The organism is Psychrobacter sp. van23A (assembly GCF_030845275.1).
GTDB classification, from domain to species: Bacteria; Pseudomonadota; Gammaproteobacteria; order Pseudomonadales; family Moraxellaceae; genus Psychrobacter; species Psychrobacter faecalis.
Genome location: NZ_CP132595.1, coordinates 1,499,458 through 1,730,143, shown reverse-complemented (window position 1 = coordinate 1,730,143; position 230,686 = coordinate 1,499,458). Strand labels below are relative to the sequence as shown.

Below are 230,686 nucleotides of genomic sequence, written 5' to 3'. Positions count from 1 at the left end.
GGTACGCCGTTGGCTTTTGCCCAGCGGATAAAGTCCATGACGATTAAGAAGTAACCTGGGAAGCCCATCGATAAGATAACTTCAAGCTCATATTCTAAGCGCTCATCGTACTTTTGGCGAAATTCACTCCAATTGTCAGTACGTGCTTCAATCGGAAAGAGCTTATCCAATCGATGATTAAGACCGCGTATTGATTCTGCGCGGAAAAACGATTCAATCGTTTCACCTTCGGGCACGGGAAATTCAGGTAGGACATTAATGCCAAGGGTCAAGGTCACATTACAGCGCGTGGCTAAACGTAAGGTATTATCAATGACCTGCGGAATATCAGCAAACAGCGCCGTCATTTCCTGCTGGGTTTTTAAATACTGCTCATCTGAATACAGCCGTGGACGATTGGGGTCGGCAAGGACATACGAGCCTGCGATACAAACGCGCGCTTCGTGAGCGTCAAAATCATCTTGCTCTAAAAAGCGCACATCGTTGTGAGCAATAATAGGAATACGATGCTTGGCACCGGCATGAATAGCCGCTTTTATAAAAGCGTCTTCGCCCGAGCGATTGGTGCGCTTGATAGCGAAATATAAGCGATCACCAAACTGTGCTTGCCATTCTGTCAGCAGCTCGTCAGCTTTTTCTGGCATAGAACTCACCAATGCCTGACCGACATCGGATTTTTCGGTAAATAAAACGATGACACCAGCGGCGTGCTCTAAAACATGGCGACGCTCAACGACTGGCACCCCATGATTGGCAGCATCGGCGCGCCCCTCGGTAAAGCCAAGCGAGACGATACGGGTGATATTTTGATAACCCTCATTGTCCATCGCCAGTAGCACCAAGCGCGTGTCCTCATTATCCATAATGATTTCACTGCCGATAATGGGCTTGATACCCGCGCCTAAGCAGGCACGATAAAATTTCACCGTCGCATAAAGGTTGGATAAATCAGTCAATGCCAGCGCACTCTGATTGTCCGCCGCTGCCGCTTTAATCAGCGGCTTGATACGCACGATAGAATCGGTAATGGAATATTCGCTGTGGATACCAAGGTGTACAAATGCCATAGAAGACTCTTACTGGTGCAATCAAAAGGGAATAAGCTGTATGATAATAAATTTTTTATTATCAATACCTTATGGTTTTTTAAGAAGTGATAGGACGCGAAAATTGATATTTTGAGCTTTTAAAGCTGGTCGTCAATAATAGCATTATTTGGCGCAGACAGCCACCGATTCAAACGTATAAGAGAGAGGGCGAGGGTAGAAAAAGCAAGTTTAATCAGGATTAAACAGTTTTAATGAGTTTAGCCAAAAATGCCCTCTATAGGGTTAAGAATAAAGAATAGAGGGCAAGATAAAGGCTAGAGAAGGGCATTATTTGCAATCGTTTTTAAAAGATTAACTTTTAAAACAAACTATCAAATTTTAATAACCCACTACCGCGGCATCGACGATACGTGGGTCAGAAGAACCATAAACGCCATTTGGGGTAAGCATAATCGACTGGGTTGAACCCATCGCTGCTTGCGGGCTAACCTTATGCCCCATTGATTCTAGTTTTTTAACCGTATCAACATTTAAGGCTTTTTCGATACGAATTTCATCGGGCAGCCATTGGTCGTGGATACGCGGCGCGTGTGTGGCTTCAGCGATATTCATATCGTGGTCAATGACATTAGAGATGACTTGCGTGACGGTAGTAATAATGCGGCTACCACCAGGGCTACCGGTAACGATATAAGGTTTGCTGTCTTTGAATACCAGCGTCGGGCTCATCGAAGACAACGGGCGTTTATTGGCCTCGACCGCATTAGCGTCGCCGCCGATTAAACCATAACCATTGGGCACGCCGGGTTTGGCAGAAAAATCATCCATCTCATTGTTTAACAAAATCCCTGTACCTTCAGCGACGAGTCCCGTGCCATAAGAGAAATTCAGCGTATAAGTATTGGCTACGGCATTGCCGTCTTTATCAACGATAGAAAAATGCGTGGTTTGATCGCTCTCGTATGGTAATGGATTATTCGCTTTAATCGTTGCTGCGGGTGTGGCTTTATTAGGATTAATTAAGCTACGTAATTTATCGGCATAAGCTTGTGAGGTTAAGCCGCTGGCAGGTACGTCAATAAAATCAGAATCTCCTAAATATTCTGCGCGATCGGCATACGCTAATTGCATGGCCTCGCTCATCAAGTGAATGGTTTGCGCGCTGTTTTGACCGTAGTCTTTTAGTGGATAGCCTTCTAAGATATTTAAAATCTGCACGATATGGATACCACCAGAGGACGGCGGCGGCATGGAGACAATCTTATAACCACGATAATCGCCTTTAACGGGCACGCGAGCAATCGCCTTGTAATTGGCTAAGTCTTGCAAGCTCATATTGCCACCTGCTTCATTGACGGCTTTGACCAATTTACGCGCGGTTTCCCCTTTATAAAAACCATCAGACCCTTTTGCGGCAATCAGTTTCAGAGATTTTGCCAGCTCAGGTTGACGTAGTAGCTCACCGGGTTGATAGACGCTGCCGTCTGGTTTAAAAAATATCTTTTTGGTACTTGGCCATTTTTGTAAACGGTCACTCAACGCTTCTAATGATTCGGACAAGCCAGCGGTGACTTCAATACCGTTTTCTGCCAGTGCAATCGCTGGTGCCATGACTTGCCCGCGGCTCATGGTGCCGTGATCTTCCAATGCTTTAAGCAAGCCTGCTACGGTGCCCGGCACGCCAACCGCTAAGCCATGATAGCGGGATAAATCACTGACCGCATTGCCGTCTTTATCGAGATACATATCACGCGAGGCGCTACTCGGCGCTTTTTCGCGATAGTCGAGTGCAACCGTTTTGCCTTGCTTGGCATCATAGACCATCATAAAACCGCCACCGCCGATGTTGCCCGCACGTGGCAACGTAACCGCTAAGGCAAAGCCAACGGCGACAGCAGCATCAACAGCATTACCGCCATCTTTTAAAATCTTTAAGCCGATATCAGAGGCAAGCGCTTCTTGGGTGGCGACCATGCCGCTCTTTGCCCAAACAGGGTGATGAATGGCGTCAGCTGAGTAGATAGCTTGGTCGGTTTTGGCTGTCTTGCCACTAACGACGGCTGTGCCTGTGGCGGTAGTGGGCGCTAGGGCAGAGGATTGCGATTTTGTAACGCGCTGAGTTTCGGACAATACAGTCGGATTATCAGCCATAATCGCTAAATTAATTGCACTGGTGTTAATCGAGGTTGGGTTAATAGTGGTTTTTGCGGTTGTAGGTTTGGTTTCTGCGGCGTGAGCAGAGACAGAAATTAATAGAGTGCTGCTTATCGATAAGATAGCAGTTTTGATTTTTGTTTTATAACGAGAAGTATCACCGTGAACGTTTTGATGGATTTTTGAGAGTGATTGGCGCATCGTAAATTCCTTTTTACGTAGATAAGAAGATAAGGTCTTATTGTGCTTGCTATTCATGAAATACACAAATAGCTTCAACTAAAAATAATGCAAATATTCATCATTGTATGACAACGAAAATTTGTTATGAGCTTTACTTTAGCAAAATCTCTAGAGGTTATTATGAATAAACCAATCGTCAAATTTTAGATTGTACCAAAGGCTTAGACATTATTAATGAAAACTATAAAGCGCATATTTGCTTGTGGTAAAGACCCTTGTATACAGAAAGAGCATATTTGATGGTGATTTTTTAATTTTTGCAATAACAACAATGCATTAGCTTTTAGAGAATTGAGAGCGCTTCAATATTTATCTAATCAGCTTATCATTTTTGCTGAAAATAATTCCTTTGCGTTACTAATCTGTAATATATTGTGTTATAAATAGCAGCCTTAATACTGCCTTCACAATTGTTTATCAGCTTGGATAAAGGGATTTTTATGTCACCGCTTAGCTCTTCTAAACGCACCTTGCCGCCTCATTTTCAAAGCTTGGTAGCTCAATCATTCACAAATTATAAAAAGTCTTCTACTAAGTTTGCTGTCTGTGTGCTTTATACGCTTACTGCTGCAAGTGCCACCGTGACGTTAATGGGTTGTCAAACGACGACAGGCTTATCATCACAGTCCAATTTATCCATGACAGGCATAGATTTTAGTATTGCTGATACTCAGCAAAACCAAACTCAGGGCAAAATGTTTAATAGCAAATTGGATAAGAATGCTGAACGTTATCAGCGTTTATTTGACCAAACTAAAAGCCCAAACCCAGAAGTGCAAGCTAAGGCACGTCTACTGAGCGCTATTCGTCAGCATTTAGCGACGGAGCACGTGTCAGTATCGCAGGCTAATTATCATTCAACTCCCTATATTAAAGCCGATAGTATTGACGCTGGCTCAAGCAGTTTTTTTAGAACATTGCTCGAGCTGTATCTTTATAACAGTGCTACTGATGAAGATATTAATGAGTATGAAAATCTAGCAGAAGCAGATGAGGCGGCGGTCGAAGAAGACATTGACGGCTATAATGATATTGAGGATAACGATCAGGTTTATAGTGGCGATTCTGCCTTTGAAGCGGTGGCTGCCGCCGTCGCTGCGCGCACTGCCGAAGAAGAGCGTCATTACGATGAGTATAGCTATGATCAAAATGGCTATGATGAGGAAGGTTATGATCAAAACGGCTACGACGAATATGGCTATGATAGTGAAGGTTATGATGAATATGGTCACGATAAGTATGGTTACGATACAGAGGGCTATGACGAGAATAGCTACAATGAATACGGCAATCAGAGAGATGATAGTCCATACGAAAGCGACGCTGGTGGTTTGTTATCTAATTTAAGTCGCGTCAAATCAAAAGATTGGTTACGTAACTATGAAGACATGCAAGCCAGTAAAACGGCAAAGGGTATTCAAGATGAAAACGCTGTTCGTGCTTATCCGGGGTTAATGACCAATCTTATCAATATGTTTATCCGTACCCCTGAACAAGTTCAGGCAATGAATGCCTACCATTATCAATACCTGACTCTCAATAGCGTCAGTCATTATAAGCCCAAACAAAAGCAGCTACAGAGTGTCTACAGCTACGACTATGTTGCGCCGACCATCCATTCATCGATTCAACTACCGCTTGCTCTTGATTTTAACAAAGGGGCAGCGACGATCGATCCATCGGCATTGATGCCTATCTTGGCGCTAGCCAATCCTGAGCATACGCCGTTACCCGAGCAAATGACTACCCATACGGTGAATTTTGGTTTACCTGAAGCGGTTACTTCTATTGCTCAAATACCGCCAAGCGTTATTTATGATGCGGTCATTAACGCCGTACAAAACAGTATGGCGGAATTAGAGCCAGAATATTTCAGTGCTGTAGATATACGGGATGATGAGTTTGCTAAAGAGGTAGGCGCTGATAGGGCGGTTAAAGTCTATTTTGGCAGTCGTCAAAGCGGCGAGATGATAGGCAAAATATTTAAAAACATCTCACGCTCGCTGCAAAAGCATATTGACCAAAACCCACAAAACTATCCTGATGATCATGTGTTGAAAGCTGCGATTGCTAAGATGGAATTATATGACAAAGGCTATCAAAGTGCAGATGTTGGCGGATTGCTACAGCTGATAGAAGCGGTGAGTCCTATTTCTTTTAATCATATTAATTACTATTATTTAGATGGCTCAGACCATTTATTGGCAAAACAGCAACGAACCAATATCGGCAGTGACTTTTTTGGTTCACAAAACACGGTCTTGAATCAGACGCGCTATGATAATGCCAGCTTTAATAAACACCCATTAGCGACATTGTTGGCACAGTCTTTTGGCGCAGAGGCACCGGTCGCTATCGATGGCAATGCTTGGCTTGCAGCACAGCGTCAGCAAAAAGAGAGGTTAGAGAAAGCACGTTATGCGCGTTATGATTATGTGGAAGCAACTGAGGCAGGAGTAACTGAGGAAAGTGTGGATTATGCTGATGATGATGCCACAGACACAGCAGAAGACACCTTGTTTTAAGCCCCTCGTTTGATGATAGGCGCTGATACGCTGATATATTTTCAGTATCCATCATCGTCGCCCAACGCTTAGCAACATATAACGGTTAGCAAAATATAACGCCTTTCAAGGATAGAGAAAATGAAAAAATTAAATGTGGCCTTATCCATTAATACAGCAAAGCAGATAAATCCCTTGTGCTCTAAATCAATGATGACGATAAGCTCTTTATTTTCTAGTGCATTGGTTTCTAGTACATTAGTTGCCAGTACATTATTGATAACGGCTTGCCAGTCTACCAATGTATCTAACAATCTTGGTCAATCAAAAAATTTACAGGCAGATAATGCGCCAAGCGTTGCAAAAAACGCATTGGCCAGCGCATTACAACAGCAGCGCCGCCAGTCTTTTGCTTATCATAGTAATATTGAGATTAGTAATGAGCATCAATTTACAGCTATCGATAGCACAAAACTGGTGGCATCAGACGATGTTGATAGCTATTGCGAAGATAATCACGATCAAGCTTATGCAGCCTTATTAACAAAGGCAGAAGCACAGAAAAAAGAGGTTGCGTCGATCGATTACGCGCCCCAGCGTGAGGCACTTAAGCAATCGTACCTAGCCTGCTCAGCAGCCTATGAAGCATGGGCTGAGGTCCACTATGATAGTACGGCTTATAGCGTTGAGGAAGCAGCGGAGGACGTGGTAGACGCGGCGGCCGAGGTCGCGGTGTCAGCATCATCTGCTATAGATTCTGCTAGCGCCGCTACCATCTCACCTTATTACCAAAAGCTATTTAATGAATATGACAGCAAAAAATCTACACTAGATATCAAAAAATCGCAATTACTGGATGCTTATCTGCTAAAGCCATTATCTATGAATGCGCAGGGTGTTTATCAGCCGCTGGCAGGCAAGTTTACCATGCTGGGTAGTGCGCAGTATTCGGCGCGTAACCATCATAGTAGTATCAATCAACCTATTTATATCGATTTTAAAACTGGTAGCCTCTATCTGTGGGCGGACAATTTTGCTTTGCTGACATCAAAGCTGGCCGATGATAAGTTGGGCACCAAATGGCAAAATAAATGGCTAAAAATAGCCCTTGATGATGGTACGTTACCGAAAGATTTTGGTCGTGCCGTAATAAAAAGCCACATTCAAGCAGAAGACAGCATCTATGCCAAAGCTGATGTGAGCCAGTTTGATTTTATTGCCCCAAATATTTTGACGTCGCTATCACCCAAATTACCTGAAAAGCAGCTAGCACCCATGCTCAATAGTGCCAAAATCATTCGCCGTGTCCAAAGTAGTGCGAGCGATGAACAGGCATATAAAGACTATATGGGCACCTTCTATAAACTTATCACTCAGCAATATCCTGAGCTGATAACCCAAAATGTTTCTGATACGCAAGATGACCTTTATCCTACGGACAGTAAAATCACCAGTAAATCGATGGTCAAACAAGTTTTAGTAAAAATGAAAGATTTTGCTGATGATAAAATGCTGAGAACACAAGAAACAGGTTTACTCGAAACACACTCACCGACTTTATCTGCAGCTGCAAATCTGCCTGTGCAAAAATTATACGGTTTTAGTAAAGGCGGTCGATTGCAATGGCAGCACAGTCGCCATTACCTATCAACCGATGCCAGTGATGAAACAAGTGGTGAGTCAAATGGTGAGTTGAGTATGGAAACCACAAAAAAGAGCAGTCTCATTGTCGATGCCCTTACGCAATATATGCCTATCCGTGCTCAAGATAAGGCGTTTCCCAACTTACCGAGTAATAGTCAGATACCAACCGCCAATAACAGCATTGATTTAAAAGAATATAGCGCTGAGCTTGGCGAGTATTATCGTCAAGGTAATGGTACCGCAATGGGCAAAATGCTCTTTAATATGCTACCAATGTATCAACAGCGTTTTGGTTCGGTAGAATAAGTGTCGGGCGCTAAATTTTAGGTTTATAGTCCATTTAAATGAGTGAAGTACTTATAGAAACAATAAAAAAAGAAACAATAAAAAAACGCACCGGTTAACCGATGCGTTTTTTAGAATATATCTTTTAAATATAATATTTTTCATTAAGAGTGGCCGTCAATGACACATCTTACTGCCAGTACTGACCTTACTGCTGGTGTTTGCTGTGCATCTGACGGTTTTTTGAACCATGATGACCTTTTGCTTTTCTTTCTGATTTTAATTGCGCCATTTTTTGACGCTGTTCAGGCGTTAGTACTTGCGAGATAGCATGCTCAGTTTGCACGCGTTCAATAAAGCGCTGCTTGGTTTTTGCCGCTTGTTGATCGGCTAGGCGGTTCACCGCTGCGGTATCTAGGGTTTTGGCATTGGTCAACGTTTGCATTTGTTGCTGCATTTGCGCGCGTTCTGCTTGATATTTGCTACGGTCGTTTTTACGATTATTATATTTTTCTTGCGTAATGGCTTTGATTTGCGCCTGCTGCGTCGCTGTCAAATCTAGCTGCGCCATAGTGCCTTTCATGCCACCCTTATGTATACCACCTTTACGCATGCCGTCTTTCATGCCAGCTTTATGCTGCTTTTGCATGTTAGTCGTTGTTGCTGGCGTCGTATCGGTGGTGGCGTTGACACTGGTACAGCCCGTAACCGTTAAGACGCTAGATATCGCGAGTACTGAGCCTATCAATAATTTTTTCATTATCATTACCTTAATAGTTACCTTAAATTATGGAGCAAACGTTAATTATTACGAAAAGAGGTTTTTTATCTGATAATTAATGATTAGCAAGTGTCCCGGATAGCCACTATGAATCATTAATTGCCATCAGTATTTGTTGCTGATAGCCGCTATCATACGACAGCTAGAAGTTGCGAACATTTATGAAATATTAAGAAAGGTAACGTTTGTGGCGCATTGATGGATGCTTGCCTGATAATATCAGCCATACTATGGCATGCTTAGAATCATTTGACTGAACAGCAATAAAGTAGAAAGGAGAGAAGGAGGATGGCAAATATTTTATTGGGTGATGATGATGAAGAGTTGACCCAACTGCTGCAAGAGTATTTGCATAATCATGGCATCCAAAGTGACTGTGTGCATGATGGCGAGGCGGTCATCGAACGCTTAAAATCAGCCATGCATGATAGTGCGCCTTATGATTTATTGGTGCTCGATATTATGATGCCAAAGATAGATGGGCTCAGTGTCCTGCGTCAGCTACCAGCGATTAGCGATATTCCAGTGATTATGTTGACGGCAAAAGGTGAGGAGATTGATCGTATTATTGGGCTGGAGCTTGGTGCCGATGATTATATTACTAAGCCTTGTAATCCGCGTGAGCTGCTGGCACGTATTAACGCAGTGATTAAACGTAGCCGTATTACCGCATCGGGTGCTGCCGCCTCAGAGCACTTGCCACTGCCAGAGAGCCGGTTGCATTTGGACCAAAACCAACGACTTTGCCAAATAGATGGCGTCGAGTTACAAGTCACAGGAACAGAGTTTGACTTGTTGGTGGCGTTACTTAAACAAAAAGGCGAGGTGGTCAGCAAAGCGTGGCTGTCACAACATGTCTTACAGCGTGAGTTGCAGCCGTTTGATCGCAGCCTTGATGTGCATGTGTCGCGCCTGCGTAAAAAACTGCAACCTTTTCATGACGAGCCTATCAAGGCAATTCGTGGTAAAGGTTATCAGCTGGTGCTGTAATGACGGACGCATCGATGCTTACCTCGACATTCAAGCCAAGAATCACGCTATTTTGGCGACTATTTTTCAGTCTATTATTGACGGTACTTATCACCTCTATCATCTCTGTCATGGTAGAACGTTGGCTCAATGGCAAAGAGTTAAGTGCTCGGATGGATGTACAAATTGACAATCTTTTACTCAAGCGCCAAGAAGTGGTTGCGGCGCTACAGGCTGGTGATTTATTAGCAGTCAGGCAACTTTACCGGCAAGACCGACGGCTGATGAGTCAAATCAGGATTTATGATGAGCAGGGCGCTATTATTTTTCCGCGCTATCGTTATAGAGAAGAGCGTCAAACAAACGGTCAGGAAGTGGCGCGTGACTTACCATCGTATCCTATGTCTGAGAATCGTAGAGCGCATCATGATAAAAATGACAGCGCCTACGAAAAGCCTTCTTTTATTAATGCAATCCTGCATCCAGCGATGCCGAATAGAGAAGTAATTTTTGACCCTAATAGTCGCCCAGAACTGGCAGATATCACCGTAGATTTGCCGGACGGGCAAACGGCCATTATACAACTGCGCCCGCACCTGCGTTTTGCTGATGTTTTGGCGCTGCAACGCGGTAATTTTACCGTGCGTTTGCTTCTCATTATTCTGTTTAGCGTGTTGGTTTGTTTTTGGCTCAGTCGTACGCTGACGCAGCGCATTGGTCGAGTTCAAGATACCGTGCACCGTATGATCGATGGCGATTATCAAGCCAATCCGCAGTTATCAACATTGGGCTCTGACGAGCTAGGTTTATTGGCAAAAGATGTGGCCCAATTATCAACCCGATTGGCGGAGAGTGAGCTTGCGCGCAAGCAGATGTTAAGTGATATCTCGCATGAGCTGCGTTCGCCACTGGCGCGCCTTGATGTGGCTACTGAGCTGACGCGTGACTTTGCGCCCGATGCCAGCCGTTACCTTGACCGTATCGATAAGGAATCGGCACGTATGAATGAGCTGATTGAGCAAATCATTCATATTCAATCCCTGCAAATGCAGCAATATACCATCGATAATCTAGAAAATGATGCCGTAGATATAGTTGAAATCATCACCGAGATTGGTAAAGACGTCTGTTTTGAGTTTCAGCATAAAAACGTACTCTGGCAATGGACGCCGCCCGATGTTTTATTATCGTCATCATCTGATGCGTCTTTGACTGTGCTTGGCAATCAAGAACAGTTGCATAGCGCCCTTGAAAACATCATTCGTAATGCTTTTATGCACACTCCTGCAGGCTCAACTGTCACGGCTGCAGTCACAAAAACACCGTTAGATAATAAAAGAGATGCTATTCAAATTAGCATCACAGATGAGGGTGGCGGGGTAGCAGAAAAAGACTTAGAGCGTATTTTTCAACCCTTTGTACGGCTTGATAGTGCGCGCCATCGCGAAACGGGCGGCTACGGATTGGGATTAGCAATCGTCCACGCGGTTATCGTCGCTCATAAAGGCCAAATTAATATTTGTAACCGTAAAGATGATATTCAAGGCTTAATAGTACAAATCGTACTGCCTATTCAATAAAAATAACCAATATTTGCTATCCGTTTAAAAATCATTGAATTAAGAAAATTTAGCGTACCAAGATAACAGGCGATAAGGTGCTGGCAATGATTTCTGTCGTGGTACTGCCCAGAAATAAATGCTGAAGCTTAGAGCGCCCATAAGCGCCAATGACGATGATATCGATGTTATTTTCAAATTGAAAGCTGAGTAAGCCCTCAACCGCATCAAGTTCTAAGAGCTGATGGGTATCGACACTAAAACCAGCTGCCTGTAAGTGTGCAGCCGCGTTATCAAGGCTTTTTTTAGAGGCTTCGTTATGATGACCGACCATAACGATATGACCTTGTAAGCCTTTTAATAGGTTGCTCTTTGCAAGCATGTGTATGGCATTTATCGCCGTTTTACTGCCATCAAATGCCACCATATATGACTGCGGCTCTTTAAATTTCTCTGAACAAATCAACACCGGTATGTTCGAGGCGCGGGCAACCGTTTCGATTTGGCTGCCGATATTGATACGGCTGTTTTTATGGTCCTCACCGCGCCGTCCCATGACGATAGCGCGATTCTTTTCTTGAAAATGCTCAATCGCTGGCAGCAGTTTACCGCGGCGTTGATAAATGCAAACCTTCATGTCTTGAAAGCCATTTTGAATATGGCTTTTTGCATCTTGTACCAAGGAATTGCTGTAATTGTTGACCACCTGCGCCCTTTGCTCATCGAGTTCCGATAACTCATCGAGCAAAAACTGGCGACTATTAATGCCAATGGCGCCAGACAGATCGCGTCTGACCGAAGCTGCTACGTCGCTCACGTGCAATAAAGCTACTGAGATGTCCAGTTTACTTGCGTACCACGCGGCATAATCACAAACTGAGCCAGTCACCGCTGAACCATCAATACAAGCCAAAACGTGCTCTTCCGTTATCATAATCTGTCCTTAGTTTTGCATTTATCTTTTGATAAACCGACTTTTTCATCACATTAAAAATGACCTAGTAGGGGTCATCATCTTACCTCAAATATAGTCATGGCAAGATTAAAGCGCTAGGTTTTAAATGCCTTTTTATAAATATAATTTTCTTTAATTATAGAACAATATTTCACTAAAAAAATATTGGTTCTACTATAAATATAATTAAATATCAGGTTATATGACTGATATAAAATAGGCCTTTATTTAAAAACACGGTCACTTTTTAGAGAGTGTTAAATAAGCACACAAATTAAAAACCAACTCTTAATCCCTAAAGATTGATAGTTAATAGTTATACGATTATTAAAGTAAGAAAAATAATATTTATGTTTATTATTATCATTTTATTTAAAATAAGTGCTATCTTTTAGATGTTTGCATTTGCTAACTCATTAAAAGTCAAAGATATAATTCTCTTTAACACCAAGCGCTTATCTAGGTTTCTCCATAAATTTGGCAGTTAAGCACCCTCTATCCCTATTAGACTTCCATCAAGACTAAAATTAATCTTAGAGTATTTTTAAAATTTAGTTAATAGTATTTTTAATTACTGTATAGTTATTTGAGTTTTTTTAACTTTGCATAGATAAAAAGCTTCAAGTTATTGCTTTAAAAATAATCAAAAAACAAATCTTATCTCTTGTAATTTTATGAACTATTGTTGACTAATTAAAGTAGTTTTTGAGGACGTAAATTAAAATTTAAGACAAGCAGCTTGTCTTTTATACCAAAGTTGTTAATATACTCCATTGTATTTTATTGCTGTTTCGGTATCAAACGTCTCATTATTTTGAGGGTTTGGTGTTAATAGGGAAGTTACTAGGAAAAAAGGTATGAGTGCAATTAGCCACGAAGAGCGCGTTCGTCACGAAGGTTTGCGTGAAAAAATCATGTCAGCAGAGCAAGCAGCAACATTTATCTTGCATGATATGAATGTTGGAATGAGTGGTTTCACAGGGGCAGGTTATCCAAAAGCCATCCCAGCTGCGTTGGCAGAGCGTATAAAAGCGGCGCAAGCTCGCGGCGAAGAATTCAAAATCGGCTTATTAACCGGCGCATCGACCGCTGCAGAATGCGACGGCGTCTTGGCTGAAGCCAATGGTATCAAGATGCGCACGCCTTATCAGTCAGAGCCTGCGCTACGTAAGCAAATCAACGCTGGTGAAACGCATTATTTTGACATGCACTTATCACACGTCGCTCAGCAAAGCACCTTTGGTTTTTATGGCGACATGCACATGGCGGTGGTTGAAGTGGCCGGTATTTTGCCAGATGGTCGCCTGATTCCATCTACCTCTATCGGTACCAATAACGCATGGTTGCACAATGCCGATCAAATTATTTTAGAAGTAAATAGCCGCCAAAGCTTATTGTTAGAAGGTATGCACGATGTTTTTGATGACATTGGTTTGCCACCGCATCGTAAACCGATTCCGATTACCACACCGGGTGAGCGTATTGGCGAGCCGTACCTAACTTGTGATTTGGATAAAGTCGTCGCCGTGGTCTTAACCGATTCACCTGACCGCAATAGTAAGTTTGCCGATCCTGATGAGTGCTCAACCAAAATTGCCGGCTACATTATCGACTTTTTCCATGAAGAAGTGAAAAAAGGCCGCATGCCAGCCAACCTATTGCCGATTCAGTCTGGGGTTGGTAACGTTGCCAATGCGGTATTGGCGGGCTTACAAGCCAGTCCGTTTGAAAACTTAACTGGCTATACCGAAGTATTGCAAGACGGTATGTTAGATTTGATTATGTCAGGCAAAATGACCCAAGCGTCGGCAACGGCGATGTCGTTAAGCCCAGAGGCGTTGGCGCGTTTTAATGCCAATATCGAAGAATTGCGCAAACGTATTATTTTGCGCCCACAAGAAATCACCAACCACCCTGAAGTATCGCGTCGTCTTGGCGTGCTCGCTATCAATGCGATGATTGAGTGTGACCTTTATGGTAATGTCAACTCAACCCACGTCATGGGTACCAATATGATGAATGGTTTGGGCGGCTCTGGCGACTTTGCGCGTAATGCCTTTACTTCAATGTTTGTCAGCCCGTCAGTTGCTAAAGGCGGCGCTATTTCATGCATCACGCCGATGGTGTCACACGTTGACCATACTGAGCATGATGTGATGATTATTGTCACTGAGCAAGGTTTGGCGGACTTGCGTGGTTTGTCACCACGTCAACGCGCGCAAAAAATCATTGATAACTGTGCGCATCCAGACTATCGCCCAATGCTACAAGATTATTATGACCGTGCTGCACAGACGGCTGGCATGCAAACGCCGCATTTGCTCGATGAATCTTTATCTTGGCATCAGCGTTATGTTGAAACTGGCGATATGCGCGTCAAAAAAGGTTTGGCTTTGGCGGTTTAGGTTTCAGTGCTTAACTAAATGCTTACTGAAAGGCTTAACGCCAAAATCAGCGCCGTAGCTGATGACGCCATTAAAAACACCGCTTGTCTATTTAGATGAGCGGTGTTTTTTTCTTTAAAATACAGATAATTTAAAACTAAGGTAAAGGTTAAAAATGTGGCTTTATAGGTATGTTTTTTAAAGGTTTAACTATGGCTGTTTAAATATTCAATCAATGGCTTAATGCCAGAGTCGGCAACCCCAACGCCTTGGGCGACCAAACGGCCGTCTTTATCTAATACAGATATCAGATTAGAGTGGTTAATATCACCATTATCGGCAAATTGATATTTGATATTTAAGGTATTGGCAAGCATACGGGTGCTGGCTTCATCGCTACGAATCAAGCGCCAGTTATCACCAAGCTCATTATGCTCAGCAAAGTTTTTCATCACTTCGGCCGTATCGCGCTCAGTGTCCAATGTCGCCAGTAAAAACTCTGTTTGTGCACGCGCTTCAGGCGTCATCTCTTTATACATCTGTTTCATCGATTGCACCAAGATAGGGCAGGTATGCTGACAGCTGGTATAAGCCATCACCACCACTTGATTTTTGCCCTCAAGCTTATCAAGCTCAAAGGTATTGCCACGATGGTCTGTCCAGTCGCCGCCTGCCTGATAGATAGAATACTCTTGCCCGAGCGCTTCTGCTGGTTCTTGGGCATTCATATCGGCATGATTCATCTGTTGATGATCCATGTTCTTTATGTCGTGATGATTGTCTGTCGCGACTTTAGATTCAGAAGTAGTATCAGGTTGACTGTCTTGCGTCGCCGCCGAGTTAGGCGCGTCAGGATTGCTACAGGCGAGTAAGCCAATACAGAGTCCAGTAGTCAAAGCCAGTTTGATAGCATAAACCAGATGAGACAATGGCTGAGTTACTGTATTTTTTGGACTTGTATTTTGCAATCTTGTATTTTGCATAATTTTTATTGTTTTCATAAGACAATCCTTAAATACCATTAAATTCAATTGAGCATAAAAAGTAGGGCGCTGTGTTAAAAGGGTGCTAAGTTAAAGTAGAGCGCTATGTTAGGGCAAGTTAATTACTAGCACAGCGAAAACCTAGGCTGCTGACCGTGTATTTGGCTTCTAAGCTTGAGCGAAAACCATAGCGCATAAAGGCTGCATAATCACTTGGGTCGACCGCACCGGCTGCGCCCGAGCCGCAAAACATTTCTTGGTTTAGATTGCTGTCTGAACGTGATTCGCCAGTGACCAAGCTATTATTAAAATTCTCTGTCCATTCCCAAATCAAGCCGTGCATGTCTTTGACGCCCCAATAGTTGGCAGGGCTTTGTCCGACATCGGCAAGCTGGTCTTTGTTGCCAGCAGATTTACCATACCAATCAAGAATGCGCTGGTTGTAACCGGCCTCCACGCTGCCATTTTTATTGGTAGTAGACGCCTGTGCGACATATTCCCATTGTTCAACCGTTGGCAAGCGCTTGTTTTGCGCGCGGCAATATTGATTGGCGGCATACCATGAGACATTGACCACAGGCTTACGAAAATCCGCCTTTCTAGGCACAGAGATATCTTTGGTATTAATCCAGTGTTTTAGATAACCAGAATCGGCAAAAATGGGTGCAATGGCACGTTGGCGAAACCTTGGATTTTCTTTTATAAATTGATAAAACTGTATATTGGTGACGGGTAGCTCATCAATTTTGAATGTATCGACTGCCACTAACGGTGAGTTTTTGCTCAAATATAACGGACGATAAGTACCGGGCTCAATGGTTAGCTCTTTTGCTTGCGCTTGCGTGCTCATTAACGCAAAGTCGGTTGTGACGCTCAGAGCACTAACGACCAATAACAGGACGAGCGGGCGAGCGGTTGTATGCACAATCTTCCGAGCGTTCATTTTTAGAGTGTTATTTTTGTGAATCTCAATGCTGTGAGTGTTAGTGATGTAAGTCCATAACATAACTAATCTCCTAGTAAACCAAAAAGAGGACGGTGCCAAACGCTTATTCAATCAGATACTGTATTGAAAGTGACTGTTCAATGAAAGTTTTTTCATCGAACAGTCTAATTGTAACCCTATTAACTAGCGTAGCTTTCTAGGTTATTTACGAGCAGCTTTGACTTCTTCTGGCGTTACCTCACCACCTTTGTTGCCCCAACTGTTAATAATATAAGTGACGACGTTGGCGATTTTTTCATCATCCAAGGCAACGGCTGGCATGACACTGTCGTACTCTTCGCCGTTGACGGTAATCTTGCCAGTCAAGCCATGCAAGATAGCATTGACGGCGCGTTTTGGGTCTTCGTTGAGGTAGTCAGACTTGGCCAATGGTGGGAAGGCTTTTGGTATACCAGCACCATTTAATTGGTGACAAGCCGCGCAGTTACTAGCGTAAATAGACTCACCCATTTTAATTCTTTCTTGCTTGTTGGCAGCGGTTACGACTGGCGCAGGCGCATTGGTTTTACCAAGACTTTGTGCTGCTGAGCCTTCAGGTAAGTAGACGTCTTCACGCACTTTTCCTGAATATATTTTTTTGTCCTCTGCACCTTTGACATCGATGATACCAAGCGCACCTTTGTTAAATGCCCGGAAAATAGAGTGGTCAACCATCACAAGCTCGCCTGGGACATCTACTTTGAACTGGGTAATCGCGGCGCCCCCTGCAGGGATAAGGGTGGTTTGAACATTATGGTTTTCAGCGCTACCGCCTTCCATATTGACCTTGTCGAAAATCTCACCAATCACGTGGAATGATGACACCAAGTTAGGACCACCGTTACCAACGAATAGACGAACCGTTTCACCGACGTTGGCTTTTAACGAGTTTTCACCGGTAAGCGCCCCAACTGAACCGTTAAATAACACGTAATCTGGCTGCTCTTTTACCGCTTTTTCCATATCAAAAGGTTGCAGGCCTTTATCGCCATAGTTGCCTTTGGTATAAAAATCGCCCTGCATGACATAAAATTCACGATCAACCTTCGGTAAACCGCCTTCTGGCTCAACCAAAATTAGGCCATACATACCGTTTGCGATGTGCATACCAACGGGCGCTACCGCACAGTGATAGACATATAGGCCTGGTTTTAGTGCTTTAAAGTTAAACTCCGAGGTATAACCAGGAGAGGTAAACGAAGAGGCAGCGCCGCCCCCTGGACCTGTCACCGCATGTAAGTCAATATTATGCGGCATTTTTGAATCAGGGTGGTTTGATAAATGGAACTCAATTTCATCGCCTTGACGTACGCGAATAAATTGCCCCGGTACCTGACCGCCAAATGTCCAGAAGTTGTACTCAACGCCATCCGCTAGACGCATGGTTTTTTCTACGGTTTCCATTTTTACAATGACTTTTGCCGCATAGTCACGATCGATAGGTGGTGGTACTTCAGGCGCATGGGTGATAACCGCATCAATCACTGGTAGCTCGCCATTTTTGGTGGTTGGCGCTTTGCTGTCTTTTGTGGTTTGAGTGGTTTCCGCGCTGGTTGCCGTCGCCTTATCAGGGGTTGATTTATCACAACCGACCATTCCTACCGTACCAAGGGCAAGAAGACAAGCTAATGCAAGTTTAGAATAGTTGAGGGCTTGAGGCTGAGAGGTTGTAGAGTTAAAAAGACGCATAAGGCTCTCCAAAAATTGAAAATAAGTGGCTTATTTAACAAAGCTCGATTTATATCGCTTATTAGTATCCTAATGTGATAGTTAGATAAAGCGAAAATCACTATAGAAATGATAAGATTCGACAACAAAACTATAAAAGCGGTGAGCTTCTAAATTGGCTTCCATAAGATATATTTTAAATGAATGTTTATAAATAAGCGAATTATTTGCGCAAGATTTGTTCACGCTTTTTATACTGATGAGTTATAAATTTAATTAGGTGTTATTACGATTTGATGCACTAGAAAGGAGAGGAGTAAAGACTGTAAGGATTAAGATTTAAACACTGAGATAGGTTTTTTAGGATTTGAAAATTCTGCTCGAAATTAGTAAAGCTAAGTGGTTATTAAACTTAGCTATTATATTAAGTTGGGTTGGTATTACGAGAGTGGCAGACAGTTTATATTCAACGCGGATCGGAATTTTTGTCATTATTGCTATTTTTTCGATAAGACAAACGCCGCTTGATGAGTAAACCGATAATAACAACCACGATTGATATACCAATAGCTTTAGAATAAGGGGCTAACACGCCTGCGACAGCGTCATAGTTTTGACCCAAGTAATACCCAGCTAGCGCCAATATCGCGGTCCAAATGCTGGCGCCTAAAGCGGTTAGCGCCAAAAACGGTAATAACGACATTTTATTCATACCGGCAGGGATTGAAATGAGCGAACGTACGCCCGGTACCATACGCCCAAAAAACACTGCCATTTTGCCATGTTTGTCAAACCATGCGTTGGCATCGGTGATGTCAGTAGGTTTAATAAACACGTATTTGCCGTATTTCTCAGTGAACTCGACCAAGCGCGGTTCATCGAATTTATGGCCCAAATAGTATAAGGGTAGCGCACCCAGCACCGCGCCAAGCGTCCCAGTTAAAATAACCAAGACAATGCTCATATCGCCTTTAGAAGCGGCGAATCCAGCAGCGGGCATGATAACCTCAGAGGGAATAGGCGGAAATACGTTTTCAGCAAACATGGCAAATATAATGCCAAAGTAGCCAAACTTTGCCATGATGCCGAGTACCCATTCACTCATTTGGTCCATAGAATTCCTAAATAATTGACAAATTGATGGCTGTCAGCTTATAAAAACTATCGGCTGGTAAAGGTAATGGTTTTTGTGCCATTTGTAGACGGCTGGCTAATCGTTACTTTACTGTCTAAAATATCGCCGCGCGCATTAATTTTATAACATTCTGACGAGCTGCCGTTAGGATCGTTATTGAGCAGTAAGTTAGCCGAGGTTTCTATGCAAAACCACGCGGTATTATTGCTGTCTCTGGTTAAAGACCAATCTTGATTATAAGTGCCTATTTTTTTGCGCATGCTTCTATCGGCATAGACATCTTCAGTAATCAATTTGCTTGATGAACCAACCGTTGCCATTTTAGGAATGGTTGTGGTCTGATTGGAAATTGAGTACTTACCTGAGCTGTCAGTGAAACCATGAAATACCAATGGATTAAGGGTAAAGTAATTAATGGCGACTGATTGATCAGTGACTTGATTGTTGACTTTATTGATGGTATTTACTTCAGCACCTTGGACTTGTTTATTGTTAAATACCATGCTGCCTTTGGGCGTGACTTTGATGTCAGCAGAGGCGGTTTGATTGCCAACGTTTGCTACCAAGCTTTGACTGCGGGCTTTGGTATAAATATTGAGCATGGCCGCTTCAACGGGATATTGAGTGACAATATTGCTTGAATTGCCCGGCGTACTGCCACCGTTCATGCCGCCTGCACAAGCGCTTAAGCCTACCGATACCGCGATAACCAATCCTAATTTTTTCATGGTGTATTCCCTCGATTTATTTGAGTTTTCTTTATTTAAATAGTTATTACCTGCCTACTATAATCGAATTTTTAAGCGCTGACAGCTGCCGTGTATCCTTGTACCTGCCATTCTTACATCATTATAACAACCGATGATTTTGTAGAAATTTATTAAATAAACGCGTGGTAAAAATCCCTAACCAATTAAAATAGGATAAATCGCTGTTTTTTCTGCTCATACCTCTTTAGTCTGTTATCATTTCGTCCTGCAATAACGCCAGTTTTACTCTATAAGCACCAATTATAAGCACCATTCGTTAGGACGTTAAAATGATCGTCAAGCAAAAGCCAAGCGCCATCAAACTGCTTTTTACCTTGCGTGGCTCCATTCTGCCCAAGGTCTATCCGCAGATTTTGCTCATTAGTTTAATTAGTGCCTTTATCACCAATATCCAGCATGGGTTTCCCAGCTCTTTTTCTTCTTATAGCGTCGCGCCGTTTACCTTGCTTGGGATAGCCTTATCGCTGTTTTTAGGTTTTCGCAATAACGCCAGTTATCAGCGCTGGTGGGAAGCTCGAGGGCTATGGGGGCAATTGGTCTATGATACGCGCAGCTTTACTCGTCAAGTGCTGTCTTATATAGATGATATAGATGATGAGGGTGAGAAAGGGTGCGATAGCCAGCGCCGACTGGTGTATCTGAGCATCGCTTTTACCCATGCGCTGCGCCATCGACTACGTGACAGTGCGCCTTGGCAAGATGTTGAGCGCTTTGTCGAACCTATTCATCATACCAGCATGAAGGAGGCGCAAAATTTGCCGGATTATCTGCTGCGTCTGCTTGGTAAGGAGCTTGGCTATTGTCGGCAGCAGCGCTTGACGTCAGATCTTATGCTGCAAAATATGGACGAGCGCATCAATTCGATGACGGTGGTTTTATCCGCCTGTGAGCGTATTCATAGCACGCCATTGCCGTTTGCTTATACGCTGCTGGTGCATCGTACGACGTATTTGTACTGCTTTATGCTGCCTTTTGGTTTGGTTTCTTCTTTAGGCTGGGTGACACCTTTGATTTGCGGCGTTATTGCTTATACCTTTTTTGGTTTGGATGCGCTAAGTGAAGAGTTGGAAGAGCCTTTTGGGCTGGCAGCCAACCAATTACCGCTGACCGCTTTATCCAGGAATATCGAGATTAATTTGCTAGAAGCCTTGGGTGAAACCGAGTTGCCGCCAAACATCATGGCTAAAAACGGCTATTTGCAATAATCTTTTTATCATAAAATGAATATGGCAACAAAATTTACGCTATTAACATTTATGGCATAAAAAAGACCACTCTAGCGGTCTTTTTTATTTCACCTTGTCATAATGATTATTAAATGCCGTTTAAAAAACTTAGCAGCGTTTGTTGTTGCGTGGCAGGTAATTGTCTAAAACGTGTCTTAGCACTTTCTGCTTCACCGCCATGCCAAAGTATCGCTTCTGTCAAGCTGCTGGCGCGACCATCATGCAAAAACCGTGCTTCTGGGTCACGTGCGACAATACCAATACCCCATAATGGCGGTGTACGCCACTCATAGCTTTCGGCATTTTTTTCTTTAACGCCGTCATCTAAACCTTCGCCCATATCGTGCAGCAATAAATCGGTATAAGGATAAATGGTTTGCTGTGCGAGCAGCGGAAAGCGCACGCTAGCGCCCGTTTTTTGTTTTGGCGTATGACAGCTCGCGCAGCCCACTTGGGTAAAGAGCTGCGCGCCTTTATTAAAGGTCGATAAATCAGCCACTCGGCGCTCAGGCACTGCCAAGGCAGTCATAAAATCGGTCACTGCATCCAAGCTGCTGTCTGAAACCTCAGGCGTGCCGCCATTGGGCGCTGTCCAACAAATCGGCTGATTGACCGTACAGTTAGGTTCCATAAATACGGAAGTGGTCAAACCCATATCTTGTGACATGGCATTGGCGTTTTGGGTGCGTAGGCTTGAGTTAATCGCCTTCCAACCAAAGCGGCCAATGCGCCGCTGTTTGCCATCCTGTACCCAATGTACGCGCCCACTGATGCCGTCTTGATTGTTATCGTCAGGGTCAGCTGCCGCAATGATATCCGCCTCAGGAATTAGGTCGAGCAAACCCATGCCGACCAATTGCGGTGAGATGCGCCCACTGATAGCGGTATCTCCCAGCGGCTGATTGGGGTCGGTTGCGCTAAAGTGAAACTGGATACTGGCAGGTTGGTTGCCATTACTCGCTGTGATGGTGTAGCGCATTTTACCTTCGGGTGCGATGCTGGCATCGATACTTTGATGTTGCATTTGCTCGCCGTAATAAGTGTGCGCAATCCCTTGTTTGTTGCCGAGCCTAAATAATATGGCGTCACTTAGCTCGCCATTTGCCGCATAAATGGGTTTGCGTCCTTCAGCACTATGGCACTGGGTGCAGGCATTGGCGTTAAATAAGGGGCCAACGCCATCAAAGAGCACACGACCTTGATTGGCTGGTGTCCATTCGGTGATAAAGAGCTCACGACCTGGCGATACGCCGCCCAAGGCACTGCTTGGCAGATTGGGCATAATCTGTAAAAATGGCCTTGAGATATCGGCAGCGATGGTCGCGTTGCCACCGGCTGGTAGCCAATTGATATCAGTTGCAGGATTGTTTGGGCTGTCTGGGTTTTCAGGTATAGTTGGCGGCGTAGGCTGGCTAGGTAAATTCGGGGTGTTAGAGCTGTCATTGTTTGAGTTATCGGAACCGTCCGAGCCGCCACAAGCGCTTAGTAGTAAAGTTACCGTTAAACAAAATAGCGCACGGCGTATGACAGGGAATAAAAGAGTAGAGAGAGGATTTGAAAGGTTTGGTGAGCAGTGATTTGGTGAATGAGGCAGTAGAGACATGGTAAGACCTAAAATGGCTAAAAATATCATTTATTAAATTATGAAAAAAAATACCAAAGATGAGTAAGCAGAAATTAACAAAACCATAATTTAACAAGGGCAACATGAATTTGGCTGCCCTTGTTCACTACATTTGCTATTGCATACTCATGTTAAAGATAAGTCGCGTTTATAGCTGGCTTGGTAAATTGACTGGCATAGGAGTGTTATACATCCAAACGTGGGTAGTGTCTTTATTACCGAGTGAGCCCTCAAAGCTCCAACCCCATGTAAAGAGTTGACCGTCTCTATGCGAGGTATTGGTATTAGTTTTGGTATTTTGCTGCAGAGGTTTTTCATGGGCGATCAAGTGCATGACGCCCATCGCCATATTGTCGATATTTTTTAAGTTAGGTAATTTATTGGTCGGCTCATCTAAATCCTTATAGACAGTTTTGCCTGCGCTATTTGTTTCCCCAAACATACCCCACGCATAAAGGATACCGTCTGTCGCTGAGCCATTTTCTGTTGTTCCATTGTTCGATGGCACATCGTCCAGCAGCGCATAGCTGGCATTGCCATTGGCATAGATACGGCGAATATTTTTATCAGTAAACCATGGAAGTTTGGTTGGCTTAACAATGGTGCTTTTCCAAGCGCTTTGAGTGCCTTTGAAATGCTTACCGTTATAACCTATTTGGCTACTGGCATTAAGCCCCCAAGCGTAGATCGCTTCCTTATTGGTTAGCGCCAATACATGGTCGCGTCCAGCGGCAAGTTGGGTCACTTTTTCAAGGCCAATGTTTGGGTCAGAGGCAAGCTGAGGAGTAGGGACAATAGCGTTAGTAGTATGAACGTCAACATTGGTATGAGCGTTGGTATTGCCGCTCAGAACATCAATACGAATCGGCCTTGCATTAACATTGATACAGTTATTGGCTTGGTTACATTCTTGCCCGCGACCTAGATTGGCATAGGCGTCGCTGCCCCAGCCCCAAACTTGACCTTTATCATCTAAGGCGTACGAGCTATTGGCACTGGCCACCACTTGCACGATATGCCCGATGTCAGCGGCTGCTGAAAAATCAACCTTTACTGGTGTGCTGCTCTCTATCGTTGTCGCATTACCAAGCAGTCCTTGGGTGTTGGCACCAAACGCCCACACGCTGCCGTCTTTGGTCAGTACCAAGTTATGATTGTAACCTGCTGCTACCATCAGCGCATTATCAATACCAGCGATAGCGCCAATATCTAGGCGGCAGTCTTCTGTTTTACTACAGTCATTGCGACCAGTCTCGCCGCGTCCTAATTGCCCAGAAATATCTTCGCCCCAACTATAAACCTGACCTTTAGCATCTAGCGCCAGCGAATGATTTTGATTAAACTTAATAGACACCAGGTCTTTTGGCGCACTGTGCATCAGCATGGGGGTAGCTGGATGACCCATGACGTCGGCAACTTTCGTCGTCATTCCCAGACCGGTTTGTCCATAATTATTGCGCCCCCAACCATACAGTTGTCCATCGCGCAGAGCAGCCGTATGTGAGCCACCCGCCGCGACAGTATCGCCTAGATAGACAGTTTTGGTCGAGCGCATGATGTTGCCGTTATTATCTGTGGCTTCTAAAGTGATTTTATTGCTACCCAATGCCAATAAAATACGCGCGTCAAAATCCCCGTTTGTATCAAAGTCTAAGCTTTGCACTGGCTCTTCGTTGCGCTTATATGTCAACGATTTGATGCCACTGCTATCTTGCACTTGCCCAGAAACAAATATTGCCGCCACCGCGCTATAGCCATCGGTAAAGTTGCTATCAGTGGTCAAAAGTGGCGGCGTCCCATCAATGATTGTGGTGTCATCAGAATCATTGCCACAAGCAGTTAGCATCAAAGTCGCGCTGATAAGTGCCACTACTTGGCTAAGACGGGATAAGCGCATAAAAACCTCAATAAATGATCAATAAAAGAATAGGTGTTTAAATATAGGAAATAGCAACATAGCGTAAAATGGGTGTAACTATGGATGCGAATAATATTACAAATGATAATTATTATCAATATATAAATAAAAATGTTGATTTGATGGATTGAAGATAAGTGTTTTTTATATAAGGGTAGTTAAGGGTTTTAGAAAATGAGTTTTAAGGTAAATAGTCAATACAATACAATGAATATTATTTTTGGATAGGCTTTTATCTATGAAAAAGTGAGGTATATTAAGGTAGAAAGGTAAGTCATTTATACAGACTTGAGTTTTTGAAAATTTGTTCGATAACAAATTATTAATATCGCAATAACCAGCCCCTAATTATGAGGATAATTTGAATAAAATAAGCAAAGAAGCCGCTGCATTTACAGCCCTGCCACTCAACATCCAAACCGCGTTAAAGCAAAATAAACGCATCGTCTTTATCGCCAATAACCCTTCTATTTGCACTGATAAACTTGAGCAGTTATTACGCCCTGACGATGTTTTGGTGTTATTTAACCATTTTATTAATGCTGATTTTTTTGCCAACCACCCGCTTGCCAGTAGCCTGCCTAAATTGTTGTTTTTTCGCCAAATTGGCGATAGTAAACTGCATTTTGGTTTGCCACCAAGGAGCAACAATGTCGCGGTGATGAAGCGCATGGCAAAAGCGGCACCATTAGGTATTTTACTGAGCAATCGGCCTTATCAATTTCCTTTGCCCAGTGATGACCCAAGTCCCGATGATGACCCGATTGATGATGATCGCATACTGACGTTACCACCGGCGGTGCAAGTGTTGTTGCAGGATGCGGCGCATCATAGCGTGTTATCGGAGCGCCATCCGGTCGTTGAGGACTATCCTTACTTTACAGATATTCACTCTTCAGCCCCTTCTTCAGGCTTTTTGTTGTATCGCTTGTTGCTAGCGGCGCGAGAGCATGTGCAGCTGCTGCAAAAAGCACCGCTACCGCTGCAATTATTAATGATAGGTTTTAATGACAACGATAAAACCGCGCATTTTTGGCAAGGGCATAATTGGGAATTTGAGCGCCGTGAAATGAGTTCGCCGCCGCCAGAGGTGGAGATCATACGCCAGTATTAGGCAAGGGGAGATTGGTAATTTAAACGTAGGCGGCATCGGGACAATAAGCCAACTCTATCTCCTTACTGCTAGGCTGGCGTAACAGCGTAATCGAATTTGATTGCTCGTGCGTCCAATCAATCAATCCCATTTTGCAGAACTGTTCAAGCCAGCCGCCCATAGGCCAGCATTGCCATTTTTGATAAAAACGATTGGCATTGACGATAATGCTTTCCAAATGATTGAGAGGCGGGCGATAGACAGCGTGCTGCTGATGATAAATAAGGTCGGCGGTCAGATAAAAATCAATATCTAACTGAAAGGCAGTAAAGGCAAAGTCAGTATCTTCTACGCCATAACCAGTGTACTGCGTATCAAAACCCCCTATTTGCTCAAACTTTTCACGTTTAATCGCAAAGCATAAACTCCAAAAAGCGCCGTAATCATTTGTTTTTTTAATAGCTGTCGGTGCTGCCTCAGTAGAAATCGATTGTTTCGCATCGAAGTTATCACGATAAGGATTATAAACAGATAGATGGTTTAAGTAATTATTAGTCAGCGCGCCCTTTTGCAACGCCAAGCTTTCCTCGCTTGATAAAGGTCGCGTCAAATAGCGCGGTTGTCCCATCAGTAGAGCGTTTGGATACTGGTTTAATTTTGTGCTTAGTTGTTCAATAAAGCTCGGCGCTACGATGCAATCAACATCCAAAAATATCAGCGTGCCATGGCTGGCACGTGCGGCGCCAATATTACGATTATGACCGATATCAAATTCGGTTTTGTCCGATTTTCCTAACGTTTGATGTTCTAACGTTTGATGGTTTGTGCTGTCCACTAAACCTGCGTTCGTGGGAATCTTGACAATGTTTAAAGCAAACTCAGCCAGACGTTTAGGGTCGGCATCGTCATTGACAATAATAACTTCATCGGGCTGAACGCTGCCATTCGCAAGACTACTGAGCAGATTATACAGATGGCGATTGCGTCCATAACAAGTCGTGATTACCGTTACCGGCACATGCTCAGAAACCTCATTGGGATTTGTGATGGGTTTTACGGTCATTGTTTGTCAGTGCCTCTTTTGTTAATTTGGCTTTTATATTTTTGCTGTGACGTTATTGATAGTTATTGCATTTAACGTTCAGGCTTTAAGGCAAGCTGCGGCAGCAACCATTGTTCAAACCAAGCTTTAGTCGTTGGGTACTCGGCCATACTCTGCATAAACGCTTGAGCTGTCTGTACAGATTTTTGCTTAAGTGTTGCATTATCAGGCTTTGATAAGGATTGGATTCGTGCAGATTGATTGACAGTTTTGCCACTTAGCTTGTGTGTGACGCTTGCAATCATTAAGTCTTTAAATTGCTGCCAACTTAAGGCGCGTCCTTGGATTATCAAGGCCTCTGCCATTACCTCTTGCTCTTGATGGGGACGGTCGTCAGGTAGAACGACCAGTGGCGTCGCATAATCACAGGCTTGGGCGACGGCATTTAGACCGCACGCCATTAGTAGATAATCGCTATGTACGATAAATGGCGTTACATCACTTACATCGACTGCGATGTCAACATAATGCCGTTTATCCTCGTCGATAGGGCCAAGCGATATAATAAAGGCATGTGGTAAAAGCTGCCGCAGCTCGGGCAGTTTTGCATCAATGGCTTGATGCCCACCATAGCCTTTAATGACGGTAACGATAGTTGGCGTATCTTTATCCTTATCATTTAGCATCAAAGAGAGTGCTTTTTCATCAGTGGTAAGCTGCATTAAGTGTTTTATAAAAACTTGGTAAGTTTGCGCATCCCTTTGCTCAGTGTTGATAAAGTCAAGATAGAGGGTTTTTTTAGCCAGCCAATCAAGTGTCATCGCGGATTCTAATGTGCGAGGATAGGGGGCAAGCAAAGCAAGCGCACCAGCGAAAGCGTTTAGATGCGGCACATCATCGCGAATACCTGGCAGTCTGACATAAAGGTAAGGAACACTGACGGCGCGGCATAGCATGGCGACTTCAACGCTGACATCAATAATCATCAAATCAATGCGGCGCTGATAAATCGTATCGAGTATTTTATGGCTGCGCTGTTGAATATCGCTATTACCGACGGGCGAATAATGCAGGCTGGTTGGTTGCCAATATTGCCCTGCGCGCCCAGCGAGTACATCATCTGCACGTTCATCTTCGGCGGGTAGTCGTACAACTTGCGCTTCATCTATAGCCGCAAACGTATAGGTATCGGACGTTAAACTTGTAAATACCGTTAATTGCTGTCTTGCTTCAGTGGGTAATAAGGCAGCAAGCTTATCGATTTGGCGGCAGTGCCCTGAGCCGTGATGATGAGCGTAATAACCAAGCCGCATTAACCTCGCTCCATTATGTTATTTAAGCCACTGCTTGAACCGATTATTGACTCTGCTTTATTGCTTTTGCCATTTCTGTGGATAAATGGATTCAGTTTTAAATGTGCATCTGTTGGAGCTTCAACGCCTTTTTTCTGCTCGCTTTCTGCTACTGCTGCTTTATACAAGTCTAAATAGCCTGCTACCATGGCTGCTACGGAACAAAACTGTAAGGCGCGTTCTCGGCAGGCTTGGCGTGAGATGCTTTGAATCTTAGTAAAGCCTTTGATAAAAGCGTCTTTGTCTTCCTTAGCGACGATAACACCGGTGCTTGGTGTGACAATCTCGGCGCTAGCACCAACATCAAAGCCAATCACTGGCGTACCGCACGCTAAGCTCTCAGCCAGTGTTAAACCATACGGTTCATCCCATGTGCTGGTAAATAGCATGGCAGTCGCTTGACAGAGGTAGCGATTTACCTCGTCTTTGGTGACATGACCGACATAATCAAACAGTTTTTGCGCGCCATTTTCACCATCTTGAGCCAAGAGTGGGGCAACTTGCTCATCAAAATACGCTTCATTGCTTTTGGGACCAGCGATGATAAGTTTTTTTCCCGCTTCCATACAGTATTGCATGGCCAAATGCGTGCCTTTTTCAGGGCAAATACGTCCAAACCAAAAATAAACCTCACCATTTTCACGGGTAAAATCATCCGTAGATGTAATATTAGCATTAAAGGATTTTACATCAATGCCGTTATAAACCACTTGTGATGGCACAAACTCTGAAAAAAGCTGCTGTTGGTGTTTGCTGATAGCGGTAAACTGGGTGGTTGTACCATGACGCAAGGTCAATAGTGCCAAACGCAATTGCGGGAAAATAGGCGTATGAAAGGTGGTAAAAAACCGCGCGCCAAACGCTTGACCGGTCATCATCGGGATATGATGTAAGCTGTGATTATGCACGATGTCAATCTCACCATGTTCATCGCGCTCGATGATATCGCGTAGCACATCCTGATAGACCAAATACTGATACATCTCCTCGCGGCTCATGCCTAAAGTCTCATGCTCATTCCGATAGACCATCTTATCAAATGCTTCTCGGGTTAGCATTGGGACGAGGCGGGCCTGCGTTTGACTGTCTTGATGCGCATAAAGCAAAACCTCATGACCTTGGGCAACAAGCTCATCACATATAAGCTGGGTAATCATCTCAAGCCCGCCAGCAAAGGGCTGCGCAATAGGATATAAACAATGAGCAATCATCGCAATGCGTAAAGGTTTATCCGCTAAAAGGGCAGGGCGTTCAGCATTATTATCAATAGCATCTATAAAATTAACAGGGTCAGCAACGGGCATAAGTACCTCAAAGTAAAACGAGCGATTATGGTAGATAAGTAAAAAAGGATTTAATAAAATCAATGCCTAAAGCCAACCATTAAGAATTGATAATCTTTTTTTCTTCAAATGTCGTATGCATTTCAGGTTGCAGTGGTTTTAGCTTTTTGGTTGGTTTGCGAGGCTGACTAGTAGCCAAGGCAACCGTAGGTTTAGACTTAATGCTAATGGTGGACGGATTTTTCTCAGGAACCCTAAAGTTATCAAATGCCACTTTCGCTGCGCCGATTTTTAACGTACAAATGATCAAAGCACAGATAAATAATAACGGAGAATAAAGCGGCGAAAACGGTGCCACTATAACGGCAGTGATGATATTAAGCAGCAAAATCAGCTTGGGTAACGCCACCATATTGGCGCGACGTAATGAGCTTTGAGTGCGAATGTATGCTTGCTTTGGCGTACAGACAAAAGGTTTTTCACTACCCCATAACACAGGCAACCACGATAGCGCGCCAAGTTCCCAAAAGTTCAGATGCATCAGCCATGCTCTGACACGCATTTTGATACTAGACTGATGGTTTTGATTGAGTTGTTTGTTCAGTGGCGCTTTATCCTGTAAATATGCCCATAATCGCCTTATAGTAAAAATGCCATAGCTGGCATAGACTAAGTACAAAGGTGTGAGTAGCGACATATCGGGCGTGGCGTCCGAAAGTTGAGCTTTTAGAAGTGCGTAGCCAAGGATAAATAAGGTCGCTAGCTGCAAAAATATAAATAAACCCGTAAAGTTTATCCAAGCACTGAGCTGCGAGAGGTGCGCGCGCGTATACGCTAAACGTTTACCCAGACTTTTCGTATCTTGGATTTTAGTGGGCAAGGCTATCGAAAAATAGTTGCTTAACACCTGCATATTGCCATAGATCCAGCGCCGACGCTGACACATCAAATCATTTAACGAGGTAGGTAAGAGACCTGTCGCAATGACTTCTGGTATGAACTGACTGCGAAACCCTCTCTTATGCATCAAGACGCCCATTTGTGCATCTTCAGTAATAGAGGCACCCGACCAACCGCCTAAGCTCAAGAGATCTGCGCGGCGTATCACTGCATAAGTGCCTGTTGATAGTGCACGCTTACGATTAAAGGGGCGATATAAATGATGATTAAAATAATGGTTAAGCTCGCTGTGCGTGTCCACTTGCCCAGCACTGCGGTAAAACTGTGGAAACTGCAAAAGCGTATGGTTTGGATATTGCTTAATAGCGTGGGCAATCGAATCTCTGGCGTGGGGCAAAGCTTGATAGTCACTATCGACCACCACAATGTGTGAGCAGTCTGGATTCATCAGCCCCAACGCCAAGTTTAACGCGCCTGCCTTAAAGCCTTCTACCGCATCAATATGATAAAAGCGGACATTAAGTGCTGGATCTAGACTGGCGCAAAAAGCGGCCAAAGGCTGATATAGTGAGGTGTCTGTATTGTTGTTATCAATAATAAGTATCTCATCAGTCGCCTCTTTAACAGCCAGCAAAGATTGGATAGTCGCAATCACCAGTTCTGGTGGCTCAGACCGTGTCATTAACTGAAAGCTGAGAGACGCAGAAGCTAAAAGATTTTTTTTATGAATTGTCATGGCTTATCCTTAGGCACATACGACGGACGAGAATAGGGAAAAAAGCATGAGTGAAAGACACATGCGAAAACGAAAAAAGTATTAATAGTTATAATGTAGTAGTTATTATTGTCTTTTTGATTACCCGTTAAATAGTAATATAAAACTCGGTAACCTTAAGACTGTTAAGTGTTGGTAAATATTTAAGAGTGTAATACTACGTAATTTATACAGCCGATTTTATGGCTGTCAGTACGTAAAACACGATTTAGAAGAGGTTTGTGTTACTGGACGAGTAGCAAAATTTTCGAAATATAGTGACTTAATAATTTCAAAAAATTTTTAGGAAAAAATGATGAGAGTTTAAGATAAGGAAAAGAGAAGTAAGGGAAATGTGACGAAGAGGGTAACGCTAAATCATAATCGGTTATGAATTGTTTAAAATATAATGAACTTTATAAACGATAAAAGCGCATTAGACACTTATAGGTAAAAACCCATCATGCCCAATACGCTTTATCATCAATAACTAATAAGTCTTAAATGATGTTTAAATCTTAAAATTGATCTTAAAATCTAAGATTAGTAGTTATTACTGCTGCGCCAATCGTCAACTTCACGTTCGGCATCTTCTTTACTATGACCATAACGTTCTTGGACGCGGCCAACCAATTTATCGCGGCTGCCTTCGATGTGCGTGAGATCGTCATCGGTCAAGTCGGCCCATTTCTGTTTTACTGAGCCTTTAAGTTGGTTCCAATCACCTTTTAGCGTATGTTCATTCATAGTGGTATTCCTTTTCCTATTATTAGATTGCATTGATTTTTCTAAAACCCATCAATTTGCTTTGTTATATTTCTCACTTATGGGTTATCAGCAGGCATAAATCCTTAGCTGACAAATCTAATATAAACATGGATAATTGCCTTGTCTGTAGCCCCGATGTGTAGAGTGTTACCCAAACCTTAGCGATAGATTCATTGTGTTAGCAAGGTATACGCCGTGTCATAAATGCACTATTTTCATAAAATCTGTCGCACTTTTTAAAATGAATTACTGTGAATTGCTGGTTTCTAAGTTTGCTAAAAATGCGGCAAACCCTTCTGTCGCTCGCGCTTGTAATCGGCTGCTAGTAATGACCCGAACGCGATTGCTCCAAGTGATAGCAAAATTTTGCTTCTCGAATTTTTTAACCAAATCGACATCTTCATGGCAAGGCAGGGCAGCAAAACCGCCAACGGCGAGATACGCTACACTACTAAAGCTCAAATTTGCCCCATGAATATGACGATGTCCCATCTTATCTTGATAGTGAGCGATATAGTCTTTGCGGGTTTGGGGCGTTAAATGCGCCCAGTCATCAACGCTCACAACGCCGCATATCATAGCAGTCGGCTGATGATTAATATGAGCGATTTGCTGCGTTAGCCAATCTGCTGTGACAAGCGAATCAGCGTCGGTACAGGCAAGCCAAGTCGCGCCAGAGGCAATCGCATGACGAATGCCCAAATCTCGCACTTGCCCCACGCACCGGTAATCACAGCATAAATAATCCACACCAGCGTGCTTGACCAATGTGAGTGTGTCATCGCTACAACTGTCGAGCACCACGAGCACAGTGGCGGTAATGGTAGAGGGCAGCTGCTCAATGGCAGTCTGCACCGATGCCAAGCATTTAGAGATGGTCAGCGCTTCGTTATGAGCAGGAATGACGATAGCGATATTTGTAGTATTCATGCATTTTACTCGGCGGATTTAACGTTAAACCAAGTTTTCTTGCATAGCCACCGTTTCTACCGAACGTTGCCACACATCCAATAAAAAATCGCTATCGACGACTTTACTTTGATGGGTAAAGGTAGGGTGTTGACTATCAACTTGCTGTATTTGCGCAGAGTTTACCTCATTACTTATTCTATTAAATGCGTGGTGCAGACGTTGGTGTACCGTTTCACCCGTCATGGTAAAGCCATCGATGTCATAGCGCCAATGGCAGCATAGTAACGTGCCACCTACCGCAAGATTTTGCTGAATCCAAGCGATGACGGTATCAATATCATTTGGCGATAAGTAATATAAAATTTCACTAATCACAATTAAATCAAAATGCGATTTCGCAATCGGTAATATTTCAGGAATGACACCCTGTATGACCTTTACATGCCTGACATCTGCCAAACGTTGCTTAGCCAGTTGCACGGCCTGTTTATTACCGTCAATACTGACCAAGGTCTGACAACGGTTGGCAAGTAGAGCACTGAACACGCCATTACCACACCCTAATTCAATAGCGCTGGTATATTTTGCTTGTGGCAACACCGCTAGACACATATCGCGTTTACGCTTTTCATACCAGCGGGTCTGATACTGCCACGGATCGCTATTGTCGTTATATAACGCATCAAAATAGCTTTCTGAATAAGCAGTGGCTGTCGTCTCTTTTTTACCATTCGACAAATCAGTATGAACAGTATGTAAGTCGGTTGTAGATACCTGCAAATTACCGACCTCATGCATTGGCGGTGTCAATTTAAGATTGTGGCTCATATAAATAAACTTCCCAAGGTTGGCTGATTCTAGCGATGGTTTGAGCCGATAAAATAGGCGGGTTGCCTGTACTTTCATCAACGGTTATTTGGCTTTTGAAACAGGCGATAGCCTCGGTTTTGCGCTGTAACTGCTCGGGCGTTAAGTCCACCCTGAGCGTGCAGTGCCAAGGAATACGACTATCGGCAGGTTTTGCCCAATGCCACGCCCAAATCAACACTTGATAACAGGCGAGCTGATGCTGCTTAGCGAAAGCGGCGACTACTTGTCCTGTTGCTTCATGATCGGGATGACCATCATGTACAAAAGGCGTGATTAAAATATCGCCCGTCTGAATAAGAGCGGCCAATTTTTTATAAAACTGATACTTTTGGTTAAAGACGTCGCCATCGGTTAGCGCTAAAGACATACACGTCACCTGCTGCGCAATGCCTAACACTTCTAATGCCGCTAAGCTTTCTTGCGGACGGATAGTATCAAGCAGGCGCGGCGGATAAATTTGCGAGTCTGGGTGACTTTGTGTACCGTTGGTCACGTGCACAAGGACGATAGGATTACCGTTGGCTGCCAGTCGTTGCAGCAATCCGCCGCAGCCCAATATCTCATCGTCAGGATGCGGCGCAAATACGCAAATACGCTGCTGTGGCGGGAAGTTTTTTGCTATATCTAGTCGAGGTAAATCGTGCAGTCCCTGCCAGTTTTGCCAAGCATCGGCGCTAGTACCATCGCCTTCAATGACGCGGTCACCGACAATCGGATGCTCAGGCTTGACTAAGTGCGCTAAGGGTGCTGAGTGCGCCGACATCACATTATGGTCTGTTAAGGCTTGCGTATTATTTTCTGCCTGATGCACATGAAGATCAGAAGAGTCTCGTGCTACATTTACCTTGGGGTTTACAGTTGCCATATATTGTCCTGCCTGTCTGTCAAATCGCTGATTGCGGCGCGGTCTAAAGCGCTAGATAGCTCGCCGATTTTTTGTAAATCAAAGGCACCATGACTTTGACGAATAAATACCGCCAAATCTGCGGTTAACCTCGCAAAATGGGCATTGCCACAAAATGGCGCGGCCCCTAATGCTTGTCCGACTTTTTCCATCACTTGGCGTGCTACTTGCTCTACATTGGCGCGTAATTGACGGATAGCAAGTTCATGGTTTTGCAGCGGTTCACCCTCTATTAAGTCAGCAATATGATAAAAATACTGCTGAGTAACGGCCAATGCTGTGCTAATTTGACCTAAATACATGGCTTTATAGTCATTGGGTTTATGTTGATAAGCAGTTATTAAATAATTGGCAATGCGAGCGGCCGCACCGTACCAGCAAGCCGCAACGCCTGCCGCGCCATGCCAAAATCCTACCCGTTCTAGATACGTATTTGGCGCACCAACGTTATCGGCGTCTACCTCATGGAACTGTATGGTTGCCGTATCAGTGGCTTGCATGCCGACGGCCTGCCAAGCATTGTTATCAATATCAATGCCAGATTGGTGCATATCCACCATCAATAGTTGCGCTTGTCCCTGCTCATCGCGATAAGTCATCAGCCCATAATCCACGAGGTTGGCGCCTGAGCACCATGCTTTGCTACCACTGATTTTTCCCTCTGTATAACGTATCGGGTCGGGGTGTCCTTCTGCTGCCCAAACCGCCCATAAGCCTTGAGGCGCTTTATCGTAGCCGACTTCATGCAAAATACTTAACGCATCTAAATGCGATTCAAACCATTTCGCAAGCGTTAAATCTAGGCTCGACACGTATGCCAAGACTTGCCATCGAATCAAGGTGTTAGACTGATTTGGCTTGCTTGCTTGTTTATTGTTTTGAGCGTTCGTCGTATCGCCTTCGCTTATAACATTTTCAGCACCGGCAATAGCCCTAGCACCACTAGCAGGGTGAGGGATTTCGTCGCTATAACCGACTAGAATCGTTAATATTTCACGGCGCAACTTATCGGTCATAGCCAAACTGCCGATAGTTTGGTTTTCTGCTTGTATAACTTCTTCTATAGCAGATTTTATATTTATTAATAAAGCGTTTTTGGCATCGGGCACTTGCATACAGTCTCCTAATTATTGTTATGAATCAGACATTTGAATGGCATCAAAAGCGCCATCATCTGCTGACCGTTTTTTATTATCATATCGGCCATCTAAATACAAATCGTCTAAAAAGCGTTGCTGCCAAGCGTATAAGTCATCTTGATGTAGCCCTTGTAGCAATGCTTGATAGCGCAATTGACGCTCTTTTAATGGCATCGTCAATGCCGTCCTCAAGCCTTCTATCAAACTCGTGGGCTGGTGCGGATCGACAATGACCGCCGCTTGCATCTGCTCAGCGGCTCCTGCGTAACGCGAGAGCATGAGCACGCCCGGATCATCAGGATTTTGCGCGGCGATATATTCTTTAGCCACCAGATTCATACCGTCTTTTAAGGAGTTGACCCAGCCGATATCACTTTGCCAAAATGCGGCCATCAAGGGCTCATGGTTTAAGACGTTTTCGCTATATTTAATCGCTTGCCAAGCACCGTTGTCAGTTGAAAATTGCTGATTTATATCACTGACTGTTTGTTTAACTTCCTGATAAAGCCGTTGATAAGTTGGCAAATCTAAGCGACTAGGACAAGCGATTTGTAATAATTGTAGCTGTTTTTGATAGCTTGGATAATGCTCTAAAAAGTCACGATAGGCTGAAAAACGTCTTAATAAGCCTTTTGAATAGTCAATTCTATCTACCGCGATAATTTGTTGTGTCGTTGTCTTGTCGGTTTTTTTGTATACGTTATGCTGCGCCAAATGTGAAAGTGGAGGCGAGGCTAACTGACTGACCTGTTGCTGGATTCTTGCGACATTAATACCGATCGGATAGGCATTAATCAGTAAACAATGCTGAGGTTTAAAGTCTAAATTAAGCGTTAATGCTGTCCCAGATGAGTGGTAAGCATGAGTAAAAGGTTGGTTTTTTTGTAAGACATTGATGGGGGTAAGTCCGACATCGCTGTTTTCTGCTAATGTATCTTCCCTTACACTTTCTTTTTCCACTCTCTCTTCGCTCAAACGACTTTTTGACAACCTGTCTTTTAAATAATGCTGAAAAGCGTCAACGCAATTGGTGCATCCTTGCTGGGTTTGGGTGCCGAGCACATCATAATGCGCCAGATGATGAATGAGCTCAGCGCTTTGCTCAAGCTGTTGCCAAAAATCCAGCGCCACAAAGGGAATGTGTAAAAAAAGCCCAATACGATTGTTGATGCCAAGCTTTCGGCAATGATACGCCACACTTAAAAAATGATAATCATGGACCCAAATGACATCGTCAGGCTGGATGATGCTTTTTAATTGGCGCGCAAATAAACGGTTGACCGCCTGATAACCCGCATAATCATCTGTAGCTTGGCTGATAAGCGCTGTTTGCTCATGCAGTAGAGGCCACAATACATTATTGGCAAAACCGCAGTAGAAATGCTGATATTGCTGGGTGGTAAAAGCGGTGGTCATATAAGTGATTTGTGTGGCGCGGGTTTTTGCCTTGCTGCTCGCCATAAAGCGTTGTTGAATACTGCTAAATGTATTGGCGGCGTCGGTGTTATTGGCGCTGTTGTCATTGACGACTTCGCCATTCCAGCCCATCCAGACGACTGATTTGCCGATTAAGACGTCTTGCAGTGCGACAGCAAGCCCGCCCGCCATAGGGTGGTTATCGGGCATCTTTACGCGATTAGATAAGACAATTAAGCGGCTCATGTCAGTGGTCTCGCTGTATTTTTTAATGGGCGTCGGTTAGTGTCTATTAGCGGCGGTGCCACTTGCTCTTGCTCTGTTAAACCAGGTAACTTGGACGATAAGGTTGGGCGCTGTTGGCAAAACTTCAAAAAGCTCTCAAGCAATACCGTGACCTCAAAAATATTATTGACATAATAATGCGCAGACGTTGGCTCAGTGCCGTCATAACCTACTTTCATACCCATACCTTTTATGGGTGGTTTAGAATCCTCTCGTGGTTCGTTATTTTGTATAAAGCGACTTCTTTCTGTCATGTGCTTGTCGCCTTGTACTGCCATAAATCCTGTTTCATCGGTGATGTCGTCACCTATAAAAATAGGACAAAGCCTATTGTTAGCCTGAAATTTTTTTAGTAAGGTCAAAATTGCACTGCCTTTATCGGCGTCTTTGGGCGCGATTTCCCAGACATATTTACCTTGTTTTACTATCCAATCGCCATGGTTTTTTACGATTGTGGTTATAATGCGATAAGCGATATCGGCTAAGGCGGGATTTTGACGATAATGGAGGGCAACGGAGTAGGGCTTGTCTTCTATGATAAAATCGTCATAGCGCAAGCAAGAGCGGATAAGCGCTTGTTTTATAGCAGCAAGCTCAGCGCTGTCGACGGATGAAACGCTCGTATTATTATTAGATTCGTTATCTTCAAAGTCTATTTCTAGTCCATGCGTTGCGGCGATGGGTAAGCTTAGCGGCGCCAGCATTTGCTTTGCTTCGGCTAGACTGCGCCCAGTAACAGCAGCGATTTTGACGCCATGACTCTGTATGTTTTGTAAAAGTGTTAAAGTGGTAGCGGGGATAAAGCTGTCTTTCGGGTTCAAGGTGAAACTAGCAAGCGTGCCGTCGATATCTAAAAACAGGCAGTAGCGCTGCTGATGAGAGAGATAATCAGCAAAGTGATGGGGCGCAATATATATAGGACATCTGATAAGGGCGCTATTTGCTGGGACGCTTCTTCCTGAAGTCACATGTTATCCTTATTTTAACGTGTTATATGATGCTCTAAAACGGGTAACTTTTAATCGAAGCTAAGCAATTAAGTTAAGTAATTAAGGCTAAGCCATTAAAGTTAAGTAAATAAAAATTATTAACGAAGCTTAGCAATTCTGCTTCATCATAAGTTTGCCATAAAGTCCATCCTACTACGATGGACAAAATATGGTATTTAGTATAAGTTTTTTTAGTATCTGTCTTTTAATTTACAAAAACCATTAGGAAAAAATTATGCATATCAGCGCAAATTTCGATGCCGGTAATATTGAGGTTATCAATGCAGAAGATCAAACCAACATTCAATTGGCGATTCGTCCAGACGTGGGCGGAGAGTTTTTTCAGTGGTTTAACTTTCGTCTATCAGGCGAAGTTGGCGAGCAGTATGTGCTAAACATTATGAATGCAGGGAAGGCGTCCTACCTTGCAGGTTGGGAGGATTATCAAGCGGTGGCTTCCTATGATCGCGAGTATTGGTTCCGTCTGCCAACCTCTTATAAGGATGGTAAGTTAACGATAACGGCAGAGCTTGCGTGCGAAAATATTCAAATTGCGTATTTCGCCCCGTACAGTTATGAGCGTCATCAAGACTTGTTGGCGGCGGTGCAAGTGCATCCGCTCGCGTGTTTAGAGCATTTGGGCGAAACGCTTGATAAACGCGACTTAACCTTAGTAAAAGTAGGTAATGGTGATAGCAAGAAGCGCAGTATTTGGATTACGGCGCGCCAGCATCCGGGCGAGACAATGGCTGAATGGCTGGTTGAGGGGCTATTGAACAGTTTGTTAGACGAGGATAGTGCCACGGCTAAGTTGTTATTGGAAAAAGCCAATTTTTATATCGTACCGAATATGAATCCTGATGGCAGTGTGCGCGGGCATCTGCGTACCAATGCGGTAGGGACGAATCTAAACCGTGAATGGGCAAACCCAAGCTTAGAAAAAAGCCCTGAAGTGTTTCATGTCATCAATAAAATGGAAGAAACGGGCGTGGACTTGTTTTATGACGTGCATGGCGATGAAGCGCTGCCGTATGTGTTCCTTGCCGGCTCGCAGGGCACGCCAAGCTATAACGACCGCCTTGCCCATCTACGTGATAAATTCTCAGAAGTCTTAAAATTGGCCAGTACCGATTTTCAGTCTGAATTTGGTTATGACATTGATGCGCCGGGCACAGCAAATATGACGATTGCCACCCACTGGGTAGCCGAGCGTTTTGATTGCCTTGCCAACACTTTAGAGATGCCATTTAAAGAGAATGCCAATTTACCTTTTGAAGATACAGGTTGGTCACCTGAGCGTTCTATTAAATTAGGGGAAGCTTCATTGGTCGCTATGCTGGCGGTCGTTGATGAGTTGCGTTAGTCATAAACTTTTTGTGAGTTAATCAGATGGTTTCATGACAATAATTTAATAGTGATGGTTTAATTGGCAGGGTTGAATTGCTTAGAGCAGCGGCTTAAACACTCAGTTTTTAGCTTTTGCTCTAGGCAATTATAAGGTTATTAAATGGCGGGTAGCAGTAATTTTGCATTCTTATTTATAAAATATAACACCGATTATTTTCTATAGACTACATCAGATAATGATTTTGCACATAGTCAATGCATAGCTCATAAAAAGCTTGAGCAGCCACAGAGATGGTTTTGTCCGCACGTTTAAAAATACCAATTTGTCTGTCTAAAGATGGCTCCAGCAACTTTATCCAGACCAGCTCGGGCTCATTAGCTGGGAAAGCCAGTTTTGGTAGGGTAGTGATGCCCAAATCATTCCTTAATAATGAAAACAAGGAGGTAATATTTTCTACTGTATAACGCGCTTTACGATTTAGGGCTTCAGCAGGCGTGTTTTCAAGTAATCTACAAGTGCCATTATAAATAAAGGGCTGCGACATCAGTTGTTGCCAATGTAATCCTGATGTTTGGTTTGACTCGCCGTTTTTGTTTAACTGGTTTAACTCATTGCTTTTTAAGCAAACCACGCCGATAGGGTCTGATATAAGCGGCGTAAAATCAATGTCAGCTTGATCGATACTGGTGCAATTGCCCAATGCCAAATCCACTTCACCCGTCAGTAAGCGATTCGCCACACCCACCGCATTATCGTCTATCAAGACAATTTCGATATCAGGATATTTTTTAGAATAAGCAACCAAAACGCTTGGCAGCAGCTTTGTGACCAGTGATGGTACGCTTGCAATCCTAATCTTACCTTTTTCTCCAGCTGCAATCGCTTGCAAATCATCTTCTAACGTTTGATAAATGCTCAGGAACTGCTGAATTTTGGGTACACAGCTTTCACCAAACGGCGTCAGTGTCGCTTTATTGCCAACTTCAAATAAGCTTTGGTTCAATGTCTTTTCTAACTCCTTTATCGATGCAGATATAGCCGCTTGCGAGCGATTGGCGCGACTGGCAGCCGCTCGAAAACCGCCATCTTCTACCACGATTAAAAAATGACGTAATTGTTGTAATTTCATAATATTGGCTACCTTTATAAGCGTTGCTTACTGTTTAATTTTACGCACTTTCATAACGTCATAAGTCGTTAAATTAATACAAATCTAAGTGATAGATTAAATCTATCATATTTAATATTTAATTAGTTAGATTTATCGTATGTAAATGGGTAGCATAAGGATTAGAAATAAAGGATTGATAAAGCCACCTACGACAAGGATTGAAAAAATGAGCACTCACTCAACCAAACAAGCGGTTAATACCGCACTTTATGCCTCAAAATCGCCACTTGAGTGGGCAATCACCAATAATGGCACGTTATACACCGCGCAAATTCCTATTGATGGAAACGGTGAGGTAGTCGCAGCTGGCATCGAAGCGCAAACCCGCCAAACCCTTGATAATTTAAAGCACACCTTAGAATGTGCTAACAGTAGTATGGATGCGGTATTACAAGTGCTCATTTATGTCACTGACCGCGACTATCTAAAAACCGTCAACCAAGTCTATGCAGAATATTTCAAGGCGCCTTACCCCAACCGCGCAGCTTTAGTCATCTCAGGCTTGGCACGAGAAGAAATGCTGGTCGAATTGGTCGTTTACGCGGCTGTGCCTTAAGATTAAACGCTAATTTATAAGCGTTAGACGGTTTTTATCACTTAATTTCATTGTATGTTTTTAAATAAACGCACCCAAACTCTTTATAAAGGATGTTGTTATGTCAACTCAAGCGCTCAAACAAGACCCAAAAAAATCGCTTTATATCAACGGTGAATGGCAGGCAGGTAGCGATACCATTGCCAATATTAACCCCTCTGATATCACAGAAACGATTGGTGAATTTGCTCAAGCCAGCAGTAAGCAAGTACAAGATGCGATCGCTGCCGCGCGCCGTGCCCAGCCAAAGTGGGAAGCGGTACCGTTGGAAAAAAAGCAAGCTATCTTGCAAGCGATTGGCGATGAGATGATTGCGCGCTGTGATGAGCTAGGTACTTTATTATCACGCGAAGAAGGCAAGCCGTTTGCGGAAGGTCGCGGTGAGATTTATCGCGCAGGGCAGTTCTTTCACTATTATGCCGCCGAAGTGCTGCGCCAAATGGGCGACCTTGCTGATTCAGTCCGCCCTGGCGTCAAAGTTGAAGTCACCCGCGAAGCTGTCGGTGTCGTCGCTATTATCTCACCTTGGAACTTTCCAACGGCGACCGCGGTATGGAAAATCGCCCCAGCGTTGGCCTTTGGTAATAGTGTGATTTGGAAGCCTGCCAATTTAACGCCAGCCAGCGCCGTTGCTTTAGCAGAAATCATTCACCGTCAAGGCTTGCCAGAAGGTACGTTTAACTTAGTGCTCGGTGGCGGCTCATCAGTTGGCGATGCGCTTATCAATTCAAAAGATATCGATGCAGTCAGCTTTACCGGTTCAGTAGAAACCGGCCGCAAAGTTGCGGCGGCAACGGCGCCTAACTTTGTGCGTTGCCAACTTGAGATGGGCAGTAAAAATGCCTTGGTTATCGCTGATGATGCCGATTTGCAAGTGGCTATTGATGCGGCGGTTGCTGGCGCGTTTGGTGGCTCAGGTCAGAAATGTACCGCATCCTCACGTTTGATTGTGATGGACGGTATTCATGATGCGTTCGTCGATGGCGTGATTGCAAAAATGAAAACCTTAAAAGTCGGTCATGCGCTGGATGACGGTATCTTTATGGGTCCTATCGTTGATGACAAGCAGCTAGCGTCTAACATGGATTGGATTGAAAAAGCCAAGCAGGCTGGTGCCAATTTAGCCTTTGGTGGCGAGCGTCTAGAGATGGCCCATGACGGCTATTATATGTCGCCAACCTTGTTTACCGATACTGATAATAGCTGGGATATCAACCAAGAAGAAGTATTTGCGCCGCTCGCTTGCGTCATGCGTGTCAAGAATTTAGAAGAAGCCATTGCCATGACCAATGACACGCGTTTTGGCTTAACCGGCGGCATCATCACCCAAAGCTTGCGTAACAGCTCGCTATTTAAAGAACAAGTGCAAGCGGGCTGTGTCATGGTCAATCTGGCGACAGCAGGTACCGATTATCATGTGCCGTTTGGTGGTCGTAAAGAGTCGAGCTTTGGTCCGCGTGAGCAAGGCCAATATGCCAAAGAGTTTTATACCATCGTCAAGACGGCTTATCAAAAAGCGTACTAAGCAAAATCACTATAGAGTTGGTCACTTAGTGGCTCTAGCGTAGAAGGAAGTATGGCTGGGATAAATTTTTTGTAGCCTCGGCGAGCATGGCGAACAGCAAGCGAAAAAAAATTATACCAGTTATGTGTCGGTATTTATGGCACTGCTTTATTTTATATCGACACCATTTTAAAAAGTATAAAAAGGGAATTTGATATGTACCAAGACCATATCGTCATTGACGGATTGCAGTATAGCCACTGGGATCGAGACTACTTTAAGATGCTACAAGCCAGCGGTATCGACGCGGTACATGCGACCTTGGTCTATCATGAAGATGCGCGCCAAACCCTGACGCGCTTTAGCGAATGGCATAGGCGCTTTGAGCAAAATAGCGATTTGATTTTGCCCGTTTATTTGGTCGCTGATATTAAGACTGCAAAGGAGCAAGGCAAAGTCGGTATCTTTTTTGGCGCGCAAAACTGCTCACCTATTGATGATGAGATTGGCTTAATTAGCGTCATGCGCCGTTTGGGATTGCTGATTATGCAACTAACTTATAACAACCAAAGCTTGCTAGCGACCGGCTGTTATGAGCAAAACGATAGCGGTGTGACACGTTTTGGTCAACAAGCCATCAAAGAGATGAATCGCGTCGGCATGATTATCGATATGTCACATAGCGCTGAGCAATCAACGCTTGAGGCTATTGAGATATCGAGCCGTCCAATTTGTATCAGCCACGCCAATCCAACCACAGCACATGATGCCTTACGTAATAAATCCGATACGGTCATTAGCGCCTTAACCCAAGCAGGTGGTCTGTTGGGTTTTAGCTTATATCCCTTCCATTTGCCGAATGGTAGCAACTGTACGCTTGATGATTTTTGTCGCATGATTGCTGATTGTGCCGATAAGTATGGCGTAGAGCATTTAGCCATTGGCAGTGATTTGTGCTTAAACCAGCCACAAGCGGTGCTTGAATGGATGCGCAATGGACGTTGGTCAAAGGCCATGGATTATGGTGAAGGCAATGCCAACAATTCAGGCTGGCCGGACACCTTGCCGTGGTTCGCTGGCAAGGACGGTATGGAGAACATCTACAACGGTTTGCTCAAACATGGTTTTGATGACACAGACGCTGGCAAGATTATCGGACAAAACTGGTTTAATTTTCTTGAGGCTGGCATCAAGCCTTTAACCTAAGTGCTCACGCGTTAGTGGGTGTTAGATAACATTAAATAGCATGTAAACCAGAAACATTAAAGTATGGACAGGTGCAATAACACAATTTAGATGTAACGCTAATTTAAATGACGCAAGATTATCATATGGAGCCACATCATGGCCTACTTAAAGGGACTTAACCGAAATAATGAGCATGGACGCTCGCATAATACTGTAAAAGTACATGAGGATTTGAACCAAGACTCATCTGATACCTTAGGGCTCTATAATCCAGCGTTTTGGTACAGCGGCGGCTTTATCATTGTCTTTGTGCTGATGGCAATTTTTGCCGAAGAGCGCCTAGCAGAAATAGTCAATATAGGTTTTGTCTGGTCGGCTAAAGTCTTTGGGCCGTTTTGGCAAATCTTATTGTTAGCTACTTTTGTGATTGCTTTAGCAGTTGGGGCAGGCCGCACAGGACGGGTCATTTTAGGTAATCTGCCTAAGCCTGAAATGGATAGCTTTAAATGGATGGCGATTCTATTTTGTACACTGCTTGCGGGCGGCGGTGTCTTTTGGGCGGCCGCTGAACCTATTGCGCATTTTGTATCGGCACCGCCTCTTTACGGCGAATTTGCTGATATCCAACAACGCGCTATTAATGCACTTTCGCAATCCTTTATGCACTGGGGTTTTTTGGCGTGGTCGATTGTCGGTAGCTTGACCGCCATTGTGGTGATGCATCTGCATTATGACAAAGGCTTGCCGCTCAAACCTCGTACGCTTTTGTATCCTATGTTTGGCGAGCGCGTACTCACGGGTCAAACGGGCGCGATTATCGATGCTTGCTGTATCACATTATGATGGGCGTCACAGCTTTGCAGTCTTTTATTGTCATTACCGCGGTGCCGGTATCTTTCATTCTCCTACCGTCGTTATGGAATGGTCCCAAAATTGCGCAACAAATGGCGCGCGACCAAGACCTTTATCGTCCTAACCGTGTTGAGACGGCTCATAAAATTGCGGAAGAAAAACTTGCTACTCAAGAGATTGTGAAAAAAATCGATTGAATGCATCATTAATAAAGCGCATAACTTATTTGCACATTAAAGTCATAAATAATAGTGAGTCTTTAAAATTGCCCGATAAGTGATGAGCTTGAGATATATTTAAGGTGATAGTTATATGGAACATACTTTGCCAAACAGCGAAATGCTGAAAAATGCCAAGCTAGACGCGGTCAGCTTTCGTACCCCCGATGTGGTGATGCACTCTGAAAGACTGGGCGCGATGCACCAAACGCGTATCAGTTTTGTGCGTACGCTATTGCGTAAAATCGATCAAGAAAATTGGACACTCAGTAAGCATCTTTGGGATTTAGATGATGACGGCTACGGACAAGTGATTTATCGTTTGCAAACGCCGGAGCATATTTATCATTTGGTGGTATTTTGCAATCAAATCGCTGATGAAGAGCGTAATGACCGCGTGATTGCGCAAAAGTGGGATGTGACCTTTGCTTTGGTTTACGGCGAAATCGGCGATGAGCTATTAGCAAATCTAAAAGTTAATGTGCCACTACAAGAAGCCGGTCGCAACTCAAACATGGTCATGGTACTGGCTCGTGCTAATAAAAGCGTGCGCGTCTTTGATCATGTTGTCAGCGCACTTGCCGATGGCAAACAGCCTGATTTAGAAGTACTAGCCAAAGTCGGTTATATCTTGCGCACCACCGCGGTTTATGGCAATGGTAAGTTTGGTATTTACGATTTCAAACCTCTAGATCATAGTGAAGATTTTAACCAATCTTTTCGCGCGCAGATGTGTGCGGTGTATCTTATCCGAGAATTTAGTCTTGATTGGGTGGATTATTTGGCGAAGAAAAGAGGTGGTAATAAGGCTGTCAGCCTACATCCAGAGATTAAACGCTACTTAGGTATCGGTAATGCCACCGGTCTTGGTATGGCGCCTTATTTGATCAATCATCCTTGTGTGGTGGATCAATGGTTAAGTACGCGTGAAGCGGCATTGCAAGCGGTATTGGTTTGCGATATCGACTTTGAAGCCGATGATAATCAAATAGCGCAATTTTCAACCTTGATGAGTCGCGCCATTCAGCATTTTTCAGAAGTCGTTACCATCAATGAGCCACAAATTATGCTTAACCATACGATTGTGACGGAGCTAACCCAATTACAAAGCAAGCTGACATCTGAGCTGAAAAAATGTAACACGTGGGCGGATTTTTTACAGCGCAACGATCATCTCAGTTTTGAGAGCCAAGAGGTTATTATCTCTTGTATGATGGAGCTATATCCTGAGCGTGTGGATGGATTTGCCGGCCAAGTAAATGCTGATGAAACCATGTCATTGCCTAGTGGTAAAGTGGTTCAAGACTTAATTGAAGTATTGGAAGCGCGTTATCAGTGGGCGATTAGTATTGATTTTTCTGCCGAAGAGAATGTCTATTGGTTTTGGTATCGCTCTGAAGATAAAGAAGAGCCGAGAATGGGCGTGCGCGGCCAAGAGCATGGCGATGATAAAGAATTTTTGTTAGATATCGGCCGCCAAGCGAATACCCTGTATTTAGCACTAAAACAAGCTAATTCTCAGCAGCTATTGTCTGAATTCATTTTAACCCAGCCAAAATACCGCACCATCGCCCGACGCGTCTGGACGTTGGGTCATAAAAAGATGGGTGACATTCAGATTAATGTCTTGCAAAAAACCGCACTACCGATGCATTTATTGCGCTGTAAATTGTCCATGTTTGGGGCCACCAAGTTTGATCCGAGATCCGATCGTTGGGTACGCGTGACCCTGTTCCAAGGCGCGCCATTATTCGATGAAGTAGATAGCGATGAATGGCTATTTCCTCTTGTACCAAAAATACATGACTTATCAACTTTACCATTAGCCGCCCAATAAGGAGTATCAAGACATTATTGTATCGCACAATGAAATCGTGACCATGGTCAATAAAGCTTTTTTAGGGTTGCAGCGTGAAGTAGGCGAGGCAGATCTGATCGCCTCTATGGTGGCTGAGCTACAGATGGCGGGGCTTAATGGTGTTTTGCATTTTAATAATGCCAGTCCGTTTATTTTATCTGAGCGCGATATGCCTATCGATATTGTGCATCAAGCAGAGGGTGAGGTTGTTTTAGATTTGTATGGTAGCAGTCTGGTTTGTCATCTGCCTGCCGTGATGGACTATGCGCTTGAAAAAATGGGCGATCGCGAGCATTTTAAAATCTATCTAAAAAACTGTCATAACCGCTGGCTAGCCTACAGCGAGCTTGCAAAACTGGCCTCAAAAGGGTTTGCATGTCTCGCTAAATGGGATAATGGTAGCGCTCCTAAGCATACGGTATTCACTTTAGATAAAAGGTTTGTTTATCCTGATTTGTATTTTTTTAATGAGGCGCAGGACAACTACAATACCAATGATATGGTGATTGAATTATCGACGGCTAACTTTGATATTGAGCAGGATATTCAGCATTTTGATCGTAAGATTTCGACGGATGAATTGTTTGAAACCCATCAGCGCGCTTGGAAAGAAGGCATTTATGTCGATGATGAGCAGTGGGCGACGCTCAAAAAAGCGCGGCGGCAATATTGGTCGAAGATAATGAGACGTCAAATAAAGGGGCTGGGGGTGTATAAGAGATAAAGTCCAGTCTATATAAATAATCGCTGCTTATTCTATTAATGGAGGATAAGCAGTGACGCAGTCCTCAATCCTTTCTCTATATCCTATGCAAGATCTCATCGCTTTTCTTATCAAGAGCACTGTTATAGCCGCTGCTTTAAATATTGTTATTTGCAGATTGTTTTTAGGGCGTGTCTTCAATTCAATCGATGGACATCTAAATGGGCTAAAAATGGCTAAATTTTGCCAAACTTCATCAAATAGCTAGGTAATATCCCGATATTAACGGCGCTATTTTCCTTGTTTGACTGCAATTTATCTCATTTTTATCACCATTTTTAAAATGAAGACACGCCCTAGTACTGCCCTTTTGTTTTTTCTTAAAAATTGTCAAATAAATTATCTGTGAAAATTTCAAAGTGGGAGAATGACAATATTGTAATCTTAACGTCACCTGTTAGTCAGAAGGATTCATGTATCATGCATGTATGATGATAGTGTCGTGATATCGGGTCAAACGCTTAACGTATTGCTCCAAATTTAAAAATGAAAGACAGCTCTTTTTGATTATAAATATCACATGCGACATTAAACAATAAATGACGAGAGGGTATGTATGAAACCTGATAACCATAACTTAACTTTTAAGCAGCATAAATTGTTTGGTGCGCTTATCCTACTGACAGTGACATCGTCGTTATTTGCTTGTAACGACACCAATACCACTGCTGCAACCACAGCGCCTGTAGAGACGGCAACAGACAGCCAGAATTCAAAAGTCCAAACGTCTAAAACTGAGTCGACGAGCTCTAGCAGTAACAGTGATGCGCTGAGAAACGTCTCTGCGACGGTTTATAAAGATGCCAATTGTGGCTGCTGTAAGGAGTGGATTAGCCATGCCGAACATCACGGTATGACTGCGGCGGGACAAGATGTCGCCGACTTAGCAGTTTTTAAAGAACGCTATGGTGTCCCGAGCAATATGCGCTCTTGTCACACGGCGGTCACGAGCGACGGTTATGTATTCGAAGGTCATGTGCCTGCCAAGTATATAGCCCAGTTTTTAGCCAATCCGCCAAGCGAGGCTATTGGTCTTGCCGTACCCGGTATGCCAATGGGTAGCCCCGGGATGGAGTACCAAAATAAATTTTCACCTTATCAAGTGATGCAAATCAACAAAGACGGTAGCACAGCGGTATATGCTGAGGTTGATAGCGCCAATGCCCAGTTATAGCTGAAAAGGATGATTTTTACTGTCCATCGCTAACTTATTAATAATAAGGAAATTATGTAAAGAGAAAGTATTTACATCAGAAAATTCTTATACCACCTGAGAAAAGATAGGATTAAACCATTATAGATCTCTATTTATGAGGCCTATAATGGCTTTTTTGAATAAGTATGAGAGCGTGGCAAACTCTTGACTAGAAAAGATAGGCATAAACTGTTTTTAATACAAGTAACGGCGCTTAAGAAAGATGTATAACTAAGTATATATAAAGGCCTTGAAGAGGGGTTAATTGAGAAAATTTTTTTGTCTATTTATTAATATTATTACTCATGCCGGCCAGCATCAGTTGTTTGCTGGACGATTTGTTCGACTTGCATAAAATCTGTATGCCGCACATCTTTGCCGCTGGTGTAAAAAATGACCAGTTCAGCAATGTTTTTAGCGTGATCGCCCACCCGTTCTAAGGCGCGTAATACCCAAAGTATGTTAATCACTTTGGACACATGGCGGCTGTCTTCCATAATATAGGTCATCAAGGCTCGAGTGGCAGATTGGTACTCTTCATTAACCACTGTATCACTTTGCAATACCGAAAACGCTTGCTGAGGATTCATATGCGAAAAGGCGTCAATCGCATCAAGCAGCATCAGGCGCACCTGATTGGATAAATGCTGAACCTCTGAATAGCCTCTTGGAGATGCACCATTTTTAATCAATTTGCAGGCCATACGGGCAATTTTTTCTGCTTCGTCACCGACACGCTCAAAATCAACAATGCCTTTACTAAGCGCCATGACTAAACGCAAATCATTGGCAGCTGGTTGGCGTTTGGCGACCAACAAAATGATTTGCTCATCGATTTTAATCTCTAGCTGATTGATCAGATGATCATCTTCAATCACTTTTTTCGCGGTCGCCTCATCTGCAGCTATCAAGGCGCGTGTCGCAACCATGACTTGCTCTGCTGCCATGTGACCCATTTGCATAAACAGCTCAATCACGTCATGTAAGTCATTATCAAAACTCTTTGATAAATGCTTTGCCGTTATCGCCATGCTTGCTTCCTTAATCGTATTGGTGTTGCTCATAAAAATATTGCCAAAATGAGTAGCGTGATAAATGACTGCTAGAAATGATTGCTTTAAGCGAACAGCGACTTAGCCATAACGACCGGTAATATAATCTTCAGTCGCTTTTTGTGCTGGGTTGGTGAATATTTGATCTGTTTCCCCCATTTCTACCATGTCCCCCAAATACATATAAGCGGTGTAGTCGGAGACGCGCGCGGCCTGCTGCATATTGTGGGTGACGATAGCAATGGTATAGTCGTTTTTTAAATCGGTAATCAAATCTTCAATCGCGCCAGTGGATATAGGGTCAAGCGCGGACGTTGGCTCATCTAATAGCAAGACTTCAGGTTTCGTTGCTACTCCGCGGGCAATACAAAGTCGCTGCTGTTGACCGCCAGATAATGACAATCCTGACGCTTTGAGTTTATCTTTGACTTCCAGCCATAACGCCGCCTTTTTGAGTGCCCACTCGACACGTTCATCCATCTCTGCTTTGCTGAGCTTTTCATAGAGACGGACGCCAAATGCGACGTTGTCATAAATGGACATCGGGAAGGGTGTAGGTTTTTGAAAAACCATACCGACACGCGCACGCAGCAAATTAACATCGGTATCTTTTGCCAAAATATTTTGGCCATCAAGGGTAATTTGACCTTCAGCATGCATACTCGGATACAAGTCATACATACGGTTAAAGGTACGTAGCAGCGTTGATTTACCGCAGCCTGAGGGACCAATAAAAGCGGTGACCTTTTTTTCTGGAATATCGATATTGATGTTTTTTAATGCTTGAAAATCGCCATAATAAAAGTCTAAATCGCGAATGGTAATCTTGGCAGGCGGCATATTGTCGGGCATGTCCGCCATGGTTTGCTTGATAAGATGGGCAATATCTGGCTGTTTATGCTGACCATTGTTAAACATAGCGTCATCCAGTAAACGGCGTTTGCTGCTGGTATCTGTCATCGGCTTAGTCGCTTTTCTCTCTAATAAATCAGTCATAATGGTATCCATCTGTTTTAAAGTTTTATTAAATGGGGGTGTTTTTTTACTATTAGCTGTGCTTCTGTTAGCCTTGAATTATCTGCTATGGTCTTTGCCACCGATAAAGCGCGCCGCAATATTTAAGAATAATACTGTCGCGGTAATGAGTAGCGCCGCCGCCCAAGCCAGTGCATGCCAGTTATCATAAGGGCTCATCGCAAACTGATAAATCGTGTTGGGTAAGTTGGCCATTGGCTCACTCATATCGGTACTAAAGTATTGGTTGTTTAGCGCGGTAAATAGCAAGGGCGCGGTTTCACCGGTAATACGCGCAAAAGCGAGCAGCACACCGGTAGTCAGACCGGCTTTGGCAGCCTTCAGGGTCACGGTACTGACCAGCTTCCATTTTGGCGTACCCAATGCATAAGCCGCTTCGCGTAGTGTATTAGGTACAAGGTTTAGCATGTTTTCCGTCGTACGCACGACAATAGGAATCACAATTAGCGCCAACGCTAATGCACCAGCCCAACCCGAAAAGCTCTGTCCTTTGACCATCAAGGCATAAATAAACAAACCAATCACAATGGATGGGGCAGACAATAAAATATCATTTAAAAATCGGGTGACTTTACCCAACATACTGCCCTGTGAAAATTCTGCTAAATAAATGCCCGCCATCATGCCGATTGGCGCACCAATCGCTAAGCCCGAAAAAGCCAACATTGCTGAGCCAACAATGGCATTACGTAGACCACCTTCGCCCATCGGTGGCGGGGTATCTGCCATAAAGACAGGCATCTCGATTAAACCTTGCATGCCTTCAACAAACAACGTCATCAAAATCCAAATCAGCCAAACCAAACCAAATACAAGCGCTGATAAAGCAAAACCAAGTCCCAGTCTATTGATAAAACGGCGCTTGTTATAAAGCCGCTTGTTGTATCGATCTTCAAAGCGTACAGAAGACTGGTTTGGTTCGGCAGTTTGAGTGGTGACTGGTGCGAAAGTCATGAAGTGTTTGTCCTTCTTAGGTCAAATAATGGCTGCAAATAACGTGTCTTAGTTCGTTTTGGCTTGTTTTTTTGGCTATTTAGAATAGTGTGTTCAATTGCCTGCTTTTTGGTCAATACGCATGAGCATGAGTTTAGATATTGATAAAACGATAAAGGTAATGACAAACAGGATTAACCCTAAATGTAATAATGACGCGAGATGCAGCTCACTTGACGCTTCGGCAAACTCGTTGGCCAGCGCTGAGGTAATGGTCACCCCAGATGTGAATAGACTTGGGCTAATATTAAAGGCATTACCAATTAAAAAGGTCACGGCCATCGTCTCGCCAAGCGCTCGACCCAGTCCCAAAATCACGCCACCAACCACACCTGCTTTGGTATAAGGTAAGATGATTTTAAACATCACCTCCCACGTGGTTGCGCCCATGCCGTACGCGGACTCTTTTAGCAGGTCTGGCACCACAGAGAAAACATCGCGCATGGTGGCAGCGATAAAGGGAATAATCATAATTGCCAGTATTAACGAGGCGGTAAACATACCCAGTCCCATCGGCGCACCGGCAAAAACTTTACCAATAATAGGTAGGGGGCCAATATTTTCAATAAACCAAGGTTGAATATGATCACCAAAAAACGGTGCAAAGACAAACAAGCCCCACATGCCATAGATGATAGAAGGAATGCCTGCCAGCAGCTCGATAGCAATACCCAATGGCTTTTTCAAAAAATTGGGACAAAGTTCCGTTAAAAAGATAGCAATCCCAAAGCTGACTGGTACGGCAATACAGATAGCGATGAGTGAAGTGACCACCGTACCGTAAATGGGTGCAAGCGCACCGTATTGATCGTTCACCGTATCCCAGTTATTACTGGTATAAAATCCCAAACCGAACTCAGTGATACTTGGCCATGCACCGACAATCAATGACAGCATGATGCCGCCAAGCGACAAGAGCACCAAGATTGCAAATGCTTTAGTGGCATTAACAAAAACCGCGTCAAAGCGTTTTTGTTTTGCCAGTTGGGATTTTAGGTCTGCCATAAAAGCCTCTGTTGTTTATCGCTCTAACTTTTCATTATGTTAATGATTAACTGTGTTAACGCTTGCTAGTGTGAAAGCTTGATTGTAAAAAACCTTAGGGGTTTTAGCTTTAGCGTCTTACCGTAATAAACTGTATCATCTAACGACCGAATCTTAAGTTCACTACGGCTAAGACGTCACCAAGCAAACACGCTTTTCAGTATTTGCTTGATGGCATTAGTTAGCTTATTCTCGACTGGCTTCTTCTCGAATTAATAAGCTTCGAATTAAAAAGCTTCGAGCTACTGTGCTGAGGTATAGACAGGCTTACCTTCGCTGTCTACCACCTCGTTCCATTTCGCCTTAAATAAAGCCACGGCCGTATCTGAAAAAGGCACATAATCAAGACTCATCGCGTCATCATCGCCTTGAGCATAAGCCCAGTCAAAGAAGTTAAGGACACCTGCCACTTGTTTGGCATCTTGCGGTTGTTTATGGACTAAGATAAAGGTCGCAGCAGCGATAGGCCATGCTTGATCGGTCTCAGAGTTGGTGATGACTTTATAAAAGCCTTCTTGCTTTGACCAATCGATGTCACCAGCGGCGGCGAATGTCTGCGCAGATGGTTGCACGACGTTGCCAGCGGCATTTTTTAGAGCAACGTGTGCCATGCTGTTTTGCTTAGCATAAGCGTATTCAACGTAGCCGATAGAGTTTTTCATACGCGTCACATAGCTTGACACGCCTTCGTTACCTTTACCGCCAGCACCGGTTGCCGAGGTTGGCCATTTCACGGTTTTATCGACGCCAACGCTGTCTTTCCAATCGTTTGACACTTTGGCTAAATAATCGGTAAAGTTAAAAGTTGTGCCCGAACCGTCTGAGCGGAACACTGTGGTAATGGCGGCGTCAGGAAGGCTTAAGTCAGGATTCATAGCTTTGATGGCAGGGTCATTCCAGTTGCTGATTTTACCAAGATAGATGTCAGCGAGCATTTTTCCATCGAGCTTCAATTGACCAGGCGCAACGCCATCGATATTGACGATAGGTACCACGCCGCCGATAACGGTCGGGAATTGAATCAGACCGGCTTCCTCTAATTCCGCTGGCGTCATCGGCGCATCGGACGCGCCAAAATCCACCGTTTTTGCGACGATTTGTTTGATACCGCCCGATGAACCAATCGACTGATAGTTCACTTGACCGCCTGTTGCTTTATTGTAGGCATCTGACCATTTAGCATAGATAGGCTGCGGGAAAGAGGCGCCAGCGCCGGTGATATTCATCGACACATTGTCTGTTGATTGGACGTCTGTCGACTGAACGTTTGCGGTGTCGGTAGGCGCGGTGGTTGATTGCGCCGAAGTAGCGGGCTCATTGCTTTCATTACTATTGGGGGGTTGATTACAAGCAGCTAAGGTAAAGGTACTCGCGACTGCTAAAGCCATTAATGAATAACGCATTGTTTCTCCTAGAAAGTAATCAGATTTAAGTATGGGGCGTTTATGAATAACAATGTCGCTGCCCAGGTTTTTAGTAATGTATTGCTAACGATGTTTGGTTAGCAAGGTTTTGCTACAAAGACGCTCGGTAGTCAATGAGCACATTGTGCCGAGCAAATATGACAGTTTGATGAAATAAGACATTTTTATGAAAAAAGTTGGTCAATTAAAAACGCAGCCCAATAAAGCAGTCGTTTAAGGGGATTGCGGCTGCTATCTAGCGCAAAATTCGTTATGATGAGCCGTTGGTTTTTTTTGGGGCGTAAGGGTTTAAGGCTAAGCGTTCAAAGCACAGCGCTTAAAGTATAGGGCTGAAAGTACAGTGTTTGAGCTGCAATGTTTAAGGCGCAGCATTTAACGTATCGAGTCACTGTGTCATCAAACTGTCATAATTAAGCCGTTTAATGGGCAGACGTTGATAAGGGCTTAGTATTTTTGTTTTCCAATTTTTTGTCTTTCAATAATGAGGCGATGGTATGCGCAATGAGCAGATTTTGATTGTCGAAGATGAACCTGCAATTCGTGAGATGGTGGTAATGACGCTAGAGATGGCGGGCTTTGAGAGTTTACAAGCGGCTGACGTCGCAGAAGCGCATCAACAAGTGGTGGATCATAGACCCGCGTTGATTTTGCTAGATTGGATGTTACCGGGTGATAAAAGTGGTATTGATTTTTGCCGTATGCTTAAAAATGATGAGATGTTGGCTGAGATACCCGTGATTATGCTGACGGCCAAAAGTGAGGAAGATAGTAAGGTTCATGGGCTTGATGCGGGCGCTGATGACTATATGACCAAACCCTTTTCAACGCGTGAATTAATCTCCAGAATCAAAGCCGTATTACGCCGTAGTCGTGCGCTTAGTAGCGATAAGCCAATTGAAATAGGCAAGCTTAGCCTCGATCCTAAAAGCCAGCGTATCACCGCTGATAATAAAGTCATTGATATCGGACCGACAGAATATCGCTTGCTGGCGTTTTTTATGAGTCATCCCGAGCGTGCTTATACGCGCACCCAGCTGCTAGATCAGGTCTGGGGCGGCAATGTCTATATCGAAGATCGTACGATTGATGTGCACATCCGGCGTTTACGCAAATTACTACAGCCTTATGGTTGCAGTGCCTTGATTCAAACGGTTCGCGGTACCGGTTATCGGTTTTCGAGTCTGGTTGAATAACGCTATCGATTTTGAAAAATAGCCCATTATTTACAAGGCAGCTTACGAGGCAGGAAACCAGCGTTAAGAACATTCAGTGCCCAGAGGCATAAATATTTAGAATATTGAGTACTGAGAAGCATAAGTACTGAGAATATTTGGTGCTAAGAATAGTCAGTGCTAATAATAAGTGCTAAGCATCATACTGGTAATAAAAAAGAGAGAAACACATGATAACGCCAAGGGATATTGAGCAACAGGACATCGAGCAATACTCCACCGATCAGCTGAAAAAAATCAGAAGTGCCTTACGCGCACTGCGAGATGCGGTTATTTTGCTAAACGACGATGATGGTTTGGAGTGGTGGAATCAGGCCGCCGAGGATTTGTTATTGTTGCAGTCAGCGGATCATGGCAAAAGTATTTTTGACTTTATTAACGTCCCTGAGTTTCGGCAATACTATCAGAGCATGGTGACACCCAATGATGGTGTACATATGAAGTCATGGCAAGATCCTAACCGTTATCTTAAATGTGAGCTCACGCCTTTTGGCGATGAAAAGCTGCTGATTATTTATGATGTGACCCGCTTACAACACTTAGAGCAAATGCGCCGCGACTTTGTGGCAAATGTCTCGCATGAGTTACGAACGCCATTGACTGTACTGATGGGCTATCTGGAAAATTTCTCAGATCAGGAAGACATGCCGCGGCAATGGCGACGCGGCTTTGAATTAATGACGCAGCAGACCGCGCGCATGAATAGAGTGGTCAATGACTTGCTGCTGCTGTCTCGGATTGAAATCGAAGAGACACATGAGCTGCATTATATTGATATGACCAAGCTGCTCACGCATGTCTATGATGATGCGCAGGCTTACAACCAAGGATATGGCCATACGCTGCATTTACAGATAGATACCTATGATGGTCTTTACGGCTCGGAGATGTATTTGAACAGTGCGTTATCCAATTTGGTGATTAATGCGATTAAATACACGCCAAAAGCAGGTAATATCGTCATCAGCTGGGCAAAGACTGCAGAAGGCTGTCGGTTTGCCGTCAGTGATGATGGTATTGGTATTGCGCCACAACATGTCGCACGGTTGACCGAGCGTTTTTATCGAGTGGATAGCGGGCGCAGTCGTGCGACAGGTGGTACGGGGCTGGGGCTGGCGATTGTAAAGCATGTGTTATATCAATATGACACGACTTTGCAAATTGAATCGTCAGAAGGCAAAGGCTCGACATTTAGCGCCGTTTTCCCCGCCGCTCATATTCGTTCAGCTGTTATAGATTGAGTTTCTTACCTTTTAGCTTTTAGCCTTTAGGTTTATTATCGTTTACCTTCCTCGGTCAATTCAACATAGCGATTATGATAATTTAACAATACCTTTTAGGATGTGTATAGAATTCAAATGAGTGGCAACCAGATAAAGACACAAGCAAGCATTACCGCTGCTGCATAGCTATCTTTGAGCTTATGATATCGCGTGGCAATGCCCCTAAAATGTTTCAACCTAGCAAAAGCGTTTTCTACCAAGTGACGGCAACGATACAAATACCAGTCTAGTGTGTCATTGTTGCTGTTTTTAGAGTTCGACTTAACGGGTATGACTGATACCACCATGAACGCCAGATATTTGCTCAGGACGCAAGTTCTCTTTAAGCTTGTCTGTCACCCATGCCCAGAGGTCAGCCACAATAGTTGTGGCGTTGTTAGCCCGTCTGTCACAAGCCTTGTTATTAGCATACTTTGCTCGGTAACCTCGTAGGCTTTTATTACGCCTAAGCTCTCTTGATATGGTACTGGGACTTCTGTTTAACGCCCTCGCTATAAAATTAATACTATGTTTTGCCCCTTTAAGGGCATAAATCTGGTATCGTTCACCTAGGCTTAGATGTGTATAGCTCATGGTTGCAATCTCACTTTGGTCGGTGGATAAAAACTTTGATGCTAGCGCATCTAGGTCTTTTTTTCACCTTGCATTTGGTATTGCACTTCATGTGTTAATCTAAGTGATTATTTTCATGAGCTTTTGCCATTTACCGGTTTTACGTCAATAACGGTATTGATGATATATGCGAGACCAATGACCGAAATAAGAAGGTAAGTCTCGCCATGGACAGCCTACTCTTATGCGGTACAGCATGCCTTCAACGGTACGTCTTAGATTGGGCTTGTTATATACGTTAATTTGTCGCAATATAATAAATAGCTTGTGCCAAAGTTCATCGTTGAGCTTGGTGCGAGTCATAAGTGATGCCTTATTTCTTTGTTGTGGTAAACAGTAGAGTAAGGCGTTGCTTATGTTTTTCAATGGTTCCTCAATTCTATACAGCCCCTAGATTTTTTGCATCTTTCTGCTTCTCAACTTTATGCTGGTCTTCTGTGCTATCGACTTTCCAATAGCTGGATATGTATAAATGCGTTTTTGGTATTGAAAAATATGTTTTAAAGTGATGGCGCAGGGCGCGCATACTATGAAATTTACATGCTGCCCACACCGCAGGCTGGCCTGCTAGCCACGTAAGCGTTTTAACCCTTTCAAGTAATGGGCTGCTTTCGGTATTTGGATGTGAGTTGATCACCCAGTGAATGTCAACGTTGTCTGGTTTTTTGAGTAGTTGCTTATCCGCTTCACTGGTGACCTCAAGGACTGCATAGCCGCAGGCATCAGCAGGTAGCTGGGCAAGATTAACGCTAATGGCTGGTAGCGCTGTCATATCACCAACCAATAAAAACCAATCTGCCTCATTATTAATCAGCTTCTTTGGCCCTGGGCCGCCGACCAATATTTGCTCACCCACTTGGGCGTTACGTGCCCACATTGAAGCAGGCCCTTCAGCGTCATGCAAAGCAAAATCCACATCTATTTCATCCTCACGTTGTCCGCTAATGGTATAAGTGCGCATCAGTGGCCGAGCCCCATGGTCTTGAGGAAATATGAGTTTAATATAAGCGCTTTCTTGATCTTTTGGAAAGTCAAGCAGGCCAGTACCGCCAAGCGTGACGCGGTACATCTGTGGCGTGATGTATTTGGTACGAACAACATTCAATGTTCTTGGAGCGGGTTTTGCCATTTTAATGCCTTTCTTAATTTAAGTGTTTCATTTTTTAAGTTATCAGTTTAGATAGCGCCAGTATATAAAACGGACATTCTCTAGTAATGATAAGCTCTATATTGTTTAAAAGTTGGCCTTTAGACTGACGGACATCTGGCGCTCGGGTCCCATCCAGCAGTTATTACTATCGTAGCAAGTACCGACATAGGTTTTATCAAACAAATTATTGATACTAGCGCCAACGGTGAGCATCGGATGGATTTGATAGCTGCCACCAATATCTACCAAGGTCACACTTGGCAGCTCGTCTGAATTTTGCTTATCAAGTTGCATGCCGTCTTCATATCGAACCCCTGCATTGAGAGTAAGCTTATCTGTGGCGTAATAGTCTGCCCACAGTGTTGCTTTGTGTTTAGCGGTTTGTGCTGGCGTATTGCCGACCACGTCAGGGTTGAATTCATCTTCGGTAATCTCAGCATCGGTATAGCTGTAGCTTGCAGCAATATCTACCCAATCACTTAGCATGTGGCTGCCTGAAACCTCGAACCCTTTAGAGGTGATTTCACCCGTTTGAGTTTGACTTCTATAACTGATTTCATCAGCCACCACGACGTTCTTTTGCGTAATATCAAACACCGCCAACGTTCCTTGTGTGGCGCGATCTGGGGACAGATATTTGATACCAGCTTCTAACTGGTCAGCGGTGGTGGGCTCAAATGCCTTATTAGTAACAAAGTTGCTACCGACAACAGGCTGAAACGACTGTGAATAGCTGGCATAAGGAGAGAAGCCATTATCAAAGTCATAAATGGCAGCAAGGCGACCACTGGTTTTTGATGCGCTGTTATCAATCGTTTTGTTACTATAAACCGCACCTTTAGAGGCGTCGGTTTGCTCGGTAGTACTGTCGAACTTATCGTGGCGTAATCCTGCCACTACCGTCAAATCTTGCCACTGCATCTCATCTTGTAAATAAAATCCCAGCTGGCTTTGTTCGATGTCTTGTTTCTGTCGATAAATATCTAATGGTAGTGTGCCAGCATCGATTTGCGAAAAATCGGGATTGGACAAATCAAGGTTGGGGGTGCCATCTGCGCCAGCATCGTAATAAGTGGCGCTACTGTCCGTTTCTTGATATTCCACACCGAATAATAAATTGTGCGATGTATTGGCAGTATCTAACTGATAAGCCAGCTGATTGTCGGTGGTCCAGTTGTTCATCTTTTCATCAGTGGTATAGGCCACACGATTTAAAATCTTATCGCTACCCGTGATAAACCCTTCTTGATTGTACATATTGCGCTGCTGCGCTTCGGCATCGGTATAGCGTAGGATATGCTTAAAGGTTAATTTGTCATTGATAGCCCAGTTGACAGTCACACTTGGCATCAGAACTTCTTTGCTAAAATGATTCCATTCGTCTCCTGCGTAGGCATCCCTGCCTAGCTTGCCATAACTGGCATTGTAGACTGTCCCAACAGCCGGCAGCGGGGTAGAAGGCACCATCTCTGGATCGTCTTGATAAAAAATATTGGCAAGAACGGAGACATCTTCTGTCGGTCGCCATTCAAGTGACGGATTAATTAAAGTGCGCTCTTCTTCTGTGGTCTGCATCTGACCCTCTTTTTTACGTTTTAATGCCACCAAGCGATAATTAAGCGTATCTGAGATAGGGCCGGTCATATCGACTGCCACTTCTTTGAGGTTTTGATTGCCAAAGCGCAACTGTACTTCAGACTCTTGGGTGCTTTTTGGTGTTTTGGCGACCTGATTGACCATGCCACCTGGTGCCGCGTAGCCGTAAAGTGAAGATGCTGGGCCTTTTAACACTTCTACCGCTTCAGTCGCATAAATGTCTACTTGCGGCATCAGGTTCCAAGCGCCGTCGTAGGGGAGGCGCAATCCATCATAAAAATTGGAATAAGTCTTAAAACCACGAATGTTGTATTCATCAAAAATAGATACCGTACCGCGGCTCTCAGTACTCACCCCAGGCTCATAACGTAACGCCGCATTAACGCTATCTGCTTGACGTTTTTGTAATAGTTCTTGATTGATTCTGCTATAGCTCATTGGGGCATCACTAGGGTCTAATGCAGTTTTAGGGCGTGTCCTCAATTCATCTTGCAATGAATGATAGTACACGCCAGATAAAGCATTGACTTAAAATTACGAGCCAACTTCTCATAGCGAGTGGCTATACTACGGAAGTGCTTGAGTCTCGCAAACATATTTTCTACTAAATGGCGCAGTTTGTATAAATAGCTATCAAACTCTGGATTAGGCTGTTTGGCATTTTTCCTTTTAGGGATGACAGGCACCATATCGTGGGTACGGGCTTTGTCTCTGATGGCTTCTGAGTCATAGCCTTTATCAGCGATAAAGTAATCAGCTTGACCAATCATGTCAATCAATTCACCTGCAACTTGACTGTCGTGGACTTCACCCCCAGTGATTTTAAAATCGAGCGGATATCCATCGGCATCACAGGATAGGTGTATCTTTGTAGTTGCTCCGCCACGGCTTCGTCCAATTGCTCGATCTTCACCACGCCGAGCTCCACTTGCATGCTGGTGACAGCGAACATAGCTTCCGTCGATGAATACCCATTCCGTATCAACTTCTTTTCGTAGGCTAAAAAAAATTTCTCCCACAAACCCGTTTTTGACCATCGATTGAAACGGTTGTAAGCGGTTTTCCATGGGCATAATTCTTCAGGTATATCACGCCAAGGAGCACCTGTACGTAGTTTCCAAAGAATGGCTTCCATCACGTCACGATTCTTATCTTTTCGGTAGCAACCATGTTGTGCCATAGTCACTTGTAGCTGTTCCCAGAGATTATCGGTCAATGCTTGTCTGGCCATTTTTCTTATATACCTCTTATTTTATAAAGTGTATGCTTTATTTTAGAAGATATATACTTTTTTGCCAATTAGGGACACGCCCTAATAATGATATTGCCAAGTATAGATCTAACCTAGCAATAAGCTGTGAGCTGGTTGAAAGCATGTAATTATGATGATGTCATTAGTCTGTCACATTAAGAATCTAGTATAGCGTCATACAAATTCTTGATTAGAAAATAGCAGGTAAGATGATGTTAGATATAAAACAGGAAAAAGACATACAAGTTAGCCCACAAAGTTTTGATGCCATTATGATGTTAGCAATCACTACGGTCGCAGATGATATTGGTGATGCTCCTACCATTGACACGCCATTATTTGATGAAGCTCGAGAGGCTTATTGCGCTGAGCTTTTACAAAGTATTGTTGAATGGCAAAAACAGAACAGCGAAGATCTTTTGTTTGACTCGAATGCTACTCAAAATTACACCTATGCTAAGCGAGAGGCATTAATAAAGGTTGCAGAGGTAAAGCTTTTTAATGCTTTGCACGAAGGAGACTCTATTAGTGAAGAAATGATGATGTAGGGTACTAATCCACTTAATAAAATTTAAAAAATAAAGCAAGGAAGAGCAGGCTTGTCTAGGTATTATTATATGACTTGACCCATGCCGCACTGTAGTGTTATATTTTCTACAATGGCAGTAATTGTAAATTGATTTAAATATGAATGTCTTGAACGAAAGATAACTCTCCGGTTCTTTCGTTTTTTTATTGCCTACGTTTTTGTACCCGATATGTGATTTTCCATATCGGGCTTTTTTATGTCTACGATTTAGCATGGAAGCTGATATGTGCGATCTAACCAACCAAGAGGCCTATGATTATTATCAAGAGGTAACCGAGTCGTGCGACAAAGATTATTGGCTGCAGTTTCTTAAGGACCGAGCAAATAGAGGCGTGGAAGGTGCTCAAGGTTTTGTAGATAAGATTGAGTTTTGTAATTAATTACGGGCCCATAGCGCAGATGGTAGCGCAATACACTGGGGGTGTAGTGGTCAGAGGACAGGACTCATAATTCTAACGTCACAGGTTCAAATCCTGCCGTCTTCATTATGTTAAATTAATCAGTTTTCCTTCCTTGAATGGTTTGGGCGGTTTTTTATAAGTTATATAGCTACACCCGATAATATGTTGTTATAATTTACTTTTGTTTGTATTTGAGAGAACGAAGTGAACTATAAAAAAGTTAGCATTGGTATAATTGGGGTTTTAGTTTTATTTTTTGTTTGGTCTTATTCAAGCAGTCTGAAATCAGCCGAAGAATCAAACGAGATTGCATTAGATGATGCTTACGCTGCTATCGAAGAATATAAGTTGATTATAGAAAATAGCAAAGCTGAAATCGAAAATCTTCAAAGTGAAATGTACAATGCTCATCAGACAGCTGACAATATTAGTGGAATGTATTATCAATTCAGCTTTATTCAATCACAATCAGAACTTGACGATTTAGCGTCTGACTTAGATAGTGAGGCTAGCCAATTGAAGTCTCAACTTAATGATGTGGACAGTTCAATACAAAATCTTGAAAGCCAGCTAGATGCAAGCGAATATTCTTACTGATAGATAGTAATATACCCCACTCTCAACTTCGAAAGTGATTGAAAAAAGAAGAGCACCTCACTAATCTATTGTTTTCGACCAAGAATACAATGGAGTTGTGAGATGCCCATAGACGAATTTATCATCAATATCTATTTAATGGTAGAGCAATATTACAAAATAGTCGTCACCAAACCCTTGCGAAGTGCAGGTTACGCACCAAAGTTGAGTGATCCTGAGATCATTTGCATGGAGATGGTCGGTGAATTTTTAAACCTTGATCAAGACAAACAGATTTGGCAATACTTTACCCAGCATTGGCAAGACTGGTTTCCAGCCATCGGCTTATACCCTAACTTCGCAAAGCACTGCGCCAATCTGTGGCAAGTCAAACAGCAGATACAAGATAAAGTCAGTGAACTTGAGGGCCGTGACAACATCCATTTTATGGATGGTTTTCCGATACCCGTCTGTCATTATGGACGCGCTTATCGGCATAAAAACTATCAAGACTTAGCGGCTTTTAGCTACTGTGCGGCTAAGCAAGAGAGATACTATGGCTTTGAGGGACATTTGCTTGTTAACTTATCGGGCATGATTAAAGGCTTTACCTTTGCTCCTGCCAATGTTGATGAAAGAGCGGTTGCCCCAGAAATCACCACTCATATTCATGGGCTACTTGGCGCTGATAAAGGGTATATCAGCCCTAGTCTGACATCGTACTACGACGCTCAAGGCGTGGATTTACAAACGCCACTCAGAGCTAACATGAAAGAGGATAGACCCAAACCTGTGGTAAGACGGCTGATGAAAGTCCGCCGTATCGTTGAAACAGTCATTGGTCAGCTATCAGAACGATTTAATATACAAAGGGTACGAGCAAGAGATTTATGGCATTTGTCTCATCGATTGATTCGTAAGATTCTTTCACACAATCTGTGTTTTGTACTCAACAAAAAACTTGGTAATCCGCCTCTTCAGTTTGAATTGCTTATTTCAAGTTGAGAGTGGGGTAGTACGTATATTTATTACTATCCTAAAAAAGCTTGGGGTTCACAGTCTCAGCAATCAGCACCTATAGTTGATACCCAATCTTTAATTGATCAAGGACTAAACTTCCATGACTCTACCTCGACTCGATAGTGTAAAGAAAACGGTTAGCAGCTGGATTGTACTTCTACTGCTAACCACATCTGCCAGCACACAGGCAGAAATACACGATAAACAATTGAACTCAAGCAAAGTGATTGATGTTCAATACTTAATAAGCAAATCTACGTTGAGCTGTTCTTTTAACACCTCAAGTGGAGAACTAATAAGCTTTTATACGAATCTTTTGGAAAATCCATCAATAGAGAAAAAAACAGTCAGTTTATCATTGGCAATAAATATAAAGTAAAAAATGTAAAATCAATAAATAGCACATTTAAGAAAACGAAAAATGAAATATCTAAGAATATGGATACTGACTTCAATAAATTCGGTGTTAGAGTACTCAGGATTTCTAGTTTTGCTCAAAATGGAGATAGTGAAAATTTTGGATATTACATTATTTTGAAAGGTAAACCTTCATTCAATAAGAGTGTTTTACAGAAGCATAATATAGAATTAACCTATTCAACTATAGAAGAAACTAATGGTGGTAACACACGGATTCGATGTATTTTAGTTGGTTGATAGTTATATATAGTCAGCTCAAAATAAAATTGTTATGGTTGGGACAAACATCATAAAACAATTTGGATAAGTCGTTTTCCATCCAGCCTTGGCGTAGAAACTTCACCTGAGCCCATTTTTTCTCCCACTCGAGCACAGCTCTCGTCTTGCGCTCGGGCAAAGCAGTGCTTTGCTTTATCCTCGCTCAGGATTCAGATCAGGGCTGTACGGCGGCAACCATAGAATACGATGACCATGTCTGTTCAGTAGCTTTTGAATACGCTTGCTCTTATGAAATCGAGCGTTATCCATCACAATCACGCATTTGGTTTTAAGACTTGGGATTAGGGTTTGTTTGCACCAGTTGTAGAATATGCTGCTGTTGATGTTTGTCTCAAAGTAATCAAGCGCAAACAGCATCTTTTCATACAGAGCACCAATAACGTTGGTTCGCTTTTTACCTTGCCAGTTGTAGCTATCGATACAAGGCTTACCAATCGGTGCATAACCATGAGAGCGAATGGTTTCAGCCTCAAAGCCGCTTTCGTCCATATATACAATGGGGTAGCCTTGCTGCTTAAAGTGCTCAAGCTTATTCTGATACGCCGCTCTTTTGATCGGACAGGCTTTTGGATGTTCTAAAGTCTTTTTTTTGACTGATGCCTAGGCGCTTTAGGGCATGATGAATGCCTGTTTTACTACAGTTTAAACGACGTGCTCGCTCGTACTGATAATCATCAGGATGTTCTTTGACATCATTGAGTAGCACGTCATCTGGTATTTTATAGGGTTTGGTTTGCCTGGTTGTTTTGCTATGAATACGTCTCTTCCAGTTCTGTATCGTGGTTGGACTGAGATTATAAAACTCAGCCGCCTCGGCAAAGGCCATACCGTCATCTATACTTTTAAGAACTTGCATACGAAAATCTAGTGAGTAAGTCATAATCTTTATGATAACAATTGGATTTAATAATTAGTTTATAACACTTTTAAGTGGAATTGACTATATGCTGAAGAAACCGTACAAGTAAACTTGGTAAACTAACGACTCAACGAGGAGTTTACCATGTCCAAGAAAGTTAGAACTTACAGCACAGAATTTAAAGCAGAAGCTGTCAAGAAGATAGCGGATAATAATGGCAATATTTCAGCTACTGCAAAGCAGCTCGGGATCGCCATGCAAACCTTATCTAACTGGCAGAATAAAGCCAATCAGGGCAAGCTTGTGGGCACTGAACAATACGATCCTGATCTTATGAGTGCTCTTCAAGAAATAAAGCAGCTCAAGCGTCAGCTCAAAGTGGCTGAAGAGGAGCGCGAGATCTTAAATGAGGAGGGATAAAGCGAAGCACTGCTTCGCCCCGACGCAAGATGAGAGCTATGCTCGAATGAGGCGACGGCGTACTTCGCGAAAAACAGCCCGTAAAGTACGCCTTTATTAAAGACAATCAGCAGATATTTAGCGTCACTACTATGTGCCGTGTATTGAGCGTTAAGCCCTCAAGCTACTACGATTGGCTAAGTCGTGACTTAAGCGAGCAGCAAATACATCGTAATCAGTGCGAGTTACTGGTTAAAGCTGCGCACAGTGAAACCAAGGAACGCTACGGCTTTGAGCGTCTACAGGCGCACCTAAACGGGCAAGGACATGATATCAGCCCTTACATGGTTAGAAGCATTAAAGAGGAGCATGGCATCAAATGCCGTCGCCACAAGCGCTTTAAAGTCACCACTGACTCTAATCACAATAAGCTGGTCTATGACAACGTATTAAATCAGCAGTTTGATATGCAAAGACCGAATCAAGCTTGGGTCAGTGACATCACCTACATCTGGACAAACGAGGGCTGGCTGTATTTAGCAGGCATTAAAGACTTATACACTAAAGAGCTTGTCGGTTACGCCATTAATAAACGCATGACTGCTGATTTAGTTTGCCGTGCACTCACTATGGCAATCAAGAACAAACGACCTCCCAAAGGGCTAATAGTCCACTCTGACAGAGGCAGCCAGTATTGCAGCCATGCCTACCACAAGATCATTAAGCAGCATCAATTTACAGGCTCAATGAGCGCTAAAGGCAACTGTTATGACAATGCGCCGATAGAAAGCTTCTGGGGTACATTGAAGAATGAGCTGATATATCATAAAGATTATAAAACCAGATTTACAGCCATCAACGATATCATTAGATATATCGAGCTGTACTACAACCAGACGAGGATTCAAAAGGGCTTGGGCTATAAATCGCCAAGACAGGTGTGGTTTGATTATTATCGTCAGGCTGCGTAATTAAAATCTCCCAAGTTTAACTGTACGGATTTGACGGCAGGGGTCACTTTAGGTAATGCGAGGTTATGTCTAAATACAATGATTGGTGCGCCCACAGGGACTCGAACTCAGGATGGTAAGCCTTGCTGCATAAGACGTTTACAAATATTTATTATAGAACTACTGTATAGACTACTGTAATAAACAAAAATGACGCTATTTAACGTCATTCTGTTTGGGGTTGTTCGGTGCGTTAAGTATATCATCGATTTTGGGTTTCAACCACTTGTTAGGTCTACCCTTTAGATCGGGCGCTGGCAAGAAGCCGCTATCACGTTTTGTCTGTACGGTGGTAGTTGAAGCCCAGCCAAAGAGGTTTTTGATATCAGCGGTGGTGTAATATTTACCAGTCATGGCAGCGTCCTTATTCTATAGGTAGTCAGTAAAGAAAATGGATTGGTCATAGGCGGGTTGCAAATCTACCTATGACCAATATTGATTATTGTCTAAAATGGCAGGCAATCATTGCCTTCAAGTCGCCATTTATTTATCAAGTGATTGATATCATCAACAAAATTAATAACATCATCTTTCATGTTGGCGCATGCGTGCATGTCTAAAGCGTGGTAATTAAGAATATTGATGTGACTATCAAAACCTTCTAGACTTCCACTTTCAAAAATTTGATAGGTAAAGTTTCGCTTATTAGTCATAGCTAGCTCAGCACGTCAGCGCCATGAGGTAAAGCAACGTTCCATAACTAAATCATCGGTAAGCTCATAACCGTAGACCACATAAGGTGTATCTACATCAACAATTCCAATCATTTCGGCATCATCAAGGATAGGGTGGTTATGATTTAAAGCCCGCTCTGATCGCATACCAATATTAATCAAACTTCTTTCACTGTTTTTCATATTGCTTGAGTTGAAGGTAAAGCCATCAATTTTGACTAAATCTTTATTATCGGCTTGCATGTATAAATGCGATTTCCAAGCTTGATTGGCAAAGTCTATCTGACTGCGATTATACAAGCCGTAAAAGCACCCGTATAACTCAGCCTCAGTCATTTTGCTACTTAGAAATGACTGGTAGATATCAAGCCAGATTGGGTTAATTTTATCAACCTTCATCTGTCACCTCACTTTCTGCTTCTACTACTTCACTGGCATCAACAGTATCAGCATCAGGCTCAACAACATCAGGCGTGTCAACAAAGCACTTAAGCTGATTGTCAAACTCAATACCATCTACACTTTTGGCAGCCGTCCAAATATCGATCTTCATTTGCTTGTATAGCGGGTGGGCCGGCTTTAGAAAGTCAATCAGGGTATTAATGTGCTCAGCGCCATCAATACGGATTAGCTCAGCCCTTAGGTAATCAAGTTCTTTTGAGATTTGGCAGCTTCTAGTGACAAGCTATTAATATGGTCTTTGGTAGCCTGAATGATATTACCAATGATATTTTGACCGCTGTGATTAGGCTCATGATTACGCCACCTCAATCATTAAGCTTTAATTAATACTCTTATAGCTTACTTTGGTTAGGTTCTGAGCCTGTCTGTTGTACTCATTATCTATAGCTTCAACAACCTATCTTCTTGTTAGCTGCTTATCACTAATAAGGCTAAAGTTAATGCCTGGGCCAAATAGCTTATGCTCAAAGTGAATGATTAAGTTTGGCTTGTTAAGGCTTGAGTTGCCGCCAAAATTGCTGCTATTTCTAGCTACCCGCGCAAAGTTTTCATCATCTAAAACAAGCAACTCGCTATTACGTTATGAGCTGTCGCATTGAAATATCTGTGACAAGTGCCATCTGTCGAGTAAAACTTGTATGGGTAGATTACCTGTGCGTTGTCGCTGAACGTAACTTAATTTTCTTGGTTGGAATGTGCCATAATCTTATCCTTAGTTGTGAAAGCCCCTATCTGATTCGAGTCTGTTGGGGTTTTTTTTATTGCCTGAAATCAGGCGGTTGTTAAGGCGTTATTTCTTTGTATAATTTGATAATACACGCAGTGTGGTTTGATAGTCAATAGGATATATAAAATAAATCGCGTGACGTGTCTTTATAGACGGCAAAAAACCCGCTCAATAGCGGGTTATATAGTTTTTCTAATTTGTACGGCGTGAGTTTCTACCAATAGCTAGTTATTTTATTTCTAATAATGCCAATCAGCGTGTAGTCATTTATAGAGATTGCGCCATCACTAGGTATATCTTTATTTAATTGAGTCAGATAAAAATCATCTTTAGAGTTGCCCAAAACAACTTTCTTTATAACAGCGTACTTAGCACCTTTATGCTGAGCAACTACAAAATCCCCGTCACTTATACTTATACCATCAACATCGGTGTGAGGTTCTACACAAGCATAATCACCTGCTTTAAACTCAGGCATCATGCTATGACCCACAACAACTAATGCAAAAGAATTGGCTGAGAACCCATCGAGCCGCTTTATCCATCCTAATTTCTCAACATCGACATCCTCAGAGAATCCCTTGCCGTCAAACCACTCTAAAAATAATCTGCTATAGCCATCAACAGATATCATTTCAACAACAGGCATATCATTCTTGTGCTTCAAGATATGACTTTTTTTATGGTCATCACTACTCATACCAGTAAGTATCTCGACTTGGTTCTTATAGCCAGTCAAAATATAATTAGCATCAACGCCATACAACAAGCCAGCATCAAGCGCTCCTTCTTTAGATACGCCCCTACTGCCCCAGTTGGTTACTGTTGAAGCACTTACCTTCAAATCATTAGCAATGTCAATCTTACGCTTGTTGCCTGATACCTTGTGCAATCTCTCCATGCTGGCGTGCATATCCTACCCCTTATTAATAGTCATCTACATTAATGGTGTTTAGTTATTATATTACATCTATACCACAAAGCACACGCCATGTAAATAATACTTAGAAATACCTATTGCGAAACAAATACACATCAGGTATATTTCAGCGATACACACAGAGAAAATTGACAATATTATGAATGACAAGTTAATTATCGAGAAGTTGGGCGGCGTCAATGTTGTATCAAAAGCGCTTGGCTATGAATACAACACTGTCTACAACTGGACAACTCGCGGCATATCCGCATTTGCCAAAGTTAAATATCCACATCTATTCATGCCAGCGAAATTAAGTGACTTAAAGAAATTGGAAGTCGCTAAATAGCAGGCAATAAAAAGCCTTGATGACTGTAATCACCAAGGCTTCACTTCTAAACACAACAATAAGGATTATATCACATGAATATCTTAACTCAAAAATCAAGTCTAACAATAAGCAGTTTACAGATATCTGAAATGCTAGCTAGTCGTCACGACAAGGTTAAGCAAAGCATTGAGCGACTATCTATTGACAACGAAAAGAGAAGGGCGGTCATCACGTTACCCCCATTGGGGGAAGCGTCTTTCAGAGACTTATCTGGTAGAACTCAACATACCACAGCTTATATGTTCTCAGATGAACAAGGTAAACGTGACAGCATTATTGTAGTAGCTCAGCTATCGCCTGAATTTACGGCGGCATTAGTTGACCGATGGCAAGAACTAGAAAAACAACAGGCACAGCCAGTGTTTCAAATACCTCAAACGCTTGGTGAAGCGTTACAGCTTGCTGCTAATCAAGCTTTACAGATTGAGCAAGCCAAGCCAAAAGTCGATCACTATAACGCGGTTGTAGAATGCAAGGGCTTATTGAATGCTACCCAAGTCGGTTTAAAGCTAGGTATGTCAGCGATAGCGCTTAATAGGGTATTAGAAGAGCTTGGCGTCTATAACTGCTCAGTGAAGCGCTCAAGAGTCTTTAAGCAGGCATTCGTGAACAAGGGTTATGGCGTGCTTAAACAGACTGAACAGGGTAAAACACAGTCGTTGTTTACGACATTAGGCGAAGCTTGGGTCATTGAGAAGTTGCAGTGAGAAGGCGTTGCATAGCAGACAAAAAACAAGCCCGTTCAGACGGCAATCTAAACGGGCTTCACTAAATACAAGCTACAACATATTAAGGTAATTATAACATGAAAACAAAAGATGGGTCAAATCAGCAAAATGACGCTGGCAAGCCTACATATAAACGAAAATTTGAGTACGGGTTTACTTCAATGGATAACAGACTGTTTTACCTACAAGAAGTACTGAAGCCTAACGAATTTAGTATATTTATCAGGATTTATCGTGCCACAGAGGGCTATGACGGAAGACCAAAAGCTATGTCAGGCACTTACTTCCAAAAGCTTTGTAATATGAGTAAAAACACGGTTACAAGCGCAATCAAAGGTCTTGAGGAATTAGAGCTTATTTTCATTAAAAAGCGGTCAAAAGCAGTCTCTTTTTATTTAGTTAATCTTAAAAAGATGGACGATATGTATCAAGAAATTAAACAAAATATCGAATCAGAATTTGAGGGTATGACCGATAAAGATGATTTGTGTTTCCCAAAATATGGGAATCATGACGATAAAAACGATGATATTGATAATTGTGATTCCCAAAATATGACCAAGTGTTTCCCAGAATATGACCAAGTGAATCCCAAAATACGACCAAGTGAATCCCATATTTTGGGAAGTAATAAAGAAAAGCTTAAAGAAAAGAATAAAGAAAAGATAGAGAGTGATGTTGAAAACAAAAAACCCGCAGTTAAATCTCAGACTAAAAAGCCAGCGGTCAAAAAAGAGACATACAACGCCATTGATTATCCAATTCCTTTTTTCATTGAACAAGAGGACTGGATCGGATTTGTAGAAATGAGGGCAGATAAGAAAAAACCATTATCTGAGAGAGCTTGCAAAATGCTAGTCAACAAGTTAACGAAATGGCATGAGCAAGGCTTAGATATCAACCAAGCGATACAAGCCTCAATCATTAACAGCTGGCAAGACGTATATGAGCCAAAACCTACCAACTTACCAACAGTCACCAACAACCAGCAAGGATATAACAATGGACAACAACAATCAGCTAGCCAGCCTACCTCAGACGCACAGAGTTACATGGACAGCCTCAGACGAAATATACCAGCCGCCACAGCCATCCGAGACGTTAATTAATGCGGTCATTGAATTGTTTGGTTACTTCAAGATTAATTTTGGTACTAAGTTCAAACAGGAAGAGTGGGGCGAAGACCGAATGATGGTTTGGGCTGAGACACTAACAGAGTTACAGATAACACCAAAGGAGTTCAGTGAAGTAGTCAGAAAGGTCAGACACCTAACATGGCAGCCAACAACCCCAGCTGACTTTGTAGCGCTAGGCAGGCAAGTAAGCAGTGAATACCCCGATAGTTACATTGCTTACGTCGCAGCAGCTAACAGAAAGTATTTACACCCAGCCGCACACGAAACAGCAAAAAGAATTGGGATAAAGAAGCTAGCGAGTGAGCCTGAATATAACACTCTTAAAATTTGGAATGAAGTTTACAAGACTGTATGCACAGAACACGCTCAGGATAGCGCCAAATTCAATCAGAGCATAGCCCAGATTGAACAAAGCAAGCAGAATGATACAAATGTACTAGAAGCACCCAAACAGCGCTCAAAAGAGCAAATACAAGCAAAGTTAGATTTAATTGACAACATTAGGAAATCGCTATGAACAACTTACAAGTACAACTGTATAACTTAGATTATGAGAATGCCGTACTAGCAACGCTAATGAGCGATGAAAATACTTACGCAAAGATATGTGAGATTGTGAATGAGGATGATTTTGCTGCAGAGAAAAGCCGTCTTATATTCAGAGCGATTAAGTTATTGTCTGAGGCGGGCGAACCTGTTGACCTAGTGACCGTTCATGACCAGCTTGAACGCACCAAGTTGCTTCACAGTGCTGGCGGGGATTCATATCTAGCGCTGGTGTTAAGCTCAGCTTTCATCGGTAACTTTCACTTAATGCACTATGCCACACGTATCAAAGAGCTATCACAGCAACGCCGTATTCGCTCAGTGCTATTTGGCGCTCATTCTGCCATCAACGACGACGGTAATGATGTTGATGTGAAAATCAGCAATATCGTCTCAGAGCTGATTGAAGTATCAAAAAATAGCAATGATGCCACTAAGAAGCCAAGGTCAATTAGTAGTTTGATTGAGGGGTTTTTGACCAATCAAGAAAATCTAATGAAAGGTATCAAACCTAAGTTTCATAAAACTGGTTTTTTAGACTTAGATCAAAAAGCGCAGATTCAAAACGGTCACTTAGTCGTACTGGCGGCAAGACCCGCTATGGGTAAGACAACGCTTGCAATGAATAAGCTGGCAAGAATAGTTGATAATAATCGCGTACTAGATAAAGACGGCAAGGTTATTAGTGAGAAAACAGGCGTCATATTCTCACTAGAAATGCCCACTGATGAAATGATGATTAAGTTTTTGTCAGCTGAGGCAGGCGTAGGCGTTAATAATAAGAATATCAAAGAAGGGCTTATCACAGAAGACGAATGGGTTGGTATTCAACAGAAGATTGTAGAACTTGGTGAAGATTACCCGCTCTACATTGATGATCAGCCGATGATTACTTATCAACAAATGCGATCTAGGTTGGTACAACTTCAAGCCGAAGGTAAGGAGATTGGCGTTGTTGTTATCGACTACTTACAAATCATGGGCGGGCTTGACGCTAACAACTTGACCAACTCTATTGCAGAAGTCACAGGCAATCTTAAAGCGCTGGCTAAAGAAATGAATTGCCCTATCATTTTATTGTCACAGCTTAACCGCGATTTAGAGAAGCGCCCAAATAAACGACCAATCAACTCAGATTTACGATCATCAGGTTCGATTGAGCAAGACGCGGATATCATCATTTTTGTCTATCGTGATGAAGTCTATAACGAAAACAGTGAGCACAAAGGAGTAGCAGAAATCATTATTGGTAAGAACCGCCACGGTGAGATTGGCACAGTCAGACTTGGATTCGATGGCGCTAAATCGAAGTTTACCAACTTCATGCCGCAATACGACGACGGACACCCATTTCACGCATAGCAACCAGCAATAGAGATTCATCGCAAAAAACATCACTTACAGCCTGATAAAACCACTAGATACCCACCGGTAGCCAAGATAATCAAGAAAACCTACATTAGCCAAAATTCTATCCATGAAGTTGCCCGCTATCATGTCACACCGATGGAATATCCTGAGTAAGCCAGCCTTGATTGGAATGATCCAAATAAGCGCAAGGTTGCCGATAAAGTGGTCAGGTTAATGCTAAAATTGGCGCATGATATCGTTGAGCAAGAATTGAAATATATTGAGAGTGAACAACGAAAAAATGGGTAATCGCCCCTGTTACATCATTTTTTTGACTGGTTGGCAGTGATACCTAAATAGTAAATATTAAAACTCTAAAACTTGATATTATCATGACCCTATCGGGCTCGGCTAGTAAAAATAGATCGATAATAAAGTTTGATTTAACATAAAAATAGGCTTATGAATGAGACATGATTCAAGAACTGGAGGCACATATGTTAACAATCATTAATAAGTTAACGATCTTATTCAGGCCAGTAAAACACATGAATAGTCTTATTAATTTCGAGAAAATTCAGGGGAGATCCTCAAAAAATCGTCTATCATTATAGTTGTAAGTTGTTGAAATTTCTCACCAGATAATATATTAGCTTTAATACCATTCCATGTCCTATAACCATGGCTATCAATAATGTCATAAATATCATTATCGTGCATATTTAGAACTTCTAGTAGATCTGGTAACGCTAGGTCCTTAAGTTCAAGAGATATACTATCTTTTAATTCATCTGAATTTAACTGAGCGACAGAATGACTGTTATCAGAATTTTCTAGCCAACCTAAATGTTTGTTTTTGACTTTTATGACCGTCTGGCTGATAAAGTCATCTCTAGAGCTAATACTGGAAAACTCTCTTATTGAACATATAGTATTGCTTAAGTTCTCCTCCATTTCCTCTATATAGCTTTTTTGAGAATCCTTTGTAAGCTCAACATCATCGTAGCTTGTACTTGTGTCAGAGAAGCTTTCGGCTAAATTAATAGATAATTGTGATAAGTAGTACAAGTGAGTTTGCGCTACCATAACAGTATCTTCATCACAAGCGTCATACTCCCGTAAAATGCGATGTATAAACATAATGCAAGCTTGGATAAAGAAATAATCATCATCAAATGTAAAGAGGATATTCTTATAAAAATAGGTTGCGACTACTTTATTAAGTTCGCATATTAGGTATTCATGATTACTTGACTGGCTATCCTCATGGAAGGCTTCCAATAAGTCGGATATAACTGTAAATTTATTAACTGAGAAGTTTAGATTTTTAAAGTTTCTCAAAGCTTCGTGCAAATCAGAAAAACCATTAATGGATTCAAAAAGCTGTTTATAGTTTTCAAACTTTGAGTTTACACTACGTTGTATATCGTCAAGATATGGTTCTAAATCCCTATACATTATAGCTTCCTTAAGTAATCGATTTGTAGTGATATAATAATTCTGAGACGTTACTTAGAATAATAACCATCATTCTTTACTACTAACTGGGTTATCAAAAGTTACTCCCGCTGCTTCCAGTTCTCTTGACCCAAAGGCATCCGATTAAGCAAGTCACGTCTCGATCTCCAGTCAGGAATGTGTGTATCCAATAAAGCTTTAAACCTATCGTTATGCTGTCGCTCTTTAAAGTGTAATAGCTCATGCACGATAATGTACTCTAAACAAGGAAAGGGCTTTTTAGCCAATTCAAGATTAAGTAATATTCGTCCTTCCTCGATATTACAGCTTCCCCACTTAGTCTTCATTTTTTGTACTTGCCAGCCTGAGGCAGTCACATCTATCTGCTCAGACCATTTGTTGATTAAATCGGGAGCACGAGCTTTTAGTCGGGCGCGATAGTATTCATTCAAAATTTTTAATTTATCGACAGTTGATGTTCCATTACTGACTGTTAAGATAAGTTTGCCGTTTTTTAGTTTAACGCTACTTGCTATGCTTTGAGTTGCATCTAGCTCATTAACCTCAAGCCTGTAACGTCTGCCCCATAAGTAATGTGTCTCTCCACTGATCATTTCTCTAGTAGATTGGCGGACTTGCTTGGCAAAGTTTGCCTGCTGTTTGCGAATCCAAGGTATGCGGTGAATCACTGCCATTCTAATAGCAGTTTCTGTCATTGATTCAGGTGCAGCCACTCTAATTTGACCATCAGGTGGCATCACGCTGATATGCAAATGCTTAATGGTCTTGCGCTGCAATTGAATGTCTAATGAGCCAATAGTTAGTTGCACTATTTGTATTCCGGTTGAGCTTTAATTAATGCCATAATCTCTTCAATATTGATATCCACACTATACAGAGCAAAGGTTTCTCTGACAGTGTTTGCAATCTTGCGCTCTTTTAACAGATGCCCTTGCCAGTCGGCTTGCTTATTGAGTCTGACAGCGGCGTCAAGCTTATCAGCCAATTCTTCGTTTTGATCCAAATTATCGTACAAGGCACGTTTAGCATTGGTATTTATGGATTCTGGATAGTTGCTATTTGCACCATTAGGTCTTAATACCTTGCTAGATAGCTCTCTAATTTTTTCTAAGTACTCTTTATAATCCAATGCTTTTTGCCGACGCAATGTGATGAGTTCATCTAGTAAGATAGACATGTGCTCATAGTACTTAGGGTTAACTGGATTTTCATCGACGATAGTCTTACGTACATTATTTTCAATGGTTTCAGCCACGTTGCTTTCATCGTTAGCAATGTTATCGGGTAGCGCCTTGATAAGCTCATCAGTCCCTTTAACGACGATTAGCTCAATTAAACCAAGTTCTTCAAAATCCATAACGGTATCGCTAGGTTCAGCACGAATATAGCTGTCAAGCAAGTGACGCATGGCTGGCTCGTAGAGTTTCATATCGAGCATATCAGCGCTCATCATTTTGATACTTTCGCGTACGCTCTCAAAGTGCTTAACATCGTTCTGAATGCGAGTTATTTCAGCAGCATCATAGCCACAATCTGCCATTTCATTAGCGATGTTGGCATAAGCACGTAATAGTTTGGCGACGCTTTTATACAAGGTAACTCGCAGCTGTTCTTTCTCTAATTTTTCATCAATAGAGGCGTCATCTGTAGAGCAGAAGTAAGCATAGTAATCTTGGGTGTTTTTAGGATATTTAACAGGCTCGCATAAGCCTCTTACCATCTCCAGAGCATTATCTAAGTCTTGTTTGGCAGACTCAAGGCGGTTTTTTAGTAATCCCTCGATGTCTTTACTGTCATAATCAGAGAAGGCACCTTGCGTATAGCTAGATATGGCTTTATCTAGTGACTGAAATAAATCCTGATAGTCGATAATGTAGCCGTATTCTTTATCTTCACCGTCTAGGCGGTTAACGCGGCAAATGGCCTGAAACAGATTATGATCAGCCATCTTTTTATCGATATACAGGTAGGTTGCTGAAGGTGCATCAAAGCCAGTCAACAGCTTATCAACCACGATCAATAAGCGCATCTGCCCCGGTTCATCGACAAAGCGTTTTTTGACTTCTTTCTCAAAGTCTTCAACTTTCGCGCCAGCCTCTTGTTCATCGATATCATAATACTCGGCGATCATCTTGCGATAGGTTGCATATTTAAATAGCTTTTCAGTCGTGCCCTCACCAGTTTCTTCACCCTTAATGCTATCGGCAGTAGGCTGATAGCTGGTAATGATAGCAATCTTGTCTTTTAGATGAGTATGGCTAAACATCTCATAGACTTTGCAGGCTTGGTAGATACTGCCACACACCAGCATGGCGTTACCTCGACCATCTGCCAATCGTGGGCGCGTTTCCATATCATATAAGATATCGTTCTTGATTTGCTCTAGGCGAGAGTGACTTGATAACACTCGCTGCATCGTGCCCCATTTCTGCTTCAGCTGAGTTTTAGCAATGTTGGTCAGTCCACGTGTTTTGGCATCGAACCATTTATCGATTTTGTCTGGTGACAGCAACTGTTGGTCAATATCACGTGCTTCATAACGCAAATCAAGTACAACGCCATCAGCTACCGCTTCATCGAATTTGTAGGTATGGATATAGGGACCAAAAACCTCAATAGATTTTTGCTGGTCTTTTTTTAGTAGCGGTGTACCCGTAAAGCCAATAAACGTAGCATTAGGGAGTAGGGTAGTCATCGCGTTGTGTAGTCGACCTGACTGGGTACGGTGACACTCATCGACGAAGACGTAGATGTCGCCCTTAGCACTGAAGTTTGATGAAAGACTATTTTTCAGATCACGGATAAAGTCATCAGTACTACCAGAGTCATCGTCATCACTGTCACCTTGACGCCCAAATTTATGTACCAATGAGCACATTAACCAAGGGTTTGGTTGGTTAAGATTGTTGATCAAATCTGCACCACTTTTAGTGCGATAGATCTCTTCGTCAATACCTGAAAACACGCCTTCAATCTGTTCGTCTAATTCGGTACGGTCAGTAATGACCAGTACACGGCTATTTTCAATATTCTCACGTATCCACTTGGCTAGCCATACCATAGTGAGGCTTTTACCTGAACCTTGGGTATGCCAAATAATGCCGTCTTTACGCTCAGCAAGATAACGTTTAGTCGATTGTACGCCAAAGAATTGATTGTGCCGGCAAGTTTTTTTGATGCCCATGTCATAAACTAGAAAGTTGTGAATGATATCGAGAAAGCGTTGCTTATTGCAAAAATGATATAGATGCGTGTCCAATAGCTCGTTGCTAGCAGCTAAATTGCTAATATACTGCGGAATACTGGCATCTGATTGTGGCGTATGCTCAGGGTGTGCCTCTTTCCATTCCAAGTAATAGCGCTCTGGTGTCTCAATAGTTCCATAACGCAACCCTTGGGTATCATTACCTGCCATGACCAGCTGCATGGTAGTAAAAAAGTTACGGATAAAGTCCTTGCTTTGGTTATCAAGATTTTGACGTATACCTTCAGAGACTGAAATGGTAGAGCGCTTAAGCTCCAGTACGCCAAGAGCGATACCATTCACATATAACACCACATCAGGGCGTTTTTTATGTTCGCCTTTGATCGACACTTCTTCAGCAATAGCAAAGTCATTTGCTTCCGGGTTCTCCCAATCGATTAACCAAACCGTTTGTGTATGCTCGCCTGAGCCTTCCTTTTCTTTCACACCATAGCGTAGCAACCGATAGACTTCTTTATTGGCATCATAAAGCTTAATGCCACTTCCTAAAGAAGCTGCCTTTTCCAAGGTGCTGATAGCACGTGCGATGAGCGGCGTACTGACATTACGCCCTTTAAGCCATTGTTCTAAAATATCGCGTTCAATATTTTTATTGTCAGCTCGGGAGTGCCAGTTGCCTAAATAACGATAGCCTAATTCGTCTTGAAAGAGTTGTACGACACGATTTTGGGTTATCCGTTCCCGCTGATTGATGTTACTCATCGTTGATAGCCCTTAGCTTTGCACATAAGCCTTCTAATTCGGTAATGACATCTTTTACAGTGGTTTGTTTAGTATCAATGAAATAGTCATGATTAGCTATTGTATCCAACTCTTGATCTGGTTCGATATGTTCAAATCCTGATTCTAGTAATAGGCTTTTAATTTGTTCAGGATAGGAGTTTAGAGTATCATTCTTGAAATATATATTGAAGTTATTAACTTCTTTCGTTATTTCGATAGATAGTAGCTGACCTTCAAAGTGCCAATTTTTTATATGTAGACCTGCTGATTGTTCTCTAGATTTAACCTCTTGATAACCTAATTTACTGAAAGGGCTCAATAAATTAGTGTTTTCTCCTAATTCGATCTCAAGAATTTTTGTATATAATTCGCTATGATAGTGGTTTCTTTGAGAGTGTCCAAGTAAGATAATTTCCTCACCATTTTTCTGTATAAAACCTTGATTACAATATTTAAAGAGGGATGGATATTTAATTAGAGACTTTTCCCAATACGTAATGCTGTTGTTTTCAATAGCTTTAGCACAAATTATGCCCAAGGATTCTTTTATAGTGTTTATATTACTTTTATCAAAATCAGGGTCGTCAAATACGGCTTTGATATAAACCTGCTTATCTTCCATTGTACGGTCTTTAGAACCAATACGTAATAAACGACGCCAGCTATGATCACGTTCAATATTTTGGGCTTTCTCGCGTGTGCTTAATAGGTTTAAGCGACCATAGCTTCTTTCAGTAAAATAGGTGCCTTTACTAAGTACCGCTCTCTCCCAAAGATAATTAATACTACCTGAACTTTTCTCAATGAGCCTAAAGACGCTACTAGCTGATTCAGCATAATTTTTAAAGCTATCCAGATAGTAATTGTTTTCTGAAGTACCCCAATCACAGTTTTTATGCTCGCGATAGAAGGCTAACACGCCTGAAAAGTTTAAAAGAAAGCCAATTTGCCCCTTAAAAAATGAATGGTTTTCTGACTCATATATAACCGACTGCCAGTCTTCTGACTTTAGTAATAATTGTGCTTTGATTCTCTCTTCAAGAATCTGGTCACCTAAAAATCCAGTTATATTAGTATTGTTCTTTAAGATGTCTAGAATGGGTTCATTGAGATTACTCAATGTCTCAATCGAATCTAATGCACGATAAAAATCGTCTGAACCATCGATGATAGTATTTTCAGTTAGATTGTAGATAACACGTGTCCATTGCATCAGTTCAGTTTGATCTAATGATAACTCATGTTTTGAGAGATAAGCGTAAAACGCAAAAAATCTAAGCTTGTCAGCATAGCTAGTCTCATTCAAAAGCACTTTCTTAAAAGTTTTTTCTTCAGAATAGTACTTTTGTCTGAGTAAATAAGACTCTATCTTATTATCTTTTAGACCATTTCTATAAATCAAATCAAATATTTTTATTAAACGGATAATAAAGTTCTGGTTTAAGCAATTTAATGCTTCATATTCAGATATGGTAGTAGGCAGTAGCTTGGAGCCTGTACCCATAATTACGCCTAAATGTTCTTTTGGTACAGATTTAGAGCTCTCCCTATGGTCTAATAAATATTGATACAGAATGATTAAGCGAATGAAGTTCATAAGCTCATCATCGTAAGTGTTATCTTGCGAAAACAGGTTTCTATAAGGCCAAAATAAATCTGCCCAATGGGTATCTATTTTATGAATAAAGTATTTGTAACCATCTACTAATTGCTTATTATGCCCTGAAAGGTCTAATCTATATTCTGGCCAGCCATCATTGTAAGACTTAATTTTTTGTTCAAGGGTTGCCTTAAAATTTTCAAATGGTGTAAGGGGTTTGCCACGGGCATTCATTTTGATGTAAAGCTCGTCAGATAAACCGAATGAGTCTAATCGTAGGAACTGAAAAGTGATATAAGGGATTTCTGTATGAATTAACCTTTGATATAAATTACCATTGTAAGCTGAAAATTTTTGCTCAATAGAATCAAGCATATTTAGGCAGGCTTGAACGGTAGGGTCTTGTTTCCATGATAAATAAAACCAGTTACTATCAATAATTAATTCGCTGATGGTTTGTTTGTTCAAGTTCTCTGAATGGTCAAAAGTGTTTGCAAAATCTATATCTGTGGTCATTGCATCAAAGAATTCGATTGAGCTTGGACGGGTTTTATAGGTGAAGCGCGAGTTATTATCGACTGTAAACTGTTCTCTGAAATCGGCTGAACGCTTGTTTTTGATTGCTAAAAACCAGTGCAATAAAAATAGGGTGGTCAGTCGTTGTTGGCCATCAAGTACTGAAAAGGTATCGTCATCAATATTGCCGTAAATAAAGTCCAAATCTAAAGATTGATTGGAGTCAGCACGATCAGTTGATAATGCATTATATAAGGCATCTAGGAATGTATTTCTAACTTCGTATTCGTCTTTTCTACCCTGAGCATAATCACGCTGGATGATGGGAATCTCAACAAATGCTACTCGGTCAAATAATTCAGTAAAAGTCAGCTTTTCACCTATGTTCATTATTGCGCCCCTATTTCAGTAAAAAAGTTAGTCATAGTATCTAGTATCGCTGACTGATAGTCATTACTATCACTAGCTTCCCAATACAGCATCTTATCCACGTTTGTGCTGTAGTATTTCAAGAACACGTTTCTAGTGCATAAAGGCACATAGGTAGCTTCTTTATCCAGTTTTATTATTCTCTTGCGCTTAATAGGAAAAATAGCGTTTTTATAACTACGATTGGTGGAGCTATCAAGTAAGGTTAAGTTGCCGATAGAGTTGTCTACTTCATCATTATTATTAGGGTCATAGAGGCTAATGACACGATCATAAATATCTTCAAATTGACCCTTAGTAAATGATGTTGAGTGTAGATGATAAGCTTGCTTTTTGATAAGCTGAGTTTCTTTAAAATTATCGATTGTAAAATTACTGTATGCATCTAGGGTGTTGTCTTCAGAGGTATAGTCAATCACTTGTTCAAGCCACTGCTTTTGTTTGTTTATACTATCTGGTATCTCTGAGCTAATAGAGCGTATATGCTCTATATCCCAATCATCAAGCTTGAACTTTTCAAATTGAAAACGAGCGTTTGAGTCTGGGTTATTTAGTAGGCTTACTATGTTAAATAGCAATAAAGTCTGACGTAGCTGCTTTGTGTTACTGTTCTCATAATTCAGATCTGCTAAGTATTTTTTTATGATGTTTTTTGGTTCGTCTAAAGATGGGTTTGTTTGTGTTTTACCACTGAATACTAGATTCCAAATTTGCTTAATTAGACGATTATGAAAATCTTTTTTACCCTGACTATTACTACTGATTTCGAATATCTTAGAAATAGATATATCCTGAGATACTAAATAACCAATTAAATGGAATAAAGTACGATCACTAAACCACTCACTAAGAGTCATAAAGGTTCTTTTAATCTCTAACCATTGTTGGCTTACATCAGCATCATTTTGAGCAAGTATATGATTGAACTGTAAAAAAGTCTTAAATTTGTCGTTATCAAGAATCCCATTGCCGTTACGAAGTGCTGATGCTCTAAGATTTAAAATAAATTCAATGCGATTGGTTTTGGTTTTTTGATTACTTAGAAAATACCAAAAAGCATCATCTTGTAGGCTCTTTTCAATCGAGTCCCACTCTTGAGAAATTTTAAGCTGTTGTAGTTTTATGACTTCATCACCATTTGCCACAAAATGACTGGATTTCAAAAATAAGGCCTTGACCAACTCAGCATTTACTAAGGGGATTTTACCCATGTTTAGTCGAGTAAATACCTCAGTAGCATTCTCAAGCTCACCTAGCTCATACCAAATAACTTTTACGTTTTTGCCGCTATCATCCTCGTTAAGCAAAGTTTGAATAAGCTGTATTCGATAATTACCTTTATCTTCAAACCACTCATCAACCGCTTTTTTAGCTTCTACTATATGAAAAAAATCTATGTTATCTTCAGCTTGATCTTCATTAATGTTCGCTAAAAAATCAGATGAGCCTTTTCGTGTCTCATAGCTAATTTCGTAACGAGATTTACCAACTAAAGGTAAAATCTCTTTAAGGCAAGTTAATATAATATGTATGGTGGTCAAGCGTTGCTGACCGTCAACAATTTCCCATTCATCACCATGTTTCTTTACCACAATAGGTTGTAGGCAATAAAATTTGTCTTTGGCATTCGGACTATTTTCGACTTGTTGTTGGAACTCTTTAATATCGTCAAGTAGGTCAGTAACTTGGCGCTTAGTCCAACGATAGCCACGTTGATACGCTGGTATATAAAACTTCTTGTCCAGTAAATCATTGATTGGCTTTAACATTAATATGTTATCTTGCATTGTGATTCCTCAATTATTAATAATTAATGTGGTAAGCGTAACTTGCCAGTCAATAACTGCTGCATCATGCCTTGCTTAATATCCTGCGTTTTGGCAAGTCTAGTATTTAGAGCTTTGATTTCTGCATCCATATCGGAGAGAATAGTAGCGATGGCGGTTTGTTCTGCTAAGAAGGGTATACATAATGAAATAGCTTTAAGCTCATGTGAATTTATTGAGTCAAAGGTTGAACCTTTGGAGAATTTTTCCCATTGACTTTCGAAATGTATTAACCAGTGATAAAGGTAAGCATTAGGGTATTTGATTGAGCAAACTCCACGTCCTATACAGCAGTTAAAATCAGCTATTGCAACCTCTCCTACTGGAGCACGTACTGATAGTATCAAATCATCTTTATCGGCAGTCTTAGTTATTTGTGATGTGTAATTTCGTATTATAGTTTTTCGATTTAATATATCTGCATTACCCTGAACTAAAGGTAGACCAATAGCAGACTTGTTATAGTTTAATGATTTGGGAGACTGACCCATATTGATTCTTGCTATTTCTCCCAATGTAGAAAAACCCCAATCCTCTGGAATTTGACCTAAATCCGTCTGCTTAAATCCTTTTTGACTACCATCTTCACGAGTAGCAAATTCAGGCAGGCGAGTTTTGCCTGTCAATAGCTGCTGCATAGTGGCAGTTTTGATGGCTTCTTTTTTAGAGATAAGTTTTTCTAGCGATTGGAGTAAGTTATCGACGTCAGATAGGGCGTTGGCGATGGCGGTTTGTTCTTTAACATTGGGTACAGGAATTGGTAGGTTCCCATACTCATTACCATTAACACCAGGTTGCCCACTTCGCATAGAATTCACAATTACCCAAGCCCAGTATTGTTCGGTTTTAAGGTACTGAAATAAAAAGCTAGGATTTAGTGCTTTATCGTCAGGCGATACTTTAATAAGAAAGCCCGCGTAAACTAGAACTCCATCTTCTTTTCTATACAAATAAGATTTACCTACGCTTGCTCCTGTTCTGGCTAGAACAATATCTCCGTCATTTAGGATATATGAATCTGAAAATTGACTATTTACACCAGCTTGTTTCTCAGGAGAATAATAGCCATCCTCAGTAATATCTGTAATTCTTATATAAACAGGTAGTTTACCTACTAGAGGAACTGCTGGTGCATTTATTCCATATTTAGGAGGTTCTTTTAACAAGGATTTTAAGGGTGCAACATTCCAATCATTTGGAATAAATCCAATCTCTGTTTTTTTGTAGCCTACTGGTACATTAACGTCACTCATTACGCCACTCCCATCGCTTGCAAGTGCGCAGTCACTTTTTGACTTAGTCTATCGACTTCATCAAGCAGGTTTGGCAATGGCTCGGCATAGCGCTCTTCTAATATCGTAACCCGATCAGCAAGTTGGGCGGTGATACGCTCAATCTCCGCCTCAATACGTGACTGTAATGCCGCTTGCCATTTGTCAGTGACCAGTAAGGCTTTAATCTCATCCACAGTTAGTGTTGGGTACTTTTTAAATACTGCTAAATCTAAAGCATCTTGGGCTTCTTTTACTGCTTTTTTTGCAGCGGCTTCAGTATCAGTTAGTTGCAAAAATTGATGGATTTTTTGAATATCGTTAAAATCGGAGATGTCATCTTCTTGCATTTTTTTATCGATCACTGTGACTGCTTCTTTTTCGAAAGCCTTTACTTTTTTCAGCTCTGCTTTTATCAAACTATCTTTTTTGATATAGCTATTAATCGTATTGATATCTTCTGCTGACGCATCAGTGTTTAGATAAGACTTCAAGTTTTTGAGGGTAATCTTCCCACTATATTTATTTGCCTTGTCAATCACATGACTCTGACCCAATGTTAATAATTCATTCTGTGCTGTTTCGATAGTCTTATTCATTCTCACATAATCTTTATATTGATCAAGAGCGAACACTCTATAGGCAAGAATATAAAAGTCTTTCAAAGACTCATTAGCTTCTTTTTTGGTGCTTATGTTATTGAGTATGCCTTCTTCACTGCTATGTTCTTCGACGAATTCAATCAGAGTACTGCTTACTGTATCAAGCTCAGCTTGTAGCGTATCGATATGGTCTTGCTCGTCAGAGTAATAGCGGTTAATGATTAATGCTGGCGAGATAAGCTCGGCTTTGTATTTGGTTTTATCGATGATTAGATCTGCTGTTTCTTTGAGTTTTTCACCCTTTGCGACAACGAGCTTACGCAGCTGCTTACCGACTATCCAACCATCTTGGGCAATAGCATAAACATCGTCTTGCATCGACTCTGACCAATAGTCCATTAGGATTTGATAGATGTCATACTTATCAAGCAGGGTAGCATTGGTATAGCGCTGTAGTAAGTCTTCGCTGATGCGGTGAATGATATCTTTGGCTTTATCACCTTGCTGGATATCTGCAAGGTTAGTAGCTGACCACCAGTCACTAAATGGTGTTAGGCTTTGGCTAGCAAATTGGATAAATTCAGGATGCGCCAGTACCGTTGCTTTGACTTCATTTGCTGGCACGAGACACTGACGATAGTCGTCTCTCAAGTCAGAGAACAGTGCTTTGCGTAGGCTTGGAAATACTTGCCAATAAGATTCTAACGCATCAATATCTGCTAGCGGAATACCGCCCTGTAGATGGGCAACTAGATCGTGCTGATCTTCATCTTCGCTCGCATCGATGTAGCGTGGAATATTAAGGTTGTACTCGTTATCGACAATCTCATCCAGACTCACCATACGACTATAACCTGCCAGCTCAGACTGATGATTAAACATATCGACAACTTTATGAATATCCTGACTTCGTAAACGGTTTTTATTGCCGTCTTTCATATAGCCGCGACTGGCATCGATCATAAATAAGCCAGACTCGCCGGTTGCTCGGCTAGCTGCGGTTACTTTATCGATGACAATGATACAAGCAGGGATGCCTGTACCATAGAAAAGGTTGGCTGGCAGGCCGATGATGCCTTTGATATAACCTTGCTTGATTAGGTTCTTACGGATATGCGCTTCAGCATTACCTCGGAACAGTACGCCATGCGGTAGGATAACCGCCCCAATACCAGTGCTCTTTAAGCTTTTGATAATATGTAAAAGAAAAGCATAGTCGCCGTTTTTCTCTGGTGGTATGCCCCATGTAAAGCGCCCGAACTCATCCGCTTCTGGATTAAGACCGCTCGTCCAGTTTTTGCTACTAAAAGGAGGGTTCGCTACGACAAAGTCAAAAGTCTTAAGCTGATTACCTTCAACGAATTGCGGCGAGGCTAGAGTATTACCTTTATAGATATCTGCCCCTGCTGCACCATGCAAAATCATATTCATCTTTGCCAAAGCAGTCGTGGCAGAGTCCTTTTCTTGGCCATAGATAGTCAGACCTCGTGGCGCTTTATCACTCGCTTTGAGTAGCAATGAGCCCGAACCACATGCTGGATCGTAAACCGTGGCGTCTTGAGGCGTATTTTCATTGATGCCGATAATTTTGGATAATATGCGAGACACTTCTGACGGGGTATAGAATTGTCCCTTAGATTTGCCTGATTCTGTGGCAAAGTGACGCATTAAATATTCATAAGCATCACCAAGTAAGTCATCACCATCAGCGCGGTTACCAGATAAATCTATACCTTCAAAGATACCGATAAGCTTAGATAAGCGATCAACGTGCTCTTTGCCTTTACCAAGCTTTTCTTCATCATTGAAATCAGCGACATCAATAACACCTTTTAATCCATTGGCTTCGGCAAGCTTACCAATGATTTTATCAACCTTTTCACCGATTTCTTTATCGCCTTTGAGTAGTACCATATCATCGAAGCTACCGCCTTCAGGGACTAGGATGTCACCATAAGGGTCGTCTTTGAATTTATCTGATACGTACTTCATAAATAGCATGGTCAATACATAGTCTTTGTATTGGCTGGCGTCCATACCACCACGTAACTCGTCACAACTTGCCCAAAGGGTTGAATATATTTCGGTCTTTTTAAGTGCCATAGTTAGATCTTTTTATTAAATTTATGAGTGTTTTGAAAGATTTTGATGGGTTACATTATACTTCTAATCGCTTAGATTGCTAGGCGTGTTATTGACTGTGTGATATAGGGTAGATCTCAATATCTAAGTGCATAGTTGATCTCCATCTAAGAAATACGTGATATTAAAATCAATTAAATTTAATAAGCTAAAGTTTATTGTTTGTTGAGCTTTAATCAATCATAATCAGCCATTAAACAAACCAAGCCTAGGAAATATCTATGAAATTAGCGTCTCTACTTGTTCTTATACCTTTATCATTAATGTCAGTCAGTGCAATGGCTAACGTGTCTGAAGTTAAAGGTAAAACTCAATGCACTGTTATTGACTCAATCTCTAAGAAAAAAGCGACAAAGTCTGCTTGTACCTATACAGGCGCTATAGGTGGAAGCATGAGCTATGGTATTGAACAGCTTAACTTCAAATTGAAAAATGGTAAGAAATATAGCACTGTTAATGACGCTACTTTTGATTTTGGTGAGGATGGTAGGGTAAAAAATTTAGTAGAAGAAGTTTCTTTCAACGGTAAATCTGGCGAACTTGTACATATTAGAATGAAAACGTTCAAAGTAGTTTCTGAGACTGCAATGGATAAGCTACGCGAAGCTGAATCTGCTGAATTAGATAATGGTATATTGAAGTGCTTTAGAGCTATCAAAAATAAAGATACTGCTTTCTGCACTCCAATTGTAATGGACTAGATTGATATCTATATAAGGCTGCTTAATATTGGCAATTACACTCTCAGCAATTTAGTGTTTTTTACTCAATAAAAAACGTATCTATCATAAAAGAACCCCCATGAGTTGGTCCAACTCATGGGGGTTCTTTTATGATAGATTTTTTCTATCTTTCACTTATATTGCCGCTATTATATTTGAGCGTAAAATCCAGTTTTATTAAAGAGGTTAATGTCTCACATAGAGCATGCTGGCTTGTAGGGTGATCTTTATTAGAATATATTTGTGCGCTAAAATTTCTAATAATAGAAAACCTAGAAAATAATTTTACAGGTTGTTCGATATACTAGCTTTTATGATAAATATATAGGCTTAGCACCATGAATATCTCTTCAAATAACGATACAGTCCAAAATATGCTTCCTATAGCACAAGCCTGTGCAATCACCTTCCAAGGTAATGCCAGTAATAACCTACAACAAGACGCTTTTTTCTTTTTAGATAATTGGTATCAAGAAGACTTAGGAGTGATGACAGTGACACCAGTTACGCTTTCTTTTTGTTTAGCAGTATCTGACGGTGTTGCCAGCTCTAATTATTCACAGCATTGCTCAAAGGCGGTGGTAAAAGCGATTAGTAGGTTGTGGAGTGAGCAGAAGAGCATCCGTTCAGAGGGTCTTCATCAGCTGATTAATAAAACCAAGCATTCATCCAAGCGTCATGGCGCGGCAGCAACCCTCGCAATGGTGGTTGGAGAGTTAAATAGTGATGGAACAATAAAGGCAACGATAACGCATGTGGGTGACAGTCGTATTTATTTGCTGCTTAAAGATGCGTCACAATGGCAGTGCCTGACTCGAGATCATAATCTATTGAATGAGCTCATTGATCAGCAAGCACAAGAGCAAGGCCGCCAAGCAGAATTTGCAGACTATAACCGAGAAGGGATGGCAGGGAGTTTATATAGCATTACTGAATGCTTTGCATTGACTAGTGATAGCAGTTATCTAAATAGTGAAGCGCCAGAAAGCATGTCTCAAACGATTGATGTTAATAGTGGCGATTGTCTCTTGGTTTGTACGGATGGCATTCATGATTTAGTGCCAAGTCATGAATGGCAACCTGTCAGTGCGGAGACAGATTTACAGGAATGGCTAATCACTCTTAAGAATCAAGTCTATGATTCAGATGGCAATGCTTATGACAATGGAACAGCTATTTTGCTTCGTTTTGATTGAACCATTGTTTTAGTAATGAAGCTGTAAACTTACCACTGAACGATTTAACTGAGAAACTCATATGCCCACGCACCCAATCGCAAGCTATACAAAGTCGACACGTCTATTTGCTTTATATCAATGTTTGCCTCGGAGTGAGGCTGATGCTATGTCATTAACAGAGATTATGGTTGGTTATGGTGACGATTCAGATAATTTCGCTAATGAACGTAAAAAATTAGAGAATGATCTGATTGCCTTAAACCAAATATTTAACGATATTTTTTATAGTGACGCATTAGTGAGAGTGCCAGCATGGGGTCAAAATATTAGTGGAAAGACAGCACGGTTTTATATTGAGCCGAGCTTTAGTATCGATATTATCAATGAGCAAACAGTGTTCTTTTGGGAGATGCTAGATAAATATACCGCAAACTATTTACCAGTATCTTTTAAGCAAAATATCACAGATAAGCTCACCCAATTAGGTCGGCATAATAAGGATGGTTTTCATCAAAGTAAGCTAGGACAATGGCAAGATTATCTCATTACTTTACCGAGTATAGTGCAAGCACCGACGCTTAAGAATGATGTGATGGCAAGCATTCACCAAGCTCTGCTACAAAATCGTCAATTAGAAATAAGTTATCAAAATAAATGGGAAGAAAAATTAATTCAAAGAGTTGTTTGTCCCAAAGGACTTATCTTTATAGATAATATGGTTTATCTCACAGGCTTTAATCCTACTGATGATCATATCGATGATAAGGTACTGCTAAAAGCGCATCGCAACTTTGCAGTCAGTAGAATTACTGAGGCAGCAGTCATAGACAAGCCAGCCCCTGATTGGGTAGGACGAGATATTTTTTCATTAGAGTGTTTGAATAAATTAGGTAAGTTAGAACCAACTGATAGTGTTCAGATCAAACTGGTTTTAAAGGTACAAAAATATGCCTGTCAGCATTTATACGAGCGTCCATTATCACAAGATCAGCAGATTACGGTTATCGATAGTACTTGGAATCAAGTCAGCGCTACTGTGGCTAATACGCTTCGTCTGCAAGATTGGTTGGTGAGTATGTCGCAGCTTGCAGTGGTGGTAGAACCAAATGAGCTTAAAACAATAATTCTTGAGCGTTTAAAGAGTGCGTTAGCGCTTTATGAAGATCAAGCTTAGTTATTAATAAATGCAAGGTGATTTACTTATGTCATTTAATAGGACTATTAATGACAGTCTTACTATAGAGCCTTGGGTAACTAGCATGATTCAAAAAGTATATAAAAATTAGAGATTTAAGCTTCCGAGGGAATACATAGGAGTAGCACTATGAATGAGACTTTGTTCAATAATTTTATCCAAGCCCAAAATACTGTTTATCCATCGGTTATTAAAGAGTTAACCGAAGGGCAGAAGCGCACCCATTGGATGTGGTTTATTTTTCCACAGGTGAAAGGCTTGGGGCGCAGTACAATGGCTCGGCGCTTTGAAATAGAGAGTCTAGAGCAAGCAAAGGAGTATTTGCAGCACGACGTACTTGGAGGACGGTTAATAGAGTGTGCTGAATTACTATTGTTGCATCCTGATAAAAGCGCTTTAGACATCTTTGGTTTACCAGATACGCTGAAATTACACTCTTCCCTTACGTTGTTTACTTTAGCGTCCACTAATAAAAAACGTGTTTTTAACGAGCTTTTGGATCAGTATTTTGAAGGCAGTTACGATATAAATTCCATTAGAATGTTAAAGCAAATCAATGATCAACAAGCTAAATAAATAAAACCGAACGAGACCGTAAAAGATGATATAACCCTTATTGAAGATCAAACTTCAATAAACGAACTATGCCAGATGTTAAATCTCTTAGAAACTGTGCAAGCGCTCTACAGTCGTAAAATATCGCCGAAGTTTAATACTTTTGACTACCTTAAAACTTCTTAATGATCAGTGAGTATAACCATGAAGTATCAGATTGATGACTCGTATATAGATTATATACCTAGTGCTGTTCTATATCGACAAACCATGGATCATTAACCAAAGTCTGCTATTGATTGTTTTGTAACGAACAACGATTGAGCTATGCTGAAGAAACTATAGTAATAAGCTTTGTAAGCAAGCCCCATCAGCAGTTATTCAAATCCCAATGTTCATCGAGCTACTTAGCAAACATGTTTTTTCTTACTATAAAACCGACTACATCAGTTTATTTATACCGACTCCAATACTTGTTGGCAAGCTTGAACTAGATAAGGATCAACACTGTCCTGTTTAAGTAGCCATTTAAGATAGCCAGCACCCTCAGAACTAGTGGCTAAGTCTGCAATAGCCTCTCCTTTATGTTTACCAAAGCTTAAATGCGTGGGTATACGCGCCATTTCACTAAACTCATATAAGCTTTCCATATCACTTATCTTATGACCTTGGCTGTTGGCTAAATCAATCAGACTACCAAGCACCAGCTCAGTGAAGTAAATATCAGCAATAGCAGCATGAGCATCCCTTGCTTGATCACGGGCTATATCTAGGTGAAAGTGATAGAGGAGGGATACTAACTTATGGCTTTCCAATGTAGGAAGAAGGAAGTTAGCCATCGCATTGGTACATATCAGATTAGGTAGGGGAGCCCGCAGAATTCGGAAAAAATCGTACGCTAAGGTTTTCCGGGCAGCCGTAGCGGTCTGAACTTCCCGTCTTCCAGCCTGCGGCTCTGCCGCCAGACGTAATCGCCGGTCAGGTTGATGTGTTCCCAGCCCAGAGGCGACAGGTATTGCAGCAGTTCCCCGTCCACCGGCTTGCCAGTTTCGCCTAGCGCCTGGGTGGCGCGCTCCAGGTACACCGTGTTCCACAGCACGATGGCGGCTGTCACCAGGTTGAGGCCGCTGGCCCGGTAGCGCTGCTGCTCGAAGCTCCGATCCCTGATTTCGCCGAGACGGTTAAAGAACACTGCCCTGGCTAGGGAGTTGCGCGCTTCACCCTTGTTCAATCCGGCATGCACGCGGCGGCGCAGCTCGACACTCTGCAACCAGTCGAGGATGAACAGCGTGCGCTCGATCCGGCCCAGCTCGCGCAGGGCCACGGCCAGGCCATTCTGGCGCGGATAGCTGCCGAGCTTGCGCAGCATCAGCGAGGCGGTGACGGTGCCCTGCTTGATCGAGCTGGCCAGGCGCAGGATGTCGTCCCAATGGGCGCGAACGTGCTTGATGTTCAGGGTGCCGCCGATCATCGGTCGCAGCGTTGGGTAGGTCTGCACGCCTTGCGGCACGTACAGCTTGGTTTCACCCAAGTCGCGGATACGCGGCGCAAAGCGGAAGCCCAGCAGGTGCATCAGGGCGAAGACGTGATCGGTGAAGCCGGCCGTGTCGGTGTAGTGCTCCTCGATCCGCAAGTCGGATTCGTGGTACAGCAGGCCGTCGAGCACGTAGGTGGAATCGCGCACGCCGACATTCACCACGCGAGTGCTGAACGGAGCGTACTGGTCGGAGATGTGGGTGTAGAACAGCCGTCCCGGCTCGCTGCCGTACTTCGGGTTGACGTGCCCGGTGCTTTCGCCCCGGCCGCCCGCGCGGAAGCGCTGGCCATCGGAAGAGGAAGTCGTGCCGTCGCCCCAATGGGCGGCAAAGGCATGGCGGTACTGGTGGTTGACCAACTCGGCCAGGGCCGCCGAGTAGGTTTCGTCTCGGATGTGCCAGGCTTGCAGCCAGGACAGCTTGGCGTAGGTCAGGCCGGGGCTCGACTCGGCCATCTTGGTCAGCCCGAGGTTGATTGCATCGCCCAGGATCGCTGACAGCAGCAATGTCCGGTCTTTGGCCTCGGCACCGTCCTTCAGGTGTGTGAAGTGGCGGCTGAAGCCCGTCCAGTCGTCCACGTCCATCAGCAGTTCGGTGATCTTGATGCGCGGCAGCAAATGGCTGGTCTGGTCGATCAGCGCCTGCGCGGTATTGGGCACCGCGGAATCCAGCGGGGTGATCTTCAGCCCGGACTCGGTGAGGATGGCATCGGGCAGCTCGTTGTCCTTGGCCAGGCGGGTGACGGTGGCCAGCTGCTCGTCCAGCAGCTGCAAGCGCTCTTCCAGGTACTGGTTGCTGTTCGGGTTGATCGCCAGGGGCAGAGCCTGCGCATGCTTGAGCGCGGCGAACCTCTCTGCCGGCAGCAGGTAGTCGTCGAAGTCGCGGAACTGCCGCGAGCCCTTGACCCAGATGTCACCGGAGCGCAGCGCGTTCTTCAGCTCGGACAGGGCGCAGATTTCGTAGAAGCGCCGGTCGAGGCCTTCCGGGGTTATCACTAGCGGCTTCCAGCGCGGCTTGATGAAGGCGGTGGGCGCATCGGCCGGCACCTTGCGCAGGTTGTAGGCGTTCATCTCGCTCAGGGTCTGCACGGCTGCCAGCACGCCTTGCGCAGCCGGGGCAGCGCGCAGTTCCAGCACCTCCAGCAAGGCCGGCGTGTAACGGCGCAGAGTGGCGAAGTTCTCGCCGACCAGGTGCAGATGGTCGAAGCCTTCCGGCCGGGCCAGCAGCTCGGCCTCGCTGACGCTCTCGGTGAACTCGTCCCAGGGAATCACCGCCTCAATGGCGGCATAGGGATCGCTACCGCTTTCCTTGGCTTCCAGCAGAGCCTGGCCGATCTTCGAGTACAGGCGCACCTTGTCGTTGATCGCCTTGCCCTGCTTCTGGAACTGCTGCTGATGCTTGTGCTTCGCGCTGCTGAACAGCTTGACCAGGATACGGTCGTGCAGATCGACCAACTCATCAATCACCGTCGCGGTGCTCTCCAGCACCACGGCGGCCAGGGTCGCGTAGCGTCGCTGCGGCTCGAACTTGCCGAGGTCTTTGGGCGTCATCTGCCCACCCTCGCGGGCCAGCTTGAGCAGGCGGTTCTGGTGGATGTGTCGGCCCAGGCCTTCGGGCAAGTCCACCAGCTGAAATGTCTTCAGCCGCTCGATGTGTTCGAGCATGTGGCGGGAGTTCGGTTTCAGCGGTGCCTGTCGCAGCCAGGTCAACCAGGTGATGCTGCTGCCGGCCTTGAGCTTCAACAGCTCGTCCAGCTTGGCCCGATGCGAGTCCGTGAGTGGTTCGACCAGGGCGCGGTAGACTCGGCGATTGGCCCGCGCAATGGCCTCCGAACAAGCTCGATCAATTACGCTCAACGCCGGCAGAATGCGCCGCTTCTGTCGCAGGCTCTCCAGGGCCTGACCGGCCAGCAGTAAGCCCTTGTCGGTCTGCTGGGCCAACTCGGTCAGCTCGCGCACCAGGGCGCGGAAGTCGGACAGGCCGAACGGGGCCAGTTGTAGGTAGGTGCGCAGTTCCTGGGCGTGCTCGCGGCGAGTCACGTCGCGTTCGCCGTACTTCAACCAACTCGCCGGGTCGGCCTGAACTTGCTTGGCCACCCACTGGATGACCGGCTCGGGCGGCTCGCTGTCGGTGCCCAACGCATAGCCGGGGTAGCGCAGCAGGCTGAGCTGCACCGCGAAGCCCAGGCGGTTGGCGTCGCCGCGCCGCTGGCGGATCAGCGACAGGTCGGAGTCGTTGAAGGTGTAGTAGCGGATCAGGTCATCCTGGCTTTCCGGCAACGCAAGCAAGGTGTCGCGCTCCGTAGCCGAGAGAATCGAGCGACGCGGCATGGTTCAGTCGTCCTTGCGAAGGTACTGATAGAGGGTTTCTCGGCTGATGCCGAACTCGCGGGCGAGCTGCGCCTTCGGCTCGCCCGCAGCGGCCCGCTGCCGCAGCGTGATGGCTTGCTCGTCGGAGAGGGCTTTCTTGCGGCCCCGGTAGGCACCGCGCTGCTTGGCCAGGGCGATGCCCTCGCGCTGCCGCTCGCGAATCAGGGCGCGCTCAAACTCGGCAAAGGCCCCCATGACCGACAGCATCAGGTTGGCCATCGGCGAGTCCTCGCCGGTGAACACCAGGCCTTCCTTCAAGAACTCGATGCGCACACCGCGCTGGGTCAGCTTCTGCACCAGGCGGCGCAAATCATCGAGGTTTCGTGCCAGGCGATCCATGCTGTGCACCACCACGGTGTCGCCTTCGCGAACGAAACCGAGCATGGCCTCCAGCTGGGGACGCTGGGTGTCCTTGCCCGAGGCTTTGTCGGTGAACAGCTTGCCGACCTCGACCTGTTCAAGTTGGCGTTCCGGGTTCTGGTCGAAGCTGCTGACCCGGACGTAACCGATGCGTTGTCCCTGCAAGATGCCTCCATGGGCTGGATGGGCGGCAGGGCTTGCGTTGGTTTTTGGTTCCATTGCGCCCGAAGCCTTGAATTTGTCAGGCTGAAATCTATGACCTTGGCAAGCATGTGTCAAAGAATGTGAAAGCGGACTCTATTCTGACGGCGTGATGCGCCTTGTGTCGTTTTCAGAAGACGGCTGCACTGAACGTCAGAAGCCGACTGCACTATAGCAGCGGAGGGGTTGGATCCATCAGGCAACGACGGGCTGCTGCCGGCCATCAGCGGACGCAGGGAGGACTTTCCGCAACCGGCCGTTCGATGCGGCACCGATGGCCTTCGCGCAGGGGTAGTGAATCCGCCAGGATTGACTTGCGCTGCCCTACCTCTCACTAGTGAGGGGCGGCAGCGCATCAAGCGGTGAGCGCACTCCGGCACCGCCAACTTTCAGCACATGCGTGTAAATCATCGTCGTAGAGACGTCGGAATGGCCGAGCAGATCCTGCACGGTTCGAATGTCGTAACCGCTGCGGAGCAAGGCCGTCGCGAACGAGTGGCGGAGGGTGTGCGGTGTGGCGGGCTTCGTGATGCCTGCTTGTTCTACGGCACGTTTGAAGGCGCGCTGAAAGGTCTGGTCATACATGTGATGGCGACGCACGACACCGCTCCGTGGATCGGTCGAATGCGTGTGCTGCGCAAAAACCCAGAACCACGGCCAGGAATGCCCGGCGCGCGGATACTTCCGCTCAAGGGCGTCGGGAAGCGCAACGCCGCTGCGGCCCTCGGCCTGGTCCTTCAGCCACCATGCCCGTGCACGCGACAGCTGCTCGCGCAGGCTGGGTGCCAAGCTCTCGGGTAACATCAAGGCCCGATCCTTGGAGCCCTTGCCCTCCCGCACGATGATCGTGCCGTGATCGAAATCCAGATCCTTGACCCGCAGTTGCAAACCCTCACTGATCCGCATGCCCGTTCCATACAGAAGCTGGGCGAACAAACGATGCTCGCCTTCCAGAAAACCGAGGATGCGAACCACTTCATCCGGGGTCAGCACCACCGGCAAGCGCCGCGACGGCCGAGGTCTTCCGATCTCCTGAAGCCAGGGCAGATCCGTGCACAGCACCTTGCCGTAGAAGAACAGCAAGGCCGCCAATGCCTGACGATGCGTGGAGACCGAAACCTTGCGCTCGTTCGCCAGCCAGGACAGAAATGCCTCGACTTCGCTGCTGCCCAAGGTTGCCGGGTGACGCACACCGTGGAAACGGATGAAGGCACGAACCCAGTTGACATAAGCCTGTTCGGTTGGTAAGCTGTAATGCAAGTAGCGTATGCGCTCACGCAACTGGTCCAGAACCTTGACCGAACGCAGCGGTGGTAACGGCGCAGTGGCGGTTTTCATGGCTTGTTATGACTGTTTTTTTGTACAGTCTATGCCTCGGGCATCCAAGCAGCAAGCGCGTTACGCCGTGGGTCGATGTTTGATGTTATGGAGCAGCAACGATGTTACGCAGCAGGGCAGTCGCCCTAAAACAAAGTTATGCAGCCAAATCCCAACAATTAAGGGTCTTAAAATGGTAAAAGATTGGATTCCCATCTCTCATGATAATTACAAGCAGGTGCAAGGACCGTTCTATCATGGAACCAAAGCCAATTTGGCGATTGGTGACTTGCTAACCACAGGGTTCATCTCTCATTTCGAGGACGGTCGTATTCTTAAGCACATCTACTTTTCAGCCTTGATGGAGCCAGCAGTTTGGGGAGCTGAACTTGCTATGTCACTGTCTGGCCTCGAGGGTCGCGGCTACATATACATAGTTGAGCCAACAGGACCGTTCGAAGACGATCCGAATCTTACGAACAAAAGATTTCCCGGTAATCCAACACAGTCCTATAGAACCTGCGAACCCTTGAGAATTGTTGGCGTTGTTGAAGACTGGGAGGGGCATCCTGTTGAATTAATAAGGGGAATGTTGGATTCGTTGGAGGACTTAAAGCGCCGTGGTTTACACGTCATTGAAGACTAGTCCTTTGCATAACAAAGCCATCAAACCGGACGCCAGAGATTCCGCGCCTGTTGCGCATGGCTTCGCCATTTTATGCGCAATAGGCGCGCCACCCTGTCGCCGTTTATGGCGGCGTTAGGCATCACAAAGTACAGCATCGTGACCAACAGCAACGATTCCGTCACACTGCGCCTCATGACTGAGCATGACCTTGCGATGCTCTATGAGTGGCTAAATCGATCTCATATCGTCGAGTGGTGGGGCGGAGAAGAAGCACGCCCGACACTTGCTGACGTACAGGAACAGTACTTGCCAAGCGTTTTAGCGCAAGAGTCCGTCACTCCATACATTGCAATGCTGAATGGAGAGCCGATTGGGTATGCCCAGTCGTACGTTGCTCTTGGAAGCGGGGACGGATGGTGGGAAGAAGAAACCGATCCAGGAGTACGCGGAATAGACCAGTCACTGGCGAATGCATCACAACTGGGCAAAGGCTTGGGAACCAAGCTGGTTCGAGCACTGGTTGAGTTGCTGTTCAATGATCCCGAGGTCACCAAGATCCAAACGGACCCGTCGCCGAGCAACTTGCGAGCGATCCGATGCTACGAGAAAGCGGGGTTTGAGAGGCAAGGTACCGTAACCACCCCAGATGGTCCAGCCGTGTACATGGTTCAAACACGCCAGGCATTCGAGCGAACACGCAGTGATGCCTAACCCTTCCATCGAGGGGGACGTCCAAGGGCTGGCGCCCTTGGCCGCCCCTCATGTCAAACGTTAGACGGCAAGAAAAGGTTCCACGAACTCTGATGAAAAACTACTTTAACAGCCCTTTCAAAGGGGAACTTCTTTCTGAGCAAGTGAAAAATCCAAATATCAGAGTAGGCCGGTATAGCTATTACTCTGGCTACTATCACGGGCACTCATTTGATGAATGCGCGCGATACTTGCTTCCAGATCGTGATGACGTTGATAAATTGATCATTGGCAGCTTTTGTTCTATAGGAAGCGGGGCTTCCTTCATCATGGCTGGCAATCAGGGGCATCGGCATGACTGGGCATCATCCTTCCCCTTCTTCTATATGCAAGAGGAGCCTGCTTTCTCAAGAGCACTCGACGCCTTCCAAAGAGCAGGTGATACCGTCATTGGCAATGATGTCTGGATAGGCTCGGAGGCAATGATTATGCCTGGCATCAAAATTGGAGACGGTGCCGTGATAGGTAGTCGCTCGTTGGTGACAAAAGATGTAGAGCCTTATGCCATCATCGGGGGAAATCCCGCAAAGCAAATTAAGAAGCGCTTCTCCGATGAGGAAATCTCATTGCTCATGGAGATGGAGTGGTGGAACTGGCCACTAGATAAAATTAAGACAGCAATGCCTCTGCTGTGCTCGTCAAATATTTTTGGTCTGCATAAGTATTGGCGCGAGTTTGCCGTCTAACAATTCATTCAAGCCGACGCCGCTTCGCGGCACGGCTTAATTCTGGCGTTAAACATCATGAGGGAAGCGGTGATCGCCGAAGTATCGACTCAACTATCAGAGGTAGTTGGCGTCATCGAGCGCCATCTCGAACCGACGTTGCTGGCCGTACATTTGTACGGCTCCGCAGTGGATGGCGGCCTGAAGCCACACAGTGATATTGATTTGCTGGTTACGGTGACCGTAAGGCTTGATGAAACAACGCGGCGAGCTTTGATCAACGACCTTTTGGAAACTTCGGCTTCCCCTGGAGAGAGCGAGATTCTCCGCGCTGTAGAAGTCACCATTGTTGTGCACGACGACATCATTCCGTGGCGTTATCCAGCTAAGCGCGAACTGCAATTTGGAGAATGGCAGCGCAATGACATTCTTGCAGGTATCTTCGAGCCAGCCACGATCGACATTGATCTGGCTATCTTGCTGACAAAAGCAAGAGAACATAGCGTTGCCTTGGTAGGTCCAGCGGCGGAGGAACTCTTTGATCCGGTTCCTGAACAGGATCTATTTGAGGCGCTAAATGAAACCTTAACGCTATGGAACTCGCCGCCCGACTGGGCTGGCGATGAGCGAAATGTAGTGCTTACGTTGTCCCGCATTTGGTACAGCGCAGTAACCGGCAAAATCGCGCCGAAGGATGTCGCTGCCGACTGGGCAATGGAGCGCCTGCCGGCCCAGTATCAGCCCGTCATACTTGAAGCTAGACAGGCTTATCTTGGACAAGAAGAAGATCGCTTGGCCTCCCGCGCAGATCAGTTGGAAGAATTTGTTCACTACGTGAAAGGCGAGATCACCAAGGTAGTCGGCAAATAATGTCTAATGTAACTTTATACAGTATAATTTAGACTATTCTTACGATAATGCACGTTTTTACTTTAAACCATGCTCGAATTGTTTTTATAGGAAATAAAAAATCCATATAAAACAATTGGTTGGGGATGTTTGAGCGCAATTAACAGGCAGCCAAAACTGGCAAAATGAGCATGCTCGTTTTGCCAGATTTGAATTGATTGCGGCAATGGAAAAAGTAAGGTAGAATCAGGCACTTAAATAATAAATAGAGTAGGGATGCCCAAAGACAAAATGAGCATGCCTATGAATAAAATGTTAACCTCTGAGGAAGAATTGTGAAACTATCACTAATGGTAGCTATATCGAAGAATGGAGTTATCGGGAATGGCCCTGATATTCCATGGAGTGCCAAAGGTGAACAGCTCCTGTTTAAAGCTATTACCTATAACCAATGGCTGTTGGTTGGACGCAAGACTTTTGAATCAATGGGAGCATTACCCAACCGAAAGTATGCGGTCGTAACACGTTCAAGTTTTACATCTGACAATGAGAACGTAGTGATCTTTCCATCAATTAAAGATGCTTTAACCAACCTAAAGAAAATAACGGATCATGTCATTGTTTCAGGTGGTGGGGAGATATACAAAAGCCTGATCGATCAAGTAGATACACTACATATATCTACAATAGACATCGAGCCGGAAGGTGATGTTTACTTTCCTGAAATCCCCAGCAATTTTAGGCCAGTTTTTACCCAAGACTTCGCCTCTAACATAAATTATAGTTACCAAATCTGGCAAAAGGGTTAACAAGTGGCAGCAACGGATTCGCAAACCTGTCACGCCTTTTGTACCAAAAGCCGCGCCAGGTTTGCGATCCGCTGTGCCAGGCGTTAGATGTAATTAACCGGAAAGTTGCGCACGAATAATTTTTTTCTTCAAGACTACAACTTTAAGAGAAAAGAACACATAATCCCTTCGAATCATATTGGAGGCGGATCATGAAAAGCTGGTTATTTCTTACTGTTGCAATTCTTGGAGAGGTAGTTGCAACATCTGCATTAAAGTCCAGTGAAGGTTTTACGAAGCTCGTACCATCTTTCATCGTAATTGTTGGCTATGGAATTGCATTTTATTTCCTTTCATTGGTCTTGAAGTCTATTCCTATAGGGGTGGCCTATGCAGTTTGGTCTGGCCTTGGCGTAGTATTAGTCACTGCTGTTGCATGGGGGCTTTACGGGCAAAAAATTGATGCATGGGGTTTCGTGGGTATTAGTTTAATAGTTTGCGGTGTATTGGTTTTAAATTTGCTTTCTAAAGCAAGCGTTCATTAAGTGGCACTGGCATCTAACAATCGGCAGCAGGCGGTCAGCCTACACTACGCGGTTTTGTGTTACTCGCTGCGCTCAAACATTAACACAAAACCGCTCCGTTACGGCTGCCGCTGTGCCGGGCGTTAGCCATATTATGGAGCCTCATGCTTTTATATAAAATGTGTGACAATCAAAATTATGGGGTTACTTACATGAAGTTTTTATTGGTATTTTCGCTTTTAATACCATCCGTGGTTTTTGCAAGTAGTTCAAAGTTTCGGCAAGTTGAACAAGACGTTAAGGCAATTGAAGTTTCTCTTTCTGCTCGTATAGGTGTTTCCGTTCTTGATACTCAAAATGGAGAATACTGGGATTACAATGGCAATCAGCGCTTCCCGTTGACAAGTACTTTTAAAACAATAGCTTGCGCTAAATTACTATATGATGCTGAGCAAGGAAAAGTTAATCCCAATAGTACAGTCGAGATTAAGAAAGCAGATCTTGTGACCTATTCCCCTGTAATAGAAAAGCAAGTAGGGCAGGCAATCACACTCGATGATGCGTGCTTCGCAACTATGACTACAAGTGATAATACTGCGGCAAATATCATCCTAAGTGCTGTAGGTGGCTCCAAAGGCGTTACTGATTTTTTAAGACAAATTGGGGACAAAGAGACTCGTCTAGACCGTATTGAGCCTGATTTAAATGAAGGTAAGCTCGGTGATTTGAGGGATACGACAACTCCTAAGGCAATAGCCAGTACTTTGAATAAATTTTTATTTGGTTCAGCGCTATCTGAAATGAACAAAAAAAAATTAGAGTCTTGGATGGTGAACAATCAAGTCACTGGTAATTTACTACGTTCAGTATTGCCGGCGGGATGGAACATTGCGGATCGTTCAGGTGCTGGCGGATTTGGTGCTCGGAGTATTACAGCAGTTGTGTGGAGTGAGCATCAAGCCCCAATTATTGTGAGCATCTATCTAGCTCAAACACAGGCTTCAATGGCAGAGCGAAATGATGCGATTGTTAAAATTGGTCGTTCAATTTTTGACGTTTATACATCACAGTCGCGCTGATAAGGCTAACAAGGCCATCAAGTTGACGGCTTTTCCGTCGCTTGTTTTGTGGCTTAACGCTACGCTACCACAAAACAATCAACTACAAAGCCGCAACTTATGGCGGCGTTAAACATCATGAGGGAAGCGGTGATCGCCGAAGTATCGACTCAACTATCAGAGGTAGTTGGCGTCATCGAGCGCCATCTCGAACCGACGTTGCTGGCCGTACATTTGTACGGCTCCGCAGTGGATGGCGGCCTGAAGCCACACAGTGATATTGATTTGCTGGTTACGGTGACCGTAAGGCTTGATGAAACAACGCGGCGAGCTTTGATCAACGACCTTTTGGAAACTTCGGCTTCCCCTGGAGAGAGCGAGATTCTCCGCGCTGTAGAAGTCACCATTGTTGTGCACGACGACATCATTCCGTGGCGTTATCCAGCTAAGCGCGAACTGCAATTTGGAGAATGGCAGCGCAATGACATTCTTGCAGGTATCTTCGAGCCAGCCACGATCGACATTGATCTGGCTATCTTGCTGACAAAAGCAAGAGAACATAGCGTTGCCTTGGTAGGTCCAGCGGCGGAGGAACTCTTTGATCCGGTTCCTGAACAGGATCTATTTGAGGCGCTAAATGAAACCTTAACGCTATGGAACTCGCCGCCCGACTGGGCTGGCGATGAGCGAAATGTAGTGCTTACGTTGTCCCGCATTTGGTACAGCGCAGTAACCGGCAAAATCGCGCCGAAGGATGTCGCTGCCGACTGGGCAATGGAGCGCCTGCCGGCCCAGTATCAGCCCGTCATACTTGAAGCTAGACAGGCTTATCTTGGACAAGAAGAAGATCGCTTGGCCTCCCGCGCAGATCAGTTGGAAGAATTTGTTCACTACGTGAAAGGCGAGATCACCAAGGTAGTCGGCAAATAATGTCTAACAATTCGTTCAAGCCGACGCCGCTTCGCGGCGCGGCTTAACTCAAGCGTTAGATGCACTAAGCACATAATTGCTCACAGCCAAACTATCAGGTCAAGTCTGCTTTTATTATTTTTAAGCGTGCATAATAAGCCCTACACAAATTGGGAGATATATCATGAAAGGCTGGCTTTTTCTTGTTATCGCAATAGTTGGCGAAGTAATCGCAACATCCGCATTAAAATCTAGCGAGGGCTTTACTAAGCTTGCCCCTTCCGCCGTTGTCATAATCGGTTATGGCATCGCATTTTATTTTCTTTCTCTGGTTCTGAAATCCATCCCTGTCGGTGTTGCTTATGCAGTCTGGTCGGGACTCGGCGTCGTCATAATTACAGCCATTGCCTGGTTGCTTCATGGGCAAAAGCTTGATGCGTGGGGCTTTGTAGGTATGGGGCTCATAATTGCTGCCTTTTTGCTCGCCCGATCCCCATCGTGGAAGTCGCTGCGGAGGCCGACGCCATGGTGACGGTGTTCGGCATTCTGAATCTCACCGAGGACTCCTTCTTCGATGAGAGCCGGCGGCTAGACCCCGCCGGCGCTGTCACCGCGGCGATCGAAATGCTGCGAGTCGGATCAGACGTCGTGGATGTCGGACCGGCCGCCAGCCATCCGGACGCGAGGCCTGTATCGCCGGCCGATGAGATCAGACGTATTGCGCCGCTCTTAGACGCCCTGTCCGATCAGATGCACCGTGTTTCAATCGACAGCTTCCAACCGGAAACCCAGCGCTATGCGCTCAAGCGCGGCGTGGGCTACCTGAACGATATCCAAGGATTTCCTGACCCTGCGCTCTATCCCGATATTGCTGAGGCGGACTGCAGGCTGGTGGTTATGCACTCAGCGCAGCGGGATGGCATCGCCACCCGCACCGGTCACCTTCGACCCGAAGACGCGCTCGACGAGATTGTGCGGTTCTTCGAGGCGCGGGTTTCCGCCTTGCGACGGAGCGGGGTCGCTGCCGACCGGCTCATCCTCGATCCGGGGATGGGATTTTTCTTGAGCCCCGCACCGGAAACATCGCTGCACGTGCTGTCGAACCTTCAAAAGCTGAAGTCGGCGTTGGGGCTTCCGCTATTGGTCTCGGTGTCGCGGAAATCCTTCTTGGGCGCCACCGTTGGCCTTCCTGTAAAGGATCTGGGTCCAGCGAGCCTTGCGGCGGAACTTCACGCGATCGGCAATGGCGCTGACTACGTCCGCACCCACGCGCCTGGAGATCTGCGAAGCGCAATCACCTTCTCGGAAACCCTCGCGAAATTTCGCAGTCGCGACGCCAGAGACCGAGGGTTAGATCATGCCTAGCATTCACCTTCCGGCCGCCCGCTAGCGGACCCTGGTCAGGTTCCGCGAAGGTGGGCGCAGACATGCTGGGCTCGTCAGGATCAAACTGCACTATGAGGCGGCGGTTCATACCGCGCCAGGGGAGCGAATGGACAGCGAGGAGCCTCCGAACGTTCGGGTCGCCTGCTCGGGTGATATCGACGAGGTTGTGCGGCTGATGCACGACGCTGCGGCGTGGATGTCCGCCAAGGGAACGCCCGCCTGGGACGTCGCGCGGATCGACCGGACATTCGCGGAGACCTTCGTCCTGAGATCCGAGCTCCTAGTCGCGAGTTGCAGCGACGGCATCGTCGGCTGTTGCACCTTGTCGGCCGAGGATCCCGAGTTCTGGCCCGACGCCCTCAAGGGGGAGGCCGCATATCTGCACAAGCTCGCGGTGCGACGGACACATGCGGGCCGGGGTGTCAGCTCCGCGCTGATCGAGGCTTGCCGCCATGCCGCGCGAACGCAGGGGTGCGCCAAGCTGCGGCTCGACTGCCACCCGAACCTGCGTGGCCTATACGAGCGGCTCGGATTCACCCACGTCGACACTTTCAATCCCGGCTGGGATCCAACCTTCATCGCAGAACGCCTAGAACTCGAAATCTAACGTCCGTTCGGGCATCGAGGTCCATGTCGGGGTGGGACGGGCCCGTGGCTTCAAGATCACTTGCAGTCCGACCGCGATGTCTTGGTTGCGCGAGAGGTTGTCGATATCCTCCACTTCCATCATCAACCCTGGATAATGCCGCCGCCGTCATCGCCGCCGACGCCCGTGCCGGGCTTTTCGGGCCTGTCAGGCTTGCTCGGCCTTCAGCCTGCCTGGGCGAGATCTCCGGCGGACGGATTAACGGCGGAGCTTCGCCGCCTTTCGTGCGTGTGAAGGCCGAAGATAGTTCTCTCAAAAACATCCGTTTATGAGAGATACCAAATGTCATTTTCAGAAGACGACTGCACCAGTTGATTGGGCGTAATGGCTGTTGTGCAGCCAGCTCCTGACAGTTCAATATCAGAAGTGATCTGCACCAATCTCGACTATGCTCAATACTCGTGTGGGCTCTGTTGCAAAAATCGTGAAGCTTGAGCATGCTTGGCGGAGATTGGACGGACGGAACGATGACGGATTTCAAGTGGCGCCATTTCCAGGGTGATGTGATCCTGTGGGCGGTGCGCTGGTATTGTCGCTATCCGATCAGCTATCGCGACCTTGAGGAAATGCTGGCGGAACGCGGCATTTCGGTCGACCATACGACGATCTATCGCTGGGTCCAGTGCTACGCCCCGGAGATGGAGAAGCGGCTGCGCTGGTTCTGGCGGCGTGGCTTTGATCCGAGCTGGCGCCTGGATGAAACCTACGTCAAGGTGCGGGGCAAGTGGACCTACCTGTACCGGGCAGTCGACAAGCGGGGCGACACGATCGATTTCTACCTGTCGCCGACCCGCAGCGCCAAGGCAGCGAAGCGGTTCCTGGGCAAGGCCCTGCGAGGCCTGAAGCACTGGGAAAAGCCTGCCACGCTCAATACCGACAAAGCGCCGAGCTATGGTGCAGCGATCACCGAATTGAAGCGCGAAGGAAAGCTGGACCGGGAGACGGCCCACCGGCAGGTGAAGTATCTCAATAACGTGATCGAGGCCGATCACGGAAAGCTCAAGATACTGATCAAGCCGGTGCGCGGTTTCAAATCGATCCCCACGGCCTATGCCACGATCAAGGGATTCGAAGTCATGCGAGCCCTGCGCAAAGGACAGGCTCGCCCCTGGTGCCTGCAGCCCGGCATCAGGGGCGAGGTGCGCCTTGTGGAGAGAGCTTTTGGCATTGGGCCCTCGGCGCTGACGGAGGCCATGGGCATGCTCAACCACCATTTCGCAGCAGCCGCCTGATCGGCGCAGAGCGACAGCCTACCTCTGACTGCCGCCAATCTTTGCAACAGAGCCTCCGTCGCCATGCTCACCTCGCTTTGGTGCACACGAGTATTGAGCATAGTCGAGATTGGTGCAGATCACTTCTGATATTGAACTGTCAGGAGCTGGCTGCACAACAGCCATTACGCCCAATCAACTGGTGCAGTCGTCTTCTGAAAATGACACCTTGCCTGACATCCAGTTAGGGTATAGCTCAGGCTGACATCCAAGCAGGACGCCCTACTCAGGGTTGACTCGCAGTAATTACCCTCTTCCTGTAGACTGTCGCGGCCATTGAGTTACCAAAGACACTCGATAAGACCTCATGCTTACCCTGCAAAACATGATCTGGCTGCCTACGCCGCCATAGCGCTTCGCCCCCGCATCATCTGTGACTGCTTGCTCTGCCAGCGGTCGCGCTCTGCTGTGCTTTCGGTTTCAACACCCGCCACAGCCCCCCTACATCCGACAATTTGACCTCATATCGACCAGTTGCACATGGCCTGCGCCATGCTGCGCTGCGTGATCCATTGCCTTGGGAATTCTGATGCTCCACTCGTTAAAACAAACCTGGTTATCCAACATCCGTGGCGACATCCTCGCCGGTATTGTGGTCGCACTGGCCCTCATCCCTGAAGCCATCGCTTTCTCGATCATTGCCGGGGTTGACCCCAAGGTCGGCCTGTACGCCTCTTTCTGTATCGCCGTGGTGATCGCCTTTGTCGGTGGCCGACCCGGAATGATCTCGGCCGCAACCGGGGCCATGGCACTGCTGATGGTGACCCTGGTCAAGAATCATGGTCTCGAATACCTGCTGGCCGCCACGCTGCTATGTGGTGTTTTACAGATCGCTGCTGGGTACCTGAAGCTCGGCTCACTGATGCGCTTCGTCTCGCGCTCGGTGGTGACCGGCTTCGTCAATGCCCTGGCGATCCTGATCTTCATGGCTCAGCTACCCGAGTTAACCAACGTCACCTGGCACGTCTACGCCATGACAGCCGCAGGCCTCGGCATCATCTATCTGTTCCCCTACGTCCCCAAGATCGGCAAGCTCATCCCATCGCCGCTGGTGTGCATCATCGTGCTGACCGCCGTCGCCATGTCGGTTGGGCTAGATATCCGCACGGTCGGCGATATGGGCCAACTGCCCGATACGCTGCCAATCTTCCTCTGGCCTGACGTGCCGCTGACGTTCGAGACGTTGGCCATCATCTTCCCTTACTCGGCAGCACTGGCCGTGGTCGGTCTGCTGGAGTCGATGATGACCGCGACCATTGTTGACGACCTGACCGACACCCCCAGCGACAAGAACCGCGAGTGCAAGGGCCAGGGCGTGGCCAACATTGCTTCGGGTCTGCTCGGCGGTATGGCCGGCTGCGCGATGATTGGTCAGTCGATCATCAACGTGAAATCCGGTGGTCGTTCGCGCCTGTCGTCCCTTGCCGCAGGCGTATTCCTGCTGCTGATGGTGGTGTTCCTCGGCGACTGGTTGAAGCAGATCCCGATGGCGGCGCTGGTGGCAGTGATGATCATGGTGTCCATCGGCACCTTCAGTTGGGATTCGCTGCGCAACCTGAAGAAGCATCCGCTGTCGACCAACATTGTCATGGTCGTCACCGTGGTGGTCGTGGTCGCCACCCATAACCTGGCCTTCGGCGTGCTGGCCGGCGTGCTGCTGGCCGCGATGTTCTTCGCCAACAAGGTTGGCCATTACATGGCGATCAGCTCTTCGCTGGACGAAGCCGGCGAGCATCGTAGCTATAACGTCACCGGCCAGGTGTTCTTCAGCTCAGCAGACAAGTTCGTCGCGGCCTTCGACTTCAAAGAAGCCCTGAACAAGGTAACCATCGACCTGAATCGCGCCCACTTCTGGGATATCACCGCCGTTGCCGCTTTGGACAAAGTGGTCATCAAGTTCCGCCGCGAAGGCACCGAAGTCGAAGTGCTGGGCCTCAACGAAGCAAGCGCCACTATCGTGGATCGCTTCGGCGTTCACGATAAACCCGACGCCATTGATCAACTCATGGGCCACTGAGAAGGAGAACAACAATGAACCACATAATCGCCTGTATCGACGGTTCCGCCTCGGCCCCAGCCGTGTGCGACTATGCGGCCTGGGCCAGTCTGAGCCTGGAAGCCCCGTTGACCTTCCTGCATGTGCTGGATCAGCGCCAGTACCCGGTTGCACCGGATCTGAGTGGCAATATCGGCCTTGGCAGCCGCGAGCACCTACTCGATGAGCTTGCTTCCCTGGATGAACAGCGCGGCAAGTTGGCCCTGGAGCAGGGGCGGATCATGTTAGCGGCCGCGAAAGAGCGGGCCATGAAGGATGGTGTGGCCGCACCGGAGTCCAAGCAACGTCATGGCGATCTGCTGGAGAGCCTGCAAGAGCTGGAAAGCGAAACGCGCCTACTGGTCATCGGTCGCCAGGGCGAGTCTAGTGGAGGCCTGAGTCAGCATGTCGGAAGCCAGCTGGAAAGCGTGATTCGTGTCATGCACCGGCCGATCCTGGTCACCCCGACCAGCTTTCAGAAGCCCCAGAGCGCAATGCTGGCCTTCGATGGCAGTGCTACTACCCGCAAGGGTGTGGAGATGCTGGCAGCCAGCCCCCTGCTGAAGGGACTACCGATCCACCTGGTCATGGTCGGGCCCGTGAACGACGAGTCGTCGGCGCAGCTGGACTGGGCGCAAAAAGTGCTGCTCAACGCCGGGTTCACTGTTCGTGCCGAGACCCTGAGCGGTGAGATAGAGCCTACCCTGCACGCCTATCAGAAAGAGCATGGCATTGATCTGCTGGTGATGGGGGCCTATGGCCATTCCCGTATCCGGCAGTTCCTGGTCGGAAGCACCACGACCAGCATGCTCCGCACCACCACCAGTCCGCTGTTACTGCTGCGCTAATGGCCATGGACGACGCCCTCGATCTTGCCCATTTCAAGACCCTGCTGGAACAGCGGGCTGCCGAGCTGGATCGATTGCTGGAAGACGCTGAGTCTCGCTCGCAATCGGTAGAGCTGGATCAAGGCAAGGTAGGGCGTTTGTCGAGGATGGATGCACTCCAGCAGCAAGCAATGAACGATGCCATCCGCAGTCGGGCGCAGCATGAACGCGTCCGCCTCCAGCTGGCCCTCAAGCGTTGGCACGAGGGTGAGTATGGCTGGTGTAACCAATGCGGCGAGTTGATCGCCTCAGGCCGCTTGGAATTCGATCCGGCCACGCCACTGTGCATCACCTGTGCCAGCCGCGTCGAGTCGGGTTGAAACCACCGCGCGGCGCGCTGCATCTCCCAATTAACGAGGTCTCTGATGTATTCGATGGCTAAACACTGGCTGGGCCGAACACGGAAAGCAAGTGCTTGGATGTGGGTGCTGTTGTGCCTTGCCCTGCTCGCCGTATTCCAAGTCCGCACCCATCACCTTGATGATCGTTTGTACTTCTGGATCAAGACCCACTGGCACACCGATGATTGGCAGGAGCGCTCTGTGTGGCTGCCTGACTATCGGGTTGAGCTGGATGCTAAGCCGGTTCCAGGTGTGGACAACAATCTTTCGGGCCTGACCTTCGACCCTGACCTAAACCTGCTGTGGGCGGTCACCAACGGCCCAAACGAACTATTGGCCCTCAGTCGTGACGGTGATGTGGAAAGACGTTACAGCCTGGATGGCTTCCACGATGTGGAGGCGGTGTCCTATGCCGGCAACGGCCAGCTGGTAATCGCCGAAGAGCGCCGGCAGAGCCTGGTTGTCGTGGATGTCCCCATCGCTGAAGACGGTAAACTTTCTCCTGATCGACCATTGAGCCGAGACCAGTATCCAGCTCTGACCCTGGCGCTTGGCAAGGAGGACAACAAAGGCCTTGAAGGGCTCGCCTACGACCTGAAAGGCGACCGCCTGTTTGTGACCAAGGAGCGTGACCCCCGCCAATTGCTGGAAGTGGGCGGCCTTCGTGCCAGCCTGGCAGGAGGTTTTTCCCTGCACGTCCGCGACCTGTCCAGCTTGGTAAAGGACAAGGTGTTTGCGACTGACTTATCTTCGGTCGTCTTCGACCAACAGAGTGGCCATCTGATTCTGCTCAGTGACGAGTCGAAACTGCTGATTGAAATGACCGACGAGGGCAAAGTGGTGAGTTTCCGCTCCCTGGCGAGAGGGTTTGCTGGTTTGCTGAAGGGCATACCCCAGGCCGAAGGCGTAACCATCGACGATGAAGGGTATTTGTACGTGGTCAGCGAGCCGAACCTGTTCTATCGCTTTAGCCGCGAGACAGATTAACCGGTCAACAAGCTACAGTCGGGCGTGGTCGGGACGCTTGCACTGTTAGCGTACGATTTTTTCCGAATTCTGCGGGCTCCCCAGGTACATGAGTAATACCAGCGTTTTTAAGAACGGCCATATCAAAATCGATATTATGACCAATCAAGTATTCAACACTGCTAGGCAGCCTAAAATCTGTGTGCGGTGGTTCATTCGCCACATCCTCATCACAGATATGTGATATCGCCATAGATCCTAAGCTAATTTCTTTGAGAGGGTTAAAGCGTTTCGCTCTTGGCGCTTGCAACACCGTTACTTTACTATCGCTAATATCAATAATAGAGTAGGCTGCTTCAGTCATGTGCGGTTCGATAAGACCTGTAGTTTCGGTGTCGAGTATATAGGTGGTCATAATAAGCCTTGGTAAATTCGAGGAGCGTAATAGTCTGTTTTAAGCAGTTCCATTATACCAGTCTGTTTTAAGTGGTCTATTAATTGATTAATGACCCTAATTAAGCGGTTCCCTTGGGATATACCACTGACCGCCGCCATGCCTTTCATGCGGACGCTGTCCGTGTTGCCAGCCGCATCCACAAGCGCGTCAATACTCTTGACACTGTCAACAAGGCTGTTTGAAACTGAGACGCTAAGGCCGCTTTGTTTAGATGTGCTTTGGCTTTGGTTGGTGGTGATATCAAGGGCGCTGTCGAGGTTGATTTGCTTGGCTCGGATGACGGTGTTGCCGCGATTGGGGTCGTTAATGTCTAAGCTGCTGTCCTCTCCCATTCCGGCGATAATATTACTGCCAGTCTGCTGATAAGTGCCGCCTGCGGTGATGATGACGTTGCCATCGATGGCACCGATGTTGCTTGCCGTATGGGTGAGTGCGGTACTGGTATTGCTGTCATCGCTTTGCTTTTTACCGAGGGTAAAGCCTATGCCGCCGTCAGTCCCAAACAGTCCTGACTTTTTAGTTTGGCTATAGGTGCTTTCGCTAGAGGTGTTTTGCGCGGCTAGGATGTCGATGTTACCGCCTGCGGTGAGGCTGGTGCCGCGATCACTAATGGCGTTCGTACCCGTGAAGCTGATATTGTTACCCGCTTGGATGGCAACGGTATTGTCTTCTATGTTGCTGGTAATGGCGTTATCGCTTTGACGCTCAAAGCTATTTTGGGATGTCTTTTTACTAAAGACCCCTTTGTCTACGGTGTTGCTAGCCGTGCTTAGGTTTTGAGTGTGGCGACCTTCATTAAAGGTGATATTGTTGCCAGCAATAATACCAACCGCGCCTGAGTCACTGTTGATTTGGGCCGCCGTGCCAGTGACGTTTTGACCGGCGTTGATGAGGATGTCGCTATTGCCGGTAAGTGTACTGCCGATATCGCGGGTTTCGCTTTGCTTATAGTAGTTGTTGGCGTCCCCAATACTATTGCTTTGATAGCCTACATTGACGGCATTAAGATTGACGTCCCCTTTGCTGTCAATAATACTGCTGCCGCCTTGGTTGTTAAGGCGACCTGCACTAAAGGTGGTATTACCGCCGACATTGGCGACGAAATTCGTCAATGCGTTGCCGTCAGTATCTGATTGACCCTTTAAGCCATCGCCAACATAAATACTGGCAATCTTAGCAATGCCAGTACGCGAGCCATTGCTAGCCCCTTTAACCGCTTCGGTGCTATAGGTGAGGCTTTGATTATTAAAGTTGCCGCCAACGTTAAGCTGCATGGCACTGTTGGCGCTTATGGTGCTGCTTAAGTTATTCAAATCGTTTTGAGTGCTGATTTGAACATAGTTGCCTTTGATAAGACCGCCATTGTCATTGGTGAGGTTGTTGGCACTGATTTTAACCTGTTGATGACTGACGATATTGCCTTGGTTGTTTAAGTTGCCTGACAGCTGCAGGTCAATACGATCGGCAGCGATTAAGTTGCCCGTGCCATCAATCTGACCCACTGCTTGGCGGGTGTAGAGATTGCTGGATATTATAAGCCCAGCCGTCGCTCTCTTAAGAGTTATAGCGTGGAATTATGAGTCCAACCCTCTGCTACGATTTCCTTAACTGCTTGGTCGTAATGCTCGGGTAGCTTTTGATTTTTATAAAAAGGTGTTTCCCACATTTCCGATGTATTTAGACCCCCCTTTAAACTATCTATTATACGGTAATATGGGTCTTGTACTTCTGGCCATGATAATTCATCACCCAAAACTCGACCAACTTTACTTGTCATATAGCTTGAAAGCATAAAAGGTTCATCAATATCGCCACGTATGGCTAAACGATAAATGGGTTCAAAAGCTTCTATGACCGGTTTGATCATTCTTGTATTAAATTCAATCGATTTTTTAATATCGTCTTCTGTCCATTCTGGACGATGTATTTTAGCGACTTTTTCAATTTTCTCTCTTGATTTCCAATTAATAAGCGCCTTTTTAAACTCGATAGCAGCTTGCTTTATTTCTTCTTTGTCCATTTTAAATTCGGTCATTTTACTTTACCTTTATGATGTCATTAGCAAGCGAAGGCTAGGCCTGCTCTTTTCATCTGGCAGGCGTTTAGGTTATGTTTGGAGCTCTCAGTTGTTCATCTCTTATATCAACATACGATGAGCTAATCACGATTAGAAAACCAGCCTTTTCCTTCAAAAACAATCGTATCATCATCAAAGTAAACCTTATCTATTTGGTTGATGATAAATCTAAACTTTATGTCGTCTTTTTTTCCAATATATGGAGTATCAAAAAAAGGATTTAATACCAGTAAGCTTGCGTACTCACTTACTAGTTCTAAAAAATAACTAGGTTGATTTTTCAGTAGATCTCTTATGAAAGGGTAATTTAATTCATAAAGAAATAAAATATCAGGTTCTTCTTGATTCTTATCATCTATGTGACACTCCATAATAAAATCATTAATTATACTTTCCGTTTTTGCTAAAAAATCTTCGATACTTTCTTTCCAAATGAAACTACATGAATTTTCACCTAGATCATTTCTTCCGAAACCTAATGAACGTTTCCTAACGTGAGAAATATCTATTTTATTATTTGCAACTTTAAACATTTGCAATTCCTTACTTTAGTATCTTAATATTTTTATAGGGTGGAATAATCACTATCTGACCATCAGGGTAAACACTAATCGAACCTGAAGGGTAGTAAGGCTTTCCATCCTTTGATAGATTGGGCTCGTCTCTAATTCCTTCACGTTGAAAGAATTCTTCAGGGGACTGAATTACTGGAATTTTCGAAGTGCAGTTTCCAGAGCATATAATGGTATCTTCTAGGTCAAGAGAGCCCACAATATTTTGCGAGTCTCTAGCAATTTGCTTATTAGTTTTTCCTGTCTGATTAACGCTTACCTGAAATAGACCGCCTAGACATTCTTATATTCTAATTAAAAAAACTCTTATAATAGATGCCGAGAGCTTTTTAATAATACTGCTCTACTGAGTAAAGTATATTGGAAATAATTATGAATATTGAAATTCACGGCGATAAAATATTGACTGAGTTAGAGTTTCATAATGAAATTGCGCGGCAATTTGATGTGGAGCTCTACTATGGTAAGAATCTTGATGCATTATGGGATCTATTAAGCGGGGGTGTAGAGAGACCCATTAATTTAATATGGTTCAATTCAACTATGTCAAAAGAAAAGCTGAGTTGCTTTGAAGAGATAGTTTTTATTCTCGAAAAAGTTAAAAACCAGGACGAGCAATTCAACTTGGAAGAAAAATTTACTTATACCTTAATGTAGTTCTGCTAGCTATCTTACAACAATCAGAAATAAGGTAGTGAAAAATCAAAGTTGTTAATAAAACACTATAGTCAGTTCAAAACAAAAGTGTTATATCTAGGACAAACATCATAAAATAATTTGGATAAGTCATTTTCCATCCACCCTTGGCGTAGAAACTTCACTTGAGCCCATTTTTTCTCAATAGGGTTCAAGTCTGGGCTGTACGGCGGCAGCCATAGGATACGATGACCATGCCTGTTCAGTAATTTTTGGATACGTCTACTTTTATGAAACCGAGCGTTATCCATGACAATCACGCATTTGGTTTTAAGGCTTGGGATTAGGGTGTGTTTGCACCAATCGTAGAATATGCCGCTGTTAATGTTGTGTTCAAAGTAATCCAGTGCAAATAGCATCTTTTCATATAGAGCCCCAATGACGTTGGTTCGCTTTTTACCTTGCCAGTTGTAGCTGTCGATACAGGGTTTGCCTATCGGTGCATAACCATGAGGACGAATGGTCTGGCTTTCAAAACCGCTTTCGTCCATATACACAATGGGATAACCTTGCTGTTTAAAGTTATCAAGCTTACTCTGATACGCCGCTCTTTTTATTGGACATGCTTTTGGATGCTCTAAGGTCTTTTTTTTGACTGATGCCTAGGCGTTTTAAAGCCTCACAAATGGCTGGGGCAGTACAGTTGAACCGTCTTGCTCTCTCATAGTGATAGTCATCAGGGTAACGCTCAACGTCTTTGCGTAGTGCATCATCCGGTATTTTTGATGGCGTAACATTGCGAGTGCTCTTACTATGCAGCCGTTTCTTCCACTTTTGAATAGTGGTTGGACTAATGTCATAAAAAGAGGCTGCCTCGGCAAAGGTCATGCCATCTGCTAAGCTTTTAAGAACTTGTTTGCGATAATCTAGTGAGTAAGTCATGATAATTGAGTATATCTGTTGAGATGTTTTATCTTATAACATTTTTATACTTAATGCACTATATAGATATTAGGCATACAACTCATAGTTCGATGCCTGTATAGCGCACCGAACTATAGTTATTACAAAATCAGTTCAATCGTCAGAAAGTTTTAGGCATTGAAATTGCCCGTCCGATTAAGGTGTGTAATTAATCCCAAGTAATACCATGCTTTATCTGTTCTTCAAAATGCATTATCACATAAAATAATCGAATAATTTGATTAGGCACATCTTCATAGCTGGCTAAATAATCTGTACCAATTTCAATTGGTACATAAATATCTGCATCTTCTTTATCTATTAAAAAATGACCATCCGCATAAAATTCTAAATCGTACTGACTAGATAATTTGTCTAATCTGTCATTAATTCTCAATTCATTAAATAGCGAACCTTTATAATTGTCTGAAACTATGATTCCGTAAAGAATTTTTGTAGGTTTTCCATCAAACTGTAAAACAACATCATTATTCCAGCGACAGGCATAAGCATCAAACTCTTTTCCTAAGCTATTAGTACCTTTGTGATGTATGACATACCATAAGCCTTGAGTATTTGATAGCTTGTTATATTCCTCATTATCAACCAGCTTATGTGGTGTATGTTTAAGAAACTCATCAAAGCTTAATCCAATATCAATGCCTGCGGCACTTTTTAATGGGATAATATCAGCATTTAAATGAGGTATAAATTTTTTCATATTTTAAGCCTTTCGCTATTTTGGTTAATCAATTACCTACTCTAGAGTGAGATGATCAAATCACATTAAGCATCTCAATATGTACACTGTGAAGTACACTACAATGAACAAAGTAACCAAAACCCTTGATATTATTAGCCTACAGCCGCATATTCAAGTCCTCACTAGGGAACCGAACCCATTTAATGAGGTAGTATCACTTAACTGATGCAATAAGCTTAGATTCTACAATAAAAAACTAGCCCAGCTGTGAAAGCTTAATAAGGCAAATAAAATGAATAACCATGTTTTAGATAGTTTTGATGAGATTTATTACGACTTAAATCAAGTAACCATTGAAGATGTATATATTAAAAATAGAGATCAAACAAGGATTGAGTTTAATTCGATCAACTTTAAGAATGCTAAACCTAGAGATATGAGCTTTCATGAGTATTTTTTTGAACCTTTTAAAAACACTCAACCTGAGACTTACAAGGTCTTATCTGAGGTTACAGAAGAATTTTTCTATGCTATTAAAAGATCAGATATACCAGAAATATTATCTGATATTACGGCGTTTGGTATCAATATAAATGGCATTATTATTTATCTGCGGTATACGCCTTATATTGCTGATGATGCTCAGGAAAATGAGTTTAACTTTCCAATAGAGATTATTCAGTCTTGGCTGTGGCACAGTGCTGGTTGGTATATCCCTGATGATACTGTTTATGGACCATTAGCTCCAAGCGGCTTGCCATCGAGTAACAATCCGCCTATAGGGTCGGTCTGTCGAAATCTTAGAAAAAAAGACAAAGAAGCTCATAAAAAGGTAGCTTTTTTAGAGGAAAAGTTTGATCAACCTTTTTTGGTGGAATATGGGTATGAAGGCGATGAAAAACATGATACGCACTTTCAGCTACACGCCTTACTTGACACTAGATTTAATGGTCTAGAGCAAGAGAAGAATTTCCAGATATTTTCTGTCACTAACCATATCCAAAAAGACATGTATTTGATACAAGATCAGGATATCTATAGTATCCAAAAGCTAATGAAATCAGCAGAAGCAATTGATCATTATGCCGCTCATTTACTGTCAAGACAGGCTGGAGAATTCGACTTTTTACAATATGCTGAAGACTTTTAGCGGCATTCCTAGCTTGGTTAATACCCCTGTAGGGCTATTCTAGTTGACCTCTTAAACTTCGCTTATCAGGCAAGTTGAGCTTTATTCCTATAACGGTGATTATGGTAAATCAGTTCAATTTGGCCTTTTCAGTTTTCATTGCTCATAAAAAAACTCTTCGCCATCTCTTTAATATAAAATAGCAAAGGATTTAGTATCACACAATAGTATGGTAGGTAATTACTCAAGGACAAGAGTGCTAGCCTAAATGATGATGATCATAGTGGCAGTGGTAAAGACAATCATTAGGGCAGCGGCGATTAATAAATGGTATTTAAACTGAGACATCTGTTGCTCCTTATTATTATTCAGCAGATTTTATACCAGTTTATTGAAAACCCTATGTGCTTTTATGGACTATATATTTAGCTGTTATTTGTAGTTGATTGGGTGAAAGTGTAGGCGATAAAACGTTATTTACATGAACTCTTTCAAAAATATAGGGTTGACAAGAGCAAAAATAAGTGCGTTATAAATTGAATAGTATGATTGTAGGTGCTATTATTTGCTGGTCAATATATAGATAACTGCCCTTAGTGGGCATTTTTGCACTTTAGCTACTAGAAAAATCACACATAAAAAAATAAGGTGAGTTATGTCAACAATTAATGCTCAGTCTAAAATACAGGCAATTAATGACATTAAATATCAAGTGATTGATAAGTATCTTGCAAACCTTGATTCTGGATTAGTTGATTCAAAGGATATCTCCCTGACGCGTTTCGAGAAACAAGTCAAGAATATGAAAAGCGCCGATTTTACTGCTAATGATTATATTGTCTATTATAGCGCTTTAGCTATTATAGCAACTGCTAAAGGCAAAATGCGTGAGGCGGAAGCGCTGTATTCGAAGGCGATTAATCTTAAACCGAATAACCCTACTTACCTTGCTGAGTATAATAATGTCTTGGTTGGCGTCTGCCGTTTTGATGATGCTCAAAAGCTCACAGAAGATCATTTTGAAAGCGGTGGTAAAAACTACAGTCTCCTTTTTGGTTTGTATGTTTGTAGTTTAAGAAATCTAGAATTTACAAGTTTTAAAAAATATTATGAGCTAATACGTTATAAAGACGTGCTATCAAAAGAAACCAAGCAAGAGTTGGAAACCGTCTATCTGAACACTGAGTATTGGGCTGGTATGATAGATGACTTAGCTTCTATTGGTATAGACAAAGCTGCTTATTCGAGCTTCTTTGATCTCTTATATAGTTTCCATAAGAAACACCTGTACGGTACATGTAATCTTCGATGCTATGTAGAGGAAGATGAGCAGTATGTGACAGTGGATGTACTTGTAAATACCTCTTTGAAAGAAGCTGTGTCATTGACTAACCAGTTTGAGCGTACATTGGTAGATTATGCGGTAAAAACAGGTCGTGACGATATCCTAAGTAAGTTTCTTGTGTATTATAAAAGTGCAGATATGGAGCAAGAGGAGAGTAATCCTCCTTGCGTCGACACCTGCTTAGAAGAAAATGAAGATATGGTGCTATAGATGCCGGTCACGATTGAAGATATATACACCCAGAAATATGAGATAGAACAGAACAGATTTAGCCCCAAAGAGGCGCATAATCGGCTTTTAATAAGTAGGGGATATTATGCGTCTTTTTTATATGCGCGTGAGCTTTTCAAAGGTAACGCCAAATATAAGTTAACTTTATATTCCGAATGTTTGGATGACAAGGGTTATGGGTCTCATGAGAAAATATACGAAAGCCTGATTAGGTCAGAAATTACAAACCTAAAATACGTAGGTAAGATCTTGAAAAAATACCATAAGCTTCGTAAGATTTCAGATTATAAAATGTATTTGCATATTAAGGATTATGATGCAATTTCAGCAGAGCAGCATTTCCAAGATTGCAAAGAGCGTATAGATTTCTTTATAAAAAATGGCAATGTAGACTTCCCGTGCTGAATACCTCTACACTAAGCATAGTAAAAAGGTATTCGTGGTCCATTCACGTAATGCCTTTTTTATTGCTATCAGTTCTTCTTTACAACCAAATCTATCTCATCTGCTCATCACAAACCCTCAATCCAACCTCCACAGCCTCACTTAAGTCAGCACCTTCCTTAATGCTATATGGCACATTAGGCTTCATGCCATCACGCTTCAGCGCCTTAGCAGCAGCCTTATTAAGCGGAGTACCAATAGAGGACTCGTCAATATAGCCTACAGGTTCAAAATATACCTCAATACCAAACTCTGGATAATAGACACAGGATATTTCACCTGATGTCGTAAATGGATAGGGCGTATCATGATCAGCGGACCAGAACATTTCATGCACCGCAACATAGCCAGAAACAAATTGACTAGCGTAACTGTCATCTTTAGAAGGGGTACATGCAGCTAACGATAAGACAGCTACGCTAATTAACCACCTGAGCATATAGACTCGCATGGCACACCGTCCTTATCGCCATCAATCTGCGTATTACCGCAGGCAAGTTGCTGCTGTGCTTCTACGCATGTTGTTATCTGGCTACAGGTTTTCTTGATAAAGTTGCTACAGATGGCACCAGTAGGTGGCAATGGAATAATAGTGCCAGAACCATTAGACGTGCCTGCACTAGGTTTGCTATAGCACTTGTTAGCACCTTTTGATGGCAAGCGATCATTATTAAAGTTGAGATCAGAGCTATTTTTGCCGCTTCGATAATCGGATGGCTTTATAGGATATCGATTTGCCCACAAGCCTCTATCGTTTAATCGAGCTACAATCTCAGCATTGGCATACTCAATGCGATCGTAAGGTGTCTGGCTACTCTGATATTCCTTGTAATGCCAAGATGCACCCTTCTGCAGTTGATTCAAGTTACAGTCAACATTATTAGCAATGACCTTGCCAAGCAGGCGATCATACCTATCCCTTTCAGTCCAATGGATAGAAACAATCGCATTACTTACACACTGAGATAAGGCAGTAGTGCTTTCTGCTCCGTACTCTTGTGCCGATTCTGGTGCATCAATACCTAATAAACGTACACGCTCGCTTTGTCCTGATGCTTGAGTAACCTCTACCGTATCACCATCGATAACACGTGTCCCAGTGGCATTCAGCACATTAGGTTCATAGCATTTGGTTGTATTACCACTGTTAGAGCCATTGTTGCCACCAACGACGCCAGTAGAGCCCATAGTGGCGTCCCTCATAGCGTCAATGTCATCGTAACCACCACACCCAGCAAGAGCTAATACCAAACCAACAACCACTAAGTTTCTCATGACCAATCACCAGAGTAATATTTACCCAACTGTAAACGATTGGTAACTTTTCGGCAACTGTTTAGAATTGATATTTAAGGTTTTTGTGCATGAGAAAAAATACTGAGCATCTACTTATAAAAAACTTCAATACTGAGAACGTTTAAAAGGTTTAACAGTGCGCACTTGAAATCTTTAAGAAAAACTTAACCGTTTTTACCCGCCAGTATGAATCCATTTCACAGATTGTTGATTATGATAATAAATCTCTTTAAAAGCCAAGCCTATAGGCTCGCGACTTGTAATCTACGCTACATGATAGGCTTAATGATGATGAAAAGCTCTATCTTAGTAATATCATCATGAAGCACTATCGCCGGTCTAAGTTATATTAGAAAAACCTAAAAATACAATAGGATAATATTAGTAAACTAAAGTTTTTTGTTAATAAGGAAGAACATGCTGAAGATAAAAAATAGGAGTGGCTATCTAAAATAGTCGCATGATTAAATGAGCTGTTTGATATGGACTAATGTTGATCTGGCTAATTATTCACCAACCATCTGGGATAGGGTAAATGAAAGCTAAACCTTCATAAAGCAGGTTATTAACAATACAGCTGACAAAGCAATGCTTGGCAACTTTCTAAGTGCTACTTTAGACGCTATCTTTGACAGCAAAGACGTTTATCAACAGATTATGTGCTAGCCCCTGTCTGATCGAAGATGTTCATCTCAATTCACACTTTTTTTATTCACTATCAAGACGAGAGTTTGATTGCGATTAAACTTACCTCAGTATTTATCAATCAAGTAGGTAAAAATATCAATTTTAGTTTATCATTATTCATATATTACACGCTATTTGAACAAGGATAGACAATGAATTTTGTGGCTATTGATGTAGAAACTGCCAACTCAGACGTCGGCTCTATTTGCCAAATAGGTATGGCAAAGTATATTAAAGGTAAATTGATAGATACCTACTGTATCCTTATCAGACCACAGTCTAGCTTTAGTCGAATAAATATAGATATTCATGGTATCGATACTAAGCAAGTGAAAGATGCTCCTTCTATATTTGATATCTATGGCCATATCATTCAATTTGTTGGTAACAATATTGTGGTTAGTTATACCAATTTTGATAAAAGAGCGATAACGAAGTGCTTATCAGATCATAATTTGCCACTGCCGTCTTGGCAATGGGTGGATGTCTCTGTCATGGTACGTGACACTTGCCAGCGGTTTAGTACATCAGGATATAATCTTGCTAATGTATGTAAAGAATGGCGGTATGCTTTTGATCATCATGATGCACTAGAAGATGCTAAAGCGTGTGGGTTTGTGACAACGACTATTCTTAGAGAAAATAATGCTTCAATCATGGATTGGTTAACAGATCAGCCATCTCATCTGAAAAATAGTAATAGTACGCAGCGCTTTACTCAAAACCGCTCTATAGAAGGTAATGAGGAAGGGCGGTTTTTTGGGTTAAATATTTGTTTTACAGGAGAGCTATCTATAAAACGCGTAGAAATTACCGATATCGCAGCAAGGCAAGGTTTTCATGTCAAGGCTGGTGTGTCTAAAAAGCTCAACTATTTAGTCGTGGGTACACCAGACTTAACATTATTGAATGGACATGATAAAAGTAGTAAACAGCGTAAATCAGAGACGCTGATTGCAGAAGGTATCGACATCAATATTATTACAGAGCATGATTTTCTTAAAATGCTTAAACTCTAGTAGTTCTGTCCGCCTCTTTTATCTAACTTTCTTAGAATGGGTTTTATAGGTAATGAAAAATTTTATCGAAAATGTCGTGGCGCTATTCAAAGAGAAGTATGATGCAAAAAGTAATGAGGTGAAAACTCATCTTATAGATTTGCCACCTGATATAAAGCCATCTGCAGGGGCGCAAGTTAGTCATAATGATCAAAACCGTACAAATAGGCACCATGACAATGGTATTGATAAAAGTAGTTTTTATGACAATCATGTTGACAGCGATGACTTGGATAATGTGGACAGCCTTGCTACTTTTATTCTCTCATCGGAGAGATCAAAGGAATACAGTACCTCCTCCAATCAAACAAAGGGTCGCTGGGTAACCAAGTATGAGTCTATAACCATTCATAATCGCACTATTGAACGAGGTTTTTTTTATTTTGGCGGGCAGCTTGAGGCTTTAGCTGGCTATGGTACTGAGCCATCATTAATAGATGAGCGTTTATCAGTAAGTCCACCATCAGCTATCCGTAGTACGAAAGCTATTTATAGTGATGAGTCGCTCGGTTACTGGCCAACTTATGGACAGCTTTCAGCTTTATGTCGTGGTATTTATTTAGACTGGTTAGCGTCTGATCGTACAAATCCCCATACGCCCATCGGCTATGTGTTTATCTACTTTAATGGGCTTGAGCGCAGAGTCATTGAAAGTATTAGTATAGACAATGTGTCTGATGATGAGTTTATTGCTATTTATAACGAAGCTTTTCGTCTGCATAATATTTATGGCAAGCAGTCCTCATTTCATAACTATTCTGTCCATTTTTTAGAATTTATGGCACTTGTGCGCTCGCCACTATTTGAAGAACGGTTACAAGCACACCAGGTATCCCCGCCGCCCGCCAGTAGTCGCAACCTAACCTTTAAAATGCAATTAGCAAAAACGGTAACCTTAAATCTGCCTATTCCTGCCACTTTAGCATGGGAGTGGCTCATTTTTTCTAATGAATATAACTTTAGGACGCCTGCAAGGCGCTGTGAGTCAGAATTCAAAGATCTGTTCGATATTTTATATCAAGAAGCTTATCCAAATGGATTCACCGTTTCTCCCAATAAAACCAAGCTAACGTTAAATTATAACGCTGCCAGCCGCTCAATTGGTTATGTTGATCTGACGCTTGATGATCTACAAGATCCTAGTATATTAAAAGCGCCTATCAAAAAACTGATTACTGTTGCCGAACAATGTAATGACGCTTTAGACGCCTATAGTCGTTATTTAGGTCGTGATAGTAATGATAAAACAGATATAGATGCTATTTTATTACTACCAAAAGCGCTTATTCAGCAGCAAGGCTATCAAGAAAAATACCCAGTAATACAAAAATTTAAAGCATGGGCAAAATCTGTTATTCAAAATGATGAAGGTCTGGTGACGGTTAAAGAGCTATGTGGATATTTGGATGAGGAGTTGTCGCACGCAGTACCTAAATTATTAACCAAAAGGCATAGTGAGATTATTACAAATTTAGCTGAGTTCGCAGGCTTTGGTATTGTGCCAGACCAGCGATACCATCAGACCAATTTTAAACCAGATGGATATGTGGTTCTATTTGATAGCGGTCATGGACAAGACTTTGAGCCGAGCACCTCATTTCATCAAATCAGTTTAGCACTTAGATTGGGTGCCATGGTTGCAACCATTAATGGCTATGTTGATAAAAGAGAGGTAGATACGTTACTGGCGATTATTGAGCAAGACACTCAGCTTACTACTATTGAAAAAGCGTCATTAAAGGCTTATCTGTTATGGCGCTTAAATAGCCCTGCTAATATGTCAGGTCTAAAGGCAAAGCTAGCAGTACTTGATGACAAGCACATTAGCTTTATCAGTCGCTTTATTATCTCCGTTGCTTTAGCTAATGGTAATGTCGAACCCAGTCAAATCAAACAAATTGAAAAGCTGTATCAGGCCTTAGGGCTCGATAAAAATGCGGTCGTTAATGATATTCATCACTTAACTAGCGCTAAAAAGATAACGCCAACGTTCAGTAATGAGGCACAGCTTAAGAATAGTAATGAGCAAGGTATGGGTGCTAACGCTGATATTTCCAATCATAATAGTAAGACGTATATTTTTAATACTGAGTTATTAGCCTTGTATGAAAGCGAGACAGGCGATGCTAAAGCAATGCTGGCGAGTATTTTTGCAGTAGATGATGATATGGAAAGCGATTATGAGTCACAGCCAAATGAACAGGTAGATAACTGTAGTGAAGTTGATGTGATTAACGAGTCTGTTGTTAAAGGTTTAGATACTATTCATAGTCATCTTTATCAGCAACTGATTAGTAAAGAGATATGGCAACGAGAAGAAGCTGAGGTTCTGTGTGAGTCGCTAAATTTGATGATAAATGGTGCTATCGAGACCATCAATGATTGGGCGTATGATAATGTCGATGCACCAGTATTAGAAGAAAATGATGAAGTAATAATTGACTTTGAGATTGTCGAAGAATTAAAGGCATTGTACTAAAAATAAAAACCAATAATAGAGTTATCAAGGATAAATAATGACCGGTAAAAAAATTAGAGCAAAAGAGCGCGATGCTATCATTCAGTCGCTTAAGGCAGGGGTCACACCAAAAGTTGGTATACAGCACATCCAAGTAGGACGTATCAATGAGCTTAGAGCGCTAATAAGTGATATTGAGCGCGTCGCTGATGGTGGCTCGGCGTTTCGTCTTATTATTGGCGAGTATGGTTCAGGTAAGACCTTTTTTTTGAGTGTGGTAAGGGCAATTGCGCTTGAGCGTAAGTTAGTCACTGTTAATGCTGATTTATCACCTGATAGACGTATTCAAGCATCGTCAGGACAAGCAAGAAACTTATATTCTGAGCTTATGCGTAATCTATCTACTCGTAATAAACCGGATGGTAATGGTTTGGCCAGTGTAGTCGAACGTTTTATTACTGAAGCCCGTAAACAAGCGGATAGTACAGGTGAGACAATTAGCGATGTTATCCAGCATAAATTAGCCGAGTTGACTGAATTGGTTGGCGGTTACGACTTTGCTAAAGTTATTGAAGCTTATTGGCGAGGTCACGAAGAAGATAATGATGAGTTAAAGGTCAATGCGATTCGATGGTTACGTGCAGAGTACTCAGCTAAGACTGATGCAAGGCGCGATTTAGGTGTGCGTACTATCATATCTGACGCGTCTTTTTATGATGCACTCAAAATCATGAGTCTATTCGTACGGCAGGCCGGCTATCAAGGATTATTAGTCAATCTTGATGAAATGGTCAACTTGTATAAGCTTAATAGCACACAAGCACGCCAAGCCAATTATGAGCAGATACTGCGTATTCTAAATGACTGTTTGCAAGGTACCGCTGAGCATCTAGGATTTTTGTTAGGCGGTACGCCTGAGTTCTTACTTGATCCGCGTAAAGGATTGTATAGCTATGATGCCTTGCAAACGCGCTTAGCAGATAATAGCTTTGCTAAGCAAGCAGGTGTGATCGACTATTCGTCGCCTGCACTGCATTTAGCAAGTCTCACACCAGAAGAGCTGTATATTTTACTGAAAAACCTGCGTCATGTTTATGCAGGTGGTGACGAAGCAGAATATCTAGTACCTGATGAATCCTTACAAGCTTTTTTACAGCATTGTAGTCAAACGATAGGTGATGCTTATTTTAGAACGCCTCGCAATACCATTAAAGCGTTTTTGGATATGTTGGCTGTCATTGATCAAAATCCAGCTATTTCGTGGGATCAACTTATTAACTCGGTATCTATTGACCCTGAAATGCCCTCTGATATAGATATTGATATGAGTAGTATGGATGAAGAAGACGAACTTGCCGATTTTAGGTTATAAGGCACTAAATATGAGAAACTACCTTTGAGAGATGCTCATCTCCAGCTCGACTTCCGTATACAGCGTTGGATATTTAACCAAGGTTGGAGTGGATTGCGTGAAGTGCAGGCTAAGGCTATCGCACCAATTTTATCTGGGAAAACCGACGTACTTATTAGTGCGGCGACTGCTGCTGGCAAAACTGAAGCGTTCTTTTTACCAGCATGTAGCGCTCTCGTCAAGTCAGACGATGGTCAGAATGTAGGTGGATATGAGAAAGAGGGGCAGGGCAACGGAGTAGGTATTTTATATATCAGCCCACTGAAAGCGCTAATTAATGATCAATATCGGAGGCTTGAGAGTCTAGCAGAGTTGCTTGATATGCAAGTGACGCCATGGCATGGCGATAGCCCACGGAGTAAAAAGAATAAACAAAAAAAATCGCCATCAGGAATTATTTTGATTACGCCTGAGTCGCTTGAATCTTTATTGATTCGGGATGCAGGTTGGGTCAAACAAGCTTTTAGTAGCCTAAAATATATTGTGATTGATGAGTTTCATGCTTTTTTGGGTAGCGAGCGTGGTCAGCATTTATTATCTCTTTTGACGCGGCTTGAGCATGTCACTGAACGTTTAAATACACCTATTCCGAGAGTAGCGCTGAGTGCAACGTTGGGAGATCTAAAAAGCGTACCGCAGTCATTAAGGCCTAATCAGTCACTACCTTGCATCATTATTGAAGATGGTGAGGCGAAGGCTAGTATTAAAGTACAAGTAAAAGGTTACATAGAGCCTAGTCAATTAGCGCTTGAATCAGGTTCTAAAAAGAATAATATTGCAAGTTCTGACTCTCAAAATATTGGTATTCAGTATCCTTATACTGCCGAGGCGCAAGTTTGTTCGGACTTGTACCGATTATGCCGTGGCGGTAGTCATCTAATATTTGCTAATAGCCGTAGACGTACGGAGATGATAGCGACAGAGCTTAGTGATTTGTGTGATTATAATATCGTTCCTAATGAGTTCTTTCCTCATCACGGCTCCTTGTCAAAAGAGCTTAGAGAAAGCTTAGAAACACGATTACAGAAAGAAGCGTTGCCGACTACCGCTGTGTGTACTATGACCTTAGAGCTAGGGATTGATATTGGTAAAGTTGATACGGTGGTGCAAGTGACGGCTCCGCACTCTGTAGCTAGTCTTAGGCAACGGCTTGGGCGTTCGGGTAGGCGTGGTGGTTCGGCAGTACTTAGAATGTTGATTACTGAAAAAGAGATTGATAAAGATACCAGTCTCATTGACAAGCTACGTCTTGAATTAATCCAGTCATTCGCAATGATAAGACTGCTGATTGTCGATAAGTGGTTTGAGCCGGCCGATACGTCGTTATATCACTTCTCAACGCTATTGCATCAGGTGCTAGCGACTATCGGTCAATGGGGCGGTATTCGTGCTGACCAGCTTTATATACTATTATGTAGACAAGGACCCTTTCAACAAATACAACCAGCGCACTTTAAGTCTTTACTTAGCCAAATGGGAGAGTTGCAGCTACTTACTCAGCTTGGTAATAATCAATTGGTGTTAGGTATTGTCGGTGAACGTGTTGTTAGTCATTATACTTTCTATGCAGTTTTTAAAACCCCAGAAGAATATCGAATTGTGACGGGTAGTAGAACGCTTGGCACTTTACCAATTGAGACCATGTTGTTACCTGAGCAATATATTATTTTTGGGGGTAAACGCTGGCAAGTCAAAAATATTGACATGGATAAAAAAGTAGTTGATGTTATCTCTGTCAAAGGTGGTGGCAAGCCTCCAGCTTTTGGTGGCGGTAGTATGTCGATACATGACCGAGTACGCCAAGAGATGTATGAGGTATTAAGTAACGGTGATTACCGTATTCGAGTTGGTGAGCAACATTTAGATTTTGCTGATAAAACGGCAAGACAATTATTTTCAGAAAGTATTGATACTTTTAATAGGTATGATTTAAGTAATCAGCCTGTTGTAGACAAAGATGGAAATAGTTATATATTTATGTGGCGTGGAGATAAAATTGTAAATACCTTAACGGCGTTGCTTATACGAGATGACTTCACTGTTGAAGCATATGCAGGTGTTATTTGTGTTAATAAGATTGATTCGGTTCAGGTTTGTCAATTTTTACAGAAGCTTGCCAATCAGGTATTACCTACAGCAACTGAGCTTGCTGAAACTGTACCTTTTAAGATGACCGAAAAGTTTGATGAGTACTTACCTGATGATTTGCTCAATATTGGTTACGGTGCACAAGCGTTTGATATTATTGGGTTGAAAAAGTGGCTGGAGGACTTCAAAAAAACAGACTTAGGATTATGATGTGAGTTTGATAGTAAGTTTTTTAGCTACCCATTTTAATAAAATATACTTCGATGAAACTAAGCTATGCTGATAATCCTGTAGAAACTAACTTGGGAAATTTTAATCACAGAACTTGATAATAATGACCAATGCTGTATATCTCATAGTCATTAACTTTACATAAGGTACTAGTAGTTCTATGCCTGTATAGGAAAGTCACTCCAATTAAGGCACCTTAATAATTATTACCTCATTCAGTGATTTAGGTTCCTTAGGGAAAACTTGAATATTCAACTATGCACTATATACACCAGTAGATACAGCTATTAAAATTGTGGCAGTTTCCTTCTAGGTGTACATGAAGCCAGCTTTCCGAATATAAACATTAACTAAGGGCTTTTTACTAAAAAAATTATGGTAAATGCTGTATTTACATCAAAGATCGATTTCTGGTTAGCGTTTTTAATATTAGGTTCTAGCTTACTACTCATTTTGGTACCTGTATGGGAATGGATGTATAACAATAGTTCTATCAAAAGAATACTGTTTATTAGTCTTTTTACCATGCCAGGTGCAATATTGCTCTTGTTAATATTTTTCAACGTAAAGTACAGTTTGTCAGATGACGAACTGTTTGTGAAGAATGGTTTTTCTACTCAGAGCATCCCATTGAAAGACATTATCTATATCATTCCTACCAACAGTATGTTGTCTGCTCCAGCCCTATCTTTAGATCGAATTGAGATAAGATATGAAGGGGGGAGTATAGTGATATCACCAAAAGACAAAGAGGGGTTTTATCATGCAATACAAGAACGTGTTCCTGCATTAGAGACCGATGGTGATGATGGCTTGATAAGGAATTAGCTAATAGTTCGATGCGTTTAAAAAGCATCGAACAGCAGTGTTAGATATAACCTTGATAAAAAATGAGCAGCATAGGTGAGGGTTTACTATTTATAACATGCCGCTATACATGGTATGCAATTCAATGGCACTTAGCTTTTCGCGTAGTGCGCTCATTTGCAATTCGCAGTCCTTGTAGTACTCTACTTTATGTTTCTCTGTTTCCTCTAAGCTTTTTTGATAAGTAAAATCATCCCATAGGGTTAGACAGTTTGTAATCAACTTGAGATCATTTAGTGATAGATTTTTATACTTACCCAAATCATGTGTCTTGATTTTTGAACGTAATTCAAAGAGTCCTAAATTACTGTCTTGGTGATATTTTTTAATGAGTTCATCCGTGGATCCCATGCTACTCTTATCGTTTTCTTTCATCGCAATCCTCACACTATTATCAATCAGACTCCGTTCATACACTGTCAAATCAAGATGGGCGTTCATTCATTCTTCTCACTTTTGGATTTAAGGGGGGTTTTCATTATAAAATGAGAAAACCCGTCATACTGTCAAAGTAGCAATATTAGCACAATTCTTACTGATTCCTTCTTGGTTAGAATGACTCAATCATTATTTATATCAATAGATTATACTTCTAATTCTCCAGTATAAACTTGAAGTGAGTCTCTGAATCCCTCATACATTGCAAAGCACTTTAACTGCCTAGCTTATTTACAGCACACTCTCTTTATAATTGACCTTTCAAGCTAATTTGACTGCTAGTCAAATTTAGTACCAAACAATATTGAATGACGTTTGAGGCATGAGGGCTTCGCTTTTGATATGAAAATATTTTGTACTTTTTGAAACTGACTATCTAAAGCAACACCATTTGAACGAATAATATTACCTATTAAAAAGCCTCTGTCATAAATATAGACAATGCCTTTATCTTTATCCCAATAGGTCACTCCTTCAGGCAGTATAGGCGTAGAAAACATGCCATCACTTGACTCTATTAATAAACAACCCTCTATTACAACCAATCGTCCACCGACCCCCATATCTAACTGGGGTTCCTCAGGATCAAAAGGGTATGTAAATATATCTGCATATGTCGGTGTTAATATATTCGAGATATCCTCTATTTCAGTCTTCAGGACTTTATTCTCACTAGCGGTCTTATTGATCGTGTTTTTTGAAGGTGTCATACAACCTGACATTAAGATTGCTACAAATACGATTGAGCATGTTTTAAGCTTATAGCTGTCCTTATATACTGTATTCATTTGAATTATTACCCTTAAATTTATTAGCATATGTTTACTAAATCAGTCTAAACCCTTGTATATAATCAGGACATCATTCGAATTATAAGAGGGTACAATGCCGTGAAAAATCATAACCAATACATTTATAAAAAGCCAATAATGAAGTTCAGCATGGGTACGCTTGCTTTAGGCAGTTTACTGGCAATCGCTGGTTGTAATAATAGCTTGGTTGATAATCAACCGATAAAACAGGCAGATAGCAAACCCATAGTCAGCAAGACTGACACCCCTTCGACCCCAAAGACTGATAAGAGTTATACGGCTGCTGACGACTCTGCTTCAACGCCTGAAGGTGTCAAACAAGTCGTCACTGCCAACAATCAATTCGCTATTGATCTGTATCAGCAGATAAATAAGCAAGCTAAACAAGCAGAGAACAACATGTTTTTCTCACCCTACAGCTTGTCTACAGCGATGGCCATGCTCTATGCCGCAGCAGAGGGTGAAACAAAGCAGCAAATCCAAAAGACCTTTCATTATCCAACGCCAGCTATCCTTAATCCCAATAGTGCAGCACTCTACAATCAATTCAATAAGCCCAATCCAAATTATGACTTGAGCACGGTTAATGACTTATGGATGCGTCAAGGTTTGAGTCCCAATCAAACCTATTTGGATACCGTAAAACGCTATTATGGCGGTCAAGTCACCAATCTTGATTTTGCGAGCCGTCCCGAGCCATCACGTCAGACCATCAATAAAACCATCGCTAATCATACCAAGCAGATGATTCCTGAACTACTGCCAGAAGGGAGTATCAAGTCATCTACCGCTGCTGTACTAACGAATGCCGTTTATTTCAAAGGAGATTGGAAGTCAGCGTTCGCAGGAAGTTATAAGAGTGATTTTATTGATTATGATGGTAACGATAGCGCAGTCAAGATGATGACTAAAACAGCAAATTTTGGCTATACAGAAGATGAAAAGGCTAAAGTGCTTAATCTGCCTTATAAGGGTGATGACTTGTCCATGATCGTTATCTTGCCTCAGTCAAAGGGCAAGTTAGCTATGCAGGCGTTGGTTAAGAATTTGAGTGCCGATCAAATTGGTCAGTGGACTCACAATATGAAAATCAAAGCAGTCGACCTGCAGCTGCCTAAGTTTAAAATGGAACAAGATTATAAAATGGATGAGCTACTGGCTGAGATGGGAATGCCAATCGCTTTTGATAGTCGCGCTGATTTCAGTCTATTCAATAATAAATTGCCGTTAGTAGTGGATTCTATCATTCATAAGGCGGTGGTTGAGGTTGATGAAAAAGGTACAGTGGCGGCAGCTGCTACAAGTATAGTGCCAGTAGTCGTCTCAGCTAATTATGACGTTGAGTTTAATGCCAATCGTCCCTTTATGTTTATGATTAAAGACAATAAAACCGATGCGATATTGTTCTTAGGTCAGGTGAATAAGCTATAGCTTGAGGATGCAAAAATGATGACCATAAAAATGATGCTGATACCCTTAGCAATGCTACTGGCTGCTTGCGAAAGCCTATCAGCACCACAGCCTGATTTGAGTCAAACCATTAAGGTAGAGCAACACTTAGAGCCGCTATTACATTACCCCTCATGGAGTAGTGAGAGCTTGTTTTATACCTATCCTTTTGAGTTTTCTGACCTTGATAAGATTGATGTTATGGACGAGGTGAACGTACGACTCGCCTATGAGGAGGGCTGTGTTTATCTCTATTATGGACCAAATAAAACCATTCCTTTTCTACCGAATGGTCAAGCAAGTTGGGATGACAAGAATAAAACGCTCAAATATTTTAATGTGGTTTATGAGGTGGGCGACATCATAGAAAGCGGTGGGTTTATTCTTGCACCTTGGCATCGAGAAAGATATGCCAAAGAAGGCTTCGTTAGTCAAGCGCCAAGTCGCTGTGATGTCAAAGAGATGACCATGTTATCGGGTTTACCGCGTGGTCAGGCGGCTAGAAAAACTCTATAAAAGTTCTGATAAAACTAAGCGACGAGACAACTTAATGAATAATTTAAAATTAAAAAATGGCTTATCATTAACCGCTCTTGGAGTTTTTATACTTCCGGTTTTATTTGGTTGTACTACCTTAAAATCCTATCAAGTAACACCAATAGAAGACAGAACTGCCATTATTAGTAAAAGTCCCTCAGATTCTCCAAAACGAGACTCTAATAAATCCCTATCCGACATATTTAGTTATCTATCTACGGGCGGTCAAATTCCAGGCATCGTAAGTGGCAAATTCGTTATTAAAGATAGTTGTCTTATGTTGCAAGTCGCCAAAGATAAATATATGACGCCCTTGTTTCCTCCGCATAGTGTTGCTTATTTAGAAGAGGAAAAAATTATTGTATTGAAAGGCATCAAAATTAAATTAGGTGAGAAGATATTTACTGGGGGCGTAGCAACACCAACGACAAATCTTGAGTTTGCGACACAAGGAGATGCTGCTTGTCTGACCAAAATAGGAATGGCTATCGATGCCGATATAATGGAAGTCTCTGAAGAGATTAAAAGGAAGTTGGATACCTACTAAAAAATAGGTGCAGAAGCTGTTTCCACTGCTTACATTCAAAATACGAGTTTTCTTTCAAAACTGGAGCGCACAGATGAGAAAAGCATTTTTGATTTTAACAAGCCTAGTGGTCGTCGGTTGTACGACAACCCCTGTAGCAACCCCACCTGAACCAATGGCAGCGATAAAACCTATTCCAGAACTCGTAGAGCCTGAGCCAAAAACAAGCATTTTTACTTATTATGTTGACCCCATTCATCAGTCTCAAGCTGCTGCAATAGTAAGGGGTAATTTCGTATGGAGAGATCACTGTCTTTATTTAATAGGCAGTGATCGTAAATTTACTACCGCGATGTTCCCTGAGTTTCCAAAAGGTATCGTGAAATGGGATGAAGCGACCAAGACACTAAATCTCAATGGTCGGGTATTTAAAATGGGCGATTATATAAAGACGAATGGCGCCTACTGGCCTTATCACCCTAATACGCCAGGAGGTGCTGAGTTTGAAAAACAGGGCGATAAAAAATGCTTAACCCCAACGGTTGCATTTATAGGTACTTTTTTCGATTAGCAAACGCATAAAGCAGATTGAGAGTAGATCGGTACGCTTACCAAAATACCCTAAACGGTTGTATAGAGATGATACTAGAATGGCATCATCTCAATTGTGAATAAGTAGTGAGTCAGCTATGCAAAATAATCAGTACCGTTTTATCAAAAATTCAAAATATAAGTGTTTGATGAGTGCATTGGCGGTCAGCAGCCTGTTATTGATTGTCAGTGGCTGTGATAGCACCATCAAAGAGTCTAAACCTACTGACACAGTAACCAATACCGCACCAAACTTAGACAACCCATCCTTGTCAGATAAGAATAAAAATAACTCTGATTATAAGGCTGTTAGCAAAGATGGCTTTATTGCGGCTGATGATGGCGCATCAACCTCTGATGGCATCACACAAGTCATCAATGCCAATAACCAGTTTGCCGTTGCTATGTATCAGAAGATAAATGGGCAGACTGAGCAAGCAGATGACAACGTGTTTTTCTCGCCCTATAGTCTGTCTACGGCGATGGCCATGCTCTATACCGCAGCAGAAGGGGAAACGAAAGCGCAAATTCAAAAGACCTTTTATTATCCGTCGATGGATACTCTAAACCCTAATAGCGCCGCGCTCTATAATCAATTTAATAAACCCAATCCTGATTATAAGCTCGCCACAGTCAATGATTTATGGATGCAACAAGGGCTAACGCCTAACAAGTCCTACGTCGACACCGTTCAACGCTATTATGGTGGTCAAGTGACCAATCTTGATTTTAACGGCAGTCCTGAGCCTTCGCGGCTCATTATTAATAAAAAAATTGCTCAGCATACCAATCAGATGATTCCTGAGTTACTACCAAAGGGAAGCATTCCATCTAGCGTTGTCGCAGTATTAACCAACGCGGTTTACTTTAAGGGCGACTGGAAAATGCCTTTTGAGGCAAATAGCACCTCTGAGCAGCCTTTTTATCCCCTCACAGGCGAACCCTCTGATGTCAAAATGATGAATATGCAGACTGATTTCGGTTATATCGAGGACAAGCAAGTGCAGGTTGTGCAATTGCCTTACAAGGGCGATGACTTATCCATGTTAGTGGTATTACCCAAATCAAAAGGCAAAGCTGCAATGCAGCAGCTGGTGCGTGATTTGAGCGCTGATAAGATTAAAAAGTGGAATAAAGATTTAGTCGCTCAAGAAGTGAATCTTTCCTTACCAAAGTTTAAGCTTGCAGAGCGTTATGATATGAAAGGTTTGCTTTCAGATATGGGTATGCCAAGCGCCTTTCAAAGCAAAGCTAAATTCAAACTATTTGATGAGCCGCTAGCGATAAAAGTTGATGATGTTTATCATCAGGCAGTGGTCATCGTCGATGAGAAAGGGACAGAGGCGGCAGCAGCAACAGCCATTGTAGCAACGGAAGCTTCTGCTCCTATAGATCAGCCAGTTGAGTTTACAGCCGATCATCCGTTTATGTTTATAATTAAAGACAATAAAACCGATGCGATATTGTTTTTAGGGCAAGTGAACAAACCTTAAAATAGCGAATGACGGCACTAAGACTTAACTGACTGTTGATGAGACATTATGAAAAAAAGGCTTAAATTATTATCGTGTTCACTGTTGGTGATTTCAGTCGCTAGTGGATGTAATACGAAGACCAATGAAGAAGATGTGTTTCAATACAAGAATGCCTATGTTGGTGATAATAGTGCAGTCATAAATATTGTCAACCACTCTATGCAATCAGATAACTTCAAGGGCCTCGAGCTCAAAACGAAAGAGACACCCTATGGGATTATCTTAAATTATGATGGGTCAGAGTCAGAAAAGAGTCATAAAAAGACAGTGGTATACAACGCCACTTACTTATTTGCGTTGATTCAGAATGTAGAATGGATAACGTTTAATTTTGATCATCAAGAATACAAGATAACAAAGGACGCTCTAATAGAGTGGTACGGGGAAGATTTCAGCAAATTACAAAGTAAAAAGGAGCTAAAAACGTTAATACAAAACAACTGGGATGATGAATACAGAGTAAATCAGTTATTCTAAAACCGCCAAATATATATGTGCGGCTCCCTATACAGCAGCTGAAAGTGTGGCTATTACAGTCACTACTGAGCCTTGGATATTCTTATAATTATAATTTATTGTTGAGCCTGATATGCAAAATGACCCACTTCGCTATTTTAGATATGCAGCCCATAATCGTGTTATCAGTGCCTTAGCTATTACCAGCTTAGTGTTGGGTGTTAGTGGCTGTGACAACGCCATAAAAAATAATAGAACGGGTGCTGTTACAGGCATGGTTACTCCTAATCAGCCAACCATTAACCATCAAGCGCCTCCGACTGAGGTAAAGGCTTTGATCTCGACATCAGAGGGTATAGCTGAAGTCGTCACTGCCAATAACCAATTCGCCTTTGATATGTACCAGCAGATAAATGGGCAACCTGACCAAGCAGATAAAAATGTATTTTTCTCACCGTACAGCTTATCTACTGCGATGGCCATGCTCTATGCCGCAGCCGAAGGGGAAACGAAAGCGCAAATCCAAAAGACGTTTCATTATCCAGCACCAGCTATCCTCAACCCTAATAGTGCAGCACTCTATAATCAATTTAATAAACCCAATCCCGACTACAAGCTTGCCACGGTCAATGACTTATGGATGCAACAAGGGTTAACACCCACTAAATCTTACATAGACACCGTGCAACGTTATTACAGCGGCCAAGTGACCGCTCTTGATTTTGAAGGCAGTCCTGATTCTGCACGTCAGACCATTAATAAAAAAATTGTTGAGAAAACCAAGCAAATGATTCCTGAATTACTACCTAAGGGCAGTATTAAATCTGATACTGCCGTGGTACTAACCAACGCCGTCTATTTCAAGGGCGATTGGACCCTGCCTTTTACAGCTGAAAGAACCAGTGCCCAGCCTTTTTATAATGCTATCGGCAGAGCCTCTACCGTCCAGATGATGCAGCAACAGTCTTATTTTAGTTATTATGAGGACAAACATATACAGGTCGTGCAATTGCCTTACAAAGGCGATGACCTATCTATGCTCGTAGTATTACCCAAATTCAATCATAAACTTGCTATGCAGCAATTAACTAAGAGTTTAAGTGCAACTAAGATTAAGCAATGGCGTTCAGGCTTAGTAAGACAAGAGGTGGACCTTCAACTGCCAAAGTTTAAATTAGATGCGCGTTATCAGATGAAAACGTTGCTCGCTGATATGGGTATGCCAAAAGCGTTTAATAATGGGGCTGAATTTAACTTATATGCTGATGGTACACCGATAAAGCTCGATGAGGTTTATCATCAAGCGGTGGTCACCGTCGATGAAAAAGGAACCGAGGCGGCAGCCGCCGCCGGTGCTGTAGGTATGTACGTTGGTATGTCTTATCCTGTGGAATTTAAAGCCGATCATCCATTTATGTTTATGATTAAAGATAATAAGACCGATGCGATATTGTTTTTAGGTCAGGTGAATAAGCCTTAGCAATATCTATTTTGGAGCGATTAAATATGCAGCGTTTTCAGTTGATTACGTTAAGTTGCTTGGCTGTTGTGATGACTTTATTGTTTTCAGGCTGTGCCGCTAAAAATGAGCCTGTAGATAAATCATCTGAGGGAAAAGAAAAAGTACTGACTAAAGCTATTGAGGAGAAAGTAGAGATCTTAGAATATAGTCCTCCGCTTTATGAAAGCTCAGTAGATGGCGGTATTACAGTCGCTGATGGCACTTTATTGGTCGAAAACGGCTGTTTAATCATTAAACATGACAACTATAAAAACGAGGCGGTAATTAAAAGTGCTTTAGTATTTCCAGAAAACACGACCAGCATCAATGCTGGCATTCTTTTTCATCAAATCAGCGCCTATGACCAATATAAGATTGGTCAAGATTATCGTTTTGGTGGTTTTAGTGGCACGCTTAATGACAAGCGTATTAAACCTCACTCTAAGTGCCAATTAAATAAGGTATGGTTTGTGGCCTAAAAATGGAATGCTAGAGATAAGGAAAAACACGAAATGCATTTTTTATATCGCCTACCTGTTTTGATCATACTATTTTTGTCCATGCAAACCGTCTGGGCCTGTATGCCACACTCAGAGAACGATGTATTTATTGCTCGTCTGCAATCATCGCAGCCTACATTAATGGATAATCAGCAAAAAGGCTTCGACTTGCAATTTAGCAATCCACGCTTCGTTTTTCGCACGCTTAAAATGTGGTTTTTTTATTCTACTCCTAAGCACTGGCAAAGTGATTTTGAGCTGAAAAGTATCACGCCAAATGACCTAGTTATTGGCTTAGCATATGCGGCCAGCGGTAATGAGCCAGCAAACTATACGGTGACATCACTAGCGACACTGAGCTGTGAAAATAATGAATTAATAGTTGGTAAACCATTAGTGCCATTTCTGGCTTGGAATCGAGAGAACGGCAGTTGTCGCCATAATAGCCACGATGCTATAGGAATATTAGACGGATTTATATACAAGGATCAGGAATATTATTTACAGCAGCTGCAAGCCAAATATCCTACCTGCAATAAGCTGAACGCTGCGTTCCCTAGCGGCGCTGATAAGAGTGTGTCTGAACAAGATGCCACTCACACTCAAACATCATTTTGGGGAAAGATTAGATTATGGTTTGGGCAATGGTTGTAGGCCGCTACATAAGATTTTGGGTTGATTTTAAAAAAAGGCATTCAACTATATATGTAAAGCACAATAAACCTTCTCGCTTTTATAAGCCTTATCGTCTTCAAAGCCCTTACTGACAAGTTTTACCGAATTAAAAGTTTTGCCTTCATCATTAGTGACCATAACGACTAACTCTTGATTCTCAAAACTTTGCAATTCTTTGATGAGTTGTTTGATGGTTTTTGTTCTGGCTTCCCACTCTATTACATCGCTCATAAATCAGTCTCCGTTTATTTTTAATTCCTATCGCAATGATTCTTAAACACTAAGCAGAATACCGTAAAGCACGAAGAGTAAGCAAAGGAAAATATAAAGCACAATCCATTTAAGCATTCTATTTTCACTAGAGTTAATATTAAAATATAGAGTGAGTTAATTAAGTACGTTTACACCGTCACAAATAAACACTACTTCCCAAAGCCTTACTTGTCTTCAGAGGTCTTATCTTCTACTGCTTCTACACTTTCGTCTAATTCATGATTAACGTTTTCCAGCTTATCAAGTTTTTCATAGAATATTTGCTTCTCATTCCCTTGATTACTAAAAATCGTGAGGAAGCTGGAAATTTTATCGGCCGCAGAGCTATTGAAAATATCACCGTCACTGCTACTAAATGACTTGGTCTCTTTCACGCTTACGATATCTAAAAATATCCAACCTGCGGAAACCATCACCACTAGTATAACCAGCCATTTCAACACAATTTTTTTCATAAATACCTCATACGCTTATTGATGACTCATCTATTATCTCAGAACTTATTAGCATTTGTTTACTAAGTCAGTTTACACCCCTGTATATAATCAAAGCATCCTTCAAATATCAAAAGTATAAAACATTATGAATAACAAAAACCCAATCAAAATTATGACGAACAAGCATATCGCCCGTAGTCTTGCTCTTAGTGGCTTATTGTTGGTCATTACTGGCTGTAATAATAGCTTGGTAAACACCAAAGCCGCCCAACCAGTCATCAATATACCTGCCTTGCCAGACAAGACTACAGGGCAAGCGGACTCTAAAGCCGATAGTAAAGATGACCATACTGCTGCAGACGACTCTGCTTCAACGTCTGAAGGTATAAGCGCAGTAGTTAACGCTAACAACCAATTCGCAGTGACCATGTATCAACAGCTAAATGGTCAATCAAAGCAAGTGGATGCTAACGTATTTTTCTCACCTTATAGTTTAACCAGTGCTATAGCCATGCTCTATGCCGCAGCGGAGGGGAACACCAAAGCGCAAATTCAAAAAACCTTTTACTATCCGTCTTTACCCATCCTGAATCCAAACAGTGCCGCCCTCTATAATCAATTTAACAAACCCAGCCCAAACTATAAATTGAACACCATTAATGACTTATGGCTGCAACAGGGCCGTACTCCCAACCAAGCCTATATCGATACGGTAAAACGCTACTATGGTGGGCAGGTCAATACGCTTGATTTTAAAAACAACACCGAAACGTCTCGTCAAATGATTAATGAGAAGATAGCCAAACATACCAATCAGATGATTCCTGAACTGCTATCAAAAGAGAGTACCCAGCCAAGTACCTCGGCGATATTGACCAATGCGGTTTATTTTAAAGCGGATTGGAGCAGTCGTTTCTGGGTAAGTGGTGATATGCCTTTTCATTATTTCAATGGCACAAGCAGTGATGTAGATATGATGTTCCAGAATACTGAATTTAGGTATAGCGAAGATGAGCAAGTACAAGTCGTTGAGCTGCCTTATAAGGGAATTGAATTATCGATGCTAGTGGTTTTACCAAAGTCAAAGGAGCCGTTAGCCATGCAGACGCTCATCAAGAATTTATCGACGACACAAATCACCGATTGGACTAAACGTCTAAAGCAGCAAGATATTCTTCTGAATCTACCAAAGTTTAAGATAGATGAAGGCTACCCGATGAAGGCAGTGCTGACGGATATGGGCATGCCAAGCGCGTTTGGGAATCAAGCTAAGTTTAACGTATTTGCAGATAGCTCACCCATCGCCATTGACGATATTTATCATCAAGCAGTTATCGACGTTAATGAAATAGGAACAGAGGCGGCAGCAGCGACAGGCGTCGTTGCCGTAGACATATCTGGTCCTATGCATCCACCAGTCGCGTTTAAAGCCGATCACCCGTTTCTTTTTATGATTAAAGACAATAAAACCGATGCGATATTGTTTTTGGGTCAGGTGAATAAGCCTTAAGAGAGCGAATAATGAAACCAAAATTTAAATGGTATATGGTGCCGATATTGTTGATATCCGTTATAGCCTGCGATCCTGTCATTGAAATGACGAATACTAATCATAATGCCCAAACTATTAAAGTGGAAGATGAGAGTGCTGCCAACAAACCTACTGAAAACGAAGCACCCACGCGCAAGCAGCAAACGGTGTATGTGACTGCCCTTGATGTTGATTCGGATATGGGTGATGCCGCTGCGGCTCATGGGGTATTGAACACAAAGAATGGCTGTTTATATATGGATGACCTCTTACTCGTTGTAAGTAGCCCACATATTACCTGGACTCAAGACCCTTTTACGATATCCGATATCAATGAATTTATTTTTGAAATTGGTGATACTGTTTTAGTAGGTGGCTCACAAGCTGACTATAAAAATATGGCTTCATTTGCCAGTGATTGGAAAAACCCACCTTTAGCGACTTGTAAAGCTGAAAAAATCTGGTTAATGAATGGTATTAACATACCTCGGGAAGATCTACTATGACAAAGCATAAAATGAATAAAACACTAGCTACGCTACTTATTACTAGTAGCTTGCTTAGTGGTTGTACATCGACAGAAGACAGCAGTATTGATATTGTCTCTAAAATTCCCAAGGAGGATAAAACGATAGAAGTTATTCCTATTTCTACCGTTGCTCAGGACAGCAAAGAGACCCAAGTTGCCCCTATGAGTAAAGCTCAAGCATTAGCCATAGATGCAAAGCATTATGCACGAGCATATGAGGTTAGCCATGTTGAAGCAATGCGCCGTATGCTTGTCATGAATGATGCCCAAGAGCAGATTGATGCTATCAAAAAAGAATTTTCTGATAGGTTGGACGATGCTGGATTCACTAATGAGCCAGAGTTTGCGCTCATCGTAAGCCTATTTGGTGATGGTGCGCCACCTGATCGCACCATATACCGTAATGCTGACAAATTAGAGAACAAACCTATTATATTGTCAGCAGCGGATAAAGAAATGAGGGCAGAAGGCTTTGCTATCACTCAAATGGATATCGATAATGCTGTATCTCTTATTGAAAAACCAACTGCCATTAAAGTTAAATTTATCGATAATTCTAAATCCAAACCACTCACTCAAGAACAAAAAGACAACTATGAAGCGCGATCTGAAGAATTACGTAAACGTATTCCAATGCTAGTAGGTATGGGTTATAAGGAAGATGAAGGGCTATTTGTTATAGACGTGCATGAGGATGATTCAAAAAAAGCAGGGTTCACACCAGAACAACTTAAAAAAATCGGTCAAGAAGTTATGAAATCACCAGTACGTATAAAATTTTACGATGGTTATGCTACTGAGGATGTAGCCCCTATAGAATAAAAAGGTAATGCTGTTATCATTTTTAGGGTATACCTAATAAGACTATCCAATAATATATTTGAGATCATCACGATAGGCATGTAAATGATAAATTGTAGTGTTATCTGGATTAACGAACAGGACGAACAGCTATGAAAAAAAGGCTAGCAACATTTTTACTGACTGGCATTCTGCTGACAGGGTGTCATAAAGCCATTGTTACTCAAATAAGTAGTTCTCAAAACGTAGTTTCAGCCGTAAAATCAGCTATTGAAAAAGAATTTGAAGACATTGCAGTACAAGCTAATCAAGGCGATGCTGAGGCTCAATATAGCCTTGCAGTAATGTATGACGAGGGCGAAGGTACACGCGAGGATAACGCTAAAGCCATTGAGTGGTATACAAAATCTGCCAACCAAGGATATGATCTTGCTCAATATAACCTTGCAATCATGTACGACGATGGCGAAGGGGTAGATGAGGATCACTCTAAAGCTATTGAATGGTTCACGAAATCTGCTAACCAAGGCTATGCTAAGGCCCAATACGAACTTGCTTGGGCTTACTACAATTACGATGGCACAGGTACAAGTGAAGACTACGATAAACATAAAGAGTGGAGCATAAAAGCTGTTAACCAAGGAATTGGACCAAGGAAATTCATTAATGGCGTACCGCATCGAAAGAGCGAACGTGTGCGTCAAAATGATGCCAAAGTCGTTGAGGCGTGGCAGAAATTAGCTAACCAAGGCGATGTTGAGGCTCAATTCAACATTGGTAACGCTTACTACGAGGGTAAAGGGGTACGTCAGGATTATCCTAAAGCTATCGAGTGGTATACAAAAGCCGCTGACCAAGGATATGTTTCTGCCCAATACCAACTTGGAACAATCTATAGCTATGGCGAAGGTGCTCCTCAGGATTATGCTAAAGCCGGTAAGTGGTATCTAAAAGCCGCCAATCAAGGAGATGCTAGATCTCAATATAACCTTGGTATGATGTACCTCAATGGCATAGGCGTACGTCAAAATACAGTTATAGCGAAAAAGTACTTTTCTAAGGCTTGTGACAATGGGTATCAATTGGGCTGTAAAAACTCAAATATATCAGAATAGGTATCTAGAAGCCTTTTAATTCATAGTGTAGAAAATAATCAGATGGCTGTGCGTCCAGTTTTTTAGGGCTTTCTTGATTATAAATATTCTCTATACCAACAATCGGTTTCTAAAGTGGGTGAATTAACAACTTTACTCATTAAGTTTTTGATAATCATCGCAACCATCTTGATAGCCTTTATCACAAGACTTACCAAGCCACTCTTTTGCAGAAACGATATTCTGTTTTACCCCTTCTCCTTTGGCGTACATTACCCCAAGATTGCGTTGAGCTATAGCATGCCCTTGATTGGCAGATTTTTGAGTCCATTCAAATGCTTTAGTGTAATGTTTGGGAACGCCTTTGCCTTCGGCATATATCACCCCAAGGCTATATTGAGCTGCAGCATCACCCTGATTAGCTGCCTTATTAAACCACTCAAGAGCCTTAGCGTCACTTTGAGTTGTGCCTTTACCCTTAAGATACATATCTCCAATTTTTGATTGGTATAAATCAATACCGTCATCGGCTAAGTTTTTATATAACTCAAATGCTTTAGCATCGTTTTGATGCACGCCTTGACCCTTCTCATACATCAATGCCAGCATCCCCTGCATTTCTTTGTCTCCATGGTTAGCTGCTTGTTGTAACCAATAAAATGCTTTTGAATAATCTTGAGGAAGGCCTTTACCATAGTAATATATAAGCCCTAATTGTCCTTGGCTTGAAGCGTCTCCTAGATTAGCTTGTACTGTGAGATCATCAAAATCCTTCTCAACATCCGATTTCACGGTCGGAACATTGTTTTGAATGCTATTCATCTGAGTATCAATGGCTTTATTACACCCTGTCAGCATGATGCCAGTAAGCAAAAATGCTGCTAGTCTCTTTCTCATAACTGCTTATCCTATTATTTAATGAAGTTAACACTATAATTTATGGTGGTGTGTCAAAAAGTATGCTGATTAAAATCTGAACAATTTTTGAAGCCTTGAAAGCCCTATAGAATCAGAGAACTTAGCATAGATGTCTTATGGACTTTTATCGCCAGCATACTTTTTAGAACACCACCAGAATTTTTATATAAAAAAACTGAAATTATTGTCGAACATGTTTATAGTGATAATTAAAGCTAAAAATGTCGCGCATACACCAGCAATGTGTACCTTCAATGTGCTTTAGCTTAATAAGTTCATTCTATTCTTAGAGAATCTTTATTGTATTCTTACACTGGTCGTCAGGAATGCCATAGCCACTACATCCCCAAAACTTACCAAACTTGCTTTCACGCATTCTCATTGGGCGACCACATTTATTACATATTTTCATTGAATTGCTACAGTCTCTATTGTTGCATAAGCTTTCATGTTCTCCATCAACAGATGGTGCCTCACACTTCGTACAGACACGCGCTTTACCTACTGTACAACCTTTCCCAGAGCTACAGCCATAAAAACTGCCATACTGTCCTTTTATTAATCGTAAATAGCCGTTTACGCAGTTAGGGCATTTAAATATTTTCCTATGACGTTCTTGAAACGATTTAGAGAAGATGTTGATGTCATATTTAGGGGCTAGTAACTCAAGAACAAATTCTGAGGGCGCTGTGGGACTAGCAATAATATACGATTTCTTTTTACAGCGCGTTATACCAACATACAGCAAACGTCGTTCTTCAGAATGAGGGAATGAGTCTAATGTTGGAAGTAGAGCTTCTGGAATAGCGTCCTCGCGGTTGCCATTAGGGAAGCCGCTTTTCCCTTGGAAGAAGCCAATTAAGATGCAATAATCAGCTTCAAGCCCTTTAGATTTGTGAAAGCTCCAGAAGTTAATGTTTTTAGACTTTTCTTTACCTAGAAAATCACATGAATCTTTTAGCAAATAATTATACCTAGCAATAATCGCTATTGAACCCTCACGGTCATTTGCTCTAATCTTGCTGACAACCTCAGCGACTCTACTATAGAGACCATTCTCTTCACCAGTCTTATCATCTAGTAAATATACTTGTGACTCATGTGCCATGTCATGCGTTTTGATGTGCTTCTGATACTGTTCAGGGTTCTCCATGATGAACGTCCCAGCAGTATCAGCAATGCTATTGTTATAGCGGAATGTCTTTTGGAGCATTGTTAGCGTGTGTGGTCCAACCAGCTCATTGAATCTAGTGGTGAGCTCAAGTTTACCACCTGAAAATCGATAGATAGACTGCCAATCATCACCGACAACGGTTAATGAGGGATCAGGACCTTTCTCAATAATACTATTAACAAACTCCATCCGAGAAGCTGATATATCTTGAAACTCATCAACAAGAATATATCTCCATTAAGGTTTATATTGACCATTATCTACAACTGCTATTGCACGAATAATCATATCGTCAAAGTCAATTGAATCAGTAGCTACAAGCTCTTCAACATACGCGTTGTGCAAGTCAGTGAGAATGCGTGTTTTTTTCTTTGCTTGTGAGATGCCCGCTTTTTCTAGTCTATCAAGTATTGAGTTTTCATTGAGCCTTTCAAAACGAGTGGCTTGTAAAGCCTTGATAAGCATTTTGCTCCAAGTAGCAATTTGATTGCCTTCCTTGAGTTTAGAGAGTAATTCTTTTGAAGCCTCTTCAACTGAGTTTTTATCAGGAATGACCCCGACAGCAGCCAGTCGTTCTTCAAGACGAGCTTCGAGTGCATCTTCAGTCCAGTCATAATGGAATGTTTCCACTAAAACTGTTTCAAGCTCTTTATGCAATTTACGCTTGCTATCTATAGACTCGTTATATGCTTGCTTATCAATATCTGGTCGAGTATTACCCTGCCTATCAATGCCGAAGTGCTCGATGTAAATATTAGAGTCCGATATATGAAAATCAGGTTGGTAGTCAAAACCTATGTCAATTCTACGCTTACTGATATAACGCGCTTCATATTCGTATGCGATCTTATGAATAGCCAGCCAGTTAGCTATCCTGAGTTCCTGATACCCTTTGACCAACTCGCCTTGGAGAGTTCTAAACTCATTGTCTCTGATATGCCGCTCATACTCTTCTTGAGTCTTAAAGTCGAAAGGATTCACAGGTTCTGGGAATAGCGATATAAAATCGACCATTCTTTTGGGATCTTGTGTTAAATACTCTATTAGCCACTCTGTTACCCACGCACCAAGCTTTAAGCTGTCTTCAGTGAAGACGCTCATATAGGTTGAGATACCAGAATCCCCTAGGATTTTTCTACCTAAAGCGTGGAATGTTGAAATTTGAGGGGATTCAGTTAATACAATGCCTGAGTTCTCAGCTTTATCAGCAAGCCGTTTTTTTAACTCTTCAGCAGCTGATTTATTGTAAGCCAGAACTAGAATCTCTTGAGGTACTGCTAGTCCCCTATCAATAAGGTCGAGTGCCTTTGCAACCATTACAGAGGTTTTGCCTGTGCCAGCAGCAGCCAGTACCATATTCTTATCATTAGAGCGAAGTACACCCAGTCTTTGCTCATCAGTCAACGGGTTTGACTCTACGCTATCAAAAAAAGACTTTCTTCGTTCTAGGTTGATTTTTTCATGATACGCGCCTAAGGTTTCTTGTTTGATAGGGTAGAGGTTGTGTATCTTCTCAACTTCGCTAAACAACTTAGGGTTGCTAAAGTAATCCCATGGCACCTTAGCATCTTTATAAAATATAGACAGCTCATCTGCTAATGACTTGATTGGTTCTATTTTAGAATCTCTAGGGTAATTACTCAAAACTCGAAGGTTAAAGTCTTCAATTAGGTTAAGAAGATGGGGTTGTAATGACTGAGCAATCTTTTTGTTGATAGACTTTAAAAACGCTGTAGAGTCAGTTTTGGATAAAAACTTGTGTTCTTGCAATGATTAATTGTTATGAACATATAGAGTTGCGCCAAAGAATCCTTCTTCAATATAAGCAAATCTCTTAACTTCAGCGAAAGATATGAGCTCTGTTGGTCCTTTTTTGGTGTCTACAAGCAAGCCTTGATCCGTCAGACGGACGCCTTTTTTACCAAAAATCTTGCCAAGAAAATTAAAATTTAATTGATCAACCGTAATAATCTCTTTCACTTTTACTCTCTTATATCGTTAAGTAATTTCGAGTTTTTGAAATTATTTAATACATTGATTAACTGTTTCTAGGTACTAAAATCAATAAATTATACTAAAATAGATAAAAAGCTACTAATGTAACTAGTATTTCCACTTTAAAGGTATTCTAGCCATTAAGCAGCAAGATGGACTCGATGCTTTTTATTAAACATAGAGTTAGCAATATTTTTTATGGTTTTAATAATATGGTTCGCTAGCGACGTTCATGTAGATATTATTTAATTATCTACGATTTCAATTCATCTAGATAATCAGCCCATTTTTGCAGCATTTCCTTACGTTCTTTGATCAGAGTTGTTCTATTGTAGGCACGACCGTGCATGTCACGCACGCGATGACCAAGCTGCATTTCGACTAATTGTTCACTAAAGTTGAGCTGTTCAACAATCATGGTGCGGGCGCTGGCGCGGAAGCCATGTATAGTGTGGATATCACCAGCAATGCCAAGCCGCTTGAGAGCCTGATTCATTGTGTTTTCGGACATTGGTTGGACGCTGGTGTGAATGGCAGGGAAGACGAACTCACTCCTTCTATGCTCAGAAAGGGCGGTTAATATCTCAATCGCTTGATCAGGTAGTGGCACAATTAGTGATACACCAGTCTTGCGTTTTGTCTTGCGAGGGGTGAAAGTCCAAGTCTTTTTTTCTAAATCGAACTCATCCCATTTAGCATAACGCATTTCACCAGCCCTGACAAATAACATCGCAATTAATTTTAAAGCGCTTCTAGTCTCGAATAAGCCGTTGTAATCATCAATGTCACGTAGCATAGCGCCAAACTCTATAGGGTCTAAAATGGCAGGGTAGTGCTTCACAGGTGGCTGTTTTAAAGCCCCTTTCAAGTCTTGAGTAACATCACGCTCACATCTTGCCGTCTGCACGCCATACCTGAATACTTGACCCGCCAGCGACTTCATCTTTAATGCCGTTTCAAGAAAGCCTTTAGATTCGACAGGCTTGCAAGCGTCAAGCACGTCTATAGGCTTGATTTGGCTAATTGGCATGTTACCTATAGTCTCATTCAAATAGGCGGCATAGCGGCGGTTATTCTTGTGTGTGGCGGGTGATAGGTGTATCTGCCTTGATATGTACTCTTCCGCTATTATCTCAAAGGTGTTATTGGATTCTAGCAGCTGTTGTCGTTCATCGTCTTTCTTAACCTTGCGCGGGTCTTCACCATTGGCTAGCTGAGCTTTAATAACTTCTCTTAATCGCCTTGCGTCTGCTAAGCCAATTTCAGGATATTGCCCCAATGTCATCGTCACTCGCTTCTTGGTAACAGGGGTTGTAAAATCTTGCCGCCATGATTTCGTGCCAGCCTTACTGATATGCAGATACAAGCCACCGCCATCGGTGAGGTTTTGGATTTTGTCAGTAGCCTTGGCGCTGCTAACCTGAGTGTTTGTAAGGGGTTTGACAAATTTAGCCATTTTATACAGTATCCTTTTAGTGGTTTTTAATTCGATACTGTATAGAATACTGTAATTTATCCAGTATGCAACTGGTATTTAAAGGTATCTACTGGTAAATAAAGGGCAAAAAAAAGCCCTGTAAGCTATGCTATCAGGGCGTTAAAGGGTGGTAAAGGTATGTATAGTAGTGCGCCCACAGGGACTCGAACCCCGATCGATCGCTTAGGAGGCAACTGCTCTATCCTGTTGAGCTATAGGCGCGTGGTGGAGTGCTATTGTAAAAAAAAGGTCTGACAAAAGCAATGCGTAATCATCAGGCAGCGGGCCTTAGACTTATTTACCATTGCTAAGCGCGTCGGATACATCTACCGAGAGCTCGCCGGTTGCTTGTTTGGCGCGTGAACTTGGTTGAAATAAATTGTCCATATCATTCTTATAACCGTCGATATTGGTATAATTATGCTGGCTTAAGATATCTTGTCCGGTACTTGAGAGCAAAAAATTTCTAAAATTAATCGCCGCAGGGTTTTGCGTTAATACCACGCCATCTACCGCTTGCTCGCCTTGTAGGGCATAGCCAAAAGAACTCAGGCTACGGGTATTGGTATTATCGCTTTTGGCGTGAGCCGCCACTTCTGCATCAGCTTCATCTACGCCATCTTCTGCTTTTTTAACTTGGGCGCTACTATCATTTAATTTGTTTTGGTTGTGCTTGTCTTGAGCGGTTTTTAATTGTTCTTGCAAAGGCGCTAGGCGCTCTTTTGACAGCTTGCCATTCGCAATGATTAAATCGGTATCTATGAGAAAAGACGCGCGCTCATCGTCGGTGCGATGACTGTCGGCAAAATCATTAACGAATAACGTTAAAAGGGCAGCCGAAGGCACATAGTTTGTTAATATTTGCATATTTGGATAGCGTGCTTGAAAGCTTGCAATCACCGCATCTAAAGGTGCTTGCAGCCCATCTTCTGCTTGGATGTGCAAGGTGCTTTTTGCAATGGTATTTTCGTCATTATCCGCAGACGATGTATCATTGTTATTTGCCATAATCGGCAAAGGGTCCATATTTTTGCGGTTACTGGTCCATAACCAAGTAAAGATGGCGATAAAAATAATCAGCAGCAGTAAAATAAGCCCCGCTAATAGCAGCTTGTAATCTCTCATAAGTTACCGCTCTTTTTTTGGTTAATGTGGTTAATTGATAGAGTAGATGATAAATGGTAACAGATTTATTCTTGATGGTTTAATACTTCGTCTACTAAATCTGCCAGCATATGAGCAAAGATGTCCGCGTCTTTTGCTACAGGTGCTGCCGTACTTGGCTCATTAGTTTTTTGTTGGGTAGGATTATTTTCGTTATTACTGCTAGCATCATTAGATACTACTTGGAAGCCTGAAACAGGCGCGTTTTGTTTATCAGTCGCTTGAGCAGCTGCCATATTAGTAGACAATGCTTGCAAAGCCTGATGCGCGGCCAATGGCGATTCACCGGTGGTAAGTTTGTCTTTAAGCCATTTAAAACCGTGGGCTTCCCACCATGCTTCAAAGCGTGGTAACGTGCTGCCACGCACCGCTGCTGGCAAGTTTAAAGTACGAAGTTTTTGGGTCAATATCGGGTCGCTAATGGCTTGATGGATGCTAAGATAAAGACCACTGCTATCGTCAGTATAAGGCTGCCTGTTTTGCCATGACCTATCATCAATTTTCATGCGGGGCAATTCCCACAGCTCACCGCGGTAGTATACAACATACAACCGGCGTTTAGGATGAACGAAAATGGCATCAATGGGGCGCATGGGCATAGTATTCTGTTATCTCTTTAACAAAAAAGTTTAGGTAAAGGGTAGAGCGACATCCGTTGTCGCAAGCGCTCTTGCTTTATAGGTGACGTGCTGGTAAACCACCGCGAACAGTGGCACACTGATCAGCAGATTGCGCACGTTATTAGCTTTTCTCACTACCAACCGTGTTATTAATACTCATCGTTTATTATTAGCGACAGTTTTACTGCCAAACACAGGGTGTTATGCATGAATTGGTACTATAATATCTACTGTTTTTAATCGATATTATGCTAGCAGAAATGCAACAGACTAACGAGCAGCAAACATAGATTGATGAGTGTTGCCTACCACGTTTCTTCTTCAGAAAAAGTATGAAACCATACGCTATCATCAGCTTTGCCGTAAAATTTACACGCTCGTCGTGTTGTTTTTAATACTCAATTTTTACTATTCCAGCTTTATTCATTCAAATAGATTACCTCATTTATGTTTACCATTATTCAGTCGCACCGCACCGAGCTTTTAGTTGAGCAGTTGTTGGAGGCCTATAAGTCCAAAAATCAACCCATTTTTGAAGAGTTTGTTGTCATTGTGCCATCAATGGTACTTGGTGATTGGCTAGACAAGTCTATTGCAAGCCAAGCGGGTATCAGTACCTTAGTGACGACGACGTTTTGGGGTCAGTATCAGTGGATATTGATGCAGGATGTGTTGAGCCGCCACAATGCCTATTTATTAGAACAAAACCCTGTAGCGTCAACGTTGAATGTGCCTGAGGTGGCAGTACTGTCACCAACGGTAATGCAGTGGCGATTGTTTGGTTATTTGACTTACTATCAAGAGGCGATTGTCGCTGATGAAAAACATCCCGTTCATCCACTGCTGGCGTCTTTGATTGATGAGCCGCAAGAAGAAGTTCAGCAGGATAAGGCACAGCAAGATGCGCGTATTTGGCAGCTGGCAAGTGATTTGGCGAGGGTGTTTAACCGCTATTTAACCCATCGTGAGGACTGGTTGGATCTGTGGTCACATAATAAGCCGCTTAATGTGGATGCGCTGATAGCGGATAAGGATGCACTATCCTTGCGCTTCGATAAGTATGCACGTGGCACCCCTGAATGGTTGGTGGCGCACTATGTAGAGTTAGAGGTCGCGCAGCGTTTCTTATGGTCGCATTTGTTTGCCGATGTGCATCAGCACCGGGTGGCACTTGAGGATACTTTTTGGTCAGCGCTAAAAAGCAACAAGGCGAATGAGCGTGCTCAACTGCCCAAAGTTCTGCGCATTTTTACCATTCAGCAATTGCCACAAACCGAGCTCGACTTTTTACAGCGCTTGTCACAATACATGGATATCACACTGCTGCACTACAACCCATCCAAGCTGTTTTGGGCGGATATTGTTGATAAATCATGGCTACAGCGTCAACAGATCATTAACCCTGAAAGCGTGTTTCTGCGTGATTATGGGCACAGTTTGCTATCACGTTTGGGTAAACAGTCGCGTGATACTTTTGCGATGCTCGCAAATTTATCGGGTAATGAGCAATACCAAGACGCACTCGTCGAGTGGCAAGATATCTTTAATGAGGGCGATGATAGCAATGATGGCTTGAGCGACGAGTTCAGTATTGATTTTGATGATAGTGCGCAACAGCTGCAAAAGAGCGTAAGCTTATTGAGACGTTTACAAAATGATGTGTTGATGCTCGATGAGCAGTCTACCCAGCAAGCGACCGCGGCCAAAGTATCGCAAGCAGTCAGTAAACAAATAGAGACCGGCTCTGATCAAAATGAGCAAGAGACGCCGTGGTATGTCGATGAAGCATTAGAGAATAAACGCTTTGAGAAGGAGCGTTTTTGGGAAATGTCTGCGCAAGATAATAGCCTAAGTATTCATTCATGCCACAGTTTACAGCGTCAACTTGAAGTACTGCGCATCATGATTGGGCGCTGGTTGAATGAGCCATTAAAACCTGGTAAGAAAAAACGCCATATATCCGATATTGTCGTGTTGCTGCCCGATGTTGAGCGTCACCATGCGCTGATCAGCTCTATTTTCGTTAGTGGTAAAGGCCAAGACGGTTTGACCTTGCCTGCAAAGGTAACTGGTGTGGTCGATGCAGATATTCGTCAGCTATGGGAAGCCATCATTGGTTTTTATAAGCTGTTAGGCAGTCATAGTGCCCGCTTTGAAGCCGCCGAGGTGCTTGATTGGCTAATGCTGCCACCGCTGCATGAAAGTTTTGGCTTAACCCATGATCAGATGAGCCGTGGCTGTGATTTACTGGTAGAGGCAGGCTTTATTCGCGGCTTTGATGAATGGCATCTTAAACAAACCCTAGATAGCAACGACTATGACTACCGATTTACCTTTGCTCAAGCGTTAGATAGATTAACCTTGGGTCTCGTGATGCCAGAGGCCAGTTTAAGCGATTGCTTATATCCTTTGGCACAGGAAGAGTGGCCAAGCACTGCCTTGCCGGAAATGAGTTTGCCGCTGCCGCAAGTGAGCCTAAATGATGCGATAATTATTGAAGCGCTTTGTCGTATTTATGCCGGTTTGACTGCGCGCCGTGATGATCATACACAAAAACTAAAAGCGGAAGATTGGCTTGATCAGATTGAGAAACAAGTCATTCATCGCTACTTTAGTGATGTCGATCAAACGCGTACGATGCGCGCCATCTATAACGCTATGAATGGCTTTAAATCAAGCCTGAGGGCCAATCGTCACTATAGACAGTACGCCAGTAGCGATAGTGTCAGTAATGCTAACAAAAAAGAAGTAGAGCAAAGGCTGGCAGGCGTTGAGCAGTTGCCATTAAAGCTGAATTTTATGCTGGACAGTATTGAAGCAGAGCTTGAGAGTCAGCAGGTCAGTGCCGAGCCGACTGGGGTGATTACCTTTGGTCGATTTGGGGCGCTCAGAAATGTGCCTTTTGATTTGGTGGTGATGCTCAATATGGATCTGTCTGAATTTCCTGGGCGTGATCTTGATAATCGCTATGATTTGATGAAAGCCACCAATGCCCGCCGCGGTGATAGAGTCAGTGAAGATGATGATAATGGTGCATTTTTAGATGCCTTGCTGTGTGCGCGCAGTGCTTGCTGGATATTTTATAACGGTCAAAGTCTGTTGGATACCCACGAGCACCTGCCAGCCAACCCAGTTAGTGAGCTATTACAATTTTTGCAAGGTGAGGTGCAGTGGCAGGTCAACTCGCTTGAAGCGTTAGACACATTACCTGAGAATGTTGATTCTACCACCGAGAGCCTTAAGCGTTATTTACCTAAATTGATTAAACAGTGGCTGCTGACTGAGCATCCGGCACTGCCGTTTCATGAGAGTTTGTTTGAAACAGACATTGAAGACGCAGATGTTTGTGAGCAAGCGTCTGACACTCCTAAGCTCAATTTGAATGAAAGCACAGCTATCCACACTGAAAATGATATTCAAGACAACAGACTTATTGATAATGCAGATGAGTTAGATGTTCTTTTGAATACAGCCATGCGCAAAACCAAGCTTGCGCAAAAACGTCAGTTTCCTCCGGCGCCGCTTTGGCAAGCAGTGTTTAATACCTTAAAGGGCAGAGCATTTAGTGAGCATGCAGAACTGGTTAGCTTGCCTACCAAAGCACAGTACGAATCAATTGCTCAGCTGCTTGGTCAATCTCTAGGTCAGTTAGGACAAGTAGACAATCAAACCTTATATGTAATAGCTGAGATGTTGTCACTAGACGCAACAGCTGTATTCAATGATTCTGGTGAGGTTAATGACCTTACTAAAAAGGCACTTTCCGAAACTGTATTTAATATTGGAGAGATAGACGTTGAAGGGGTATTGACCTATCAAGTGCGCCATCCTGCCAAGGCATTTTTGCGTACTCAAAAGGTGCATGTGGTGCAGGGTGAGGAAGCGATGGCACATCAAGAGCCACTATTCCTAGACAATCTAACGACTTATCAGATAAAAGAGTATCTGATTAACGAGCTGGCGAGCGATGCAGCAAATAATAGTACCGACAGCACCGCCACGCAAGACAGTCCAATCTTGATGTATCAAAAAATCATGCCAGCAGGTGTGGCGCGCCAAACGACCTTGCCCAATCAAAAACAAAAACTGCAGCAGCAATGTCAGGAATTTAAAGAACAGCTAGTTGCTAATGGCTTGGATGATGCCCAGATATTAGAGGCAAGCGAGATAGGTGGTTTGCAGCTACTGACCCCAACCACCGAGCATCCCGTTCAGCTAGAGTTAGCGACTGTGTTGAACCATGCTGATAATGCGCCACTACCGAAGCTATTGCCTAAAATAGTTAAAATAAAAGGTTCAGTACCAATATCAGTTCCTACATCAGTATCGATAGATGCCAATCACCATCCCTCTAATCTACAGGCTGGCGTGTCCTATGCGGAAAACTCACCCAAGCAGTGGTTAAACATACTGCCCAATTCTGCTAGCCCCAAGCATTTAATCAAGTTTTGGTTGTCGCATCTGTATTGGCAAGTTGCCAGACGTACCACTGCCGAGCAAGTCGCAGCAGATGATGGCGTGAGTATTTGGCGCTTTAACAAATCCAACTCGCAAGTTGGTAAATATAAAGATGTAATCACATTTAAGTTAAGCCCTATTGTGTATGAAGATGCCGTGACCGAGCTGATAAAGTGGGCGATATTTGGCAAGCTAGTAGGTCAAGTGCCGATTACCTTATTGCCAGAATATGCGCTCAGTTATCTTGATAAGTGTGCAAAAGCGGCAGAGAGTGAAGATGAGAGCGGCAGCTATTGGCCAAAACGCGCAGACTTCTCAGATTGGCTAAGACCTAGCTATCACGTAGATACAGTATACGATACCTGCTCGCAGCATGCCATTTGGCAATACGTACTGCGTGATCAAGACGCGTTTAAAACCTTATCAGCAGCATTAACGACGTTAGCACAGCCGCTTTATGAGCCAATGTTTACAGCGCTACAAGGTTTAGATAGTTAGCAGGCTAGCTGGTTACTTAAAACTGTTTAAAACGGTTCGTTTTTTGCCCTTTGGTTTAATTGATAATAAAAAGTGTACGCCCCTATGACAGAATTTACCGCCACCACTCACATGATGGACATTTCTACCCAGCCACACGCATCTGATACATATCAGGGTATGACTGACAGTGAGGTTGCGAATCACGACATGATTAAGCCTAAGAATAATGCGGATGTGATACCAGCGGTTGATGTTGCATTGACGGGTCGGCATCTTATCGAAGCGTCAGCTGGTACTGGTAAAACGTGGACACTAACTGGCATTGTACTGCGTCTGTTGATTGAGGCACGGCGTGCACCAGAGCAAATCATTGCGACGACCTTTACTCGCGCTGCGGCTGCTGAGATGCGTCAGCGCATTCATGATCGTTTGGTGGATTTCTATCAGCTGCTGCAATGGGTGAATAGCCTGAGTGCTGACCGCGCTAATAAAGAGAGTTTGTATCCACATATATTACAGGTGACACCTGATAGTGATAAGCAAGCAGTCAATAGCTCAAATACGGATTCAAACGCTGAAATAGATGCAGATGAACTAAATCAAGACTTTGTTTATAACAACGTTCATGACAAAAAAGCTGCTGCTGAAAAGCGTGCACAAGCAAAAAAAGATCGTGAGGACTGGTTAGTCGCTCAGGCTAAATATGTGCGCTTAGATGACATCATGCAAGACCCTATCAATCTGCATCTGGTCGGCTACTTGCTTGATCATGTATACAGTTATCCTATGACAGAAGCCATTCGACGCACGGCGCTTGTATTAACCACCTTGGACAAGCTGTTTGTCGGAACCCTTGATAGCTTGGCGCAAAAATGGTTGAAGGAATACAGTAGCGAGACCGGTCATCAGCAAGGGATGGCTATTATTGAAGACAGCAGCATTGAGCAAGTGACGGACAGTATTGTTCATGATGAGCTGCGTCAGTTTCAAAGTAGGCTGTATCACGAGCAACCTAAATTGTATGCATTGATGGATCAGCAAGGTAAGCTGACGGCGGTGGGCGATCATAAAAACTATGTAACTCGGTCGCTGAATTTTATTTCTGCGCCAATTGATGAAGTTGTGAGCAGTGATTTTTCTTTTGAGGGTTACGAGCGGCTTATCCATAGTATCATTGAGCGCAGCGATGAGCTTGATGCTTTCTTTAAGCCTGACGGCGAATATTATGAAGTTCCCAAAGGACAGTTGCAGAATAACAGAGAGTCTTGGCCGAAAATCGTTCAAGTGTTAGAAGAGTCTGGTTTCGCCGCTTATAAGTTCATATCAGACAAAAAAACTTATACTGGAAAGTTAATTGAAGCGTTTCAGAAAACTGATGATATAGGCAAACAGTTCTACAAGCCAAAAGATGGTGAAAGAGTTAATTTGATATTTAATGAGTTGCAGGTGGTTCGTGACTTTAAACGGTATATTGAAGAAAGCAAAAAGCTCGATGAATACGTTATTACTATTTTAGCCAATCTCAATCGCCATATCGTGTTGGCGGTACGTGACAGGCTACCGGTTATATTAGAAGAGCGCGGTGAAACCACCTTTAGCTTGCAGATGGTGCGTTTAAACCAAGCATTAACGGGTCGGCAAGGAGAGAAGCTGGCACGTTATATTCGTCATCATTATCCCGTGGCATTGATTGATGAGTCGCAGGATATCAATGGCGAGCAAGCCACTATGATTGAAAGCATCTATTTGCCAACAAATAAACGTAAACCGTCGGCTAATGACAAGCAGGCTACGGGTGATAAAGCGAGCAATAAAACCAACCATGAGTTTTTGTTGTTGGTAGGCGATCCTAAGCAGGCCATTTATGGGTTTCGCGGCGGTGATGTCGCCAACTACAATTATATGAAAGCTCAGTTTGACAAAAGTAGCCTATGGACGCTCGATATTAACCGTCGTTCAAACGCCAGTGTGATTAATGCTCTAAACTGCTGGTTCGGTATGCCTGCGCCAGTGACTCATGAGAATAGGCTGGCACAGTTAGGTAGTGGTATTTATTACCGGCACATTAAAGCTGAAAAGCAAGAAAATCAGCTGTCTTGGTTTAATGATTCAAACATACTAAGTAGCGAGTTAGTAAATGACGTACTCTCTGCTCAGCCAGTGAGTGTGTTGCACCTACCTTATGATAAGGACAAGGAGCTTGAGTACGATGAACATGAAATCACAGCGCGTCATATTGCGACCTTACTCAGCAGTGGTCAGGCGTTAAAAGGCAAGCCGATTCAGCCGAGCGATATTGGCGTGCTGGCACGTGCCAAAAAAGATTTAAAACGGGTGGAAGATGAGCTGGTAAAGCTCAATGTGCCGACCTTGACCACCAGTGACGTGAGTATCTTCGAAACCGTCATGGCAGAGGATGTGGCAGCGCTGCTGAGTGCTATGCTATATCCGTATCGTCATGACATGATTAATCGGGTGCTGACCAGTCATTTGTATGGCCTGAGTATCAAAGATATTAAAGCCATGATGATTGACCATGAGGCAGGAGCTGTAGATTTAAATAGCGCTAATATAAAAGCCATTGATAATAAGAAAAGCTATCAAGACTTTATTAGCTATTTAAAAGAAGGTGCCCAGCGTTGGCAGCACTTTGGCGTATTATCGGCCATGCATTACTTGTTAGATCAAAGCCCTGTGCAGCCGCAAGGCGTTTGGCAAGCATTAGCCGCCCATCCAGAAGGCGATCGTCATATTATGGATTTGCGTCATGTAATGGATATATTAGCGCAGTATGGTATCGGCATGGGTGAGTACGAGCTGCTGGCCTGGTTTAGACAAAACATAGATAGCGCGCCTAGCAGCGATTGGGCCAAGCAGTATCCGTTACCGACAGAATCTGGCGTGCAGCTAATGACCATTCATAAATCAAAAGGGTTGGAGTTTCCTATTGTCTATGTGCTGGGTATGGGTGATGCCAGTAGGAAGTCAGGTAATAAAGAAGACTATGGGTTGTATCTCTACAACTCGCAACAAAACCCTACCCAACAAGATGTTACTCAACAAAGTCAGTCAGCGTTGGCGCAGCAATCGACAGGCAATCAGCGCCGATTCTCTCCTGTACAAGGCTCTGCGACCACAAAGGGTTACTATACCGATATTGAAACGCAGGAGGGCTTCGAGGAGCTGCGCCGGCTTGGTTATGTGGCCTTTACGCGCGCCAGTGAACAGCTTTATGTGGTACTGCGAGATCCCCACAACAAAACAGGGTTTGAATTAAAGCCGGTGTTCTATTGGTTTGAGTCACCAGAGCCAAAATTTGAATTGCCAGATAGATTCAAAGGCACCATAGGTATGATTAGAGGGCATAAGGTCAATGAGTTCTATAACGATAACTGTGCTGCTACTAAAGCAGGCAAATTAACAGAAAGTGGATCGCCCGATTTTATTACGCCCAAAACCGAACCTATTGAGTATGATGATTTTTCAGAAGTTATGAAAATCAATTACTTTTACGGTTGGGCTAAGACCAGTTTTACCGCCTTAGCCCGTCAGCTAGATGAGTCAACGCAGACAATGGCTGTGATGGATGAGCGTATTGATGATGGGATAGATATTGATGTTGATATCAATATCACCGAAACGTCAGTTCCACCGTCACTGGGTGGTCATGCATCAGATAGTCATGACGCTGCCGCGCAAGTCGATCAGGCAAGTCTCAAGTTAGAGGATGATATTCGTTTTACCTTTGTGAAAGGTGCCAATGCGGGTACATTTTTGCATGAGATATTTGAAAAAATTGATTTTAATAATAAATCCCAGTGGTCTCAGGTTATCGATAGAGCTATTAGTAGCTATCAGCTGCCGTTGGTGTATAGCAGTGCTGAAACCCAAAGCCGTCGATTACAAGCGAAGAAGCAAGAGCAAGGCGATAGTGCTTCATTAAATACTGATTCATTGGATTCGGACTCGATAGATGCTAGCAAGCATGCAGCTCTCATTGGCTGGATTGAAGAGGTGCTACATACGCCGCTATTAGCGTCTGATCAGCCGTTACGCTCTATCGATGCAAGTCAGAGGTTCGCTGAATTAGAGTTCAATATGGGACTGTCAGAGCGTTTTAAAGCACAAGATATTAATAGACTCTTTCAGCAGTACCTGCCTAATGAAACCGACAAACATGTCAATCTGGTTCCGCAAAACAAAGCGCATTTATATCGTTATTTACGTGGTGAAATCGATTTGGTGTATGAGCATGCTGGCAAGTATTATGTCGTCGATTATAAAAGTAACTTTTTAGGAAATAGCCTAAGCGATTATAACGAAGCTACGCTCAAGCAAGCGATGTCTAAAGCAGGGTATTGGTTGCAAGCAGCCATTTATCAAGTGGCATTGCATCGGTTTTTGTCGATGCGAATTGCTGATTATGTAGGCAATGAAGCTAAGTATTTGGGCGCGGTGGAGTATGTCTTTTTACGAGGCGTATATGATCCAACCTCTCAGTTGGTGACTAAAGCAAAAGAGGCGAATGTACTGAGTGGCGGCGACTCAATAGCCAGTGAGACAATGCATGACAAACCAACAAACAGGGCCCGCTATGGACTGGTGACGTGGGATATTCCTATTGATTTTATTAAGGCCTTAGATGCATTGTTTGGCATGCCCAGTTAGCAGGGTACACAAAATGAATGCAATTACGAATTTGATGCAACAAATTACTGTAGCGATTAATCCTATAAGTATAGAGAAAAACAGACCATGAGTAATAATTTATGAATAATAATAAGAGCAGCGCTGCTATTAGCTTACAAGAAAGCTGGGCCAGCAACATCAGTGATTATATTTTGCTGCGCCGTCAGCAAACGCATTTAGCGTATAACGTGACCGATGCCAAGCTTAATACTGGTAGTGAAAAAATAGACAGAACACCAGACAGCGGTTTATTTGCAGCCTTATTTACTATGTTAGCCGCGCATTTAGAAGAGGGGCATACTGTACTCACCATTCAGGAAACTGAGCACGAAGTACCGCTCAGCGGTCATATCAATGACGAAGTGGTGACACTATATGCTTGGCAACAGCAGCTGTTAGAGATGCTAGCGATGCCGCTTATTGCCTTGAATGACACTCAAATAGAGGTTCAGTCAGAGGTGGATATTACGGCTGAGGTATCAATATTCGTACTGCTAGAGAACTTGTTTGCTAAGCAAGACCAGCTATGGGCGCAGCTGGCACTCAGTAATCATGAAAAAGAGATCTTGGTTAAAAGGCTTGATACAGTAGCGGCACTCTACCAATTATTGAAAAATAGTAACTTAACGTTTTTTTCTAAGTTAATCGATGAGCACACTTTGTTCGCTGACGTTAATGCTAATACAAACCAGAATGAAAATATAAATAGCCTAAGCAAAAATAATCAACCTATCGTTTATCAGCTTGTAAATAACAAAAAGGCTGATAAACAAAACGCAGCAATCACTTTTTGGTTACACAGAGCTTGGCAAGCAGAATTTAACTTAGCCGCGCGCATCAACACTATTTTAGACCATCAGGTAACACCGCTAGAGATAGCAATACCCGAAAACCTACACGAAAATCAGATAAAGGCAATTAATGTCGCCAATAACAACGCCTTTAGCATTATTACTGGTGGACCAGGTACGGGGAAGACCTACACCGTTGCTCAGCTAGTGATTGCACTGCAACAGGCAACAGAGAGTGGGGCAGATGCGTCTAAAAGCATTAGATTTAGCACTGACAGTGCCAGCTTGGCATTAGCAGCACCAACTGGTAAAGCGGCACAGCGTATGCAAGAGTCTTTGCAAGCCGCGTTAGGCACCGCGAATGTCGAACTACAATTACAAGAAGCCAAAACCATTCATCGCTTGCTAGGTATCGGACGTACTGGCAGACCGCGTTATGATGCTAATAATCCACTGGGCGAGGATATTATTATCGTCGATGAGGCGTCGATGCTAGGGGTGGAGCTGGCGAACTATCTTGTGAGTGCGGTAAAGCCTGGCGCAAGGCTGATACTATTAGGAGATGCGAACCAATTGGCAGCTGTAGATGCAGGGGCGGTACTGGCTGACTTGTGCCGCATTCCGCGGTTAGAGCCTATCCATGCAGAGCTAACAGAGAGTCGTCGATTTACATCAGATTCGGGTATTGGTAAGCTTGCTTATCAAATCAATAAGGCAAAGACAGATACTCATACTATTTGGCAGCTGTTAAAGCATGATAAGGTACTGAGTTTTCAATATGTGAATAACATTAACCCCTTACAAACAGAAGCTTCTCTACATAATAAAATAGAAAATAGCCTAAGCAAAAATAAAAATATCTCAAACCTCACATCAAACTACCACACTTACATAAACAAAATAAAAACGCTGCTGATAAATCCGATAGAAAAATCCGTGCCAGAATCAGTTAAAGATACCATTGCTTCATTAATGGAAACCTTTAATCAGTTCAGGGTGTTAACTGCTGGCCATAATGGCGAGTGGGGCGACCATTATATTAATAAATACTTTACTCAATGGCACCTTACTGAGCTTAAGCTACCACTGGGTCAAAACACATGGTTTCATGGTCGTCCCGTTATGGTCCTTCAAAACAATTATGAGCTAGGATTATTTAATGGCGATATTGGGTTTTGTTTGCAAACTGGTAATGAGCGTAGTCGACTCGAAGTGTTTTTTGAAAACAAGAAGCAGGGGATAGCCGTCAATCTTCTCAATGAAGAGGTGATCGCCACAGCCTATGCGATGACTATTCACAAATCGCAAGGGTCTGAGTTTGATCATGTGGCCATTACTTTTGATAATAGTCATGCAAGATTGCTGAGTAAAGAACTTATTTATACCGCTGTGACCCGTGCCAAAAAACAGGTAACCATATATAGTACGAAATCCGCTTTGGAAAAGGCCGTCCAAACACCCACTGAGCGCCATACGGGTTTGGCATTGCAATTTTAATTGCCACTGACTACAATCAAAGCAATAAGCAATAAAAAAGCATCCAGTCGGATGCTTTTTTATTATGCGATACATTCAAAACACTCAACCAAAGAATGACTAGATTTTGTCTTCTTTAATAGCGTAGATACCAGGCAGATGACGCAAGTAACCATGGAAATCCATGCCACAGCCATAGACATAACGATCTGCAACGTTGATACCAACAAAATCAACATCAAAGTCTGCAACTTTGCGATCATGCTCTTTATTGAGTAATACGCAACATTCAATCGATAAGGGTTTTTCTTTACCTAATTCTTCAACAATGGCTTTTAAAGTAATACCTTCGTCAAAAATATCATCGATTAATAAAACGTGTTCGCCTTCGATACTTACGTCAGGCTTAAATTTCCAATCAAGCTCATTGGTACCCGCATTATCACGATAGCGTGATGCATGGATATAATGCATGCGATGGTAAAAGGTTAGATGAGTCAATAGTTGACCGGCTGGGATAAGTCCGCCGTTCATAACGACCATCACGATTGGATTTAAACCGGCATAATGTAGATTGAGCTGGGCGGCCAAGCGCTCATAAGCAGCGGCTACTTCGATACTGCTGATCAGGCACTCTGAGTTGCGCAGGGTTTTTTCAATTTCTTGGTTGTTAATTTGGGTCATGAGTTGCGCCTTTGATAAAAGTGCCGCCTATTTTAGCAAATTTTAGCAAATTTGCCCAACACTACCGTTTTAATAAAAACATAATAGTTGCTAATACAACCGCTATTCAGGTTTTTTTACGATAAATGGGCGATAATAATTGGCCAAACGATTCAATGATGCATCAGGTAGATCAGGCAGTAATTTATTTAGTGCCATGGTCATTCCTTTATCGATAGCTGCTTTGGCAACTGGCACAGATTTGCGCTTAATCATGCCAAGCTTCAACGTTTCCGCATAGCGACTAATGAAATGCGTTAACGTTTCTTCATTCATCGTTTCAAGTGCCGTTTTAAACGTTTTCATATCTACGTGTTCAGGAGTAACCGCTGCAAAACCAGCATCAATGATTTTGGCGTCAGCATCTGACAATTTAAAACCGATACGCTTTTCACCTTCGTTATCGATAAAGGTCGCTTTATCACGTAAAAAATGAAAACTCGGCAACACTTCTTCGTTATTCTCTTTACCCAATAAAATATTAAGCAGCGTGTCAGTTGCTTTTTCGACCGTACCGACCACTTTACGCATGGCGGCTTGGCGCTCAGGATTTGGAATAATATCTACCAGTCCAACCAATAATTTATCGGTGAGGTCACGCGCCGTTTGGTGGGTTAAGGCATCACGATAGGGGTAGTAATCTGTTTCTACGTTTGATTCAAAGATTTGCTCTGCCTCAATAATCAGCGCTTTTAATTCATCTGACGGTATAAATCCAAAATAATGGGCCATTCTAACTCCTGTATTTATCGTTTTTAATGTTTCACCAACGTTACAATTACTGCCAAATGAGTTACTATTTAAGGCATAGAATGCTAAGTCACACAAGAAGTAAAGACTCACCATACTTCATGGCTAATTGGTTAAGCGTTTTGACCTTAAAATACTATGCTTTATTAGCCAGTAATCACAAGAAGATATGCTGTTATCTCATTGATAGCTGTTTTCTTAGCAACTGTTTCTTGAAGAACAGTGAGCCGAGTCTTTCACTGCTCACTAATCTAGCATATTTTTAAGATTTTGATTTAAAAAGCTTGAACTTGTAAGGCTATCTAATACTTGTCTAGGGAGAGATAAGATGAATAGTGCTATTGTACTGTTGGTTGGTGTGGCCGCAATGCTTTGCGGTTATCTGTTTTACTCAAAATTTATCGCCACTAAGATTTTGGCCTTGGATGACAGTCGTCCCACGCCAGCCCATACGATGAAAGATGGGGTAGATTATATCCCCACCAATAAATATGTATTGTGGGGGCATCATTTTACCTCGGTTGCAGGGGCGGCGCCGATTATCGGTCCTGCAATTGCGGTTATTTGGGGCTGGGTGCCGGCCATTATTTGGGTGGTTTTAGGGACCATTTTTATGGCAGGCGTCCATGATATGTCAGCCATTTGGGCCAGTATGCGCAATAAGGGTCAGTCTATTGGCTCGATTGCTGGTACCGTCATGGGCACACGTGTACGTAGCTTAATGATGGTAGTTATTTTCTTATTATTATTAATGGTAAACGCAGTATTTGGCGTCGCTATTGCCAATATGATGATTAAGACCCCATCTTCTGTGTTACCTGTCTGGGGCGCATTGGTCGTGGCCTTCATCATCGGTCAATGTATCTATCGCTATAAGATGAATCTGGTTTGGGTATCCATTATTGGCGTTGTCGCTCTATATGGACTTATTTATCTTGGCCCTATGTTCCCAGTCGTGTTACCAGAGACTTTTATGGGGCTACCGGATAACGCCGTATGGATTATTATCTTATTCGCCTATGCGGCGATTGCCTCATTATTACCAGTATGGATGCTGCTGCAACCGCGCGATTATATTAATGGGTTACAATTATTTGTTGGTTTGATTTTATTGTATGCAGCCGTATTTATTGCGACACCAAACATTGTCGCGCCAGCGATTAATCATGATTTACCCATCGGCACGCCGTCATTAATGCCATTGTTATTCGTCACTATTGCTTGCGGCGCTATCTCAGGATTCCATGGTTTGGTGGCGACCGGAACGACTTCTAAACAGATTGATAAAGAAGGCGATGTACGTTTTGTTGGTTATTTTGGCGCTATGGGTGAAGGTATGCTCGCACTGGGCGCCATTCTTGCGGCCACCGCAGGTTTTGCGACACTCGGTGATTGGCAAGCGGTTTATCAAAAATTTGGCGACGGCTCTATCGGTGCTTTTATTGATGGTGGTGCGACCATCTTAAATGCAGGTGTTGGTATCGATATGGTGCTTTCTCAAACAATGCTCACTGTTATGGCAGCATTATTCGCTGGCACCACGATGGATACGGGTGTCCGCTTACAACGTTATATATTCCAAGAGTTTGGTGAGTTTTATAACATTCCAGTGCTAAGTAAAAGTGTCGTGGCTACTTTCCTTGCCGTCGGTAGCTGTCTATTATTAGCATTTGGCGCCGGTGGTATTGATGGTGCAGGTGGCATGATTATTTGGCCACTATTTGGTACCACCAATCAGCTCATGGCAGCATTAACCCTTATGATTGTCACGGTTATTTTATTACGTAAAGGCAGAGCGGTTTGGTACACCTTAGCACCTTTGTCATTTTTGCTAGTTATGACCATTTTTGCCTTATTGATTCAGCTAAAAACCTTTTTTACCGAGGGCAATTGGCTGCTGATTATTATGGACATTATTATTTTGATCGCAACGATTCTAGTAACGTTCGAGAGTCTATCTGTGCTGCGTAAAGAATGGACATTGCATAAAGGTAAAACGGATTCGTAATTGAGATTAAACCTTATCATTTTTACTTTTATCAAAAAAACGCTAGTAGCAATTGCTGGCGTTTTTTGTATGAGGTAGGCATGTTGACATACTCCCGCCACTTTCGACAAGCTCAAGCGGGGGATTCTAAAAGCAAAAGCTCTTAGGCGACTTTCTCACGACCGTCGCAAGTTTTCTGCTTCAACGGGCGACCTTTACTGCATCTTCCCTCGACAGACAAAACGGCATGTCCTGCCGCAAGAATATTACGAGCTGCATTAACATCTGCATTCGCAATATAACCACATTCAACGCACTCAAATTTTGCTTGGGTACGTCTATTTTCTTTTGCAACATGCTTGCATTCAAAGCAGGTTTGGCTTGTATAACGCGGGTTTACTTTAATCAGTAACCCGCCTTGCCATTGCTGTTTATACTCAAGCATAGTCAGCGCCATCGACCAACCCTGATCAAGAATTGATTTGTTCAATCCTGACTTGGCTTTGACATTGCGACCTTTATTTTCAAGAGTCCCGCTTGCAGATCCCGACATATTAACTACTTTTAAATCCTCACAGACAATCATGGCGTGGTTTTTGCTGATGTCAGTGCTGATTTTATGCAAGTAGTCATGGCGAATATTGGCAATGTGATGGTGAAGCTTTTGGATTTTACGGTTTTGCTTTTTCCAATTTTGGCTAAATAAGACCTTACGACTTAATTGGCGCTGTAGCTTTGCTAGTTTGCCTTGATTGGCTTTAAAGCTGCTCTTAGGTTTAAAGCACTGACCGTTTGAGCCGGTAACTAATTTACTGACACCTAAATCAATACCAATGGCGGTTTTAGAAGGGTGAATTGGGTTCTGTTCCAACTCTCGCTCAGTGCCAAACGACACGTACCAATGACCGGATTTCTTGCTGATGGTGACGTTTTTAATTATCCCAAGAATGTCTTGAGATTTTCTAAACTTTACAAAACCTACACCATTCGGTAGTTTGACACGATTGCCTTCAACACGGCAATATTTATCAAACTGTACCAAGCGTATTGAATCACACCCATCTGATTTGCGCTTGAAGCGCGGCATAAGCGGGCGTAATTGGATTTCTGTGCCATCAGCAAGCTTGAAGAACTTAGGCTTTTTAGGTTTTTTCTTATTCTCTTTCAATCGTGCATGAACTTTAGAGTCAAAAAAGCGTGACCAAGCAGAAGCGAGATCACGAATTTTTTGTTGTAAAGACACCGCGTTAGAGCTTGTTTTTAAGAAGGCAAACTCAGGATTTGCTTTAATATCCATGATTTTATTAACCAAATTGGTTGCATTAATAAACTCATTTTTAGCAAACATCTCAAACGATACCGCAAGCACTTGATTCCAAACAAAACGTGCAGAACCAACAAGGTTATTTAAGATAACCTCTTGTTCTGCATTAGGCTCAAGCCTAAATTTGTACGCTTTATTAATTTTCATAATGAATGCTTTATTAGTCAGTGTGTTTGTTATTTATACCATGTTATACTATATAACATAAACAATAAAGGGTATTTATTATAATGAGTGAGATATATAAAAACCGTCATTCTGCTTATAATCTGCATGTGCATTTGGTATTCATCACCAAGTACCGCAAAAAGGTTTTAGCTGACAATCATCTTCAATACTTTAAAGAAGTTGTTGCTGAGATATGCAAGGATTTTGGTGCAGAACTCAAGGAATGTAACGGCGAGGGCGATCATGTCCACATGCTAATTCAATACCCACCAACGGTACAACTAAGTAAGATGGTTAATAATCTAAAGTCGGTCACAAGCCGGCGCATGAGAGCCAACTTCATTGACTTAAGGGCGGCTTATAATAAGCCTGTTTTGTGGTCACGCTCTTACTTTGCCGGCTCATGTGGCGGAGCGCCGTTGGAGATTATTAAGCAATACATTCAAAATCAGCAGAGTTAGGCTATACGAAATTCACCTCCACCCTAGCGTCGGGTGGAGTCCTCTTTCGTTAGATTGATAGGTAATAAGAAATAAGCAGAGGTGAATAAATTATGGAAGATAACCCGATACCAAAACAAATAGAAAGCCCGTCAAACCAAGTAAAAAACGAAACACCATGGTGGCAACGTTTTGCGGCAGGACTCAATGAGTTTTATCATGCGCCTTATCGCCAGACGATGGCACGCGCGGCACGTGATGAAGAAGACTTCTTTATGCTGCTGATGTTTGCAGAGAGCTTAGGCATTGATAATCCTGCTAGCTTTTATACCTTGGAGTTGCAGCCGTTATTTTTGGAAAATTTCCATGAATGGCATACGCGCATGGGGTTGGATAAATGCCCCTTTGACCACGTTGGTTGTTGTTAAGTCAACTGCTAGTTAGATTTATAAGAAAAAATGATAAAAAATGAATGAATTAAAATTGAGATAAAAATATGGCATTACACCCTCTACACGGATTAGTAGATCAACTATCGACCCAGCCTATTATCTTTATTGGCGGCAAGGGCGGTGTCGGTAAAACCACGACGGCTGCGGCACTTGCCAGCTATTATGCTAGCCAGCAAAAAAAGACCTTGATTGTCTCAACCGACCCAGCGCATAGCCTCGGTGATGTGTTAAATGTACGGCTCAATAATGAAAAAACTGCGATTACGCCGCATCTTGATGCCATTGAGCTCAACCCTGATGTCATCGTCGATGCGCATTTTGCTCAAGTTGAATCTACCATTAAATCTTATGCCAATCCAGATATGATGCCCAAAATCCGTGAGCACCTGCGTCTATCAAAGTCAGCGCCTGGCGCACAAGAAGCAGCCATGCTTGAATCTATGTGTCAGCATTTAATCACGGCTGCATATGCTGACTCTGATAAAAGGTATGAACATATCATATTTGATACCGCGCCCACTGGGCATACGTTGCGCTTACTCGTATTGCCAGAGATGATGGGCGCATGGACAGATGGGCTGCTAGCACAGCAGCGCCGACAGGCAAAATTACGCTCGGTCGCGAACCATCTAGATAGCCACAATCAAAAGAGCAGTCAAAAAGACATCAATAAAAAAGATGTGCCAAATCCGTTTGCCCAAAAAAAATCTGACCGCTGGGAGCAAGCGGTAGCCGTCCTAGAAAAACGCAAACAGCTGTTTCGACAAGCAGGGATATTGCTTCATGACCGTAGCCAAACAGCGATTGTATTGGTGATGACAGCCGACGTATTGCCATTAGCAGAAACCAAACGCGCTATCGAACAATTGGAAGAAAGTAAACTCACACCAGCCGCGATAGTCATCAATCAGCTGATAGCACCCACGCAGTCAGATGAATTTTGGCGTCTTCGTGCCGAGCGGCAACAGCAATTGCTGCAAGACATCGAAAAAAAATTTCCCAATTATCCACTGTATCCGATTTATTTACAGCAAACAGACGTACGCGGTACTGAAGCATTAAGTATGCTATTACGCCCCTCATCGTAAAGGTCGCTTGAAAGCCATATGTTTGAAAAATAAAAGAAACCGACCGTTAATACTTAACGCTCAGGCTTATATAACTGTAATTTACTTGCCAGCGACCACGCCATATCTGCACGTAGTAGCTGAGCCTGTTCAGATTTACCGCTACTAAGTGATGACCATTGCGGTTTGCCGCGAGCTTTTTTAAGCTCACTGGGTAATTTATGTGGCGGCCACGGCGTCACGACACTTTCTTCATTATCGTTACTTAGGTTGTCGTTATTTGAGATATCAGCATCGTTTTTTGCGCCGCTATATATCAGTTGGGTGGCATCGGTTGCTGCATGACCACGATGACGCAGTGCGGTGAGCAAATCTATCGCTCGCGTGGCGAGTAAGGTTAGGGTGGCAGGGTCGATATATAAGCGCTTTACGCCAGTGATTTTATCAGCGATGCTACTGGTATTGGATAATAGCCCACCTGCGATACCACCGATGGCAGCGCCCAAACCTAACGTTGTACCGAGTGCCGCCGCATCAATGCCCAATCCTAATAATGCGCCCGCTGCTGCACCAGATGTCGTGCGAATACCATAGCTTTTGAGCAGTTCAGGGTCAAACGGGTCTTGCTGATAGGCTTGTAACTCAAGTGGCGTTGCTGCCACGGCGTTATCATAAAATTTATATAAGTTAAGCAGGCTGTTCTGCATTGCCCGTTCACTCTGCCTGACCGCTTCTTGCATTTGCGCAAGTACGGGCATTGGATCATCATCTTCACTAATTTCGCGCACAAATGAGGCAACATTTAATAAAAAATCGGCAATGATGATATTCGCCTCCTCATAGAGCTGCGCCCAGTTTTCTGTACGGCGTGCCATGAGTTGCTCAAGCATCTCAGAGTGAGTGAGCATGGTGGCAAGATTTTGCCATAAGCGCATCTCATCCTTAAACTCAAAAGCCACGGAATCAAAACGCGTTGAGATGTGCAAGTTACGTCTTGCGAGCATCGTCTGCCATGCGTCGATATTGGCATCTTGACTGTCAGTAAAGTTAAATACCGGCATAACAGGTATTGCAGCCCACGATAAAATAGCCAGCTCATCTTTATACTTACCGAGTACCGGCTCACGCGCATCGACAACATAGATGGCCATATCACTTGCCAGCAGCTGCCGAATCACTTTGGCTTCTTGGCTGTAGTCCTCATTGCTACCATTGCTAGTTAGCGCATCGCCGCCTTGGGCGATGTCGGCTGCTAAAAACTGCTGCAAGCGCTCAATACCGTCGCGGCGATTGGCAGTGTTGTCCTCTAGCCAATCCATTAACCCTGAAGCATCTTCTAAACCCGGTGTGTCATAAAGAACCACCAATACTTCGCCCGTTTGGCTGTCGGTCAATTTTGCTTGCTCGACATGGCGGGTGGTTGCTGCTTCGTTTTTCACTTCCCCAAAATAAACATCGCGTAGTAACGTGCGCAGTAGTGACGTTTTACCTGTATTGGTATGACCAACGACTGCTAATTTGAGCGCTTCGCCACTGGCAATGGTCTTTTTAGAGACATTATTATTAAAGGCAGTATTAACCGATAGCGCTTGATCATCTGACGCTGGTTTATCCAGCGATAGCTCTGTATCAGCATTCACATTTTCATTTTTAAAATCAGCTTCTGAGTCGCGTACGGGCTCATAGGCTTTATCGGCGAACAGGCCGACAGCTTTGGCATTATCTTGATGGTTGCTTTGATTATTATTGTCATTGTTCATAATAGAATCTTATTATTAATATTATTGAGTATCGGTATTAGAGTATCTAAACAAGCAAGCTAAACCAAGCCGATTTTTCGAGCGGCAAGGGCGGTCTGCCACTGCTGATAACGAACGTCCTGATTTTCTGAGCTTGGGATTTCTGAGTCTTGCTCTTGCTCGTTGGTGTTAGCGGTGTTGGCATCACCGAGCAGCTGTACAATAAGGCCGTCTGCGGCATGTTCGGCAATACGATCAAGTTTACGCAGTGTACCTCGGTCAGGTAAAGCCTTGCTATGTATACCTAGTAGCACTTGAACCGGATGGCTGTCCAAATAAGTCGTTAAGCGCTCCATATCATCACGGTCGTCAACAATACCGAAGTTCTCGACATTGCTAATGTTACTATTACTATGGCTACTTATGTCGGCATTCAGTCCTGATTGCCACCAATGATCCTGCTGTGATGGGTATTCAAGTAGAGCAACCAGTTTTTTACCAGTACTGACTGTCGCTTTTGGCGCGACAGGAGCGGGCGCTGCCTTAAAATCATCTTCATCGACCACATGACGCTGCCAAAAGTTTAGAATCTTTTGATAATACGGCTGCTTGATATCCAAACGCATTTTTTTACGGCGGAACATCAAGGCGCAAAATGTCCAAGCAATCGCCCTTGGTACAATGCCGTACATCAGCAAGCTACCGACCAATAAGCCTGCCCATTGCCGCGCCATCGATAATGGCATGGCATCCGTCACCAAACGACTCTGCACGATAGCAGCACTGTCCGGCACGGTAAATCCAACTTTGCTTGGTAACCAGCCGAGTATTTGAGTCAAAGTGATCAGCGCCTGATCAGAGAGTAATGTCGACTCCCAACTAAAGCTATACTGGCGCACAATCAACAAAAATATGATCGCAAGCAGCATACCAGTCAAGGTAGCGAGCCACAATTGATGGCTAAAGCGCCCCAGATACCAACGCATACCGCTGTGTTGTAATTGACGCTCGTACAAATCAACCGCCGCTTTGGTGACATCGTCCTTACCGCGTATCAGATAACTTGGACTCACAAAACTGGCAAACCAATTTGACGACTGCTTACCTTGATTAATCAAAGTCATGACTAGCCAGCCTAAGAGCATGATGGTATGAAACCCAAGCAGACAAACCAGCACATAAAAGAAGTTCACCACATTGGTCTGCAGCAAGGTAAACAGCCCCAAAAACCCCGAAATGCACCACAGCACACTCATAACCAGCATAATACCTTTGATGCGCCCATCAATTTTACCAAGCACACGTGCCAGCGCACCGTTACTATCGATACGCGAGGCGCGGCGATGCAACTTTTGAATGGGCTTCCCATCCTCACTTTGCAGCTTTTCTGTGATAAGTAGCGGGTCAGTGGCAAAGACATGCTGCTGCGTCTCAAGCGTTCGTACCAGCTCAGTCAATTGGTCTTGGGGCGATAGCATAGGGCGATGACATCCGTATAAAGGCGTTGGTTAAATTTAAAAGGTTAAGATTAAAGGTTAACGGCAGTTAGACATCTCAATTGATAGATGTCGAGTATTTACCCGTCAGTGATTATTGTAGCCTATATAGAATAGCGATAACTTCTATTATTCTTAGCGTTTTAGCATAGTAAATGTAAAGTAAATACGCCAAAATGAATGCAAGAATGCATATATATGATAATAAGGAGTGCTTTGTGAATCAAAAAAACTATTTAATCATTGGCGCTAGCGGTGGTATCGGCAAAGCGATGGTTAAACAGCTGATAGAGATGAGTGCTAATAATAAAAGCAGTGGAAAAATATTTGCCACTTATCATACAAATCAGCCTGACTTTGCAGCCGATAATTTGTATTGGTTACCGATGGATGTCAGCGATGAGAAAAGTATCGAGCAAGCCATTGCTGATATTAAGCAGCAAACCACTCATATTGATTGGGCGATTAATTGTGTGGGGCTATTGCATACGCCGCATAATCAACCAGAAAAAGCACTACGACAACTGGAGACGGACTTCTTTTTGCAAAATATGCAGATTAACGCCTTAGCCAGCTTGCTCATTGCCAAGCATATCAAGCCACTACTGGCTAAAGCTGAGCGCAGTACAAACGCACCGGCGATTTTTGCGACCATATCGGCTCGGGTTGGTAGTATCGGTGACAATGAGCTTGGCGGTTGGTACAGCTACCGTATGAGTAAAGCGGCACTGAATATGGGTATGAAAAATTTGAGCATTGAATGGAGTCGGTCGCTAAAGGATGTTTGCGTGGTCGTCATGCAACCAGGCACCGTCGATACCCAGTTGTCATCACCTTTTCAGGGCAATGTGGCTGACGAAAAATTGTTCTCGCCAGCTTATAGCGCTCAGTGTTTACTAGAAGTACTTGATAGCATGACTGCCGCCCAATCTGGCAGTTTTGTCGATTGGGCAGGTGAGTCGATAGCTTGGTAAAAGGCTGGTAAAAAATTGGTAAAAACACGATTCATAAAAACAAAAACGCGCTGAACTATTTATACGCTTTAACATTAATTAGCGACAAATAAATCCATAAACTCATTAACCGGGGTTTGCTCTAAGTGCTTTTGATCATCACACAAGGCAAAGATATCCGCGCAGCGACTGTCAATAAAGCGCGTTGCCAAGCTTGCTCGGAACTTCGCTTCTAATACGGGGATACCTTCTGCGCGGCGGCGCTTATGACCAATCGGGTATTCGACAGCGACTTTATCGGTACTGCTGCCATCTTTAAAGAATATCTGAATGGCATTGGCAATCGAGCGTTTGCTTGGATCATGATAATCTTTTGAATAATTGGGATCTTCAACGACCACCATCTTACGGCGCAGCCCATCAATCAAGATATGATGCTGTTCGTGATAATCATCTTCGTAGTTTTCTGCCATCAAGTCGCCCGTCAATAAAGGCACGGCAACCATATATTGCAGACAATGATCACGATCGGCAGGATTGGCAAGTGCGCCTTCTTTGGAGATAATTCGAATGGCTGAATCATGCGTGGTCAGGACGATTTTTTCAATATCATCGATTCTATCATCAACCATAGGATGCAAGATAACCGCTGCTTCACAGGCGGTCTGGGCATGAAATTCGGCAGGAAAGCTTATCTTAAATAAGATATTTTCCATCACATAGCTACCAAACTCGCGCTGAAAGGTAAAACGGCGCTCGCCTGCAGGTTTGAGTGCTAGGTCTTTATTGGTATGGCTAAACAACACATCATAAAAGCCCCATTGCGGCGCGGTTAAAGCTCCCGGGATGCCCATCTCGCCGCGGCGGGTAATATCGACCAAGCGTACCGCACGACTGGTGGCGTCGCCTGCCGCCCATGATTTACGGCTACCAGCATTGGGTGCATGACGATAGGTACGCAGCGCTTGACCATCGGCAATCGCTTGCGAGATCGCCGCCATGATGCGCTCGCGTGGTAATTTATAGAGTTTGGCGACCACCGCCGTTGAGGCGAGTTTGACGAGGAACACATGGTCAAGCCCCACGCGGTTAAATGAATTGTCTAAAGCAAGCACGCCTTGAATCTCATGCGCCATAATCATCGCTTCTAATACGTCGCGCATGGTGAGTGGGTCTTTATTATGGCTGACGTTTTGCTGACTGATATAGTCCGCCACTGCCAAAATTCCGCCTAAGTTGTCTGAGGGATGTCCCCATTCAGCAGCAAGCCACGTATCATTATAATCAAGCCAGCGCACCATGCAGCCAATATCAAAAGCGGCTTTAATGGGGTCAAGTCTATGAGGCGTACCAGGGACGCGCGCGCCGTTCGGAGTGATTTGATCGGCGCAATCGGGTCCGAGGTGTTTGGTACATTCAGGAAAACGCAGTGCCAGCAGTCCGCAGCCTAGGGTGTCCATAAGACAGTGGCGAGCAGTATTCCAAGCATCGGCACTATTGGGCGAGTCGTTATCGATAGAGTAATTAAGCACATAGTCGGCGATTTTTTGAATTTCATCGTCATACTCTGGACGGATATTGCTCTCTACCGTAGCGTTTTGAGTCGTAGACATAATTGTTACCTCTTCCTTGAGTCCAATATTGGAGTGATTGATAAGCGACATGATTTATCAATCAGTGATGCAACAAAAATAACATACTCATATCGAACAACAGTGAAGTCGTGTAAGACTGTTTTATCGTTTCATGAGTTACACCATGAGATAAACCAAACCGACAATGAATAAAAGTGCCAGTATCAAGAGTAAAAAACTGAGAATACTACTCACCATTCCCGAGCTTTCTTTTTTCACCTTTACTTTTTTAATGACAGGTAAAACCATGGTGACATGCTCGATACCGTCTTCAAGGTAGCGTTCACCTTCAACGATAAATCCAAGTGATTCGTAAAAGTTTAGCAAATAAGTCTGCGCGGAGATGATGATGGTTTTTTTACCATACTTTTTGCGGCAGTATTTGATGGCTTCAAGCATCATTTGACGGGCAACGCCATAGCCGCGATGCTCTGCTAGCACCAAAACCCTGCCAATCGCTGGTATCGGACCTGATGGATTAACCGAGGATCTTTTATGATTAAATGACGGCGGAATAATGCGGCAATAGCCAATCAAGGCTTCATTTTGATGAGCGACCAGATGCAGACAATCAAAATCGACCTCGTCCATATCTTGATACGGGCAGTTTTGCTCGACCACAAATACTTGTGAGCGCGCTTTTAAAATATGGTAAACATCAACGGTGGTCAGCTCATCAAAGGTTTTTATAGAAAATTCACAGGTCATAGTCGGCTAGCTTCTAACGATTTAAAGGGTTTTTTAATGTCTTAAAGACTGAGCATTATAACGATTTCGCCCTATATTAACTATTTAAGGTTTGACTGATTTTATCTAAATTCAAACTATCGGACATGGCATTGAATATCTCATAGTATTTACCGTGATTGGCATAAAGCTCTTCATGCGTGCCAGTCTCCATCACACGGCCATTTTCAATCACCACCAAATCATCAGCATCAATAATTTGCGAGATATTGTGTGAGACAATGATCACCGTACGGTCTTTTTTAATTAAATCTAGACTGTGCTTAATTTGCTGGGTGGCAATGGCATCAAGACTGGCCGTTGGTTCATCCAAAAATACAATCGGTGGGTTTTTTAAAAACATCCGTGCCAGCGCGATACGCTGCTGCTGACCGCCAGAGAGCAGTTTGGCTTCACTGTCATAACCTTCAGGCATACCAACGACTTGCTCATGAATAGAGGCCTGTTTGGCGGCGTCGATAATCTCCTCGTCAGTGGCATTCATCGCCCCGTAACGAATGTTGTCGGCGATCGTCCCTGAGAAAATATGGTTCTTTTGTAGCACTAAGCCGATTTGCTCACGCAAGTCATGGGTGCTGTAGTCCTCTAAATTACGCCCATCGAGGCAAATAGTACCGCTGCTTGGGTCATAGAATTTGACCAATAAATTAATAATCGTGCTTTTACCTGCGCCACTTAATCCGACCAAAGCGGTGATACGATTGGGATGAATATTAAAACTCACATCATGCAGCGCCTGCTTGCCATTGGGGTAGGAGAAATTGACATCTTTTAGCTCGATATGACCTTTTAAATCGGTACATTTGACTTTACCTTCGTTTTCAATTGCTTGGTCGTCGTCCAAGATATCAAAGAAGCCTTCGGCATAGGTGAGGGCATTATTAATTTGGTCGTAAATGCGGTGCAATTCGCGAATGGGAGCCGCGACGTTTTGAAACAGTAGGATATGGAACATAATGGCGCCAATGGTCATCTGTCCGTTGAGCACAAAATATGAGGTTAGGACAATAATTGCCACCACGCCGATTTGCTCGATAAAGGTTTTGCCAGCGTTATACATAAACGCAATACTGCGAATACGTAGCTGATTGGCGGTCATATCCTTTTGGATGTCCCAATGCTTACCGGACTCAATCGGCTCGCGCACAAAGGATTTAATCACCGTGATAGAGTCAATAATCGAAATCACCAAGCCGCTTTTGGTCTCGCGATATTGGCGCATTTGTTTGCGAAACCCTTGCAGACGGTTGGCTTGGCGCTGACTGACAAAAAAGTAAATCGGCACAATAATCAAACCGACCATACCGACCCAAAAATTGGCGTTAAACATAATGATTAATGACACGATAGCACTGGCAAACAGCGGCAGCATGTCAATAAAGAAGTTTTGTACCAATTGCGTGAGACTGCTGACCCCCAAATCAATGCGGGTTTGCAACTTACCGCTGGCGTTCTCGTCGCTGGTATAAAACGCCATTTTGTAAGACAAAATACGGTCAACCACCTTTTGTGACAAATCACGCGATAGGTTAATACGGATACGCTCACCAAAATAGCGCTGACCAAAGGTAATGATGACGTTAAGGACTTCTTTGACCAATAAAATCACGCTAATGAGCGTCAGTAATTTTATACCTTCTACCCATGGGTCAGGTAAACCAACAATATTGGTCAAAGTATCGATGGTATATTGCAAGACAAAGGCATTCACCTGCGCGGTAAACGACCCAAGCACTGTCAATATTAAGGTTAAAATAAAGAGCCCGCGATAGGGTCTTGCAAACTCTCCGAGCCTTTTTAAAATCGACCACAGCAAAGCCCCCCGTTCCTTTTTTTTGGTGGGCGGCTTGATGTCTAAAGGAACACGGCGTGGCGGAGTACTCATAGGGTTAAGGCGCTATTTAATTTGATATTGGCATGTATTAACTGCTTATTATTCATAATAATAAGCGACCACCAGTATAAAGACTTTAAGCAGTATCTTAAACCTTGTTACCTTTAATTTTCTTTTAAGTTCGTTTCCTAAAAATTGTCGTTATTAAAAAGCATCCGCTGGTACAAAAACTTCACCAACCATAATACGGCGAGCAGAGCGGCTCATGGAGACTTTTTTGGCTTGCCAGCGTCCGTTCACGCGTTCGGTTTTACCGCCGACGAGTAGCGTTCCTGATGGATGCCCAAAGCGCACTTCACCTAATTCGCTACCACCAGCTGCTTCATTGACCAATGTACCTTGCGTCGTTGCTGCTGCGGCAATCGCCACCGCTGCCGTACCCATCATCGCATGATGTAATTGTCCCATACTCATCGCGCGTACGACTAAGTCGATATCTGCTGCCTCAACGGCTTTGCCACTTGAGGCACTATAACTTTGTGCAGGGGCAACCCAAGCAATCTTTGGAATATGCTGACTGGCTTGTGCTTCACTGACGTCTTTAAATAAGCCCATTGCAACGCCACCTTTGGCACGGATTGCCTCTAACTTAGCTAAGGTTTCGCTATTACTATTGATGTCGCCTTGCAGCTCCGTACCGGTAAAGCCCAAATCCTCGCTTTTCATAAAGATAGTTGGAATACCGGCGCTGATAAAGGTAGCTTTGACGCTATCGGTACTTAAACCACAGCCAGACACATCAAAATCATCGATTAGATTGCCCGTGGGGAACATATCGCTTGATGAATCTACCGGGTCGATAAATTCAATCTTTACTTCGGCAGCAGGGAAGGTCACACCGTCTAATTCAAAATCGCCGGTTTCTTGCACTTGTACCTTGCCTTGCGCATCTAAGTAAACAGGCACATGAGCGATAATGGTTTTACTGATATTTTCTTGCCAAATGCGTACTTCGCAAATGCCACTCTCACTACTGTCATCAATACTATTAGTAACTTTATCAGCATCAACTAAGCCCATATTGATAGCACAAGCACCAACTGCTGCGGTTAAATTACCGCAATTTCCCGCCCAATCTATCATAGGTTTGGCGATATTGACTTGCCCAAACAAGTAATTGACATCGTGATCTGCTTGCTTGGCTTTAGATAAAATCACCGTCTTTGAAGTGCTAGAGCTACCATTACCCAAGCCGTCAATTTGCTTGCCATAAGGATCAGGACTACCAATGACCCGCAAAAGGAAATTATCGCGCGCCTTGCCAGCAACTTGGCAGCGCTCTGGTAAATCAGATAGTTTAAAGAAAGTACCTTTTGAGGTGCCGCCGCGCATATAAGTGGCAGGGACGGAGATTTGTGGGGCAAATTTTGGTGTGTTTTCTAAAGTTGATTGGGTCATTTCTTATTCCTTATATCTGTTTATGAGGATGAGAGTCGTTAATACACTATTTTTGTGGTAAAATACCACAAGGATTAATATTTTGAATATGGAGAAAGTTATGTCCACTGCAAGCATACGTCTTAACAAGGCGCTGGTTGATAAAGCCTATGCGATATCTAAAGCACAACATCGTACCCCGCCAAAGCAAATAGAGCATTGGGCTACCATTGGACAAATTATGGAAGACAACCCTGATCTGTCTTACGAATTTGTTCGTCAGCTTTTGATTGCGCAAGCAGAAGTTGATGCTGGTATGGTTGAACCCTACGAATTTGGATAGTTTACTTTGGATAAACAATGACTCAGTCTTTAAGTGTTATTCAATCGCATAGTTTTAAAAAAGCCGTTAAAAAATTGCACAATAATCAGAAAGCTGATTTAGATGATGCTTTACGTGCCATCATTGACCATCCTGATATAGGTGTGCAAAAGGTAGGTGACTTATCATCAGTACGAATTTATAAGTTTAAAATGCTAAAGCAGTTAACGTTATTGGCTTATCAAATCGATGATGGTCAACTTGTCCTTACCTTGTTAATGTTTGGCCCACATGAGAACTCTTATCGGGACGTTAAATTAATACTTTAATGCTCGTTATAAAGCACTAGGCTCATTATTTTTCATATCTAAAGATTAAAAAGCCGATGCCGTATAATTTATACAACATCGGCTCTTTGATTACTCAAAATCCATGCGGATTACGCAATATCTAGCGTGCCATCGATAAACTCTTTGGCAAAGCGTTGTAGCATACCGCCAGCGTTATACATTTTGACTTCATCAGCGGTATCTAAACGGCAGATAACAGGTGCTTTATCGACGGTGCCGTCTTTACGATGAATCACTAACGTCATCTCACCACGAGCAGATACTTCGCCTTCGATATCGAATATTTCAGTACCATCGATATTTAAGGTATTGCGATTGACCCCTTCTTTAAACTGCAAGGGGAGCGCGCCCATACCGACCAAGTTTTGACGATGGATACGTTCAAAATCTTCTGCAACCACGACTTCAACGCCAGCCAGACGTACACCTTTGGCAGCCCAGTCACGGCTTGAGCCTTGACCATAGCCGTCGCCGGCGATGATGATCAGCGGTTGCTCGCGGTTCATATAGGTTTCAATCGCTTCCCACATGCGCATGACCTGACCTTCTGGCTCAACGCGAGCCAATGAGCCTTGGATGACTTCACCGTTCTCGTCACGTACCATCTCATTGAGCAATTTAGGGTTGGCAAAGGTCGCACGCTGGGCGGTTAAATGGTCGCCGCGATGAGTCGCATAAGAGTTATAGTCTTCCGCAGGCAGACCCATGGTATCAAGGTACTCGCCAGCAGCCGAATCGCCCAAAATCGCGTTAGACGGTGATAAATGGTCGGTAGTGATATTGTCACCAAGCACCGCCAGTGGACGCATACCTTTTAGCTTATTCATCGCCGCCATTTTGCCTTCCCAATACGGCGGACGACGGATATAAGTGGTCATCTCGCGCCAGTCATACAGTGGGCTTAGCGCTTTGCCGGTATCTTTTTTGGCTTCATCGAACATCGGGATATACACGGCGTTAAATTGCTCAGGCTTCACCGCTTTGGCGACGATAGCATCGACTTCATCGTCATCAAACCAGATGTCTTTTAAATACACGTCATTGCCAGCTTGATCTTTACCTAACGAATCTTTTTCGATATCAAAGCGAATGTTACCGGCGATAGCGTAGGCAATCACTAATGGCGGTGACGCTAAAAACGCTTGCTTAGCATACGGATGGATACGACCATCAAAATTACGGTTGCCCGATAGTACAGCGGTGGTAAATAAGTCACGGTCGATGATTTCTTGCTGGATATCAGGATCAAGCGCGCCACTCATACCGTTACAAGTAGTACAAGCAAAGCCAACCACGTCAAAGCCAATCTCTTGTAGCTCTGGCATCAGGCCGGCTTCTTCTAGGTACATTTTGACCGTTTTTGAGCCAGGTGCCAATGACGATTTCACCCAAGGCTTACGCAGTAAACCTTTTTTATTGGCATTACGGGCGACAAGACCAGCAGCAACCATATTGCGCGGGTTAGACGTATTGGTACAGCTGGTAATCGCGGCGATAATCACGGCGCCATCTGGCATTAAGCCATCTTTCGGTTCAGGTAATTTCTCATTTTCTCCATGAGCAATGCCCTTAGCCACTAAGTCAGTGGTTGAAACGCGCGCATGCGGACGCGAAGGACCTGCCATGTTACGAACGACTTTTGATAAATCAAACTCAAGAACGCGTGGATAAATGGCATTTTCCATACCGTCAGCCCACAGACCGGTTTGCTTAGCATACTGCTCAACCAGTTTGATTTGTTCTTCACTACGGCCCGTTAGACGCAAATAATCGATGGTTTGCTCATCGATATAGAACATCGCGGCGGTGGCGCCATATTCTGGGGTCATGTTTGAGATAGACGCACGATCACCAACGCTTAATTGGCGTGCCCCTTCACCGAAGAATTCGATATAAGTAGAGACTACGCCTGCATCACGCAAGAACTCGGTCATTGCCAATACTAAGTCCGTACCAGTAATGCCTTTTTGCAATTTGCCCGTTAACTTAACACCAACATAATCTGGCAGGCGCATATAAGATGGATTACCTAGCATGACGCTTTCGGCTTCAAGCCCGCCAACACCGATTGAAATCACACCTAAAGCATCAACCATCGGCGTGTGGCTATCGGTACCGACCAAGGTATCGGCAAACGCCACTTGTTCACCGGCTTTGTTTTGTACCACTTGCACCACTGGCGACATTTTTTCTAGGTTGATTTGATGCATGATGCCGTTACCAGGCGGTACGACGTTGACGTTATCAAAGGCATACTGACACCAGTTGATAAAGTGAAAACGGTCATCGTTACGGCGCTCTTCGATGGCGCGGTTTTTCTCAAAAGCGTTTTCTTCAAAGCCTGCATGCTCAACGGCTAGTGAATGGTCGACAATAAGCTGAGTCGGTACGATAGGGTTTACTTTTGATGGATCACCGCCTTGCTCGGCGATGGCATCACGTAGACCTGCCAAGTCAACAAACGCGGTCTGACCTAAAATATCATGGCAAACGACACGGGCAGGGTACCACGGAAAATCGAGGTCTTGCTTGCCTTCAATATGCTGCTTAAGGGCTGCGGTTAAGTCTTCTGGCGGGCAGCGGCGTACCAAGTTTTCACACAATACTTTTGAGCAGAACGGTAGTTTGTCATAGGCGCCAGCTTCGATATTTTCAATCGCTTCACGGGCGTCAAAGTAATACAAATCAGTATTGGGTAATGGTTTTTTAAATTGTTCATTCATCGGTTGTACGAGGGCGTTGTCCATAAGTCACCTTTGGCTGTTGGCTGGTTGCAATGTGGATTGAAAAGAATAGTTCGTTTGGCAAAATCATTTTTAATAATAAAAAGTAGCTTTGCTAAAAAAACTTTTAAGCGTTAATTTTTTAAACATTGAAGGTAGGGAGTTGTAGGGCGTGTCTTCAGCTGTTTTACTAAAAATGAAGATGAAGATGAAGATGAAGATGAAGATGAAGATGAAGATGAAGCACACCCTACAAACATATTGTTTTAAGAAAAATTGTTATTTCAAGACGAGTTAACGCGCACTCATCTCTGGTACTGGGCGCAGCTCTTCACCAGTATATTCCGCACTTGGGCGAATGATACGGTTATTGGCACGCTGTTCAAAAACGTGGGCCGCCCAGCCGGTTAGGCGCGAGCAAACAAAGATTGGCGTGAACAGTTTGGTTGGAATTCCCATAAAGTGATAAGCAGACGCATGGAAGAAATCGGCGTTACAGAAGAGTTTTTTCTCGCGCCACATCACTTCTTCACAGCGTACTGATACTGGGTATAGCACCTCATCACCAACATCGGCGGCCAGTTTTTCCGCCCAACCTTTAATAACGACGTTACGTGGGTCTGATTCGCTATAGATGGCATGACCAAAGCCCATGATTTTGTCTTTACGGGCCAGCATTGCCATCATCTCTTCTTCAGCTTCGTCGGCTGATGTAAAGCCTTCAATCATATCCATCGCCGCTTCATTGGCGCCGCCATGCAAGTGACCACGTAATGAGCCAATCGCGCCAGTGATACAAGAGTGGATATCAGATAGGGTAGACGCACACACGCGTGCGGTAAAGGTTGAGGCGTTAAACTCATGCTCAGCATAAAGAATGAGCGATACGTTCATAACTTTGGTATGCAGCTCGTTTGGTTTTTCACCTTTAAGCAGATGTAAGAAGTGACCGCCAATCGTATCATCATCGGTTTCGGTTTCGATACGCACATTGTCGTGGGTAAAGCGGTACCAGTAATTGATGATTGATGGGAATACCGCCAGCATGCGGTCGGTTTTATCGTTCTGTTGTGAGAAGTCAGTTTCCATCTCAAGGTTACCAAGCATTGAGCAACCGGTACGTAATACATCCATCGGATGGGCGTCCGCAGGAATACGCTCAAGCACATCTTTTAATGCTTGAGGTAAGCCGCGTAAACCTTTCAATTTAGTCTGATAAGCATCAAGCTCGCTTTGGGTTGGCAAGTTGCCATAAAGTAGCAAATAAGCCACTTCTTCAAAGACGCATTTATCGGCCAACTCTGACACATCATAACCACGATAAGTCAGACCTGAGCCTGATTTACCGACCGTCGATAGTGCTGTCTTGCCAGCGACCTGACCACGTAGACCGGCGCCTGACAATACTTTTGTTGATTGGTTCTGTGCTGCCATGTTAAATTCCTTTTGTTGGTAGCTCTTTTTGAGTTAAAAAATAAAGATGACTAAAAGTGAATAAGCAAAACTAAAGGTAGATGATTTTGCTTATGGTTGACTTAATACTTATTTACTATCGGCAAATAACTTATCGAGCGTTTGCTCAAACTCATGATAGTTTAAGAAGTCATAAAGCTCCATACGGGTTTGCATGGTATCGACGACTTTTTCTTGCGTGCCATCATCAAGCAGATGCTGATAAACGTTTAATGCCGCTTTATTCATCGCACGAAACGCTGACAATGGATAAAGTACCATATCAACCCCAACCGCATATAACTGTTCGGTAGTATAAAGGTCGGTTTGACCAAACTCAGTCATATTGGCAAGGACTGGAATATCGAGTACATCGGTAAACTTACGGTACATCTCGATATCCGTCAATGCTTCGGCAAAAATCATGTCAGCACCAGCCTCTTGGAAAGCAACGGCGCGCTCAACCGCTGCATCAAGCCCTTCAACAGATAGGGCGTCTGTACGAGCCATGACCACAAAGTCTTTGTCTGTTTTGGCATCAAGTGCCGCTTTTAAACGATCAACCATCTCAGAGATACTAACGATTTCTTTATTTGGGCGATGTCCACAGCGTTTTTGCGCCACTTGGTCTTCGATATGCACCGCTGCAACGCCAGCTTTTTCCATTTTTTTAATGGTTTGAGCGATATTGAAGGCGCCGCCGAAGCCAGTATCGATATCAACCAATAGCGGCGTCTCAACTGCATCAGTAATACGGCGTGCGTCTTCTAAGACATTATCAAGGCTGGTCATCCCTAGATCAGGCAGACCAAATGAGGCATTGGCCACGCCCGCACCTGAGAGATATAGCGCTTGATGACCGACTTGGGTTGCCATCATCGCTGTATAAGCATTGATTGCGCCGACAATTTGTAATGGTTGGTTGTTATCGTTTTTTTGTTTTATTGCACTGCGAAAGCGAGCGCCAGCTGAAGAGGTCATATCGTCGTCCTTACGTGGAGGGTAATCTTATCGTGTGATGAAGGATAAAATTGTTGTGCTTGATTATACCCAATTATCCATGTCTGCAAAGCGGTGTTTCTCAAGCTTATATTAAATTTACTTTAAACAGTGATTACTTATATTAAATATATTCAATTGTAGAATAGTAATATCCATTTTTTAAACCTTTATCATAATAGTTATTCATATTACTAAAGTCGTCATCTTTACCATATTAATTAATTTACATTTAGTTACAAATAGCTGAGTTTTTTGTCAGTCAACTCTTAAAAAAATAATCACTTAACAATAAAAAGCCCTCATAGCAGGGCTAAAAGGGCTTTTTTTACTTCTATCATAGAATCTTAATGGTAAATATTGCTTAACCAATAAATCCTGCAAGGTTAGCAAGGAACAAGAGCGCAAAACCTGCCAAGAATATCAACCCTGCAATGGATAAAGCGTTCATACCCATTGATAGTTTTTTATGGTTTTTAACCAATGAATAATTAAGCCAACCAAAAATAGGCGCCGAGACAAACGCCGATATCATGGCAAATTTGAGCATCGCCCCTAATTGTCCGGTAAAGAAAGTGATAATCACCAATCCGCCACCAATCGCATAAGTGGTCCAAAAAGCGATTTGTTTTTTATTAATCTCACTTTGACCTTTAATCAAACGCCAGCATTCAGCATTGGCACGCCCATAACCATCAGCGCAGGTAATTGTGGTGCCAAACATGCACATAAAGGCGACGAAGGCGACCAGTAGGCGTGACCATTCACCAATGGTGGCGGTATACATGTTAATCAGCTGATTGATATAAGCGCCGCCGACCAGTTCAATCTCTTGACCCGAGCCATACTGTACGAACACGCCTAACGCTAAGAAAAACAGCGCTAAAATAGCCGACACTGCGTAACCAACGTTAAAGTCTAATAAACCTTGGCGGTGGGTGGTGTTGTCGGTTTTTCTTTTGGCTGACGTCCACATCGAGGTAATCGCTGCAAACTCAAGTGGCGCTGGCATCCAGCCCATCAGCGCGACGATAAAGCCCAAGGTCGCAAGATTCCAAGGAGATGCGGCGACAAAATCTGTCACCATAACAGTTGGCTTGCCAGCGGCAATGGCCACCGCGGCGACCGTTGCTGTGGTCAGGGCAATCATAATCCACTTGGTCACGCCATCGAGCAGCTTATAGTGACCAGCAATCAAGAAGAACCATGATACTGCTACGATAATCATCGACAAGCTCATGGTTGAGAGCTGAACAGAGGCGGGCAGCATAAAGCCTAAGATAACCGCTGCTATTAGGGACACCGCACCCGTACTAATCACCGCTGATAGGATGGAGAGAATAAAGTAAATCCAAAGATAGGCCTTTGAGCGTTTGGCATAGCCTGCGATCAAACTCTCGCCCGTATCATAAACATAATCGGTGCCGAAGCGAAAAAACGGATACTTAAAGACGTTGGCTAAAATAATCATAATCGCCAGCTGCCAGCCATATAGCGCGCCCGCCTGCGTCGATGAAATCAGATGCGAGCCACCGATAGCAGCAGTCGCCATTAATATACCGGGGCCAAAAATCCGCCAGCTAAATCCTTCTTGCTGGGGAACAGCGTACCCAGTTGCGCCATCGTCGGTGGCGCTTGGAGTGTTGAGTGGTTGTGTGGTCATGAATACCTCGAAATGGTTAAAACGGCAAAACATCACTTACCTGTGTCAGTTTGCCAGTGATCATGAGAGAAATGGTTTATACGATATATATAGCAGTTAAACTATAAATATAAAACGATTCATCTTGTATCGACTTTAGCATACTGCTGCTGAGCAAGATAAGGATTATTTTAATTATTATTACTAATAGTTTGCATACCTATTCTTGATGGTTAGCATAATAGTTTATGAATATCAAGGGTTAGCGCCAATTTTTTTGCCGGTTCTTTATACCACAATATGCTGCCGATAGCTGCCATTTCGCACGATTTAGAGTGCTTCACGGTACTTTCGTGCACTTTACCCTTGCGAGGTAAAACTTTGCTTACGATAAGTGATACCACGGCGCTCATAGACTTGATAAATCGCGCTAAGCAAGTCGGGGATTTTTGGATGGATAAAGTCTTTAAGGGTATGCAGGTAGATAGGAGAGGTGGCATTTTCATGCAACAGGCGTCGATAAACGATTTGCTCGGTACGGACGGTTTTTAGGCTGGCAGGTACCAAGGTAATGCCTTCGCCCGCGGCAACCAAGCCAAGTGCCACTTGTAAATCACTGACAGTGGTGGTCATAAATGGCGAGATACCATACTGGGCAAACAGATGCAGCAAAGGTTCAGTCACCGGCTCAATAGATGGCTGATCGTTAGAAGGCTTAATAGGTATGGCGGTCGTCGAAATAGGCAGATGGGTTTGATGGTATAAAATCAAGCGGTTATTTGCCAAGTCAATCAGACGCTGCTCATCGCTATCGGCGAGCGGATGCGCTTTAGGCAGCGCCACCAGATAACGCTCATGACGCAATAGTATTTGCTGAATCCACGGGTCTTGATGGGCGAAGCGCCCAAACCCTATGTCAATCTCACCGCTTTTTAGGGCGTCAATTTGCTGATAGGAGCTGATGTCCTTGAGATTGACCTCGATATCCGGATTAGATTGCTTAAGTTTAGCGATAACTTCGGGTAATAGCCCATACAGCACCGACGGCACAAAGCCAATATTTAAAGCCGAACTTGGCGCAGATAGGCGCTGGGTCATACTGGTGACGGTATCAATCTCTGTCAGGATGGCGCTGATTTTATCGTAAAAAAATGCACCCGCTTCGGTCAAGTGCAGCGGTCTATGATAGCGGTCGATTAAATCTACCCCCATGTCTGTTTCAAGTTGCTTGAGCAACCGGCTAAGCGTCGGCTGTGACAACCCCGTCTTGCTAGTAGCGGCGCTAAAGCTTTTAAGATCAGCAATAGCGATAAAGGCATTGAGCTGTTTTAGATCCATATGATGATACTCACCTGTTTATGATGCTCATTTAATCAGCTATGTTAGCTATTTTATGTAAATAGCAGCGACGTAGCTAAAATTATACTTGAAGGATAGGAGGCGACCCACTATATTGTGTGGCAACAATAGTGTTACAATTTAGCAAACAATTGATGTAAATTAGTCATATAGATAAAACGTAAAAAATCATTTATCCCTTAATTTTAGCAATCATCTAATTTTTGTGGCATTCACTGTTCTGGTATCTCTTCATGAGCGATAAAAAAAGCAAGAAAAGCACTGATCTAGAGGTAAATTTAGCTAAAATCGCTAATGCTAAGCCGCGCCGACGCTCACGTAAAAACGATATTTATGAGCGCTTTATCACGCGTGTCGAAAATGTGGACGGCAATGATAATGAAGATGGCGAACAAGCCAGTGGTATTAGTGGCAACGGCAGGCTCGCACCGCTAAAGAACGCTGATAAACTGTCCTCATACGAGCCTTTGAGTGCCGCGGAGCTAGAATTGTTTGCCAGCCAGCAAGAGGAAAGTACAGACGTTCATTTGAATTTCTTTGATGAAGATGAGCGTCTAGAGGTAAGTGGTACAGCAAGCAATGAAGCTGACCTACCTCATGATGCTATGGTAAAAGAAAAAGCCTCCTTTTCCAGTACAGACTCTTTAGATGATGCCAAGCACATTTCTAAAAACCATTCTAAAAACGATGAAAACATTCAAGATCATGATTCTAAAAGTACTAATGAGAACATAGATAACGACGGTTTGGTAGTACAAAGTCCAACCGCATTTACCCTCTCAAAAAATAAAAAGCTGGCAAGTAGCAAAAAACCGCTCATTATTGGCATGATAGTGGGCTCATTATTCATTGCTGCGGTGGTACTAGCCCTTATCTTTACGGGGGTCTTATCAACGTCAACCACAGCGCCTGAACCTAAATCTAAGGTGGCAGCGTCTGATAACGCTGGCACGACAAACAGTAGTAATAACAGCGATAATAATACCGCAAATGCAACAAATACTTCGAATGATGCCAGCAAGCAACAGCCTGTAAATACTCAGCCTCAGGTGGTAAATACCGACAACAAAGACGTTAATCGTAAACCAGCCGCCGCTATCGATGATTCAGAAAATGAATCGGCATCTGAGCCAGCCATTACATACGAGGACTTTAGAGAAGAGTCACAAAGTACCTTGTATCGTGAGACCAACGATTAAGCTGTGATAATAATGATTTTGAGCAACGAGCTTGTGTTTTGATACCGTTTATCTGTTAATTCTTACGCTCATTCCAAAAATCATTGCATCGTGTCATAGGTTACGTATCATCATATAAAGACGCGGATATATACCGCTCATCATATATATGGATACGGTACTGACTTATGAACCCCTCAAGTAATGACGGAAATCCTGATATCGCTAATAAGCTGCCTAGCAGTAGCCTTAACAGTGATGATGTTATCTTGAATATCGAGGGTCGAAAGCGTATGCGTCGGCCCTATGAGCGCTACATGCAGCAGCAAGATAAGCAAAAAGCGTTAGAAAATTCTGCAGCGGATGCGACTATGGTACATAAGCTACATAAGCAGAGCGAGAACCATCAATCCTTAGATATCATTCATTCTAACGAAACAGTCACAGCTCACCAATCAACCTCTCCATTTTACGCTGACACGGCTAAATCTACAAAGAAACCTAAAAAGAGTAGGTCGCTTAATTATGCCAAGTTTCTCAGTGTCATGGCTATCTTTTGCGCTGTCTTCTTGCTTGCCGTATTTGCCTTCAATTACTTACTCTCAAAAAATTCTCAGGTACCATTAGGAGTTAACAGCACGTCAGTTGCTCAGAATAGGGCATCTGCCAAGCAAATGAATACAAACTTAGCAACCGACCCTAATTCTATTCCTACTTTCATTTCACCACGAGATGAGACAAAAAATGAAAGGCAAAATGGTGATGAGCAAATCAATAATATGAAGGCTATAAAAGTTAAAACAGCACTTAGTGAGCATGATTTTAGATAAGAGGCGCAGAATACCTTATTCCGTGACTCAGAGAAACAGGCCAGCCAGAAACCTGACATTACCACTCAGACAGAAATGAATCCACAGGATTTTAAAGCAGAAGCTAAGAGTATCTTGTATCGGGATGAGACTAAAGCAGGTAATAATCTGAGAAGGTTTTAATTTCAAAGCCTATCTCAGATTATTATGCAATCTTGAATATTATATCAACCACTGTCTATCAACTATTGAGTATTGACTAAAACAGATGTAAATGTAAACCAACAGCTTAGACAGCCTCTATTTCGAGTAGTGTCGTAGATGACGTTTCTAACTGCTCATATTTTATAATCACATCATTACCTTCAAAACTAATATCAAGCTCAACATTATAAGTAGCAAGCATTACACTGTTATCATCCAAGCACTGACCGGTAGCAATGTTAAAGCGCTGCTTATAAATAGGTGAAGCCACATACAACACCGCTTCATCAATGCCACCATCGTTGGTAACAGTAGTACCACCCACTAACCCTCTAGATAATACATTGGCCTGACTAAAGGGATCATAGTTATCAAGCGCGAATAGTTTATTGTCTTTAGTACGAAAAATTGCTACTTGTTTGCCCTCTATTAGTGCGCAAACACCAGTTTCAGGGAGAATGTCTTCTAATCTACAAACTACATACTGGTTCATTGGATTATCCTTATTGGTGTATGATCGAAAGTTATTAAGCGGTGATTAAGACAGCTCAGTCGCTAGGATTTTAGCTTTTTCAATATCGGTCGCAGGGCGGATCTGCTCGCGCTCGGTGACAAAGACCACATTGTCATCTCCTTGTTCACTATTGACGAAGTGACGGAAGCGTTTGAGCTTTTCGCTATCGGTGATGGTGGCTTTCCACTCACACACATAGTTGTCGATCAGCAGTTGCATCTGCGCCTCTAGCTCATCAGCGATACCTAAACTGTCTTCAACAATGACGGCTTGTAAATACGCCAATCCGCCATCTAAGCTCTCGCGCCATTTTGAGGTACGCTGGAGCTTATCTGCTGTTTTGATATAAAACATGATAATACGGTCGATGTATTTGATGACCGTATCGCTATCAAGATCAGTGGCAAACAATTCGCCATGACGCGGGGTCATACCGCCATTACCACAGACAAATAAATTCCAACCATTTTCGGTGGCGATAATACCAAAGTCCTTGCTTTGTGCCTCTGCACACTCGCGTGTACATCCAGACACGCCCATTTTTATCTTGTGCGGTGAACGCACGCCTTTATAGCGGTCTTCTAATCTTAGTGCTAAGCCGACACTGTCATCGACACCGTAGCGACACCAGTTATTACCCACGCAGGATTTAACCGTCCTTAACGACTTACCATAAGCGTGACCAGTCTCAAAACCGGCTTGCACCAACTGTGTCCAGATATCAGGTAGTTGGTCTAGACGTGCACCAAATAAATCCACGCGCTGACCACCCGTAATTTTGGTATATAGATTAAATTCTTTGGCGACTTGTCCAAGGATGATCAGCTTATCAGCAGTGATTTCACCACCCGGCACACGAGGTACGACCGAATAGGTGCCATCTTTTTGTATATTTCCCAGATAGTAGTCATTGCTGTCTTGCAACGGTGTCAGTTCAGGCTTGAGCACATAATCATTCCAGCATGAGGCCAAGATGGAGGCGACCGTAGGTTTGCAAATCTCGCAGCCATGACCTTTACCATGCTCCTCCAGTAGCGCATCAAAAGTTCTAATACCATGAACACGAATCAAGCTATAGATCTCTTGACGGGTATAAGCAAAGTGCTCACATAAGTCGTTATTGACCTCAAAACCAAGGGTCGTTAACTGGTAGCTTAAAGTGTCTTTCACCATAGGAGCACAGCCACCACAGCCTGTACCTGCACTGGTACAAGACTTTAATTCGGCAATGGAGTACGCACCGTTCTCAACCGCCGTGCAAATATCGCCTTTGGTGACGTTGTAGCATGAGCAAATCGTAGCGCTATCCGGTAAGTTCTCTATACCCATTGCTGGTTTTTCAACGTTCGGTAAAATCAAGCTCTCAGGATGGGCAGGCAAGTCGACATCATTGAGGTATAGCTGTAATAGATTGTTATAGTCTTCGGTATCACCGACCAATACCGCGCCAAGCAAGCGCTTGTTATCAGGCGTTGTGACCAGTTTTTTATAGATGCCTGTCGCAGGATTTTGATATAAATAGCTCAAGCTGTCTGCGCTTTTGCCATGTGCGTCACCGATACTGCCTACATCCACGCCCATCAGTTTGAGCTTGGTGCTCATATCAGCGCCTGTAAAGGTTTGCGTTTGTTCTCCGGCAATTTGCGCCGCACAAATATTCGCCATGCTATAACCAGGTGCCACTAAGCCAAATACTTGATTATCCCATACCGCGCATTCGCCAATAGCATACACATGTTTGGACGTGGTACGGCACTGCTCATTAATTACAATACCGCCGCGCGCACCCATTTCAATAGCGCACTTAGGGTTGTTTTTGATAATGCCGTCTTGTGGACGAATACCGGCACTAAAGACGATCATATCGGTATCAAGCGAGGTGTCATCGGTGAATTGCATGGTCAGCTGGCACGGGTTCTCATTAAAGGTGCTCAGGTTTTTATGTATGGCGTCGGTATTATCAATAATGGCTTGGGTGTTTTTACCGGTCAATACTTTGACGCCAAGCGCTTCAATTTTTCGTTTCAAAATATCGCCGCCAGCCGCATCAAGCTGTACGCCCATCAACTGCGGGGCAAACTCTACCACATAAGTCTCTAATCCTAAGGTGACCAGTGCTTTTGCCGCTTCAAGCCCGAGTAGTCCTCCACCCACGACCACGCCTCTTTTTACTTTGGGCTGCTCAGCAATGGCAAGAATGTCGTCCAAATCAGCAATGGTGCGATACACATGACAGTGTCGATGCTCTCGTCCTGGAATCGGTGGCACAAACGGATATGAGCCTGTTGCCAGTACCAGCTCACTATATTCAATTTGCTCGCCAGCTTTAGTGGTGATGTATTGATTGGTGGTGTCGATATCTACAATACATTGATTCAAATGCAGCTGAATCTGGGCTGATTCATAGGTGCTCAAATCAACCAAGTTGAGTTTGCTGACATCTTTATGCTCAAAGTAGCTCGATAAATACACCCGATCGTAAGCAGGACGGTTTTCTTCAGCAAACACATGAATTTCAAACTGCTCATGCAAGCCTTTTTCTATGGCGCGCTCAATAAAATGATGCCCAACCATACCGTTGCCAATCACTACCAACTTAGTTTTACCTGCCTTACTCACTATAGTGCTACTCATGTGATTATCCTTAGTCATGCGTTTATCTAAATAGTGCTTACAGCAATTACACCTTCAATAACTGTGCCAAGCACCGTTATATAGCACCATATTTCTAAGCGAAAGGCTGATTACTACAGAAGAAAGCCTGTGTCAATGACAGTGTCTTTCTAAGGCAGCGTGGTATTTTCGAGTATATGAATAGGCATGATAAATAAGACAGTCTTCGCTCATTGAATGTGAGGATATAAAAAATAGATGCACCAAAATAGATAAAACTATGCACCAATTTGTTTGTTTTTATAGCAGTGAGGATTTTAAATTTATCTCGATAAAGTTAGTATTTTCATATAGCTATTAGAGTATGAGTAATTTATCCAAGCTACTTGGATGTCATCTATAGCAACGTATAGACGCTTTTATCAAAGGTAAATTTTATCTTCACAACACGGCTCATAGCGGCAGCTGGCACAGCCATTGCACCCCCTTAAATGCTCTAACAGGTTAGCTCGTTCAATACAATATGTTCTTCGACTTTCCCTGTTGGCCCTAAATTTCACTATTTAAGGAAACCGCTTATGTCGTCATCGCCATCACCGAGCCCTACTGCACCAAATAAAAACAAGCTTAATATCCTCTCCTTTACTGGTAAGAATAAGATACTCCATCTTGGATGGATGGCTTTTTTTCTGACCTTTTTTGTATGGTTTAACCACGCACCATTCTTATCTGCCATCGGTGAGACCTTGAGCTTGACCAAAGACCAAGTCAAAACCTTGTTGATATTAAACGTTGCTTTGACTATTCCCGCTCGAGTCATTATTGGCATGCTGACCGATCGTTTTGGTCCGCGCCTCGTCTATACCGCCATTTTGGCTATTGGAGCGATTCCCTGTTTTACCTTTGCCTTTGCGCAAGATTACAACACGCTGGCATTGTCTCGTTTCTTTTTGGGCTTTGTGGGCGCAGGGTTTGTGGTGGGCATTCGTCTCATGAGTGATTGGTTCCCTGCAAGCGAGTTGGGTACGGCTGAAGGTATTTATGGCGGTTGGGGTAATTTTGGTTCTGCTGCTGCGGCCTTGCTGTTGCCAACAGTAGCTATTATTGCTGCGGCTATGTTTGGTGGCGATGAAGGATGGCGTTATGCGACGGCCACCTCTGGGGTGGTGATGATGCTCTATAGTGTGATTTTTTATAAGATGGTACGTGATACTCCCAAGGGTGCCACGTATTTTAAACCCAAAAAATCTGGTGCCATGATGGTAACCTCAACAGGCGACTTTTGGCTAATGATGACGTTTAAGCTGCCAATGTATTTGGCGTTAGCGCTTCTGGCATGGAAGCTATCACCTGCTGGCGTCAGCTTACTCAGTCAGTCGAGTGTCAATATCGTCTACATCGGATTGGTTGTTTTATATATTTATGAGTTCGTCAGTAGCTATCGTTTTAATAAAGAGGTGTTTACGACTCCTGTGCCAAAAGCGCATCAATATGATTTTAAGCAGGTCGGCATCCTAAATGTTTTATACTTTGCGACCTTTGGCTCAGAGCTTGCCGTGGTGTCTATGTTGCCACTTTTTTATCAAGAGACATTTAACCTATCGATTGTGATGGCAGGGGTTTTGGCCTCAAGCTATGCATTTATGAATTTAATGTCGCGACCGGGCGGCGGTTGGCTCAGTGATAAGTTTGGGCGCAAAATCACGCTGTTGATTTTGACAGCAGGCTTAGCCGTTGGTTATCTATTAATGGGCATCGTTGATTCAACATGGCCGATTGCCTTGGCACTATTCATCACAATGTTTTGCTCGTTCTTTGTGCAGGCGGGTGAAGGCGCTGTATTTGCTGTCATTCCACTGATCAAGCGTAGCATGACCGGACAATTTGCTGGCATGACTGGTGCTTATGGGAATGTTGGTTCAGTTGTTTATTTAACTGTATTGAGTCTGGTCTCTTATCAGGTGTTCTTTATGGTGATTGCAGCGACCGCCGTCATTGGCTTCTTTGCGCTGTTCTTTTTAAAAGAACCTGAAGGTGTCATCATCGAAGAGATGCCTGATGGTAGTTTTGCCCAAATACAAGTGAGCTAAATATGCAAATGAATGAGGCGCTGTGGCAGCTTGATTTTCATAGCATGCAAGGGCGGAAATCCGAGAATCAAGACAGCTTGCTAATCACAACCTGCTTACCATATGACAAGCTTGCCGCATCTGCACCTTTATTGGTGCTGATGGCAGACGGCGTCAGTGCCTGTCAGTTTCCCAAACAAGCCAGTCAATTGGTGGTCAATACTGTCGCGCACCATCTTACCTTAGCACTCAAAAATAAGGCACTTCAAGAAATGGTATTGGCAGAAAACCAAGCGCAATCAGCCAATAAAACACAGGCCAATGGTCAAGAAACATCCATAGACTTTGACGACCATCAAATTGCAATATTGATTCGGGAGACGGTCCATAAAGCCAACGATGCCCTCTATTTCCCGCAAGTCTATGAGCGCGTGCCACCACTATTATCGACCTTGTCAGGCCTGCTATGTAACGGCGACCGTATTCATCTGTTTCATACAGGCGACTCACGTATTTACCGTATTGGTATTGATAGCATGGCAGTACTTACTAAAGACCATCGCATTCATCATGGGCAAGATAAAGGCGCGCTATCTGCCGCTATTGGCGCGGATACGATGGTCAATCTCCAGCAGTCAGTGTTTACCTTGCATCAAAATGAGTGTTTAGCCTTGATGACCGATGGTGTTTATGAGTCTATTGCAGCGCCCGAGCTTCAGTTCGAGTTATGTACAGCAGTAAGGGCGCTATGTCATCCGAATCAGACGATAGATACGTCGGAGCATAGCTCTATTGACTGGGCGATGAATAGTCTTAGTGTCAGCCAAAGCATATGCCAGCAAGCGTTTAATGAGGGCAGTCATGACAACTTAAGTATGATAATGCTGGGTATGAATATACAAGCACGCCATAAGCAGACGTTTAATGAGCAGAATTCTAGGTCAGGCGAAAGTGCTCATACTAAGGACAATAGTGATTATGAAAACCCTAGCCTTCATGATATCCATCGTTATCAGTTGTTAACGGGGTTGGAAGTTGGGGCGCGGATTGATGGTTTTATCGTCAAGCATATTATAGCCCGCACTGCTCGTAGCGAAGTATATCTAGTAGAAGATGAAAACCATCATCCATTTGTATTAAAGTCACCAAGTCTTAGTGCTATTGCCGATGGTCATTATCTGCGCGAATTTTTAAAGGAGCGTAAAATCGGCCTAAGCTTATCTAAGCACAGACGGGCAGGCGAGCCTGCCTATAATCAAGCGGATCCTAACACCCTATCTATCGATCGAAACTTTACAGACATCACAGACATCACAGACATCAGCGGCATAAAACCCTATATAGACGCGAGCTCAGCGCTTAGCTCATCAGGGTTGCTGCGCTATTACCCCATACCAGCCAGCAGTACATATCTATATTATCTGACCGAATATATTGAAGGTGGGAGTCTAAGAGATTTCATGGATCGTCATGCGCCTTGTGATGTGTGGCAGACCTATGACTTACTCACCAAGATTGGTATGGCGGTTCGGGTGATGCATCGAAACTATCTATTACATCAAGATATCAAGCCTGAAAATATACTACTGACACCGTCAGGTGCGGTCAAATTGATAGATTTCGGTTCAGCCAGCTCATCTATACTCAAAGACAGTACGCGACCTCCCAATGGGGATTTGCACTACGTTGCACCAGAATATTACACCGATGCACCAAAAGGTGTGCACTCTGATTTATTTTCCATAGCTGTGATTGGCTATGAATTGCTAACAGGTGAGCTGCCATTTAGCTCACAAGCGTTAATGCATTCACATCAGGAAAATCATACATTGACCCTACCTACTGAGTTATTACGTCAGCACCGTGTACCCGCTGCCAGCCAGCAAGCATTAATGCGTGCGCTGCATTCTAATCCCCGCGCTCGCTATCAAGCGATTGGCGAGTTCTTACAAGATTTTAACCCTGACAATCACAATCCTAACCATATTAGCGACCCTGAGCCGCTCATCATACGCAGTCCATTACTGGTATGGCATAGCATTTGCTTTATCCAGTTTATAATTATTTTTTCGCTGTTGGCTTATTTTTTATAAGTTCAGTCTCAGCACAAAAAATGATATGACACGCCATTAATTAATGCTGCGCGTTGCGGCTAAGGGATTTTTTGCTCATGTCATCAGATAGATCAAAATTAACAATACAGACAACGTCTTATGCTCATTTAAATGCGGGTATTGTCATTATTGGTGCTGGCATGGCAGGCAGCCGTTTTGCCATTGAGTTGGCACGTGCGCGCCAACAAAGTCAGTCGTCAAATAATCAAAGGTCATTACCGATTATCCTTATCAGTAAAGAGCCGGAGGTCGGCTACAACCGCATTATGCTATCACCAGTACTGGCAGGAGATAGTGCCTTTGACGATACTTATTTATACCAGCAATCAGATTATGAACAGTTGGGTATTATTGTCTTAGCAGGGACCGCTGTTACCGCTGTGGACACCAAGCAACAATCTATTGAGCTGGATAGTGGACAGACGCTGGTTTATGCCAAGCTGGTTATCGCTACGGGTTCGAGCGCTCGAGTCATACCTTTTCCCAATCATGATGCGACAGGCGTACATGTGTTCCGAGAGGTAGCTGATGTTAATGCTTTAATTGAATACGCGAATCAAGGGAAAAAAGGTTTGGTGATTGGCGGCGGTGTCTTAGGATTAGAAGCCGCTTGTGCGCTAGCTTCCCAAGGGGCAGACATGACGGTCGTTCATGTAGATAGCTATGTTCTTAACAGGCAGCTTGACTTACCGGCTGCCCAGCTATTGCAAGCTGAACTGGCTCGTCGGGGCGTAGCTGTGGAGGTCTCTGCTATTACTGATTGTATTATGGTCAATGACCAGCATGAAGTGGCGGGGTTATCACTGAAAGATGGACGTATCTTGCCAGCAAATTTTATCGTGATGGCAGTAGGGGTGATGCCTAATATAGCACTGGCGAGAGACTGTGGTCTTGAGGTCAACCGAGGCATCCTTGTAGATAACTTTATGCATACGAGCTGTCCTCATGTCTATGCAGTTGGCGAATGCGTAGAGTTGGATGGTGAGCTATTCGGTATGGTGGCACCTGTTAATCAGCAAGTGGATGCCTTAGTCTCTGTGCTAAAAGACACTCGACTATCGGGCGACAGCTTAGGTTCTAAAGAGAACTGGCAGCCTTTTCGCAGTACACCGCTGTCCTTAAAGCTAAAAGTATCTGGCATCAGTGCTTTTTCAGCAGGGCAAGTCGACTTTGAAGAGGAGGAAGCGGCAGCTATCGAAACCATTACTTATCAGCAAACCAGTATAAATCACTATCATTGCCTTTACCTTAGAAACAATAAACTGATCGGCGCTGTACTCTACGGTGAGGTCAATGAGGGCAGTTTCTATAGCCAGCTGATCAACAGCAATAGTGATATCGCGCCTATAAAAGCGGATTTAATATTTGGCGAGGCTTACTGTGATTTGGAGAAGGTAACGACAGATAGTGAGGCTAACGGAGACATGGATAACGATAGCGATCTGGATTTATTAAGCGCAGCAGACATAGTAGGAGCGGCGTCATGAGTGAAGTGATCTTGAGTAATAAACCGAATGCTAGTCAAGAATTAGAAAGTCGTATACGTCGATCTAATAACAAATCTGATGACATGATCAATCCTTCAAAAACGGCTCTTATTGCCACTTATACTGAAGAAATGACATCCACCATACGCACCACTTGTCCTTACTGCGGGGTAGGGTGTGGCGTCTTAGCCAGTGTCGATGCGATAGGGGTAGTGAGCGTAAAAGGAGATCCTGAACATCCTGCTAACTTTGGTAAACTATGCTCAAAGGGCAGTGCGCTGGCACAAACCTTAGGCAGCGAGCGCCGCTTAACTGAGCCTTATTATCAAAATAAACTAGCATCGATGGCACAACAGCAACCCATAACTTACCACTCTCATGCTTATAGCGCTACCGCAGCACTGAACAATCTAGCCTCTACCGTGCCGACCGATTGGAATAGTGTTCTAGATGATATCGCTACTCGCTTAAATGAAACTATCACCAAGCACGGTCGCGACAGCATTATGTTCTATGTCTCAGGGCAGCTGCTCACTGAGGATTACTACGTTGCCAATAAGTTTATAAAAGGCTTTATCGGTAATAATAATATCGACTCCAACTCACGACTGTGTATGTCATCGGCGGTAGCAGGACACAAACGTGCCTTTGGCGCAGATTTAGTCCTCGGTAATTATGAGGACTTAGAGGCCTGCGATTTATTGGTGCTGGTGGGCTCAAACATGGCATGGTGTCACCCTATTTTGTTTGGACGCTTTTTGGCCGCCAAAAAGGCTGATCCCAGTAAAAAACTGATTGCCATTGACCCACGTCGTACCGATTCCTGTGAGTTTGCCGATTTGCATCTACCGATAGCAGCGGGCACCGATACGCATTTATACAATGGTTTATTACATTATCTTAGCGAACACAGCTGCGCTGATATAGGTTATATCGAGCATGGTCATGGTGTTGATGATGCTTTAGCGGCAGCCAACGTCTGGAGCATTGAAAAAGTTGCTCAAGCTTGCCAAGTCAGTATCGACAGTATCCTTGAATTTTATCAGCTAGTCGCAGCTCATGACAAAACAGTAACTGCGTTTAGTATGGGCGTCAACCAGTCAAAGAGTGGCACTGATAAGGTTAATGCCATTATCAACACCCATCTGCTTACGGGACGAGTGGGCAAACCGGGTGCCAGTCCTTTTTCACTCACTGGTCAGCCAAATGCCATGGGCGGTCGAGAAGTAGGCGCGCTGGCTAATTTGCTGGCGGCACATTTAGATTTGAGTAATAGTGTTCATCGTCAACTGGTGGCTGACTTTTGGCAGGCACCTCAGCCTATTACTGCAGAAGTAGGCGTCAAAGCGTGCGATGCTGCCGATGCTATCTTAGATGGGCGGATTAAAGCCATTTGGGTTATGGCAACCAATCCGGTCGTGAGCTTACCTGACGCGGATAAATTTCGCCATGCATTAGCGGCTTGTGACTTGGTCATTGTCTCTGACTGCTCGGTAGACAGTGATACGGTTAAGTGCGCAGATATTGTATTACCTGCCCAAGGTTGGGGTGAAAAGTCAGGCACAGTCACCAATTCTGAGCGACGAATATCAAGACAACGCGCTGTAAAGCCTGCACTCGGTCTTGCCAAACCTGATTGGTGGATACTCTCGCAAGTGGCGAGGCGTATGGGGCTATCAGGGTTTGATTATGATCATCCTAGTGAGATATTTAATGAGTACGTGGCGCTCACTGCTTTTAAGAACAACCCTAGTCAATCAGCATCAAAAAACAATCAACCGCGCTATCTCAATTTGGCTAAAGACTTACCAATGCCAGTTCTAAGTCGCGCTGACTATGAGGTAATACCCCCCTTTCAGTGGGGTGGCGCGCGTATTACACCCACTCAAGTAAACCTCATTGCTATTACGCCTTCAGATAGTGCTAGCCTGCCTAATTTTCATCACTTCCATCAACATCAACGTCGGCAAAACTCGAATAAGAGCGATGTTAAGAATAGAGATAAGCGGCATAACACTGACTTCGACCCCTCAACCGTGAATCTACGCCTGATTACGGGTAGACTACGAGATCAGTGGCATACCATGACACGCACAGGGCTGTCGCCACAGCTCAATCAACATGAATCTGTGCCGACGCTGACTGTCCATCCTAATGAAGCCAAACAACTCGGTGTTGAAAAGGGCGACTATGTGCAGCTACATTCTCGCTATGAGCAGATCCTGCCGAATAGTGAGGCAACAACTATTGATACGAATAATGTTAGTAAAAATGCCGATACAGATAATGAGAATATCGAGCAAACGGTTTTAGCGCAAATCGCCATCAGTGATAGTATGCGTGTTGGTGATGCCTTTATGCCCATACACTGGAGTAATGCCTTTGCTAGCTTTGCACGGGTAGGGACGCTCATCCCGACATTTGTAGATCAATATTCAGGACAGCCTGAGCTAAAAAACTCAGCGATTCGCATGAGCGCCGTGCCTATGCAGACACTTGGCAAGATTATGGTGCATCCTGATTTGCAGGACACCATATTAGTGCACTTGCGTGCGATGACTGCTCATTTTAAGAAGAAAGCAATAGCGGGTGAGTCGCAAACAGCGTCTACAAATTTTGAGTTAAATGGTGCATGTTCGTCTCTCTCACTACCAGCGCTGACATGGAGTATCAGCAGGCAAGCCAATAGTGTGCTCATTACTCTTGCCAGCCCAGCCGAGCGCACAGCTAGGCAGTTGCTTGACCCTAAATTTTGGCAGCAGTTTATCGATGACTATCAAAAGTCTGTATCAGAAAGATTGTTAATTGACAATGCTGACGATACTCTGACGGTTAATAGCGCTTTCACCTTGAGTAAACCAGAGAAGCAACTACGCTTTATCTCGACTCAGTCGGAGGTGAGGAGTGAGGCGTTAGACCATATACCAAGTCCTTTAGACTCTGCTATGCCGAGTGATCAGCTGCTATTAGCCATTTATTTCGCACCAAAAGTGATGTATTTGCCTAGTACACATTGGCTTGACATCTGCTTTGCCAGTACCGATGCCATACCAGTACAGCAGCGTTATAAATGGTTGCTGGCAGGCCGTCCAGCTACCGGCTATATCGATCCAGGTCCGTTGGTGTGCTCTTGCATGGCAGTCGGAGAAAACATTATTGTCAATGCAATCGCCAAGCAGCAGTGTCATAGCGCACAAGCAGTGGGCGAAGCGTGCCGTGCTGGTACCAATTGCGGCTCGTGTGTGGGTCAAATCAATGCGCTTATTGAGGAGTATGCGTCATAGCTGTCTTATAACTTCCTTATAGCCGCCTTATGAAATACAACCAATTGATCAATATGGCATGGGGCTTGCACCGTATATTGCACTAACAGCATCATTAGGAGTCACCGTCATGACGGATTCATCTGCCTTTATCGCAACACTACCTCCAAACGATTTATCTAATAAAAAGTGTGTCGTCAATACACTAAACGCGCCATTAAATATAGCAGCTACAAAAGTAGGTACTGTGCATTTAGTCGGTGCAGGCTCTGGTGATCCTGAGCTGCTCACACTAAAAGCTTTGCGAATCATGCAGAGCGCTGATGTGGTGCTTTATGATAGTTTGGTCTCAGAGGATATCTTGGATATGTGCGAACCAACAGCAGAGAAGATATTCGTCGGTAAACGCCGAGCCAATCATGCGCTGCCGCAAGAAGGCATCAATGAGCTGCTGGTCAAGCACGCGCTGGCAGGTAAAACAGTTGTAAGACTTAAAGGCGGCGACCCTTTTATCTTTGCGCGCGGCGGAGAGGAGCTTCAAGAAGTGGTACGCCATGGTATCTTTTTTGAATCTATTCCCGGTATTACTGCCGCCAGTGCCGCTGCTAGTAGTACAGGTATTCCATTGACGCATCGAGACCATGCGCAGACAGTGAAGTTTGTAACGGCATATAAGAAATCAGGAGCGCCCAACAATAACTATGACGAGCATTTAGATAGCACCCAAACCGTCGTTTTTTATATGGGATTGCATCAGCTAGATGAATTGACCGAAGGGTTAATAGCAGCGGGACGAGATAGCGAAACGCCTTTTGCGGTGATTAGCCATGCCAGCTTGCCCACGCAGCAACTGCTCATCGGTACGCTTGATAGTATCGCTAAGCAGCAAGCCGAAGCGAAATTGCCAACCCCAGCATTACTGATTATGGGCGATGTGGTGACGCTATATCATGAATTTGCAGACTACAACCTTGGTGCATTTGGTAAGCGTGCAGTCTGCAATATTAAGCAATCCATCACCGATAAACATCTTATACCTACTTTTGAGAGTGTTGCATAAAATATAGGGTTAGCCTAAATGCTCAATAAGATGACTTTAAGACAGGCTAATCTTTTAACTATAAATTTCGTAATTGCTCAATTAACCAGCGATGTATACCACTGTCACTGGTACGTGGATGCCATGCTGCGATTACCTTAAAGGTGGGCGGTAATGCTTCGATTTCAATCTCTTTGACTTTATTATTTGGTAATAGTCGCGCAGGGTAAAAGGCAATCATGTCGGTGGTGTGCAGGATATCTGGCACGGCTGAAAAGCTAGGAACTGACATCACAATATGGCGTTTAAGCCCTTTTTCTGCAAACCATTGATCATGCGATCCGCGCAAATTGGCACGCGAAGGCGATACCACCAGCTGTGGGTGTGCGGCAACTTGCGCCAGTGTGAATATCTCTGTTGCAAAGGTGTTTTTGTAACCCGTCACACATAAATGCTGTTCTTCAAATAGCGTCACATACGATAAATTATCAGGGATAAACTCTGGAAAAGTAATCAGCAAATCAAGTTCACCTGCCGCAATAAGCTGATTGATATTGTCTGAGGCAAAATCTCTCACTATCAGCTTTAAATGAGGCGCTTCACGGCGTGTGATACTAAATAACTGCGGCAATAATGCCTGCGTAGCATAGTCGGTTGCACTAATCGTAAAGACGCCTTTATAGGTTTGCGGCGTAAACACTTCTGGCTCTAACAATACTTCCAACTGTTTTAATATCTCGTCAATCGGTTGCCGCATCGCTAGTGCTTTTGGTGTTGCCACCATGCTATTACCTTGACGAATAAACAAACGATCATCAAACAAATCCCGTAGCTTACGCAACTGCTCACTAATCGCTTGTTGCGTCAGTCCCATTTTGCGCGCAACTTGCGAGAGATTTTTTAGATCAAGTAGTGCCTGCAATACTCTAAGCTGCTTGATATCTAGCCGATTCATACCATTCATAACACTTACCATTAATAGTTGTACCCTAAACAAGAAAGGCTTGTTTCTAATTGTACCTATAAAACTCTATGCTAACCAACATTACTTAAGCAGCCCATTAAACCTAAAAATAGATTCAGTGGCTCAAAAAATAAGCCTATCCGTTTGCTTTAAAAGAGAGTGTTATGAAACAAGCTATGCCAAATACCAGTGCGTTATTTTCATCTGTACAACTTGGACCTTATACCCTTAAAAACCGTATCGTGATGCCGCCTTTGACGCGCTCTCGTAGCACGCAACCTGACAATATCCCTAATGATTTAATGGCAAGCTATTATGCACAGCGCGCCTCAGCAGGTTTTATGGTAACTGAAGGTACGCAGATTGAGCCACGAGGCCAAGGCTACGCGTGGACGCCGGGTATTCATTCGCAAGCCCAAATTGAAGGCTGGAAAAAAGTTACGCAAGCAGTACATGCTAAAGGCGGTATTATTTTTGCTCAGTTATGGCACGTTGGCCGCGTATCTCATACCAGCTTACAACCAAACCAAGCTCAGCCTATCGCTCCATCTGCCATTACTGCCACTAACGTCAAAGTATTTATTGAGACAGGTCCAGGCGAGGGCGCTTTAGCCGACCCAAGTGAGCCACGGGCACTGAGCACAGAAGAAGTGGGTGAATTGGTCGCTATGTATGCACAAGCCGCGCGCAACGCACTAGAAGCAGGTTTTGATGGGGTAGAGCTACACTGTGCCAATGGCTATTTGGTGAATCAATTTATCTCTGAGCATAGCAATACACGTGATGATCAATATGGTGGTTCGTTGACCAATCGTCTGCGTTTTTTAAAAGAAGTGGTCGCTGCCGTCAGTGATGTGGTTGGTGCTGATCGTTTAGGCGTACGTTTTGCGCCTTTATTTGCCAGCACGGATGAAACTCGTGTGTATCTAGGCTTAGTAGAAGCAGACCCGCATCATACCTATATTGAAGCGATTAAAGTACTTGAACAGGCGGGCATTGCTTACTTATCCATTGCAGAGGCTGATTGGGATAATGCGCCTGATTTGCCAGAGCCTTTTTATCAAGCGGTCAGAGCTGAGTTTTCAGGACGTATTATTTATGCCGGTAAGTACACTGTGCAGAAGTCGGTCGATATATTATCTAAAGGTTATGGGGATTTATTTGCTTTTGGTCGTCCTTTTATTGCTAATCCCGATTTACCTGAACGCATAGCCAATCATTGGCCACTCAATGAGGCAGATCCTGCCACGATGTATGGTGGCACTGCCATTGGCTATAGTGATTATCCTCGCTATCAAGAATAGTCAAAAAGTAGTGCATAAAACAAGGTCGATCACGGCCTTGTTTTCACCGCAGCAAGCGATCGGTATAAGCGGTGCGATGACACTATAAAAATGCACATAATTCTAAAGATATTTTATTTGTCAGTATTTATCAGTTGGTAGACGCAATGAATAAAAGTTTGAAAGACAGACTGATACGCATATTAGTAGGATATGTCGGACTTTATCCGACGCTCTTAATCGTATTAACGTTATTAAAGCCTGTGAACTCATGGTCTAAGTCTGCCAGTGGTGGTATTGATTGAGACCATAATACTCGTGCCGTTGACGCAGATGGTGTCATTCCCACTAGCAGGCTGGCTCATTGAGCGTTTAAGAAGGTAGCAGTTGTTGCTCTTTGCCTAGTTTGGATATGGGTTTTTAATATTATTGATTGAGATGATAAATGATTGATGGAAGGGGTCGGTTTATAAACCAGATAAATAACTTATCTAGATTTCAGCCGAGCATTCATAGCGCAATAAAATAATAATCTAAAACCCATGCTATCAGTGACTCTAAAACAGCCTATTTAACTTATGGCTACCTAAATTTAGGTTCACGATTTAAAAGAGTTAATTTTCTATTAAAAACAATGACCTATAGTTAATATAAAAATAAGTGGTTCATGAACCTTGGTATGTGACATAGCCTGAGTACAACAACTTTAATTTAAACTATTAGGAGTCTCAACTGAGACACTGAATTACGCTAAAAAATCAAGATGATCGTTCATTCATTCTCCTAGCTTTTTTATTTAAGGGGGTTTTTCATTACAAAATGAGAAAACCAGCCATACTGAAAAAGTAGCGATATTAGCACAATTCTTGCTGATTGCTTCTTGGTTAGAGTGAATAAATCATCATTTATATCAATGAATTATACTTCTGATTCTTCAGTAGATACTTGAAATGAGTATTTGAGTTTTTCATACATGGCAAAGCACTTTCACTACTTGGCTTTTGTAAAGCACTCTCTCTTTATAATTGACCTCTTAAGCTGATTTGCCTGCTAGTCAAATTTAGTGCCGAACAATATTGAGCTACGTTTGAGGCACGAGGGCTTCGCTTTTGATATAAAAATATCTTGTACTTTTTGAAACTGACTATCTAAAGCAATACCATTTGAACGAATAATATTACCTATTAAAAAGCCTCTGTCATAAATATAGACAATGCCTTTACCTTTATCCCAATAGGTCACTCCTTCAGGCAGTATAGGCGTAGAAAACATGCCATCACTTGACTCTATTAATAAACAACCCTCTATTACAACCAATCGTCCACCGACCCCCATGTCTAACTGGGGTTCCTCAGGATCAAAAGGGTATGTAAATATATCTGCATATGTCGGTGTTAATATATTAGAGATATCCTCTATTTCAGTCTTCAGGACTTTATTCTCACTAGTGGCTTTATTCATCATGTTTTTTGAAGGTGTCATACAACCTGATATTAAGATTGCTAAAAATATGATTAAGTATTTTTTAAGCTTATGGCTGTCCTTATACACTGTATTCATCTGAAATATCATCCTTAAATTTATTAGCATATGTTTACTAAATCAGCCTAAACCCTTGTATATAATCAGGACATCATCCGAATTATAAAGAGGTACAGCGCCGTGAAAAACCGTAACTATTACATTTATAAAAAGCCTACGATTAAGCTCAGCATGGGTATGCTTGCTTTAGGCAGTTTACTGGCAATCGCTGGTTGTAATAATAGCTTGGTTGACAATCAACTGATAAAAGCGGCAGCCGAAAAACCTGTAGTTAGCAAGACTGAGAACCCTTCAACCCCAAAGACTGATAAGAACTATATCGCTGCTGACGACTCTGCTTCAACGCCTGAAGGTATCAAGCAAGTCGTTAATGCCAACAATCAATTCGCTATTGATCTGTATCAGCAGATAAATAAGCAACCTGCACAATCAGATAAAAACATCTTCTTCTCGCCCTATAGCTTGTCCACTGCCATGGCTATGCTCTATGCCGCAGCAGAGGGTGAAACAAAGCAGCAAATCCAAAAGACCTTTCATTATCCAACGCCAGCTATCCTTAATCCCAATAGGGCCGCGCTCTACAATCAATTTAATAAACCCAATTCAAATTATGACTTAAGCACGGTTAATGACTTATGGATACATCAAGGCTTGAGCCCCAATCAAACTTATTTGGATACGGTGCAGCGCTATTACGGTGGTAAAGTCACCACTCTTGATTTTAAAAACAGTCCTGAACCTTCCCGTCAGACTATCAATAAGACCATTGCCAAACATACCAAGCAGATGATTCCTGAGCTGCTCGCAAAAGATAGTGACCCCTGCCGTCAATCCCGTATATATAAACTTGGGAGATTTTGATTACGCAGCCTGACGATAATAATCAAACCACACCTGTCTTGGCGATTTATAGCCTAAACCCTTTTGAATCCTAGTCTGATTATAATATAACTCAATATATCCAATGATATCTCTGATAGCTGCAAACCTTGTTTTATAGTCTTGGTGATATACTAGCTCGTTCTTCAATATGCCCCAGAAGCTTTCTATGGGTGCGTTGTCAAAGCAGTTGCCTTTACCGCTCATTGAACCTGTAAACTGATGCTGCTTGATGATCTTGTGGTAAGCATGGCTACAGTACTGACTGCCTCTGTCAGAGTGAACGACTAGCCCTTTGCTTGGTTGTTTATTCTTGATGGCCATGTTCAATGCTTTGCATACTAGATCTGCGGTCATTCGCTTATTGATCGCATAGCCGACCAGCTCTTTGGTATATAAATCTTTGACTCCCGCTAAATACAACCAGCCCTCAAGCGTCCAAATATAGGTGATGTCACTGGCCCACGCTTGGTTAGGGCGACTGGCATCAAACTCTTGATCCAACACGTTTGGATAGACCAGTTTGTTGTGATTGGAGTCGGTGGTGACTTTAAAGCGTTTGTGGCGACGGCATTTGATGCTGTATTCCTCTTTGATGCTTCTGACCTTGCTCACTTAGATGCGCATGCAGACGCTCAACACCATAGCGCTCATGAGTTTCACTGTGAGCGGCTTTAACGAGTAGCTCACAATGGTTGCGATGTATCTGCTGCTCGCTGATATCGCGACTCAGCCAGTCGTAGTAACTTGAATGCTTAACCCTTAGCACGCGGCACATAGTGGTGATGGTAAAGAAGTACTGGTTATCTTTGATGAAGGCGTACCTGACTAGCTGTTTTTCGCGAAGTACGCCGTCGCCTCACTCGAGCATAGCTCTCCCCTTGCGTCGGGGCGAAGCAGTGCTTCGCTTTATCCCTCCTCATTTAGTATCTCGCGCTCCTCTTCGGCAACTTTGAGCTGTCGTTTGAGCTGCTTTATTTCTTGAAGAGCTGTGATAAGATCAGGGTCGTATTGCTCTGTGCCGACAAGCTTGCCTTGGTTGGCTTTGTTATGCCAATTCGATAGCGTTTGCATGGCAATGCCAAGCTGCTTTGCGGTTGCTGAGATATTGCCATTATTGTCTGATATCTTCTTAACGGCTTCAGCTTTAAATTCTGTGCTATAGGTTCTTATTTTCTTGACCATGATAAACTCCGATTAATATGCTTAGTTTACCAAGTTTACTTGTACGGTTTCTTCAGCATAGCTCAAGCCTTTAAATCAGCCGCTACGGCCTTCTTATCCGTCCATGGTACAAACTTCATGGAGTAACGCACCATATGCACGATACACAGCTGAACCTGAGCGTTGGGATAAACCGTATTGATGGCATCAGGGAAGCCCTTTAAGCCGTCGACACAGGCAATGAGGATATCTTGTACCCCGCGGTTTTGTAGTTCAGTGAGAACACCCAGCCAGAACTTAGCGCCTTCATTCTCTGATAACCACATACCAAGCAGCTCTTTTTTACCGTTAAGAGCAACACCTAGCGCCAGATAGATAGCCTTGTTGATGATCTGCTTGTCTTGACGTACTTTAACGACAATGCAGTCTAAATAGACGATAGGATAAACACTGCTCAGCGGCCGGTTCTGCCAAGCGGTGATGTCCTCTAAGATGTTATCGGTGACTCTTGAAACCAAGCTGCTTGAGATGTCGACATCGTAGAGCTCTTTAATGCTCTCTACAATCTCGGTGGTGGTTTGACCCTTGGCGTAAAGGAATATGATTTTATCATCGAGACCTGAGATACGGGTTTGATGCTTACTAACGAGTACAGGCTCAAAGCTGCCACCGCGGTCTCTTGGGGTGGATATCTCAAGATCGCCTGTGTCACTGCGGACGGTCTTTTTAGTGTGCCCGTTACGCTTATTAGGTTTATCCGCCTTTTCATGCTTGGGATAGCCGAGATGGTCTTCCATCTCAGCTTCTAAGGCAGTATCAATAAAGGATTGCATGAGCTGCTTTTGAAAATCTTTGATGTCATCGAAGCTGTTCATGCTACCAGCCATTTGCTCGGCCAGTTTCTTGATGTCAGATTGAGTAGTCATTGCTTATTCTCCTGTTATTGGATTATAAGCAGTTACACAGTTTTTAGGAAAGGCTCTATTAGCTTTTTTATTTCATTCATCTTTTTATAGACATCAAAATAGGCTTTTTACTTAGCAGTAGTAAGCCTGTTTCCGATGTAATGAGTCTCGCAAATGTGCAACGAGCAGTTTTAACTTTTGATCTGGTTGCCTGGCCTTAGGATATACTGCATACATGCCCAGTTCCTTTCGTGTAAACCGTTGCAAAATCTGAGTAAGTGTATGTTGTTGTATCTCCTCATGGACCAACGCTTGGGGCAAAAAAGCAATGCCTAAATCGCTGAGCGTGGCTTGTTTAATCGCACTAAGATGATTGCTATGAAACCTACCATGGACAGGCATTAATTGCTCTGTGCCGTCTATACATACTGGCCATATGTTGTTAGAGGTATTATCTAACTTATAGATTATGCACTCATGATTGTCTAATTCTTCAGGGGTTTGAGGCGTACCATATCGCTTTAAATAGTCTGGCGTCGCACATATCACCCATCGGCTATCTATAAGACGTCTTGCAATGAGCGATGAGTCTTCAAGCTCAGCGGTCCTTATTGCCAAATCAAATCCTTCCTCTATCAAGTCAACCAATCGATTGGTAATTTGTAACTCTACCGATACTTCAGGGTGTTGTTTACAGAATTCAGCAATAGATTCGCTCAATATGAAATTCGCAGAGACCACAGGCAGGGTTATACGTATATGGCCTTTCATATCTTCGCCGTAACCCGTTACTGCATCTTCAGCTTCCTGAAAGGCATGTTTAGCAATTTTAGCTTTGTCGTAAAGCGTCCTGCCGGCATCGGTTAAGCTCAACTTTCTAGTGGTTCTATAAATGAGTTGAGTATTTAAGTTCTCTTCTAATCTTGCAATGCGCTTGCTCACTACTGAATTGGTTAATGATAGCTTTTCAGCGACTTTAGAAAATGACCCTTCCTCAACAACTTGGACAAATAAAACCATATCGTCAGCTTTGACCATACTTGTGCTCCAATTGGCGTAATGCGGATTAGATTATAGCAAAAAAGGAAAATAATATTGTCCATTGATGCAATATATCAATTAATTAACAAGGCGTAGACTATTTTAGGGCTTTTTGAACATGGGCCATAGACTGTCGCAAGTCGTGCTCGGTTTTGTCTACAAGACGGCTTGGATAAATTAGCAGTCCCTGTTTGTGAATGTTTAATACAACTTAGTCATCATTGAGTCGTCAAAATAAAGGCTGCGATGACTTGGTTCAGGGAAGATCGCACAATCAAAAGGATGTAATTTTGAATCAAACAATATATGGGCTTTTGGCATTACTGCCAATCGTTCTCTGTGGTATTTTTCTTATAGGCTTGCAATGGTCAGCTAAAAAAACAATGCCTATCATTTTAGTTGTTACCGCTGCGCTTGCCATTTTTATATGGGATATGACGCTTAACCGAGTGTCATCATCTATTATTCAGGGTTTGGTGATAACTGTCTCGGTGTTGTGGATTGTCTTTGGTGCTATTTTTCTGTTGAATACATTAAAACATACTGGTGCAATCGCCGTTATCCGTGCTGGGTTTACCAATGTATCGCCAGATAGGCGTGTGCAAGCCATTATTATTGCATGGTGCTTTGGCTGCTTTCTTGAGGGTGCCTCAGGTTTTGGTACAGCTGCCGCTATTGCTGCGCCTTTGCTGGTGGCGATAGGATTTCCAGCGCTGGGTGCGGTGTTGATGGGAATGATGATACAAAGTACACCTGTATCATTTGGTGCGGTCGGTACGCCTATCGTTATTGGGGTAAATAATGGGTTAGATAAAGCGGCCATTAGCGCTCAACTGGCACAAGAAGGACTACAGTGGGGCGACTTTTTACAACTGATTACCAGTCAAGTGGCTATCATGCATGGTGTCATTGGTACGTTTATGCCACTTTTTATGGTGATGATGCTCACCCGCTTTTTTGGTAAGAATAAAAGCTGGAAAGAAGGCTTCGCTATTTGGCCGTTTGCGATTTTTGCAGGCTTGGCATTTACAATCCCTTATATGATAACCGGTGTTTTTTTAGGGCCAGAGTTTCCTTCACTGGTCGGAGGTTTAGTTAGTATAGCCATTGTTGTAAACGCTGCTAAAAGAGGGTTTTTAGTCCCAAAAACAACTTGGGATTTTGCGCCTCAGAAAAACTGGCCAAGCGAATGGATGGGTAAACTGGTGGTCAGTAAAGAAGATGTGACGCTTGATTTAACCAGTAAAAAGATGTCTGCGGTTATGGCGTGGTTCCCTTATTTACTCGTTGCAGTCTTACTGGTGTGCTCAAGAGTATTCGCTGGATTTGAATCCTTATTAACCAGTGCAACGTTAGATTTTACGACGGTTTTAGGAGAGGCAGATGTAAGCGCTAGTTTTAGTCCTCTGTACTTACCTGGAGGCTTGTTAGTAATAAGCGCCTTGGTTGCCGCTGCTCTGCAAACTAAAAAACCAGGTAGTGCACTAAATAATGCCTTTAAAGAATCAACTAAAACGGTCTTAGGAGCTGGTTTTGTACTGGTTTTTACGATTCCAATGGTCAGAATCTTTATCAATTCAGGGGTAAACTTATCAGATGTGGCGAGTATGCCAGTCGCCAGTGCCGAGTTGTTTGCGGGTACTTTTGGCAACGCTTTTCCGTTAATTAGTTCTACCATTGGTGCACTAGGGGCCTTTATCGCGGGTTCTAATACCGTTTCTAACATGATGTTTAGTCAATTTCAGTATGAAGCGGCGGTGAGCCTACGTATTTCACCTTCTTTAATCATAGCGTCTCAAGCTGTTGGTGCCGCAGCCGGTAATATGGTTGCCATACATAACGTGGTGGCTGCATCAGCAACGGTGGGTTTACTTGGTATGGAGGGCGCCACACTTAGGCGTACTATTTTACCCACCATATACTATGTGTTGTTCTGTGGCATCATCGTCATGGCCGCCATTTACATTTTTGGTTTTCAAGGGCCCTTAGCATGATGAATGACACACAATCACAAGATAAGGAGCATCATATATCTTCGTCAAATCGCGATTCTCAAGGCATGCTTAGTCCTGATCAAGTACTAGACAAGCTAACACAATTACTGGGTGCTAGTAATGTACAGGCTGATCCAGAGAAAAATGAGCACTATAGAATGGGGTGGCGCTCTGGTGGTGGCAGTGCCTTAGCCGTTTTATTTCCGCAAACACTGCTGGAGATTTGGCGTAGCCTAGAAGTATGCGTTGAAGGCGACTGCATCATTATCATGCAAGCGGCTAAGACAGGTCTGACTGAAGGCTCAACACCGAGCGGTAATGACTACGATAGACCAGTTGTGGTGATTAATACGCTTGCAATGAACCAGTTGTATTTGGTGAATGACAACGAGCAAGTGATCAGCTTGCCTGGTGCGACATTGCATCAGCTACAAAGTCAGCTTAATGCTGTCAATAGAGCGCCTCATTCCGTCATCGGTTCCTCGACGTTAGGCGCGTCTATTATTGGCGGTATATCTAATAACTCTGGTGGGGCTTTGGTCAAAAGAGGGCCCGCCTATACCGAGCTTGCGTTGTTTGCCCAAATAAACGAACAAGGACAGCTGGTATTGGTTAATCATCTAGACGTAGAGCTAGGTGATATGCCAGAAGAAATACTGACTAATTTGCAAAATGGTAATTTTGATAAAAGAGAATTACCTGATAGTGGCAAGCTCGCATCTGACAAAGAGTACATCGCCAGAGTAAAAGACGTTGATGCAAGCACGCCCAGTCGCTTTAATGCGGACAAGCGCAGACTGTATGAAGCCAGTGGCTGCGCTGGCAAGCTTGCGGTGTTTGCAGTACGTCTTGACACTTATCCAATAGCGGCAAAAGAGAAAACCTTTTACATAGGCACTAACAGTGTGAGTGAGCTTGCACAGCTCAGAAGGCAGATACTATCAAGCTTCGACAATATCCCTGAAGTGGGCGAGTATATGCATCGTGATATATTTGATGTCTCCGCTAAATACGGTAAAGACACGTTCCTAAGTATTAAGCATCTCGGCACAGATGCCTTACCTAGATTGTTTTCTATCAAAGGCGCTATTGACGCTAAATTTCATAAGTGGTCATGGATGCCAAAGCATTTTACTGACAAAGTCATGCAGTTCATCGCTACTCTATTTCCAAAGCATTTACCGAAGCGCATGATTGAGTATCGTGAACAATATGAGCATCACCTAATCTTAAAAATGAGTGATGAAGGGATAGCAGAGGCACAGGATTTTCTGAAGACCTTCTTTGCTGCTTCAGACACGGGTAACTATTTTGAATGTAGCCAGGAAGAGTCAGAAAGCGCGCTTTTAAATCGTTTTGCGGCAGCCGGTGCCGCATTACGCTATGAAATCATACATGAAAAAGAAGTTGGTGAGATATTGGCATTAGATATTGCCATACCGCGTAATGAATTAGAATGGCTTGAAACCCTACCTGAAGAAATTGAAAAACACTTAGAGATGAAGCTGTATTACGGACACTTCTTTTGCTATGTGTTTCATCAAGATTATATTTTGAAGAAGGGCAGTGATGCACACCTTGTTAAAAAGATGATGTTAGAGCTATTGAGCGCACGCGGAGCCAAATATCCTGCTGAGCATAATGTAGGGCATCTATACGAAGCAGAGCCTGATTTGCAGAATTTCTATAAAAGCCTAGACCCAACCAATAGCTTTAATCCCGGCATCGGTAAAATGTCGAAAACCAAACGTAACTGCTCGTGCTGTGTGTAATAGTGAGTGTGGGTTGAGCTTGCCGCTTCAAAAATAAGCCAATTGCATCCATCGTTTAGCACTAATCAATAAATAATTAGAGATTCAAAAATATTACATAGATATTTAACAGAATAAGGGCAAGCGTATGATTATTTCATCTCCAAACGACTACAGGGCTGCTGCCAAGCGCCGACTGCCACCATTTCTATTTCATTATATAGATGGCGGTGCTTATGAGGAATATACCTTAAAACATAATGTTGAAGATTTATCGAAAATTGCCCTTAGACAACGTGTACTAAATGATATGTCACTGCTTAGTCTCGAGACGCAGTTATTTAATGAAACTCTGTCTATGCCTGTCGCGTTGTCACCCGTGGGTCTGACAGGTATGTATGCCCGCCGCGGAGAAGTGCAGGCCGCTATGGCAGCCGATCAAAAAGGCATTCCGTTTACCATGTCGACAGTTTCGGTTTGTCCGATTGAAGAAGTAGCGCCTAAAATTAACCGTCCGATGTGGTTCCAGCTTTATGTATTAAAGGACCGAGGTTTTATGAAAAATGCCTTGGAGCGTGCCAAAGCGGCGGGGTGTTCGACCTTGGTTTTTACGGTAGATATGCCAGTACCAGGGGCACGCTACCGAGATATGCACTCTGGTATGAGCGGTAAAAATGCTGCTATGCGCCGTTACTTACAGTCTATGACGCATCCGCAATGGGCATGGGATGTAGGGCTAAATGGCCGTCCGCACGATCTGGGCAATATCTCTACTTATTTAGGTAAGCCAACAGGATTGGAAGACTATATAGGCTGGCTAGGTAATAACTTTGACCCCTCTATTTCTTGGAAAGATTTAGATTGGATTCGCGAGTACTGGGATGGGCCTATGGTCATCAAAGGTATTTTGGACCCAGAAGATGCCAAAGATGCGGTGCGTTTTGGAGCCGACGGCATAGTCGTATCGAATCATGGTGGGCGACAGCTGGACGGTGTTTTATCCAGTGCACGTGCTCTGCCTCCTATTGCCGATGCAGTTAAAGGAGAGATTAAAATTTTAGCCGACTCTGGTATACGTAATGGCTTAGATATTGTGCGTATGTTGGCTTTGGGCGCTGATATTTGCATGCTAGGGCGCGCTTTTATTTATGCTTTAGCAGCGGATGGCGGTGCAGGGGTAAGCAATTTGTTAGAACTGCTAGATAAAGAAATACGCGTCGCAATGACCTTGACTGGTGCCAAAACGATTGCTGATATTAATTCTGACTGTTTAGTAAAGCTGGAGAATTAAACTTGAAGCCGTTAGTTTAGTCATCAATCGTAATAATGAAACTCATAATATTGTTGGCTGACTAGGGATAGACAGATATACCATTACAGGAATGGCTGACCCAGTATCACCAAAAAATAAATGATTAATACATAAAGCTGACAACGTCTTGGCTGATGAGAAGCGAGAGCTTCGAGATCCACATAAACAGGTTAAATGGCTTACACCATAGAAAACCTACATTTAAGACCGCACGACTATATTTGAATGAATTTGATCAGGAGATCAAGGATGACTATCGATAACGACGTATTACGTGACCGCATCAGCTTATTAGGCTCATTTCTGGGTAATGCAATTTCTCGGCAGACGGGCGAAGAAACACTTAATACGATTGAAACTCTGCGTAAAGGTTTTATCCAACAACGCCGCGCGCCTAACGAAGCGAACAAACAACAACTCATCGACTTCATCGCCTCGTTAGACAATCAAACCTTAAAAAACGTCATCCGTAGCTTTTCTATCTATTTCTTTTTAGCAAATCTAAGTGAGGAAAATTACTTACGCGAGCAGCGTCATGCCTTGCGTATGCAATCCGAGCAAAGCTGGGAAGGCTCGTTTCGCCGCACCTTGCTTGAATGTCGTGAGCGCAATATTGAACCTACTCAGATGCAAGAGCTGATTGAACAGCTAAAATTCATACCTGTCTTTACCGCGCATCCTACTGAAGCACGCCGCCGTACGACGATGAATCTATTACAAAGTCTGTTTACGCACAGCGATGCCTTAAACAATCTTGCAGAAGACAGCTTTGCCTACCAGCAAGCGAAAGAGAAAACGGCGCAGACGATTGATTTATTATGGTCATCTGATGAAGTGCGTACGCGTAAGCCATTAGTCTATGACGAGATCAATAATGGCCTGCATTATTTCAATGCCAGTTTATTCAATGCCATTCCAAAGGTTTATCGCAATATTAAAGACGCCATTATCGATATCTATCCAGAGCTAACCGATTATCCATTACCGGCGTTTATGAGCTTCGGCTCTTGGATCGGTGGTGACAGAGATGGCAATCCCTTTGTCACTCATGACACCACAGAAATGGCGGTGCTGATGCATGCCGATACCGTGCTACGTCATTATCAAGTCTTGATCAAGAAACTGCGCCGTGAACTTATTCATAGCGATACGATTGTTGTCATTGAGCCTAATGTGTATGCTCGTATAAAAGCGTACACCACTCACGATCAAAAAGTATTTTATTATAATCCTGACGATTACAACAATGAGCCGTATCGAAGGTTGTTATCGATTATCCTTGCCAAGATAAAAGCGACCAATCGCCACATTCAAAGTAAAGGTACAGACCTTGACGCCGAACAAGATGCTTACGCCAACCCACAAGAGTTATTAGAAGATTTACGCATCATCCGAAAAAGTGTCAATACTCATGACAAAGCACATAGTGACGGCTTATTACTTGATACGATTCGTCTGGTCAAAACCTGCGGCTTTCATCTAGCAGCGCTCGATATCCGCCAAGAATCGTCTTATCATAGTGAAGTGATCGCCGATATTTTCGCCAATGCCTCGAACTTACCAGACTATCAGACGCTGGGTGAAACCGAGCGCCAAGAGTGGTTGACGCGCTTACTTGAAAAGCCCGGTACACCGCTCATTTATACCGATAACTTGAGTGATAAAACACGCGAACAATTGGCTTTGATGAACTCTGTGGCAACCTTACGTAAACTGGTCGGGCAAGATACTTTCGGCAGTTACGTCATATCAATGACCAATAACGCCAGTCAATTATTAGAAGTCTTACTACTCATGCGTTTTGCAGGCTTATGTACAGTGAATGACGAAGGGCAACTGTCCGCTGACTTACCCGTCGCACCCTTGTTTGAAACCATCGAAGACCTTAAAAATATCGATAAGATTTTACCTGCCGTCTTGGATAATCCGCTTTATCGAGGGTTGCTGCAACACTTAGATAACACCCAAGAAATCATGCTGGGTTATTCAGATTCATCAAAAGATGGCGGTATTATCACCTCTGCATGGCAGCTGTATAGCGCGCAGCAAACCATTAACCGTATCGCTGAGGAATATGGTATCAAAACCCGCTTGTTTCATGGCCGTGGTGGCTCTGTCAGTCGTGGTGGCGGCTCAACACATAATGCAATTGCCGCTCAGCCCGCAGGGACACTGCATGGAGAAATTAAAGTCACCGAGCAGGGCGAAGTCCTTTATGCCAAATATGCCAACACCGATACCGCTGTGTTTGAGCTAACCATGGGCATCACTGGTACCCTCAAAGCGTGCTCAACAAGATTTGTGGTGCAACCGCCTGAACTACCAAATTATGAAGCACTCTTTGCGCGTCTAGCCGATGCGGGTGAACAAAGTTATCGTACGCTTACTGACCATACCGAAGGGTTTTATCAGTTCTACTCACAAGTGACGCCAGTGCAGGAAATCTCTTTATTAAATATCGGCTCACGCCCAGCGCACCGTAACAAAGGTCTGCCTAGTAAGACAACCTTGCGGGCGATTCCCTGGGTGTTTGGTTGGTCTTTAGCGCGCTTTACCCTACCAGCTTGGTATGGCGTAGGTAGTGCTCTTCATAGCGTTAAAGAAGACGAAGCTTTAATGAGAGAGATGAACAGTTGCTGGCCATTTTTTAACGTATTTATTAGCAATATTGAAATGGCTTTTACTAAGTCTGAGATGAGCATTGCTCAGGCTTATAGCCAATTATGTGACAATGCGAGGTTACGTGAACAGATTATGAAAGCAGTAATCGATGAGCATCACCTAACCTTCTCAGGTTTAAATTCTTTGCTCAACCAAACATCGTTATTGGCGCATCAGCAAAACCTTGCCGCATCACTGCAATGGCGAGATGCTTATTTAGATCCAATGAATTACATCCAAATAGAGTTGTTAAAACGTGCTAGACAAAAAGAGACTATAGATGATGTTAGCCATGGCGACCTTGATGTTGAAGATCCATTAATCCGTAGTATCAATGCGTTGGCAGCGGGTCTACGCAATACGGGTTAATTAATAGAGAATTACGTTCAGATATCTAACTTATGACCTAAATACATTGACTTCCTTTAATTAAATTAAGAAGGTTGAAAAGGTGTAAGGGTCAACTAATTTAGATGTGGGTGGGTTTCTATCGTCAGGCTCCCTAACTAAAATCTCCCGAATTTTTTTATACGGATTTGACGGTAGGGGTCAGTCAGCTACCAGCTATCGAGACGACCCGTATGTAACTTGGTGAAACAGATGCTTGATTATGCCACTACAGTCTATTAATTAGGCAGCAATTGAGACAAGATGTTAGAAAAAAATATTGCCTCTCAAAAAGCTCGATTATCACTGCCATATCCTATCCAGCACAGTGAACCAATTCTTTGACGTAATCTTTTCAATGAGTGGATCGGAGAAATGTCGTTGTTGCATGTGCTCAATCAGCATAGAGATTTGACTGATATCAGATAACTCATCTGGCAATAGACAACCATCAAAATCAGAGCCAAAACCGACGTGATCTTCGCCTAAATGGTCAACTAGATAATCAAGATGATCGACAATCACATCAACTGAAGTTTGCGTGTTGCGTTGACCGTCAGCACGAAGAAATGCAACATCAAAGTTCACCCCAACCATACCACCGCTTTGTTTAATGGCAGCCAGTTGCTGGTCAGTCAAATTCCTTGCTTGCTGACATAACGCGTGTGCATTAGAGTGTGTCGCGACAATGGGCTGATCAATAATCTCTAACGTATCCCAAAAAGCACGCTCATTCATATGCGACACATCGATTAGCATATGTTTTTCACGACACTTTAAAATGAGGTCTTTACCTTGATCCGTGAGACCAGATCCTGTATCGGGAGAATGAGGAAAGGAGGCATTTAAGCCATCACCAAAGAGGCTTTTTCTATTCCAGAGTGGCCCTATACTTCTAAGACCTGCATCATAAAACACATCCAGCAGTTCAGGCTGTATAGCCAAAAACTCAGCACCTTCCAAATGCAAAACGATGGCCAGTTGCTTATTCTGCTGACAAGCTTGGATTTGTTCTAATGAAGTACAAATCTGGATTTGACCATCAGATCTTGCCTGTAATTGCTGTGCAAGTGCTAATTGCGCACAGCAGATATCGACGATTTCTTGCGGAGTGAAGTCTGAATGTGATGGATTGGCTAACTTGTCAGGATGGTTGTTTTTCACATAAGCGTAGGGCGGCAGGAAAATAGAAAATAATCCGCCCATCCATCCCGCTTTCTGACAACGTTGTAAATCCAAATGTCCCGGTAACGTGCCATAAATGAAATCGTGCACAGGATCGACAGCTGAACTCAGCCACAGGCGAGTTAACAGATCATTATGTCCATCAAATATTACAGGTTGAGCGTTCATATTCAATCCGTTACCGTACGAGTAGGTATCAGTTGTTCTTCATTCAGCTGTTTGTTACTTAGCCGCTTAGAGTTTTTAGGGTTACGAAAACGCAATTCCTCAAAAGGTACAGGCGTCTCGCTATTGATACGCGCTTCCTCGATCAGATAATGATAAGGTGATTTGCCACACACAGGATCGGCGTTTTTTGCATCTCCAGTCAGCATAAACGCTTGGCAACGACAGCCACCGTAATCCCGCTCTTTATCTGGGCAGCTTTGGCAGATGTCGGGCATCCAATCGTCACCGCGAAACTGGTTAAAACTCGCAGACTCATACCAGATATCTGACAGCTGGGTATCGCGTACGTTAGGGAACTGTATTGGCATTTGTCTGGCAGCATGGCAAGGTAGCGCTGTGCCATCAGGTGCTACTGTTAAGAAAATCTTGCCCCAACCATCCATACAAGGTTTCGGACGTTCTTCATAATAGTCAGGCACTACGAAAATAAGTTTGCATTTGATACCACGTTCTTCAATTTTTTCACGATATTCATTGGTAATGCGTTCTGCACTGACTACTTGCGCTTTGGTTGGTAGCAAACCCTCTATGTTTTCAAAAGCCCAACCATAAAACTGACAAATAGCCAGCTCGACCGTATCCGCTTCCAGCTCTAAACACAGATCAATAATCTGGTCAATCTGATCAATGTTTTGCCGATGAATCACAAAGTTAAGCACCATCGGATAGTCGTATTGTTTGACCAGACGTGACATCTCATACTTTTGCTCAAAAGCATGTTTCGAACCTGCCAAGAGATTGTTTACCGATGGATCACTGGCTTGAAAACTGATTTGGATATGCTGAAGGCCTGCTTCTTTTAGACTCGCGATTCTAGCTTCAGTAAGTCCCATACCTGAGGTGATGAGGTTGGTATAAAAACCTTGCTTGTGCGCATAAGCGACCATTTCTTCTAAGTCTTGACGCACCAGTGGCTCACCGCCAGAAAACCCAAGCTGCACCGCGCCCATTTGCCGCGCCTGATCAAACACATCAAACCATTCCTTTGTCGTCAGCTCTTCTTTGTACTGAGCATAGTCAATGGGATTGGAGCAATACGGGCATTGTAAGGGGCAACGATAGGTCAACTCAGCGAGTAACCATAGCGGCAGTCCGACGGGTGCAGTCATACTAAATCAATCCAATGTTCACGTTGAGCCACCAACATATATTCGATAATGTCTTGCTCGATTTCAGGTATATCACCAAACATAGCCTTCACCTTTTTAATAATATCAGCAATGGACGCTTGACCATCAATGTGTTGACCGATGATGCTGGCACTCTCATTTAATTTGATCATCCCTTCAGGATACAGCAACACATAAGCGTTCTGTGCAGGCTCAAACTGAAAGCGATAACCATGACGCCATACTGGGACGATAGAGTGATCTAGTTCAGGTAAACTCATTTGAACAATCCTTTATGCCAGACATTATCATCAGTGACGCTTTGGTAAGGGGCTTGATTATGGACATAGGCCAAGCTCAAAGAATCCAAAATGGTCCACAAAATATCCAGTTTAAATTGTAGAATCTCTAACATACGCTCTTGTTGTTCAACTGTTTTGAATGAGTCGAGCGTAATGGTTAGGCCATGCTCAACATCGCGGCGGGCCTGACTTAAGCGCGAGCGAAAATAGGTATAACCTTGCTCTTTAATCCAAGGATAATGTTTTGGCCAAGACTCTAAGCGCGATTGATGAATCTGCGGGGCAAAAAGCTCTGTCAGTGAGCTGCTGGCTGCTTCTCGCCATGAGGTACGACGCGCAAAATTTACATAAGCATCGACTGCAAAACGTACACCCGGCAACACCAATTCTTCAGAAATCACTTGTTCGCGGCTAAGACCAACCGCTTCTGCCAGACTCAACCATGCTTCACGACCGCCACCATCAGGATACACGCCATCTTGATCAATCATGCGCTGAATCCACTCTTGACGCACCCGCTGATCGGGGCAATTCGCCATGATTGCCGCATCTTTCAAGGGAATATTGATTTGATAATAGAATCTGTTGGCGACCCACGCTTGAATCTGCTGTTGGGTCGCTTGTCCTTCATGCATCATGATATGAAAAGGGTGGTAAATATGGTAATACTGACCTTTAGCCATAATCGCTTGTTCAAAGGCCTCTACGCTTAGGGCTATTTTTTCTTCTTGCATTATCTTCATTTTGCTGTCGCCTTACAATTCAATCTGCATACCATCAAACGCCACTTCAACACCGTGTTGTTTCAATGTTGCAGCCTGTTCAGATTGTTCATTCAATATTGGGTTGGTGTTATTAATGTGGACCAATACCTTACGAATGTTTTTGAGCTGATCTAAATAGTGCAGTGATCCATCTTCACCACTAATGTGTAAATGCCCCATGTCTTGGCCTGTTTTTGTACCGACACCGCATTCTTGCATCTCACTGTCAGTCCATAAAGTGCCATCAATCATCACACAATCAGAGGCTTCCATAATCTGCATAATATCATCGTCAATTTTGCCCAAACCTGGCGCGTAAAAGAGTTGTTTTTGCGTTTTTAAGTCTTTTACAATCAGCGCAATATTATCGCCATCATGGGGGTTATTACGATGTGGCGAGTAGGGTGGTGCCGAGCTTCTAATCACCAAAGGCGTCAATTCTAAATTGCTAAAACCTTCAATATTAAAGGTCTGTTTCGGATCAATTTGGTGATATTGCAGGCCACCATTCCAGTGTTTCAACATATTGAAAATAGGAAACCCTGTCGTGAGATCTTGGTAGACCATCTCAGTACACCAAACAGGAATCGGACACCCTTCTCGCAGGGTCAATAGCCCAGTCGTATGGTCAAGCTGACTGTCCATCAAAACCACATTCGTGATGCCTGTATCTCTCAGGTTACGTGCTGGCTGTGCCGCCTTAAATTCAAATAATTGCTGACGAATATCAGGTGACGCGTTGAATAAAATCCAATCTATGCCATTCTCTGATATGGCTATCGAAGACTGGGTGCGGGTCTTTGCTTCAATTGTGCCTTGACGAACACCATGACAATTATAGCAATTGCAATTCCACTGTGGAAAACCACCACCAGCCGCTGAGCCTAAAACGTGAATATACATAAATCAATATTTCCAAAAAAATAAAAGCCCTAATCATCTAGGGCTTTTAATGTATTTAAGTCTAGTAAATTTTAACGCGCTTCAAAATACATAGTGACTTCGAAACCGATACGGATATCTTGAAAAGCTGGTTTAGTCCATTGCATAGGATTACTCCGGAAAGATCTCACTAGCTAATAAGTAAGATTAGTAAAAAGAATCTTTAATGGTATTCTAATCTAGCCCCTGCTGTCAAATCTGTAAAAAGACGGGAAACATTTTAGTTACGCAGTCTAACAGTAGTAATCAAACTATACTTATCTTGGCATATACCACTGTTCATTGTAAGGTAAATTGGATATATGCCTTAGTAATAAAACGGCAATGAATCAAATCATTACCGCTTCATTAAACAGGTATGATGTTACTTGGCTTTGTCAGCAAGTTTATAAGCCATAACATAATCCCCAATAGTAGTACCAACTGAACCATGTCCACCAGCTACCAATACGACCATCTGCTCACCTTTAGAATTTAGATAAGTCATAGGCGTCGCTTGGCCACCTGCTGGAATACGAACATTCCACAATACATCGCCATTTTTTAAATCATAGGCGCGGAAGTTGTTTTCAGTAGCCGCTGACAAAAATGCTACGCCTCCTTTTGTGATGATGGGTCCGCCAATACCAGGAACACCCAGCTCAAACTTCAATGGAATAGGGGACAAATCTTGCACGGTACCGTTTCTACGTTGATAGGCAATCTCACCGGTTGCTAGGTCAGCACCCGCTATTGTGCCCCATGGTGGTTGCTGACAAGGAATGCCTAACGGTGATAAAAATGGTCCCAGCTCTACCGCGTAATCTGCACCTTTATTTTCATTAACTCCTTGCTCTCCTGTATTGGTTTCTCCCTCACCAAGATTGTCTCTAGGAATGAGTTTTGATGTAAATGCCAAATAAGTTGGCATACCAAACATTACGCCATTTTCAGGATCAACGGCGAGGCCGCCCCAGTTAAAGGTACCGAAGTTACCAGGATAGACCAAACTGCCATTCGTCGATGGTGGTGTATAACGACCATCATAATTGAGTTGGTTAAACTCAATACGGCACATCATCTGATCAATGAGGCTAGCGCCCCACATGTCTTTTTCTTTCAACATCGGCGGCTCAAAACTCAAACCAGAGTAAGGTTGCGTTGGAGCGGCATGTTCACCTGCAACCAAGTAACCTTGCGGCGCGGCGCGTTCTTTGATCGGTACGATTGGCTCGCCTGTTGCGCGATTCAATACATACACATCGCCTTGTTTGGTGGGAACAACCAGTGCAGGCTGAACACCTTCTTTGGTTTTTAAGTCAAGTAAGCTTGGCTGAGCTGGCGTGTCCATATCCCAAAGATCATGGTGAACAAATTGTTGAACCCAGCGCGCTTTACCTGTTTTAATGTCTAAAGCGACAACAGACGTCGCATATTTTTCTTCATCTGCGGTTCGATAGCTGCCTAATTGATCCGGTACACGATTACCCATAGGGAAATAGACCAAACCAAGTTCTTCATCAGCGCTGGCGATCGCCCATGAGTTTGGTGAACTGGTTTTGTACATCTGAGTTGGATCATTGACATCGAAAGGCGCTGTGTTATCAGGATCTCCTGAATCCCAGTTCCATAGTAGCTCGCCAGTATTGACATCATACGCACGAATAACACCAGAAGGTGAATTGACGTCGTAGTTATCATTAACGGCACCTGCCACCACAATCGTATTGCCTACCACTATCGGAGGCGACGTTGAATAATAATAACCCGCTTGTTTAAATGGCATATTGTGCATTAAATCTAAAACACCATCTTTACCAAAATCTTGACAACGTTGCCCAGTATTTGGGTCAAGTGCATATAACTTAGCATCGGAAGTTGGAATAAATATTTTTGCATCGCATTGCTTAGACGCGTTTTCAAAGGTATTACCAGCTACTTTCTGAACTGGTGTATGGCCGGTCTTGATAGTTGTGTTAGTCACAGCTGCATTATTGGTATTTGCGCCATTGATGGCATTATTACTATTTGTCTCATCATTAACAACTGGAGAAATACTATCAGTACCAGCTTGACCTGCATAATAGGACACGCCTCGACACGTTTGATGTTGGCGTTGTAGATTTTTTCCTACTTTGGGGTCAAACTTCCATAATGTTTGACCAGAGTCTGCGTCCAAAGCTAATACCCAGTTGTGTGGAGTGCACATATATAGGGCATTGCCAATCTTTAAAGGAGTTGCCTGATAGGTGGTCTCACCGATATCATTAGGACCTTTGACATCACCTGTTTGAATTTGCCAAGCAAGCTCTAAGTCTTTGACATTATCAGTGGTGATTTGAGTCAGAGGCGAGTAGCGCTGCCCATAGTCAGTACCACCATACGCGCTCCACTCACCCTCTGGCGTTTGCTCGCCATTTGATAACGGAACACCAAGATTTGTAGGTGTTGAATTTTGATCAGCACCATCTTTGGCAGTTAAATTGAGTTCACCTAACTTATCGGTGGCATTATTAGCCATACTACCAAAAGAGATCAGTGCGCCCACAACCACACTAGCCAGCAATCCCCAATAATAAATAGGGTTTTTTGAGTTATTTTTGGCGTCTTTGAAGGGAGTTGTAATAAGATTTTCGGAATGTAAGCTCGATGCACCATTAGCAACTAAATTTTTATCAGAGCTCTTTGATACTCGAGTTTTATTACCCTGCATCTTGTTAGATACCCATGGCAATAACATTAATAAACCAAATATCAGCGGAAAGCCCAAGCGAGTTGCCAGTGCCCACCAATAAAACCCAGATTCCCAAAGCGCCCAAGCCAGGGTCGCTATAATAAAAATAGTATAGAGCCCATAGGCGCTCCAATGTCTTTTAAATAGCAAGAATGCTGTGACAAGCATCGTAATGCCAGCAATAACATAGTAAGCGCTACCGCCTAACGAGAGTAAGTAGGTACCTCCAATAAGCAAAGGTGCGGCAAAAACCGCCATAATAATAGCTATGAATTTTTCCATGAGCGGAACCACCTGTTTATATAAAAGCAGATTGGCATGCAATGATGGACGACCAGTTAAAACTAGGCGTCCATCATTACATACCTATGTAATTAACAAATAAATCAAACGTCGAATAACGTTTTGGACTTTATTTTATCACTTATACACAAGATCAGTAAAGGTGAGGTAAGATAGGAAAAACTGTTTGGTAAGTGTTTTAGATACTAGGGCGTGTCTTCATTTTAAAAATGGTGATAAAAATTAGATAAATTGTAGTCAAACAAGGAAAATAGCGCCGTTAATATCGGGATATTACCTAGCTATTTGATGAAGTTTGGCAAAATTTAGCCATTTTTAGCCCATTTAGATGTCCATCGATTGAATTGAAGACACGCCCTAAACTGTTTTTGATATAAATCCATAAATGCATAGCCTAAGACTCAAGTCCTCACTAGCAGACTGAGCTTCTTCCTAGAGATGTTACGTTAAATGGTTTTCATGCAAAAAAAGTCATCGGTTCGAGTGCTCGAAAATAGCTCTGCTATCATGAGAATAATACATAAGTTTAAGTTCCAAAAAACTATCTATAGAAATCTGCTATGACCCTCCCTAAAACCTCTTTAACACGTAAATATATCCTTTTTTAGCAGCAGCGATGCTGTCTGTGTCAGCTATGGTTACTGATTTTAGCCAAGTTCAACGCGAAGCTAATCAAGGTGATGCTGATGCCTAATATGTGCTTAGGATGATATACGTCAAAGGCGAAGGCGTGCGACTAAACACCATGACTACTAAAAAATGGTTTGAGCTATGCTGAAGAAACCGTAGAGGTAAATTTGGTAAACTAAGCGTATTAATCGGAGTTTATCATGACCAAGAAAGTAAGAACCTACTGTGACGAATTTAAAGCCGAGGCAGTCAAGAAGATAGCAGACAATAATGGCAATATCTCAGCGACCGCAAAGCAGCTTGGCATCGCCATGCAGACCTTATCTAATTAGCACAATAAAGCCAATCAAGGCAAGCTTATCAGCACTCAGCAATATGAACCTGATCTTATGGCAGCTATTCAAGAAATAAAGTAGCTCAAGCGACAACTTAAAGTTGCTGAAGAAGAGCGAGAGATATTAAATGAGGAGGGATAAAGCGGAGCATTGCTTCGCCCCGACGCAAGGGGAGAGCTATGCTCGAGTGAGGCGACGGCGTACTTTGCCAAGCACAGCTAGTAAAGTACGCCTTTATAAAAACTAATAGACAGGTCTTTAGTATCGTCTCTATGTGCCGTGTGTTAAGCGTCAAACCATCAAGCTATTACGACTGGAGTAGTCGCGATATCAGCGAGCAGCAGATACATCGCAACCATTGTGAGCTACTAGTTAAAGCCGCTCACAGTGAAAGTAAAAAACGTTATGGTTATGAACGTTTGCATGCAACACTCACCGAGCAAGGCCATGACATCACCTATATCTGGACAAATGAAGGTTGGCTGTATTTAGCAGGCGTTAAAGACTTATACATTAAAGAGCTTGTCGGTTACGCCATCATCAAACGCATGACAGCAGATCTAGTATGCAAAGTATTGAACATGGCCATCAAGAACAAACGACCCAGTAAAGGGCTAGTCGTTCACTCTAAAATAGGCAGCCAGTATGTAGCCACGCGTACCATAAGATCATCAAGCAGCCTCACTTTACAAGCTCAATGAGCGCTAAAGGTAACTGCTTTGACAACGCACCCATAGAAAGCTTCTGGGGCATATTGAAGAACGAACTAGTATATTACCAAGACTATAAAACAAGGTTTGCCGCTATTACCAATATCATTAGATATATCGAGTTGTACTACAATCAAACGAGGATGTTGATGAAGATGACTTTATGAATAGTTAGTAGGTATGAGAATTAATCAATCATCAACCAACCTTAATAAGGGTTTATCATATAATGATGATTCCATGAGCTTATCATCAGGTATTGTCTATTTAACATAATATACATTATGCGAAAACAGACCAACGGTCTTAAGAGTTATGTACACAACATTTTTATCTAACTTCACCTGTCATAACTGTCGTTCGTTTCCAGCCAAACTTAAATATCTACAATATTCATCTTCGCATTTAATATTAATACCAGCACCGACTTTAAAATTCATTTAAAACCTCAGCGCCAGCTAACGACAATGCTCTAGCAAATACTCGCGTAAAGATTTTCCATCCTTATCTAGGATGACATCCGTCACTTGGCAAGCCACGTCATGACCAACGCTTTTACATGACAGTTCATAATACACATCATCGCCTTGTGCCAAACTGACTTGCACCAATCCTTGCTCGGTCACTGCAAATTGCTTATCTTGCTCATAATCAGGATCTTGCGAACTCCATAAAACATCATAACCGATATGACAAGACATTTGCTCTCTATCAAAATAATCCCGCTCAAGATCCATGGCCGCTTTTAGCTCTGGGCTGCCATATTGGTGCAAAACCACTGGATAATCCTGACCCTGATTATCGATATCTTGTTGGTACATATCTGCGATGGTCGTGACTTTCATGGCAAACGTCGTCTGCAAGGCTTCTGTTAGATTGGCGGTCGCAGATATGGCAAAAAACCCTATGATTAACATCATGATAGAAAATATGGTTTTCTGCATGGCGCTCACCATCGGCTACAATATACTATGTATTATATTCATAAAAAGAAATATAAACCATCATTTTACGCTATTATTATGTCAATTAAGCTTTCAAACCAAAACCCCGTTTACACAGCAACATTATCAACTTTAGGCAGTTATGAGTACTATTGATAAATAATCGCTACTGATAAGCGAACACCGATGTAAACCAGTAATAACCTAGGTTTCAAGCTATTCTAATTTTAATAAGCTACGATAAGGATATTTTTATGAAGGCATCATCTCGTTTTAATATTTTTCAGTCAGGTTTGTATAAATTAACCACTGCTGCGTGCTTTGCTTCCATACTTTTCGCGACTGGCTGCTCATCTTCCGCTGAGTCTAGCGTCAAAATACCCAGCCAACAAAATGGCAACACCTCAGCACCCGTTGTCTCCGATATGAGCCAGCAAACGCTTAAGCAGCAAGCTTTACGTATCCAGCGAGCCCTAGCGAACAACGACTTTGCGCGCATTACCAACGACATTCATCCGACGCGCGGCGTGCGTTTTTCCATGTATGCCTATGTGCGCCCTGAGACTGATAAAGTCTTTAGCCGTGAACAATTCGCGCAGTACTTACAACAAGCCAAAATCCGCTTTACTTGGGGTGAACGTGATGGGTCTGGTGAGCCGTTAGTGATTCCGCTCCCAGAATACTTGGAAACATGGGTCGATGGCGATACCTATAACAATGCCAGTATCAGCGTTAACGAGTTTAAGCACAGCGGCAATATGATTAATAATTTAAAAGAAATTTATCCC

188 protein-coding genes, 1 tRNA gene and 7 pseudogenes (2 of these 196 running past the window's edge) are annotated in these 230,686 nt (G+C 43.4%); 97 read left to right on the top strand and 99 right to left on the bottom strand.

The genetic code is table 11. From position 1 onward, the window contains the following. Together dnaE and ggt are read right to left on the bottom strand one after the other, a co-directional pair. Positions 1-1,067 carry the 5' portion of a DNA polymerase III subunit alpha gene (gene dnaE / locus RAH45_RS07395; RefSeq protein ID WP_191691928.1) on the bottom strand. 2,647 nt of this gene lie to the left of the window's left edge, so only the first 1,067 of its 3,714 coding nucleotides appear in the window; its start codon is at positions 1,065-1,067; its stop codon lies beyond the left edge, outside the window. 360 nt (positions 1,068-1,427) lie between these two features. Then, positions 1,428-3,404 carry a gamma-glutamyltransferase gene (ggt, locus tag RAH45_RS07390; RefSeq protein WP_193030291.1) on the bottom strand — a complete coding sequence of 659 codons (1,977 nt, stop codon included), beginning with the start codon at positions 3,402-3,404 and terminating at the stop codon, positions 1,428-1,430. Between the two features lie 482 nt (positions 3,405-3,886). Here ggt and RAH45_RS07385 point away from each other — a divergent pair, with 482 nt between their 5' ends. Both RAH45_RS07385 and RAH45_RS07380 read left to right on the top strand, forming a co-directional pair. Beyond that, positions 3,887-5,971: a hypothetical protein gene (locus tag RAH45_RS07385; RefSeq protein WP_306495092.1), complete on the top strand. Its 2,085-nt coding sequence runs from the start codon at positions 3,887-3,889 to the stop codon at positions 5,969-5,971. A 120-nt stretch (positions 5,972-6,091) separates the two neighbouring features. Next, complete coding sequence (locus RAH45_RS07380) at positions 6,092-7,900, top strand: hypothetical protein (protein ID WP_305935900.1); 1,809 nt, start codon at positions 6,092-6,094, stop codon at positions 7,898-7,900. A 187-nt stretch (positions 7,901-8,087) separates the two neighbouring features. On the opposite strand, the gene RAH45_RS07375 is transcribed toward RAH45_RS07380, so the two are convergent. Continuing rightward, on the bottom strand, positions 8,088-8,639 hold the full coding sequence (locus RAH45_RS07375) for a Spy/CpxP family protein refolding chaperone (RefSeq protein ID WP_193030297.1): 552 nt from the start codon (positions 8,637-8,639) through the stop codon (positions 8,088-8,090). A gap of 309 nt (positions 8,640-8,948) precedes the next feature. Between RAH45_RS07375 and RAH45_RS07370 the strand changes: the two genes are divergently transcribed. Both RAH45_RS07370 and RAH45_RS07365 read left to right on the top strand, forming a co-directional pair. Then, positions 8,949-9,650, top strand: a complete 702-nt coding sequence (locus tag RAH45_RS07370; RefSeq protein WP_102076776.1) for a response regulator transcription factor — start codon at positions 8,949-8,951, stop codon at positions 9,648-9,650. Positions 9,651-9,664: 14 nt separating this feature from the next. Further along, positions 9,665-11,209, top strand: coding sequence for a sensor histidine kinase (locus RAH45_RS07365; protein WP_306495091.1), 1,545 nt, complete (start codon positions 9,665-9,667; stop codon positions 11,207-11,209). 49 nt (positions 11,210-11,258) lie between these two features. On the opposite strand, the gene RAH45_RS07360 is transcribed toward RAH45_RS07365, so the two are convergent. Beyond that, entirely contained in the window at positions 11,259-12,122 is an 864-nt protein-coding gene (locus RAH45_RS07360; protein ID WP_068404922.1) for a universal stress protein, read from the bottom strand. An 878-nt stretch (positions 12,123-13,000) separates the two neighbouring features. Here RAH45_RS07360 and RAH45_RS07355 point away from each other — a divergent pair. Further along, a complete protein-coding gene (locus tag RAH45_RS07355) occupies positions 13,001-14,548 on the top strand; it encodes a succinyl-CoA:acetate CoA-transferase ScpC (RefSeq protein ID WP_068404920.1) in 1,548 nt (515 codons plus the stop codon). Between the two features lie 185 nt (positions 14,549-14,733). Here the strand turns inward: RAH45_RS07355 and RAH45_RS07350 are convergent, their stop codons facing one another. The 5 genes from RAH45_RS07350 to RAH45_RS07330 form a co-directional block, all read right to left on the bottom strand. Beyond that, entirely contained in the window at positions 14,734-15,528 is a 795-nt protein-coding gene (locus tag RAH45_RS07350; protein WP_193030301.1) for an SCO family protein, read from the bottom strand. Between the two features lie 100 nt (positions 15,529-15,628). Further along, positions 15,629-16,516 (bottom strand): formylglycine-generating enzyme family protein, encoded by an 888-nt coding sequence (locus RAH45_RS07345; protein WP_265090574.1) that lies wholly within the window; start codon positions 16,514-16,516, stop codon positions 15,629-15,631. A gap of 141 nt (positions 16,517-16,657) precedes the next feature. Then, positions 16,658-18,184, bottom strand: a complete 1,527-nt coding sequence (gene nirK, locus RAH45_RS07340; RefSeq protein WP_226928778.1) for a copper-containing nitrite reductase — start codon at positions 18,182-18,184, stop codon at positions 16,658-16,660. A gap of 445 nt (positions 18,185-18,629) precedes the next feature. Beyond that, the gene (locus RAH45_RS07335) at positions 18,630-19,277 is read right to left on the bottom strand and encodes a DedA family protein (protein WP_191691916.1); all 648 of its coding nucleotides are present in this window, start codon (positions 19,275-19,277) and stop codon (positions 18,630-18,632) included. Between the two features lie 47 nt (positions 19,278-19,324). After that, a complete protein-coding gene (locus tag RAH45_RS07330; protein ID WP_198328340.1) occupies positions 19,325-20,026 on the bottom strand; it encodes a hypothetical protein in 702 nt (233 codons plus the stop codon). Positions 20,027-20,337: 311 nt separating this feature from the next. Between RAH45_RS07330 and RAH45_RS07325 the strand changes: the two genes are divergently transcribed. Continuing rightward, entirely contained in the window at positions 20,338-21,273 is a 936-nt protein-coding gene (locus RAH45_RS07325; protein WP_306495090.1) for a bestrophin family protein, read from the top strand. Positions 21,274-21,382: 109 nt separating this feature from the next. Here the strand turns inward: RAH45_RS07325 and RAH45_RS07320 are convergent, their stop codons facing one another. Continuing rightward, positions 21,383-22,897 carry a di-heme oxidoredictase family protein gene (locus RAH45_RS07320; protein WP_305935899.1) on the bottom strand — a complete coding sequence of 505 codons (1,515 nt, stop codon included), beginning with the start codon at positions 22,895-22,897 and terminating at the stop codon, positions 21,383-21,385. 169 nt (positions 22,898-23,066) lie between these two features. Beyond that, entirely contained in the window at positions 23,067-24,815 is a 1,749-nt protein-coding gene (locus tag RAH45_RS07315) for a chromosome condensation regulator RCC1 (RefSeq protein WP_306495089.1), read from the bottom strand. Between the two features lie 382 nt (positions 24,816-25,197). Here RAH45_RS07315 and RAH45_RS07310 point away from each other — a divergent pair, with 382 nt between their 5' ends. Next, positions 25,198-25,950, top strand: a complete 753-nt coding sequence (locus tag RAH45_RS07310; protein WP_305935898.1) for a hypothetical protein — start codon at positions 25,198-25,200, stop codon at positions 25,948-25,950. A 19-nt stretch (positions 25,951-25,969) separates the two neighbouring features. On the opposite strand, the gene RAH45_RS07305 is transcribed toward RAH45_RS07310, so the two are convergent. The 11 genes from RAH45_RS07305 to otsB all read right to left on the bottom strand — a co-directional run bounded on the left by RAH45_RS07305 (position 25,970) and on the right by otsB (position 38,522). Then, the gene (locus RAH45_RS07305) at positions 25,970-26,992 is read right to left on the bottom strand and encodes a glycosyltransferase family 2 protein (RefSeq protein ID WP_305935897.1); all 1,023 of its coding nucleotides are present in this window, start codon (positions 26,990-26,992) and stop codon (positions 25,970-25,972) included. Between the two features lie 71 nt (positions 26,993-27,063). Next, positions 27,064-28,284 (bottom strand): hypothetical protein, encoded by a 1,221-nt coding sequence (locus tag RAH45_RS07300; protein ID WP_305935896.1) that lies wholly within the window; start codon positions 28,282-28,284, stop codon positions 27,064-27,066. Beyond that, positions 28,284-29,627, bottom strand: a complete 1,344-nt coding sequence (locus RAH45_RS07295) for a glycosyltransferase (RefSeq protein WP_198328323.1) — start codon at positions 29,625-29,627, stop codon at positions 28,284-28,286. Before RAH45_RS07295 ends, RAH45_RS07300 begins: the two co-directional genes overlap by 1 nt. Before the next feature lie 79 nt (positions 29,628-29,706). Continuing rightward, positions 29,707-31,242, bottom strand: a complete 1,536-nt coding sequence (locus tag RAH45_RS07290; protein WP_193030317.1) for a glycosyltransferase family 2 protein — start codon at positions 31,240-31,242, stop codon at positions 29,707-29,709. Positions 31,243-31,803: 561 nt separating this feature from the next. Beyond that, positions 31,804-32,007: a CsbD family protein gene (locus RAH45_RS07285; protein ID WP_068404893.1), complete on the bottom strand. Its 204-nt coding sequence runs from the start codon at positions 32,005-32,007 to the stop codon at positions 31,804-31,806. A 267-nt stretch (positions 32,008-32,274) separates the two neighbouring features. Further along, positions 32,275-32,958, bottom strand: coding sequence for a glycosyltransferase family 2 protein (locus RAH45_RS07280; protein ID WP_306495088.1), 684 nt, complete (start codon positions 32,956-32,958; stop codon positions 32,275-32,277). A 24-nt stretch (positions 32,959-32,982) separates the two neighbouring features. Then, complete coding sequence (locus tag RAH45_RS07275) at positions 32,983-33,768, bottom strand: class I SAM-dependent DNA methyltransferase (protein WP_306495087.1); 786 nt, start codon at positions 33,766-33,768, stop codon at positions 32,983-32,985. Then, on the bottom strand, positions 33,752-34,573 hold the full coding sequence (locus tag RAH45_RS07270) for a PIG-L deacetylase family protein (RefSeq protein WP_306495927.1): 822 nt from the start codon (positions 34,571-34,573) through the stop codon (positions 33,752-33,754). The genes RAH45_RS07275 and RAH45_RS07270 overlap by 17 nt, the downstream gene beginning before the upstream one ends. Before the next feature lie 89 nt (positions 34,574-34,662). Continuing rightward, entirely contained in the window at positions 34,663-35,829 is a 1,167-nt protein-coding gene (locus RAH45_RS07265; protein ID WP_306495086.1) for an acyl-CoA dehydrogenase family protein, read from the bottom strand. A gap of 18 nt (positions 35,830-35,847) precedes the next feature. Beyond that, positions 35,848-37,515 (bottom strand): alpha,alpha-trehalose-phosphate synthase (UDP-forming), encoded by a 1,668-nt coding sequence (locus RAH45_RS07260; protein WP_306495085.1) that lies wholly within the window; start codon positions 37,513-37,515, stop codon positions 35,848-35,850. Beyond that, complete coding sequence (gene otsB / locus RAH45_RS07255; RefSeq protein ID WP_306495084.1) at positions 37,512-38,522, bottom strand: trehalose-phosphatase; 1,011 nt, start codon at positions 38,520-38,522, stop codon at positions 37,512-37,514. The genes RAH45_RS07260 and otsB overlap by 4 nt, the downstream gene beginning before the upstream one ends. 256 nt (positions 38,523-38,778) lie before the next feature. Here otsB and RAH45_RS07250 point away from each other — a divergent pair, with 256 nt between their 5' ends. Continuing rightward, on the top strand, positions 38,779-39,906 hold the full coding sequence (locus RAH45_RS07250) for a M14 family metallopeptidase (protein WP_306495083.1): 1,128 nt from the start codon (positions 38,779-38,781) through the stop codon (positions 39,904-39,906). A gap of 208 nt (positions 39,907-40,114) precedes the next feature. Here RAH45_RS07250 and RAH45_RS07245 read toward each other — a convergent pair whose 3' ends face one another. Then, complete coding sequence (locus RAH45_RS07245; protein ID WP_198328294.1) at positions 40,115-41,020, bottom strand: LysR family transcriptional regulator; 906 nt, start codon at positions 41,018-41,020, stop codon at positions 40,115-40,117. Between the two features lie 208 nt (positions 41,021-41,228). On the opposite strand from RAH45_RS07245, the gene RAH45_RS07240 reads away from it, so the two are divergent. The 8 genes from RAH45_RS07240 (at position 41,229) to RAH45_RS07205 (ending at position 49,214) form a co-directional block, all read left to right on the top strand. Beyond that, positions 41,229-41,618, top strand: a complete 390-nt coding sequence (locus RAH45_RS07240) for a RidA family protein (protein WP_198328293.1) — start codon at positions 41,229-41,231, stop codon at positions 41,616-41,618. Positions 41,619-41,718: 100 nt separating this feature from the next. Further along, positions 41,719-43,182 carry an aldehyde dehydrogenase family protein gene (locus tag RAH45_RS07235; RefSeq protein WP_306495082.1) on the top strand — a complete coding sequence of 488 codons (1,464 nt, stop codon included), beginning with the start codon at positions 41,719-41,721 and terminating at the stop codon, positions 43,180-43,182. Positions 43,183-43,377: 195 nt separating this feature from the next. Next, the gene (locus tag RAH45_RS07230) at positions 43,378-44,367 is read left to right on the top strand and encodes a membrane dipeptidase (protein WP_198328289.1); all 990 of its coding nucleotides are present in this window, start codon (positions 43,378-43,380) and stop codon (positions 44,365-44,367) included. A 138-nt stretch (positions 44,368-44,505) separates the two neighbouring features. Further along, the gene (locus RAH45_RS07225) at positions 44,506-45,192 is read left to right on the top strand and encodes a BCCT family transporter (protein ID WP_265090567.1); all 687 of its coding nucleotides are present in this window, start codon (positions 44,506-44,508) and stop codon (positions 45,190-45,192) included. A 14-nt stretch (positions 45,193-45,206) separates the two neighbouring features. After that, positions 45,207-45,398 carry a hypothetical protein gene (locus RAH45_RS07220; RefSeq protein WP_227678310.1) on the top strand — a complete coding sequence of 64 codons (192 nt, stop codon included), beginning with the start codon at positions 45,207-45,209 and terminating at the stop codon, positions 45,396-45,398. 115 nt (positions 45,399-45,513) lie between these two features. Further along, positions 45,514-47,256 (top strand): hypothetical protein, encoded by a 1,743-nt coding sequence (locus RAH45_RS07215; RefSeq protein WP_198328287.1) that lies wholly within the window; start codon positions 45,514-45,516, stop codon positions 47,254-47,256. Positions 47,257-47,299: 43 nt separating this feature from the next. Further along, a complete protein-coding gene (locus RAH45_RS07210) occupies positions 47,300-48,001 on the top strand; it encodes a DUF3726 domain-containing protein (RefSeq protein WP_265090568.1) in 702 nt (233 codons plus the stop codon). Positions 48,002-48,596: 595 nt separating this feature from the next. Next, complete coding sequence (locus tag RAH45_RS07205) at positions 48,597-49,214, top strand: DUF411 domain-containing protein (protein ID WP_068408350.1); 618 nt, start codon at positions 48,597-48,599, stop codon at positions 49,212-49,214. A gap of 320 nt (positions 49,215-49,534) precedes the next feature. On the opposite strand, the gene phoU is transcribed toward RAH45_RS07205, so the two are convergent. From phoU to pstS, 5 genes are all read right to left on the bottom strand, one after another. Further along, positions 49,535-50,266, bottom strand: coding sequence for a phosphate signaling complex protein PhoU (gene phoU, locus RAH45_RS07200; RefSeq protein WP_198329171.1), 732 nt, complete (start codon positions 50,264-50,266; stop codon positions 49,535-49,537). A 102-nt stretch (positions 50,267-50,368) separates the two neighbouring features. After that, on the bottom strand, positions 50,369-51,148 hold the full coding sequence (gene pstB / locus RAH45_RS07195; protein WP_198329172.1) for a phosphate ABC transporter ATP-binding protein PstB: 780 nt from the start codon (positions 51,146-51,148) through the stop codon (positions 50,369-50,371). A 213-nt stretch (positions 51,149-51,361) separates the two neighbouring features. Next, entirely contained in the window at positions 51,362-52,276 is a 915-nt protein-coding gene (gene pstA / locus RAH45_RS07190) for a phosphate ABC transporter permease PstA (RefSeq protein WP_068408344.1), read from the bottom strand. Between the two features lie 93 nt (positions 52,277-52,369). Beyond that, positions 52,370-53,320, bottom strand: coding sequence for a phosphate ABC transporter permease subunit PstC (gene pstC / locus RAH45_RS07185; RefSeq protein WP_068408342.1), 951 nt, complete (start codon positions 53,318-53,320; stop codon positions 52,370-52,372). Positions 53,321-53,601: 281 nt separating this feature from the next. Further along, positions 53,602-54,762: a phosphate ABC transporter substrate-binding protein PstS gene (gene pstS / locus RAH45_RS07180; protein ID WP_198329169.1), complete on the bottom strand. Its 1,161-nt coding sequence runs from the start codon at positions 54,760-54,762 to the stop codon at positions 53,602-53,604. Between the two features lie 515 nt (positions 54,763-55,277). On the opposite strand from pstS, the gene phoB reads away from it, so the two are divergent. Further along, positions 55,278-55,976: a phosphate regulon transcriptional regulator PhoB gene (gene phoB / locus RAH45_RS07175; protein ID WP_102076460.1), complete on the top strand. Its 699-nt coding sequence runs from the start codon at positions 55,278-55,280 to the stop codon at positions 55,974-55,976. 209 nt (positions 55,977-56,185) lie between these two features. Then, positions 56,186-57,256 carry a phosphate regulon sensor histidine kinase PhoR gene (gene phoR, locus RAH45_RS07170; protein ID WP_102076459.1) on the top strand — a complete coding sequence of 357 codons (1,071 nt, stop codon included), beginning with the start codon at positions 56,186-56,188 and terminating at the stop codon, positions 57,254-57,256. Between the two features lie 113 nt (positions 57,257-57,369). Here the strand turns inward: phoR and RAH45_RS13770 are convergent. From RAH45_RS13770 to RAH45_RS07145, 4 genes and pseudogenes are all read right to left on the bottom strand, one after another. Next, positions 57,370-58,213 (bottom strand): annotated as a pseudogene (locus tag RAH45_RS13770) (helix-turn-helix domain-containing protein). 76 nt (positions 58,214-58,289) lie between these two features. Further along, positions 58,290-59,039 (bottom strand): siderophore-interacting protein, encoded by a 750-nt coding sequence (locus RAH45_RS07155; protein ID WP_306495081.1) that lies wholly within the window; start codon positions 59,037-59,039, stop codon positions 58,290-58,292. 105 nt (positions 59,040-59,144) lie between these two features. Beyond that, complete coding sequence (locus tag RAH45_RS07150; protein ID WP_198329173.1) at positions 59,145-61,094, bottom strand: TonB-dependent siderophore receptor; 1,950 nt, start codon at positions 61,092-61,094, stop codon at positions 59,145-59,147. 41 nt (positions 61,095-61,135) lie between these two features. Further along, positions 61,136-61,887, bottom strand: a protein-coding gene (locus RAH45_RS07145) for an IS5 family transposase (RefSeq protein ID WP_306495080.1) whose coding sequence is annotated in 2 segments (ribosomal slippage) — positions 61,136-61,680 and positions 61,680-61,887 — 753 coding nt in all. Because the reading frame shifts where the segments join, the coding sequence is not laid out codon by codon here. Positions 61,888-62,117: 230 nt separating this feature from the next. On the opposite strand from RAH45_RS07145, the gene RAH45_RS07140 reads away from it, so the two are divergent. The 4 genes from RAH45_RS07140 (at position 62,118) to RAH45_RS07125 (ending at position 64,479) form a co-directional block, all read left to right on the top strand. After that, entirely contained in the window at positions 62,118-62,456 is a 339-nt protein-coding gene (locus RAH45_RS07140) for a hypothetical protein (protein ID WP_225211716.1), read from the top strand. A gap of 253 nt (positions 62,457-62,709) precedes the next feature. Further along, positions 62,710-62,877, top strand: coding sequence for a hypothetical protein (locus tag RAH45_RS07135; protein WP_180952491.1), 168 nt, complete (start codon positions 62,710-62,712; stop codon positions 62,875-62,877). 225 nt (positions 62,878-63,102) lie between these two features. Then, a complete protein-coding gene (locus RAH45_RS07130) occupies positions 63,103-63,495 on the top strand; it encodes a hypothetical protein (protein ID WP_102076308.1) in 393 nt (130 codons plus the stop codon). A 102-nt stretch (positions 63,496-63,597) separates the two neighbouring features. Then, positions 63,598-64,479, top strand: coding sequence for an IS982 family transposase (locus tag RAH45_RS07125; protein WP_306495079.1), 882 nt, complete (start codon positions 63,598-63,600; stop codon positions 64,477-64,479). 846 nt (positions 64,480-65,325) lie between these two features. Here RAH45_RS07125 and RAH45_RS07120 read toward each other — a convergent pair. Next, complete coding sequence (locus RAH45_RS07120) at positions 65,326-65,748, bottom strand: IS630 family transposase (protein ID WP_306495926.1); 423 nt, start codon at positions 65,746-65,748, stop codon at positions 65,326-65,328. Then, positions 65,723-66,073, bottom strand: coding sequence for an IS630 transposase-related protein (locus RAH45_RS07115; RefSeq protein ID WP_306495078.1), 351 nt, complete (start codon positions 66,071-66,073; stop codon positions 65,723-65,725). The genes RAH45_RS07120 and RAH45_RS07115 overlap by 26 nt, the downstream gene beginning before the upstream one ends. Positions 66,074-66,196: 123 nt before the next feature. Between RAH45_RS07115 and RAH45_RS07110 the strand changes: the two are divergent. Then, positions 66,197-67,422: pseudogene (locus tag RAH45_RS07110) on the top strand (IS3 family transposase). A 195-nt stretch (positions 67,423-67,617) separates the two neighbouring features. Here RAH45_RS07110 and RAH45_RS07105 read toward each other — a convergent pair. Then, on the bottom strand, positions 67,618-67,815 hold the full coding sequence (locus tag RAH45_RS07105) for a hypothetical protein (RefSeq protein ID WP_218690461.1): 198 nt from the start codon (positions 67,813-67,815) through the stop codon (positions 67,618-67,620). A 71-nt stretch (positions 67,816-67,886) separates the two neighbouring features. Between RAH45_RS07105 and RAH45_RS07100 the strand changes: the two genes are divergently transcribed. After that, positions 67,887-68,021 (top strand): hypothetical protein, encoded by a 135-nt coding sequence (locus tag RAH45_RS07100; protein ID WP_306495077.1) that lies wholly within the window; start codon positions 67,887-67,889, stop codon positions 68,019-68,021. Between the two features lie 108 nt (positions 68,022-68,129). Here RAH45_RS07100 and RAH45_RS07095 read toward each other — a convergent pair whose 3' ends face one another. The 3 genes from RAH45_RS07095 to RAH45_RS07085 form a co-directional block, all read right to left on the bottom strand. Further along, positions 68,130-68,534 (bottom strand): hypothetical protein, encoded by a 405-nt coding sequence (locus RAH45_RS07095; RefSeq protein ID WP_306495076.1) that lies wholly within the window; start codon positions 68,532-68,534, stop codon positions 68,130-68,132. Continuing rightward, entirely contained in the window at positions 68,524-68,688 is a 165-nt protein-coding gene (locus RAH45_RS07090) for a hypothetical protein (RefSeq protein WP_306495075.1), read from the bottom strand. Before RAH45_RS07090 ends, RAH45_RS07095 begins: the two co-directional genes overlap by 11 nt. A gap of 850 nt (positions 68,689-69,538) precedes the next feature. Next, positions 69,539-70,237, bottom strand: coding sequence for a LexA family transcriptional regulator (locus RAH45_RS07085; protein ID WP_306495074.1), 699 nt, complete (start codon positions 70,235-70,237; stop codon positions 69,539-69,541). A gap of 166 nt (positions 70,238-70,403) precedes the next feature. Here RAH45_RS07085 and RAH45_RS07080 point away from each other — a divergent pair, with 166 nt between their 5' ends. The 5 genes from RAH45_RS07080 to dnaB all read left to right on the top strand — a co-directional run bounded on the left by RAH45_RS07080 (position 70,404) and on the right by dnaB (position 74,406). Then, a complete protein-coding gene (locus tag RAH45_RS07080) occupies positions 70,404-70,592 on the top strand; it encodes a hypothetical protein (protein WP_306495073.1) in 189 nt (62 codons plus the stop codon). A gap of 74 nt (positions 70,593-70,666) precedes the next feature. Then, positions 70,667-71,341, top strand: a complete 675-nt coding sequence (locus RAH45_RS07075; RefSeq protein ID WP_306495072.1) for a phage antirepressor KilAC domain-containing protein — start codon at positions 70,667-70,669, stop codon at positions 71,339-71,341. A 98-nt stretch (positions 71,342-71,439) separates the two neighbouring features. Continuing rightward, positions 71,440-72,471: a phage replication initiator YdaU family protein gene (locus tag RAH45_RS07070; protein WP_306495071.1), complete on the top strand. Its 1,032-nt coding sequence runs from the start codon at positions 71,440-71,442 to the stop codon at positions 72,469-72,471. After that, on the top strand, positions 72,365-73,015 hold the full coding sequence (locus RAH45_RS07065; protein ID WP_306495070.1) for a hypothetical protein: 651 nt from the start codon (positions 72,365-72,367) through the stop codon (positions 73,013-73,015). The genes RAH45_RS07070 and RAH45_RS07065 overlap by 107 nt, the downstream gene beginning before the upstream one ends. Continuing rightward, positions 73,012-74,406 carry a replicative DNA helicase gene (gene dnaB, locus RAH45_RS07060; protein ID WP_306495069.1) on the top strand — a complete coding sequence of 465 codons (1,395 nt, stop codon included), beginning with the start codon at positions 73,012-73,014 and terminating at the stop codon, positions 74,404-74,406. Before RAH45_RS07065 ends, dnaB begins: the two co-directional genes overlap by 4 nt. A gap of 549 nt (positions 74,407-74,955) precedes the next feature. On the opposite strand, the gene RAH45_RS07055 is transcribed toward dnaB, so the two are convergent. From RAH45_RS07055 to RAH45_RS07025, 7 genes are all read right to left on the bottom strand, one after another. Further along, complete coding sequence (locus tag RAH45_RS07055) at positions 74,956-75,852, bottom strand: hypothetical protein (protein ID WP_306495068.1); 897 nt, start codon at positions 75,850-75,852, stop codon at positions 74,956-74,958. 101 nt (positions 75,853-75,953) lie between these two features. Continuing rightward, a complete protein-coding gene (locus RAH45_RS07050; RefSeq protein ID WP_306495067.1) occupies positions 75,954-76,682 on the bottom strand; it encodes a M48 family metallopeptidase in 729 nt (242 codons plus the stop codon). Beyond that, positions 76,682-79,840, bottom strand: coding sequence for a type I restriction endonuclease subunit R (locus tag RAH45_RS07045; protein ID WP_306495066.1), 3,159 nt, complete (start codon positions 79,838-79,840; stop codon positions 76,682-76,684). Before RAH45_RS07045 ends, RAH45_RS07050 begins: the two co-directional genes overlap by 1 nt. Further along, positions 79,833-82,367, bottom strand: a complete 2,535-nt coding sequence (locus tag RAH45_RS07040) for a DUF262 domain-containing protein (protein ID WP_306495065.1) — start codon at positions 82,365-82,367, stop codon at positions 79,833-79,835. Before RAH45_RS07040 ends, RAH45_RS07045 begins: the two co-directional genes overlap by 8 nt. Further along, entirely contained in the window at positions 82,367-84,193 is a 1,827-nt protein-coding gene (locus RAH45_RS07035; RefSeq protein WP_306495064.1) for a DUF262 domain-containing protein, read from the bottom strand. Before RAH45_RS07035 ends, RAH45_RS07040 begins: the two co-directional genes overlap by 1 nt. A gap of 23 nt (positions 84,194-84,216) precedes the next feature. Beyond that, the gene (locus tag RAH45_RS07030) at positions 84,217-85,485 is read right to left on the bottom strand and encodes a restriction endonuclease subunit S (protein WP_306495063.1); all 1,269 of its coding nucleotides are present in this window, start codon (positions 85,483-85,485) and stop codon (positions 84,217-84,219) included. Next, a complete protein-coding gene (locus RAH45_RS07025; RefSeq protein ID WP_306495062.1) occupies positions 85,485-88,208 on the bottom strand; it encodes a type I restriction-modification system subunit M in 2,724 nt (907 codons plus the stop codon). The genes RAH45_RS07030 and RAH45_RS07025 overlap by 1 nt, the downstream gene beginning before the upstream one ends. 260 nt (positions 88,209-88,468) lie before the next feature. On the opposite strand from RAH45_RS07025, the gene RAH45_RS07020 reads away from it, so the two are divergent. From RAH45_RS07020 to RAH45_RS07005, 4 genes are all read left to right on the top strand, one after another. Beyond that, positions 88,469-88,948 carry a hypothetical protein gene (locus RAH45_RS07020; protein WP_306495061.1) on the top strand — a complete coding sequence of 160 codons (480 nt, stop codon included), beginning with the start codon at positions 88,469-88,471 and terminating at the stop codon, positions 88,946-88,948. Between the two features lie 359 nt (positions 88,949-89,307). Further along, positions 89,308-90,165: a PP2C family protein-serine/threonine phosphatase gene (locus RAH45_RS07015; protein ID WP_306495060.1), complete on the top strand. Its 858-nt coding sequence runs from the start codon at positions 89,308-89,310 to the stop codon at positions 90,163-90,165. A 148-nt stretch (positions 90,166-90,313) separates the two neighbouring features. Further along, positions 90,314-91,321, top strand: a complete 1,008-nt coding sequence (locus RAH45_RS07010) for a helix-turn-helix transcriptional regulator (RefSeq protein WP_306495059.1) — start codon at positions 90,314-90,316, stop codon at positions 91,319-91,321. Positions 91,322-91,471: 150 nt separating this feature from the next. Continuing rightward, positions 91,472-91,918 carry a DUF1810 domain-containing protein gene (locus RAH45_RS07005; RefSeq protein WP_306495058.1) on the top strand — a complete coding sequence of 149 codons (447 nt, stop codon included), beginning with the start codon at positions 91,472-91,474 and terminating at the stop codon, positions 91,916-91,918. Between the two features lie 434 nt (positions 91,919-92,352). On the opposite strand, the gene RAH45_RS07000 is transcribed toward RAH45_RS07005, so the two are convergent. The 4 genes from RAH45_RS07000 to intI1 form a co-directional block, all read right to left on the bottom strand. After that, positions 92,353-92,736: a hypothetical protein gene (locus RAH45_RS07000; RefSeq protein ID WP_306495057.1), complete on the bottom strand. Its 384-nt coding sequence runs from the start codon at positions 92,734-92,736 to the stop codon at positions 92,353-92,355. Between the two features lie 59 nt (positions 92,737-92,795). After that, on the bottom strand, positions 92,796-95,762 hold the full coding sequence (locus RAH45_RS06995) for a Tn3 family transposase (protein WP_290423507.1): 2,967 nt from the start codon (positions 95,760-95,762) through the stop codon (positions 92,796-92,798). A 3-nt stretch (positions 95,763-95,765) separates the two neighbouring features. After that, the gene (locus RAH45_RS06990; protein WP_003090771.1) at positions 95,766-96,326 is read right to left on the bottom strand and encodes a recombinase family protein; all 561 of its coding nucleotides are present in this window, start codon (positions 96,324-96,326) and stop codon (positions 95,766-95,768) included. A 360-nt stretch (positions 96,327-96,686) separates the two neighbouring features. Continuing rightward, positions 96,687-97,700 carry a class 1 integron integrase IntI1 gene (gene intI1 / locus RAH45_RS06985; protein WP_002075255.1) on the bottom strand — a complete coding sequence of 338 codons (1,014 nt, stop codon included), beginning with the start codon at positions 97,698-97,700 and terminating at the stop codon, positions 96,687-96,689. A 172-nt stretch (positions 97,701-97,872) separates the two neighbouring features. Between intI1 and RAH45_RS06980 the strand changes: the two genes are divergently transcribed. The 16 genes and pseudogenes from RAH45_RS06980 (at position 97,873) to RAH45_RS06895 (ending at position 111,403) form a co-directional block, all read left to right on the top strand. Then, positions 97,873-98,325, top strand: coding sequence for an NAD(+)--rifampin ADP-ribosyltransferase Arr-3 (locus RAH45_RS06980; protein WP_001749986.1), 453 nt, complete (start codon positions 97,873-97,875; stop codon positions 98,323-98,325). Positions 98,326-98,430: 105 nt separating this feature from the next. Further along, the gene (aac(6')-Ib, locus tag RAH45_RS06975) at positions 98,431-99,018 is read left to right on the top strand and encodes an AAC(6')-Ib family aminoglycoside 6'-N-acetyltransferase (protein ID WP_033917551.1); all 588 of its coding nucleotides are present in this window, start codon (positions 98,431-98,433) and stop codon (positions 99,016-99,018) included. A 92-nt stretch (positions 99,019-99,110) separates the two neighbouring features. Further along, on the top strand, positions 99,111-99,743 hold the full coding sequence (locus tag RAH45_RS06970; protein ID WP_002075262.1) for a type B-3 chloramphenicol O-acetyltransferase CatB8: 633 nt from the start codon (positions 99,111-99,113) through the stop codon (positions 99,741-99,743). Positions 99,744-99,800: 57 nt separating this feature from the next. After that, on the top strand, positions 99,801-100,592 hold the full coding sequence (gene aadA1, locus RAH45_RS06965; RefSeq protein ID WP_001206316.1) for an ANT(3'')-Ia family aminoglycoside nucleotidyltransferase AadA1: 792 nt from the start codon (positions 99,801-99,803) through the stop codon (positions 100,590-100,592). 314 nt (positions 100,593-100,906) lie between these two features. Then, entirely contained in the window at positions 100,907-101,380 is a 474-nt protein-coding gene (dfrA1, locus tag RAH45_RS06960) for a trimethoprim-resistant dihydrofolate reductase DfrA1 (RefSeq protein WP_000777555.1), read from the top strand. Between the two features lie 191 nt (positions 101,381-101,571). Further along, entirely contained in the window at positions 101,572-101,904 is a 333-nt protein-coding gene (gene qacK / locus RAH45_RS06955) for a quaternary ammonium compound efflux SMR transporter QacK (RefSeq protein WP_052484405.1), read from the top strand. Between the two features lie 191 nt (positions 101,905-102,095). Continuing rightward, entirely contained in the window at positions 102,096-102,962 is an 867-nt protein-coding gene (locus RAH45_RS06950; RefSeq protein WP_063857839.1) for a PSE family carbenicillin-hydrolyzing class A beta-lactamase CARB-12, read from the top strand. Between the two features lie 117 nt (positions 102,963-103,079). Beyond that, positions 103,080-103,918 (top strand): annotated as a pseudogene (aadA1, locus tag RAH45_RS06945) (ANT(3'')-Ia family aminoglycoside nucleotidyltransferase AadA1). A gap of 116 nt (positions 103,919-104,034) precedes the next feature. After that, positions 104,035-104,382: a quaternary ammonium compound efflux SMR transporter QacE delta 1 gene (locus RAH45_RS06940; protein ID WP_000679427.1), complete on the top strand. Its 348-nt coding sequence runs from the start codon at positions 104,035-104,037 to the stop codon at positions 104,380-104,382. Next, positions 104,376-105,215 (top strand): sulfonamide-resistant dihydropteroate synthase Sul1, encoded by an 840-nt coding sequence (sul1, locus tag RAH45_RS06935; RefSeq protein WP_000259031.1) that lies wholly within the window; start codon positions 104,376-104,378, stop codon positions 105,213-105,215. The genes RAH45_RS06940 and sul1 overlap by 7 nt, the downstream gene beginning before the upstream one ends. A gap of 127 nt (positions 105,216-105,342) precedes the next feature. Next, the gene (locus RAH45_RS06930; protein ID WP_000376623.1) at positions 105,343-105,843 is read left to right on the top strand and encodes a GNAT family N-acetyltransferase; all 501 of its coding nucleotides are present in this window, start codon (positions 105,343-105,345) and stop codon (positions 105,841-105,843) included. A 506-nt stretch (positions 105,844-106,349) separates the two neighbouring features. Further along, a complete protein-coding gene (locus RAH45_RS06920) occupies positions 106,350-107,114 on the top strand; it encodes an IS6-like element IS6100 family transposase (protein ID WP_001389365.1) in 765 nt (254 codons plus the stop codon). 568 nt (positions 107,115-107,682) lie between these two features. After that, entirely contained in the window at positions 107,683-109,170 is a 1,488-nt protein-coding gene (locus tag RAH45_RS06910; RefSeq protein ID WP_119673428.1) for a SulP family inorganic anion transporter, read from the top strand. A gap of 14 nt (positions 109,171-109,184) precedes the next feature. Continuing rightward, complete coding sequence (locus RAH45_RS06905) at positions 109,185-110,036, top strand: universal stress protein (protein WP_119673427.1); 852 nt, start codon at positions 109,185-109,187, stop codon at positions 110,034-110,036. Between the two features lie 5 nt (positions 110,037-110,041). Continuing rightward, a complete protein-coding gene (locus tag RAH45_RS06900; RefSeq protein WP_199699786.1) occupies positions 110,042-110,395 on the top strand; it encodes a TraR/DksA family transcriptional regulator in 354 nt (117 codons plus the stop codon). 99 nt (positions 110,396-110,494) lie between these two features. Beyond that, positions 110,495-111,403, top strand: coding sequence for an SdiA-regulated domain-containing protein (locus RAH45_RS06895; RefSeq protein WP_306495056.1), 909 nt, complete (start codon positions 110,495-110,497; stop codon positions 111,401-111,403). A gap of 4 nt (positions 111,404-111,407) precedes the next feature. Here RAH45_RS06895 and RAH45_RS06890 read toward each other — a convergent pair whose 3' ends face one another. From RAH45_RS06890 to RAH45_RS06875, 4 genes are all read right to left on the bottom strand, one after another. Beyond that, positions 111,408-111,797 carry a 3'-5' exonuclease gene (locus RAH45_RS06890; protein WP_306495055.1) on the bottom strand — a complete coding sequence of 130 codons (390 nt, stop codon included), beginning with the start codon at positions 111,795-111,797 and terminating at the stop codon, positions 111,408-111,410. Next, positions 111,794-113,341 (bottom strand): hemagglutinin repeat-containing protein, encoded by a 1,548-nt coding sequence (locus RAH45_RS06885; RefSeq protein WP_306495054.1) that lies wholly within the window; start codon positions 113,339-113,341, stop codon positions 111,794-111,796. Before RAH45_RS06885 ends, RAH45_RS06890 begins: the two co-directional genes overlap by 4 nt. A gap of 59 nt (positions 113,342-113,400) precedes the next feature. Further along, positions 113,401-113,874 carry a hypothetical protein gene (locus tag RAH45_RS06880; RefSeq protein ID WP_306495053.1) on the bottom strand — a complete coding sequence of 158 codons (474 nt, stop codon included), beginning with the start codon at positions 113,872-113,874 and terminating at the stop codon, positions 113,401-113,403. Between the two features lie 122 nt (positions 113,875-113,996). After that, positions 113,997-114,449 carry a hypothetical protein gene (locus RAH45_RS06875; protein WP_306495052.1) on the bottom strand — a complete coding sequence of 151 codons (453 nt, stop codon included), beginning with the start codon at positions 114,447-114,449 and terminating at the stop codon, positions 113,997-113,999. Positions 114,450-114,860: 411 nt separating this feature from the next. Here RAH45_RS06875 and RAH45_RS06870 point away from each other — a divergent pair, with 411 nt between their 5' ends. After that, positions 114,861-115,145, top strand: coding sequence for a barstar family protein (locus RAH45_RS06870; protein ID WP_306495051.1), 285 nt, complete (start codon positions 114,861-114,863; stop codon positions 115,143-115,145). 71 nt (positions 115,146-115,216) lie between these two features. Here the strand turns inward: RAH45_RS06870 and RAH45_RS06865 are convergent, their stop codons facing one another. The 3 genes from RAH45_RS06865 to RAH45_RS06855 form a co-directional block, all read right to left on the bottom strand. After that, a complete protein-coding gene (locus RAH45_RS06865) occupies positions 115,217-115,741 on the bottom strand; it encodes an IS630 family transposase (protein WP_306495924.1) in 525 nt (174 codons plus the stop codon). Beyond that, on the bottom strand, positions 115,716-116,066 hold the full coding sequence (locus RAH45_RS06860; RefSeq protein ID WP_201541006.1) for an IS630 transposase-related protein: 351 nt from the start codon (positions 116,064-116,066) through the stop codon (positions 115,716-115,718). The genes RAH45_RS06865 and RAH45_RS06860 overlap by 26 nt, the downstream gene beginning before the upstream one ends. 190 nt (positions 116,067-116,256) lie before the next feature. Next, positions 116,257-116,808: a hypothetical protein gene (locus RAH45_RS06855; protein ID WP_306495050.1), complete on the bottom strand. Its 552-nt coding sequence runs from the start codon at positions 116,806-116,808 to the stop codon at positions 116,257-116,259. Positions 116,809-117,082: 274 nt separating this feature from the next. On the opposite strand from RAH45_RS06855, the gene RAH45_RS06850 reads away from it, so the two are divergent. The 3 genes from RAH45_RS06850 to RAH45_RS06840 all read left to right on the top strand — a co-directional run bounded on the left by RAH45_RS06850 (position 117,083) and on the right by RAH45_RS06840 (position 119,900). Further along, the gene (locus tag RAH45_RS06850; RefSeq protein ID WP_306495049.1) at positions 117,083-117,940 is read left to right on the top strand and encodes a hypothetical protein; all 858 of its coding nucleotides are present in this window, start codon (positions 117,083-117,085) and stop codon (positions 117,938-117,940) included. A gap of 634 nt (positions 117,941-118,574) precedes the next feature. Next, entirely contained in the window at positions 118,575-119,474 is a 900-nt protein-coding gene (locus tag RAH45_RS06845; RefSeq protein ID WP_306495048.1) for a tetratricopeptide repeat protein, read from the top strand. Further along, positions 119,475-119,900, top strand: coding sequence for a hypothetical protein (locus RAH45_RS06840; RefSeq protein ID WP_306495047.1), 426 nt, complete (start codon positions 119,475-119,477; stop codon positions 119,898-119,900). Between the two features lie 91 nt (positions 119,901-119,991). Here RAH45_RS06840 and RAH45_RS06835 read toward each other — a convergent pair whose 3' ends face one another. Together RAH45_RS06835 and RAH45_RS06830 are read right to left on the bottom strand one after the other, a co-directional pair. Beyond that, a complete protein-coding gene (locus RAH45_RS06835; protein ID WP_306495046.1) occupies positions 119,992-120,390 on the bottom strand; it encodes a hypothetical protein in 399 nt (132 codons plus the stop codon). After that, the gene (locus RAH45_RS06830; RefSeq protein WP_306495045.1) at positions 120,363-121,214 is read right to left on the bottom strand and encodes a thermonuclease family protein; all 852 of its coding nucleotides are present in this window, start codon (positions 121,212-121,214) and stop codon (positions 120,363-120,365) included. Before RAH45_RS06830 ends, RAH45_RS06835 begins: the two co-directional genes overlap by 28 nt. 860 nt (positions 121,215-122,074) lie before the next feature. Here RAH45_RS06830 and RAH45_RS06825 point away from each other — a divergent pair. The 5 genes from RAH45_RS06825 (at position 122,075) to RAH45_RS06805 (ending at position 129,996) form a co-directional block, all read left to right on the top strand. Then, complete coding sequence (locus tag RAH45_RS06825) at positions 122,075-122,941, top strand: exonuclease domain-containing protein (protein ID WP_306495044.1); 867 nt, start codon at positions 122,075-122,077, stop codon at positions 122,939-122,941. Positions 122,942-122,993: 52 nt separating this feature from the next. After that, positions 122,994-125,459: a tellurite resistance TerB family protein gene (locus RAH45_RS06820; protein ID WP_306495043.1), complete on the top strand. Its 2,466-nt coding sequence runs from the start codon at positions 122,994-122,996 to the stop codon at positions 125,457-125,459. Positions 125,460-125,496: 37 nt separating this feature from the next. Then, entirely contained in the window at positions 125,497-126,810 is a 1,314-nt protein-coding gene (locus tag RAH45_RS06815) for an ATP-binding protein (protein WP_306495042.1), read from the top strand. 24 nt (positions 126,811-126,834) lie between these two features. Next, on the top strand, positions 126,835-129,147 hold the full coding sequence (locus RAH45_RS06810) for a DEAD/DEAH box helicase (RefSeq protein ID WP_306495041.1): 2,313 nt from the start codon (positions 126,835-126,837) through the stop codon (positions 129,145-129,147). 396 nt (positions 129,148-129,543) lie between these two features. Then, complete coding sequence (locus RAH45_RS06805; RefSeq protein ID WP_296190235.1) at positions 129,544-129,996, top strand: PH domain-containing protein; 453 nt, start codon at positions 129,544-129,546, stop codon at positions 129,994-129,996. 90 nt (positions 129,997-130,086) lie between these two features. Here the strand turns inward: RAH45_RS06805 and RAH45_RS06800 are convergent, their stop codons facing one another. Beyond that, positions 130,087-130,410 (bottom strand): hypothetical protein, encoded by a 324-nt coding sequence (locus tag RAH45_RS06800; RefSeq protein WP_306495040.1) that lies wholly within the window; start codon positions 130,408-130,410, stop codon positions 130,087-130,089. A gap of 341 nt (positions 130,411-130,751) precedes the next feature. Then, positions 130,752-131,261 carry a hypothetical protein gene (locus tag RAH45_RS06795; RefSeq protein ID WP_296190240.1) on the bottom strand — a complete coding sequence of 170 codons (510 nt, stop codon included), beginning with the start codon at positions 131,259-131,261 and terminating at the stop codon, positions 130,752-130,754. Positions 131,262-131,414: 153 nt separating this feature from the next. Here RAH45_RS06795 and RAH45_RS06790 point away from each other — a divergent pair, with 153 nt between their 5' ends. The 9 genes from RAH45_RS06790 to RAH45_RS06750 all read left to right on the top strand — a co-directional run bounded on the left by RAH45_RS06790 (position 131,415) and on the right by RAH45_RS06750 (position 139,034). Continuing rightward, the gene (locus RAH45_RS06790) at positions 131,415-132,716 is read left to right on the top strand and encodes a serpin family protein (RefSeq protein ID WP_306495039.1); all 1,302 of its coding nucleotides are present in this window, start codon (positions 131,415-131,417) and stop codon (positions 132,714-132,716) included. A 15-nt stretch (positions 132,717-132,731) separates the two neighbouring features. Further along, positions 132,732-133,250, top strand: coding sequence for a hypothetical protein (locus RAH45_RS06785; protein ID WP_306495038.1), 519 nt, complete (start codon positions 132,732-132,734; stop codon positions 133,248-133,250). A 34-nt stretch (positions 133,251-133,284) separates the two neighbouring features. Further along, the gene (locus RAH45_RS06780; RefSeq protein ID WP_306495037.1) at positions 133,285-133,818 is read left to right on the top strand and encodes a hypothetical protein; all 534 of its coding nucleotides are present in this window, start codon (positions 133,285-133,287) and stop codon (positions 133,816-133,818) included. Positions 133,819-133,891: 73 nt separating this feature from the next. Continuing rightward, positions 133,892-134,368, top strand: a complete 477-nt coding sequence (locus RAH45_RS06775) for a hypothetical protein (protein ID WP_306495036.1) — start codon at positions 133,892-133,894, stop codon at positions 134,366-134,368. 118 nt (positions 134,369-134,486) lie between these two features. After that, on the top strand, positions 134,487-135,881 hold the full coding sequence (locus tag RAH45_RS06770) for a serpin family protein (RefSeq protein WP_306495035.1): 1,395 nt from the start codon (positions 134,487-134,489) through the stop codon (positions 135,879-135,881). A 48-nt stretch (positions 135,882-135,929) separates the two neighbouring features. Then, complete coding sequence (locus RAH45_RS06765; RefSeq protein ID WP_068405424.1) at positions 135,930-136,400, top strand: DUF4825 domain-containing protein; 471 nt, start codon at positions 135,930-135,932, stop codon at positions 136,398-136,400. Positions 136,401-136,512: 112 nt separating this feature from the next. Continuing rightward, on the top strand, positions 136,513-137,859 hold the full coding sequence (locus tag RAH45_RS06760) for a serpin family protein (RefSeq protein WP_306495034.1): 1,347 nt from the start codon (positions 136,513-136,515) through the stop codon (positions 137,857-137,859). Positions 137,860-137,885: 26 nt separating this feature from the next. Beyond that, a complete protein-coding gene (locus tag RAH45_RS06755; RefSeq protein WP_306495033.1) occupies positions 137,886-138,359 on the top strand; it encodes a hypothetical protein in 474 nt (157 codons plus the stop codon). Between the two features lie 33 nt (positions 138,360-138,392). Beyond that, positions 138,393-139,034, top strand: coding sequence for a hypothetical protein (locus RAH45_RS06750; protein ID WP_306495032.1), 642 nt, complete (start codon positions 138,393-138,395; stop codon positions 139,032-139,034). Positions 139,035-139,079: 45 nt separating this feature from the next. On the opposite strand, the gene RAH45_RS06745 is transcribed toward RAH45_RS06750, so the two are convergent. Beyond that, positions 139,080-139,286: a hypothetical protein gene (locus tag RAH45_RS06745; RefSeq protein ID WP_306495031.1), complete on the bottom strand. Its 207-nt coding sequence runs from the start codon at positions 139,284-139,286 to the stop codon at positions 139,080-139,082. Between the two features lie 206 nt (positions 139,287-139,492). Then, the gene (locus RAH45_RS06740; protein WP_306495030.1) at positions 139,493-139,783 is read right to left on the bottom strand and encodes a hypothetical protein; all 291 of its coding nucleotides are present in this window, start codon (positions 139,781-139,783) and stop codon (positions 139,493-139,495) included. A gap of 127 nt (positions 139,784-139,910) precedes the next feature. On the opposite strand from RAH45_RS06740, the gene RAH45_RS06735 reads away from it, so the two are divergent. The 4 genes from RAH45_RS06735 to RAH45_RS06720 all read left to right on the top strand — a co-directional run bounded on the left by RAH45_RS06735 (position 139,911) and on the right by RAH45_RS06720 (position 143,741). Continuing rightward, entirely contained in the window at positions 139,911-141,275 is a 1,365-nt protein-coding gene (locus RAH45_RS06735) for a serpin family protein (protein ID WP_306495029.1), read from the top strand. 11 nt (positions 141,276-141,286) lie between these two features. Then, positions 141,287-141,802 carry a hypothetical protein gene (locus RAH45_RS06730; RefSeq protein ID WP_068405430.1) on the top strand — a complete coding sequence of 172 codons (516 nt, stop codon included), beginning with the start codon at positions 141,287-141,289 and terminating at the stop codon, positions 141,800-141,802. Beyond that, positions 141,799-142,647, top strand: a complete 849-nt coding sequence (locus RAH45_RS06725) for a hypothetical protein (RefSeq protein ID WP_201508704.1) — start codon at positions 141,799-141,801, stop codon at positions 142,645-142,647. The genes RAH45_RS06730 and RAH45_RS06725 overlap by 4 nt, the downstream gene beginning before the upstream one ends. 131 nt (positions 142,648-142,778) lie before the next feature. Next, positions 142,779-143,741, top strand: a complete 963-nt coding sequence (locus RAH45_RS06720) for a tetratricopeptide repeat protein (RefSeq protein ID WP_306495028.1) — start codon at positions 142,779-142,781, stop codon at positions 143,739-143,741. Positions 143,742-143,873: 132 nt separating this feature from the next. On the opposite strand, the gene RAH45_RS06715 is transcribed toward RAH45_RS06720, so the two are convergent. The 8 genes from RAH45_RS06715 to RAH45_RS06680 form a co-directional block, all read right to left on the bottom strand. Then, the gene (locus RAH45_RS06715; protein ID WP_306495027.1) at positions 143,874-144,617 is read right to left on the bottom strand and encodes a tetratricopeptide repeat protein; all 744 of its coding nucleotides are present in this window, start codon (positions 144,615-144,617) and stop codon (positions 143,874-143,876) included. A gap of 307 nt (positions 144,618-144,924) precedes the next feature. Continuing rightward, positions 144,925-146,001, bottom strand: a complete 1,077-nt coding sequence (locus tag RAH45_RS13765) for a 3'-5' exonuclease (protein WP_373429161.1) — start codon at positions 145,999-146,001, stop codon at positions 144,925-144,927. A 48-nt stretch (positions 146,002-146,049) separates the two neighbouring features. Next, complete coding sequence (locus RAH45_RS13760; RefSeq protein WP_373429160.1) at positions 146,050-147,582, bottom strand: UvrD-helicase domain-containing protein; 1,533 nt, start codon at positions 147,580-147,582, stop codon at positions 146,050-146,052. Between the two features lie 3 nt (positions 147,583-147,585). Beyond that, positions 147,586-147,792, bottom strand: coding sequence for a hypothetical protein (locus RAH45_RS06700; protein ID WP_306495026.1), 207 nt, complete (start codon positions 147,790-147,792; stop codon positions 147,586-147,588). Positions 147,793-148,060: 268 nt separating this feature from the next. Continuing rightward, the gene (locus tag RAH45_RS06695; protein WP_306495025.1) at positions 148,061-149,263 is read right to left on the bottom strand and encodes a tyrosine-type recombinase/integrase; all 1,203 of its coding nucleotides are present in this window, start codon (positions 149,261-149,263) and stop codon (positions 148,061-148,063) included. Between the two features lie 170 nt (positions 149,264-149,433). Further along, a tRNA-Arg gene (locus RAH45_RS06690) sits at positions 149,434-149,506 on the bottom strand. A gap of 72 nt (positions 149,507-149,578) precedes the next feature. Further along, positions 149,579-150,409 (bottom strand): hypothetical protein, encoded by an 831-nt coding sequence (locus RAH45_RS06685; RefSeq protein WP_191691993.1) that lies wholly within the window; start codon positions 150,407-150,409, stop codon positions 149,579-149,581. Between the two features lie 65 nt (positions 150,410-150,474). Then, positions 150,475-151,047, bottom strand: a complete 573-nt coding sequence (locus RAH45_RS06680; protein ID WP_144297910.1) for a hypothetical protein — start codon at positions 151,045-151,047, stop codon at positions 150,475-150,477. Positions 151,048-151,515: 468 nt separating this feature from the next. On the opposite strand from RAH45_RS06680, the gene RAH45_RS06675 reads away from it, so the two are divergent. From RAH45_RS06675 to recD, 3 genes are all read left to right on the top strand, one after another. After that, positions 151,516-156,024, top strand: a complete 4,509-nt coding sequence (locus RAH45_RS06675) for an exodeoxyribonuclease V subunit gamma (protein WP_306495024.1) — start codon at positions 151,516-151,518, stop codon at positions 156,022-156,024. Between the two features lie 189 nt (positions 156,025-156,213). After that, a complete protein-coding gene (locus RAH45_RS06670; protein WP_373429189.1) occupies positions 156,214-160,674 on the top strand; it encodes a UvrD-helicase domain-containing protein in 4,461 nt (1,486 codons plus the stop codon). Between the two features lie 101 nt (positions 160,675-160,775). Continuing rightward, entirely contained in the window at positions 160,776-162,983 is a 2,208-nt protein-coding gene (gene recD, locus RAH45_RS06665; protein ID WP_306495890.1) for an exodeoxyribonuclease V subunit alpha, read from the top strand. A 99-nt stretch (positions 162,984-163,082) separates the two neighbouring features. Here the strand turns inward: recD and RAH45_RS06660 are convergent, their stop codons facing one another. Beyond that, positions 163,083-163,646 carry a hypoxanthine-guanine phosphoribosyltransferase gene (locus RAH45_RS06660; protein ID WP_068404752.1) on the bottom strand — a complete coding sequence of 188 codons (564 nt, stop codon included), beginning with the start codon at positions 163,644-163,646 and terminating at the stop codon, positions 163,083-163,085. A gap of 102 nt (positions 163,647-163,748) precedes the next feature. Beyond that, entirely contained in the window at positions 163,749-164,417 is a 669-nt protein-coding gene (locus tag RAH45_RS06655; RefSeq protein WP_306495888.1) for a hypothetical protein, read from the bottom strand. A gap of 346 nt (positions 164,418-164,763) precedes the next feature. Between RAH45_RS06655 and RAH45_RS06650 the strand changes: the two genes are divergently transcribed. Then, positions 164,764-166,443: a carbon starvation CstA family protein gene (locus tag RAH45_RS06650; RefSeq protein WP_068404748.1), complete on the top strand. Its 1,680-nt coding sequence runs from the start codon at positions 164,764-164,766 to the stop codon at positions 166,441-166,443. 142 nt (positions 166,444-166,585) lie between these two features. Here RAH45_RS06650 and RAH45_RS06645 read toward each other — a convergent pair whose 3' ends face one another. Further along, positions 166,586-167,893: an RNA-guided endonuclease InsQ/TnpB family protein gene (locus RAH45_RS06645; RefSeq protein WP_068403487.1), complete on the bottom strand. Its 1,308-nt coding sequence runs from the start codon at positions 167,891-167,893 to the stop codon at positions 166,586-166,588. Between the two features lie 83 nt (positions 167,894-167,976). On the opposite strand from RAH45_RS06645, the gene tnpA reads away from it, so the two are divergent. The 3 genes from tnpA (at position 167,977) to RAH45_RS06630 (ending at position 169,894) form a co-directional block, all read left to right on the top strand. After that, a complete protein-coding gene (gene tnpA / locus RAH45_RS06640; protein WP_102076311.1) occupies positions 167,977-168,375 on the top strand; it encodes an IS200/IS605 family transposase in 399 nt (132 codons plus the stop codon). Between the two features lie 92 nt (positions 168,376-168,467). Beyond that, positions 168,468-168,782: a cory-CC-star protein gene (locus RAH45_RS06635; protein WP_068404746.1), complete on the top strand. Its 315-nt coding sequence runs from the start codon at positions 168,468-168,470 to the stop codon at positions 168,780-168,782. Between the two features lie 68 nt (positions 168,783-168,850). After that, a complete protein-coding gene (locus RAH45_RS06630) occupies positions 168,851-169,894 on the top strand; it encodes an ArsA family ATPase (RefSeq protein ID WP_102076559.1) in 1,044 nt (347 codons plus the stop codon). 53 nt (positions 169,895-169,947) lie between these two features. Here the strand turns inward: RAH45_RS06630 and RAH45_RS06625 are convergent, their stop codons facing one another. After that, a complete protein-coding gene (locus tag RAH45_RS06625) occupies positions 169,948-171,633 on the bottom strand; it encodes a GTPase/DUF3482 domain-containing protein (protein ID WP_306495886.1) in 1,686 nt (561 codons plus the stop codon). A gap of 59 nt (positions 171,634-171,692) precedes the next feature. Next, a complete protein-coding gene (locus RAH45_RS06620) occupies positions 171,693-173,090 on the bottom strand; it encodes a DUF2868 domain-containing protein (RefSeq protein WP_102076561.1) in 1,398 nt (465 codons plus the stop codon). 236 nt (positions 173,091-173,326) lie between these two features. Here RAH45_RS06620 and RAH45_RS06615 point away from each other — a divergent pair, with 236 nt between their 5' ends. After that, positions 173,327-174,082 carry an SDR family oxidoreductase gene (locus RAH45_RS06615; RefSeq protein ID WP_102076562.1) on the top strand — a complete coding sequence of 252 codons (756 nt, stop codon included), beginning with the start codon at positions 173,327-173,329 and terminating at the stop codon, positions 174,080-174,082. A 74-nt stretch (positions 174,083-174,156) separates the two neighbouring features. On the opposite strand, the gene RAH45_RS06610 is transcribed toward RAH45_RS06615, so the two are convergent. From RAH45_RS06610 to prpF, 4 genes are all read right to left on the bottom strand, one after another. Beyond that, positions 174,157-175,674, bottom strand: a complete 1,518-nt coding sequence (locus RAH45_RS06610; protein ID WP_306495885.1) for a bifunctional 2-methylcitrate dehydratase/aconitate hydratase — start codon at positions 175,672-175,674, stop codon at positions 174,157-174,159. Between the two features lie 138 nt (positions 175,675-175,812). Continuing rightward, complete coding sequence (locus tag RAH45_RS06605) at positions 175,813-176,403, bottom strand: GNAT family N-acetyltransferase (RefSeq protein WP_306495883.1); 591 nt, start codon at positions 176,401-176,403, stop codon at positions 175,813-175,815. A 76-nt stretch (positions 176,404-176,479) separates the two neighbouring features. Next, on the bottom strand, positions 176,480-178,327 hold the full coding sequence (locus RAH45_RS06600; RefSeq protein ID WP_306495881.1) for an ABC transporter ATP-binding protein: 1,848 nt from the start codon (positions 178,325-178,327) through the stop codon (positions 176,480-176,482). A 153-nt stretch (positions 178,328-178,480) separates the two neighbouring features. Next, entirely contained in the window at positions 178,481-179,734 is a 1,254-nt protein-coding gene (prpF, locus tag RAH45_RS06595) for a 2-methylaconitate cis-trans isomerase PrpF (RefSeq protein ID WP_306495880.1), read from the bottom strand. Positions 179,735-179,834: 100 nt separating this feature from the next. On the opposite strand from prpF, the gene RAH45_RS06590 reads away from it, so the two are divergent. Further along, positions 179,835-180,056, top strand: a complete 222-nt coding sequence (locus RAH45_RS06590) for a TA system antitoxin ParD family protein (protein WP_068404729.1) — start codon at positions 179,835-179,837, stop codon at positions 180,054-180,056. A 17-nt stretch (positions 180,057-180,073) separates the two neighbouring features. Further along, positions 180,074-180,364 carry a type II toxin-antitoxin system RelE/ParE family toxin gene (locus tag RAH45_RS06585; protein WP_198328869.1) on the top strand — a complete coding sequence of 97 codons (291 nt, stop codon included), beginning with the start codon at positions 180,074-180,076 and terminating at the stop codon, positions 180,362-180,364. Between the two features lie 110 nt (positions 180,365-180,474). On the opposite strand, the gene acnD is transcribed toward RAH45_RS06585, so the two are convergent. From acnD to RAH45_RS06560, 5 genes are all read right to left on the bottom strand, one after another. Next, on the bottom strand, positions 180,475-183,132 hold the full coding sequence (acnD, locus tag RAH45_RS06580) for a Fe/S-dependent 2-methylisocitrate dehydratase AcnD (protein ID WP_373429177.1): 2,658 nt from the start codon (positions 183,130-183,132) through the stop codon (positions 180,475-180,477). A 270-nt stretch (positions 183,133-183,402) separates the two neighbouring features. Beyond that, entirely contained in the window at positions 183,403-184,542 is a 1,140-nt protein-coding gene (prpC, locus tag RAH45_RS06575) for a bifunctional 2-methylcitrate synthase/citrate synthase (protein WP_198328868.1), read from the bottom strand. Positions 184,543-184,650: 108 nt separating this feature from the next. Next, on the bottom strand, positions 184,651-185,541 hold the full coding sequence (gene prpB / locus RAH45_RS06570) for a methylisocitrate lyase (RefSeq protein WP_306495878.1): 891 nt from the start codon (positions 185,539-185,541) through the stop codon (positions 184,651-184,653). A 382-nt stretch (positions 185,542-185,923) separates the two neighbouring features. After that, positions 185,924-187,222 carry an NRAMP family divalent metal transporter gene (locus RAH45_RS06565; protein WP_373429176.1) on the bottom strand — a complete coding sequence of 433 codons (1,299 nt, stop codon included), beginning with the start codon at positions 187,220-187,222 and terminating at the stop codon, positions 185,924-185,926. A gap of 339 nt (positions 187,223-187,561) precedes the next feature. Further along, the gene (locus RAH45_RS06560; protein ID WP_306495876.1) at positions 187,562-188,539 is read right to left on the bottom strand and encodes a LysR family transcriptional regulator; all 978 of its coding nucleotides are present in this window, start codon (positions 188,537-188,539) and stop codon (positions 187,562-187,564) included. A 254-nt stretch (positions 188,540-188,793) separates the two neighbouring features. Between RAH45_RS06560 and RAH45_RS06555 the strand changes: the two genes are divergently transcribed. Then, positions 188,794-189,759 (top strand): hypothetical protein, encoded by a 966-nt coding sequence (locus tag RAH45_RS06555; protein WP_306495874.1) that lies wholly within the window; start codon positions 188,794-188,796, stop codon positions 189,757-189,759. Between the two features lie 167 nt (positions 189,760-189,926). Next, positions 189,927-190,568 carry a hypothetical protein gene (locus RAH45_RS06550; RefSeq protein WP_201590746.1) on the top strand — a complete coding sequence of 214 codons (642 nt, stop codon included), beginning with the start codon at positions 189,927-189,929 and terminating at the stop codon, positions 190,566-190,568. Positions 190,569-190,836: 268 nt separating this feature from the next. Here the strand turns inward: RAH45_RS06550 and nirD are convergent, their stop codons facing one another. Both nirD and nirB read right to left on the bottom strand, forming a co-directional pair. Continuing rightward, positions 190,837-191,244: a nitrite reductase small subunit NirD gene (nirD, locus tag RAH45_RS06545; protein WP_281491502.1), complete on the bottom strand. Its 408-nt coding sequence runs from the start codon at positions 191,242-191,244 to the stop codon at positions 190,837-190,839. 45 nt (positions 191,245-191,289) lie between these two features. Beyond that, a complete protein-coding gene (nirB, locus tag RAH45_RS06540) occupies positions 191,290-193,899 on the bottom strand; it encodes a nitrite reductase large subunit NirB (RefSeq protein WP_281491503.1) in 2,610 nt (869 codons plus the stop codon). 557 nt (positions 193,900-194,456) lie between these two features. On the opposite strand from nirB, the gene RAH45_RS06535 reads away from it, so the two are divergent. The 5 genes from RAH45_RS06535 to cobA all read left to right on the top strand — a co-directional run bounded on the left by RAH45_RS06535 (position 194,457) and on the right by cobA (position 203,871). Then, the gene (locus RAH45_RS06535; protein ID WP_201590753.1) at positions 194,457-195,968 is read left to right on the top strand and encodes a NarK family nitrate/nitrite MFS transporter; all 1,512 of its coding nucleotides are present in this window, start codon (positions 194,457-194,459) and stop codon (positions 195,966-195,968) included. A gap of 2 nt (positions 195,969-195,970) precedes the next feature. Further along, positions 195,971-198,040: a bifunctional protein-serine/threonine kinase/phosphatase gene (locus RAH45_RS06530; protein WP_306495873.1), complete on the top strand. Its 2,070-nt coding sequence runs from the start codon at positions 195,971-195,973 to the stop codon at positions 198,038-198,040. Positions 198,041-198,117: 77 nt separating this feature from the next. Then, the gene (locus tag RAH45_RS06525) at positions 198,118-199,548 is read left to right on the top strand and encodes an NAD(P)/FAD-dependent oxidoreductase (protein WP_281491505.1); all 1,431 of its coding nucleotides are present in this window, start codon (positions 198,118-198,120) and stop codon (positions 199,546-199,548) included. Then, complete coding sequence (locus RAH45_RS06520; RefSeq protein ID WP_281491506.1) at positions 199,545-202,832, top strand: molybdopterin-dependent oxidoreductase; 3,288 nt, start codon at positions 199,545-199,547, stop codon at positions 202,830-202,832. Before RAH45_RS06525 ends, RAH45_RS06520 begins: the two co-directional genes overlap by 4 nt. Positions 202,833-202,941: 109 nt before the next feature. Continuing rightward, positions 202,942-203,871 (top strand): uroporphyrinogen-III C-methyltransferase, encoded by a 930-nt coding sequence (gene cobA / locus RAH45_RS06515; RefSeq protein ID WP_068408011.1) that lies wholly within the window; start codon positions 202,942-202,944, stop codon positions 203,869-203,871. A 58-nt stretch (positions 203,872-203,929) separates the two neighbouring features. On the opposite strand, the gene RAH45_RS06510 is transcribed toward cobA, so the two are convergent. Further along, complete coding sequence (locus RAH45_RS06510; protein ID WP_193031186.1) at positions 203,930-204,814, bottom strand: LysR family transcriptional regulator; 885 nt, start codon at positions 204,812-204,814, stop codon at positions 203,930-203,932. Positions 204,815-204,978: 164 nt separating this feature from the next. On the opposite strand from RAH45_RS06510, the gene RAH45_RS06505 reads away from it, so the two are divergent. Next, entirely contained in the window at positions 204,979-206,118 is a 1,140-nt protein-coding gene (locus RAH45_RS06505) for an alkene reductase (protein ID WP_306495872.1), read from the top strand. 146 nt (positions 206,119-206,264) lie between these two features. Next, positions 206,265-206,481 (top strand): annotated as a pseudogene (locus RAH45_RS06500) (hypothetical protein). A 666-nt stretch (positions 206,482-207,147) separates the two neighbouring features. Here RAH45_RS06500 and RAH45_RS06495 read toward each other — a convergent pair. After that, positions 207,148-207,657 carry a hypothetical protein gene (locus tag RAH45_RS06495; RefSeq protein WP_068403484.1) on the bottom strand — a complete coding sequence of 170 codons (510 nt, stop codon included), beginning with the start codon at positions 207,655-207,657 and terminating at the stop codon, positions 207,148-207,150. A 102-nt stretch (positions 207,658-207,759) separates the two neighbouring features. Here RAH45_RS06495 and RAH45_RS06490 point away from each other — a divergent pair, with 102 nt between their 5' ends. Next, on the top strand, positions 207,760-208,500 hold the full coding sequence (locus tag RAH45_RS06490; protein ID WP_227678287.1) for a serpin family protein: 741 nt from the start codon (positions 207,760-207,762) through the stop codon (positions 208,498-208,500). On the opposite strand, the pseudogene RAH45_RS06485 reads toward RAH45_RS06490, so the two are convergent. The 3 genes and pseudogenes from RAH45_RS06485 to RAH45_RS06475 all read right to left on the bottom strand — a co-directional run bounded on the left by RAH45_RS06485 (position 208,501) and on the right by RAH45_RS06475 (position 211,625). Further along, positions 208,501-209,703: pseudogene (locus RAH45_RS06485) on the bottom strand (IS3 family transposase). A 65-nt stretch (positions 209,704-209,768) separates the two neighbouring features. Beyond that, positions 209,769-210,608: pseudogene (locus tag RAH45_RS06480) on the bottom strand (IS256 family transposase); the annotation flags it as partial. Between the two features lie 111 nt (positions 210,609-210,719). Further along, positions 210,720-211,625, bottom strand: a complete 906-nt coding sequence (locus RAH45_RS06475) for a LysR family transcriptional regulator (RefSeq protein WP_068408371.1) — start codon at positions 211,623-211,625, stop codon at positions 210,720-210,722. A 293-nt stretch (positions 211,626-211,918) separates the two neighbouring features. On the opposite strand from RAH45_RS06475, the gene RAH45_RS06470 reads away from it, so the two are divergent. The 4 genes from RAH45_RS06470 to ppc all read left to right on the top strand — a co-directional run bounded on the left by RAH45_RS06470 (position 211,919) and on the right by ppc (position 219,715). Then, complete coding sequence (locus tag RAH45_RS06470; RefSeq protein WP_102076855.1) at positions 211,919-213,622, top strand: L-lactate permease; 1,704 nt, start codon at positions 211,919-211,921, stop codon at positions 213,620-213,622. Between the two features lie 65 nt (positions 213,623-213,687). Beyond that, positions 213,688-215,394, top strand: a complete 1,707-nt coding sequence (gene dld / locus RAH45_RS06465; protein ID WP_306495919.1) for a D-lactate dehydrogenase — start codon at positions 213,688-213,690, stop codon at positions 215,392-215,394. Between the two features lie 127 nt (positions 215,395-215,521). Further along, a complete protein-coding gene (gene lldD / locus RAH45_RS06460) occupies positions 215,522-216,664 on the top strand; it encodes an FMN-dependent L-lactate dehydrogenase LldD (protein ID WP_068408375.1) in 1,143 nt (380 codons plus the stop codon). A 270-nt stretch (positions 216,665-216,934) separates the two neighbouring features. Beyond that, positions 216,935-219,715, top strand: a complete 2,781-nt coding sequence (ppc, locus tag RAH45_RS06455; protein WP_306495871.1) for a phosphoenolpyruvate carboxylase — start codon at positions 216,935-216,937, stop codon at positions 219,713-219,715. A 321-nt stretch (positions 219,716-220,036) separates the two neighbouring features. On the opposite strand, the gene RAH45_RS06450 is transcribed toward ppc, so the two are convergent. The 7 genes from RAH45_RS06450 to RAH45_RS06420 form a co-directional block, all read right to left on the bottom strand. Beyond that, the gene (locus RAH45_RS06450; RefSeq protein WP_087815437.1) at positions 220,037-221,086 is read right to left on the bottom strand and encodes a dipeptidase; all 1,050 of its coding nucleotides are present in this window, start codon (positions 221,084-221,086) and stop codon (positions 220,037-220,039) included. A gap of 2 nt (positions 221,087-221,088) precedes the next feature. After that, on the bottom strand, positions 221,089-222,255 hold the full coding sequence (gene pqqE / locus RAH45_RS06445; protein ID WP_087815439.1) for a pyrroloquinoline quinone biosynthesis protein PqqE: 1,167 nt from the start codon (positions 222,253-222,255) through the stop codon (positions 221,089-221,091). After that, entirely contained in the window at positions 222,252-222,536 is a 285-nt protein-coding gene (pqqD, locus tag RAH45_RS06440) for a pyrroloquinoline quinone biosynthesis peptide chaperone PqqD (protein WP_068407047.1), read from the bottom strand. Before pqqD ends, pqqE begins: the two co-directional genes overlap by 4 nt. Then, entirely contained in the window at positions 222,533-223,291 is a 759-nt protein-coding gene (pqqC, locus tag RAH45_RS06435; protein ID WP_102076859.1) for a pyrroloquinoline-quinone synthase PqqC, read from the bottom strand. The genes pqqD and pqqC overlap by 4 nt, the downstream gene beginning before the upstream one ends. A gap of 21 nt (positions 223,292-223,312) precedes the next feature. After that, positions 223,313-224,224, bottom strand: coding sequence for a pyrroloquinoline quinone biosynthesis protein PqqB (gene pqqB, locus RAH45_RS06430; RefSeq protein WP_306495870.1), 912 nt, complete (start codon positions 224,222-224,224; stop codon positions 223,313-223,315). Positions 224,225-224,295: 71 nt separating this feature from the next. After that, positions 224,296-224,370, bottom strand: a complete 75-nt coding sequence (gene pqqA, locus RAH45_RS06425) for a pyrroloquinoline quinone precursor peptide PqqA (protein WP_082894360.1) — start codon at positions 224,368-224,370, stop codon at positions 224,296-224,298. A gap of 257 nt (positions 224,371-224,627) precedes the next feature. Next, entirely contained in the window at positions 224,628-227,258 is a 2,631-nt protein-coding gene (locus RAH45_RS06420) for a membrane-bound PQQ-dependent dehydrogenase, glucose/quinate/shikimate family (protein WP_306495869.1), read from the bottom strand. 851 nt (positions 227,259-228,109) lie between these two features. On the opposite strand from RAH45_RS06420, the pseudogene RAH45_RS06415 reads away from it, so the two are divergent. After that, a pseudogene (locus tag RAH45_RS06415) lies at positions 228,110-229,100 on the top strand (IS3 family transposase); the annotation flags it as partial. A gap of 312 nt (positions 229,101-229,412) precedes the next feature. Here RAH45_RS06415 and RAH45_RS06410 read toward each other — a convergent pair. Continuing rightward, the gene (locus RAH45_RS06410) at positions 229,413-229,898 is read right to left on the bottom strand and encodes a hypothetical protein (RefSeq protein ID WP_306495868.1); all 486 of its coding nucleotides are present in this window, start codon (positions 229,896-229,898) and stop codon (positions 229,413-229,415) included. 254 nt (positions 229,899-230,152) lie between these two features. Here RAH45_RS06410 and RAH45_RS06405 point away from each other — a divergent pair, with 254 nt between their 5' ends. Further along, positions 230,153-230,686, top strand: partial view of a hypothetical protein gene (locus tag RAH45_RS06405; RefSeq protein ID WP_191689830.1) — the 5' portion only. 141 nt of this gene lie beyond the right edge of the window; the window shows 534 of its 675 coding nt (coding positions 1-534); it begins with the start codon at positions 230,153-230,155; its stop codon lies beyond the right edge, outside the window.

What these genes read in the sequence shown, in the direction of transcription:
- RAH45_RS06750 (WP_306495032.1), top strand. Translation starts at nt 138,393, where the DNA reads ATGCATTTTTTATATCGCCTACCTGTTTTGATCATACTATTTTTGTCC.
- RAH45_RS06800 (WP_306495040.1), bottom strand. Translation starts at nt 130,410, where the DNA reads ATGAAAGAAAACGATAAGAGTAGCATGGGATCCACGGATGAACTCATT.
- ppc (WP_306495871.1), top strand. Translation starts at nt 216,935, where the DNA reads ATGACTATCGATAACGACGTATTACGTGACCGCATCAGCTTATTAGGC.
- RAH45_RS07275 (WP_306495087.1), bottom strand. Translation starts at nt 33,768, where the DNA reads ATGAGCCACAATCTTAAATTGACACCGCCAATGCATGAGGTCGGTAAT.
- RAH45_RS06600 (WP_306495881.1), bottom strand. Translation starts at nt 178,327, where the DNA reads ATGAGTACTCCGCCACGCCGTGTTCCTTTAGACATCAAGCCGCCCACC.
- RAH45_RS07030 (WP_306495063.1), bottom strand. Translation starts at nt 85,485, where the DNA reads ATGAGTGACGTTAATGTACCAGTAGGCTACAAAAAAACAGAGATTGGA.
- RAH45_RS06890 (WP_306495055.1), bottom strand. Translation starts at nt 111,797, where the DNA reads ATGACCACCTATATACTCGACACCGAAACTACAGGTCTTATCGAACCG.
- RAH45_RS06420 (WP_306495869.1), bottom strand. Translation starts at nt 227,258, where the DNA reads ATGGAAAAATTCATAGCTATTATTATGGCGGTTTTTGCCGCACCTTTG.
- RAH45_RS07065 (WP_306495070.1), top strand. Translation starts at nt 72,365, where the DNA reads ATGGACAACAACAATCAGCTAGCCAGCCTACCTCAGACGCACAGAGTT.
- RAH45_RS07290 (WP_193030317.1), bottom strand. Translation starts at nt 31,242, where the DNA reads ATGACAATTCATAAAAAAAATCTTTTAGCTTCTGCGTCTCTCAGCTTT.
- RAH45_RS07365 (WP_306495091.1), top strand. Translation starts at nt 9,665, where the DNA reads ATGCTTACCTCGACATTCAAGCCAAGAATCACGCTATTTTGGCGACTA.
- RAH45_RS06715 (WP_306495027.1), bottom strand. Translation starts at nt 144,617, where the DNA reads ATGAGAAAGAGACTAGCAGCATTTTTGCTTACTGGCATCATGCTGACA.
- RAH45_RS06815 (WP_306495042.1), top strand. Translation starts at nt 125,497, where the DNA reads ATGACCGGTAAAAAAATTAGAGCAAAAGAGCGCGATGCTATCATTCAG.
- RAH45_RS06735 (WP_306495029.1), top strand. Translation starts at nt 139,911, where the DNA reads ATGAATAACAAAAACCCAATCAAAATTATGACGAACAAGCATATCGCC.
- recD (WP_306495890.1), top strand. Translation starts at nt 160,776, where the DNA reads ATGAATAATAATAAGAGCAGCGCTGCTATTAGCTTACAAGAAAGCTGG.
- RAH45_RS06560 (WP_306495876.1), bottom strand. Translation starts at nt 188,539, where the DNA reads ATGGATCTAAAACAGCTCAATGCCTTTATCGCTATTGCTGATCTTAAA.
- prpB (WP_306495878.1), bottom strand. Translation starts at nt 185,541, where the DNA reads ATGACCTCTTCAGCTGGCGCTCGCTTTCGCAGTGCAATAAAACAAAAA.
- pqqC (WP_102076859.1), bottom strand. Translation starts at nt 223,291, where the DNA reads ATGCAAGAAGAAAAAATAGCCCTAAGCGTAGAGGCCTTTGAACAAGCG.
- RAH45_RS07380 (WP_305935900.1), top strand. Translation starts at nt 6,092, where the DNA reads ATGAAAAAATTAAATGTGGCCTTATCCATTAATACAGCAAAGCAGATA.
- RAH45_RS06720 (WP_306495028.1), top strand. Translation starts at nt 142,779, where the DNA reads ATGAAAAAAAGGCTAGCAACATTTTTACTGACTGGCATTCTGCTGACA.
- RAH45_RS06695 (WP_306495025.1), bottom strand. Translation starts at nt 149,263, where the DNA reads ATGGCTAAATTTGTCAAACCCCTTACAAACACTCAGGTTAGCAGCGCC.
- RAH45_RS07335 (WP_191691916.1), bottom strand. Translation starts at nt 19,277, where the DNA reads ATGGACCAAATGAGTGAATGGGTACTCGGCATCATGGCAAAGTTTGGC.
- RAH45_RS06565 (WP_373429176.1), bottom strand. Translation starts at nt 187,222, where the DNA reads ATGACCACACAACCACTCAACACTCCAAGCGCCACCGACGATGGCGCA.
- RAH45_RS06655 (WP_306495888.1), bottom strand. Translation starts at nt 164,417, where the DNA reads ATGGCCCATTATTTTGGATTTATACCGTCAGATGAATTAAAAGCGCTG.
- pstB (WP_198329172.1), bottom strand. Translation starts at nt 51,148, where the DNA reads ATGGCGGACATGCCCGACAATATGCCGCCTGCCAAGATTACCATTCGC.
- phoB (WP_102076460.1), top strand. Translation starts at nt 55,278, where the DNA reads ATGCGCAATGAGCAGATTTTGATTGTCGAAGATGAACCTGCAATTCGT.
- dnaB (WP_306495069.1), top strand. Translation starts at nt 73,012, where the DNA reads ATGAACAACTTACAAGTACAACTGTATAACTTAGATTATGAGAATGCC.
- RAH45_RS06660 (WP_068404752.1), bottom strand. Translation starts at nt 163,646, where the DNA reads ATGACCCAAATTAACAACCAAGAAATTGAAAAAACCCTGCGCAACTCA.
- RAH45_RS06995 (WP_290423507.1), bottom strand. Translation starts at nt 95,762, where the DNA reads ATGCCGCGTCGCTCGATTCTCTCGGCTACGGAGCGCGACACCTTGCTT.
- RAH45_RS07305 (WP_305935897.1), bottom strand. Translation starts at nt 26,992, where the DNA reads ATGACCGTAAAACCCATCACAAATCCCAATGAGGTTTCTGAGCATGTG.
- RAH45_RS06745 (WP_306495031.1), bottom strand. Translation starts at nt 139,286, where the DNA reads ATGAGCGATGTAATAGAGTGGGAAGCCAGAACAAAAACCATCAAACAA.
- qacK (WP_052484405.1), top strand. Translation starts at nt 101,572, where the DNA reads ATGAAAAGCTGGTTATTTCTTACTGTTGCAATTCTTGGAGAGGTAGTT.
- RAH45_RS06860 (WP_201541006.1), bottom strand. Translation starts at nt 116,066, where the DNA reads ATGACTTACTCACTAGATTATCGCAAACAAGTTCTTAAAAGCTTAGCA.
- RAH45_RS07080 (WP_306495073.1), top strand. Translation starts at nt 70,404, where the DNA reads ATGAATGACAAGTTAATTATCGAGAAGTTGGGCGGCGTCAATGTTGTA.
- pqqB (WP_306495870.1), bottom strand. Translation starts at nt 224,224, where the DNA reads ATGTATATTCACGTTTTAGGCTCAGCGGCTGGTGGTGGTTTTCCACAG.
- RAH45_RS07360 (WP_068404922.1), bottom strand. Translation starts at nt 12,122, where the DNA reads ATGATAACGGAAGAGCACGTTTTGGCTTGTATTGATGGTTCAGCGGTG.
- RAH45_RS06790 (WP_306495039.1), top strand. Translation starts at nt 131,415, where the DNA reads ATGGGTACGCTTGCTTTAGGCAGTTTACTGGCAATCGCTGGTTGTAAT.
- RAH45_RS06830 (WP_306495045.1), bottom strand. Translation starts at nt 121,214, where the DNA reads ATGAGAAACTTAGTGGTTGTTGGTTTGGTATTAGCTCTTGCTGGGTGT.
- RAH45_RS06845 (WP_306495048.1), top strand. Translation starts at nt 118,575, where the DNA reads ATGTCAACAATTAATGCTCAGTCTAAAATACAGGCAATTAATGACATT.
- RAH45_RS07295 (WP_198328323.1), bottom strand. Translation starts at nt 29,627, where the DNA reads ATGCCCGTTGCTGACCCTGTTAATTTTATAGATGCTATTGATAATAAT.
- RAH45_RS07150 (WP_198329173.1), bottom strand. Translation starts at nt 61,094, where the DNA reads ATGAGCTATAGCAGAATCAATCAAGAACTATTACAAAAACGTCAAGCA.
- RAH45_RS07235 (WP_306495082.1), top strand. Translation starts at nt 41,719, where the DNA reads ATGTCAACTCAAGCGCTCAAACAAGACCCAAAAAAATCGCTTTATATC.
- RAH45_RS06535 (WP_201590753.1), top strand. Translation starts at nt 194,457, where the DNA reads ATGTCGTCATCGCCATCACCGAGCCCTACTGCACCAAATAAAAACAAG.
- RAH45_RS06495 (WP_068403484.1), bottom strand. Translation starts at nt 207,657, where the DNA reads ATGAATACAGTGTATAAGGACAGCCATAAGCTTAAAAAATACTTAATC.
- RAH45_RS06770 (WP_306495035.1), top strand. Translation starts at nt 134,487, where the DNA reads ATGCAAAATAATCAGTACCGTTTTATCAAAAATTCAAAATATAAGTGT.
- RAH45_RS07095 (WP_306495076.1), bottom strand. Translation starts at nt 68,534, where the DNA reads ATGAAGGTTGATAAAATTAACCCAATCTGGCTTGATATCTACCAGTCA.
- RAH45_RS06605 (WP_306495883.1), bottom strand. Translation starts at nt 176,403, where the DNA reads ATGACCTGTGAATTTTCTATAAAAACCTTTGATGAGCTGACCACCGTT.
- RAH45_RS07070 (WP_306495071.1), top strand. Translation starts at nt 71,440, where the DNA reads ATGAAAACAAAAGATGGGTCAAATCAGCAAAATGACGCTGGCAAGCCT.
- RAH45_RS07285 (WP_068404893.1), bottom strand. Translation starts at nt 32,007, where the DNA reads ATGAATGAACATACGCTAAAAGGTGATTGGAACCAACTTAAAGGCTCA.
- RAH45_RS06530 (WP_306495873.1), top strand. Translation starts at nt 195,971, where the DNA reads ATGCAAATGAATGAGGCGCTGTGGCAGCTTGATTTTCATAGCATGCAA.
- nirK (WP_226928778.1), bottom strand. Translation starts at nt 18,184, where the DNA reads ATGCGTCTTTTTAACTCTACAACCTCTCAGCCTCAAGCCCTCAACTAT.
- RAH45_RS07355 (WP_068404920.1), top strand. Translation starts at nt 13,001, where the DNA reads ATGAGTGCAATTAGCCACGAAGAGCGCGTTCGTCACGAAGGTTTGCGT.
- RAH45_RS06475 (WP_068408371.1), bottom strand. Translation starts at nt 211,625, where the DNA reads ATGGTCAAAGCTGACGATATGGTTTTATTTGTCCAAGTTGTTGAGGAA.
- RAH45_RS06730 (WP_068405430.1), top strand. Translation starts at nt 141,287, where the DNA reads ATGAAACCAAAATTTAAATGGTATATGGTGCCGATATTGTTGATATCC.
- RAH45_RS07040 (WP_306495065.1), bottom strand. Translation starts at nt 82,367, where the DNA reads ATGAACATAGGTGAAAAGCTGACTTTTACTGAATTATTTGACCGAGTA.
- RAH45_RS06950 (WP_063857839.1), top strand. Translation starts at nt 102,096, where the DNA reads ATGAAGTTTTTATTGGTATTTTCGCTTTTAATACCATCCGTGGTTTTT.
- RAH45_RS06625 (WP_306495886.1), bottom strand. Translation starts at nt 171,633, where the DNA reads ATGAACAATGACAATAATAATCAAAGCAACCATCAAGATAATGCCAAA.
- RAH45_RS06840 (WP_306495047.1), top strand. Translation starts at nt 119,475, where the DNA reads ATGCCGGTCACGATTGAAGATATATACACCCAGAAATATGAGATAGAA.
- sul1 (WP_000259031.1), top strand. Translation starts at nt 104,376, where the DNA reads ATGGTGACGGTGTTCGGCATTCTGAATCTCACCGAGGACTCCTTCTTC.
- RAH45_RS07090 (WP_306495075.1), bottom strand. Translation starts at nt 68,688, where the DNA reads ATGAAGATCGATATTTGGACGGCTGCCAAAAGTGTAGATGGTATTGAG.
- RAH45_RS07055 (WP_306495068.1), bottom strand. Translation starts at nt 75,852, where the DNA reads ATGTATAGGGATTTAGAACCATATCTTGACGATATACAACGTAGTGTA.
- RAH45_RS07210 (WP_265090568.1), top strand. Translation starts at nt 47,300, where the DNA reads ATGGTCAATAAAGCTTTTTTAGGGTTGCAGCGTGAAGTAGGCGAGGCA.
- lldD (WP_068408375.1), top strand. Translation starts at nt 215,522, where the DNA reads ATGATTATTTCATCTCCAAACGACTACAGGGCTGCTGCCAAGCGCCGA.
- RAH45_RS06550 (WP_201590746.1), top strand. Translation starts at nt 189,927, where the DNA reads ATGAACCCCTCAAGTAATGACGGAAATCCTGATATCGCTAATAAGCTG.
- tnpA (WP_102076311.1), top strand. Translation starts at nt 167,977, where the DNA reads ATGAGTGAGATATATAAAAACCGTCATTCTGCTTATAATCTGCATGTG.
- RAH45_RS06835 (WP_306495046.1), bottom strand. Translation starts at nt 120,390, where the DNA reads ATGCGAGTCTATATGCTCAGGTGGTTAATTAGCGTAGCTGTCTTATCG.
- RAH45_RS06505 (WP_306495872.1), top strand. Translation starts at nt 204,979, where the DNA reads ATGAAACAAGCTATGCCAAATACCAGTGCGTTATTTTCATCTGTACAA.
- RAH45_RS07135 (WP_180952491.1), top strand. Translation starts at nt 62,710, where the DNA reads ATGGAAGCTGATATGTGCGATCTAACCAACCAAGAGGCCTATGATTAT.
- RAH45_RS07280 (WP_306495088.1), bottom strand. Translation starts at nt 32,958, where the DNA reads ATGAATACTACAAATATCGCTATCGTCATTCCTGCTCATAACGAAGCG.
- RAH45_RS07105 (WP_218690461.1), bottom strand. Translation starts at nt 67,815, where the DNA reads ATGACTGGTAAATATTACACCACCGCTGATATCAAAAACCTCTTTGGC.
- RAH45_RS07350 (WP_193030301.1), bottom strand. Translation starts at nt 15,528, where the DNA reads ATGAAAACAATAAAAATTATGCAAAATACAAGATTGCAAAATACAAGT.
- RAH45_RS07085 (WP_306495074.1), bottom strand. Translation starts at nt 70,237, where the DNA reads ATGCACGCCAGCATGGAGAGATTGCACAAGGTATCAGGCAACAAGCGT.
- RAH45_RS06855 (WP_306495050.1), bottom strand. Translation starts at nt 116,808, where the DNA reads ATGAAAAAATTTATACCTCATTTAAATGCTGATATTATCCCATTAAAA.
- RAH45_RS07320 (WP_305935899.1), bottom strand. Translation starts at nt 22,897, where the DNA reads ATGTCTCTACTGCCTCATTCACCAAATCACTGCTCACCAAACCTTTCA.
- RAH45_RS07020 (WP_306495061.1), top strand. Translation starts at nt 88,469, where the DNA reads ATGAAATTAGCGTCTCTACTTGTTCTTATACCTTTATCATTAATGTCA.
- RAH45_RS06635 (WP_068404746.1), top strand. Translation starts at nt 168,468, where the DNA reads ATGGAAGATAACCCGATACCAAAACAAATAGAAAGCCCGTCAAACCAA.
- intI1 (WP_002075255.1), bottom strand. Translation starts at nt 97,700, where the DNA reads ATGAAAACCGCCACTGCGCCGTTACCACCGCTGCGTTCGGTCAAGGTT.
- RAH45_RS07265 (WP_306495086.1), bottom strand. Translation starts at nt 35,829, where the DNA reads ATGCAAGTGCCCGATGCCAAAAACGCTTTATTAATAAATATAAAATCT.
- RAH45_RS06805 (WP_296190235.1), top strand. Translation starts at nt 129,544, where the DNA reads ATGGTAAATGCTGTATTTACATCAAAGATCGATTTCTGGTTAGCGTTT.
- RAH45_RS07370 (WP_102076776.1), top strand. Translation starts at nt 8,949, where the DNA reads ATGGCAAATATTTTATTGGGTGATGATGATGAAGAGTTGACCCAACTG.
- pqqD (WP_068407047.1), bottom strand. Translation starts at nt 222,536, where the DNA reads ATGAGTTTACCTGAACTAGATCACTCTATCGTCCCAGTATGGCGTCAT.
- nirD (WP_281491502.1), bottom strand. Translation starts at nt 191,244, where the DNA reads ATGAACCAGTATGTAGTTTGTAGATTAGAAGACATTCTCCCTGAAACT.
- RAH45_RS06980 (WP_001749986.1), top strand. Translation starts at nt 97,873, where the DNA reads ATGGTAAAAGATTGGATTCCCATCTCTCATGATAATTACAAGCAGGTG.
- RAH45_RS07245 (WP_198328294.1), bottom strand. Translation starts at nt 41,020, where the DNA reads ATGAAATTACAACAATTACGTCATTTTTTAATCGTGGTAGAAGATGGC.
- RAH45_RS06760 (WP_306495034.1), top strand. Translation starts at nt 136,513, where the DNA reads ATGCAAAATGACCCACTTCGCTATTTTAGATATGCAGCCCATAATCGT.
- RAH45_RS06685 (WP_191691993.1), bottom strand. Translation starts at nt 150,409, where the DNA reads ATGAGAGATTACAAGCTGCTATTAGCGGGGCTTATTTTACTGCTGCTG.
- RAH45_RS07260 (WP_306495085.1), bottom strand. Translation starts at nt 37,515, where the DNA reads ATGAGCCGCTTAATTGTCTTATCTAATCGCGTAAAGATGCCCGATAAC.
- RAH45_RS07125 (WP_306495079.1), top strand. Translation starts at nt 63,598, where the DNA reads ATGCCCATAGACGAATTTATCATCAATATCTATTTAATGGTAGAGCAA.
- RAH45_RS06610 (WP_306495885.1), bottom strand. Translation starts at nt 175,674, where the DNA reads ATGTCTACGACTCAAAACGCTACGGTAGAGAGCAATATCCGTCCAGAG.
- RAH45_RS06795 (WP_296190240.1), bottom strand. Translation starts at nt 131,261, where the DNA reads ATGAATACAGTATATAAGGACAGCTATAAGCTTAAAACATGCTCAATC.
- RAH45_RS07000 (WP_306495057.1), bottom strand. Translation starts at nt 92,736, where the DNA reads ATGGCTAACTTCCTTCTTCCTACATTGGAAAGCCATAAGTTAGTATCC.
- RAH45_RS07375 (WP_193030297.1), bottom strand. Translation starts at nt 8,639, where the DNA reads ATGAAAAAATTATTGATAGGCTCAGTACTCGCGATATCTAGCGTCTTA.
- RAH45_RS07035 (WP_306495064.1), bottom strand. Translation starts at nt 84,193, where the DNA reads ATGCAAGATAACATATTAATGTTAAAGCCAATCAATGATTTACTGGAC.
- prpC (WP_198328868.1), bottom strand. Translation starts at nt 184,542, where the DNA reads ATGGCAGCACAGAACCAATCAACAAAAGTATTGTCAGGCGCCGGTCTA.
- RAH45_RS06900 (WP_199699786.1), top strand. Translation starts at nt 110,042, where the DNA reads ATGGACGACGCCCTCGATCTTGCCCATTTCAAGACCCTGCTGGAACAG.
- RAH45_RS06820 (WP_306495043.1), top strand. Translation starts at nt 122,994, where the DNA reads ATGAAAAATTTTATCGAAAATGTCGTGGCGCTATTCAAAGAGAAGTAT.
- RAH45_RS07025 (WP_306495062.1), bottom strand. Translation starts at nt 88,208, where the DNA reads ATGGCACTTAAAAAGACCGAAATATATTCAACCCTTTGGGCAAGTTGT.
- RAH45_RS07330 (WP_198328340.1), bottom strand. Translation starts at nt 20,026, where the DNA reads ATGAAAAAATTAGGATTGGTTATCGCGGTATCGGTAGGCTTAAGCGCT.
- RAH45_RS06450 (WP_087815437.1), bottom strand. Translation starts at nt 221,086, where the DNA reads ATGAACGCTCAACCTGTAATATTTGATGGACATAATGATCTGTTAACT.
- RAH45_RS06670 (WP_373429189.1), top strand. Translation starts at nt 156,214, where the DNA reads ATGATTAAGCCTAAGAATAATGCGGATGTGATACCAGCGGTTGATGTT.
- RAH45_RS06680 (WP_144297910.1), bottom strand. Translation starts at nt 151,047, where the DNA reads ATGCCCATGCGCCCCATTGATGCCATTTTCGTTCATCCTAAACGCCGG.
- RAH45_RS07155 (WP_306495081.1), bottom strand. Translation starts at nt 59,039, where the DNA reads ATGGCAAAACCCGCTCCAAGAACATTGAATGTTGTTCGTACCAAATAC.
- pstA (WP_068408344.1), bottom strand. Translation starts at nt 52,276, where the DNA reads ATGACTTTCGCACCAGTCACCACTCAAACTGCCGAACCAAACCAGTCT.
- RAH45_RS06825 (WP_306495044.1), top strand. Translation starts at nt 122,075, where the DNA reads ATGAATTTTGTGGCTATTGATGTAGAAACTGCCAACTCAGACGTCGGC.
- RAH45_RS06940 (WP_000679427.1), top strand. Translation starts at nt 104,035, where the DNA reads ATGAAAGGCTGGCTTTTTCTTGTTATCGCAATAGTTGGCGAAGTAATC.
- RAH45_RS06555 (WP_306495874.1), top strand. Translation starts at nt 188,794, where the DNA reads ATGAGCGATAAAAAAAGCAAGAAAAGCACTGATCTAGAGGTAAATTTA.
- RAH45_RS06590 (WP_068404729.1), top strand. Translation starts at nt 179,835, where the DNA reads ATGTCCACTGCAAGCATACGTCTTAACAAGGCGCTGGTTGATAAAGCC.
- prpF (WP_306495880.1), bottom strand. Translation starts at nt 179,734, where the DNA reads ATGACCCAATCAACTTTAGAAAACACACCAAAATTTGCCCCACAAATC.
- dld (WP_306495919.1), top strand. Translation starts at nt 213,688, where the DNA reads ATGCTTAGTCCTGATCAAGTACTAGACAAGCTAACACAATTACTGGGT.
- acnD (WP_373429177.1), bottom strand. Translation starts at nt 183,132, where the DNA reads ATGGACAACGCCCTCGTACAACCGATGAATGAACAATTTAAAAAACCA.
- phoU (WP_198329171.1), bottom strand. Translation starts at nt 50,266, where the DNA reads ATGGCGATAACGGCAAAGCATTTATCAAAGAGTTTTGATAATGACTTA.
- RAH45_RS06525 (WP_281491505.1), top strand. Translation starts at nt 198,118, where the DNA reads ATGTCATCAGATAGATCAAAATTAACAATACAGACAACGTCTTATGCT.
- RAH45_RS06780 (WP_306495037.1), top strand. Translation starts at nt 133,285, where the DNA reads ATGAATAATTTAAAATTAAAAAATGGCTTATCATTAACCGCTCTTGGA.
- pstS (WP_198329169.1), bottom strand. Translation starts at nt 54,762, where the DNA reads ATGCGTTATTCATTAATGGCTTTAGCAGTCGCGAGTACCTTTACCTTA.
- RAH45_RS06650 (WP_068404748.1), top strand. Translation starts at nt 164,764, where the DNA reads ATGAATAGTGCTATTGTACTGTTGGTTGGTGTGGCCGCAATGCTTTGC.
- RAH45_RS07140 (WP_225211716.1), top strand. Translation starts at nt 62,118, where the DNA reads ATGATGTTAGATATAAAACAGGAAAAAGACATACAAGTTAGCCCACAA.
- RAH45_RS06785 (WP_306495038.1), top strand. Translation starts at nt 132,732, where the DNA reads ATGATGACCATAAAAATGATGCTGATACCCTTAGCAATGCTACTGGCT.
- RAH45_RS07300 (WP_305935896.1), bottom strand. Translation starts at nt 28,284, where the DNA reads ATGCGGCTTGGTTATTACGCTCATCATCACGGCTCAGGGCACTGCCGC.
- RAH45_RS07205 (WP_068408350.1), top strand. Translation starts at nt 48,597, where the DNA reads ATGAAACCTGATAACCATAACTTAACTTTTAAGCAGCATAAATTGTTT.
- aadA1 (WP_001206316.1), top strand. Translation starts at nt 99,801, where the DNA reads ATGAGGGAAGCGGTGATCGCCGAAGTATCGACTCAACTATCAGAGGTA.
- RAH45_RS06740 (WP_306495030.1), bottom strand. Translation starts at nt 139,783, where the DNA reads ATGAAAAAAATTGTGTTGAAATGGCTGGTTATACTAGTGGTGATGGTT.
- RAH45_RS06880 (WP_306495053.1), bottom strand. Translation starts at nt 113,874, where the DNA reads ATGACCGAATTTAAAATGGACAAAGAAGAAATAAAGCAAGCTGCTATC.
- nirB (WP_281491503.1), bottom strand. Translation starts at nt 193,899, where the DNA reads ATGAGTAGCACTATAGTGAGTAAGGCAGGTAAAACTAAGTTGGTAGTG.
- cobA (WP_068408011.1), top strand. Translation starts at nt 202,942, where the DNA reads ATGACGGATTCATCTGCCTTTATCGCAACACTACCTCCAAACGATTTA.
- RAH45_RS06905 (WP_119673427.1), top strand. Translation starts at nt 109,185, where the DNA reads ATGAACCACATAATCGCCTGTATCGACGGTTCCGCCTCGGCCCCAGCC.
- RAH45_RS06920 (WP_001389365.1), top strand. Translation starts at nt 106,350, where the DNA reads ATGACGGATTTCAAGTGGCGCCATTTCCAGGGTGATGTGATCCTGTGG.
- RAH45_RS06510 (WP_193031186.1), bottom strand. Translation starts at nt 204,814, where the DNA reads ATGAATGGTATGAATCGGCTAGATATCAAGCAGCTTAGAGTATTGCAG.
- RAH45_RS07075 (WP_306495072.1), top strand. Translation starts at nt 70,667, where the DNA reads ATGAATATCTTAACTCAAAAATCAAGTCTAACAATAAGCAGTTTACAG.
- RAH45_RS07250 (WP_306495083.1), top strand. Translation starts at nt 38,779, where the DNA reads ATGCATATCAGCGCAAATTTCGATGCCGGTAATATTGAGGTTATCAAT.
- RAH45_RS06870 (WP_306495051.1), top strand. Translation starts at nt 114,861, where the DNA reads ATGAATATTGAAATTCACGGCGATAAAATATTGACTGAGTTAGAGTTT.
- RAH45_RS07325 (WP_306495090.1), top strand. Translation starts at nt 20,338, where the DNA reads ATGATCGTCAAGCAAAAGCCAAGCGCCATCAAACTGCTTTTTACCTTG.
- RAH45_RS06775 (WP_306495036.1), top strand. Translation starts at nt 133,892, where the DNA reads ATGAGAAAAGCATTTTTGATTTTAACAAGCCTAGTGGTCGTCGGTTGT.
- RAH45_RS06725 (WP_201508704.1), top strand. Translation starts at nt 141,799, where the DNA reads ATGACAAAGCATAAAATGAATAAAACACTAGCTACGCTACTTATTACT.
- RAH45_RS06850 (WP_306495049.1), top strand. Translation starts at nt 117,083, where the DNA reads ATGAATAACCATGTTTTAGATAGTTTTGATGAGATTTATTACGACTTA.
- RAH45_RS13765 (WP_373429161.1), bottom strand. Translation starts at nt 146,001, where the DNA reads ATGGAGTTTGTTAATAGTATTATTGAGAAAGGTCCTGATCCCTCATTA.
- RAH45_RS06875 (WP_306495052.1), bottom strand. Translation starts at nt 114,449, where the DNA reads ATGTTTAAAGTTGCAAATAATAAAATAGATATTTCTCACGTTAGGAAA.
- RAH45_RS07045 (WP_306495066.1), bottom strand. Translation starts at nt 79,840, where the DNA reads ATGAGTAACATCAATCAGCGGGAACGGATAACCCAAAATCGTGTCGTA.
- pstC (WP_068408342.1), bottom strand. Translation starts at nt 53,320, where the DNA reads ATGGCAGACCTAAAATCCCAACTGGCAAAACAAAAACGCTTTGACGCG.
- RAH45_RS07345 (WP_265090574.1), bottom strand. Translation starts at nt 16,516, where the DNA reads ATGTTATGGACTTACATCACTAACACTCACAGCATTGAGATTCACAAA.
- RAH45_RS07100 (WP_306495077.1), top strand. Translation starts at nt 67,887, where the DNA reads ATGACCAATATTGATTATTGTCTAAAATGGCAGGCAATCATTGCCTTC.
- RAH45_RS06410 (WP_306495868.1), bottom strand. Translation starts at nt 229,898, where the DNA reads ATGCAGAAAACCATATTTTCTATCATGATGTTAATCATAGGGTTTTTT.
- RAH45_RS06755 (WP_306495033.1), top strand. Translation starts at nt 137,886, where the DNA reads ATGCAGCGTTTTCAGTTGATTACGTTAAGTTGCTTGGCTGTTGTGATG.
- RAH45_RS07215 (WP_198328287.1), top strand. Translation starts at nt 45,514, where the DNA reads ATGGAACATACTTTGCCAAACAGCGAAATGCTGAAAAATGCCAAGCTA.
- RAH45_RS07005 (WP_306495058.1), top strand. Translation starts at nt 91,472, where the DNA reads ATGAATGAGACTTTGTTCAATAATTTTATCCAAGCCCAAAATACTGTT.
- RAH45_RS07385 (WP_306495092.1), top strand. Translation starts at nt 3,887, where the DNA reads ATGTCACCGCTTAGCTCTTCTAAACGCACCTTGCCGCCTCATTTTCAA.
- RAH45_RS06585 (WP_198328869.1), top strand. Translation starts at nt 180,074, where the DNA reads ATGACTCAGTCTTTAAGTGTTATTCAATCGCATAGTTTTAAAAAAGCC.
- RAH45_RS07240 (WP_198328293.1), top strand. Translation starts at nt 41,229, where the DNA reads ATGAGCACTCACTCAACCAAACAAGCGGTTAATACCGCACTTTATGCC.
- RAH45_RS06970 (WP_002075262.1), top strand. Translation starts at nt 99,111, where the DNA reads ATGAAAAACTACTTTAACAGCCCTTTCAAAGGGGAACTTCTTTCTGAG.
- RAH45_RS07230 (WP_198328289.1), top strand. Translation starts at nt 43,378, where the DNA reads ATGTACCAAGACCATATCGTCATTGACGGATTGCAGTATAGCCACTGG.
- RAH45_RS07225 (WP_265090567.1), top strand. Translation starts at nt 44,506, where the DNA reads ATGGCCTACTTAAAGGGACTTAACCGAAATAATGAGCATGGACGCTCG.
- RAH45_RS06895 (WP_306495056.1), top strand. Translation starts at nt 110,495, where the DNA reads ATGTGGGTGCTGTTGTGCCTTGCCCTGCTCGCCGTATTCCAAGTCCGC.
- RAH45_RS06910 (WP_119673428.1), top strand. Translation starts at nt 107,683, where the DNA reads ATGCTCCACTCGTTAAAACAAACCTGGTTATCCAACATCCGTGGCGAC.
- RAH45_RS06630 (WP_102076559.1), top strand. Translation starts at nt 168,851, where the DNA reads ATGGCATTACACCCTCTACACGGATTAGTAGATCAACTATCGACCCAG.
- RAH45_RS06765 (WP_068405424.1), top strand. Translation starts at nt 135,930, where the DNA reads ATGAAAAAAAGGCTTAAATTATTATCGTGTTCACTGTTGGTGATTTCA.
- RAH45_RS06620 (WP_102076561.1), bottom strand. Translation starts at nt 173,090, where the DNA reads ATGCTATCGCCCCAAGACCAATTGACTGAGCTGGTACGAACGCTTGAG.
- phoR (WP_102076459.1), top strand. Translation starts at nt 56,186, where the DNA reads ATGATAACGCCAAGGGATATTGAGCAACAGGACATCGAGCAATACTCC.
- pqqE (WP_087815439.1), bottom strand. Translation starts at nt 222,255, where the DNA reads ATGACTGCACCCGTCGGACTGCCGCTATGGTTACTCGCTGAGTTGACC.
- RAH45_RS06930 (WP_000376623.1), top strand. Translation starts at nt 105,343, where the DNA reads ATGGACAGCGAGGAGCCTCCGAACGTTCGGGTCGCCTGCTCGGGTGAT.
- RAH45_RS06675 (WP_306495024.1), top strand. Translation starts at nt 151,516, where the DNA reads ATGTTTACCATTATTCAGTCGCACCGCACCGAGCTTTTAGTTGAGCAG.
- RAH45_RS06520 (WP_281491506.1), top strand. Translation starts at nt 199,545, where the DNA reads ATGAGTGAAGTGATCTTGAGTAATAAACCGAATGCTAGTCAAGAATTA.
- RAH45_RS07115 (WP_306495078.1), bottom strand. Translation starts at nt 66,073, where the DNA reads ATGACTTACTCACTAGATTTTCGTATGCAAGTTCTTAAAAGTATAGAT.
- RAH45_RS07315 (WP_306495089.1), bottom strand. Translation starts at nt 24,815, where the DNA reads ATGCGCTTATCCCGTCTTAGCCAAGTAGTGGCACTTATCAGCGCGACT.
- RAH45_RS07015 (WP_306495060.1), top strand. Translation starts at nt 89,308, where the DNA reads ATGAATATCTCTTCAAATAACGATACAGTCCAAAATATGCTTCCTATA.
- RAH45_RS07270 (WP_306495927.1), bottom strand. Translation starts at nt 34,573, where the DNA reads ATGTCGGCGCACTCAGCACCCTTAGCGCACTTAGTCAAGCCTGAGCAT.
- RAH45_RS07010 (WP_306495059.1), top strand. Translation starts at nt 90,314, where the DNA reads ATGTCATTAACAGAGATTATGGTTGGTTATGGTGACGATTCAGATAAT.
- ggt (WP_193030291.1), bottom strand. Translation starts at nt 3,404, where the DNA reads ATGCGCCAATCACTCTCAAAAATCCATCAAAACGTTCACGGTGATACT.
- RAH45_RS06645 (WP_068403487.1), bottom strand. Translation starts at nt 167,893, where the DNA reads ATGAAAATTAATAAAGCGTACAAATTTAGGCTTGAGCCTAATGCAGAA.